At 45.7% G+C, this 230,686-nt stretch carries 223 protein-coding genes, 1 other RNA gene and 2 pseudogenes (2 of these 226 cut by a window edge); 67 read left to right on the forward strand and 159 right to left on the reverse strand.

Annotation, left to right across the window (positions count from 1 at the left end; genetic code table 11):
• Positions 1–2,226, reverse strand: partial view of a DNA internalization-related competence protein ComEC/Rec2 gene (locus AK966_RS01535; RefSeq protein ID WP_119463410.1) — the 5' portion only. Its footprint begins 33 nt before the window's first position; 2,226 of the gene's 2,259 nt are visible here — the first part of the coding sequence; its start codon is at positions 2,224–2,226; its stop codon lies beyond the left edge, outside the window.
• Between the two features lie 8 nt (positions 2,227–2,234).
• Between AK966_RS01535 and AK966_RS01540 the strand changes: the two genes are divergently transcribed.
• A complete protein-coding gene (locus AK966_RS01540) occupies positions 2,235–2,744 on the forward strand; it encodes a DUF2062 domain-containing protein (protein ID WP_099078580.1) in 510 nt (169 codons plus the stop codon).
• 189 nt (positions 2,745–2,933) lie between these two features.
• On the opposite strand, the gene lolE is transcribed toward AK966_RS01540, so the two are convergent.
• From lolE to lolC, 3 genes are read right to left on the reverse strand one after another with little or no spacing between them, the layout of a single operon-like run.
• A complete protein-coding gene (gene lolE / locus AK966_RS01545) occupies positions 2,934–4,178 on the reverse strand; it encodes a lipoprotein-releasing ABC transporter permease subunit LolE (RefSeq protein WP_099078579.1) in 1,245 nt (414 codons plus the stop codon).
• Positions 4,179–4,180: 2 nt separating this feature from the next.
• A complete protein-coding gene (gene lolD, locus AK966_RS01550; protein WP_099078578.1) occupies positions 4,181–4,888 on the reverse strand; it encodes a lipoprotein-releasing ABC transporter ATP-binding protein LolD in 708 nt (235 codons plus the stop codon).
• Positions 4,881–6,089 (reverse strand): lipoprotein-releasing ABC transporter permease subunit LolC, encoded by a 1,209-nt coding sequence (gene lolC / locus AK966_RS01555; protein WP_182852556.1) that lies wholly within the window; start codon positions 6,087–6,089, stop codon positions 4,881–4,883. The genes lolD and lolC overlap by 8 nt, the downstream gene beginning before the upstream one ends.
• A 232-nt stretch (positions 6,090–6,321) precedes the next feature.
• Between lolC and AK966_RS01560 the strand changes: the two genes are divergently transcribed.
• From AK966_RS01560 to AK966_RS01575, 4 genes are all read left to right on the forward strand, one after another.
• A complete protein-coding gene (locus AK966_RS01560; RefSeq protein ID WP_099078576.1) occupies positions 6,322–6,891 on the forward strand; it encodes a PilZ domain-containing protein in 570 nt (189 codons plus the stop codon).
• Positions 6,892–6,896: 5 nt separating this feature from the next.
• Positions 6,897–10,358 (forward strand): transcription-repair coupling factor, encoded by a 3,462-nt coding sequence (mfd, locus tag AK966_RS01565; protein WP_119463412.1) that lies wholly within the window; start codon positions 6,897–6,899, stop codon positions 10,356–10,358.
• 7 nt (positions 10,359–10,365) lie between these two features.
• Positions 10,366–11,136, forward strand: a complete 771-nt coding sequence (locus AK966_RS01570) for a peptidoglycan binding protein CsiV (protein WP_172438067.1) — start codon at positions 10,366–10,368, stop codon at positions 11,134–11,136.
• A 66-nt stretch (positions 11,137–11,202) separates the two neighbouring features.
• On the forward strand, positions 11,203–11,751 hold the full coding sequence (locus tag AK966_RS01575; RefSeq protein WP_099078573.1) for a GNAT family N-acetyltransferase: 549 nt from the start codon (positions 11,203–11,205) through the stop codon (positions 11,749–11,751).
• A 64-nt stretch (positions 11,752–11,815) separates the two neighbouring features.
• Here AK966_RS01575 and AK966_RS01580 read toward each other — a convergent pair whose 3' ends face one another.
• From AK966_RS01580 to hinT, 7 genes are all read right to left on the reverse strand, one after another.
• Complete coding sequence (locus AK966_RS01580) at positions 11,816–13,105, reverse strand: NAD(P)/FAD-dependent oxidoreductase (RefSeq protein ID WP_099078572.1); 1,290 nt, start codon at positions 13,103–13,105, stop codon at positions 11,816–11,818.
• Positions 13,106–13,625: 520 nt separating this feature from the next.
• On the reverse strand, positions 13,626–14,165 hold the full coding sequence (gene ycfP, locus AK966_RS01585; protein WP_099078571.1) for an alpha/beta hydrolase YcfP: 540 nt from the start codon (positions 14,163–14,165) through the stop codon (positions 13,626–13,628).
• 75 nt (positions 14,166–14,240) lie between these two features.
• Entirely contained in the window at positions 14,241–15,119 is an 879-nt protein-coding gene (thiK, locus tag AK966_RS01590) for a thiamine kinase (RefSeq protein ID WP_119463413.1), read from the reverse strand.
• A 34-nt stretch (positions 15,120–15,153) separates the two neighbouring features.
• The gene (gene lpoB, locus AK966_RS01595; RefSeq protein WP_099078569.1) at positions 15,154–15,744 is read right to left on the reverse strand and encodes a penicillin-binding protein activator LpoB; all 591 of its coding nucleotides are present in this window, start codon (positions 15,742–15,744) and stop codon (positions 15,154–15,156) included.
• A 43-nt stretch (positions 15,745–15,787) separates the two neighbouring features.
• The gene (locus AK966_RS01600; protein WP_119463414.1) at positions 15,788–16,180 is read right to left on the reverse strand and encodes a YcfL family protein; all 393 of its coding nucleotides are present in this window, start codon (positions 16,178–16,180) and stop codon (positions 15,788–15,790) included.
• Positions 16,180–17,574 (reverse strand): COG3014 family protein, encoded by a 1,395-nt coding sequence (locus AK966_RS01605; RefSeq protein WP_119463415.1) that lies wholly within the window; start codon positions 17,572–17,574, stop codon positions 16,180–16,182. The genes AK966_RS01600 and AK966_RS01605 overlap by 1 nt, the downstream gene beginning before the upstream one ends.
• A gap of 73 nt (positions 17,575–17,647) precedes the next feature.
• Positions 17,648–17,998 (reverse strand): purine nucleoside phosphoramidase, encoded by a 351-nt coding sequence (gene hinT / locus AK966_RS01610; protein ID WP_099078566.1) that lies wholly within the window; start codon positions 17,996–17,998, stop codon positions 17,648–17,650.
• A gap of 233 nt (positions 17,999–18,231) precedes the next feature.
• On the opposite strand from hinT, the gene AK966_RS01615 reads away from it, so the two are divergent.
• Positions 18,232–20,223 (forward strand): methyl-accepting chemotaxis protein, encoded by a 1,992-nt coding sequence (locus tag AK966_RS01615; RefSeq protein ID WP_119463416.1) that lies wholly within the window; start codon positions 18,232–18,234, stop codon positions 20,221–20,223.
• Between the two features lie 163 nt (positions 20,224–20,386).
• Complete coding sequence (locus AK966_RS01620) at positions 20,387–21,547, forward strand: DUF1887 family protein (protein ID WP_119463417.1); 1,161 nt, start codon at positions 20,387–20,389, stop codon at positions 21,545–21,547.
• 143 nt (positions 21,548–21,690) lie between these two features.
• Here the strand turns inward: AK966_RS01620 and udp are convergent, their stop codons facing one another.
• The 5 genes from udp to AK966_RS01645 all read right to left on the reverse strand — a co-directional run bounded on the left by udp (position 21,691) and on the right by AK966_RS01645 (position 29,068).
• The gene (udp, locus tag AK966_RS01625) at positions 21,691–22,449 is read right to left on the reverse strand and encodes a uridine phosphorylase (protein WP_119463418.1); all 759 of its coding nucleotides are present in this window, start codon (positions 22,447–22,449) and stop codon (positions 21,691–21,693) included.
• A 304-nt stretch (positions 22,450–22,753) separates the two neighbouring features.
• The gene (locus tag AK966_RS01630) at positions 22,754–25,063 is read right to left on the reverse strand and encodes a zinc/cadmium/mercury/lead-transporting ATPase (protein WP_119463419.1); all 2,310 of its coding nucleotides are present in this window, start codon (positions 25,061–25,063) and stop codon (positions 22,754–22,756) included.
• Positions 25,064–25,162: 99 nt separating this feature from the next.
• Positions 25,163–26,617 carry an MATE family efflux transporter gene (locus tag AK966_RS01635; protein WP_099078561.1) on the reverse strand — a complete coding sequence of 485 codons (1,455 nt, stop codon included), beginning with the start codon at positions 26,615–26,617 and terminating at the stop codon, positions 25,163–25,165.
• 65 nt (positions 26,618–26,682) lie between these two features.
• Entirely contained in the window at positions 26,683–27,102 is a 420-nt protein-coding gene (locus tag AK966_RS01640) for a CBS domain-containing protein (protein ID WP_099078560.1), read from the reverse strand.
• 346 nt (positions 27,103–27,448) lie between these two features.
• Positions 27,449–29,068, reverse strand: coding sequence for an NAD(P)/FAD-dependent oxidoreductase (locus AK966_RS01645; RefSeq protein WP_099078559.1), 1,620 nt, complete (start codon positions 29,066–29,068; stop codon positions 27,449–27,451).
• A gap of 230 nt (positions 29,069–29,298) precedes the next feature.
• On the opposite strand from AK966_RS01645, the gene fdxA reads away from it, so the two are divergent.
• Positions 29,299–29,622, forward strand: coding sequence for a ferredoxin FdxA (fdxA, locus tag AK966_RS01650; RefSeq protein ID WP_099078558.1), 324 nt, complete (start codon positions 29,299–29,301; stop codon positions 29,620–29,622).
• Positions 29,623–29,693: 71 nt separating this feature from the next.
• Here fdxA and AK966_RS01655 read toward each other — a convergent pair whose 3' ends face one another.
• From AK966_RS01655 to AK966_RS01670, 4 genes are all read right to left on the reverse strand, one after another.
• Positions 29,694–30,428: an RNA methyltransferase gene (locus tag AK966_RS01655; protein WP_099078557.1), complete on the reverse strand. Its 735-nt coding sequence runs from the start codon at positions 30,426–30,428 to the stop codon at positions 29,694–29,696.
• Between the two features lie 162 nt (positions 30,429–30,590).
• An RNA gene (gene ffs, locus AK966_RS01660) (signal recognition particle sRNA small type) lies at positions 30,591–30,687 on the reverse strand.
• Positions 30,688–30,823: 136 nt separating this feature from the next.
• Complete coding sequence (locus AK966_RS01665; protein WP_119463420.1) at positions 30,824–32,827, reverse strand: GGDEF domain-containing protein; 2,004 nt, start codon at positions 32,825–32,827, stop codon at positions 30,824–30,826.
• 171 nt (positions 32,828–32,998) lie between these two features.
• A complete protein-coding gene (locus AK966_RS01670; RefSeq protein ID WP_099078555.1) occupies positions 32,999–33,742 on the reverse strand; it encodes a hypothetical protein in 744 nt (247 codons plus the stop codon).
• A 273-nt stretch (positions 33,743–34,015) separates the two neighbouring features.
• On the opposite strand from AK966_RS01670, the gene AK966_RS01680 reads away from it, so the two are divergent.
• Positions 34,016–34,318 carry a DNA base-flipping protein gene (locus tag AK966_RS01680; protein WP_099078553.1) on the forward strand — a complete coding sequence of 101 codons (303 nt, stop codon included), beginning with the start codon at positions 34,016–34,018 and terminating at the stop codon, positions 34,316–34,318.
• Between the two features lie 30 nt (positions 34,319–34,348).
• Here AK966_RS01680 and AK966_RS01685 read toward each other — a convergent pair whose 3' ends face one another.
• Positions 34,349–34,783, reverse strand: coding sequence for a YbaY family lipoprotein (locus AK966_RS01685; protein WP_099078552.1), 435 nt, complete (start codon positions 34,781–34,783; stop codon positions 34,349–34,351).
• 168 nt (positions 34,784–34,951) lie between these two features.
• Between AK966_RS01685 and tesB the strand changes: the two genes are divergently transcribed.
• Positions 34,952–35,812: an acyl-CoA thioesterase II gene (gene tesB / locus AK966_RS01690; protein WP_099078551.1), complete on the forward strand. Its 861-nt coding sequence runs from the start codon at positions 34,952–34,954 to the stop codon at positions 35,810–35,812.
• Between the two features lie 95 nt (positions 35,813–35,907).
• Here the strand turns inward: tesB and AK966_RS01695 are convergent, their stop codons facing one another.
• On the reverse strand, positions 35,908–36,375 hold the full coding sequence (locus AK966_RS01695) for an Lrp/AsnC family transcriptional regulator (RefSeq protein ID WP_099078550.1): 468 nt from the start codon (positions 36,373–36,375) through the stop codon (positions 35,908–35,910).
• Positions 36,376–36,520: 145 nt separating this feature from the next.
• Between AK966_RS01695 and AK966_RS01700 the strand changes: the two genes are divergently transcribed.
• Positions 36,521–37,615 (forward strand): PLP-dependent cysteine synthase family protein, encoded by a 1,095-nt coding sequence (locus tag AK966_RS01700; RefSeq protein ID WP_119463421.1) that lies wholly within the window; start codon positions 36,521–36,523, stop codon positions 37,613–37,615.
• A gap of 74 nt (positions 37,616–37,689) precedes the next feature.
• Here the strand turns inward: AK966_RS01700 and AK966_RS01705 are convergent, their stop codons facing one another.
• A complete protein-coding gene (locus AK966_RS01705; RefSeq protein ID WP_099078548.1) occupies positions 37,690–38,007 on the reverse strand; it encodes a DUF1244 domain-containing protein in 318 nt (105 codons plus the stop codon).
• A gap of 116 nt (positions 38,008–38,123) precedes the next feature.
• Positions 38,124–39,815 carry a mechanosensitive ion channel domain-containing protein gene (locus AK966_RS01710; protein ID WP_119463422.1) on the reverse strand — a complete coding sequence of 564 codons (1,692 nt, stop codon included), beginning with the start codon at positions 39,813–39,815 and terminating at the stop codon, positions 38,124–38,126.
• A 363-nt stretch (positions 39,816–40,178) separates the two neighbouring features.
• Between AK966_RS01710 and AK966_RS01715 the strand changes: the two genes are divergently transcribed.
• On the forward strand, positions 40,179–40,430 hold the full coding sequence (locus tag AK966_RS01715; protein ID WP_099078546.1) for a GlsB/YeaQ/YmgE family stress response membrane protein: 252 nt from the start codon (positions 40,179–40,181) through the stop codon (positions 40,428–40,430).
• 92 nt (positions 40,431–40,522) lie between these two features.
• Here the strand turns inward: AK966_RS01715 and AK966_RS01720 are convergent, their stop codons facing one another.
• Positions 40,523–40,963, reverse strand: coding sequence for a YcgN family cysteine cluster protein (locus AK966_RS01720; protein WP_119463423.1), 441 nt, complete (start codon positions 40,961–40,963; stop codon positions 40,523–40,525).
• 176 nt (positions 40,964–41,139) lie between these two features.
• On the opposite strand from AK966_RS01720, the gene AK966_RS01725 reads away from it, so the two are divergent.
• Positions 41,140–41,388: a YkgJ family cysteine cluster protein gene (locus tag AK966_RS01725; protein WP_119463424.1), complete on the forward strand. Its 249-nt coding sequence runs from the start codon at positions 41,140–41,142 to the stop codon at positions 41,386–41,388.
• A gap of 211 nt (positions 41,389–41,599) precedes the next feature.
• Positions 41,600–42,298, forward strand: coding sequence for an aquaporin Z (aqpZ, locus tag AK966_RS01730; protein WP_099078543.1), 699 nt, complete (start codon positions 41,600–41,602; stop codon positions 42,296–42,298).
• 50 nt (positions 42,299–42,348) lie between these two features.
• On the opposite strand, the gene recR is transcribed toward aqpZ, so the two are convergent.
• From recR to AK966_RS01765, 7 genes are all read right to left on the reverse strand, one after another.
• Positions 42,349–42,948 (reverse strand): recombination mediator RecR, encoded by a 600-nt coding sequence (gene recR, locus AK966_RS01735; protein WP_099078542.1) that lies wholly within the window; start codon positions 42,946–42,948, stop codon positions 42,349–42,351.
• 30 nt (positions 42,949–42,978) lie between these two features.
• Positions 42,979–43,308, reverse strand: coding sequence for a YbaB/EbfC family nucleoid-associated protein (locus AK966_RS01740; protein ID WP_005460082.1), 330 nt, complete (start codon positions 43,306–43,308; stop codon positions 42,979–42,981).
• A gap of 82 nt (positions 43,309–43,390) precedes the next feature.
• Complete coding sequence (gene dnaX, locus AK966_RS01745; protein WP_099078541.1) at positions 43,391–45,514, reverse strand: DNA polymerase III subunit gamma/tau; 2,124 nt, start codon at positions 45,512–45,514, stop codon at positions 43,391–43,393.
• An 8-nt stretch (positions 45,515–45,522) separates the two neighbouring features.
• Positions 45,523–46,068 carry an adenine phosphoribosyltransferase gene (apt, locus tag AK966_RS01750; protein WP_099078540.1) on the reverse strand — a complete coding sequence of 182 codons (546 nt, stop codon included), beginning with the start codon at positions 46,066–46,068 and terminating at the stop codon, positions 45,523–45,525.
• A gap of 164 nt (positions 46,069–46,232) precedes the next feature.
• Positions 46,233–46,637 (reverse strand): YbaN family protein, encoded by a 405-nt coding sequence (locus AK966_RS01755; RefSeq protein WP_119463425.1) that lies wholly within the window; start codon positions 46,635–46,637, stop codon positions 46,233–46,235.
• 15 nt (positions 46,638–46,652) lie between these two features.
• A complete protein-coding gene (locus tag AK966_RS20045; protein WP_099078538.1) occupies positions 46,653–46,784 on the reverse strand; it encodes a hypothetical protein in 132 nt (43 codons plus the stop codon).
• Positions 46,785–47,002: 218 nt separating this feature from the next.
• The gene (locus AK966_RS01765; RefSeq protein ID WP_099078537.1) at positions 47,003–48,109 is read right to left on the reverse strand and encodes a response regulator; all 1,107 of its coding nucleotides are present in this window, start codon (positions 48,107–48,109) and stop codon (positions 47,003–47,005) included.
• Between the two features lie 279 nt (positions 48,110–48,388).
• Here AK966_RS01765 and AK966_RS01770 point away from each other — a divergent pair.
• Positions 48,389–48,854, forward strand: a pseudogene (locus AK966_RS01770) (LysR family transcriptional regulator).
• Between the two features lie 66 nt (positions 48,855–48,920).
• Here the strand turns inward: AK966_RS01770 and purF are convergent.
• The 10 genes from purF to fabB all read right to left on the reverse strand — a co-directional run bounded on the left by purF (position 48,921) and on the right by fabB (position 62,664).
• Positions 48,921–50,435: an amidophosphoribosyltransferase gene (gene purF, locus AK966_RS01775; protein ID WP_119463426.1), complete on the reverse strand. Its 1,515-nt coding sequence runs from the start codon at positions 50,433–50,435 to the stop codon at positions 48,921–48,923.
• Positions 50,436–50,471: 36 nt separating this feature from the next.
• Complete coding sequence (locus AK966_RS01780; RefSeq protein ID WP_099078535.1) at positions 50,472–50,963, reverse strand: CvpA family protein; 492 nt, start codon at positions 50,961–50,963, stop codon at positions 50,472–50,474.
• A 61-nt stretch (positions 50,964–51,024) separates the two neighbouring features.
• Complete coding sequence (locus AK966_RS01785) at positions 51,025–51,612, reverse strand: SPOR domain-containing protein (protein WP_099078534.1); 588 nt, start codon at positions 51,610–51,612, stop codon at positions 51,025–51,027.
• Between the two features lie 14 nt (positions 51,613–51,626).
• Positions 51,627–52,889, reverse strand: a complete 1,263-nt coding sequence (gene folC, locus AK966_RS01790; RefSeq protein WP_099078533.1) for a bifunctional tetrahydrofolate synthase/dihydrofolate synthase — start codon at positions 52,887–52,889, stop codon at positions 51,627–51,629.
• 45 nt (positions 52,890–52,934) lie between these two features.
• Positions 52,935–53,861 (reverse strand): acetyl-CoA carboxylase, carboxyltransferase subunit beta, encoded by a 927-nt coding sequence (accD, locus tag AK966_RS01795; RefSeq protein WP_099078532.1) that lies wholly within the window; start codon positions 53,859–53,861, stop codon positions 52,935–52,937.
• A gap of 194 nt (positions 53,862–54,055) precedes the next feature.
• The gene (gene truA, locus AK966_RS01805; RefSeq protein WP_099078531.1) at positions 54,056–54,850 is read right to left on the reverse strand and encodes a tRNA pseudouridine(38-40) synthase TruA; all 795 of its coding nucleotides are present in this window, start codon (positions 54,848–54,850) and stop codon (positions 54,056–54,058) included.
• A gap of 90 nt (positions 54,851–54,940) precedes the next feature.
• Positions 54,941–58,792 (reverse strand): FimV/HubP family polar landmark protein, encoded by a 3,852-nt coding sequence (locus tag AK966_RS01810; protein ID WP_119463427.1) that lies wholly within the window; start codon positions 58,790–58,792, stop codon positions 54,941–54,943.
• A 198-nt stretch (positions 58,793–58,990) separates the two neighbouring features.
• Complete coding sequence (locus AK966_RS01815; protein ID WP_099078529.1) at positions 58,991–60,004, reverse strand: aspartate-semialdehyde dehydrogenase; 1,014 nt, start codon at positions 60,002–60,004, stop codon at positions 58,991–58,993.
• The gene (locus tag AK966_RS01820; protein ID WP_099078528.1) at positions 60,001–61,134 is read right to left on the reverse strand and encodes a 4-phosphoerythronate dehydrogenase; all 1,134 of its coding nucleotides are present in this window, start codon (positions 61,132–61,134) and stop codon (positions 60,001–60,003) included. Before AK966_RS01820 ends, AK966_RS01815 begins: the two co-directional genes overlap by 4 nt.
• A gap of 318 nt (positions 61,135–61,452) precedes the next feature.
• Positions 61,453–62,664 (reverse strand): beta-ketoacyl-ACP synthase I, encoded by a 1,212-nt coding sequence (fabB, locus tag AK966_RS01830; protein ID WP_099078527.1) that lies wholly within the window; start codon positions 62,662–62,664, stop codon positions 61,453–61,455.
• Positions 62,665–62,792: 128 nt separating this feature from the next.
• Here fabB and mnmC point away from each other — a divergent pair, with 128 nt between their 5' ends.
• On the forward strand, positions 62,793–64,811 hold the full coding sequence (gene mnmC, locus AK966_RS01835; RefSeq protein WP_119463429.1) for a bifunctional tRNA (5-methylaminomethyl-2-thiouridine)(34)-methyltransferase MnmD/FAD-dependent 5-carboxymethylaminomethyl-2-thiouridine(34) oxidoreductase MnmC: 2,019 nt from the start codon (positions 62,793–62,795) through the stop codon (positions 64,809–64,811).
• 48 nt (positions 64,812–64,859) lie between these two features.
• On the opposite strand, the gene AK966_RS01840 is transcribed toward mnmC, so the two are convergent.
• From AK966_RS01840 to AK966_RS01850, 3 genes are all read right to left on the reverse strand, one after another.
• Positions 64,860–65,384 (reverse strand): NADPH-dependent FMN reductase, encoded by a 525-nt coding sequence (locus AK966_RS01840; protein ID WP_099078525.1) that lies wholly within the window; start codon positions 65,382–65,384, stop codon positions 64,860–64,862.
• Between the two features lie 155 nt (positions 65,385–65,539).
• Positions 65,540–65,803 (reverse strand): YfcL family protein, encoded by a 264-nt coding sequence (locus AK966_RS01845; protein ID WP_119463430.1) that lies wholly within the window; start codon positions 65,801–65,803, stop codon positions 65,540–65,542.
• A gap of 14 nt (positions 65,804–65,817) precedes the next feature.
• Positions 65,818–66,348 (reverse strand): elongation factor P hydroxylase, encoded by a 531-nt coding sequence (locus AK966_RS01850; protein WP_099078523.1) that lies wholly within the window; start codon positions 66,346–66,348, stop codon positions 65,818–65,820.
• 131 nt (positions 66,349–66,479) lie between these two features.
• Here AK966_RS01850 and AK966_RS01855 point away from each other — a divergent pair.
• Positions 66,480–66,805: pseudogene (locus AK966_RS01855) on the forward strand (trimeric intracellular cation channel family protein); the annotation flags it as partial.
• Between the two features lie 80 nt (positions 66,806–66,885).
• Here the strand turns inward: AK966_RS01855 and aroC are convergent.
• Both aroC and prmB read right to left on the reverse strand, forming a co-directional pair.
• Positions 66,886–67,971: a chorismate synthase gene (gene aroC, locus AK966_RS01860; protein WP_099078522.1), complete on the reverse strand. Its 1,086-nt coding sequence runs from the start codon at positions 67,969–67,971 to the stop codon at positions 66,886–66,888.
• Between the two features lie 216 nt (positions 67,972–68,187).
• On the reverse strand, positions 68,188–69,120 hold the full coding sequence (gene prmB, locus AK966_RS01865) for a 50S ribosomal protein L3 N(5)-glutamine methyltransferase (protein ID WP_099078521.1): 933 nt from the start codon (positions 69,118–69,120) through the stop codon (positions 68,188–68,190).
• Between the two features lie 61 nt (positions 69,121–69,181).
• Between prmB and smrB the strand changes: the two genes are divergently transcribed.
• Complete coding sequence (gene smrB, locus AK966_RS01870; protein WP_099078520.1) at positions 69,182–69,712, forward strand: endonuclease SmrB; 531 nt, start codon at positions 69,182–69,184, stop codon at positions 69,710–69,712.
• Between the two features lie 72 nt (positions 69,713–69,784).
• Here smrB and sixA read toward each other — a convergent pair whose 3' ends face one another.
• Positions 69,785–70,249 (reverse strand): phosphohistidine phosphatase SixA, encoded by a 465-nt coding sequence (gene sixA, locus AK966_RS01875; protein ID WP_099078519.1) that lies wholly within the window; start codon positions 70,247–70,249, stop codon positions 69,785–69,787.
• Positions 70,250–70,626: 377 nt separating this feature from the next.
• On the opposite strand from sixA, the gene AK966_RS01880 reads away from it, so the two are divergent.
• Positions 70,627–73,404, forward strand: coding sequence for an insulinase family protein (locus AK966_RS01880; protein ID WP_119463431.1), 2,778 nt, complete (start codon positions 70,627–70,629; stop codon positions 73,402–73,404).
• Positions 73,405–73,492: 88 nt separating this feature from the next.
• A complete protein-coding gene (locus AK966_RS01885; RefSeq protein ID WP_099078517.1) occupies positions 73,493–73,753 on the forward strand; it encodes a CG2 omega domain protein in 261 nt (86 codons plus the stop codon).
• A 91-nt stretch (positions 73,754–73,844) separates the two neighbouring features.
• Here the strand turns inward: AK966_RS01885 and fadJ are convergent, their stop codons facing one another.
• The gene (gene fadJ, locus AK966_RS01890; RefSeq protein WP_099078516.1) at positions 73,845–75,956 is read right to left on the reverse strand and encodes a fatty acid oxidation complex subunit alpha FadJ; all 2,112 of its coding nucleotides are present in this window, start codon (positions 75,954–75,956) and stop codon (positions 73,845–73,847) included.
• A complete protein-coding gene (gene fadI, locus AK966_RS01895; RefSeq protein ID WP_119463432.1) occupies positions 75,956–77,263 on the reverse strand; it encodes an acetyl-CoA C-acyltransferase FadI in 1,308 nt (435 codons plus the stop codon). The genes fadJ and fadI overlap by 1 nt, the downstream gene beginning before the upstream one ends.
• A 560-nt stretch (positions 77,264–77,823) precedes the next feature.
• Here fadI and AK966_RS01905 point away from each other — a divergent pair.
• From AK966_RS01905 to AK966_RS01920, 4 genes are all read left to right on the forward strand, one after another.
• Positions 77,824–78,399 (forward strand): sigma-70 family RNA polymerase sigma factor, encoded by a 576-nt coding sequence (locus AK966_RS01905; RefSeq protein WP_119463433.1) that lies wholly within the window; start codon positions 77,824–77,826, stop codon positions 78,397–78,399.
• Positions 78,392–79,123 carry a DUF3379 domain-containing protein gene (locus tag AK966_RS01910; RefSeq protein WP_099079804.1) on the forward strand — a complete coding sequence of 244 codons (732 nt, stop codon included), beginning with the start codon at positions 78,392–78,394 and terminating at the stop codon, positions 79,121–79,123. The genes AK966_RS01905 and AK966_RS01910 overlap by 8 nt, the downstream gene beginning before the upstream one ends.
• Positions 79,124–79,421: 298 nt before the next feature.
• Complete coding sequence (locus tag AK966_RS01915; RefSeq protein WP_119463434.1) at positions 79,422–80,702, forward strand: outer membrane protein transport protein; 1,281 nt, start codon at positions 79,422–79,424, stop codon at positions 80,700–80,702.
• 310 nt (positions 80,703–81,012) lie between these two features.
• A complete protein-coding gene (locus AK966_RS01920) occupies positions 81,013–82,305 on the forward strand; it encodes an outer membrane protein transport protein (RefSeq protein ID WP_119463435.1) in 1,293 nt (430 codons plus the stop codon).
• A 73-nt stretch (positions 82,306–82,378) separates the two neighbouring features.
• Here the strand turns inward: AK966_RS01920 and AK966_RS01925 are convergent, their stop codons facing one another.
• The 49 genes from AK966_RS01925 to AK966_RS02170 form a co-directional block, all read right to left on the reverse strand.
• Entirely contained in the window at positions 82,379–83,158 is a 780-nt protein-coding gene (locus AK966_RS01925; RefSeq protein ID WP_119463436.1) for a VacJ family lipoprotein, read from the reverse strand.
• Positions 83,159–83,292: 134 nt separating this feature from the next.
• A complete protein-coding gene (ccmI, locus tag AK966_RS01930) occupies positions 83,293–84,510 on the reverse strand; it encodes a c-type cytochrome biogenesis protein CcmI (RefSeq protein WP_099079800.1) in 1,218 nt (405 codons plus the stop codon).
• On the reverse strand, positions 84,510–84,995 hold the full coding sequence (locus tag AK966_RS01935; RefSeq protein WP_099079799.1) for a cytochrome c-type biogenesis protein: 486 nt from the start codon (positions 84,993–84,995) through the stop codon (positions 84,510–84,512). The genes ccmI and AK966_RS01935 overlap by 1 nt, the downstream gene beginning before the upstream one ends.
• Positions 84,992–85,546, reverse strand: a complete 555-nt coding sequence (locus tag AK966_RS01940) for a DsbE family thiol:disulfide interchange protein (RefSeq protein ID WP_099079798.1) — start codon at positions 85,544–85,546, stop codon at positions 84,992–84,994. The genes AK966_RS01935 and AK966_RS01940 overlap by 4 nt, the downstream gene beginning before the upstream one ends.
• A 1-nt stretch (position 85,547) precedes the next feature.
• A complete protein-coding gene (locus AK966_RS01945) occupies positions 85,548–87,530 on the reverse strand; it encodes a heme lyase CcmF/NrfE family subunit (protein WP_099079797.1) in 1,983 nt (660 codons plus the stop codon).
• Positions 87,527–88,012, reverse strand: coding sequence for a cytochrome c maturation protein CcmE (gene ccmE, locus AK966_RS01950; RefSeq protein ID WP_099079796.1), 486 nt, complete (start codon positions 88,010–88,012; stop codon positions 87,527–87,529). The genes AK966_RS01945 and ccmE overlap by 4 nt, the downstream gene beginning before the upstream one ends.
• Positions 88,009–88,215, reverse strand: a complete 207-nt coding sequence (gene ccmD, locus AK966_RS01955; protein WP_099079795.1) for a heme exporter protein CcmD — start codon at positions 88,213–88,215, stop codon at positions 88,009–88,011. The genes ccmE and ccmD overlap by 4 nt, the downstream gene beginning before the upstream one ends.
• Before the next feature lie 12 nt (positions 88,216–88,227).
• Positions 88,228–88,971: a heme ABC transporter permease gene (locus AK966_RS01960; RefSeq protein ID WP_099079794.1), complete on the reverse strand. Its 744-nt coding sequence runs from the start codon at positions 88,969–88,971 to the stop codon at positions 88,228–88,230.
• A 109-nt stretch (positions 88,972–89,080) separates the two neighbouring features.
• Entirely contained in the window at positions 89,081–89,749 is a 669-nt protein-coding gene (ccmB, locus tag AK966_RS01965) for a heme exporter protein CcmB (protein WP_099079793.1), read from the reverse strand.
• A 1-nt stretch (position 89,750) separates the two neighbouring features.
• Positions 89,751–90,368 carry a cytochrome c biogenesis heme-transporting ATPase CcmA gene (gene ccmA / locus AK966_RS01970; protein WP_099079792.1) on the reverse strand — a complete coding sequence of 206 codons (618 nt, stop codon included), beginning with the start codon at positions 90,366–90,368 and terminating at the stop codon, positions 89,751–89,753.
• A gap of 200 nt (positions 90,369–90,568) precedes the next feature.
• Positions 90,569–91,060, reverse strand: a complete 492-nt coding sequence (locus AK966_RS01975) for a DUF2802 domain-containing protein (protein WP_099079791.1) — start codon at positions 91,058–91,060, stop codon at positions 90,569–90,571.
• Positions 91,061–91,074: 14 nt separating this feature from the next.
• On the reverse strand, positions 91,075–91,569 hold the full coding sequence (locus AK966_RS01980) for a chemotaxis protein CheW (RefSeq protein ID WP_099079790.1): 495 nt from the start codon (positions 91,567–91,569) through the stop codon (positions 91,075–91,077).
• A 34-nt stretch (positions 91,570–91,603) separates the two neighbouring features.
• On the reverse strand, positions 91,604–92,641 hold the full coding sequence (locus tag AK966_RS01985) for a chemotaxis protein CheW (protein WP_119463437.1): 1,038 nt from the start codon (positions 92,639–92,641) through the stop codon (positions 91,604–91,606).
• Complete coding sequence (locus AK966_RS01990; RefSeq protein ID WP_099079788.1) at positions 92,634–93,410, reverse strand: ParA family protein; 777 nt, start codon at positions 93,408–93,410, stop codon at positions 92,634–92,636. Before AK966_RS01990 ends, AK966_RS01985 begins: the two co-directional genes overlap by 8 nt.
• A complete protein-coding gene (locus tag AK966_RS01995; protein WP_119463438.1) occupies positions 93,407–94,534 on the reverse strand; it encodes a chemotaxis response regulator protein-glutamate methylesterase in 1,128 nt (375 codons plus the stop codon). The genes AK966_RS01990 and AK966_RS01995 overlap by 4 nt, the downstream gene beginning before the upstream one ends.
• Positions 94,535–94,563: 29 nt before the next feature.
• Positions 94,564–96,786, reverse strand: coding sequence for a chemotaxis protein CheA (locus tag AK966_RS02000; protein WP_119463439.1), 2,223 nt, complete (start codon positions 96,784–96,786; stop codon positions 94,564–94,566).
• Positions 96,787–96,795: 9 nt separating this feature from the next.
• Positions 96,796–97,536: a protein phosphatase CheZ gene (locus tag AK966_RS02005; protein ID WP_099079785.1), complete on the reverse strand. Its 741-nt coding sequence runs from the start codon at positions 97,534–97,536 to the stop codon at positions 96,796–96,798.
• Positions 97,537–97,646: 110 nt separating this feature from the next.
• A complete protein-coding gene (cheY, locus tag AK966_RS02010; protein WP_099079784.1) occupies positions 97,647–98,015 on the reverse strand; it encodes a chemotaxis response regulator CheY in 369 nt (122 codons plus the stop codon).
• Positions 98,016–98,060: 45 nt separating this feature from the next.
• Positions 98,061–98,795, reverse strand: a complete 735-nt coding sequence (locus AK966_RS02015; protein WP_099079783.1) for an RNA polymerase sigma factor FliA — start codon at positions 98,793–98,795, stop codon at positions 98,061–98,063.
• A complete protein-coding gene (locus AK966_RS02020) occupies positions 98,788–99,675 on the reverse strand; it encodes a MinD/ParA family protein (RefSeq protein ID WP_099079782.1) in 888 nt (295 codons plus the stop codon). The genes AK966_RS02015 and AK966_RS02020 overlap by 8 nt, the downstream gene beginning before the upstream one ends.
• 14 nt (positions 99,676–99,689) lie before the next feature.
• Entirely contained in the window at positions 99,690–101,201 is a 1,512-nt protein-coding gene (gene flhF / locus AK966_RS02025) for a flagellar biosynthesis protein FlhF (RefSeq protein ID WP_119463440.1), read from the reverse strand.
• 28 nt (positions 101,202–101,229) lie between these two features.
• Positions 101,230–103,329, reverse strand: coding sequence for a flagellar biosynthesis protein FlhA (gene flhA, locus AK966_RS02030; protein ID WP_099079780.1), 2,100 nt, complete (start codon positions 103,327–103,329; stop codon positions 101,230–101,232).
• Between the two features lie 245 nt (positions 103,330–103,574).
• The gene (gene flhB, locus AK966_RS02035; protein WP_119463441.1) at positions 103,575–104,705 is read right to left on the reverse strand and encodes a flagellar biosynthesis protein FlhB; all 1,131 of its coding nucleotides are present in this window, start codon (positions 104,703–104,705) and stop codon (positions 103,575–103,577) included.
• 9 nt (positions 104,706–104,714) lie between these two features.
• Complete coding sequence (gene fliR / locus AK966_RS02040) at positions 104,715–105,497, reverse strand: flagellar biosynthetic protein FliR (RefSeq protein WP_099079778.1); 783 nt, start codon at positions 105,495–105,497, stop codon at positions 104,715–104,717.
• A gap of 8 nt (positions 105,498–105,505) precedes the next feature.
• Entirely contained in the window at positions 105,506–105,775 is a 270-nt protein-coding gene (gene fliQ / locus AK966_RS02045; protein WP_099079777.1) for a flagellar biosynthesis protein FliQ, read from the reverse strand.
• Between the two features lie 26 nt (positions 105,776–105,801).
• Positions 105,802–106,671 (reverse strand): flagellar type III secretion system pore protein FliP, encoded by an 870-nt coding sequence (gene fliP / locus AK966_RS02050; protein WP_119463442.1) that lies wholly within the window; start codon positions 106,669–106,671, stop codon positions 105,802–105,804.
• Positions 106,658–107,071: a flagellar biosynthetic protein FliO gene (gene fliO / locus AK966_RS02055; protein WP_119463443.1), complete on the reverse strand. Its 414-nt coding sequence runs from the start codon at positions 107,069–107,071 to the stop codon at positions 106,658–106,660. Before fliO ends, fliP begins: the two co-directional genes overlap by 14 nt.
• A gap of 1 nt (position 107,072) precedes the next feature.
• Positions 107,073–107,483 (reverse strand): flagellar motor switch protein FliN, encoded by a 411-nt coding sequence (gene fliN, locus AK966_RS02060; RefSeq protein ID WP_099079774.1) that lies wholly within the window; start codon positions 107,481–107,483, stop codon positions 107,073–107,075.
• Between the two features lie 89 nt (positions 107,484–107,572).
• On the reverse strand, positions 107,573–108,619 hold the full coding sequence (fliM, locus tag AK966_RS02065) for a flagellar motor switch protein FliM (RefSeq protein ID WP_099079773.1): 1,047 nt from the start codon (positions 108,617–108,619) through the stop codon (positions 107,573–107,575).
• A 7-nt stretch (positions 108,620–108,626) separates the two neighbouring features.
• Positions 108,627–109,127, reverse strand: coding sequence for a flagellar basal body-associated protein FliL (gene fliL, locus AK966_RS02070; RefSeq protein ID WP_099079772.1), 501 nt, complete (start codon positions 109,125–109,127; stop codon positions 108,627–108,629).
• A 66-nt stretch (positions 109,128–109,193) separates the two neighbouring features.
• Positions 109,194–110,906, reverse strand: a complete 1,713-nt coding sequence (locus AK966_RS02075; protein WP_119463444.1) for a flagellar hook-length control protein FliK — start codon at positions 110,904–110,906, stop codon at positions 109,194–109,196.
• 162 nt (positions 110,907–111,068) lie between these two features.
• Positions 111,069–111,512 (reverse strand): flagellar export protein FliJ, encoded by a 444-nt coding sequence (fliJ, locus tag AK966_RS02080; protein WP_099079770.1) that lies wholly within the window; start codon positions 111,510–111,512, stop codon positions 111,069–111,071.
• A 6-nt stretch (positions 111,513–111,518) separates the two neighbouring features.
• Positions 111,519–112,838, reverse strand: a complete 1,320-nt coding sequence (fliI, locus tag AK966_RS02085) for a flagellar protein export ATPase FliI (protein ID WP_099079769.1) — start codon at positions 112,836–112,838, stop codon at positions 111,519–111,521.
• Between the two features lie 3 nt (positions 112,839–112,841).
• Positions 112,842–113,642 carry a flagellar assembly protein FliH gene (gene fliH, locus AK966_RS02090; protein ID WP_119463445.1) on the reverse strand — a complete coding sequence of 267 codons (801 nt, stop codon included), beginning with the start codon at positions 113,640–113,642 and terminating at the stop codon, positions 112,842–112,844.
• Positions 113,643–113,717: 75 nt separating this feature from the next.
• On the reverse strand, positions 113,718–114,773 hold the full coding sequence (gene fliG, locus AK966_RS02095) for a flagellar motor switch protein FliG (RefSeq protein ID WP_099079767.1): 1,056 nt from the start codon (positions 114,771–114,773) through the stop codon (positions 113,718–113,720).
• Positions 114,766–116,508, reverse strand: a complete 1,743-nt coding sequence (gene fliF, locus AK966_RS02100) for a flagellar basal-body MS-ring/collar protein FliF (RefSeq protein ID WP_119463446.1) — start codon at positions 116,506–116,508, stop codon at positions 114,766–114,768. Before fliF ends, fliG begins: the two co-directional genes overlap by 8 nt.
• Before the next feature lie 14 nt (positions 116,509–116,522).
• Positions 116,523–116,834 carry a flagellar hook-basal body complex protein FliE gene (gene fliE, locus AK966_RS02105; protein WP_099079765.1) on the reverse strand — a complete coding sequence of 104 codons (312 nt, stop codon included), beginning with the start codon at positions 116,832–116,834 and terminating at the stop codon, positions 116,523–116,525.
• Between the two features lie 125 nt (positions 116,835–116,959).
• Positions 116,960–118,372, reverse strand: coding sequence for a sigma-54 dependent transcriptional regulator (locus AK966_RS02110; protein WP_119463447.1), 1,413 nt, complete (start codon positions 118,370–118,372; stop codon positions 116,960–116,962).
• On the reverse strand, positions 118,372–119,409 hold the full coding sequence (locus tag AK966_RS02115) for a PAS domain-containing sensor histidine kinase (RefSeq protein ID WP_099079763.1): 1,038 nt from the start codon (positions 119,407–119,409) through the stop codon (positions 118,372–118,374). The genes AK966_RS02110 and AK966_RS02115 overlap by 1 nt, the downstream gene beginning before the upstream one ends.
• Before the next feature lie 192 nt (positions 119,410–119,601).
• Positions 119,602–121,068, reverse strand: a complete 1,467-nt coding sequence (locus AK966_RS02120) for a sigma-54 dependent transcriptional regulator (RefSeq protein ID WP_119463448.1) — start codon at positions 121,066–121,068, stop codon at positions 119,602–119,604.
• A gap of 270 nt (positions 121,069–121,338) precedes the next feature.
• A complete protein-coding gene (gene fliS / locus AK966_RS02125) occupies positions 121,339–121,749 on the reverse strand; it encodes a flagellar export chaperone FliS (RefSeq protein WP_099079761.1) in 411 nt (136 codons plus the stop codon).
• Positions 121,750–121,761: 12 nt separating this feature from the next.
• A complete protein-coding gene (locus AK966_RS02130; protein WP_119463449.1) occupies positions 121,762–122,067 on the reverse strand; it encodes a flagellar protein FliT in 306 nt (101 codons plus the stop codon).
• Positions 122,068–122,070: 3 nt separating this feature from the next.
• Positions 122,071–124,056 (reverse strand): flagellar filament capping protein FliD, encoded by a 1,986-nt coding sequence (gene fliD / locus AK966_RS02135; RefSeq protein ID WP_119463450.1) that lies wholly within the window; start codon positions 124,054–124,056, stop codon positions 122,071–122,073.
• Between the two features lie 20 nt (positions 124,057–124,076).
• Positions 124,077–124,511 (reverse strand): flagellar protein FlaG, encoded by a 435-nt coding sequence (flaG, locus tag AK966_RS02140; RefSeq protein ID WP_099079758.1) that lies wholly within the window; start codon positions 124,509–124,511, stop codon positions 124,077–124,079.
• 81 nt (positions 124,512–124,592) lie between these two features.
• Positions 124,593–125,723: a flagellin gene (locus AK966_RS02145; RefSeq protein ID WP_119463451.1), complete on the reverse strand. Its 1,131-nt coding sequence runs from the start codon at positions 125,721–125,723 to the stop codon at positions 124,593–124,595.
• 289 nt (positions 125,724–126,012) lie between these two features.
• Complete coding sequence (locus AK966_RS02150; RefSeq protein ID WP_099079756.1) at positions 126,013–127,146, reverse strand: flagellin; 1,134 nt, start codon at positions 127,144–127,146, stop codon at positions 126,013–126,015.
• A gap of 262 nt (positions 127,147–127,408) precedes the next feature.
• Positions 127,409–128,542: a flagellin gene (locus AK966_RS02160; protein ID WP_119463452.1), complete on the reverse strand. Its 1,134-nt coding sequence runs from the start codon at positions 128,540–128,542 to the stop codon at positions 127,409–127,411.
• A 145-nt stretch (positions 128,543–128,687) separates the two neighbouring features.
• Positions 128,688–129,590 carry a Dyp-type peroxidase gene (locus AK966_RS02165; RefSeq protein ID WP_099079754.1) on the reverse strand — a complete coding sequence of 301 codons (903 nt, stop codon included), beginning with the start codon at positions 129,588–129,590 and terminating at the stop codon, positions 128,688–128,690.
• Between the two features lie 42 nt (positions 129,591–129,632).
• Complete coding sequence (locus tag AK966_RS02170; protein ID WP_099079753.1) at positions 129,633–130,118, reverse strand: DUF2919 domain-containing protein; 486 nt, start codon at positions 130,116–130,118, stop codon at positions 129,633–129,635.
• Between the two features lie 144 nt (positions 130,119–130,262).
• On the opposite strand from AK966_RS02170, the gene AK966_RS02175 reads away from it, so the two are divergent.
• Positions 130,263–130,616 carry a DUF2956 domain-containing protein gene (locus tag AK966_RS02175; RefSeq protein ID WP_099079810.1) on the forward strand — a complete coding sequence of 118 codons (354 nt, stop codon included), beginning with the start codon at positions 130,263–130,265 and terminating at the stop codon, positions 130,614–130,616.
• A 1-nt stretch (position 130,617) separates the two neighbouring features.
• Positions 130,618–130,950, forward strand: a complete 333-nt coding sequence (locus tag AK966_RS02180) for a DUF4156 domain-containing protein (RefSeq protein ID WP_099079752.1) — start codon at positions 130,618–130,620, stop codon at positions 130,948–130,950.
• A 37-nt stretch (positions 130,951–130,987) separates the two neighbouring features.
• Here the strand turns inward: AK966_RS02180 and AK966_RS02185 are convergent, their stop codons facing one another.
• Positions 130,988–131,275, reverse strand: a complete 288-nt coding sequence (locus tag AK966_RS02185; protein ID WP_005445349.1) for a helix-turn-helix domain-containing protein — start codon at positions 131,273–131,275, stop codon at positions 130,988–130,990.
• A 301-nt stretch (positions 131,276–131,576) separates the two neighbouring features.
• Here AK966_RS02185 and AK966_RS02190 point away from each other — a divergent pair, with 301 nt between their 5' ends.
• Genes AK966_RS02190 through AK966_RS02205 form a run of 4 tightly spaced genes read left to right on the forward strand, consistent with a single transcriptional unit; the run spans position 131,577 to position 134,025 of the window.
• Entirely contained in the window at positions 131,577–131,927 is a 351-nt protein-coding gene (locus AK966_RS02190) for an ArsC family reductase (RefSeq protein ID WP_099079751.1), read from the forward strand.
• Positions 131,928–131,945: 18 nt separating this feature from the next.
• Complete coding sequence (gene dapE, locus AK966_RS02195; protein ID WP_099079750.1) at positions 131,946–133,082, forward strand: succinyl-diaminopimelate desuccinylase; 1,137 nt, start codon at positions 131,946–131,948, stop codon at positions 133,080–133,082.
• A gap of 35 nt (positions 133,083–133,117) precedes the next feature.
• Positions 133,118–133,819: a M15 family metallopeptidase gene (locus AK966_RS02200; RefSeq protein WP_119463453.1), complete on the forward strand. Its 702-nt coding sequence runs from the start codon at positions 133,118–133,120 to the stop codon at positions 133,817–133,819.
• Positions 133,813–134,025, forward strand: a complete 213-nt coding sequence (locus AK966_RS02205; protein WP_099079748.1) for a DUF2897 family protein — start codon at positions 133,813–133,815, stop codon at positions 134,023–134,025. Before AK966_RS02200 ends, AK966_RS02205 begins: the two co-directional genes overlap by 7 nt.
• 149 nt (positions 134,026–134,174) lie before the next feature.
• Here AK966_RS02205 and bamC read toward each other — a convergent pair whose 3' ends face one another.
• Both bamC and dapA read right to left on the reverse strand, forming a co-directional pair.
• Complete coding sequence (gene bamC, locus AK966_RS02210; protein ID WP_099079747.1) at positions 134,175–135,197, reverse strand: outer membrane protein assembly factor BamC; 1,023 nt, start codon at positions 135,195–135,197, stop codon at positions 134,175–134,177.
• Positions 135,198–135,262: 65 nt separating this feature from the next.
• Complete coding sequence (gene dapA / locus AK966_RS02215; RefSeq protein WP_099079746.1) at positions 135,263–136,141, reverse strand: 4-hydroxy-tetrahydrodipicolinate synthase; 879 nt, start codon at positions 136,139–136,141, stop codon at positions 135,263–135,265.
• A gap of 409 nt (positions 136,142–136,550) precedes the next feature.
• Here dapA and AK966_RS02220 point away from each other — a divergent pair, with 409 nt between their 5' ends.
• Together AK966_RS02220 and bcp are read left to right on the forward strand one after the other, a co-directional pair.
• The gene (locus AK966_RS02220; protein WP_099079745.1) at positions 136,551–137,093 is read left to right on the forward strand and encodes a glycine cleavage system protein R; all 543 of its coding nucleotides are present in this window, start codon (positions 136,551–136,553) and stop codon (positions 137,091–137,093) included.
• Positions 137,094–137,108: 15 nt separating this feature from the next.
• Positions 137,109–137,579: a thioredoxin-dependent thiol peroxidase gene (gene bcp, locus AK966_RS02225; protein ID WP_119463454.1), complete on the forward strand. Its 471-nt coding sequence runs from the start codon at positions 137,109–137,111 to the stop codon at positions 137,577–137,579.
• A 69-nt stretch (positions 137,580–137,648) separates the two neighbouring features.
• Here the strand turns inward: bcp and AK966_RS02230 are convergent, their stop codons facing one another.
• Together AK966_RS02230 and AK966_RS02235 are read right to left on the reverse strand one after the other, a co-directional pair.
• Positions 137,649–138,719 (reverse strand): AI-2E family transporter, encoded by a 1,071-nt coding sequence (locus AK966_RS02230; protein WP_099079743.1) that lies wholly within the window; start codon positions 138,717–138,719, stop codon positions 137,649–137,651.
• A 1-nt stretch (position 138,720) separates the two neighbouring features.
• On the reverse strand, positions 138,721–138,957 hold the full coding sequence (locus AK966_RS02235) for a sulfurtransferase TusA family protein (protein WP_172438135.1): 237 nt from the start codon (positions 138,955–138,957) through the stop codon (positions 138,721–138,723).
• Between the two features lie 277 nt (positions 138,958–139,234).
• On the opposite strand from AK966_RS02235, the gene AK966_RS02240 reads away from it, so the two are divergent.
• From AK966_RS02240 to AK966_RS02255, 4 genes are read left to right on the forward strand one after another with little or no spacing between them, the layout of a single operon-like run.
• Complete coding sequence (locus AK966_RS02240; RefSeq protein WP_099079741.1) at positions 139,235–140,686, forward strand: M48 family metallopeptidase; 1,452 nt, start codon at positions 139,235–139,237, stop codon at positions 140,684–140,686.
• 16 nt (positions 140,687–140,702) lie between these two features.
• Positions 140,703–141,053, forward strand: a complete 351-nt coding sequence (arsC, locus tag AK966_RS02245; protein WP_099079740.1) for an arsenate reductase (glutaredoxin) — start codon at positions 140,703–140,705, stop codon at positions 141,051–141,053.
• On the forward strand, positions 141,054–141,626 hold the full coding sequence (gene wrbA, locus AK966_RS02250; RefSeq protein WP_099079739.1) for an NAD(P)H:quinone oxidoreductase: 573 nt from the start codon (positions 141,054–141,056) through the stop codon (positions 141,624–141,626).
• A gap of 20 nt (positions 141,627–141,646) precedes the next feature.
• Positions 141,647–142,087 carry a DUF2069 domain-containing protein gene (locus AK966_RS02255; RefSeq protein WP_119463455.1) on the forward strand — a complete coding sequence of 147 codons (441 nt, stop codon included), beginning with the start codon at positions 141,647–141,649 and terminating at the stop codon, positions 142,085–142,087.
• 242 nt (positions 142,088–142,329) lie between these two features.
• On the opposite strand, the gene AK966_RS02260 is transcribed toward AK966_RS02255, so the two are convergent.
• Positions 142,330–143,616 (reverse strand): DUF2066 domain-containing protein, encoded by a 1,287-nt coding sequence (locus AK966_RS02260; RefSeq protein WP_119463551.1) that lies wholly within the window; start codon positions 143,614–143,616, stop codon positions 142,330–142,332.
• A gap of 234 nt (positions 143,617–143,850) precedes the next feature.
• On the opposite strand from AK966_RS02260, the gene AK966_RS02265 reads away from it, so the two are divergent.
• Entirely contained in the window at positions 143,851–145,104 is a 1,254-nt protein-coding gene (locus AK966_RS02265) for a uracil-xanthine permease family protein (RefSeq protein WP_099079737.1), read from the forward strand.
• 184 nt (positions 145,105–145,288) lie between these two features.
• Here the strand turns inward: AK966_RS02265 and upp are convergent, their stop codons facing one another.
• Entirely contained in the window at positions 145,289–145,915 is a 627-nt protein-coding gene (upp, locus tag AK966_RS02270; RefSeq protein ID WP_005445324.1) for a uracil phosphoribosyltransferase, read from the reverse strand.
• A 178-nt stretch (positions 145,916–146,093) separates the two neighbouring features.
• Here upp and purM point away from each other — a divergent pair, with 178 nt between their 5' ends.
• Complete coding sequence (gene purM / locus AK966_RS02275) at positions 146,094–147,134, forward strand: phosphoribosylformylglycinamidine cyclo-ligase (protein ID WP_119463456.1); 1,041 nt, start codon at positions 146,094–146,096, stop codon at positions 147,132–147,134.
• Between the two features lie 142 nt (positions 147,135–147,276).
• Positions 147,277–147,918 (forward strand): phosphoribosylglycinamide formyltransferase, encoded by a 642-nt coding sequence (purN, locus tag AK966_RS02280; RefSeq protein WP_119463457.1) that lies wholly within the window; start codon positions 147,277–147,279, stop codon positions 147,916–147,918.
• Positions 147,919–148,052: 134 nt separating this feature from the next.
• Here the strand turns inward: purN and AK966_RS02285 are convergent, their stop codons facing one another.
• On the reverse strand, positions 148,053–148,898 hold the full coding sequence (locus AK966_RS02285; protein WP_119463458.1) for a class II glutamine amidotransferase: 846 nt from the start codon (positions 148,896–148,898) through the stop codon (positions 148,053–148,055).
• Positions 148,899–148,960: 62 nt separating this feature from the next.
• Positions 148,961–149,536 carry a D-sedoheptulose 7-phosphate isomerase gene (lpcA, locus tag AK966_RS02290; RefSeq protein WP_005436835.1) on the reverse strand — a complete coding sequence of 192 codons (576 nt, stop codon included), beginning with the start codon at positions 149,534–149,536 and terminating at the stop codon, positions 148,961–148,963.
• A 358-nt stretch (positions 149,537–149,894) separates the two neighbouring features.
• Between lpcA and fadE the strand changes: the two genes are divergently transcribed.
• A complete protein-coding gene (gene fadE, locus AK966_RS02295) occupies positions 149,895–152,339 on the forward strand; it encodes an acyl-CoA dehydrogenase FadE (protein WP_099079733.1) in 2,445 nt (814 codons plus the stop codon).
• Between the two features lie 106 nt (positions 152,340–152,445).
• On the opposite strand, the gene AK966_RS02300 is transcribed toward fadE, so the two are convergent.
• From AK966_RS02300 to dnaQ, 3 genes are all read right to left on the reverse strand, one after another.
• Positions 152,446–152,709 (reverse strand): DNA polymerase III subunit epsilon, encoded by a 264-nt coding sequence (locus tag AK966_RS02300; protein WP_099079732.1) that lies wholly within the window; start codon positions 152,707–152,709, stop codon positions 152,446–152,448.
• Between the two features lie 791 nt (positions 152,710–153,500).
• Positions 153,501–154,751, reverse strand: a complete 1,251-nt coding sequence (locus tag AK966_RS02305; RefSeq protein ID WP_099079731.1) for a TIGR03503 family protein — start codon at positions 154,749–154,751, stop codon at positions 153,501–153,503.
• Between the two features lie 8 nt (positions 154,752–154,759).
• Positions 154,760–155,482 (reverse strand): DNA polymerase III subunit epsilon, encoded by a 723-nt coding sequence (dnaQ, locus tag AK966_RS02310; protein WP_099079730.1) that lies wholly within the window; start codon positions 155,480–155,482, stop codon positions 154,760–154,762.
• A gap of 58 nt (positions 155,483–155,540) precedes the next feature.
• On the opposite strand from dnaQ, the gene rnhA reads away from it, so the two are divergent.
• On the forward strand, positions 155,541–156,005 hold the full coding sequence (rnhA, locus tag AK966_RS02315) for a ribonuclease HI (protein ID WP_099079729.1): 465 nt from the start codon (positions 155,541–155,543) through the stop codon (positions 156,003–156,005).
• On the opposite strand, the gene AK966_RS02320 is transcribed toward rnhA, so the two are convergent.
• Complete coding sequence (locus tag AK966_RS02320; protein WP_119463459.1) at positions 156,002–156,769, reverse strand: class I SAM-dependent methyltransferase; 768 nt, start codon at positions 156,767–156,769, stop codon at positions 156,002–156,004. The genes rnhA and AK966_RS02320 overlap by 4 nt on opposite strands.
• Positions 156,770–156,804: 35 nt before the next feature.
• On the opposite strand from AK966_RS02320, the gene gloB reads away from it, so the two are divergent.
• The 3 genes from gloB (at position 156,805) to AK966_RS02335 (ending at position 160,070) form a co-directional block, all read left to right on the forward strand.
• Positions 156,805–157,563: a hydroxyacylglutathione hydrolase gene (gloB, locus tag AK966_RS02325; protein WP_099079727.1), complete on the forward strand. Its 759-nt coding sequence runs from the start codon at positions 156,805–156,807 to the stop codon at positions 157,561–157,563.
• 237 nt (positions 157,564–157,800) lie between these two features.
• Positions 157,801–159,387: a LysM peptidoglycan-binding domain-containing protein gene (locus tag AK966_RS02330; RefSeq protein WP_119463460.1), complete on the forward strand. Its 1,587-nt coding sequence runs from the start codon at positions 157,801–157,803 to the stop codon at positions 159,385–159,387.
• Positions 159,384–160,070: a YIP1 family protein gene (locus tag AK966_RS02335; protein WP_099079725.1), complete on the forward strand. Its 687-nt coding sequence runs from the start codon at positions 159,384–159,386 to the stop codon at positions 160,068–160,070. The genes AK966_RS02330 and AK966_RS02335 overlap by 4 nt, the downstream gene beginning before the upstream one ends.
• Before the next feature lie 18 nt (positions 160,071–160,088).
• Here the strand turns inward: AK966_RS02335 and AK966_RS02340 are convergent, their stop codons facing one another.
• The 21 genes from AK966_RS02340 to rpsB form a co-directional block, all read right to left on the reverse strand.
• Positions 160,089–160,934: an endonuclease/exonuclease/phosphatase family protein gene (locus AK966_RS02340; protein WP_119463461.1), complete on the reverse strand. Its 846-nt coding sequence runs from the start codon at positions 160,932–160,934 to the stop codon at positions 160,089–160,091.
• Between the two features lie 133 nt (positions 160,935–161,067).
• On the reverse strand, positions 161,068–161,406 hold the full coding sequence (gene glnB, locus AK966_RS02345; RefSeq protein ID WP_172438132.1) for a nitrogen regulatory protein P-II: 339 nt from the start codon (positions 161,404–161,406) through the stop codon (positions 161,068–161,070).
• Between the two features lie 139 nt (positions 161,407–161,545).
• On the reverse strand, positions 161,546–161,860 hold the full coding sequence (locus AK966_RS02350; protein WP_099079722.1) for a cytochrome c: 315 nt from the start codon (positions 161,858–161,860) through the stop codon (positions 161,546–161,548).
• A 47-nt stretch (positions 161,861–161,907) separates the two neighbouring features.
• Positions 161,908–163,224 carry a tRNA lysidine(34) synthetase TilS gene (gene tilS / locus AK966_RS02355; protein ID WP_119463462.1) on the reverse strand — a complete coding sequence of 439 codons (1,317 nt, stop codon included), beginning with the start codon at positions 163,222–163,224 and terminating at the stop codon, positions 161,908–161,910.
• 76 nt (positions 163,225–163,300) lie between these two features.
• Complete coding sequence (gene accA, locus AK966_RS02360; protein WP_099079720.1) at positions 163,301–164,260, reverse strand: acetyl-CoA carboxylase carboxyl transferase subunit alpha; 960 nt, start codon at positions 164,258–164,260, stop codon at positions 163,301–163,303.
• A 46-nt stretch (positions 164,261–164,306) separates the two neighbouring features.
• Positions 164,307–167,786: a DNA polymerase III subunit alpha gene (gene dnaE, locus AK966_RS02365; RefSeq protein ID WP_099079719.1), complete on the reverse strand. Its 3,480-nt coding sequence runs from the start codon at positions 167,784–167,786 to the stop codon at positions 164,307–164,309.
• 92 nt (positions 167,787–167,878) lie between these two features.
• On the reverse strand, positions 167,879–168,517 hold the full coding sequence (gene rnhB / locus AK966_RS02370) for a ribonuclease HII (RefSeq protein WP_099079718.1): 639 nt from the start codon (positions 168,515–168,517) through the stop codon (positions 167,879–167,881).
• Between the two features lie 9 nt (positions 168,518–168,526).
• Complete coding sequence (gene lpxB, locus AK966_RS02375) at positions 168,527–169,666, reverse strand: lipid-A-disaccharide synthase (protein WP_119463463.1); 1,140 nt, start codon at positions 169,664–169,666, stop codon at positions 168,527–168,529.
• Between the two features lie 118 nt (positions 169,667–169,784).
• Positions 169,785–170,573 carry an acyl-ACP--UDP-N-acetylglucosamine O-acyltransferase gene (gene lpxA, locus AK966_RS02380; RefSeq protein ID WP_099079716.1) on the reverse strand — a complete coding sequence of 263 codons (789 nt, stop codon included), beginning with the start codon at positions 170,571–170,573 and terminating at the stop codon, positions 169,785–169,787.
• Position 170,574: 1 nt separating this feature from the next.
• Positions 170,575–171,027, reverse strand: coding sequence for a 3-hydroxyacyl-ACP dehydratase FabZ (gene fabZ, locus AK966_RS02385; protein WP_009707417.1), 453 nt, complete (start codon positions 171,025–171,027; stop codon positions 170,575–170,577).
• A gap of 173 nt (positions 171,028–171,200) precedes the next feature.
• Positions 171,201–172,232: a UDP-3-O-(3-hydroxymyristoyl)glucosamine N-acyltransferase gene (lpxD, locus tag AK966_RS02390; protein WP_119463464.1), complete on the reverse strand. Its 1,032-nt coding sequence runs from the start codon at positions 172,230–172,232 to the stop codon at positions 171,201–171,203.
• Between the two features lie 6 nt (positions 172,233–172,238).
• Positions 172,239–172,748, reverse strand: a complete 510-nt coding sequence (locus tag AK966_RS02395) for an OmpH family outer membrane protein (RefSeq protein ID WP_172438131.1) — start codon at positions 172,746–172,748, stop codon at positions 172,239–172,241.
• Positions 172,749–172,761: 13 nt separating this feature from the next.
• The gene (gene bamA, locus AK966_RS02400) at positions 172,762–175,176 is read right to left on the reverse strand and encodes an outer membrane protein assembly factor BamA (protein ID WP_099079714.1); all 2,415 of its coding nucleotides are present in this window, start codon (positions 175,174–175,176) and stop codon (positions 172,762–172,764) included.
• 43 nt (positions 175,177–175,219) lie between these two features.
• Positions 175,220–176,578: a sigma E protease regulator RseP gene (gene rseP, locus AK966_RS02405; protein WP_099079713.1), complete on the reverse strand. Its 1,359-nt coding sequence runs from the start codon at positions 176,576–176,578 to the stop codon at positions 175,220–175,222.
• Positions 176,578–177,783 carry a 1-deoxy-D-xylulose-5-phosphate reductoisomerase gene (gene ispC, locus AK966_RS02410; RefSeq protein ID WP_119463465.1) on the reverse strand — a complete coding sequence of 402 codons (1,206 nt, stop codon included), beginning with the start codon at positions 177,781–177,783 and terminating at the stop codon, positions 176,578–176,580. Before ispC ends, rseP begins: the two co-directional genes overlap by 1 nt.
• A 54-nt stretch (positions 177,784–177,837) precedes the next feature.
• Complete coding sequence (locus AK966_RS02415; RefSeq protein WP_099079711.1) at positions 177,838–178,680, reverse strand: phosphatidate cytidylyltransferase; 843 nt, start codon at positions 178,678–178,680, stop codon at positions 177,838–177,840.
• Between the two features lie 12 nt (positions 178,681–178,692).
• On the reverse strand, positions 178,693–179,448 hold the full coding sequence (locus AK966_RS02420; RefSeq protein WP_099079710.1) for an isoprenyl transferase: 756 nt from the start codon (positions 179,446–179,448) through the stop codon (positions 178,693–178,695).
• 96 nt (positions 179,449–179,544) lie between these two features.
• The gene (gene frr, locus AK966_RS02425; RefSeq protein ID WP_099079709.1) at positions 179,545–180,102 is read right to left on the reverse strand and encodes a ribosome recycling factor; all 558 of its coding nucleotides are present in this window, start codon (positions 180,100–180,102) and stop codon (positions 179,545–179,547) included.
• Between the two features lie 97 nt (positions 180,103–180,199).
• On the reverse strand, positions 180,200–180,931 hold the full coding sequence (gene pyrH / locus AK966_RS02430; RefSeq protein WP_099079708.1) for a UMP kinase: 732 nt from the start codon (positions 180,929–180,931) through the stop codon (positions 180,200–180,202).
• Between the two features lie 149 nt (positions 180,932–181,080).
• Positions 181,081–181,926: a translation elongation factor Ts gene (gene tsf / locus AK966_RS02435; protein WP_099079707.1), complete on the reverse strand. Its 846-nt coding sequence runs from the start codon at positions 181,924–181,926 to the stop codon at positions 181,081–181,083.
• A 131-nt stretch (positions 181,927–182,057) separates the two neighbouring features.
• Positions 182,058–182,786 carry a 30S ribosomal protein S2 gene (gene rpsB / locus AK966_RS02440; protein ID WP_099079706.1) on the reverse strand — a complete coding sequence of 243 codons (729 nt, stop codon included), beginning with the start codon at positions 182,784–182,786 and terminating at the stop codon, positions 182,058–182,060.
• 390 nt (positions 182,787–183,176) lie between these two features.
• Between rpsB and map the strand changes: the two genes are divergently transcribed.
• From map to AK966_RS02455, 3 genes are all read left to right on the forward strand, one after another.
• The gene (map, locus tag AK966_RS02445) at positions 183,177–184,055 is read left to right on the forward strand and encodes a type I methionyl aminopeptidase (protein WP_099079705.1); all 879 of its coding nucleotides are present in this window, start codon (positions 183,177–183,179) and stop codon (positions 184,053–184,055) included.
• Between the two features lie 100 nt (positions 184,056–184,155).
• Positions 184,156–186,780 (forward strand): bifunctional uridylyltransferase/uridylyl-removing protein GlnD, encoded by a 2,625-nt coding sequence (gene glnD / locus AK966_RS02450; RefSeq protein WP_119463466.1) that lies wholly within the window; start codon positions 184,156–184,158, stop codon positions 186,778–186,780.
• A 148-nt stretch (positions 186,781–186,928) separates the two neighbouring features.
• Positions 186,929–187,312 (forward strand): DUF3461 family protein, encoded by a 384-nt coding sequence (locus tag AK966_RS02455; protein ID WP_099079703.1) that lies wholly within the window; start codon positions 186,929–186,931, stop codon positions 187,310–187,312.
• Between the two features lie 92 nt (positions 187,313–187,404).
• Here AK966_RS02455 and truC read toward each other — a convergent pair whose 3' ends face one another.
• Both truC and AK966_RS02465 read right to left on the reverse strand, forming a co-directional pair.
• The gene (gene truC, locus AK966_RS02460) at positions 187,405–188,169 is read right to left on the reverse strand and encodes a tRNA pseudouridine(65) synthase TruC (RefSeq protein WP_119463467.1); all 765 of its coding nucleotides are present in this window, start codon (positions 188,167–188,169) and stop codon (positions 187,405–187,407) included.
• A gap of 5 nt (positions 188,170–188,174) precedes the next feature.
• Positions 188,175–188,489, reverse strand: a complete 315-nt coding sequence (locus tag AK966_RS02465) for a YqcC family protein (RefSeq protein ID WP_099079701.1) — start codon at positions 188,487–188,489, stop codon at positions 188,175–188,177.
• 76 nt (positions 188,490–188,565) lie between these two features.
• On the opposite strand from AK966_RS02465, the gene AK966_RS02470 reads away from it, so the two are divergent.
• Positions 188,566–189,603: a DUF3549 family protein gene (locus tag AK966_RS02470; RefSeq protein WP_119463468.1), complete on the forward strand. Its 1,038-nt coding sequence runs from the start codon at positions 188,566–188,568 to the stop codon at positions 189,601–189,603.
• Between the two features lie 13 nt (positions 189,604–189,616).
• Positions 189,617–189,916 (forward strand): DUF3301 domain-containing protein, encoded by a 300-nt coding sequence (locus AK966_RS02475; RefSeq protein WP_119463469.1) that lies wholly within the window; start codon positions 189,617–189,619, stop codon positions 189,914–189,916.
• On the opposite strand, the gene AK966_RS02480 is transcribed toward AK966_RS02475, so the two are convergent.
• Positions 189,876–190,361, reverse strand: coding sequence for a GNAT family N-acetyltransferase (locus AK966_RS02480; protein ID WP_182852568.1), 486 nt, complete (start codon positions 190,359–190,361; stop codon positions 189,876–189,878). The two genes, AK966_RS02475 and AK966_RS02480, sit on opposite strands and share 41 nt — an antisense overlap.
• Before the next feature lie 902 nt (positions 190,362–191,263).
• Between AK966_RS02480 and AK966_RS02495 the strand changes: the two genes are divergently transcribed.
• Together AK966_RS02495 and AK966_RS02500 are read left to right on the forward strand one after the other, a co-directional pair.
• Positions 191,264–191,557, forward strand: a complete 294-nt coding sequence (locus AK966_RS02495; protein ID WP_099079696.1) for a hypothetical protein — start codon at positions 191,264–191,266, stop codon at positions 191,555–191,557.
• On the forward strand, positions 191,554–191,997 hold the full coding sequence (locus tag AK966_RS02500; protein ID WP_099079807.1) for a YaiI/YqxD family protein: 444 nt from the start codon (positions 191,554–191,556) through the stop codon (positions 191,995–191,997). Before AK966_RS02495 ends, AK966_RS02500 begins: the two co-directional genes overlap by 4 nt.
• A gap of 65 nt (positions 191,998–192,062) precedes the next feature.
• Here the strand turns inward: AK966_RS02500 and AK966_RS02505 are convergent, their stop codons facing one another.
• Positions 192,063–193,649 (reverse strand): AbgT family transporter, encoded by a 1,587-nt coding sequence (locus AK966_RS02505; protein WP_099079695.1) that lies wholly within the window; start codon positions 193,647–193,649, stop codon positions 192,063–192,065.
• Positions 193,650–194,073: 424 nt separating this feature from the next.
• On the opposite strand from AK966_RS02505, the gene tsaA reads away from it, so the two are divergent.
• The 5 genes from tsaA to AK966_RS02530 all read left to right on the forward strand — a co-directional run bounded on the left by tsaA (position 194,074) and on the right by AK966_RS02530 (position 197,921).
• Complete coding sequence (gene tsaA, locus AK966_RS02510) at positions 194,074–194,769, forward strand: tRNA (N6-threonylcarbamoyladenosine(37)-N6)-methyltransferase TrmO (protein WP_099079694.1); 696 nt, start codon at positions 194,074–194,076, stop codon at positions 194,767–194,769.
• 111 nt (positions 194,770–194,880) lie between these two features.
• Positions 194,881–196,596, forward strand: coding sequence for a proline--tRNA ligase (locus AK966_RS02515; protein WP_119463471.1), 1,716 nt, complete (start codon positions 194,881–194,883; stop codon positions 196,594–196,596).
• Between the two features lie 145 nt (positions 196,597–196,741).
• Positions 196,742–197,410, forward strand: a complete 669-nt coding sequence (locus AK966_RS02520) for a tellurite resistance TerB family protein (RefSeq protein WP_099079692.1) — start codon at positions 196,742–196,744, stop codon at positions 197,408–197,410.
• 113 nt (positions 197,411–197,523) lie between these two features.
• A complete protein-coding gene (locus AK966_RS02525; RefSeq protein WP_099079691.1) occupies positions 197,524–197,733 on the forward strand; it encodes a YaeP family protein in 210 nt (69 codons plus the stop codon).
• Positions 197,730–197,921: a DUF4250 domain-containing protein gene (locus AK966_RS02530; RefSeq protein ID WP_099079690.1), complete on the forward strand. Its 192-nt coding sequence runs from the start codon at positions 197,730–197,732 to the stop codon at positions 197,919–197,921. Before AK966_RS02525 ends, AK966_RS02530 begins: the two co-directional genes overlap by 4 nt.
• A gap of 100 nt (positions 197,922–198,021) precedes the next feature.
• Here AK966_RS02530 and AK966_RS02535 read toward each other — a convergent pair whose 3' ends face one another.
• The 3 genes from AK966_RS02535 to AK966_RS02545 form a co-directional block, all read right to left on the reverse strand.
• Positions 198,022–199,386, reverse strand: coding sequence for a sodium-dependent transporter (locus tag AK966_RS02535; protein WP_099079689.1), 1,365 nt, complete (start codon positions 199,384–199,386; stop codon positions 198,022–198,024).
• 233 nt (positions 199,387–199,619) lie between these two features.
• Entirely contained in the window at positions 199,620–200,363 is a 744-nt protein-coding gene (locus AK966_RS02540) for a YggN family protein (RefSeq protein ID WP_099079806.1), read from the reverse strand.
• Positions 200,364–200,423: 60 nt separating this feature from the next.
• A complete protein-coding gene (locus AK966_RS02545; protein WP_172438133.1) occupies positions 200,424–200,903 on the reverse strand; it encodes a GreA/GreB family elongation factor in 480 nt (159 codons plus the stop codon).
• Between the two features lie 76 nt (positions 200,904–200,979).
• Here AK966_RS02545 and AK966_RS02550 point away from each other — a divergent pair, with 76 nt between their 5' ends.
• On the forward strand, positions 200,980–202,905 hold the full coding sequence (locus AK966_RS02550; RefSeq protein ID WP_172438130.1) for an ATP-dependent DNA helicase RecQ: 1,926 nt from the start codon (positions 200,980–200,982) through the stop codon (positions 202,903–202,905).
• Here AK966_RS02550 and dinB read toward each other — a convergent pair.
• From dinB to AK966_RS02600, 10 genes are all read right to left on the reverse strand, one after another.
• On the reverse strand, positions 202,902–203,930 hold the full coding sequence (gene dinB / locus AK966_RS02555; protein WP_259343733.1) for a DNA polymerase IV: 1,029 nt from the start codon (positions 203,928–203,930) through the stop codon (positions 202,902–202,904). The two genes, AK966_RS02550 and dinB, sit on opposite strands and share 4 nt — an antisense overlap.
• A 158-nt stretch (positions 203,931–204,088) precedes the next feature.
• Positions 204,089–204,322: a (Na+)-NQR maturation NqrM gene (gene nqrM / locus AK966_RS02560; protein ID WP_005436655.1), complete on the reverse strand. Its 234-nt coding sequence runs from the start codon at positions 204,320–204,322 to the stop codon at positions 204,089–204,091.
• A 22-nt stretch (positions 204,323–204,344) separates the two neighbouring features.
• Positions 204,345–205,349 (reverse strand): FAD:protein FMN transferase, encoded by a 1,005-nt coding sequence (locus AK966_RS02565; protein WP_099080266.1) that lies wholly within the window; start codon positions 205,347–205,349, stop codon positions 204,345–204,347.
• Between the two features lie 322 nt (positions 205,350–205,671).
• On the reverse strand, positions 205,672–206,895 hold the full coding sequence (gene nqrF / locus AK966_RS02570; RefSeq protein ID WP_099080265.1) for an NADH:ubiquinone reductase (Na(+)-transporting) subunit F: 1,224 nt from the start codon (positions 206,893–206,895) through the stop codon (positions 205,672–205,674).
• A 33-nt stretch (positions 206,896–206,928) separates the two neighbouring features.
• Positions 206,929–207,525: an NADH:ubiquinone reductase (Na(+)-transporting) subunit E gene (gene nqrE, locus AK966_RS02575; RefSeq protein WP_005427385.1), complete on the reverse strand. Its 597-nt coding sequence runs from the start codon at positions 207,523–207,525 to the stop codon at positions 206,929–206,931.
• Between the two features lie 7 nt (positions 207,526–207,532).
• The gene (locus AK966_RS02580) at positions 207,533–208,165 is read right to left on the reverse strand and encodes an NADH:ubiquinone reductase (Na(+)-transporting) subunit D (protein WP_099080264.1); all 633 of its coding nucleotides are present in this window, start codon (positions 208,163–208,165) and stop codon (positions 207,533–207,535) included.
• On the reverse strand, positions 208,165–208,938 hold the full coding sequence (locus AK966_RS02585; RefSeq protein WP_099080263.1) for a Na(+)-translocating NADH-quinone reductase subunit C: 774 nt from the start codon (positions 208,936–208,938) through the stop codon (positions 208,165–208,167). Before AK966_RS02585 ends, AK966_RS02580 begins: the two co-directional genes overlap by 1 nt.
• Positions 208,928–210,172 carry an NADH:ubiquinone reductase (Na(+)-transporting) subunit B gene (locus AK966_RS02590; protein WP_099080262.1) on the reverse strand — a complete coding sequence of 415 codons (1,245 nt, stop codon included), beginning with the start codon at positions 210,170–210,172 and terminating at the stop codon, positions 208,928–208,930. Before AK966_RS02590 ends, AK966_RS02585 begins: the two co-directional genes overlap by 11 nt.
• Before the next feature lie 5 nt (positions 210,173–210,177).
• Positions 210,178–211,518 carry a Na(+)-translocating NADH-quinone reductase subunit A gene (locus AK966_RS02595; RefSeq protein ID WP_119463473.1) on the reverse strand — a complete coding sequence of 447 codons (1,341 nt, stop codon included), beginning with the start codon at positions 211,516–211,518 and terminating at the stop codon, positions 210,178–210,180.
• 471 nt (positions 211,519–211,989) lie between these two features.
• Entirely contained in the window at positions 211,990–212,298 is a 309-nt protein-coding gene (locus AK966_RS02600; RefSeq protein ID WP_099080260.1) for a BolA/IbaG family iron-sulfur metabolism protein, read from the reverse strand.
• Between the two features lie 205 nt (positions 212,299–212,503).
• On the opposite strand from AK966_RS02600, the gene AK966_RS02605 reads away from it, so the two are divergent.
• The 4 genes from AK966_RS02605 (at position 212,504) to AK966_RS02620 (ending at position 216,235) form a co-directional block, all read left to right on the forward strand.
• Positions 212,504–213,658: a methyltransferase gene (locus tag AK966_RS02605; protein WP_119463474.1), complete on the forward strand. Its 1,155-nt coding sequence runs from the start codon at positions 212,504–212,506 to the stop codon at positions 213,656–213,658.
• Positions 213,659–213,697: 39 nt separating this feature from the next.
• The gene (locus AK966_RS02610) at positions 213,698–214,267 is read left to right on the forward strand and encodes a YajG family lipoprotein (RefSeq protein ID WP_099080258.1); all 570 of its coding nucleotides are present in this window, start codon (positions 213,698–213,700) and stop codon (positions 214,265–214,267) included.
• Positions 214,267–214,812, forward strand: coding sequence for a peptidylprolyl isomerase (locus AK966_RS02615; RefSeq protein ID WP_099080257.1), 546 nt, complete (start codon positions 214,267–214,269; stop codon positions 214,810–214,812). The genes AK966_RS02610 and AK966_RS02615 overlap by 1 nt, the downstream gene beginning before the upstream one ends.
• A gap of 70 nt (positions 214,813–214,882) precedes the next feature.
• Complete coding sequence (locus AK966_RS02620; RefSeq protein ID WP_099080256.1) at positions 214,883–216,235, forward strand: AmpG family muropeptide MFS transporter; 1,353 nt, start codon at positions 214,883–214,885, stop codon at positions 216,233–216,235.
• Positions 216,236–216,297: 62 nt separating this feature from the next.
• Here AK966_RS02620 and AK966_RS02625 read toward each other — a convergent pair whose 3' ends face one another.
• Genes AK966_RS02625 through AK966_RS02640 form a run of 4 tightly spaced genes read right to left on the reverse strand, consistent with a single transcriptional unit; the run spans position 216,298 to position 219,541 of the window.
• Positions 216,298–216,960, reverse strand: a complete 663-nt coding sequence (locus AK966_RS02625) for a ChrR family anti-sigma-E factor (protein WP_119463475.1) — start codon at positions 216,958–216,960, stop codon at positions 216,298–216,300.
• Positions 216,957–217,541: an RNA polymerase sigma factor gene (locus AK966_RS02630; protein WP_099080254.1), complete on the reverse strand. Its 585-nt coding sequence runs from the start codon at positions 217,539–217,541 to the stop codon at positions 216,957–216,959. Before AK966_RS02630 ends, AK966_RS02625 begins: the two co-directional genes overlap by 4 nt.
• 45 nt (positions 217,542–217,586) lie before the next feature.
• The gene (locus AK966_RS02635; RefSeq protein WP_099080253.1) at positions 217,587–218,948 is read right to left on the reverse strand and encodes a DUF4397 domain-containing protein; all 1,362 of its coding nucleotides are present in this window, start codon (positions 218,946–218,948) and stop codon (positions 217,587–217,589) included.
• Positions 218,945–219,541 (reverse strand): LON peptidase substrate-binding domain-containing protein, encoded by a 597-nt coding sequence (locus AK966_RS02640; RefSeq protein ID WP_099080252.1) that lies wholly within the window; start codon positions 219,539–219,541, stop codon positions 218,945–218,947. The genes AK966_RS02635 and AK966_RS02640 overlap by 4 nt, the downstream gene beginning before the upstream one ends.
• Before the next feature lie 323 nt (positions 219,542–219,864).
• Between AK966_RS02640 and AK966_RS02650 the strand changes: the two genes are divergently transcribed.
• The 4 genes from AK966_RS02650 (at position 219,865) to csdA (ending at position 223,480) form a co-directional block, all read left to right on the forward strand.
• Complete coding sequence (locus AK966_RS02650) at positions 219,865–220,674, forward strand: outer membrane protein OmpK (RefSeq protein WP_119463476.1); 810 nt, start codon at positions 219,865–219,867, stop codon at positions 220,672–220,674.
• Positions 220,675–220,782: 108 nt separating this feature from the next.
• A complete protein-coding gene (panE, locus tag AK966_RS02655; RefSeq protein ID WP_099080249.1) occupies positions 220,783–221,670 on the forward strand; it encodes a 2-dehydropantoate 2-reductase in 888 nt (295 codons plus the stop codon).
• A complete protein-coding gene (locus AK966_RS02660; RefSeq protein WP_099080248.1) occupies positions 221,670–222,269 on the forward strand; it encodes a DJ-1 family glyoxalase III in 600 nt (199 codons plus the stop codon). Before panE ends, AK966_RS02660 begins: the two co-directional genes overlap by 1 nt.
• Positions 222,269–223,480 carry a cysteine desulfurase CsdA gene (gene csdA / locus AK966_RS02665; protein ID WP_119463477.1) on the forward strand — a complete coding sequence of 404 codons (1,212 nt, stop codon included), beginning with the start codon at positions 222,269–222,271 and terminating at the stop codon, positions 223,478–223,480. The genes AK966_RS02660 and csdA overlap by 1 nt, the downstream gene beginning before the upstream one ends.
• A 370-nt stretch (positions 223,481–223,850) precedes the next feature.
• Here the strand turns inward: csdA and csdE are convergent, their stop codons facing one another.
• From csdE to AK966_RS02685, 4 genes are all read right to left on the reverse strand, one after another.
• Complete coding sequence (gene csdE / locus AK966_RS02670) at positions 223,851–224,279, reverse strand: cysteine desulfurase sulfur acceptor subunit CsdE (RefSeq protein ID WP_119463478.1); 429 nt, start codon at positions 224,277–224,279, stop codon at positions 223,851–223,853.
• Between the two features lie 21 nt (positions 224,280–224,300).
• On the reverse strand, positions 224,301–225,110 hold the full coding sequence (gene tcdA / locus AK966_RS02675) for a tRNA cyclic N6-threonylcarbamoyladenosine(37) synthase TcdA (protein ID WP_099080245.1): 810 nt from the start codon (positions 225,108–225,110) through the stop codon (positions 224,301–224,303).
• A gap of 102 nt (positions 225,111–225,212) precedes the next feature.
• Positions 225,213–226,316 carry a murein transglycosylase A gene (mltA, locus tag AK966_RS02680; RefSeq protein ID WP_099080244.1) on the reverse strand — a complete coding sequence of 368 codons (1,104 nt, stop codon included), beginning with the start codon at positions 226,314–226,316 and terminating at the stop codon, positions 225,213–225,215.
• Positions 226,317–226,684: 368 nt separating this feature from the next.
• Positions 226,685–227,131, reverse strand: coding sequence for a DUF2850 domain-containing protein (locus AK966_RS02685; protein WP_259343734.1), 447 nt, complete (start codon positions 227,129–227,131; stop codon positions 226,685–226,687).
• A gap of 167 nt (positions 227,132–227,298) precedes the next feature.
• On the opposite strand from AK966_RS02685, the gene argA reads away from it, so the two are divergent.
• Entirely contained in the window at positions 227,299–228,636 is a 1,338-nt protein-coding gene (gene argA, locus AK966_RS02690) for an amino-acid N-acetyltransferase (protein ID WP_099080243.1), read from the forward strand.
• Between the two features lie 253 nt (positions 228,637–228,889).
• The gene (locus AK966_RS02695) at positions 228,890–229,078 is read left to right on the forward strand and encodes a hypothetical protein (RefSeq protein WP_099080273.1); all 189 of its coding nucleotides are present in this window, start codon (positions 228,890–228,892) and stop codon (positions 229,076–229,078) included.
• Between the two features lie 33 nt (positions 229,079–229,111).
• Here the strand turns inward: AK966_RS02695 and recD are convergent, their stop codons facing one another.
• Positions 229,112–230,686, reverse strand: partial view of an exodeoxyribonuclease V subunit alpha gene (gene recD / locus AK966_RS02700; protein ID WP_119463479.1) — the 3' portion only. 573 nt of this gene lie beyond the right edge of the window; only the last 1,575 of its 2,148 coding nucleotides appear in the window; the start codon falls outside the window, past its right edge; its stop codon occupies positions 229,112–229,114.

Below are 230,686 nucleotides of genomic sequence, written 5' to 3' on the forward strand. Positions count from 1 at the left end.
CCAAGGCTCAAATGTATCACCACGTTTGGTTTCAAAATACCAATTGTTTTGACTAATAAACACGCTCACTTGCCCTTTATCTCCCGTATCAAGCCAATGAGCGTTGGCTTCCTGATACGCCGCTTTCACACTTTTTGCTGGCATTCCCCACTGATTGTTTTTCGCTAATGAGGCAATTGCCAATTTGGGCTTAACGGCGTTAACGAACTCAGAAGTGGATGAACTCTTACTGCCGTGATGTGGCACAAGTACGACATCACTAGCGACCAGTTCAGGCTGCCGAATTAAGATCCATTCACTAATGGCTTCTATGTCGCCCGTCAACAACAGTCGAAAGTGAGTTCGCGGATCAGTAAAACGAATAACGCATGAATGAGGGTTGTAAGCCCGCGTCACCCTTTTGGGAGGCCAAAGCACCTCAACCTTTAACCCCTGCCATTGCCAATTCTCACCAGCAACGCAAGGCTGAAAGTTAGTGTAATTCTGACTACTCAACTTATGGATCGGAGAAAACTGTGTTTCAATCACTAAGCGGCCACCAGCATGGTCTGAGTCTGCATGGCTGATGACGAAAGTATCAATCGAATCATATCCCCTTCGATGTAATATGGGCTCGATGACCTGCTCTGCAATGCTTCCTGAATGCCAAGATTTACCTGTGTCATATAGAATAACTTCGCCATCCTTTTCTATAATTACCGCTAAGCCATGGCCAACATCTAGTACGTCAATTCTCCAACGACCGTTTTCTCTTTCATCAAACACTGCCACACTCATCACGACCAAAACGACAACAAACAAAGCTTGCTTTACGAGAAAACGGTTAAACAGCACAAACAGGCATAAAGCCACCATCAACCACGTCGCCTCAGCGCTTAGAAACTGCCAACTTCCCACAGCAAACTGTATTGACCAACTCAGCGGCCAAAGCGCCCAGTCTAGTAACTGCCACAAGAAAGCAGATAAAGACTGAGACAGTAAAGAGCAGGCAAGAGCTAAAAACATTAAAGGCACGACAATAAAGCCAAACCAAGGAATAAAAATGAGGTTATAGATAATCGCTGATAGACTCGTCCCCGAAAAGAAATAACCACTAATAGGCACTATCAAAAAAGTAAGTACTAACTGAACGCTAAATAGCACTTTGAGCTTGGAAAACAAACTTCCTCTTTTCTGTTCAATCACATTGACCGCAAACAGTACCGCCACCACCGATAAATAAGACAACCAAAAGCTTATGCTGAGCGTCGCAAAAGGCTCCCAAAATAACTGTAATGCTACGGCAAGTAATAGAACTCGCCAAGGACTCCAATGCACTAAGAAAAGCTTTAACATCACGTAAACCACGCAAACAGCGGTCGCTCGAATTGTAGGCAGTGAAAAGTCAGCCAACCATGCATAACCCACCGCAACGGCCACACCAAAAAAGGCAGGCAACAAAATATGGTTAGGAAAGCCGTAACGAACGACGAAACCTAATCCCATACCTAAGCTAAACGCCATTCCGATATGCAAACCCGATATTGATACCAAGTGCAGCAGACCACTGTCGCGCAACTGACGCCAATCTTGCTCAGTAAGCTGTGAGCGTTCACTAAATGCCAAAGCCTGAATCCAGGCGAGATGTTGAAGCTGGGAAATATCATCCGTGACTGATTTGATGACATGTTGACGAAGTGAAGGTGTGGTACGGACAATCCATTTGGCTTGAGATGACACCGTTGATCTAGCAATAATGCCCTGACTCATTGCATGTTTTTCGGCATCAAATCCCGCTTCATTTCTTAACCCAAATACTGGCTTTAAGGTTGCTTGAGTCGTAAAGCGGCTGTTGACTGGGAGTGGGAAAGGGGTTATCAAACGGATTTTCGGTTTAAAAAAAGGTAACAGGCTTTGAGAGTTCACCCGACTTATCTCCGCAATTCCTTCGTATCCGTGACTTATTTGCTTAAAAGGGCTGCCAACTCGACCAATTATGGTAATATTCCCCTCTGCTTGAAACAGGGCTTGTCTTTGATACTCCATAATATTGCCATGGACAACGACAACCAAAATACCCCAAATTACGCCTATGCTAATAATGCCGCGATGTAATTTGATTATTAAGCCAGTGGCAATGATTCCCGGCAGCAACCAACGCCAATCTGGCATCGTCGGCCACCAGCTAGACGAAATTACGCTCGCTACAAATAACGCCAAGGTCCAACTTTTTTCTGAGAGAGTCATGTCGTCCTATGCCTAGAAAGCTGATAAAACGCTTCATGCCAGATCATGAACTGATCAAACGCCAAAAAGCACTAAAGGTCTTCGGCAACGTGCTGTACAACCCGAATCTATGGTGTTTAAACCGTCGCTCCGCGTCCGGTGCTTTTGCTGTTGGCCTGTTTATGGCGTTTGTACCGCTGCCGAGCCAAATGATCATGGCGGCAGGTCTTGCCATTGTGCTGGGTGTTAATTTGCCTCTTTCCGTTGCTTTGGTTTGGATCAGCAATCCAATCACTATGCCCGTGCTATTTTATTTCGCTTACAAGCTTGGGGCGCTCGTCATGCATGTGCCGCCACAACCGTTTAATTTCGAACTATCGTGGGAATTCATCATGCAGCAGATGAACACTATTGGTCCTCCATTCCTACTGGGCTGTGCAATTTGTGGGGTTACCTCTGCAATTGTCGGTTACTTTGGTATTCGAGGCCTATGGCGCTATTCCGTCGTTCGCAGTTGGCAAAAACGTAAAATAAGATAAGACGTTATAATACAAATCGCAGGTTACAGAGCTCGAAGTGAGAGACGATTAACGTCCGAAATGAAATTTGATGTCACTCGAGTATGAAATACTCTGAGCAAACTGAATAATAGAGAAAAGGACCGAATATCGGTCCTTTTTGCTTTATAACCTTTAACGGCTGTTCAAGCTTGAATGAGCCTCGCCTACTTATTTTGAACTTAGCACCGCCGCTGGATTGAGCTTAGCCGCACGAGAAGCCGGATACCACGTTGCCAACAAGCTGAGCAACATTGCAGTCATCGCCACTAGCGCGACATCAGGCCAATGCAACTGTGATGGTAAGAAGTCCACAAAGTAAATATCCCCCGACAAGAATTGATGACCAATCAAGCTTTCTATCCCTTTAATAAATGGGGTAAGGTTCAACGCAACCAAGACACCAGTAATACTGCCTACAAGACTGCCAAACACACCAGAAAACACACCTTGCCAAACAAAGATGCGCTTAATCAGGCCATCTTTCGCCCCCATCGTACGTAAAATCGCAATTTCAGCCGCACGGTCTTTTACCGCCATCATGAGGGTCGATACAATGTTGAAGCACGCAACACCTATCACCAATACCATTACCAAGTACATGATGGTGCGAACTAATTGAATATCACGATATAAGAAACCAAACTGCTGCTGCCAACTCTTTAGATACACGTATACGTCAATTAAGTTACCCACTTCTCGGACAATAGAGGGCGCATTAAGTACATCATCGGTCTTAAGTGAAATGCCCGTTACCCCATCCCCCAAACGCGCGTATTGCTGTGCATCAGCCAATGGGACCAGCGCTAATGAGTGGTCGATTTGCCCATTCAACGTTAGAAAACCCGCGACTTTAACCCGCACACGTTTTGGCGCTTGGACTTTATTGGTGCTGCCAGTCTGAGGGACCATCAAAGTGACATAGTCACCCACATCAACCTTTAGCTCATTCGCAACACCACGGCCCAAAATCACTAGCTGCTGGCCCGCATAGAAATTTTGCCATGCTTTTGGATCAATAAAATCCGACATACTTGAAACCGCTTGTTCAAAAGCAGGATCCACACCACGCACTTCAATCGCTTTTAGCTTGCTGCCCTTTTCTGCTAACCCCGTGAATCGAACGTAAGGGGCGGCGGCCACGACATGCTCATGGGTCATGGCTTGGTTCATTGTTCTAGTGTAATTGTGCAGTGGACCATTGACCCCCTCCAATTCACCATGTGGAATGACAGACAGCACTCGTGATTGCAGTTCACGCTCAAAGCCATTCATCGCTGACAAACCAATGATGATCACCGCCACACCAACGGCGATACCAATCGTTGAAGATAGAGAGATAAACGACACCATCTTGTTACGCTTTTTCGCGCGACTAAATCGACCGCCAATCATCAAGGCTAAAGATGAAAACAAAACTACCCCTCCACAGACGCAGGTTCGGTGGTAAAACGATCCACCAAAAGACCATCTTGCATATGCATTTGACGGTCCATCTTTGCTGCTAGCTCGTTGTCATGCGTGACCACGAGAAAAGCAATATTTGATTCTTGGTTTAATTCACGCATTAAGTCATAAATCGCTAGCGCAGTAGTATGATCCAAATTTCCCGTTGGCTCATCGGCTAAGACAAGATCCGGCTTATTCACCAATGCACGCGCAATGGCTACACGCTGACGCTCACCGCCAGACAGCTCCGACGGGCGATGGTCCATGCGATGTCCCAACCCCACTTTCTCTAGCAAAGCTTGGGCTGCTTCTTTCGCTTTATCGACCTTAGTACCACCAATTAGAAGCGGCATTGCCACGTTCTCAACTGCGGTAAAGTCCGCCAGCAAGTGATGAAATTGATAAACAAAGCCTAGATGCTTATTACGCACTGCCGCTTGTTTGTTCGAACTCAGTGTTGAAAGGTTCTGCCCTAAAAAGTCCACTTCGCCTTGTGTCGCATCGTCCAAAGCACCAAGAATATGAAGCAACGTACTTTTACCCGAACCTGATGAACCAACAATTGAAACCAATTCGCCTTTCTCGATATCAAAACTGACCCCTTTCAGCACTTCAGTATCTAGCGAACCCTCTCGGTAGATTTTGCGAATATCACGACATTCTAATAGCTTATTCATAGCGAAGTGCCTCAGCAGGTTTAACAGAAGATGCTCGGTAAGACGGGTAAATAGTGGCAGCTAAGCTCAGAGCAATCGCTAGCACTACCACTAATAAAATTTGGAATGAATCAATCACGATTGGCAAATGGCCACCAAAGCTAAACAAGGCAACGCCTGCCGCTTCCAGAATCGCATTTAGGTTGAGCGATAAAGCAACGCCGACAGCACCGCCAACAATCGCACCAATCACACCACTACTCGCGCCCTGTACCATGAAAATTGCCATCACTTGAGATTGTGTCATCCCTTGTGTTTTTAAAATCGCGACTTCGGATTGCTTCTCCATCACCACCATAATCAACGCAGAAATGATGTTAAACGCCGCGACACCAACAATTAGCCCCAGCATTAAGCCCATCATGTTCTTTTCCATTTTCACCGCTTGGAAAAGCTCACCGCGCTGTGCTCGCCAATCACTCCATTGCCAACCTTCCGGCATTGGTGTATCGGCAAAGTCAGTCACCATAAATGGGTCAGAGAAAAATACGCGCCAGCCGGAAACCGTATCTTGGGGAAAACGCATCAACTTAGCCGCATCGGTCATGTTAACGATCATAAGTTGGCCATCAACGTCTGAGCCTGTATTGAAAATACCAGCAACCGTGAAGTTACGTTGACTGGGGATTCGGCCGAAAGGGGTAAATTGCGTTGCGTCGGTGACCATCAATCGTACTTTATCGCCCATAGATACTTTTAGCGAGCGAGCCAAGCTATGACCTAAAAATACATTGTATTCGCCCGCTTGCAGTGAAGATAACCGACCGGCAATAAGATGATACGAAATCGGATCGCCTCGCTTTGGCTCAATGCCAATCAAATAACCCGCCGTTAGTTGCGCAGCGCTTTGTATTACCGCTTCCCCTCGGACGATAGGTTCAGGCTCAGCAATGGAGGACATTTGTTGGATAAACTCCGGTGAGGTATCAGTCAGTGGTGTTTTGCCATCCTGCTGCGAGATAACAGCATGAGGAAGCACACCTAGAATGCGATCTTTTAATTGCGCTTCGAAGCCATTCATCACCGAAAGCACCGTTACTAACGCCATCACACCAATCGTGATGCCCGCAGTCGACATATAAGAAACAAAACGGCTAAACCGATCTCCGGAGCGGCCCCGAAGATACCTTAAACCAATAAACAGTGAGATAGGATGATACATATAGGACAAATCAACCGATTGTTTAGATAGTACACTAGCGAGTATCTTACCTTACTCTATCTATGAAGATGACAAGATAATCGCTAAATTTGTCAACGACATGCAATAAGTCTGCATTTAGAACAAAAAGTTCCAGCAGAAAAACAGGTAAGCTTGATAACTTATCCTGATTAGCGATAATCAGAGCCCTATCTCTAAGTTAGCGTGCTCGTTGGCAGAAAAGGACCGATTTATGACAGAGCAAGAATACTTCACCGTACATCATAACCTGACGATCAACGTGGAAGCGTTAGGGTCTGACTTTGCTCTGCCAGATGAAAACACGTTTGTCTCAGAAATCCCTGCCCCTTTTATCGTGGCAAGCGAGTTCAGCCAATTAGATATGCTGGCAGACAAGGCGCGTCTTGAACTACAAAACAAAGAGCTAAAACACGTCATCAACCTGCTTGACACACAAAATGCTAAACTCAACCTACTGCTCAGTTTTATGCTCTCGCAGCAAGATGAGGCAATGGTGCGATTCCAAACCACTCAGTTTGGAGCGAGTCAACTGAGTTATCGATCGGATATTGAGATAGATGTAGAACAAGTCGTGCGCGTAAAACTCTTTTTAGACCATCCGGCAGCAGCCATTTACTGCTACGCTCAGGTAGTAGAGTGCGAACCTTCAGAACAAGGCTTTGTCATCACGCTTAGATACAAGTTGCTCAGAGAAACCGACCAAGATTTACTGATCAAAGCCGCGCTATACCAACAACAAAAACTACTACGTCAGCGTTCATTAGAGCGAGATAACAAATAATTACCATGACAAAAGCAACGATTCTCTCCGTCACCAATCCTTCCGAACGTGGCGACAAAAAACAGCTCGGTAATCTACCCGGAGCAGCATTGCCGATGGCGATTGCGGAGCTAGCGAAACAACATTCAAGTCACTCGCTACTTGTGGTGCCCGATCCACAAATCGCGCTAAAACTACAAGCAGAAATCGAACAATTTACTGACCAACCAGTGAGTCTCTTTCCTGATTGGGAAACACTGCCTTATGATAACTTTTCTCCACACCAGGAGATCATCTCTGACCGCATCGCCCGTCTATACCAACTGCCACATCAACGTGGCGGGGTAACGATTGTCCCTGTCAGCACCGTTTTGCAGCGTCAGTCCCCTCGAGACTTCTTGCTGAAACATACCCTAATGGTCAAAACTGGCGATCAGTTCTCACTAGACAAACTGCGTGTTCAACTGGAAAATTCTGGTTACCGTCATGTCGATCAAGTATTCGGGCCGGGTGAATATGCAAGCCGTGGGTCGATCATCGACCTATTTCCAATGGGAAGTTCAGATCCATACCGCATTGACTTTTTTGATGACGAAATCGATACCATCCGAACCTTCGATCCCGAGAATCAACGTTCCATCGAGGACATCCAGCAGATCCAACTGCTGCCTGCACATGAATTTCCGACGACCAAAATTGCGATTGAAGATTTCCGCACCCGTTGGCGTACTCAGTTTGAGGCGCGACGCGAACCAGAGTCGATTTACATGCAGGTCACCAAAGGCACTTGGCCGGCAGGCATTGAGTATTGGCAACCACTATTTTTCGATCATACCGAAACACTGTTCGACTATTTGCCACAAGATTCTCAACTGATCATTTTTGGTGATATAGAAGCGGCAGTAGACACCTTCTTAAATGATGTCGCGTATCGCTACGACCAAAAGAAAATTGATCCGTTACGCCCACTGCTTGCTCCACACGAGTTGTGGTTAAAGAAAGAAGAACTATTTAGCCACTTTAAACTGTTGCCACAAGCTCAATTAAGCCTTGATAAAGTGCCAAGCCGCGGTGGTCGCCAGAATCTTGCGGTACAATCACTTGCCGAACTTGGGGTACAGCAACAAAACAAAGAACCCCTTGCGCGTCTACGTCAATTCAGTGAACAGTTCACTGGCAAGATCGTCTTCTCGGTCGAATCAGAAGGCCGTCGCGAAGCACTCACAGAACTACTACAAGGTATTAAAGTGCGACCTGTTGTTCATGGTTCGCTATACCAAGCTCTCGACTCTAATGACCGATTCAGCCTGACGCTAGGGGCGGCGGAACACGGCTTTATTCATAATGAGCTCAATTTCGCTCTGATTTGTGAAAGTGATTTGCTTGGCGATCGCGTCATTCAGCGTCGCCGAAAAGACAAAAAAGCGGTCAACAGCGATACCGTAATCCGCCATTTGGCAGAGCTAAAGCCGGGACAACCTGTCGTTCACATCGACCATGGTATCGGCCGGTACATTGGTCTACAAACCCTTGAAGCGGGCGGCATGAAAACCGAGTACGTAACGCTGGAATATCAAAATGATGCCAAGTTATACGTACCAGTGTCATCGCTCAATCTCATCAGCCGTTACTCGGGTGGCGCAGAAGAAAGTGCACCACTGCACAAGCTTGGGGGTGAAGCCTGGGTAAAAGCGCGTCGTAAAGCGGCAGAAAAAGTGCGTGACGTTGCGGCAGAGCTGCTGGACGTTTACGCAAAACGTGAGCTTAAACCTGGCTACAAATTCCAGCTGGATCGCGGCCAGTACGCCACGTTCAAAGCAACGTTCCCGTTTGAAGAAACCGACGACCAAGCAATGGCAATCAATGCCGTACTATCCGACATGTGCCAAGCAAAAGCCATGGATCGTCTTGTTTGTGGTGACGTTGGCTTTGGTAAAACAGAAGTCGCAATGCGTGCGGCATTCGTCGCTACCGATAACAATAAACAGGTCGCGGTACTGGTACCAACCACCCTTTTGGCACAGCAGCACTTTGAAAACTTCCGTGATCGTTTTGCTAACTTGCCGATCCGGGTAGAAGTATTATCGCGCTTTAAATCAGCCAAAGAGCAAAAAGTCATTCTTCAAGATGTCGCCGATGGCAAAGTCGATATTGTTGTAGGTACACACAAGTTGCTGTCGAGTGATATAAAATTCCAAGATCTTGGTCTTCTGATTGTCGATGAAGAACACCGTTTTGGTGTACGCCAAAAAGAGAAAGTAAAAGCGATGCGTGCGGATGTCGACATCCTAACACTCACTGCAACGCCAATACCACGAACTTTAAACATGGCGATGAGTGGAATGCGTGACTTGTCGATCATTGCCACGCCTCCTGCTCGACGCCTGGCGATCAAAACGTTTGTTCGTCAACGTGAAGAGTCTGTCGTTCGTGAAGCGGTGCTGCGTGAGATCATGCGTGGCGGTCAGGTATATTTCCTACACAATCAAGTAGAGACCATTGAGAAAGCTGCTGAAGATTTGCAGAAACTCGTTCCAGAGGCTCGTGTCACTGTAGCCCATGGTCAGATGCGCGAACGAGAACTCGAACGCATCATGAACGACTTTTACCATCAAAGATTCAACTTGCTCGTGTGTACCACCATTATTGAAACGGGTATTGACGTGCCAACCGCAAACACGATTATTATGGATCGTGCTGACAACCTTGGTTTAGCGCAGCTTCATCAACTACGTGGCCGTGTAGGTCGCTCTCATCACCAAGCCTACGCATACCTACTGACACCGCATCCAAAAGCCATGACTAAGGATGCGATTAAACGCTTAGATGCCATCGCCTCACTCGAAGATCTTGGTGCAGGCTTCACACTGGCGACTCATGATTTAGAAATTCGTGGCGCGGGTGAATTATTAGGTGATGAGCAAAGTGGTCAAATTCAATCAGTTGGCTTTACACTGTATATGGAAATGCTTGAGCAAGCAGTTGAAGCATTGAAAGAAGGTAAAGAGCCATCGCTAGATGAACTGCTTCGCGAACAAACAGAAGTCGAGATACGCATTCCTGCGTTACTGCCGGACGATTACATCCCTGACGTAAACACTCGCCTGTCAATGTACAAGCGTATTGCGAGCGTAACGGACGGTGAAGGTCTTTCCGAGCTTAAAGTCGAACTGATTGATCGCTTTGGTTTATTACCTGACGCAACTAAGAACCTCCTAACAGTCTCTGAGCTGAAAATTGGAGCGGGAACGATCAAAGCTAAAAAGCTGGAAGCCCATGATAAGGGGGGATTTATTGAGTTTTACCCGGATGCTGACATTAATCCAGCGTATTTAGTTACACTGCTGCAATCACAGCCGCAAAAATTTGCAATGGAAGGTCCAACTAAGTTCAAGTTTAGCGTACCATTAACAGACCGACGAAAACGCATTCAGTTCGTACAAGACTTGCTGAATGATTTTAAACAAAATTTATTACCAACGAGCTAATAGTCGAATGAGAATACTGATCCCGTTATTGCTTCTTTGTGTCTCCATGCCATCCTGGGCGCAACGTCAATTTGATATTGAAGTGATTATTTTCAAGCGAGCAATCGACACTGAAAGCACCAGTGAGTCATGGCCAAACCAACTGCCAACCATCGAAATGAGTAATGTCGGCAGCCTCGATAATGACTCTTACCGAAGCTCAAAAGGTGTAACACTGTTGCCGCGTTCATCTTTCCAACTCAATGCTCAAGCAGCGGCGCTAAACAATCATGCCGGCTTTAAAGTACTGAAGCACGTGGCATGGCGACAAGGAGACAGCGGTAAAGCAAGCGCGCCAATTTTTCGAATCGTTGGTGGTCGCGATTTCTCAGGTTCTTACTATGCGGATGGCAGTCCAATCACTGGCGATGCTCAAACATTGATGACCGATGGCTACAGCGAAGAAGTTATCAGCGGCCCACTTTACGAGTTAGACGGTAAGATTCAAATCTATGTTCAGCACTATTTGTTTGCCGAAACCACATTGGACCTGCGTGAACCGAGTGTTCGTGAAGTCCGAGTAGAAGCACAACCCGCAGAGCAAATCTCTGACGAGTTTGGTGAAGTAGAAGGTAATGTGCAAGTCGGTAACCTAGTAGAGATATCGCCAACCGTCACACAAGAAACATTTCTTAAGAGCTACCGACTGGATCAAAAACGTCGCATGCGCAGTGGTGAAACGCATTACCTAGACAACCCACTAGTGGGGATGATCATCCAAGTTCGTCGCGTTCAATAACGACCGACATTAAAGTAAAGCGCAGCGCTTGCTGCGCTTTATTGTATCTAGGAGCAATATCCATTCATGAGTCCAGATTTCGAAATCATTACTCCTCGCTTGACCCTGCGACTTATCCCTTCAGAAGATGAGCACTCACTGCAAAGCTTATTGGCCAATTCCCCTTCCCTACATAAATGGCTAGATTGGACTGATAAACACATCACTCTAAAAGAAGCACAAGACTTTCTATTAGCCACCCGCTTGAACTGGGTTAAAACTGACGCTCTTGGGTTTGGAATCTACAATCGCGAGCACAATAATTTACTTGGAATGGCGGCGGTGAACGAGCTTTATCATACGTTCAATATGGCAAGTATTGGTTACTGGGTGGCGGATCGCTACCAACGTAATGGTTACGCTCAAGAAGCGGTCAGTGCACTGGCAGAATTCTGTTTCGACACTCTGAGTTTAACCAGAATCGAAATCGTCTGCGATCCAGATAATACTGCGAGCCAATCTTTGATCGAATCCGTTGGCGCAGTGAAAGAAACTATCGCGAGAGACCGCTTTATCTTTCATGGAAAACCGAGAGATGGTGTGGTGTATTCACTGTTACCAAGTGATTTAAAATAAAAAAGCCACCGACATACGATGGCTTATACTTGGAATCTGCATTGGCTCTAGCCGGGGTTACCTATTAGTGCAGCTTCAGATTTGGACGAAGGACACGATTGATGCGACCAACCAGCATCATCAACCCCGTCTTGATCACACCATGCAATGCCATTTGATGCATTCGGTAGAGTGAGATGTACACTACACGAGCGATACGACCTTCAACCATCATTGAGCCTTTTGTTAAATTACCCATCAGGCTACCAACCGTCGAGAAACGACTTAGAGAAACCAAAGAACCATGATCTTTGTAAACATAATCCTTCATCTCGCGTCCATTTAACTTCGCCACGATATTGCTGAACGCTTGGCTCGACATCTGGTGTGCTGCCTGGGCACGAGGCGGTACAAATGAACCATCAGGCTGAGTGCATTGCGCCAAGTCACCAATGACAAAAATATCATCGTCACGAGTCGTTTGCAGCGTACCTTTGACTACCAGTTGATTGATGCGGTTGGTCTCTAGCCCAGCGATATCTTTGATGAAATCAGGCGCTTTGATACCAGCAGCCCATACCATGATTTGTGCTGGAATTTTCTCCCCATCTTTCGTCGTCAAACCGCCCTTCTCGGCTTGCGTTACCATTGTCGCAGTACGTACGTTAACGCCAAGTTTAACCAACTCTTGATGTGCGGCAGAAGAAATACGCGGTGGAAGTGCAGGAAGAATACGCTCACCCGCTTCAACCAGACTTACATTTAACTTGCTAGAGTCTAAATCACCAAAACCGTAAGTACGCAGCTCTTTCACTGCATTGTGAAGTTCTGCTGAAAGCTCGACTCCTGTTGCACCCGCGCCCACGATAGCGATATCCACCGTGCCGTTGCCACTTTTTGCATGCAGTTTTAAGAACTCGTTGTTCATCTCACTGCGGAAACGATGCGCTTGTTCGGGGCTGTCGAGGAAAATACAGTGCTCACGAACGCCTGGTGTATTGAAGTCGTTGGATGTTGAGCCGATTGCCATTACCAAAATGTCATACTCTAGCTCGCGACTTGGCATCAAAAGTTCGCCATGGCCGTCTGTAAGTTCACTTAAAATGATCACCTTACGCTCACGGTCAATATCTTGAAGACTGCCCATCTGGAAATCGAAGTGATGGTTCTTCGCGTGAGCACGGTAACTCAATGCGTCCACACCTTCGTCCAATGAACCCGTTGCAACTTCATGCAACAACGGTTTCCACAAATGACTGGCTTTACGGTCTACTAATGTAATTTGCGCTCGGTTTTTACGACCAAGAGTGCGACCCAGTTTGGTCGCCAACTCAAGACCACCAGCACCGCCGCCTACAACGATAATGCGTGTCACAATGATTATCCTCTACAAAAAATGAATATATGGGTTCAGTCCGATGCTTGCTGACAGACATGCTGCCGCAACGCACCCAACCGATGAATTCTGTTTAGAGGCAAGTTCACTTTGGATTAACACCGATACCATCTTATATTGACTTATTCTTGTTAATTGTATGATTAGCATCGACTTGCGTGTCTGAAAAACACGACCTCAGACAACAAATAGGCAAGTTTATTACTTGCTCTCAATTTTTTTTGATATTTATCAAATTATTTTTACCATCTTCATTATATAGAGCAATCCCTTCATGGCAACAAAAAATCCTTACTCTTGATGCGGATTGACCAATTTTCGTCTACTTTGATGTAGTGTTGCCGTGCTACAAAAGCAATAAATCATAATTCAGAGTTATCATTTGCAACAAATGTAATGCGTTTGATAGGCACATACATAACTGGAGGAGAAACGCAGATACAAAAACAGCACCTCGAAAAGTGCTGTTAGAAGATTGCCGCTATGTCGCTTGAAGGCGTTATGCGTCTTTAAATGCCTTCATCGTTTGAAGGTGGTGAGAAATTTTCTTAAACTTATGTGTCTGAGTATCATCCCAAATGATCCGGTAATACGCCTCCAACTCCGCCGCTGTTTGTGAATTATCGTGGACTTCGTCCTCTTTTGACAGTATCACTAAACAACGCTCTTTGTTCTTCGTACGGAACTGCTCAACACACTTAGTTGCAATGTCTTCATATTCTTCAGGACGGTCAATGCGGCTAGCCATATTGTTCTCTGGGTGTAAATTGGGGTTAAAAATCACCTGCTTAATACCGCATAGAAACCCAACTCGTTCAGACCAATAGCCACCTAGGCCTACGCCACAAATGAGTGGATTTGGGTCATCTGACTGCTCAATCACTTTCGACACTTCTTTCAATAAGTGCTGCATGTCGTGCTTCGGGTGAAGTGTACTGTAGTTAATGAAACGAACGTCATCATCAATAAATTGCAATTGAAGCACTTTTTCGTGGTTACCTGGGCTTGTGCTATCAAAGCCGTGCAAGTAAATAATCATGTGTACCTCTCCCTGTATGCTGGCACTTAACGTTAAACTACCACTATTTCCTCATGGTTAAAGGAGAAAACGCCATCAGTTCTCAAAACAGTGATCTTCCAAACATAATAAGTCTTTAAACTCATGTGCACTGTTCAAGTATTGTTCATCATTCCACAATTTGTAGGCGAGTAAATACCATAACATTGCCATGACCATCGTTCTAGGACGCCATGCTTGAACACCTTTCAACCAAATAGAAACATTTTTTAATTGGCGAGTTTGACAATACTGTGCCACACCTTGCTCGATAGGCACCTCTGCTAATTGCAAAATAAGCGCAAGGTCAAGTCTTGGGTCGGCAAGCCCTGCGTATTCCCAATCAATGACCTTAACACCATTATCGCCTCGGACAAGGTTGTAACAACCAAGATCAAAATGACAAAGTGCCAATGGAATGGGCTCTATACTCGGCTCGGTTCGCCATTTGTGATACAGCGCTTCAAACACTGTCCCCGTATACCTCCCACAAAGCTCAAGCCAATAATGATCAACCCGAGATAGGTAAGAGAAAGGGACGAGAGGGATTGTCTGACACGGATATTGATGAATGGTCACTGCGATCGGCAGTAACTCATCCAACTCAATGCCTGGCTTAGTGATCGTCTCTCCATCAAGCCATTCAACCAACAAGCCTTGTTCATGCAAAAATGCTGGCTTAGGGCCAAGATTTAATGGTGAGATAGCATTAAGAACTTGATGTTCATTATGACGAGAAATAGCAAAGGCTTTGCACACATGACTGGTTGGCCGCCAAACATAAGCAAAACCTTGTGAGCACTCCAATCGCCAACAACGATTGGTTAACCCTCCAGTGACAATCTGTACTTTCACTGGAGGTACCGTGAAGAAGTCATCGAGCGCATTAAGGCTCGGATCCAACTGTTTCGCTTGTTGCCAAGAAAACCACGCCATCAACCACTCCTCCACGTTGCGCCATACGACCTAATTAGAGGCCAAATAAACTTTTAGACTGTTCTTTTCTAATTTCAGTTTCGTCTGCCCACTCAATTAAACCTGTTTCTAGATCCATCAAGCGCATAGTCATCTTGTAGTAAACGTCTTTATTACTACCCGCGTTTTTCACGATACTCGACAAATTACCGTAAAGCATGTACTGCGCGCCAACCATTTTACCAAACTGAATGGCCGTACTTTGATTTACGAGTTCATCATTGTTTTGAAAGTTAAGCTGCTCACGAACGGACTCGACGCGAGCCATATCAACAAAACGGAACTTACCAGAGTTAAGCATTTTGGTAGAAATCGTATCGGTAATCGATTCGGTATCAATATGCTCACTTGTCTTGTTCTTTATACGTTCAACAAAAACAATAGGACGCTGGTCACGAGTAATAGCCGCGACAGAACCTGACATCATCATGCTGTCGACCATATCTCCAGCAATTTTTTGTAGATCCGTCGAACCAAAATCGATGGTGGTGGTTTCTGTCGCCTGCGCATCGCCGTAAGAGACTTTGTTTGAACACCCTCCCAAAATTACGGCGAGACCCAAAAGAGCAATAATACTTTTTTTCATGAAAGTTCCTTAGTTGTATTTTCGCAGCATCGCCGCCGAAATTTTAATTATCTTGAGCTTCTCTGATTTGAACTCGGAATTGAGTGCCGTTTGGATTCACCGTCACCTCAGAAAGTGTCACTTGTTCATATCCACGTACGATCATCTTGCGCCAAGGGCCAGAGTTGGTGTTTACTTCCAGACCATTGTTGTCGTACCAATAGAAGCGATAAAGAATATGTTGGTCCGCTTTGTAGTTGCTACTCAACTGCACTATACCTCTTGGACGGTCATCCACATAGGTTGTGATTATGTTGTCGACCAACAAACGGCTGCCCAACACATTGTTATTAAAAAATACATTTTGTGTTTGCCCGTCGATTCGAATACCGGCCGTATTATCTGCACATCCGACTAAACCGATAATCACTGCCAAGCTAATAAACCACGCTTTCATTACAATCTCCCTAATTGCTTGTGCCACACCGTCGAATGCGTTCCCTGACGAGAAACCCAAACCAAGGTTGTTTGCTGCATTGGCACTTCAAACTGATATACCTTATCGCCAATATCTAGGCGCTGCTTTCCTGGCTTAACGACTTGAGAGGCAGTTTTTACCTGCGCAGGTAGCGTCTGCCAACTTCTCGTATCTGGCTGCTCTGTTAATGTATTCCAAACGTTAAACAACAGATTACCAACGTCATCCCCCTGTGCCGCTTCTTTCCTGATGCGATCTTTGACCCAAACGCGCATCGCTTGACGAATGACAATACTGGCTAAACGCTCTTGCAAATCGTTCTGTGCCATCGCATTAACATCCACCAGCGTATTGGCAGGCAAAGGCTTTCCGTTAAGCGTCATAGCTGTAAATGTTTGCAATCCACTTTTGGGGTAATAAGGTAACGCTAAAGAGTAAATCGCCCCATCACCGCGACTATCGTAAATCGGTAAGTCAATTCGCCATCCCTGCAATGCCTCTACCACACCTTGTTCATCAATAATGATCACTCTGCCTTGAGATTTGCTCAAAGCGGATGGTGCCCTACCATAGCGTTTTTCTAGCAAACGCAGGTCTTGTCGCATACCCAATTTCTTTGCTGCATACATCGTACTTTCAATGACCTGCTTGTTATCGGGCATAACCGCTAAAGCTCGTCGATAGTCAACATACGCACTATTCAAATCTCGTGATGCTTCGTAGAGTAAACCTGAAAGATAGAATAAGTAGCCGTTTTGTACCGCACTCAGCGTTTTGCCTGCATCCGGGTAGTTGGCAAGCACGCTCCCTAAGTCAGTCAAAACACCTTGGTTTTTAAGGTCTTTTTCTGCCTGTTTAAGTTGCTTCTCACGTGCTTTTCTCGCCTCTTCCTGAACTAGGTTGGCACGACGCACTTCGACTAAAGCCCCTTCAAGATCATTCTTCTGTAAATAATTTAGACCGAGGTATAAATGCAAAAAGCCGAGTTCATAATCGGCGGGTTGATATTCATTTAAATTGTCGTTAACGGCAAGCGAACCAATACTGGTGACCGTTTCGGTTGCTGAAATAGTGGCGCGCTCTTGTTGCTTACGCACGGCACGTTCACTGACTTCTAATGCGCTTAAGCTGGTGGGGTAATCTTGAGCAAGAAAAGAGACTCTGCCGTGCTCAAAGTTGCCAAGTATGTCGCCTCCGGCATCACTCGATTGAAGTTGCTCAGCTTTGGCATATTCGCCAGCAACGACAGCCTGATAGATTTCTTTATTTTGATCGCTGTAATGACTGAACAAGTTGCCTGCGGAAAAATTCGCGCACCCAGTAGTAAGTAGGGACCAGCTAATCAATCCAAATAGCTTCACACCATATTTCACATTTATCTCCACAAATGTGTAATCTGACCGGAATGAAAAAGTGGATGAAGAGGCTTCATCCACCTCTTAATAATTAACTTAATACCATTGGGCCTAAAGGGCGGCCGCCCAATAAATGCATATGAATATGATAAACCTCCTGCCCACCATGGGAGTTACAATTAACGATCAAGCGGTAGCCATCCTCATCAATGCCCTCTTCTTTCGCCAGTTTTCTTGCAACGGTAAACAAGCGTCCCATCATCGCTTCATCTTCTGCTTCCACATCATTTGCAGTTGGAATCAGCTTGTTAGGAATGATAAGAATATGGCTTGGCGCACGTGGGTTGATATCACGAAACGCGGTAACAAGATCGTCTTGATACAGTAATTCTGCTGGAATTTCTTTACGGATAATTTTGCTAAAGATGGTTTCTTCCGCCATGGGTACTCCATTTCATAAGGTGTGTAACTTATTTAGTATGCGTTAAGCCCAAAATGAGCTCAATAAAAAACAGTGTTCACATAACGTTATCAATATATATACTTATGGAGAAGCTTTTTTTGTCGAGTGCGTCATAAAACGTGCGCCTACAATTCCATAAAATCCAAAGACTTTTGTTACTTTTAAGAAATTTCTTATTTATTTTGCCATTTTTTGGGAGAGGACGCTCATTTATGCGAGGTTCAGTTATTAAACGGATGTATGCAGGCTTCACGCTGATCATCATCCTATTTGCTATTACGATTGCTATTATGATGGGAGGCATGAACGATATTCATGGAAAATTTGAGAATGTCTCCACATCATCCCTGCCGCTAGTCTCTTTATCTAACCAAACCAGCGTCGAGCTTCTTTCTGCCGACAAGTCATTTAAGGACTTTCTAACGACCGAAAATAAACAACGTATGGATGAAATGCGTCAGGGTTTTGTCAAATCTGAACAACAATTTAAAGCCACTCTGAGTCAACTCGAGGTTGCTAGCCAAACCTATCCTTCCCTAGCCGAACCTTTTTCTCAGCTTAAAGAACTTGAGCAAAGCTACTTTTCCGAAGCCAAGGAAGCCATGGACAACTACGAAGCGATGTTTGTTGCACAAGAAGAAGTGCAAAAGTCTTCTCGTCGCTTCCAACAACTGAACACAGAGCTTTCGGTTGGTCTGAAAGAGTTCGTGGCCGATCAATCCAGAATCTCTGTTAAAGTGATGGCAAAAAGCTATTTTATTAAGCTAAAAGATGCAGAAGTCATTACGTCAGATGCGTTAGCGAGCTCAAATCCAGAGTTTGTAACGCAAGCCGTAGCAAAAAACCGTAAGGCGGTAACTCATCTGAATTACGCATTCAACGGCTTGGTGGCTCAGTTGCCTGAACTTAAAGATGTGTTCGGTGAGACTGTCGACCAATTTACCCGTGACGTGGGTATGCGTGGTGGTGTGTTAGACCAACACAACAACTACCTATCTGCACGAGCAGCACTTTACAATAACATTGCCAACCTCGCCGCTAAAGTCGACTCTAGTATGTCAATACTGGAGCATTTTACTACTACAGCAACAGAGCAATTGAATGAATCACTCGCAGATGCAGGAAATATTTACTCACAAGGTGTGACGAAAGCCATCGTGATTGGCGTGGTGGTGGTACTGCTTGCTACCGCAATTGGTTACCATATCGCTCACAGTGTTCGAGAACCACTTACACGCATTCTAACAGTGCTCGAAAGTCTTGCTAAAGGTGACATGACACAGCGTATCGACATTCGTTACAACAACGAATTCAGCCGCGTCAGTGGTCACATCAACACGCTTGCCGACAATCTGCATAATATTCTAGTGAAGCTTAATGATGCGTCTGAGAATCTCGCCTCGACAGCCACTAGCAATGAATCAACTTCATCTCAAGCGCAGTCCAAGCTTAATGCGCAGCGAGCTCAGACAGCAAGTGTTGCTGCAGCAATGACAGAAATGTCCAACTCGGTCCAAGAAGTTGCTCAAAGTGCGCAAGGCTCATTAGAGATGGTTCAACGTGTAGAATCCGCTTCTGACCAAGGCAGAAATGTCATGAGCAGCAATATCTCTACCATTAACCAGCTTGAAGCCCGCCTGAATGAATCCGTCTCCGCCGTTTCTGAACTCCAAAAAATGAGCGGTCAAATTGGGTCAATTCTCGATGTAATCCGAAATATCGCGGAGCAAACCAACTTGCTTGCCCTCAATGCTGCGATTGAAGCCGCGCGTGCTGGAGAACAAGGACGTGGGTTTGCTGTTGTGGCAGATGAGGTTCGCGTACTTGCATCCAAGACCACCCAATCCACGACTGAGATTGAGTCGATGATTAGCAACCTACAAGCAAGGTCGTTATCTGCAAATCAAGTGATTCAGAGTTGTATGAATGACATGGAGATGTCTGTCGAGCAAGCATCAAAAGCCAATAGTTCAATGGAAGATATCCAAGCACTGATTATGGAAATCAGTCAAATGAGTACCCACATTACCCATGCGGCTGCTGAGCAAAGTGCCACATCTGCCGATATCGCTCGTAATATTGAAGATATCAATCACATCGCAGATGAAAGCTACCAAGCCATGACGAGCATCGCACAAACCAACGAGTCACTGACTCAGCTTGCACATCAACAAAATGAATTGGTCCATCAATTTAAGCTTTAGTATAACTATGGTTAATTAGGCTATTTCTGCCAACCGACTGTTGAAGGGTGACTTTTTATAGAGTCACCCTTGTTTTTTTACGGCCTTGTCTACATATGGTAATTATGGCCTGCTCATCCATTAACTTACTCTGCTGGAGCAAGCCAAATAAGAAGGAAAACCTATGGCTGTTCATGTTGGTATTATTGATCAAGATCCCGTGAGATTGATCACTCCTCTATTAGATAATCGTACTATCAGTACCCATATCGTGTTTATTGGCGACAAAAGCCAAGAAGGCGTATATCACCGACTGAGTACGGTACTAGAACAGCGAGAAATCACCTCTGAGTTTTTTGAGATTCCTTCTGTGGTCAATACCTCTCTTATTAAACAGTCCATTCAAGCACTGGCACAGGATTTACATAACCGAGGGTTAGAAGTCAAACTCAACGCAAGCTGCGGTCTGCGACATCGACTTCTTTCTGTGTACGAGGTGTTCCGTACTTACCATTGGCCAATCTTTGTTGTGGAACCAAATAGCGACAAACTTTGCTGGCTATACCCTGATGGCAAAGACGATACGCAAGTAGAAGATCACATTACCATCTCCGATTACCTGACTATTTTTGGTGCGCGTGGCGAATTCCACCACATCGACCTTCCTCCTCAGCTAGACCAAAAACTGTACGAGCTTGGGGAGCGTTGGGCATCGAACGCGTTAGAGCTTGGCCCAGGCCTTGCGACGCTGAACTATCTAGCAACCACTTGTCGCAAAGAGCAAAAGTTGGATGTTGAACTTTCTGAGAAGCAACAAGGCTACCGCGAGTTGAACATGCTGCTGACCGATTTGGTCGAAGCGCAAATAGCGACCTACGAAAACGGGGTACTCACCTTTTCTGATGAAGATGCACGCCGTTTCTCGAATGGTGAATGGTTAGAGACGCTAGTTCACAGCACGGTTAAGCAAATTCAAGACACCATGCCAACGATTCAAGACCGTTCTTTGAATGTGCAGGTTTATCGCAAACTCGGAGAAAGCGAAGTTCGTAATGAACTTGATGTTGCGACCGTCGTTAACAACAAACTGCACATCATTGAATGTAAAACCAAAGGCATGCGTGATGACGGCGATGATACGTTGTACAAGCTAGAATCACTGCGTGATCTATTAGGTGGCCTACAAGCTCGAGCAATGCTCGTGAGCTTCCGCCCGTTACGTCATAATGATATTACACGTGCAGAAGATTTGGGCTTAGCATTGATTGGCCCGGATGAACTGAAAGATCTCAAAACGCATCTGAGTGCGTGGTTCAAAGCCGCAGGCGGCTCTGACGAAATCTAACCATTTGAGTTCAAATAAAAAAGCAGCGTTCTCGCTGCTTTTTTATTGCACGTAATCAGGCAAAATAAGATTCTGCAGATAGAAAAAACCAGAGGCGAGCCTCTGGTTTTTTCCCGTTTGATTAAATGCCAATTAAGTTGTACTTAAAGCATCTTACGAGCCGCTTCTACTACAACTTTAATTGAGCGAGCTTCCGTTTCTTTCAGCGTTGAATGATCTGGAATCTCTTTTTGTGTACGGTTGATAATGACCCCCGCCACACAACCTGCTTTCAAACCTGAGCTTGCACACATAGTTAGCAACGTTGCAGACTCCATTTCGAAGTTCAAAACGCCCATGTCTTGCCACTCTTGCATAGAGCCTTGGAAGCGCTTAACCACACGACCAGAGAAAGTGTCGTAACGCTCTTGGCCTGGGTAAAAAGTATCACTTGAAGCTGTCACCCCCATATGAACGGTAGCACCAGACTCTTCAACTGCTGCTTTCATCGCTGTTGCAATTTCGAAGTCTGCTACTGCTGGGAACTCCATTGGAGCAAAATGTAGGCTCGCGCCATCTAGACGAACGGATCCGGTCGTTACAATCATATCGCCTACATTTACGTTTGGTTGAATAGCACCTGTCGTGCCAACTCGTAGGAAAGTGCGAACGCCAAGCTGCGCTAACTCTTCAACCGCGATAGAAGTCGATGGGCCACCAATACCTGTAGAACAAACCACCACAGGCTTACCATCTAACTCTGCACGGTATAGTGTGTATTCTCGTTGACTTGCTAGGAATACTGGGTTGTCCATTTGTTCTGCGATTTTTTGAACGCGTGCCGGATCACCAGGGATGATAGCAAGAGTCGCACCATTAAGATCGGCTTCAGTAACACCTAAGTGGAAGACAGCTTGAGACATAAGTCGCTCCTTTTTGGCTTATTTTGTAAACAATAAGCTCATTAATAAGTTGTTGGGTACAGAAGCACTGTAGCGAACCTTTTGTTAATGTTGAGTGATCACAGTCACAATGAAACAATGTAATAAACTTAAACTTTCAAATAAAATCGGATCAAGTCACACTTTGTGAGCGGGGACGTCATTTTGTTGCACCCAATTTGTTGCATAGAAAATGACGCCCTTTAAATTCAATCATCCAAGAGTCCAGTGTGTTTCGTAACCAATAAAAAACCAAGACAATGAGCACCTCGGGCTAATATTTAAGTTATTGAACTTGCTTAGATTTAAAGCGAAGCAGTCTTAATGCATTCAATGTAACTAGCGCAGTTGCGCCACTATCAGCCAATACCGCTACCCACAACCCTGTGATACCTAACAAACTAGTCACCAAGAACACGCCTTTCAGACCAAGCGCTAATGCGACGTTCTGATGAATGTTGTTTAAAGTAGCTCGTGAAAGTTCGATCATTACCGGAAGTTCGACCAAGCGGTTGTGGGTGAGCGCTGCGTCTGCGGTTTCTAACGCAACGTCAGTACCACCGCCCATTGCAATACCAATACTCGAGGCCTTCATCGCTGGAGCATCGTTGATACCATCACCGACCATTGCAACGGTGTGGCGACCAGAGAGCTGCTCGACATAATGGACTTTATCAGCAGGCAGCAAACTTGCTTTGTAATCCAGACCTATTTGATCCGCAATAGACTCGGCACTTCGAGGATTGTCACCCGTTAGCATGATGGAAGAGATACCCAGTTTCTTCAGCGCTGCGACGGCTTGCTCCGCATCTTCGCGTAATGTATCTTGCCAAGCAATCACACCCAACACATCATGATCATAACGTGCAATAACGACGGTTTTACCCTGTTCTTCCAGTTTGGCCACTCGCTGCTCGATCTCCTGCGATAATGGAAAATCCGCCTTTGAAGGTGAGATCACTTGCACCAGTTTGCCCCCTACCATACCGGTAACACCAGAGCCCACCTGTGCGGTTTTGTCTGTTGCTTCAGGGATAGTAATACCTTGCTCTTGCGCTTTGTTTACAAGCGCAACCGCCAATGGGTGACTAGAACCGATTTCAATTGCAGCCGTGAGACTTAATAGATGATCTTCACTCACACCCAATGCGACGACATCCGTGACTTGTGGTTTACCTTGTGTCAACGTTCCGGTTTTATCGAATGCTACCGACTCAACTCGACCAAGTAATTCGAGTGCAGCCCCGCCTTTGATCAATGCGCCACGCTTTGCGGCAGCCGCCAAACCAGAGGTGATCGCCGCTGGCGTTGAGATCACCAAAGCACATGGACATGCAATCAATAACAATGCTAATCCTCGATATACCCAGGTTTCCCATGGCTGCGCAAACAGCAAAGGAGGAGTGATGATGACGAGCAGTGATACCAGCATCATTAAAGGCGTATACCAGCGGCTAAATTTGTCTAAAAAACGTTCAAGAGGTGCTTTACGCGATTCCGCTTCTTCAATCAGATGTAAGATACGATCAATGGCATTTTCGCCGTGGCGTGAAGTGACTTGAACTTGAACCACTTTGTCAACGACCACAGCGCCAGCCATGATTTTACCGCCAGCACCATGTTCAACAGGAACCGATTCTCCGGTTAGCGCACTTTCATCAAAACTTGCAGCAAGAGTCAGCAGTAGGCCATCAGCAGGCATACGACCACCGGGGGCCACTTCAATCACGTCACCGGGTTTAAGTTGTGAGGCTGGCACTTCTTTGCGCTGTCCTCCAACCATCAGCGTGGTGTTTTCTGGCACCAGATCCATCAGAGCCTGTACACCACTTCGAGCGCGAGAGGATGCGTACGCTTCTAACTTTTCACCAATAAGGAAAAGCAATAACACCATCGCCGCTTCTGCGGTTTCACCAAGATACAGCGCACCAAGTGCAGCAACACTCATTAACGTCTCAATGGTAAACGGGGTTCCGCTACGAGCCAGTTTAACCGCCTTCAGCGCAACGGGATACAAACCAAGTAAACAGGTCAACGTAAAGATCCATGTACTTAACTGCGGTTCAAAATCTGAAATAATGCCTGCAAATGCCATTGCACCTGCTATAGAGAGAATCTGAATATTGTCTTTAATGATGCCAAACCAACCTTTATTTTCCATTTTTTGTTTAGGGGCATCAGTCGAACTCAGTGGAAAACCAGTTTGTAGGGCAGTCTGTTCTATCGCCGATGCAAGAGCATGATTGTCAAAATCAACAACCAGCTTTTCCGTAGCAAATAGTACTTTGACATGGACGACGCCTTCGACAGAAGCGACCGCTTTTTCAAGTTTTCGTGCGCACGATGGGCAGTCCATACCAGAGACTAGCCAACTATTGCGAACTGACGATTTGACGGGTTCGGCAGAGCCTTCTTCATCAGCGGGATCGGTACTGCAACTGCCGCCACCGCTGCAACAAGAATCCCCAGAGGCAGTCACGCTTGCTTGAGAAATTGTCAACGTAGGTTTTGCAGGTGAGCAGCAAGATTCAGCTGCACTAATTGGCACCGCTGTTTTGATTTTGCCTGATTGGCAACCTTGATGTTTAGTACACATAGTTCGCTTTCCTTATTAGTAATAACACTTTACCTACAGATAAGGATAAACCTTAGAGTTAGGTCTAAGGTCAAGCATCAATTACATGAATATAGCAAACTAATTATCGTTTTTTTCTTCAACCGCCGCTGCAATTTCTTCAATCAACATCGCATCATGGGAACAGAATGGAGAAGTAATTACGCAGGTCATCGCCGGATCATCTTCCACCAACTCTTCGCCAAAATTCTGCATCAAATCTTTAATGTGCTTGTTCAACACAACCAAAGCCAAAACACCGAATATAACGGTACCCACAGCTTGTCCATAAAGCACGCCAAGTGCGCCATACCACTGTGCGCCGAAGTAAACAAAAGGCAGCGTGCCAAGCGTTGCTTTCCCCAAATTCAATGCGGTTGAGTACAACGGCCGACCCAAATTGTTAAACGAGGTATTCGCCACAAATAAGGTTCCGTTGAAAACAAAACTAATCGCTACGTAAGTACAGAAAGCGGCGACGATGATCGCTGCATCACCAGTAAGGCTGAACATCGTAACAATGTAATCTTGCAACAGATAAAGCAAGAGACATACCGCCAGAGTGTACACCGTTGTGACAAACAACGAATCGGTGAGCGTTTTCTTAACCCTATCTATGCGGTCTGCACCAAAATTCTGACCAATGATGGGCCCAACGGCACCTGACAACGCAAAAATTACAGCAAAACAGACGGGGGTTAGACGACCTATCACCGCAAATCCTGCAACAAAGCCTTCACCAAATTGAGCGATGTAGGTGGTTACTATCGCGTTGCCAATCGGTGTGGCGGTGTTAGTGATAATGGCAGGGATAGCGATCGCCAAGATAGTTTTGAGGTGACTTCTAACAAAATTAAAACGAGGAAAAGCAACCAATTGATGCACTTTCACCAAAGGGTAGAAGGAAACGGCGAATACGGTAAAGCGTGCAATCACCGACGCAGCAGCAGCACCTTCGACGTTCCATTTAAAAACAAAGATAAATAACGGATCAAGAATCGCATTGATGATGCCACCCGATAACGTCGCCCACATGGATCGCTTTGCATCGCCAGCAGCACGAAGTCCCGCACCCGCAGACATACCGAGTGCGAGTATTGGTGCGCTTGGCAAAAGAATATGGAGGTAAGCTTGTGCACGCTCAGCAGTCACTCCCTTTGCACCGATAGCGGCTAATAACTCTGGAATGTGAATAAACATGCCAATGGTGATGACCACGCTGATCATAAAAGCGGTCAGCATGATACTACCGCTCATTAACCTCGCACGGTCAAGATCTCTCGCACCAATGGCTTTAGAAACGAGTGCCCCCATCGCAATAGAAGTGCCAATAGAGGCTGAGGTAGAGAAAAAAATTAACGTTCCAGCAAAACCAACCGCAGCAGCAAGTTCCACTTGTCCTAGCATACTGATGAACAGCATATCGAGTAAATCAACAACAAACAGTGCCATCAACCCCACCGAGCCTGCGCCGGACATCACCAAGATATGGCGCATGGTAGAACCTTGAACAAACTTGGCATCTTGTGTGGACATATCCTTCCTTTACGACAAAAAGACGCCGAGGCGCCTTTCTATCTTGTCTCTACATTGTTTTGCTTCTAAACGGGATGTTGGAAGCATTCATCTAGCGACTTTCCGATGGCCCTCAACACATCACGTCGAGTGATCATGCCAACAAGCTTCTCTGTATCATCCACCACTGGATACATTTTAGGTTTCCCCACCTTCATCATATCGGCCAACTCAATGATCGACATTTCTGGAGAGACGGACAACACATCTTTGTGCATGCATTCTTGAACCGTATGCGTATCCTGACAGTGGTAACTGGTTTTAATCAGTTCATCCAAAAGATCCTGCTCTGAGAGGAATCCAATGACTTTTTCATGCTCGTCGATAACAGGACCACCAAGAGTAACACTTTGCATCACCTTATTAAGCGCCGCCGTAAGCGACATACCTGCGGTGAAGGACACTGCTTGTAACGTCATGTAATCTTTTACTTTTAGTGAGTGCATTCTTAATCTCCTTATCGGCACGTTATTGCTGCCTTAAGATAAGTGTCGTCTAATTTCTTGATTTTACTAAATGGAAATTAGCAATTTTATTTATAGGCTTAGTCTATTGTTCTTTATCTGAATTGATACATAAGACGGAGCAATTAATACACCGCTGAATATTTATATAATGTAAAAGGCAAACCAAGTTAGGGGGAAATCGAAGAGTGTATAAAGCTTGAGTGCAAGTCGAGTCAGAGCTGCATCAGAATAAAAATGCGCACCATAAACAATTAGCTATGCAGAATGAAATAAAAAAGCCAGTCTCAAATTAGGCTGGCTTTAGACGTCTTAACAGGCGATTAAATTATGCGTTTTGCATCGCTTCTACGATATCACGAGCAACCGCTTCGGCCACTTTAATACCATCGATACCTGCAGATAGAATACCACCGGCGTAACCTGCACCTTCACCTGCTGGGAAGAATCCTTTTACGTTCACGCTTTGGAAATCCTTACCACGTTTGATACAAACTGGAGATGACGTACGTGTCTCCACGCCAGTTAGGAGACCATCTTCAGACGCAAATCCTTTGATCTTACGATCGAATGCTGGAATGGCTTCACGAATAGCTTCGATTGCAAACGCAGGTAGTGCTTTTGAGAGATCAGTCAACTTGATACCCGGAGTGAATGACGGTTCGACATCACCTAGTGCACTTGGATCGCGACCTTTTAGGAAATCACCGATTTTCTGTGCTGGTGCGTCGTAGTTCTCACCACCAAGTTTGTAAGCTCCTGATTCGAGTTCACGCTGAAAACGGATACCAGCTAGCGGATCACCTGGGTAATCCACTTCTGGTGAGATACCAACAACGATTGCACTGTTTGCGTTGCGCTCTGCACGTGAGTATTGGCTCATACCGTTCGTTACCACACGACCTTCTTCAGAGGTTGCCGCAACTACTGTACCACCCGGACACATACAGAAACTGTAAACCGTACGGCCGTTCTTACAATGGTGAACCAGTTTGTAGTCTGCTGCTCCAAGAATAGGGTGCCCCGCATTTTTACCAAAACGTGCTTCATCGATCATCGCTTGTTTGTGCTCGATACGAAAGCCCACCGAAAACGGTTTTGCTTCCATGTAAACACCGCGATCGTACAACATTTCAAACGTATCACGTGCACTGTGACCAACCGCTAACACAACGTGACGAGATTTAATCACCTCACCGTTTGATAATGCCACACCAGTGATTTGACCATCTTCCATATGCAGATCATCTACACGCGTACTAAAACGGATTTCACCACCTAGTTCGATGATTTTCGCACGCATCTTCTCGATCATCGTAACCAGTTTAAAGGTACCGATATGTGGCTTACTTACGTATAGGATTTCTTCTGGCGCGCCTGCTGCCACAAACTCTGTGATCACTTTACGACCGTAGAAGTTTGGATCTTTTACTTGGCTGTATAGTTTACCGTCCGAGAACGTACCAGCACCGCCTTCACCAAACTGTACGTTTGATTCAGGGTTTAGTGTGCGCTTGCGCCAGAAGCCGAACGTGTCTTTTGTACGTTCACGTACTTCTTTACCACGTTCAACAATGATTGGGTTGAAGCCCATTTGCGCGAGAACCAAACCCGCAAACAGACCACAGGGACCAAAACCAATCACCACTGGGCGCTCTGTTAGGTTCTCAGGTGCTTTCGCCACGAACTTGTATTCCATATCTGGCGTTTGACGAACGTGTGGATCTTTTTCGAACTTAGCTAACAGTGTAGATTCATCACCTTCAATGATGATGTCTAGCGTGTAAATAAGATGAATATTGGTTTTCTTACGAGCATCATAGCCGCGTCTAAAGACGTTAAAAGAGATAACTTTCTCAGCATCAATGCCAAGTTTGTTAGTAATCGCGTCGAGTAGCGCGCCTTCTTCATGATCCAGAGGAAGTTTAATTTCATTAATACGAATCATACTGATGTCTCGTTGTTGTCGGTGTCTTAGCCAACCCCCATTTCCCTCGTTAAATTTGAGGAACGTAATAGTGGTCAGCTCACAATGGCGCGCATTTTACGAGAAATTGGTTTGTCTGTCATACTAAATCCAAGTGGAGAGTCGGATTTAACATAGTGAATGTTGAATTTTGCCTTGGGATGAGTATCATCCCCATTCTTCAATTTTGACTAACTTAAGAGCGGATTATCATGGCGTTTGTCGTAACCGATAACTGTATCCAATGTAAGTACACTGACTGTGTCGCGGTATGCCCTGCAGATGCCTTCCACGAAGGTCCAAACTTTATGGTAATCAACCCGATTGAATGTATCGACTGTGGCTTATGTGTTGACGAGTGTGCAGCAGCGGCAATCTTCCAAGAAGATGAACTGCCGGACGGTCAAGAAATCTATAAAGAGCTGAACGCTGAGCTCGCAGAAATCTGGCCGGTACAAACGGAAGTGAAGCCTGCGATGGATGACGCGGAAAAGTGGAACGGTGTACCAAACAAGTTGGACATGCTAGAAAAGTAAGCGCATTAAAGCGAAAAAAGCGTAATGACCGAAATCGTTACGCTTTTTTTGTATCTGGTTCGTTAACTCAATTAGCTGTGTTGACGACGCATGTTGTCTAAAATGATACCCGTTGCCATAGCGACGTTCAGTGACTCGGCACCACCAAACGCCGGAATGGTAATTTTGTCCGTCACGTACTTAGATGCGGCTTCACGTACACCGTGAGACTCACTGCCCATCAACAAAATACCTTCTGCTGAGAATTCCGTCTTATGCACGCTGTCGCCTTCAAGGAAAGCGCCATACACTGGCAAGTTTGCGTCTTCTAAGTAGTTTGGTAAGTCCACAAGGCTCACTTGTACGCGGCCGAAACTGCCCATGGTCGCGCTGATGGTTTTCGGATTATAAGGGTCCGCACAATCTGTGCTCGCAATAATATGCTTAATGCCATACCAATCTGCTACGCGAATGATCGTACCTAAGTTGCCCGGATCAGAGACACCATCCAGTGCAATCATCAAACCTTTCGCCGGAGGTATTTTTACATTTGGAATTTCCACCACAGCGATTGCCGAATTGTTACTCACTAGTGTACTTGCTTTAGTAAGATCATCTAGCGATGCTTCGATGCAATCAAAACCATTTAGCTCTTGACGATGTTGTTCAAGAAACTCTGCCGTCGCAAAGATATGCTTTACGTTTAGTGCACTGTTTGCTAATTCCAGCACGTTTTTTTCACCTTGAACCAGAAATAAGCTGTGCGCTTTACGCTGCTTCTTTTGACCCAAAGCACGAAGCAGTTTTAGTTGGTTTTTTGAAATCATGAAATATCCCAGGAGAAAATGGTATGTACTTGAGAGCCAAATTATAGAATAAAGTAAAATGAACCAAAAGAGACGTCGAAAACGAAAAAAGCCTCGCTGTATAAGCGAGGCTTTTAAAGGTGATGCTTGCAACAATATATATTGCAGGCTTCATAAAGGGTGGGACCCCAGCCACATCCCGGCACACAAGTCACACGCTGCGGCTGCTTCCTTCCGGACCTGACCGAGTTCACGAGCTATTGTTGCGAGAGGACCAGAGCCCCATAATTCTGTTTTGAGAGCTGGTCTCAAATGATGTGAGGATTATTCAGTATCACCTCTCAGATTGCAAGAGCTAATGTGATGAATTTACTTTTTTCACACCCGTTTGAACAAAACTCGAACAATTCAAGGTGTTAAGCTTGTGCTGCTAACTCATGTGATAGTGAATAATCGCGTGATGCTTGTTTACTGAAATACATATCTTCGTCGGCTAAATGTAGCGCTTGCTCCAAACTGACAACCCGGCTGCGTTTTTCGGAGACCCCAACAGAGATAGTCACTTGGCTAAGCTCACCAAACTGTGCATATTCTAAATTAAGCAAGCTAAGCTCGTGTATAACTCTCGCCAACTGCTCCTTAGGGGGATAACCGATAAGAATAAATTCATCTCCCCCTATACGGTAAGCGCGCCCTTCCCACACTCGACGTATTTTTAACGACAACAATTTTAGAACCTCATCGCCAGCTCGGTGACCATGAGTATCGTTAATTTGCTTGAATTTGTTGATATCTAAATAAAGAATCGTTAAATCCTTTTGGACACCTTTACGATACGTCACTTGCAGCGAGCGACGGTTTCTAAGGCCTGTTAGGTTATCGGTATTAGACTGCCTATATAGGTACAATGAGACCCCCATCGCCACGATAAGCAGCAAGAAAAACAGAAATCGAGTTTGTGTTGCTAAGCGAACCTCATACTCTAACGCGGTACGCCAATCCGGTCTAAGGTCATAGGTTGCAACGATTTTTCCCAAATCCAACATCGAAATCGCCAGACTGAAAAATGGTGTAAGTAGCTCTCCACGCTCATTTTTCGCAAGACCAATTGAAAGCTGAGATTGGTAAAACTCTCCAATCGCGTTGTCTTTCTCAATGGGAATCAGCTCACTCTGGCGCAAAAAGTGATTCAACATCGCGGTATCCATGGCGATATAATCAACCTCGTGGGCAAGCAATGCCTCTACAAGGTCCTCTTGGGTTTGATAGCGTATCAGATCTTTAAGTGGTAGCCTTTGCGTCAGCATTATATCGAAGAAGTCATCTTTAACGACTCCAATACGTTCAGAAATAAGCTGTGAGACATCAGAGTAAACGTTGGTCTTATAACCAAGGCGTTTCACCATCACTGATGTTGGCCAATAGTGTGGTTGTGGGAAATGACTAAACTCACGTCGTTCTCGACTGATAATCAAAGGTGCCAATATATCAAACTCACCTTGAATGAACTGTTGATACATGGTTCCCCAGCTCTCATTCGGCTGACTAACAACCTCACAGTTCAATGCCAAAATACGACAACTTTGCAGGACCGCATCTGCCGTCAACCCCTTTACCGAACCATCATCTTGATAGATGACATAAGGAAAAAGAGACTCAAATTTAATTCGAATAGGTTGGTTTAAGTCGATTGGAAGCTGTTTTATTGACTTTCTCAGTGCTGCTTGGCGCAACTCAAATTGGTATAGGGCAATTTGTTCACGTAATAACTTTTGCACCTCTTCGCTATGAATAAAACGAGCAAATTTATCGAGTTCTTCTAGGTAGGTGCCCCTTTTGCTAACGATAGAGACAGGCTTAATCGAAATATAATCATTAAGCATTTTGGCAGCGAACCCTTCAATCAACATAGGTTTAAGTTGATTGATGGCATCAACAACGCCATCTACGCGCCCAGATCGGAGTAATTCCACCGCTTCTTCATGGCCCTGGTAGGGCACTTGTCGTAACTCTGGGTAATTTTGCTTGATCAGCTCCGCATAAATAGTGCCTTGGGGCACCCCAACGATCGCAACTTCATCTAACGTGGCATCGTGCAAAGCGTAAAGGTAAGTATATTCGATATTGGTCGGACGCGAGTAACTAAAGTGCTGTGCTCGAGCTTCGGTATAAGTAATATTGGCGGCGAAGTCACTCTCTCCGTGAGCAACAGAATCAAGAGCAGCACCGAAACTAGAATAATTAACATACTGAATCGACACATTAAACTTTGCAGCTATTGCATCAAACAGTACCCGAGTGACGACATCATCTGCTTTTGTCGCCACTTGATAATGAGAAGGATTAACGGGCTCGGATTTAAGACTCAAGCTCAATAAACAACAAGCCAAAAACAGCAACCTTTGAACAACTTTTACCATGACCAACGTTTCTAATAATTAACTATTTATCATATAGTTAGGTTTAAATTCTTATTTTTATAAACGCAAAAATTATGAAAGCAAAAACATATAACACTTTGCCAATGATTTCATAAACATATCAACAGTTTGTCGTACGGGTCACTATTTAATTAAAGCAATACCCTCGTTCTATAACTCCGTTTGCTCATCATTACTGCGTAAAATGTAGTCAGTCATCCACGCCGTACCAAGTAAACACATCCAAACAACAAAGACAGAGTTCGGCACTTCAATGTTTGGGCTCACCACCAACACCGCAAAGCCCACTGTTGGTAAAGTCCAACAAAGTAGTTTACCCCAACGCATAGAGTTTTTGATCTTAGTCAGAGCTTCCATCGAGGCCAGAATGCCCGTGATACTAAGAGCAACAAGTACTGCATAAGGTAAATCAGCAAGCCATAACGGCAATAATAACAATAGCGCCCACCAGCTGTGTTTTTCCGAAGGCTTCCAGTGCCTTGCCGACCACCACATCACGATCACGGCGAGCGTTTGTACGACAGTAAGCCATGCCGAACCGCCGAGCTTGTCAGACTGTTGTGTCACCATAATGCCAACTTGTAACGTGACAACAATCAAGCCCGCTGTAAGCAGCACGCCTAAAGAACTACGACGAGAGAACACCACCATAAGCAGAGGAAAAAGAACAAGCACACCAACGGACAACGCGATTGGCTGCATGGACAAAGTAACACCATAAACCGTCATCGCACCTAACAGAACGAGACCAGCAAGACCACCTTGCGGCAACATCCATAAGGCAGGGATCATCAAAGCAATAAAAGGAATATCGCCTTCACTTAAACTGATTGCACGAGTGCATACCACAGCAAGTAAAGTCGTAATGAGAAATTGAAGTGTCGAAAAAATCATAGCGCCTCCTAGCTTCCCCAACGGAGTTGGTTACTCAACGGCATATCAAAATGGGATAAAGGTCGTTGAGTGAATCTTGGTTCAAGCTAAGCTTGAATTCCTTGTTTGTATTTTAAACTTACTCTTTGGAATCAAGACACTGCTCAAAAAAGAGATAGCAACGGACACTAAGAAACGAAGAGCAGCAAATGATGTTAAGGAGCAAGAACGAATAGCGAAATACAAGTCTTGTATATTACCATTCCTTGGCAAACAACAGCGGACACTATAAGTATGGACCAATTTTTAATCCAAATCTTTGCTGTAATTCACCAAATTCCAAAAGGAAATGTTTCAACTTACGGTGATATAGCAAAAATGGCTGGTTATCCCGGCTATGCAAGACATGTCGGAAAAGCGCTTGGGAATTTACCTGAAGGCAGTAAACTTCCTTGGTTTCGTGTAATTAACAGTCAAGGAAAAATATCATTGAAAGGTCGAGATCTCGATAGACAGAAAGAAAAACTGGAATCAGAAGGGATTGAGGTGTCTGAAATTGGAAGAGTGTCACTGAAAAAATACAAATGGCAGCCATAAGCTGCCATTAATGAGTCTTTAATGCAAAAATTAGCGTGTACCCACCAGACGGATGTTAGCTTGATGAGTTTGCTCTGCATCCGTAATCACTGGAATGCTCGTGTCGTTAATGAAGCGAAGTTTGCCGTCTACTTCAATACGAGCACGTAGGCTGTAACGGTGATTTGGTTTGATATCATTGCTGTCATAGCTTAGTTCAAAAGCAAATGGGACTTGTTTTCCTTCTGTCTCGAACGTTTGTTTTGCAAGAACTTTTGCCGGTGCATCCGCAAGAGATACGTCTTCAAGCGCGACGGTCACCACCGCGTGTGGAGGTAATGCAATACGCTCACGGTAAGCCACTGTACCTGTAATGATCTTCATAGATGCCTCGGCTGATTCCGTTAGTGTTGTTTGAGAAGATTGGCAACCCACTAGTGCAGCACCGAATAGTAAAGAAGTAACAAGTAGTAGTGTTTTTTTCATACATGCCTCTGCGTGTGTATCAATTCGCGCTAAGTATAAAGGGAGATTATTACACTGTCTGCGTTTAATTCTGTCATTTGACAATAGTTTAACTAAGTTAGAAATTATCAAATAATTGATTTTGTTTCATAATTGAAGCAACAACAAAAATAACGGTGAGGAGACATCATGAGTAAACCACTACGAGAATTGCTTAGCCTACTGCAACTCGAAAAGCTAGAAGAAGGCTTGTTCCGCGGCCAAAGCGAGAACTTAGGTTTACCTCAGGTTTACGGCGGTCAGGTAATTGGACAAGCGCTATCAGCGGCACGTTACACCGTCGACGAGGCTCGTACCGTGCATTCATTCCACAGTTACTTCCTATATCCTGGCGATCCAGAAAAACCCATCATTTATGATGTAGAAAATCTGCGCGATGGCCGTAGTTTCAGTACACGCCGTGTTAAAGCGATTCAAAATGGTCGTCCGATCTTCTACCTCACCGCGTCTTATCATGGCGAAGCTCCTGGCTTTGATCACCAAAACACCATGCCAAATATCCCCGGACCAGAGCACTTCCCTTCAGAAACAGAACTCGCGAGCCACATTGCTGAGTTTCTACCTGAAAAATTACGAAAAACCGTCTGCGGTGAAAAGCCGATCGAAACGCGCCCTGTCAATATCATAAACCCTCTAAACCCTAAAAAAGCAGAAGCGAAGCAATATCTATGGATCCGCGCAAATGGAGAAATGCCAGAGAATCAACTTATCCATCAGTACTTATTAGGTTATGCTTCTGACTGGGGGTTCTTGGTCACGGCACTTTTCCCACACGAAGTGTCTTTAATGACGCCAAATTTACAGGTTGCGACCATCGACCATTCTATCTGGTTCCACCGCCCGTTTAAGATGGATGAATGGTTGTTGTACGCGATTGAAAGTCCAACCGCAAGCAACACTCGAGGATTAGTGCGTGGCGAGATATACAACCAACAAGGTCACCTAGTGGCAACTGCTGTTCAAGAAGGCGTCATGCGTTTTACTAAGTAACCTTAACTCAAGTCAGTGTTAATCTTTAGTTCTGTGGAACAAAAGGAGTGCTCAAACACTCCTTTTTATCATTCTAAACTGCTAATCCCTACTCGTTATATGCCACTAATCGGCAATTCCGTCTTATACTTAATCGGTTCCATTGCAAAGGTCGAGGTGACGTTCGATAATCCTTTCACGCTGTTTACTAAGCGCTTGTAAAATTCATCAAAACGCTTCATGTCTTTTACCAATACCTTCATCATATAATCGTACTCCCCAGCCATACGATAAAACTCCATCACTTCTGGAAAGTCACTCACTGTGGTCACAAAATGATGATACCAAGCTTCGGAGTGGTCGCTGGTTTTTAGTTGTACAAAAGCGATAAAAGAGAGATCAAGTTTCTCTGCGCTCAAAAGTGCCACTCGCTTTTCAATATATCCTTCATCTTCAAGCTTTTTGAGCCGCTTCCAGCATGGTGTGCTCGTCAGGCTGACTCGCTCTGCCAAGTCATTCAATGACAACGTGCCATCGCTTTGCAGTAAAGAAAGCAACTGCCTATCAATTCTATCCAAACTCATTTCTATAAAAGCCTCAATAAAGAGAAATTTTTTCTACCGATGGTGATTATACAAACAATAATAGCAAAGTTTTTCTCTTTATTAATAGGTAGATTATCCCTACAGATAAAAACAAAAACCCTACAAATTTTCGAGGAGACACGTTATGTGTACTGACCAAAACTGGATCAACAATGCCGTTCGAAAAATTGAAGCAGACTTCCAACGCTCTGCGGATACTCACCTATTCAAACTTGACCTACCCTTTCTAGATGGTATCGACATTTACTTGAAAGATGAAAGTACGCACCCAACAGGCTCACTGAAGCATCGTTTAGCTCGTTCGCTATTCCTATATGCAATATGCAACGGCTGGGTCGGTCCAGAAACGACGGTTATTGAAGCATCGTCAGGCAGTACAGCGGTCTCTGAAGCCTACTTCGCCCATCTACTAGGCTTGCCATTTATTGCTGTGATGCCAAAGACCACTGCGCGCAAGAAAATTGAACAAATCGAATTCTACGGCGGTAAAGCACATCTTGTTGACCGTTCAGACCAGATTTATGATGAATCTCGCCGTCTAGCGGAAGAACTAAACGGTCACTACATGGACCAATTTACCTATGCAGAGCGTGCAACAGACTGGCGCGGCAACAACAACATCGCCAACTCTATCTTCAGCCAAATGAAGCTAGAAGATCATCCTATCCCAAGCTGGGTAGTAATGAGTCCTGGTACTGGTGGCACATCAGCAACCATCGGACGCTTTATTCGTTACCAAAAATACGACACTAAACTATGCGTGGTTGACCCGGAGAATTCAGTATTCTTTGACTACTTCCAATCAGGCAATACGGACATCCGAGGCGAAAACGGCAGTAAGATCGAAGGCATTGGCCGACCACGCGTTGAGCCAAGCTTCATTGCTGGTGTTGTTGACGAAATGCGCAAAATCCCAGATGCAGCAAGCGTGGCAACCGCACATTGGCTATCAGGCTTAATAGGCCGAAAAGTGGGTGCATCAACCGGTACCAACCTATACGGTGTATTACAATTAGCTTGCGAGATGAAACAACGTGGTGAGAATGGTTCGATAGTGACACTACTTTGTGATTCTGGTGAACGTTATCTAGATACTTACTACAATATGGAGTGGGTAAAAGAGCACATCGGTGATATTCAACCTTACCTAGCGCAGCTTGAAATCATCCAAGCAAAAGGCTGTGTTGAGCCAGCATGTTGCGGCCCAATCACTGAGTAAGAATCATATTGCCAATAGAAAAAAAGCCCGCTGAGTCAGCGGGCTGTTTTATATCGGCTTAACGTACTCGCCAATTACTTCTTCTGGCGAGCTTCAAAAGCAGCCATCTGTTCTGGTGTCGCTTTTGGCTGGTGGTTTTGTTTCCACTCGTCGTAGGTCATCCCGTAAACACGCTCGCGAGCGTCATCGATATTGATGTCAGCACCTAACGCCTCTGCCTCTGCTTTGTACCATTTACTGAAACAGTTACGACAGAAACCCGCAAGGATCATAAGATCGATATTTTGCACATCTTTGTTTGCATCTAAATGAGCTAGAAGACGACGGAACGTCGCTGCATCTAACTTGTCTTGCTCTTCTTGGCTTAGATTTTTATATTTAAACTCGGCCACTTTACTTTCCTTTTTATTTATATTGTAAAAAACATCAACATGTTGGGTTGAGTGAGAATGAATTGGTTTCGCAGCACTACAGCGATTTGCAGAGCCTGATCACCGTCATTCTAAGTTTATGCTTCTTTTCTATTTTCCTTCACCATATGTAAGTGCACATCTTGTTGAGGAAAAGGAATCGAAATACCTTCACGATCAAAACGCAATTTCACTTCTTTGGTCACATCCCAATACACATCCCAGTAGTCATCTGTTTTTACCCATGGGCGAACAATGAAGTCGACGGAAGACGTATTCAAGGTATGCACTTTAATCATTGGCTCAGGAGTACGTAGCACTGCAGGGTGAGAGGTCACAATGTCGGCCAGTACAGATTCTGCTTTGAGTAAATCATCGGCGTAACCAATACCAAAAACCATGTCGACACGGCGAATACGCTCATGGGTAACGTTCTTTATCACATCTCCCCATATCTTGCTGTTTGGCACAATAATAATCTGGTTATCAAAGGTACGAATGGTGGTATTGACTAAACTCATGTGACTCACTTTACCGTCTACGCCCCCAGCGTACACAAAATCACCCACATCGAATGGGCGATAAATCAACAGCATCATACCTGCTGCAAAATTAGATAGAGTATCTTGCAGCGCAAAACCAATGATCACACCAGCAATACCGAAACCGGTAAGAATTGGGGCTAAATTTAAGCCAATCTGCGACAACCCGACCATGATACCGATGAGCCATACTGCTTTACCGGACATCGAAATAAAAAAGTCCTGCATTAATTGGGAAAGTTTCAGGTTCTGCGAAGCAACGGCTTTACTCACAACCTTACGCGTAAGTTTAGCTAATGAGCGAGCAATGACTAAGATCAGCGCAAAGACAAACAACTGAAAAAGATGTTGCGGTGCGTTATCTACAAACCAGTCGCCTGCAGAACTAGTCCAATGACTAAGAATCGATAACAGCACTTTTACATTGAGCAAATCATGGGTGACGCTACCCGTGACTTCAAGTACCTGGCGTTTGTATTCTGATGTTTCTAAACCGACTTTGTCTCCAATGGAAAGTAGTGAACGCAAACTGTCCGTAGCGATATCCAACCTTTGCTTAATGATCAGCTGGCTTAGTTGCAAGGTCGCTTTTTCAGATTCTGGGCTAGATGAAATTTGCGCGCCTATAAACTGTTTTTGCTGATTCAAATATTCAACCGATGCCGACAATAACCGCATTCGGTTATCCACGCTGTCTTTAAACACCGTTTCAGCACGCTCGTCTGGTACACCAAGTTGCGCAAGCCATGCTAGATTCTGCCAACGGGCATCAAAACTTACATCCAAATAATGCTGTAATTCACGATAAGTATTAATCAAAGGAAGCTTATCTTGATCTTTCGCTGTATTGATCTCTTCATTGAGCGCGTGAACTTTATCAGCCAAGTAAGCAAAAGTCCCTTTCGCGTATTTTTCTTGAGTTTTAACTAACTCAATCAATTTGTCGTTCGGGATAGACTGATTATTGATTGCACTTGCTAGACGCTTTCTGAGCTCTTCATTTTTTTGAAACAGCTGAAGTTGCAACGCATCTCGTTCATCGCCACTGGCTTGTTTTAAGCTCACTGATAAATCACGGATGTCTTGATTGATATTATCAATAGACGTTTCTGCGGCCGAAATTTCCTTCACTTCACTACTTTCTGTCGCATTAACAAGAAAGGATCCCATTAACAAGAATAACGCAGAAAGCAGAACGAATACTGCGTTTAAGCGAAAGCGCACTTCAAAAGGAAATCGAAACGTCATGTTTACCTCGCAAGAGACGATATTGGATAAGAGCGACTAAAAACTACTGTATAATACTTTGAAATCAAACACCTTAAGCTTACTACACTAAGTAAGAGGCTGGGCATAATTTAGTAAGTGCCCGACAATTTTACACCAATATTCCTGTTAGTTTTTAGTTGTGACATTTTAAGACGATTCCCATATGTAACTGATAGAAAATCATTTTTATATTCTTGCTCTCCCATGACAAATACTCGAAGTATGTTGAGCACAAATTGAAAGTGGTGGATTCATACAGTAACTCGTTTAATGCGAGTTATAAAAGATGAGCTATGATTTAAGCGTAGTAATATCGATTGAAATAACGATTAAGGAGAATTTATGGGTATTCTATCTTGGATCATTCTTGGCCTGATTGCTGGTGCTCTCGCAAAGTGGTTGATGCCTGGTAACGATGGTGGGGGTTGGATTGCCACTATGGTACTTGGTATCGCGGGGGCTTTTGTTGGCGGCTTTCTTGGCAGTTTCTTCGGATTAGGCGGTGCAGATGGTATTAATATCGGCAGCATCATTACCGCCACTGTAGGCGCTTTTGTGCTTTTGTTTGTATACCACCGTTTTATAAGAGGGTGACGCTCGACATAGCACCTTCATGGTTGCAAGAAAAATTATGCTGTTAAAATAAAAAAGCCTTGCACTCAATAGTGAAAGGCTTTTTTATTCAATTATTGTCGGTTTGGGTGATTTAAGATGTGGTCTTCCCAGTTCACCACTTCAATTTCATACACCACTTTATTTCGCACGCTTTCACCTGCAGCATGCATTGCTGATTTAGACCCCGTAATAAGCGGATGCCACTCTGGTAGTGGCTGATCCTCTGCAAGTAGACGATATGCACAGGTATGTGGTAGCCAAGTGAAATCATCGATATCTTCACGTGTCAACTTGGTGCACTCTTCACCTGAAGTAAAACGGTTCGGATAATCTTTACACGAGCACGTTTTGCTGTTCAACCAGCTACACGCCACGTTGGTGTAGTAAATTTCATCCGTATCTTCATCCATCAGCTTATGTAGACAGCATTTACCGCAACCGTCACAGAGAGATTCCCATTCCTCTTCTGTCATGTGTTCTAACGATTTGCTTTGCCAAAATGGTGTGTTCATTACGCTTACTACTTATTACGAATTGGGATAGGATGCGTTTTATACCCCTCTGGCAATAAAAGTTCAAGTTTACCGAACGAACGGTTTCTCATTTAGGCTAGTGAATTTCCATCCTCCCCTTCCAATCTGACTGAAAATGTCCATAATTGCCCCCTGATTTTTATGAGGGCGTTAAGATGGATTGTCGATTGGGTTGTGGAGCGTGCTGTATCGCACCAAGTATCTCTTCCCCTATTCCTGGCATGCCAAAGGGCAAAACAGCAGGAGAACGTTGTATTCAATTGAATGAAGATAACCTATGTAAGCTTTTTGGCAAACCTGAGCGCCCTAAAGTTTGCCATGACTTTAAGCCGTGTCCCGTCGTGTGTGGTAATACCAATCAAGACGCGATCAAAAATATTACGGAACTAGAACAACTGACTTAATCACCAACCAAGTCTCCCTAATTGAACCATCGCCTTTATGTCACGTACTTTCCTAGCGTTCATTTAATTCGATCACTGAACATTCCGTTTCAAAGTTGAGACATCTTTATCTTTAGCTGCCTGTTAGGCCAATTTTTCAGATGCCGCTCACAGTTACTGACTAGTGTCTACTATGTTCTACGAGTAATTTAAATCCGAAATAGGAAACAACATGAATAAGTATATGGCAGAGTTATTTGGCACGTTTTGGTTAGTGCTTGGTGGCTGTGGTAGTGCAGTTTTAGCCGCAGGCTACCCTGAGCTAGGCATTGGGTTTGTCGGTGTTGCACTGGCATTTGGCTTGACTGTTCTTACCATGGCGTTCGCGATTGGCCATATTTCAGGTTGCCACTTAAACCCCGCGATAACTGTCAGTTTGTGGGCGGGTGGTCGTTTTGAGACTAAAGACGTTGTGCCATACATCATTGCACAGGTAATTGGTGGTGTGATCGCTGGTGGCATACTCTATATCATCGCTACGGGCCAAGCAGGCTTTGACATTGTCAGTTCCGGCTTTGCAGCAAATGGTTATGGCGAACACTCTCCAGGTCAATACTCTCTTATGGCTGCGCTCGTCACTGAAGTTGTGATGACCATGATGTTTCTAATCGTGATCATGGGCGCAACAGACAAACGTGCCCCTCAAGGTTTTGCGCCTATCGCTATTGGCCTATGTTTGACGCTGATCCACCTAATCAGTATCCCTGTAACAAACACTTCTGTAAATCCAGCTCGCAGTACTGGTGTAGCGGTATTTTTTGGTGACTGGGCGGTATCTCAACTATGGCTATTCTGGGTCGCACCTATTGTCGGTGGTATTCTGGGCGCACTTATCTACAAAAATATTCTGGGCACTGAGTCAAACGACTGATTCGCCCTCGATTTATAAAAAAGCCGCTGAGTTCAGCGGCTTTTTATTTATTAAATCTTGTGTCGACCCAGTAACGAATGGGACAAGGTCGTTCCGTCAACAAGCTCAAGCTCACCACCCACTGGGACACCATGCGCGATTCGACTTGCATCCACTTGGTGTTCTTTACACAGTTCAGCGATGTAATGTGCTGTTGCTTCCCCTTCAACCGTTGGGTTGGTGGCAAGAATCACCTCAGAGATATCACCTCGGCGCAGACGATAGTCCAACACATCAAGACCGATATCACTTGGACCAATACCATCGAGCGGTGATAAATGCCCCATCAGTACAAAGTATCGACCCGAGTATTGGCCAGTGGCTTCTACTGCAGCGATGTCTGCCGGGCTTTCTACTACACAAAGCTGACCGTTTTCCTGGCGCTTGGGATTGGTACAAATGTGGCAAATATCTTCTTCAGTGAACGTTCGGCACTCGGTGCAATGACCGATTTCTGTCATTGACTGACTTAGCGCATCTGCGAGCTGCAGACCGCCTTTTCTATCACGCTGTAACAAATGAAAGGCCATACGCTGCGCCGACTTGGGGCCAACCCCAGGTAGACAACGTAAGGCCTCCATCAATTGCTCCAGCATATGGCTGGTACGCATTGAAAATCCGCTTAATTAAATGTCAGCAGATTAGAATGGCATTTTCATACCTGGTGGTAGTTGCATACCACCAGTTACAGAAGCCATTTTCTCTTTTTGAGTTTCTTCAACGCGGCGCGCTGCGTCGTTAAACGCGGCAGCGATCAAATCTTCTAGCATCTCTTTATCGTCTTCCATCAGACTTTCATCGATGTCAACACGACGTACACTGTGACTGCCAGTGATTGTCACTTTAACTAGACCAGCACCAGACTCGCCGGTTACTTCCATATTCGCGATTTCTTCTTGAAGCTTTTGCATGCGCTCTTGCATTTGCTGGGCTTGCTTCATTAGGTTGCCCATACCGCCTTTACCAAACATGTTTATCTCTCTGGTTTAATTAGGTGTTGCATCAGTAAATGGGGCTGTCAGTTTACGATTTCAACCCCACTGTGTTCAATTTTTAGATAGGGCGAACACTATCTCTATCAAGCTCTGCGGCAAATCGACGCTCGATGAACTGAACATACGGATCGTTTTCCAAACTGTTCAGAGCTTGCTGTAATTTTTCCTGATAGAGCCGGTCTCGCAGCTCTAGAGGAGTCTCACCACTTTCGCCAATAACGATGCTTAGATGACACTCCTCCCCCAACACAGCATTCAGCGCATTTAATAGCTCGCTTTGTGCTCTGTCAGTATTTAGATGTGCTTGACTGCCTCTTAATTGTAGCGAAACCGTTGAGCCTTCTTTGTAATAGTTCGAATTTAATGCCAATTGTTCCACCAATTTTGGCGTATTCATTAGGCTGATTAACTTCGCCCACTCATTTTTCTCTAACGATTCATCAACCAGTTTTTGCACCATCTCTGGTGTTTTTTCATGCTCAAGCGCCTGCTTAAGCTGCGTCGGTGTCAACTGCGTATTCACTTTTTTCTCAACCTGTTTGGTTGGGCGCCAGCGATACGCTTCATCTTCAACTGTAGACGATTCCGCTTGCGGTGAAGATGCGGGCGACACCTGCGCGGAATTGCCATGCAATTGCGCTAGACGGTCAATGACCGACTCTTTTTGTGCAGATGTCGCCTTAGGCTTTTTTGAGCCACCGTTATTAGAGGCTGCCTGTTGCTGACCTTGGCGCTGTGAACGTAGCTGATGACGTAAACCACCCAAGCCTGGGCGTGCAGGTGCGCTCTCCTGTGCTGGTTGAGTTGCTTTTTGCGCCTGTTGTTGTGATGCAGAAGACTCATCCATTCGTGGCGCGATATCATATTGTGGTGGTGGCATGCCATATCCACCGGTTTGATGCTCTGGCGGATATTCAGGAGCATCACCCGTATGTGCGACTGCCTGAGCTTCAGACTGCGGTGACTCTTGCGGTGCTGGTTGTACCGGAGTATTCATTGGCGCTTGCAGTGTTTCATCTACTCTCGACTGACTCACCGCTTGTACCGGAACCGCTTGAGCTTGTACCGTCGTTGTAATGACATTAGCACCGCTGCTTATTGATGGGCGAAACGCCATCATGCGCAATACTATCATTTCCATGCCCACACGGCCGTTTGGTGACAACGACAGGTCTTCACGACCTTTTAAGGCAATTTGATAGTATAACTGTACGTCTTGTGGCGTCAGCGCTTTACTCAATAAATCAATTTTCTCTGCATCAGGTTGTGCCAGATCCAACGTCGATGGCAATGCTTGATACATAGCGACACGATGTAACTGCGATGCCAATTGTTGTAACAAGCCATCCCACTCTACACCGTTTGATGCAAGTTGTTGGATTTTATCCATTGCTTGCTGGGGTTGTTTACTACTGATAGATTCCAGTAAATGAATGGCTTGGTCGGCATCAATCGTACCAAGCATATGGCTCACGATTTCAGTTTGAATAACGCCGTTTCCTAGCGCAATGGCTTGATCCGTTAAGCTCAGTGCATCTCGCATACTGCCGTCTGCAGCATGGGAAATCATACCAAGAGCCCTTGCCTCTGCTGAAACTTGCTCTTTTTCTAAAATGTGATCAAGTTGCTGATGAATGTCATCAACGCTGATTGGCTTTAGATGGAACTGCAAGCAACGTGATAAAATCGTCACTGGCAGCTTCTGAGGATCCGTTGTTGCCAATAGGAACTTCACATACTCAGGCGGCTCTTCCAACGTTTTTAGCAACGCATTGAAAGAGTGACGCGAGAGCATGTGTACCTCATCAATAAGGTACACTTTAAAGCGTCCGCGAGCAGGCTTATATTGAACGTTGTCTAATAGCTCACGAGTGTCTTCAACTTTAGTACGAGAAGCGGCGTCGATCTCCAATAAATCAACAAAGCGGCCTTCATCGATCTCACGACAAGTATCACACTGACCGCATGGGTTAGCAGTAATACCTGTTTCACAGTTCAAGCCCTTAGCAAACAGTCGGCCAATCGACGTTTTACCAACGCCTCGAGTACCACTAAACAAGTACGCATGGTGTAAGCGATTTTGCGCCAATGCGTTTTCTAAAGCAGTAAGAACATGACTCTGTCCTACCACTTGATCAAACTTATTAGGACGCCATTTTCGCGCTAAAGCTAAATAACTCATTGAATGTATCAGTGCCCTTCAAAATCGCAAATGCTGTATACGTCAAGGCCCAGTCCTTCTAGGCGCTTATCACCACCAATTTCTGGTAGATTGATAACAAATGCAGCGTGGTTCACTTCACCGCCTAGCTGACGGATAAGTTTTGTTGTCGCTTCAATCGTGCCACCTGTCGCAAGCAGATCATCGACAACCAATACTTTGTCGCCTTCTACAATTGCGTCAACATGGATTTCTAGTGTATCTACGCCATATTCCAGTTCGTAAGACTGAGCAATAGTAGGACGAGGTAGCTTACCTGGCTTACGCACTGGAACAAAACCAACACCCAACTCAAGCGCCAGCGGTGCCCCAAATAAGAATCCGCGCGCTTCCGTACCAACTACTTTGGTAAAGCCCATATCTTTGTAACGTTCTACCATTAGATGAATCGTCGCTTGGTATGCTTGTGCATCTTCAAGAAGGCTCGTTACATCGCGAAAAAGGATGCCTGGCTTAGGGTAATCTTCGATGCTTTTAATGCTAGATTTGATCAGAGAAATTGTTTCTGTAGTCATAATACCGATTTACTTAGATTGGCTCATTACCCGCCGTTCTTATCGCAATATTACGAGGGCAATAAACAATAGGCTTTCACCACTATGTGCTTATATTCACAAAGTCACAGGTGTTGAAAATACAAACGCCCACTCGAAGAGCGGGCACACTATTCCCTACAATCTTAGTGATTTTCTTCTCTGTCAGCAACCAACTCAATCACAGGGAGTCGTATAAACCAGCCTAGTAAAACGATTAGCATCACTAAAAGTACAAACTTTAGCCAAATGTAAGGCGCTACAACGATAGAAATAGCAAAACTCAACACTATAAAAATTACGCCTCGAGCTTTGACTTCTCGGGTTACGGCTCTATTTTTATCCCAGTTCGTCAATAGAGGACCGAACGTTTTGTGTTTGTGTAACCACTGATGAAATAGCGGACTGCTACGTAAGAAGCAAGCACTAGCGAGGAGCATAAAAGGCGTAGTAGGTAAAAGAGGAAGGGCAACCCCAGCAATGCCAAGCAAAACAGAGAGTCCACCAACTATATTTAAAAGATAGCGCTTAATACGAATGGTGAACTCCAATAAACAATTACTCGATCAAAAAGTAGCGTAACCGTTCATTACGCGAATCCAGGTCAGCGTTGCTGGTAGCGTTGGGATTAAAAGAACTGCAACAAAACCTAAAAAGTAAAAAATATTGTAAGGCTCTTTAACGTCGTTGTCTGCCATGATGTATCTTCTCATTAGTTATGTTTACTTCTCTCATTGCACACCGTTAAGTAAACGTTACACAAGTGAGCACTTATTGTTTCATTAGTTAAATATACCCTAATAAACCAACGTTAAACACCGACAAAGAGTAAGGTTATATGCGCAACAAAAGATGAAACCGAACGGGCTTATAGTAAAAAGCAATACAAACGTGCTGCTATTCATTCATAAGCGAATCAAACCCGTTGATTAAGTCTAGTAATATTTAAACCAAAGCTCGAAGTGCCTAGACACCCAATCGATAACTGCCCGTTACTGTCAATTGGCAAGTCACTTGTAATAAAGTTTTTCATGCAGCCATCCCCCAAGCGATTACTTGCAGCGATGTGTTGATTGGCGACCCCATCTGACCATTGGCTATCCAAGCCAGCAGGCAAAATAGATACCGTTGCAGACGCAAGATCAGCAATTCCGAATACTGCGTTAACAACCCCTGTTCCTTCAGAGCAGAGAATGCCTTTCTCAATAACCTCTGCGATATCCTTAAGGTCAGCGCTAAAGCTACTTAAGTTACGTACATAATCATCAAAAAGAGCTCGAACCAACAATGTCGTCGCAACGCCGCCATCTTCAGATGATGCTGAATCCACAAGATAGAAAGCAAACTGCCCATTTATCAACCAACGGTAGTCAAAAACGAGAGGCATAACATCCGTCGATTGCAACAACCGATATGAACACTTCCAATCTCCCTGAGATGTATCTTTTTCTGGCAACAGCGCATGGAGTAAGTTTCGTGCAGCGTTGGGGTTTTGCTGTAAGTATTCTAAATGCCAGTGTAGCTCTTGCTCTTCTGATATTTCGCCACCATCATCGACCCTAAACCATTGACTCGCAAAATCGCGCTGCTCGGAAAAGTGGCGATCACAATCTTCAAGCGTATTATCAATTGCTTGAGATAAATATCGATAATTTGCGATCGGTTTTGATAAGAAATCCTTTATTCCAAAGCGCAATGCCTTGGCAACATCGGACATTTCATCGGTAGCAGAAACGACGATCATTGGCATAGAAGGATATTCAAGACTTACTTCTTCTACAAATTCTATGCCATCTAGAACAGGCATAGACAAATCGCACAAAACAAGATCTGGCTGGCACTGTCTCAACATTTTGAGCGCTTCTAAGCCATTCCCGGCTTCTATCACCCTATAACCTTGGCAATCCAAATAGGCACTAGTGACTCCACGAAATATAGGATCATCGTCAACCAACATAATCAGTTTGTGATTAACCACTTCCTGCGCTGAGACCTTTGCCGTTTGACTGTGAGTCTTAAACATACCTTTTACCTCACAAAGCTTAGTCAAAAAACAAATTATACATTATTATCTTTATATTAAGACCGTCCAGAACACCATGCAGCAAGATATCAGGCCCTTCCACCTTAATTAAAAGGTAGCTTGTAAACCCCATTTGCACAAATATTCTATGCCAAACCGGTCTTTATTCGTTAAGGTCTGGTGTGTTCAAATTGTGCAAAATATTGACTTAACGCAAACTTTGATCTCTAAGTTATTTATACATTAACCCTAAATTGTAATGTAGCGTGCCTGGGAAGTATAAAACTAGATGATCTAAACCTGTTTCGATTGGTTGTCGAAAATGGGAGCTACACTGCAACGTCACGAAAAACCATGATTCCGGTAGCTACTATCACCTGTCGCATTCAAGCACTTGAAGATTCTGTTAACCTGAGGCTTCTAAATCGCCACGCGCGTAAACTTTCTCTTACTGAAGCAGGCGAGCGTTTTTATCATGAGTGCTCTCCTTTATTACAGCGACTCACATCAACAGCTGAAGAGATGCGCTAAATGTGGTACGCAGCTCTTGTTCGGAAGGGCTCGCATTACGCTAATGCCAGACGTGATGATCAAAGAGTTTATTGCTAGCGGTGATCTAGTACGCGTTCTGCCAGACTGGAGCGCAAACCCTCGTGACATCTACATGCTTTATAACCACAAAGATCACCTGCCAGAAAAAGTACGCCTTTTCATCGATTATGTGATTGCTTACCACATTCACTAATAGCCGCAGAAATCTGATACAAAAACCAGAGCCTAGACTCTGGTTTTTTATATTAAGAAGACAGCATTATGCGCCTTCGTTATACAACTCTAGATTTGCAATATCCTGCTGAATTTCGCGCTCGGCCTTCGCATCATCATTACGTAAACCATCTAGGAAATCCAAATACTGCTGGTCAATGTCACCCGTCACGTATTCACCGTTGAATACTGAAGTATCAAACTGGGCGATGTCTTGATTACCTAAAGCAACAGCTTCAACCAAGTCTTCCAATCGCTGATAAATCAGCGCATCAGCACCGATCTGCTGACAAATGCTGTCATTATCACGACCATGAGCAATTAACTCCGTCGCACTTGGCATATCGATACCGTAAACATTCGGGAAACGAACTTCCGGCGCAGCTGAAACCATGAACACCTTGTTTGCGCCTGAATCGCGGGCCATCTCAATGATCTGTTCAGACGTTGTGCCCCGAACGATAGAATCATCCACAAGCAGTACATTCTTGTCTTTAAACTCAGAGCGGATGGCATTCAACTTACGCCGTACCGATTTCTTACGTTGCTGCTGACCTGGCATAATAAACGTGCGACCAACGTAACGGTTTTTCACAAAGCCCTGGCGATATGGCTTATCAATCGCTTGAGCAATTTGCAGTGCAATGTCGCAGGAGGTTTCTGGTATTGGGATAACCACATCGATATCGAGATCTGCGTAATCTTCACGAATACGGTCACCTAACTTCTTGCCCATTTCTACACGGGCACTGTACACAGAAATCTTATCGATAAATGAATCTGGACGAGCAAAGTAAACGAACTCAAAAATACATGGATTAAGTTTTGGATTATCTCCGCACTGCTTAGTGAATAGCTCACCATCAAACGTTGCGTAAATCGCCTCACCCGGTGCTACATCACGTACAAAGTCAAAACCAACAGCATCAAGTGCAACAGACTCCGATGCTACCATGTATTCCATTTTCCCATTTTCTTCGCGCTTACCAAGACAAAGAGGACGAATACCATGGGGGTCACGAAATGCAATCATACCGTGGCCGATGATCATGGCTGCAACCGCGTATGCACCACGAATCGTTCGGTGTACATTCGTCACCGCTCGGAACACGTCATCTGCCGTTACATTGCCCTTCACGGTATCAATTTCGTGAGCGAGAACGTTAAGCAGCACTTCTGAGTCTGATGTGGTGTTGATATGGCGACGATCTTTTTCAAACAGCTTTTGACGAACTTCATGAGCGTTAGTCAAATTGCCGTTATGAGCGAGTGTAATACCAAAAGGAGAGTTTACATAGAAAGGCTGCGCTTCAGAGGCACTTGAACTGCCTGCGGTTGGGTAACGTACGTGACCGATTCCAACATTACCCTGCAAGCGTTGCATGTGTTTTGCTTCAAACACATCCTTCACTAAACCGTTCGCCTTGCGCAGACGAAAACGATTGCTTTCTATGGTACAAATACCAGCGGCATCTTGGCCACGATGCTGTAACACCGTTAACGCGTCATAAATAGACTGGTTTACAGGCGTTGTGCCCACGATTCCAACAATACCACACATGTCCTAATCCTCGATTTGCGACAGTAGCTGGCACTACTAGATAGTGCCAGACAAAAAACTTGATGTTGCTTGTAAGTGCTCGAAAAATGGGGCGATGATACGGCTGAACTCTGGGACCAACTGTGACTCTTTCCACCAATCCGAGCTTGGGAATGCTGTAAACGCATCCATAAAAAACAGCACCGCAGAAACAATCAATACTCCACGTAAACCACCAAACACCACACCGAGAAGTCGGTCAGTACCTGACAGTCCTGTTTTTTGTACCAGTTGGCCAATGACGTAATTCACCACCGCACCAACAACTAAAGTCGCGACAAATAGCGCCGCAATTGCGGCTCCGTTTCGAAACATTTCATCTTCAATATTGGTGAAGTACACCGCTAATTTAGTGTAATAGTTACTGGAGATAAAAAACGCTCCGAACCAAATCACCAAAGACAAAGCTTCTTTAGCAAAACCGCGAACTAAACTGATCAGAGCTGAAAATCCGATCACACCTAAAATGACAAAATCTAACCAATTCATGTTTTCTTCATCTTAAGTTGGCGCGCATTTTAACAGAAAAAATGCTGACGCAAACGTTTTCTTATGGATTTAATGGCTTAAATTTAAGCAATTGACCTTTTGAGCCTGTTATTTTTTGTAATTCCTTGACCTGTCGTTCAAGTTTACTTTTTGACACGTCAGGACCAACAATCACTCTGGTAAAGTTATTTTCTTTCTTCACATGAGCTTGATAACCTCGCTTCTGTAAATCATCGACAAGCGCGACGGCATTGTCATGATTCTTCAGTGCCATCAACTGAATGATCCAAGCCGAGTCTTGATATTGATTTTTTTCTTCAACTGGACGAACTACCACTTCAACCGACTCAGGTTGTTTTTCGACTTCTGGTTGAGGAACAACGTCAGACTCAGAAACGCTGCCTTGGGATCCCTCTGACTGACTGATTGTCGCAGTAACAGGCGATTCTGGCAGAGAGATAACATCCTCTACTGGCTCTAAAATTTCGAAGTTTTCCACATCACTATCAAGTTCAGGTTTGATAGGGATACTGGCAAATTCTTCTTTGTAGTGCAGTTTCTTACCATCTAACACGTCAGGGAGCACAATGACCCCAACCGCGACTAAAACAATGGTGCCGACTAAACGACTTTGGAATTTACTTGCCATCAAATTACCTTTGATTACCCATTATTTGATTGCCAATGTTCCAATACTTCGCCCACCGTATGGAATGATCCAACAACCAGAATCACATCATCGTCTGCGACGCTGCTTTTCGCACTCTCAAACGCGTCTACTGGGGTTTGGAACTGGGCCTGCCCCTCAGGCAAGTATTGGCACAATTCATCTGCTGTCGCCGCACGAGGCCCAGTCAACGATGCTGGATACCATTGTGTTGCAATTACCGTTAGCGCTTCAATTGTCGCTTTGATGTCTTTATCATGCAGCATTGCGATAACGACGTGGATATTCTTACCTTTGTATCGGCTTTTTACCTTCTCAACCAAATACTCTGCTGAGTGAGGGTTATGTGCCACATCAAGAACAACTTCTGGCTCTGTTTGTAGAACCTGCATGCGACCAGCAAGCCGAGCATTATTCAAGCCATTAACAATATTAATGTCAGTAATTTGCAATTCTGACGCGCCAAGCGCCATTAACGCAGTCGCAGCATTAGGGAGAGGTAAAGATGGAACAGGAAGGTCTTCAAGCGCAAAAGCACCGCTACTCCACTTCCAGCCCTTAGCTGTTAGTTGGTAGTCGAATTGAATGCCCACTTGGAAAAATTCTGCACCGATATCGTCAGCATGAGCCGCGACAGTAGCCGGTGGGGTTGGTTGGCCGCAAATAGCAGGCTTTCCGGAACGGTAAATACCTGCTTTTTCAAAGCCAATGACATTGATGTCATCACCTAACCAATCCACATGGTCAATTGCTAAACTGGTAATAACCGAGACATCGTGGTCAACCACGTTGGTTGCATCTAAACGGCCGCCAAGACCAACTTCTAACAGAACAACGTCGACTTTCTCAACTTGGAAAATACGAAGTGCGGCTAACGTGCCGAATTCGAACAAGCTTAGACTGATCTCGCCGCGCTGCTTCTCAATATAGTCAAACGCTTCACCGTGTTTTCTGTCTGATGCATCTACGCCGTTGATACGAACGCGTTCATTATAACGGATCAGGTGCGGAGAGCTGTAAACGCCCACCGAGTAGCCTGCGTCCAGTAGAATCGCTTCCATCAATGCACACGTCGAGCCTTTGCCATTGGTGCCGGCAACGGTGATCACAGTAGGAGCTGGTTTAATGAGGTTGGCTTTTTGCGCTACCGCTTGAACGCGGTCTAAGCCAAGGTCGATTGCTGATGTATGGAGTTTTGTTAAATAATCAAGCCACACCGTCAGGGAGGATGTGGCTTGAGGAATAGAGTTTTGGGTCATCTAACTTTAACCATTAATTTCTTTGGTTTTTGTGTTAGTGATACTTTACCCTTTTTCGTCCGCTTCTGGTACAGAATATGGCTCTTCATTTGGAGATTCGTTAACCGAAACCACCAAAGGAGACTTGTGGTTAGTCAGCTTAGCAATCAACCCACCCACACGTTGACGCATTTCACGGCGGTCAACAATCATATCAATTGCACCGTGTTCTAGCAGGAACTCACTACGCTGGAAACCTTCAGGGAGATCTTCACGTACGGTCTGCTCGATGACGCGACGACCAGCAAAACCAATCAGTGCTTTAGGCTCACCAATGTTAATGTCCCCTAGCATCGCCAAGCTCGCCGATACTCCGCCCATTGTTGGGTCAGTCAGCACTGAAATGAATGGCAGGCCTTTTTCAGATAGACGCTCAAGTGCGGCACTGGTTTTCGCCATTTGCATTAGAGACATCAATGCCTCTTGCATACGCGCACCGCCACTTGCAGAAAAGCAAATAAGTGCACAGTTGTTTTCAATCGCAGCGTCGACCGCTTTTACAAAGCGAGCACCTACCACAGAACCCATTGATCCCCCCATAAAGGAGAATTCAAATGCACACGCTACCAGTGGCATGCCTAGCAGTTCACCCTGCATAACCACCAAGGCGTCTTTCTCACCACTGCTCTTTTGTGCAGCAGAGATACGCTCTTTGTAACGTTTAGAATCTTTAAATTTCAGTTTGTCTTGTGGCTCTAGCTCGGTGCCAAGCTCAACACGGATGCCTTCGTCTAAGAACGATTCCAAACGACGACGCGCTCTCATGCGCATATGGTGGTTACACTTAGGACAAACTTCTAAATTACGCTCAAGCTCTGCATGGTATAGAACCTGCTCACAAGAGGTACATTTCGTCCACACACCTTCTGGGATAGAAGCTTTGCGTGAACTTACAAGGTTGCTTTTTTCTAAAATCTTTTCAAGCCAACTCATGGAAGACCTTTTCTCTCAATTCTTCCGCGTCATTGCGAAAGATATAAATTCGAAATATTACAGATGGATTAAAACATATCTTACCGCGACTGTAGATAAAAAACTGGTTGTACCTATTTTTGCTATCATTAATAACGCACAATTTTCGTGTTTATCCAGCCTAAAATACCGATTTTTTGAAACAAGTTCGCAGTTTAGTTCAAATTATCTGGCAAAAATAGCGGGCCGATCGGCACTTGTGGTAATCCAAACTCTTCAGGATAATCCACATCCACCAAATACAAGCCTTCCGCTTTCGCAGTTGCCCCGGCTAATTTGCGATCTTTTGCTTCTAACAACCACTTGATCCATTCTGGTTTTTCTTCACCACGCCCCACTTTTATCAGGCTGCCAGTGATGTTCCGCACCATGTGGTGAACAAAGGCATTCGCTTTAATGTCAATCACAACGTAATCACCATGGCGCGTCACGTTAAGGTGCATTAAGTTACGAAACGGACTGCGAGACTGGCAGTGCGTTGCACGGAATGACGTAAAGTCATTTTCTCCCAACAGGTACTGCCCCGCTTCATGCATTTTCTTTTCATCCAAATCACCGTGGTAATGACTCACACCTGAGCTCAAGATACCTGGACGCAATGCATGATTAAAGATGATATAGCGGTAACGACGCGCTGTTGCTGAGAATCGCGCATGGAAGTCATCAGAAACTTCTGCCGCCCAACGGACAGCAATATCACTAGGCATGTTTGCGTTCGCCCCCATGGTCCAAGCAACCATTTTACGGCTTACGTTGGTGTCGAAGTGAACCACCTGACCAGTACCATGCACGCCGGCATCAGTACGACCAGCGCACTGCACTTCCACAGGGTGATTCGCAACAATCGATAGTGACTTTTCTAGCTCTTCTTGGACACTTTTCACTTCTCTTTGGCGTTGCCAACCAAAGTAGTTTGTACCGTTATACTCGATACCTAATGCGATTCTCATTTTAACCTTCGAACTCTAAAATGGGGCGGGAAGTATATACTCAACGCCTTCCAGATACAAAAAGAGGCAGCGCTTGCTGCCTCTTTTTATTTATCGACCATGAATATCGTCGATAAGATGCTTGGCCTCTCGGCGAATATCGTCTTCACCGTAGACGATGGCCTCTTCCAATAACTTAACCGCGCCTTGAGGATCATTCATTTCCAAATAGATTTTTGCTAAATCAAGTTTACCTGCAGCTTCTGCATTACTATCAACGTCAACGTCGCCAATATCACCAATTACATCAGGGAATTCATTTAAGCCAACATCCAGCTTTAGTTCTTGCTCCTCAAACTCACCGCCGTCTTTATCCACTTGAGCCATTAATTCATCAATGGTCATGAATTGATGCTTCTTAGGATCAAAGTCTGCGAGGTCATCCTGCTCCGCCCAATTCTCCGGTGCGATTTCAGGTTGTGCCAATGCGGCTGCTGAGCCCCATACTTCACGCTGATCTTCTGGCACCTCTGATGTCGTAGAGGTACATTCGGTGGAAAGCTTAAAACCATTCCAATCATCACCCACGCCCAACATGGTTTCAAAGTCCATGCCTGCGCTAGCAACGGTATCGCTGTCTAAGTTGCCATCAAATACTTGTGAATCAACGTTTTCCGCAAGCAAATTTGCCATTGCGGCTTCTTCGAAGTCATTTAGCTCTGTTTCAACCTCATTCTTCTCTGATTCAAAATCAGCAACGAAAGCACCTGGTTGCGCGAATACTTCAAATAGTGCGTCATGATCGTTATCTGACTGCAATACTGGCTGATGAGCTTCTGCATTATCCGTCATTGACATTAATGCATCTTCTTCATCGAACTCAGGCAGATCCAAATCATCGAAACTCATTGCATTGTCTTCTGCCATTTCCGCAGATGAGCTTAGCTCCGCCGTTTCAGATTCTGGCAAGGTTGGTTCATCTGCCATAGATGCAAGCGCATCATCTTCGTTGAATTCTGGAAGATCGAAGTCGTCAAGGTTGAACGCTTCTTCCTCTACCGCCTCCGTTACCACCGCTTCTGGTGCAACCTTTTCTGATTCATACTGCGCAGGTTCATCCGCCATAGAAGCAAGCGCATCGTCTTCGTTGAATTCTGGAAGATCGAAGTCGTCAAAGTTGAACGCTTCTTCCTCTGCCGTCTCCGTTACCGCCGCTTCTGGTGCAACCTTTTCTGATTCAGGCAACGCAGGTTCATCCGCCATAGAAGCAAGCGCATCGTCTTCGTTGAATTCTGGTAGCTCTAGAGCATCGAAGTTGGATTCTTCATCTTCAATATCCGTCTCTGTCGAACGTGCAGCTATAGGCTCCTGTTCTAGCTTCGTTTCTGACTCAATATCATCAACTAACCAATCTTCCTCTTGCGGAATGCCAAATTCGTTCTCAACGGTATCGGGTGTTGGTGTAAATACAGGAGCTTCGTCTACTTCGCTCTCAGACTGTTGTGCTAAAGCGTTAGCATAGTTATTGAGAAGCTCTGATGCATCTTCACCTGACTCTGAATGAGTACGTTCCTCAGCCAATTCATGTTGCGTATCAAGGGCTGTTTCAGCCTCAAAAGGCACATCTTGTTCATTAGAGACTTGTGGTTCGTCATTAAGTATTGAATCTAGGTCATCAGAAGTGTCATTACCTTCAAAGGTATTAACAGGTTCCTCTCGCGCTGGCTCCAGATCGGTTTCTTGGCGCAGCGGTTCGGTTTGAAGCTCGGATTCAACTTCCCTTTCTGGCTGGTTGTCACTCAATAACGCATCAATATCGAGCCCAGATTCAAGACCAAGTACCTGTTCATCATCTAACTTTTCACTTGATTCAACGACTGACTGAGGCTGTGATTGAATGCCCTCTGTCACCTCTGGCTCTAAACGACCAAAACCGAGTGATGCTAATAAATCATCATCACTTAAGGAATCAGAATTCGTTGGCTCATCATCTTCACGAATCAAGTCATCAAATGGGTCAAGCTCTTTACTGTCTTCATCTAGCTCTTCATCCGTATTGTTATCATCAAGTAACTCATCCAGTAGATCTACGCTATCTTCGTCAAGATCTTCTATGCCGTCAAAGCCCGATAATTTTTCAAGCTCATTTAGCGGGTCAAAGTCATCTGAAGCGTCTTCATCATCAAGACCAATCAACTCATCCAGAAGCTCAGTACTATCTTCTTCGATCGACGGATCATCACTCAATCCGGCAATATTTTCTAACTCATCAAACGGGTCAAGTTCATCCGGTGTCGCTTCATCACTTTCTTTGCTTAGATCTTCGACACTATTTGTTGTTGGCTGATCGTATTGTGCCAGTAACTTGTCGATTTCATCCTCAGTGGCTTCACCGACAGAAAAGCCTAGCTCTGAAACCGCAGAGGATGACTTATCGTCTTCTACATCAAGGTTAAGATCATCACTACCAAAATCAGCAAATAAATCATCCAACAGTGCCTGATCAATGCTGTCACTTTGTAGATCTTCTGTCGGCTCATCACCCGCTAGTAAGTCTGCAAATGGGTCATTGGCACTTTCTTCATCTGAGAGATCAAAGTCTACTTGCTCATCATCCACGATCTCTAGCTCTGGAGAAGCCTCATCAAGTGCACGCTCCATCTCTTCCAGCCCAAGGGCCTTCTCTTCACCGTTTACTTTGATGCCATTGTTGGAAGAATCAAACTCATAGAAACCAACATCTAAGTCACCATCGTCACCAATGCTTGCAAATGGGTCTTCTTCGTCATCACCTTCTAGGTTGAAGTCGAGATCATCGTCATCAAGATTGCCAAAGACATCATCCTCTTCTGGCTTCTCTTCTTGATCGAATAGGTTTGCGCTCTCATCATCACCAAATAGGTCATCATCCAAGCTTAACTCTTCTTCTAACTCCTCCGCGGCCGCTAATCCAAGTGGCGCCGCTAATGGATCGATACTTTGGGGCTCCTGTGCCGCAGCCTGTTCCTCTTCCGATTTCGCACGGCGACCCAACAACGTGACCACAAGTAAAGCGATCAATGCGCCTGGAATTAGCGCAGCAAGTCCCACTAACCAGCCATTGGATAGAATCTTATCCATTGTACTTGGTTGCATGCGTTGCTGCTCATCAAGACGCTTGCGTTCTTCTGCCAGTAACTTTTCTACTTCCGTGCGGATACGCGCTTCGTCATTAAGCTCCGTTTTTAGCGTTTCTACTTCGTTTTGCACATCAGAAAGCATTAAGCGAAGACGATGATTCTTTTCTTCAAGCGACTCAAGCTCACCTTGAGAAATCTGAAGTTTATCTTTAAGCGCACTTACCTGCTTCTCACCTTCTGGAGAAGTGGTTAGGGTAGGAACCAATGGGGTTAGCTCAACCGATTTAACCGGCTTAGGTTTGGCCATTTCTGGTTTAACCGTTTCCGACGTAACTTTAGGCTTGGTGGTTTCTGCTACTGGCTTTGGCTGCTCGACGATAGATTTAGCCGGTGCAGGTTTAGGTGGTTTAGGCTGATTCGATCTCGCTTCATGGGCTTTCATAATCGCCACAGCTTGTGCTGTGGTTGCACTTTGGACTTGCTCTAATGAAGGAATACGAAGACGACTACCAGGGATCAACTCATGTATATTCTGATTGTCAAACGCTTGAGGGTTGATTCGGTAAATGGCAAGCAGCGTCTGTTGGACAGAAACATTACGAGAAGGTCGCAATTGAGAAGCAATCGACCATAGCGTTTCATTTTGACCGGTGGGGCCAAAAAAGCGCGAAGGTTGAGTATTAGCGGATAACGCTCGTTCAATCTCCCCAGCGTAACTCGGAGAGGCTTGCACTTCGCCAGAAGGACCCACAAGACGAATTCCTTCGGCTTGAACCACTGACGATGTCTGAGTCGTGCTCATCAACACAAGGGCGGCTAACAAACACTTATAATTTTGACGCATAGAAGGCTCAGTTTGGTGCTAGTAAAGATTTGAAATGGTGATCGGTTAAATATATCGGATAACACACGCAAAACTATAGCTTTAAGGGAAAAAAATGTGTGGCTCTCACCATATTCGTACTAATCTCACACTAATTTACTTCGTTCGAACAAAAAAGCCTCGCTGTGTGCGAGGCTTTGAAATCAATTGTGAGCGTAATTAGTAGTAATCGCGAATCAAAACTTCCGCGATTTGTACTGCGTTTGTCGCTGCGCCTTTACGTACGTTATCCGCAACAACCCAAAGATTTACACCGCTGTGATGGCTAATATCGTTACGAATACGGCCTACCATTACGTGGTCTTTGCCACCCGCATCACGAACTTGTGTCGGGAAGTCTTCACCGTGGAATACTTCTACACCTTCGGTTTGCTCAAGAAGGTTAATCACTTCTTGTGCATCAATCGGCGAACGAGTCTCAACGTGAACCGCTTCTGCATGGCCATAGAAGACTGGAACGCGCACACAAGTTGGGTTTACTGTGATTGATGGATCGTTAAAGATTTTTTGCGTTTCCCACACCATTTTCATTTCTTCTTTGGTGTAGCCGTTTTCCATCATCTGGTCGATTTGTGGAATACAGTTAAACGCAATCTGCTGAGAGAATTGCTTCTTATCCGCTGGGAGGCCGTTGAGTAGCTTCGCCGTTTGACCAGCTAATTCATCGATACCTGCTTTACCTGCGCCAGAGACGGATTGGTAAGTGGATACGTTGATACGTTCAATACCCACAGCATCGTGGATAGGCTTCAATGCCACCAACATTTGGATGGTGGAGCAGTTAGGGTTCGCAATGATGTTACGGTTACGGAACTCTGCAATCGCTTCTGGGTTAACTTCAGGAACAACAAGTGGGATGTCTAACTCGTAGCGGAAGTGAGAGGTGTTGTCGATCACGATAACGCCTTCGTCAGCGGCAATTGGCGCCCATTTAGCAGACAGTTCACCGCCAGCTGAGAACAGCGCGATGTGCGCTTGAGACCAATCAAACTCTTCCACGTTTTGTACGCGAATTGTTTTACCATTGAAGCGGTAAGTCTTGCCTTCGCTGCGCTCACTCGCTAGCAGGAAGATTTCGCCTACTGGGAATTTGCGCTCTTGAAGCACTTCCAAAATTGTTTCACCGACCGCACCGGTCGCACCTAAAACGGCAACATTGTATTGCTGGCTCATTGACTTACCTCAACCTGAAAACCTAGTTCTGCTAATGGAGCAAGATTGCATGTTTCGTTACCCATTAGCGTGACAGCGCTGTATTCACGGCGATCCCAGTAGTTTTTACGCATCAGATCAAAAGAACCTGGCTTACTGATTTCACGACGGAAAAGCGCGTCATCTTTACGCACATCATAGATTAACTGCGTGATGTTGTGCAGCGTTGCTTCATCCCACGCTCTGTCCAAAACCACAGTCGGAACAGGCGCGGTTGGCAGTAAATCGCTGGCATGCGCACGTAATTCGTTATTTAGAAACTCACAGTAGCTATTAAAAATCATTGTCGTACCGCGAGCCTTCCCTTCCAGACCATAGCCTGCAACGTGAGGGGTGGCGAATGCTAGCAGAGGCAGAAGCTCCATATCAACCTCTGGTTCAAACTCAAATACATCTAATGCAGCAGTGAAGCCATCATTTTTCAGCAAACGTTGCTTTAATGCTCGATTATCTACCACAGGGCCGCGTGCTGCATTTATCAAAATTTGATCCGCACGTAGACCATTCAAAACGATTTCATCAATCAAGTGGTGCGTCGGATACGGGCCATCTTTGGTGATTGGTGTGTGTAGCGTGATGATGTCTGACGTTTCAATCAGTTCTTCTAATGGGGTGAAATTGCGAGGATCCCCCTCAGCTTGCTTGAGTGGATCATTGAGGAGCACTTTAATGCCCATGCCGTTCAAACATTTCTCTAGATAACTACCGACTTGACCTGCACCAATGATACCAACGGTTTTGTCGAAAACAGAGAAACCTTGCTGCTGCGCTAGCACCATCATGACGCTGAATGCGTACTCAGCAACGCCAACTTTGTTGCAACCTGGCGCAGCGGTGAAGAAAATACCTTTTTCTTGCAATAGTGCTTGGTCGACATGATCCATACCAGCCGTCGCTGTACCCACGAACTTCAGCTTGTTTGCTTTACTGATCAGCGCCGCATTTACTTTGGTAACCGAGCGAATCATCAGTGCATCTACATCCACTAAATCATCGGCTGTCAGTGTACGACCGGGTTTTAAAATCACTTCACCGAGTTGGCTGAAAAGCTCTTCAGCGTACGGCATGTTTTCATCAACAAGAATTTTCATAGCGCTAGCGTTTAAGATCCATTTTTAAGAGTGGTATCCCCAAACGACATCAGGATTTGAGGTCACTTGAGTATAGTGATTGTGCCCTTTTCCCAAAAAATCTCAAGAAATAGCACGTTCAGCCCCAAAATTAAAAAAAAGAAAAAGCCCGGCATATCGCCGGGCAACGTTCCAGAACAAAAGGATCCTATCCCGCTCTCCTTGGGACAGAGTCTGCGTCTGTTCGACCAGATAAGCTGGTCAGGTCTGGAAACTGGTTTGTCAGGGTTTACATTACTGAGAATAAAAACCCAACCAATTCAGTTAGCTTTGGGTCGCTTACGCTTGGTACTTTTTGATTACCAATGTCGCGTTTGTACCACCAAAACCAAAGCTATTTGACATTACGGTCGTCAACTCTGCTTCGCGAGCTTCTGTTACGATGTCTAGACCTTGTGCCGCTTCATCCAAGTGAGAGATATTCACACTTGGCGCAATGAAATTGTTGTCTAGCATTAGCGTTGAGTAAATTGCTTCGTGAACACCAGCAGCACCTAGTGCGTGACCAGTCATCGCCTTTGTTGCAGAAATTGCTGGGCTGTTGTCACCAAATAGCTCTTGGATAGCACCCAGTTCTTTCACGTCACCTACCGGAGTAGAAGTGCCGTGCGTGTTGATGTAATCGATGCCATCTACGTCTTGCATTGCCATCTTCATACAACGAACTGCGCCTTCACCTGATGGTGCTACCATGTCGTAGCCATCAGACGTCGCGCCGTAACCTACAATCTCACCGTAGATTTTCGCACCACGGGCTAGAGCGTGTTCAAGCTCTTCGATAACGAGCATGCCACCACCGCCAGAGATAACAAAACCATCACGGTCAGCATCGTAAGTACGAGAAGCTTTTTCAGGCGTCTCGTTATACTTAGTTGATAGTGCGCCCATCGCATCAAACATCATGGTTTGTGACCAATCTAGCTCTTCACCACCACCAGCAAATACGATGTCTTGTTTGCCTAGTTGGATAAGCTCCATCGCATGGCCGATACAGTGTGCTGAGGTTGCACATGCTGAGCTAATGGAGTAGTTCACACCACGAATCTTAAATGGTGTTGCCAGACACGCAGAAACGGTTGAAGACATTGTACGTGGAACCATATAAGGGCCAACGCGTTTTACGCCTTTTGCACGCATCGTATCTGTTGCAACTGTTTGGTTGAATGCAGAAGCACCACCAGAACCAGCAACGATACCTGTGCGATCGTTTGATACTTGCTCTTCAGATAGACCAGCGTCTTCAATTGCCTGCTGCATTGATAGGTATGCATAAGCAGCCGCATCACCCATAAAGCGCATCTGTTTACGATCAATGTGCTCTGCTGGGTTGATTTTCAGATCACCCCAAACCTGCGAGCGCAGACCGTGTTCTTTAAACTGCTCAGACGCAGTGATGCCAGATTTACCCGCTTTAAGAGACGCTAGAACTTCTTCGACGTTGTTACCGATACTTGAAACAATACCCATACCGGTGATTACGACTCGTTTCATTATGACATTCCTATAATTCAAAAATCCGCTAGATGATAACTAAGATAGTCAACAAAAGTGGTCAGCTTTCCCATAAATTCGTACAATCACTGTATTCTAACCGCGCCAAATCACATATTTGCACCATTATGACTTCGATTAAAAACGCAGAACTTGGTTGGAACGAAGCTGGTACTCCAGTTTCTGACCAATTTGATGATGTTTATTTCTCCAACGTAAACGGTCTCGAAGAGACACGCTACGTGTTCCTCAAACAAAATCATCTACCAGAAAGATGGCAGGAATTTGACCAAAGGCGTTTTGTTATTGGTGAAACCGGATTTGGCACAGGGTTGAACTTCTTAGCCGTGTGGCAATGGTTTACTGAATTTCGTCGCGCCTATCCAGAGGCTGCACTAAAAGAGCTGCATTTTGTTAGCTTTGAGAAGTACCCACTGAGCAAAGCTGACTTAGAAAAAGCACATCAATCTTGGCCTGAATTGGCAGAATTTGCTGAGAAGCTACAACAACACTACCCAGCAGCCGTCCCTGAGTGTCACCGCATAGTTTTAGAAGGTGGCGCGATCACGCTCGACCTTTGGTTCGGTGATATTAAAGACTGCATGCCGCAAGTCCCATATAGTGAACAAGGCTTAGTGGACGCTTGGTTCTTAGACGGTTTTGCACCAAGCAAAAACCCTGAGATGTGGAACCAAAACCTGTTCAACAACATGGCAAAATTAGCGAAGCAAGACTGTAGTGTCGCTACCTTTACGGCAGCGGGTTTTGTGCGTCGTGGTTTAAACGAAGCTGGTTTTGTGATGAAAAAAGTCAAAGGTTTTGGCACTAAGCGAGAGATGATCGCAGGCTCTATGGTGCAACGCGAAGCACATTCAAACTACAAGCCTTGGTTCAACCGTACCGCTGCAACAAAGCATGATTCAATTGCCATTATTGGTGGCGGCATTGCCAGTGCTGCACTGGCTAAAACGCTCATTCGTCGCGGTATGAATGTCACGCTTTACTGTAAAGATGCTCAACCAGCAGAAGGCGCTTCGGGTAATCGTCAAGGTGCAGTGTACCCGCTACTAAATGGTCCACACACAGGCGTGTCTCGCGTGTTCGCCCCGGGCTTTTTGTTCGCGCGTCAGTTTGTCGACCAAGCAGCGCAAGACATTCAGTTTGATCACGATTGGTGTGGTGTCACTCAACTAATGTGGGATGACAAATCCGCAGACAAGTTGGAAAAGATGCTCGCTGGTCACTTCACTCCAGAGTTGATTCACAAGCTTTCAGCCGAAGAGACGGCAGAGAAAATTGGCTTACCGATCGACATGGCATCCGTTCACTACCCTCTGGGTGGTTGGCTATGCCCTGCTGAACTAACCCGAGGTTTGATTGCTCAACTAGAAAAAACAGCGCTTTTTGAAACGAAGTTCGAACACCAAGTGGAATCGCTAGAATGGGATGAAACACGCCAACTTTGGACGTTGACGGCCAACGGTCAAACCTTCGAGCACTCGACTGTTGTTGTTGCCAACGGCAGTGAATTCCAAACGCTAACCCAAACGGCTAATCTGCCATTGGGCCAAGTCAAAGGTCAAGTCAGCCATGCACCTGCAACAAAAACTCTATCTAAGCTGAAAACGATACTGTGCTACGACGGTTACATGACGCCTGTTAACCCGAATAATCAACACTTGTGCATCGGCGCAAGCTATGACCGCAGTCACCTAGATTACGAGTTTGACGAAGACGCACAAAAGGATAACGCGGAGAAATTGGTGAAGTGCCTACCGAATCAAACTTGGACGAAAGAGGTTGATACCTCAGGTAATATGTCACGCCAAGGCATTCGTTGTGTTAGCCGCGATCACCTGCCGTTTGTGGGTAATGTAGGTGACTTTGAAACCATCAAAACGCAATACGCTGATCTACAACTTCAAAAAGAAGAGGAAGTGGAAGCCATTCACCAGTTCCCTAACCTATTCTGTTTCTTAGGTTTAGGTTCTCGCGGTTTGAGCTCAGCACCATTGATGGCAGAAGTATTAGCGTCGCAAATCTGTGGCGATCCACTGCCACTGCCTGTTGATGTGCTGACTGAACTGCACCCAAGTCGAATGTGGGTAAGAAAACTGCGTAAAGGTAAGGCAATTACAGAATTGTAATCCGTCTTGCCCTCCCCCCTCTTTTCGATAGGGGGGAGGAGCCAATACTTAGCCCAATGTCGCCACCGCAGATTTCACTTGCGCGGCGATCTCTTCATTACGAAACTCACCGGTCTCTAAATCAAAATTGTCATAAAAGCTTGGTACAGAAAGAGCAGCTTTTACTTCCGCACCAAAATACGGAGCCGACCCCGTTGCTGCTGCCAAAACCGTTTGTGCGCCACTAGGGCCAGGTGAGGTTGCAAGATAAACTGCCGGTTTATTTTGGAATACGTTACGCTCGATACGAGTCGACCAATCAAACAAGTTTTTATATGCCGCTGCGTAAGAGCCGTTATGTTCCGCGAATGAAACCACAATCGCGTCAGCAGCTGCAATATCATTCAGAAACGCCTTTGCACCTTCAGCCTGACCGATTTCTTTCTCTTTATCTTCACTAAACAGCGGGACTTCGTAACTATTGAGATCCAACACTCGCACTTGTGCACCTTCGACTAAGTTTGCTGCATAGGTCGCTAGGGTTTTATTGATGGAGGTAGAGCTGGTAGAAGCACCGAAAGCGATAATTTTCATGGCTGCTGTTCCTTGTTTACATTATTATCTAATAAGAATAAACCGAAACCTGAGGTCAACAACCACAAAAATTTTAAGGAGAGGTTCGAAATTTTCGAAAGAGTTTATTCCAACTCTTTTTGTTTTAACGAGAAGCTTACTGAACGAGCCGAGGCTTAAGCTTGCACTTGAAGCTCTTGCCATAGATCGTTAACGATAATGCGATCCGCTGGCGTCAACTCTGAGCGTGCTTCTTCTAGGCTGTTTTCGATACGAGACTTAAGCTCTGTCACGTCGTTAATGCCTTCATCTTCACAAGATGCTGCCGACAGAGAAATGTGACCACGTAAATAACCACCAGCAAATAACTCATCATCCGATGCTGTCTCAATTCGAGCATCGATCAGCTCTAGTAGGTTTTCTTCAAATTCAATAATCATGGCGTTTCTCTGGGTTATTTAACAATAAAATCTGACTTTTCCAAAGGTTGGACGTCATAAAAAGCACGCATCGCATCCGATAGCATTTTTACGCGAGGAGGAAGACCCATTTCGAAGATCCCCATGACTTCGCGATGCACTTTGTGCATAAAACCAAGACGATCTGGTTCAAAATCGCCGTGTAGATTGTCACAACTGACGTTAAAAGGGAAGTCAGCACTTTTTGCTAAAATCCACTCATACGCTTGAGGGCGAATTTCCACTTTTTCGAACTCGGCTTGAACCTCTGCTGTGCGACCATCTGGCTCGTACCAATAGCCAAAATCTTCCAGCAAACGACGCTCTGGTCCTGCCACACACCAATGAGCAATCTCGTGCAGCGCAGACGCGTAAAAGCCACGAGCAAAAATAATCCGATGATGCGGATGCTCTTGGTCTGCCGGTAAGTAAATTGGCTCATCACCACCGAGCTCTAACTTGGTGTTAAATGATTCAAGAAACGTGTCGTTGAAGATGGCGATAAGGTCTTGATATTCGTGGTTCATCATCGATTCTGTACTTCAAATTGATATGCGGAGCGTATTGTCGCCGTTTTTATCTAGCGCGTAAAGCCACACAACAAGTTTGGATATTAGCTGAATTTATCTGAAAGTGACTTTTTTGTTGGATGTCCTCTATGCTGCTAAGTGTGTTGTATATCATTGGTATAACAGCTGAAGCCATGACTGGTGCATTGAGTGCCGGTTGAAGAAAAATGGATTGGTTTGGCGTGATGTTGGTAGCCAGTGCAGCGGCTATTGGCGGTGGAACCGCACGCGATATCCTACTCGGTCACTACCCACTCGGATGGGTAACTACCCCCCTGAATTCTTAGCGATTACCTGTGTCGCAGGTGTACTGACTACTGGTTTGTCAAAATGGGTGATCAAACTTAAAGGCCTGGTCATTCGTTTGGATGCGCTAGGGCTTATCGTATTTAGCATCATCGGCACCAAAGTCGCATTCGAATCTAACCGTATCAAAATTAAACAAGGCTGCTCATTAAGCAGCCTTTTGTTTGTCTATCGAGATAAGATTCAACCTTAAATCTTTGGCGTTTCCGTAGTCACGCCATAGTTTTGACCACGATGACGCAACAAATGATCCATCACGACAATCGCCAACATCGCTTCTGCGATAGGCACGGCACGAATACCCACACATGGATCGTGACGACCTTTAGTGATCAACTGAGTTGGCTCACCTTCTTTTGTAATAGTCTCACCTGGGACTGTGATACTTGAGGTTGGCTTAAGTGCAATGTTCGCGACGATGTCTTGACCAGTTGAAATGCCACCAAGAATACCGCCCGCGTGGTTGCTACCAAATCCGCCTGGAGAAAGCGTATCGCGATGCTCGCTGCCTTTTTGATTAACTACATCAAAACCGTCACCAATCTCCACTCCTTTCACTGCGTTGATGCTCATTAGCGCGTGGGCAATATCTGCATCTAAGCGGTCGAATACAGGTTCACCAAGACCTACTGGTACATTGGTTGCTACAACCTGAATTTTAGCGCCTATTGAGTCACCTTCTTTTTTCAGATCACGGATAAGTTGGTCAAACGCGTCTATTTTGTCTGCATCTGGGCAGAAGAACGCATTATTTTCAATTTCATTCCAATCCACTTTATCGATTGAAACGTCACCCATTTGTGACAAGTAAGCTCGAATTTCTACGCCAAATTCATCTTTTAGATATTTTTTCGCTATCGCACCTGCTGCCACACGCATTGCCGTTTCACGAGCAGAAGAACGGCCGCCGCCACGATAATCGCGGATACCATATTTTTGATGGTATGTGTAGTCTGCGTGTCCTGGTCGGAACTTATCTTTGATATCTGAATAATCTTTAGAACGTTGATCGGTGTTTTCGATCAACAGGCCAATTGAAGTACCTGTGGTTTTACCTTCAAATACGCCAGAAAGAATTTTTACTTCGTCCGGTTCACGACGTTGTGTGGTGTAGCGTGATGTGCCAGGGCGGCGACGATCGAGATCCGTTTGCAGATCTGCTTCCGTGATTTCTAGACCTGGAGGACATCCGTCTACGATACATCCTAGTGCGATACCGTGACTTTCCCCGAATGTCATCACTCGGAAATGTTGTCCGATGCTATTTCCTGCCATTGCTTCCTCAAATTATTGTCAGCCACGCCAACATTTCAGTTCGTCGCAGCTATCCTTTCAATTCTTCGTGAAATCATAGTGGCGTTATTACGTTTTGATGTAAAGCCCGATTTAGTGGAAAAACAACACAGCCTTAATTTTCCCGATCCGGTGCAAAGCGGATAAAAAAATGCCGAGCACAGAGCTCGGCATTTCGTATCATCATTTCACGATCAATTAATCGATGTACAGTTTAAACTCTTCTGCACACTCAACTAGTTGCTCACGCGTTAGCATGAACACGCCGTGACCGCCGTTTTCAAATTCAATCCAAGTGAATGGGATCTGTGGGTACTGTTCCATCATGTGAACCATTGAGTTACCCACTTCACAAATAAGAATACCGTTGTCTGTTAGGTAATCAGGTGCGTTGGCAAGAATGCGGCGAACCAATTTCAAACCGTCAGTACCCGCTGCTAAGCCTAGCTCAGGCTCGTGCGTGAACTCTTCCGGTAAGCTGTTCATGTCTTCTTCGTCCACATACGGTGGGTTAGACACGATCAGGTTGTATTTCTCTTTTGGTAGGTCGCGGAACAAATCAGAACGGATTGGGAACACTTGTTGCTCCATGCCGTGGTCTTGCACGTTTTGCTCAGCCACTTGCAGCGCATCAGTAGAGATATCAATCGCGTCAACTTCTGCATCAGGGAATGCGTGAGCACAAGCAATCGCGATACAACCAGAACCAGTACATAGATCCATAATGCGCGTTGGCTCTTCCACCAACCAAGGTTGGAATTCCGCTTGAATCAATTCACCGATTGGAGAACGTGGCACAAGTACACGCTCGTCAACGAAGAATTCAAGACCGCAGAACCATGCTTTGTTGGTTAGGTATGCCGTTGGTGTACGCTCGTTGATGCGTTTTACTACGCGCTCAACAATACGCAGACGCTCGCTTGTCGTAAGGCGAGAGTTCAATACATGTGGAGGCACATCAATTGGCAAGTATAATGTTGGCAGGATAAGCTGAACCGCTTCATCCCACGCATTATCAGTGCCATGACCGTAAAACAAGTTAGCGGCATTAAAGCGGCTTACCGTCCAACGAATCATATCTTGAAGGGTATGCAGTTCCGATACCGCCTCTTCTACAAAAATCTTATCCAAAATTGCCTCCGAAAAGCGCTACAATACTGCCATAAATTGTAAAAATGAAATTGTTTACCTAATGAGCAAAAAAGACACCGAACATGATGACGATTTCGCCTTGTTTAAGGATGCAGTACAGGGCGTAAAAAAGTTGCGACAGGATACCATAATCCAGCAACCAAAAAAAAATACTAAGCAAAAAGAAATCAAGCGCTCAAACCGTGAAGCGAGTGACGCTGAATTTTACTTTTCTGATGAGTTTGTTCCGCTTCTTAATGAAGAAGGTCCCACTCGTTATGCGCGCGACGATGTGTCCACTTATGAAGTGAAACGTCTTCGCCGTGGTGTATACGTCCCTGACGTCTTCTTGGACATGCATGGCATGACACAGCAAGAGGCCAAGCGTGAGCTCGGTGCGATGATCGCTTACTGCGTGAAAAACGAGATCCACTGTGCGTGTGTGCAACACGGCATCGGTAAGCACATATTAAAACAGAAAGCGCCACTTTGGTTGGCTCAACATCCAGACGTGATGGCATTCCACCAAGCACCTCTTGAGTTCGGTGGCGATGGTGCGCTACTCGTTCTTCTCTCTATTCCAGAGAAATAAACACCTTCTCTGTAAGGAAGACAAAGGCAGGATACCCCTGCCTTTTTATTTCACTTTCGTTATGCACCTAACCTATGGGGTGATATGCCATAACAATTCGCCTGAATGTGTTTGTGGATCATATTCAACACACACCAATCCAGATGTCGGAAACATCGGCGGCGACATGTCTTTCACAAACTCAGAAGTCAGATAACCAACCAAAGGTAAGTGAGACACAAACAATAGCGATTCCAACTTCTCCACTTCGATCAGTGCATTGGCGAAATCAAAGACCTGCTCAGACTGACCATAAGGCGTAATATCCTCACACGTATCAATGCTCGCTGCAGAGAAATGCGTGCTGATTTCTTGCCAAGTTTGTTGGGCTCGAATGTACGGGCTCACCAAAACTTTATCAAATTGGGCGAAACCTTGGTCTTTACAAGCTCGGGCTACGGCTTCCGACTCTGATCTGCCTCTTTGGGTCAGTTGTCTTTCGGCGTCAGAATCCGCGAAGTGTTCAGCTTCACCATGACGCAAGATAAAAATTTTCATGTTATTTCCTAGGGATAGCTATCGCTACCAAAAGGTTGACTGCTATCTTTAATAAGGATATCGGGCTAACTTTAGTCATATCAAAACAAAAACACTGATATAATTGTTGGTTCATTATATCAATTCGCTTGCTAAAGATAGCGACTTTCTTAACAATCTATTAAAAAGAATATACTCAGTTCATCACATTATACGAGGATGCCATGAACTCAGTACATTGGTTCAAATAGCTCGAACTCGATAGCATTGGCTATTGGGCTTATGCAGTATTCTAACCAAAGACAAAACGCAGCAAACAGCATTTGTCGACGCGCAAGGTTTGCGCAGCCCCATTCTAGGGCTCCCAATGACTGTCATGCGAAATCTGGAGACGCATCGTGCACTTAAGTCCAAACGATTCAAATCAATACCGCTACATTACATTAGGTAATGCACTGCGCGTGTTGCTGATTCATTCTGACACGGCTCAACAGTCAGCAGCAGCACTGGCAGTGAACGTTGGACACTTTGATGATCCTGACGATCGTCAAGGTCTCGCGCACTACTTGGAGCACATGCTTTTTTTGGGTACAGAAAAATACCCTAAAGTAGGCGAATTTCAAAGCTATATTAGTCAACATGGCGGAACGAATAACGCATGGACCGGAACCGAACACTCGTGTTTCTTCTTTGATGTGAACCCGAATGCATTCGAAACCGCACTCGACCGATTCAGTCAATTTTTTACTGCGCCATTGTTTAATGAAGAAGCACTAGATAAAGAACGTCAAGCGGTCGAATCAGAGTATAAGCTCAAACTCAATGATGATTCACGTCGTCTGTATCAAGTGAATAAAGAGATCATTAATCCCGAGCATCCTTTTTCAAAATTCTCAGTCGGTAACTTAGAAACGTTAGGCGACAGAAACGGAAAGTCGATTCGTGATGAAATCGTCCTCTTCCACCACTCCGAATACTCCGCAGATCTAATGACATTAACCTTGTTTGGTCCGCAATCGCTTGACGAGCAACAGGCATGGGTCGAAACCATGTTTGCCGATATCCCAAATCACCAACTGGTCGGCAAGTCTATTGATGTACCAATTAGCGGTGAAGACAGCACGGGTATTTTGGTTCAGGTAGAACCTATTAAAGAATTTCGCAAGTTGATACTCACCTTCCCAATGCCCGGCATGGATCAATACTACACCGTGAAACCCCTCTCCTACTTTGCCCACTTGCTGGGTTATGAAGGTGAAGGAAGCTTAATGCTGGAACTCAAAAGCCGAGGTTGGATAACCTCTCTTTCTGCAGGCGGAGGAGCAAGTGGCAGTAACTACCGAGACTTCACCGTAAGTTGCACACTGACTCCTGACGGGGTGAACCATATTGATAACATCGTTCAAGCGGTATTCCAGTACTTATCAATGATCAAACAAGATGGCATGGACGAATGGCGCTACCTTGAGAAACAAGCCGTACTAGAGTCGGCTTTCCGTTTTCAAGAGCCATCTCGTCCACTCGATCTCGTCAGCCATCTCGTCATCAACATGCAGCACTATCAGCCAGAAGATATCATCTATGGTGATTATAAAATGTCTGGCTATGATGAGCAGTTACAACTATCTCTACTACAATATCTCGTTATAGATAATGTCCGTATCACATTGATCGCAAAAGGGTTAGAGTACAACCGCACGGCCAAATGGTATTTTACCCCTTACTCTGTCACAAAATTCCGTGATGAGCAGCGTCGCTTCTACCATCAAATCGATCCAAGCTGGCAATTCGTCTTACCCGAAAAGAACCCATACATTTGTTATGAGTTGGATCCTCGCCCATTTGAAAATGGCGGATCGTTGCCAGAATTGGTTGAAGATTTAGAGGGTTTCCGACTTTGGCATCTTCAAGATGATGAGTTTCGAGTTCCCAAGGGAGTGGTCTATGTTGCGATAGATAGCTCTCATGCGGTTGCATCTCCCAAAAATATCGTCAAAACCCGTTTATGTGTGGAAATGTTCCTCGACTCTCTGGCTCAAGAAACCTATCAAGCTGAGATCGCTGGCATGGGCTACAACATGTATGCACACCAAGGCGGCGTGACACTTACGCTATCGGGCTTTAGCCAAAAACTGCCACAACTGTTAGAGATGATCCTACTCCGTTTCGCCGCACGAGATTTCAATCCGATTCGCTTCGAAACCATTAAACAACAACTATTACGTAATTGGCGAAATTCGTCTCAAGATCGTCCAATTTCACAGCTCTTCAATGCATTAACTGGTTTGCTTCAGCCAAACAATCCCCCTTATGCCACCTTGGTCGAAGCATTAGAAGAGATTGAGGTCGACGAGCTTTCAGTATTCGTTGAATCGATTCTTTCCGAATTGCACGTTGAAATGTTCGTTTACGGCGATTGGCAACGTCAACAAGCTCATGACATGGCAACCACCCTAAAAAATGCGTTACGTGTGAAGGAACAACGCTACGAAGAGGCACTTCGTCCATTGGTCATGTTGGGAGGCCGCGGTAGTTTTCAGCGTGAAGTGTACTGTAATCAGCAAGATTCAGCGGTCGTGATATACCACCAATGTACAGATACCACAGCTCGTAGTATCGCACTCTATTCTTTGGCCAACCATCTGATGTCAGCGACGTTCTTCCATGAAATTCGCACTAAGCAACAACTTGGCTATATGGTTGGAACGGGTAACATGCCACTCAATCGTCATCCGGGGATTGTGCTGTATGTGCAATCTCCGCACGCCGCGCCTGCAGAGCTTGTCACTTCAATAGATGAGTTTTTGAATGCCTTTTATATGGTGCTGTTAGAGCTTAACGAGTATCAATGGCACAGCAGTAAGCGGGGGCTATGGAATCAGATAGCAGCACCGGATACCACGTTACGTGGTCGTGCGCAGCGTCTATGGGTTGCCATAGGCAATAAAGACGCTGAGTTCAACCAGCGTGAAAAAGTGTTACAAGAATTAAAAGGCTTAACGCGAACCGACATGATTCGTTTTGTTATCAATGAGTTGAAGCCGCGCACAGCAAACCGATTAGTGATGCATTCTCAGGGCAAAGCTCATGCTGATGCGCCACATATTCATCTTGGAAAAGAAATTGGTTCCATTGAAGAGTTTCAGCTACGCCCTAAGGATTGTGGTCTCGGATAGCCCAAGTAGTGCAAAACGGTAAACATCGCAATGACGTTTATGTTGCAATTACCTTGTTCAAAAATACATACTCATACATGAGGACAATATGACAAAGCTACTATTACTTACTGCTGTTTTAATGCCACTTGCCCCAGCTTACGCAAACATCACCATCAAAGGCGATGATTTTGAATTAAGCGAAGATTGCTTGCGCCTTAATGGTGACAATGTATCGATTAAGTCAGACGACTGTTCATCAGGCAAGAATAATAAAGGCAATAAGGGTGACAAAGGCAACTCAAGCATTCATGGCGATGACAATCCAGGCAAAGGCCATGACAAAAGCAAGAAAGACAAAAAGAAATAAACGCTAGTTTGCCGAAAGGCGCATTTAAAAGAGAAAGAAAAAAGAAAGGCTTGCATCACGCAAGCCTTTTTATTAATGGTGGCAATCTTTGCTAGTAAAACGTTTTTCCTTCACCAGCGCGAGTCAGAAGACCATCACAAGGTGCGTAACGATCGCCATATTTCGCTGCAAATTCGTTCATCTTCTCAACCAGTTCCTTCAAACCAAATTGATCCATGTAACGGAATGGCCCACCCAAGAATGGAGGGAAACCAATGCCGAAGAGTGCCCCAATATCACCGTCGCGCGGCGAACGAATGATGCCTTCATCAAGACAACGTACCGCTTCATTGAGCATTGGCAATAAACAACGCAAAGCAATGTCTTTATCGCTCAGTTTCGATTCTGGGGTTAGCTTAAGTAGCTTGTAAACCGACTTATCGACTTCTTTCTTCTTATCTTTATAGGTATAAAAGCCTTTACCACTCTTACGACCTTTGCGGCCGTCGTTCAGTAATGTGTCGAATACGTCTGGACCTTTGAATCGCTCACCTAACTCATTAACCAAGATCGGCATGATCTTCGCGCCAATGTCTACGCCTACTTCATCAAGCAGCGTGATTGGACCCACAGGGAAACCGAAATTAAGCAAAGCACCGTCTAACTGCTCAATGGGTTCATTTTCCAACAGGATGTGTGCCGCTTCATTCATGTAAGGTGCAAGAATGCGGTTTACATAAAAGCCCGCTTTGTCTTTGACCACGATTGGCGTTTTTCCTTGCTTCTTAGCCAGCGCTACCACCGTTGAAATCGTTTCATCTGACGTGGTTTCATGCGGAATGACTTCCACTAAAGGCATTTTTTCAACTGGACTGAAGTAATGCAAGCCAACAATGTTTTCTGGACGCTGTGCTTTTTCTGCAATTTTATGAATTGGCAGAGACGAGGTATTGGTAGCAAAAATGGTGCTTGGTTTGGCGTTGGTTTCAATATCCGCCACCATTTTTTGCTTCAAGTCGAGATCTTCAAATACCGCCTCAATGACCACGTCAATACGGTTGTAACTCGTAAAATCGATACCGCCTGAAAGTTGCAGCATTTTCGCTTGCAGACCCGCTTTGCTTAGAATGCGGCGTTTTCGCTGCTTTTCAAACAATTTGTAGTTGTAGTTCAAAGCATTCAGTACGCCATCATTGCTAACATCTTTGATACGCACTGGCGTTTTTGCTTTTGTCACCGTGACATGGCTAATACCTGCCCCCATTAGGCCGCCACCGAGAACGCCAACTTTTTTCACCTGCGCTGGCTCGGCATCGGTGCCATTTTCTTTCTTCATCTCCGTCGTTGCGAAGAAGATCGAACGTAAGGCTTTAGACTCGGAGCTCATCACAAGCTCACCAAAACGCTTCGCTTCCAGCTCTTGACCTTGAGCAAAGTCTTTTTCTAAACCATGTTGAATGACCTCAAGGATCGCGGTCATCGCAGGGTAGTTACCACGCGTTTTTTCGTTGGCCTTCTTAGCGGCTTGTTCAAAGACAAACTTACGGCCTAATCCACTGCCAGACACCAATTTCTCTTTGATTGACTGTTTTTTATTGCCCTTAACTTTGCCTTTTTCGAGCAATTGCTTCGCTACATCAAGCAAAATCGTCTCCGGCACACATGCATCGACCACACCCAGTTTTTTCGCTTTCTTGGCACGTAGCTGTTTACCCGTAAGAATCAAATCCAGTGATGGCAACAAACCAATAAGGCGAGGAAGACGCTGAGTACCACCGGAGCCAGGCAATAAACCTAACTGAACTTCTGGCAGACCTAATTTGGTTACATTTGAATCAGTACAAACTCGATAATCACACGCCAGTGCCAGTTCCAATCCGCCACCTAAACAAGGGCCATGTATCGCAGCAACGACAGGATAAGGCAAATCAGACAGCTGTTGGAATAAGTCTTGACCTTGTTTTGCTAACGCTTCCGCTTCTCCTGCGGTGGTACATGCTTCCAGCATACGTACATCTGCACCCGCAACGAAGTTATCTGGTTTAAGAGAATGAACAATCATCCCTTTAATGCCGCTAGTATCTTTTAACTCGGCAAAGATTTCCTTCATTTCATCAGCGAAAGCGGCTTGAAGCGTATTCATTTTTTCATTTGGAACATCGATGGCTAACCAAGCAACGTTCTGCTCATCAATCTTTAGACTAAATGCTTTTTGCTCGCTCATTACTCAACCTCCAAAATCATTGCTGCGCCAAGACCACCAGCAGCACAAGCCGTATTCAATGCTAACCCACCACCGCGACGTTTCAATTCACGCAGAGTTTGAGTCATCATGCGCGCTCCTGTTGCGGCAAATGGGTGACCATACGCAATCGATCCACCAAGCACATTGAACTTATCCATATCGATTTCACCAATCGCTTTTGAACGTCCGAGGTTTTCTTGAGCAAACTTATCGGAAGCAAACATTTTTACGTTGGCCAACGCTTGAGCGGCAAATGCTTCATGCATATCAATGAGTGTGAGGTCAGAAAGTTCTAATCCCGTGTTTTCGAGCACTTTAGCGGTCGCATAAGATGGCCCCATCAGCATATCCATCTCGACCCCGATAGCAGAAAACGCATAACCTCGAATATAGCCAAGAATCTCCATACCAAGCTCTTTTGCTTTGCCTTCACGCATGAGCATCACAGCGGCACCGCCATCGGTTAGAGGCGTACTGTTTGCTGCGGTTACGCTACCATATTGGCGATCGAAAGCCGGACGCAGTTTCGCGTAACCTTCGAGAGTAGAGTCATGGCGAATATTGTTATCTTCAGAGATCCACTTTTTGTACGGTTCTGGGAAAGCGGTCATCACCTCATCTTGAATCTTGCCTTCTTTCCATGCTTGAGACGCTAATGAGTGAGAACGGTGTGCCAATGCATCTTGTTCTGCACGTGTGATGCCGTGCGATTTGGCCATTTGCTCTGCGGTTTGCCCCATCGACAAACCAGTCGAGTATTCCGCAACCGCAGGAGGAACCGGCATTAAATCTTTCAAACTCAGCGTTTTAAGAATGTTGAATTTTTGACCCAGCGTTTTGGTTTTACTTAACGCAAGTAAGTTAGCGGCAAGTTTCTTTGAGACGCCAATGGGTAGAACAGAAGAAGAGTCCGCACCACCAGCAATACCAACATCAATGCTGCCAGCCATAATGCTTTCTGCAACGTTTACCGCTGCTTGGAAACTGGTCGCGCACGCGCGGGTCACACTGTACGCATCGGTATGGACATGCATACCAGTCCCTAAAACGATTTCACGTGCAATGTTTGGTGCTTCAGGCATTTGAACCACCTGGCCAAATACAACTTGTTCAATTAGCTTTGGATCGATATCGGTTCGAGCAAGCATTTCGCTCACTACCATTTTGCCTAGATCGACCGCTGGTACCTGGCCAAAATCCGTGCTTTGACGAGCAAAAGGGGTTCGAAGCCCTGCGACAATAGCAACACGTTCACCATGGCGTGTTTTCACTTCCTGCTTGCCCATTGTTTCTCCTTAAATACAAGAGGTCTGACCTGAATCATTGTAATCAAGTTGTTAAAATTATCAAACGTACGTTTAAATAAACGTGAAGCAAGTAGTTCTATTCTTCTGCGACTTGACGTTATTTGTATATACCAACGCTCAAAGGGCGATGTGGCTTGGGCATGACCACCAACACCTCCGTATTTGAAATAGATAAGCGATGGCTAGGAGGGAGGACAATCGTGAAATTGAGGCAAAAAAAAACCACACAAAGTTGTGTGGTCGGAATATCTATAAAACAATTAACCTACGCCAATTGTAAAATTAATCAGTTTCCTGATTAGGAGAAAGTAAAGTCAGCCTTCAAAAGGAAGTGTCATCTTGCTCAACATGTTAGCCGTCAAAGACTAACGAGATGACAAGATGTACTATAGCGCCTTCGCTGTGTGAGATTTTGAAGTAGATCAATTTTATAGCGATTATGCCATTTTCAAAACTATCAAACCGTCAAGGTCAAGGGACCTAATGATAATGACAGTGTATCCATGTCACAGTCAGTGTTTTAGACCTCACAGAGCAAAATGGAGGCTCCTGTGGCACTTTTTAAAATATTCCGGAAGAAAAATTCCGACAGTCCGGTCAACTCTGATATGGACAGACAAAGAAAATACGAAGCTCTTGTTCGGGGCTATCACAGGGACTTGTACCGCTACGCTTACTGGTTGTGCAGAGATAAGGCGATTGCAGAAGATTTGGTTCAAGAAACCTGTTTGCGTGCGTGGAAGTCACTCGATAGTCTTCAAGATGAAAAGGCAGCTAAATCTTGGCTCATAACGATATTAAGACGAGAGAATGCGCGACGCTTTGAGCGCAAACAGTTTGATTTAGTGAATATCGACGACTACGGCAACGATGCCAAAGTCAGCGATGAGCCTCATCATCAGCAGGAATGGTTACAAGCTCAAATCATGAAGCTGGATGTCGAGTATCGGGAACCCCTGTTCCTTCAAGTTGTTGGTGGCTTCAGCGGCGAAGAGATCGGTGACATCCTAGAACTCAACAAGAACACGGTGATGACTCGACTGTTCCGCGCACGCAATCAACTTAAAGAGATGTTGGATTCTCAAGATACTCAAAGAGGGCAAAAAAATGGATGATTTAGAATTCCGTCGTCGTATTTTGTCGGATCCAAAACACAAAGATGAAGAGATTCTGCAAACTTTAGCTAGGAATGATGCTAACAGTAAGTTTGTTGATGACGTTTTGGATCTCGACCTAAAAATTAAACAGGCAATGAATGTCAACGTACCAGAAGATTTGGCTGACAAAATTTTGTTTAGCCAAACGTCAACCGCACTTGGTAATGAAAATGTTATAAGGCCTACCTTAGCACGCAAAGCCTTGGCATTAGCGGCCTCTGTCGCGTTTACTGCGGGCTTATTGATTGGTCAGCTCAACTGGGGCAACATCATTGCCCCCCCCGCGCAAGCAAGTTTGGCCGAGACAGCCATGAAACACGTGGCTCACGAAGAGGCATTCATACGTCACTTGAATGAAAATGTCCCGAACTCACAAATTAACGCCAAAATGTCTCCATTTGACTATCAGTTTACTGATGGGTTCCCATACCACGTCTACTACTTAAATCACTGTGGTTTTGGTGAATCCAATGCGTTACACATGGTATTCCAAGGTGCAATCGGCAAAGTCACCTTATTTGTTACTGGCATTGCTAGTGAACAGTCAACGGACTTTAATCAAGATGGTATGAGTGGCGTTGTGAAACCGGTTGGTAAAGCAAGCATGATACTCGTCGGTGAAAAGGGTGAAGACATCGAGGCTATTGCCAACCAACTTGCCCCACGGATCCAACCTATATAGTAACTTCGACGATAAAGCACCAATACCCATGCAAATGCCGCTAAATCAACAAATTTAGCGGCATTTTGATTATTAGTTACCACCTCGCTATTCACAACACAGCTCAAGCTTAGAGTTATAACTCTAAATTATGAACTTTAGGTGCAATTTCCCGACATTTAGACATCATTTCTGCAATTTTTATTCAAATTTATCCAATGGTCGGATTTGTATGGTCCACTCTTAATACTACTATCTGCGCCACTGAGCAAAAGCTCAACTTATCGTCCAAAGAGACGAAACTTATAAGGAATAAAAAATGACTCAGAATACGCGTCTGTTCAAAAAGACTCTCCTAGCAGTGACGGTTGCAATGGCATCTGGTCAAGCAATGGCAGCTGGTTTCCAGCTAAACGCACAATCAGCGACTGGTATCGGTCGTGCATTCGCAGGTGATGCGGTAATTGCAGATAACGCTTCTGTAATGGCACGTAACCCTGCAGCAATGGCGCTATTTGATAAAATGGAGCTATCTCTTGGTTTTGAAAGCATCACTTCAATGATCGAAGTGAAAGATGCAACATATCGTAATAATTTACCTATGTTAGGTGGAAAACCACCTATCGTAGCAGATGTTCCCGATACAGATGACGTAGGCGGTACTTCAATCGCACCAAACATCCACCTCATTGTTCCTGTTAATGAAAAATTTGCTTGGGGTGTGAATGCTTACTCAAACTTTGGTACTAAAACTGAATTTTCAGATGACTACATTGCATCTGAGTACGGCGGTCTAACAGATGTTAAGAGCTTCAACTTTGGCCTTGCTGGTTCATATCGTCTAAACGATCAATGGAGCTTTGGCGCAGGCTTAGATCTAATCTACGGCCAAGGTACAATGAAGCGCGGTAACCCTGGTATTTTTGGTGCTGCTCCTTACGCACTAAACGTTGACAAAGCTGATGGTTTTGCAGTTGGCTTTAACGTAGGTACAGTCTACGAATTAGATGAAAATAACCGTTTTGGTTTTGCTTACCGCTACAGTCCAGAGTTTGAAGCGAAAGACGATAAAGGCCAAAAAATCACGCTCCCATTGCCAGACATTGCAGAATTCTCTGGTTACCACAAAATTGAAGATACTAAATTTGCGGTTCACTACTCTATCCAGTACATCGGCTGGAGTGCGTTTGAGAAAATCGAATTCCGTAATTTAGACGCTTCATCTTCACCTATCGGTGGTTCTAGTGGTGCATATGATAAAGATTACCAATGGCAAGATGGCTGGCACTACGCGATCGGCGGTACTTACTACCTAAACAACGATTGGACGCTACGTACGGGTTACATGTACGACACAAGTGCACAAGATAGTTTGACTTCAATTTCTGTACCAGATTCCGATCGTCAATGGCTATCTGCAGGCTTCACCTACCATATTGATACCAAATCTAACGTTGACTTTGGCTTTACTTACCTAATGGGTGATAAAGTTGATGTAGAAGAATCAATTAAAGTAGGTAACCTCACGGCTACGTCAGTAAATGCTACAACTCAAGCTGATGCAATCCTAGTCGGCTTACAATACAGCCGCAGTTTCTAAGCGCAGCGCTGATAGATAATATTAGCACTCTCTATATAAAAGGCTGGAATTCCAGCCTTTTTTTCATATCTATCACTTTCCATTCACTCAATTTAAGCGTACAGGTGTAATCAAAAACCACCTTTATGCCTCACAACTGTTCGCTGAAATTTATTCACACGCCCTTCACTATTGGTTTTATATCTTAGTTAATTAAGTTTTTATGGTTTTATATTTCGAAAAACAACCATTTACGGAATCTCATTTTTAAAGTAAACACTCTAGGCGTAAACTTTCGGCCCACGTTATCAATAACTCAGCGAACATTACAATGAAAACCAACAAGACTCTCCTATCAACAGCAGTGGCATTCAGCCTACTTAGTACCTCTGGCATCGCCAATGCGGCGGGTTTCCAACTTGCAGAATATTCTGCTACAGGTCTAGGCCGCGCGTACGCAGGTGAAGCAGCAATGGCAGATAACGCAAGTTCACAGTGGCGCAACCCTGCAATGCTGACTTACCTAGAAGGTACACAGGTGTCTGTTGGTGCTATCTATGTAAACCCAAATATTGATGTGGATGGTCAAATGCATGTTGATGGTGGAGCTACACTACCAGCAAGCTCTCATGACTTTGCACACGATGCCATCATTCCTAACTTTTACCTTTCTCACCAATACAATGACAAGCTAGCGGTTGGTTTTGCACTTGGCACCAACTACGGCATGGAAACCGATCTAGGCAAAGATTTTGCGGCAGCAAACTTTGGTAACCAAGCGAGCGTGTTCTCGATGGAAGCAAACCTAAACGCAGCGTACAAACTGAATGAACAGCTAAGCATTGGTGGTGGTGTTCGTTACATCATGGCAGACGGCAGCTTCGGGGCAGTTATGCCACCACAAATGGGCGAGCATTTATCTGGTACCACACTTAAGTATATGGAAGGTGACGACACCGCTTGGGGTTGGCAAGTAGGCACTGCATGGCAAATCAATGACAACAACCGTATTGGTTTTGCTTACAAATCTGAAGTCGACCTTACGCTAGAAGGTTATGCTCAAGGTGTTGGATTCGGCCTAACCGGTAATACAAAAAAAGATGGCTCAATGGAGCTCGCTCTGCCTGCAACCGCAGAACTAGCAAGTTTCCACCAACTAAATGATCAACTTGCTGTTCATGCAAGCATCAACTGGACTAATTGGAGCAGTTTTAAAGAGCTTGTTGCCGACTTCCCAGGTGAAGCATCAAACCTGATCAAAGAAGAAAACTGGGATGACAACTACCGCTTTGCTGTTGGTTCAACTTACAAGCTTGACCAAAAATGGACACTGCGCTCTGGCGTTGCATACGATACTTCAGCTGTTAGCGAAGAGCACCGTACAGCAACGATTCCAGAAACCGACCGTCTATGGCTAAGTGTTGGCGCAGGCTACGAATGGTCTAAGAACCTAACTCTAGACGCTGGTTTTACATACATCTTCGCAAAAGATGCTTCAATGCATGAAGGCCGTACCCCTGGCGCTGACTTGATGACTGACCCTGCAGATTTCGGTGGTGCGTTTGAAGGTGAAGTGACGGGCAACGTGTGGCTAATCGGTGTTCAAGCGAACTACAAGTTCTAATTCGAACATTTTCAACCGATAAAAGAAAGGCTTAGCATTCGCTAAGCCTTTTTTGTTTGTCTGCGCTAATCGCTTAGAAATCTTCTTCTAGATATTCGTCCAAGTACGCTTCTTCGTCTTCGTCCACTTCATCGGTGGTAGTGATTTCCGCTTTAAAATCTTGGCGCTGCAAGTAAACATCACGGGTTAACACATATGGATCTGGCGATGCTTCAAGTTGGGCTTCTTGTGGAACGACCAAAGCGCGTTTTTCCATCCCTTCTAGTGCCCACTTACCGAGGCCAGCCCAAAAGTTAAGGTATGACAAAGGCACATACATACCATCAACGGTATCCGTCACTTCGCGCAGGGTATAAGGGCCATAGCCCGGAACCATAAAGTATGGGCCATTACCTACACCATAATGACCAACCGCGTCGCTAAATGCTTTGTTGTCGTACTTGGTGATACCGGCGGCGGTAGCAATATCGATCACCCCTAAAACACCGAAGGTAGAGTTAATCCAAAAGCGGTTAAAGTGATCCACCGCTTTGGTGCCGTTCCCCATAATCAGGTTATTGACCACGCTTGCTGGCTCGTCTAAGTTGGCCAAAAAGTTAGCGATCCCGGAACGAATAGGGACAGGAGTATAGTCTACATATGCAAGAGAAATTGGGCGAACCAAATACGGATCAAGGTATTCGTAATTGATTTCCCACATCGCGCGGTTAAAACCTTCTAACGGATCGTAAACATCAGAAGTCGTTTGATTCGTTTCATTTTCTTCAGTGACTGCGTGTTCAGGTGCCGTTGAACAACCAACCAGTCCAACTGCAAACAGCAACAAGAAGATAGATTTACCCTTGTTATACATTCTGCGTTCCATTACGACGATTAAAATAAAGGCCAGCTAATGCTGGCCTCCGTCATTCTACTCGAACATTTGTAGTCATACCACAAATCTGCCTTGATAATCACAGAGTATCATATATCAGAAGCGCTTGTGTATTATTGATACTGTTTATCAATAAGGACTTCCACTGGCTGACCAAATGTCACTACTTCACTCTCACCGTGCCAGTCTTGGTCACGTGTTGCGACGTTGCCATCAGAGTCAATACGAACACGAACGATCAACTTCTCTAGAGAAGACAGTTTTTGGCCTTCCATCATCGCATTACCGTCATCTAGAACTACCGTGCGAGGGAAAGTCCCCAGAGGGTAACGAGCAGCGGCTACTGGCATTGGAGAGCCATCAGCACGGTGGATTGAAACAATCACTACCGCATTCGGATCAAGTTGAACCTCTGGCGCAACATTAATGGTTACCGCAACGCTCTTATCTGGTGAAACGGCCTCGCCCATTTGTTTACGAGCACTTTCAATACTTCGATCAAGCATTTCATAACGGCTGTCTTCTGGACCAATCATCTGCTGCATGATGCCCCAGTATTTAATTGCTGCCGGGAAATCCTGGCGCTCAAAAGCATCAAATGCAAGCAAAGAAAACACACGTAGATCGACGTAATCTTGTTGCATCAATTTGCCGAGAAGTGAACGTGCTGTTGCTTGCTCCATATCATCCTGAGATAGCATCAATGCTTGTGCATAGCCAAGCTGAACATCTGGATTTTTCGGTTCTAACTTGTAGGACTTTTCCATTGCATCAATGGCTGTTGTCACATCACGATTTGCGAGTGCAATACGACCTAGCAATAACCACCCCGTGGAATCTTCTGGCTGGTAATGCAGGCGTGTGCGCAATGCAAGCGTGAGATCCGCCATTTCATCTTCACTAAGTGGTTCCGATGATGCAGACATCAGCTTCTTAGAGAGTTCTGGTAAGTTTGATGTCACCTCCTGCCACTGCACCACATCCTGAGATGCACCAAACTTGTAGTACAGACCATAGCTCATCACCACGGTAAGAATCACGGATGGTATCAAAACCGCCATCGGAGAAACTGTTGTCTCTTTATGCGAACTCTCACCCGGAATGTCGTCCAATAGCGATTGCTTTAGATCAGAAATAAGATCCTCTTGGCTCTCAACCAAACCTTCGTCGGTTTCTTCTTCAAGCTCTGAAAGACGGTCTTTATAAAACGCTTTGTTTAGCTCATCACGCAATACTTCATCGTTGTTGGCTTTTTGCTTGAGGATCGGGAATGCAATCAGTGCACATGCGACAAGTGTAAGAACAACGGTAGCAATCCAAAATAGAGTCATTACTTTTTATCTCCGTTATTCTCTTCTTCAAGTAGTGATTTTAGGCGTGCTTCTTTTTCTGCGTCCCATTCTTCTTCACTATCTTGTGCAGCCTGCGTTTTTGACTTTCGGCTACGCAGTACGATCAAGCCAAAGCCACCTAAAACAACCACAAATGGCCCAAGCCACAAAATGGCAGTCGCCATAGTAAACGGAGGATTGTAAGTCACAAAGTTGCCGTAGCGAGCAATCATGTAATCGACAATCTCGTCTTTAGACTTACCCTCTTTGGTCATTTCATAAACCTTATTACGTAAGTCTTGCGCGAGTTCAGCGTTAGAGTCTGAAATGGTGTTGTTCTGGCATTTAGGACAGCGCAAGGTGTGCCCAAGCTCTTTGAACTGCTGCTCTTGCTGTAGGTTGTCGAACTCATACACCTCGATCGCAGCATGAGCGGCAATCGAAAATGTCATTGCGGCGAAAGCGGCTAAGATAAACTTTTTCATTGCTTCGCCTCCTCAACTAACTTGTTGTACAGCGGCTCTAACGTATCTGCCCAGTTTCGTGGGTTCACATCACCAACGTGGCGGTAACGAATCACACCATTTGCATCAATAATAAACGTTTCTGGTGCACCGTATACGCCAAGATCTAACCCTAGCATGCCACTACCATCAAATAGACTAATGAGGTAAGGGTTGCCAAGGTCGTTCAACCAACCAATGGCTTTATTACGATCATCTTTATAGTTCATACCGATGATCTTAACGCCCTTGCCCGCCAATTCGTTCAGGTATTTGTGCTCTGCGTAACAAGTTGGGCACCACGTTGCCCAAACATTGAGTAGCAAAGGTTCACCCTTAAAAATCGACTGGTCGTATTGCTTGCCTGGTTCCGCCAAGTCCTCTAAATCAAACTTAGGTACTGGTTTACCAACCAATACAGACTCAAGCTTGGTTGGATCATCGCCACCTTGGTTACGCACCAACTGAGTGGCAAAGATACCCGCTAAAATCATGAAAGCAATCAACGGGATAAATAAGACTTTCTTATTCATATTATGCCTCCTTCTCCGCTAGCTTGGATTGCCCGTCTTTCTTCGTTGTTTTACGAAAGCGGTAACGTCTATCAGAGATCGCTAACATACCACCTAAAGACATGATCAAAGAACCAGCCCAAATCCAACGAACGAATGGTTTGTAGTAAATACGTACAGCCCAAGAACGGTTGTCATCTAAACGCTCACCCATCGCAATGTATAAGTCGCGAGTGATGCCTCGGTCGATTGCCGCTTCTGTCATCATTGACTTCGCAGTACGGTAAAAACGCTTCTCCGCATGCAGCGTATTAACATATTTACCATCGTTAGTGATTTCAAAGTCTGCGATGTAGCCGTCATAGTTCGGACCATCTTTATCACGCAAACCAGAGAAGTAAAAATCGTAACCATAAATCTTGAAGTGCTCACCAGGGGCCAAGCGAACATCACGCTCGATGCTGTAGTTTTGCACCATCGCAATACCGATAATGGTAACAGCAAGGCCAATATGGCCTAGCATCATCGCCCAGTGGCTGCGTTGTAGTTTACGTACGCCCTCAACAAAGCTATGACGGTGCGTTGCGCGTTCATATAGCTCAAAACCGTGCATCGAGATGATCCAGATTGCCATTACCCAACCAATGTAAGCCATGACTGAGAAGAAATCTGCAAACAAGTAAACACACACAGCGGCTAGGCCGAAAGACAAGATGCCAGAGATAATCATTGGCTTAACAAGCTTAGATAAATTGTCACGCTTCCAACGGATCAGTGGACCAATGCCTAGCAAGAACGAGAATGGCATCATCAGCCAAGCAAACAACATGTCAAAGAATGGCGCACCAATAGAAACCGAACCAAGGCCAATTTGCTTATGAACCAATGGCAGTAGTGTACCGACAAGCACAACCACAAGCGCAGCTATAATAATGATGTTATTTGATAGTAGTGCGTTTTCACGCGATACCAAATCAAAGTTGCCGCGAACACGGACGGCAGCGCCTTTTACAGCAAACAGTAATAGCGAACCGCCGATGACAAACACTAGAAAGCCTAGGATGAACATACCGCGGGATGGATCAGACGCAAACGCATGCACTGATACCAAAATACCAGAGCGCACCAAGAAAGTACCAAGTAGGCTCAGTGAGAATGCAGAGATCGCCAGTAGTACTGTCCACGCTTTAAACGTGCCACGTTTTTCCGTTACTGCTAGGGAGTGCATGAGTGCCGTACCCGCTAGCCAAGGCATGAATGATGCGTTTTCTACTGGATCCCAGAACCACCAACCACCCCAGCCAAGTTCGTAGTAAGCCCACCAAGAACCTAGTGCGATACCCAGTGTTAAGAATACCCATGCTGCTGTTGTCCAAGGACGAGACCAACGGGCCCAAGCCGTATCAAGACGGCCAGTCATTAGAGACGCAATCGCAAACGAGAAAGCAACCGAGAAGCCAACATAACCCATGTAGAGCATTGGTGGGTGAACGATCAAACCCGGGTCTTGCAGCAATGGGTTCAAGTCACGACCGTCTACCGGGAAGAATGGCAACGTACGTAGGAATGGGTTTGACGTCAGAATAATGAACAGTAGGAAACCCACTGAGATCATACCCATTACAGCAAGTACACGAGCAACCGATTCTTGTGGCATACCACGGCTGAAGGTTGCAACCGCCACCGTCCACGCTGCTTGAATCAGAACCCAAAGCAATAGTGAACCTTCGTGCGCGCCCCAAACCGCAGTTAAACGGTAGTACCAAGGAAGTTGGCTGTTTGAATTGCTCGCAACATATTGCAGCGTGAAGTCGTTAGTATAAAAACCCCAACACAAGATAATAAATGAGAAAAACAGCATGATGAACATCGACCATGATAACGGTCGTGCTGTATTCATCAGCATAGTGTTGTTGTTTGATGCTCCCCATAACGGCAGAATGCTTAACAGCACCGCCATCGCAAGCGATAGAATGAGAGCAAAGTGACCGATTTCAGCAATCATTGGCCGCTTCCTTGTTTCTGTTCGGTAGTATATTGCAAAGGTTCATGCGTTTTCTTCATGGCTTCCGCGATCTCTGGAGGCATGTACTCTTCGTCGTGTTTCGCAAGAACTTCGAACGCTTTTACTGTTGTTGCATTCTCTAGAATACCTTGAGCAACAATGCCCTGCCCTTCACGGAACAAGTCCGGAAGAATACCTTCGTAAACGATAGTCACTTTTGGGCCGACATCGTGCAGATCAAAACTCACTTTTAAAGACTCAGGATCACGACGAACAGACCCCTCTACAACCATACCGCCAATACGTAGACGCTGACCCACCTCTGGCTTACTGCCATCAGGCTTACCGTTAACTAGCTCTGTCGGCGTATAGAAGAGATCCATGTTTTGGTTGAGTGCATAAAGCATCAAACCAACCGTGGCACTGATACCGATAAAAATGGCTAAAATAATGCCTAGCCTCTTTTTACGTCTCGGGTTCATAAGGTGTTCTCCATATTTTTCGCCGCGTCAACGCGCGTTTGACGATCAATTTTTGCCTGTACTTCTTTCAATAACGCATCCCCTCGACGAAGACTTGAAACCAACAAAATGATCATAGATAAAAAGGTAATACCAAATGCGCTCCACACGTATGCCGCGTAGCCACCCATGGCAAATAAATCGCTTAGAGTTTCAAAATGCATAATTCAATTCCCTCACTGCGCTTTGTCAGCAGCAAGCTTGCGCACCCAAGGTCGGTGACTCTCTTTGCTGATAATTTCGTTTCTAAAACGCACCATCGTCACTGCACCGAAGAAAAACGCAAAGCCAAAAATATTCAATAGCAACGGCCAAAGCATATTTGCCGAAATAGATGGTTTTTCAAATTTTGTAATCGTTGCCCCTTGGTGAAGCGTGTTCCACCACTCCACAGAGAAGTGAATAATAGGAAGATTAACCACACCAACGATCGCCAAAATACCCGCCGCTTTTGCCGCTGTTTTTTGATCATCAAAGGCGTGGTAAAGCGCAATCACACCCAGGTATAAAAATAGAAGAATCAGTTCAGACGTTAAGCGTGCATCCCACACCCACCAAGTGCCCCACATTGGTTTTCCCCAGACTGCTCCTGTTAATAAGGCAATAAAGGTAAACACCGCCCCAATCGGCGCCATTGCCAAAGCAGCCATGTTAGAAAGCCGAACCTGCCATACTAGACCAATAAATGCAGCAATCGCCATCGACATATAAACGCCCATCGACCAAATGGCGGAAGGGACGTGAATATAAATAATTCGGAAACTGTCACCTTGTTGGTAATCCGATGGAGCAAACGCAAGCCCCCAAATCGTACCTACCGATAAGCAGACTAAGGCCAATACAGAAAACCAAGGGAGAAACTTACCACTCAGATGATAAGCTGTTTCTGGCTTGGCATAAGGATGGAGCCATTTCCACATGTTTAATTCTCGCTCTTACTTCAGGGACACTATCCAGAGGGCCGAGACCGTAGCAGTGCTTTAAAAATAATTCTTTGATCAAACGTCGAGTAGGACGCTCTTTATTGAGTTAATTAACACTAACTCTTAATGCCGCACTTATCGCAAATGGGGTTAACGTCATTGCCCCCATCAACATCGCGCCTAAAATTGCCAACTGACCGTTATACGCCATACCAAGTGCAGCGGCATCAATTGCAGATGTCGCAAAAATCAAAATTGGAATATAGAGCGGAAGAATCAGCAAACTCAAAAGTACGCCACCCTTTTGCAACCCAACGGTTAATGCCACGCCAATTGCACCAATAAAGCTAAGCGCTGGCGTACCGATAACCAGTGTCAGAACCACAGACAACCAGGTGTTAAAATCGAGAGAAAGCAAAACGGCCAACAGTGGGCTGATCAAAATCAGAGGTAACCCCGTTAACAACCAATGAGCCATCACCTTTGAAAGAACAACAAGTTGCAAAGGAATCGGCATTAGCATCATTTGCTCAAGTGCACCGTCTTGAAAATCATCACGAAATAGACGTTCCAATGATAATAACGCAGAGAGTAATGCAGCAACCCAAACAATGCCTGCAGCAATACGTGCTAACAAATTTGGCTCAGGTCCAATACTCAACGGGAACAAAGTGATTACAATAATAAAGAACCACAGTGGGTTTAAAATATCGGCCTGACGACGAAATGCGATCAATAGCTCACGACGGATAATGGTTGTCATTGAAGAGATCATCTCAATCACCCAACTTAATTTTTCTAAGTTTCGTGCTATCTGCAAACATATCTTGGTGTGTGGTTAACATCACAATGCCACCATTCTCTGTATGGCGCGCAAACAGTGACTCAAGCACTTTAATACCTTGTTTATCAATGGCTGTTAGAGGCTCATCCAAAATCCATAAAATTTGGTTACTCAACCAAAGTCTTGCTAACGCAACTCGGCGTTGCTGCCCCGCAGAAAGCTGTGCTACAGGCACATCTTCTCTGCCAGCCAGGCCCACTTGAGTCAAAGCAGCAAAGATTTCTTCATCGGAGGAACGATTATTATGAATAGACTGATAAAAACGTAGGTTCTCTAGCGCGGTGAGTTCTCTCTTCACGCCAGTTTGGTGCCCTAAAAAAAGCAAATCTTGGTGGAAAAGATCACGAGACTTCTCAATCACCTCGCCTTTCCATTTGATGATACCTTCTTCTCTGTCGCCTAACCCAGTCACAATACGCAACAATGTCGTTTTGCCAGTACCATTGCGCCCTTCTATTTGAACTAATTCACCAGGCTTAATTTCAAACTGCAGGTTTTCAAACAGGATCCTCTCATCACGGATCGCTGTTAGGTTAGAGACTTCTAACATAGAGCTTCAACTAAATTATGAATGAGTCGCTATATTACCACAGCTTAGATATGACAAAACAGGATAAGAAAGCGATGATGTATGTAAGTTCGTGAGTTTTTGTTAACTTGTAGTCACACTTTAATGAAATTAATCATATTTGGTTATAAGCTTTTATTTTAAAAATAAAAAAAGAAGCCGTAGCTTCTTTTTTTATACATTTATCGATGCCTTCCAAACGGTGGATAGCTCGGCTCATCAGAGGGTTGACTACTCAACGGTGGGATCTTCTCTTTGCCAGCCAGTTTTTTCTGCAAAGAAAGCATTAATTCCGCTTCAGCTTTTGGCAATTCACACTCTTCAATCAGCTCATTAATATCAGCACCAAGTTGAACCATTTTTGAAGCGCGACTGTACATGCGACCGTCTGTATCAGCATGTTCAAGCTCACGAACACGCTCATTTAAATGTCGAATAACATCTTCTTGCTCAGTGACTTTCTGACCTAAGCCAACAACCACCGAGCGAACTTCCAATAATTGCTTATTTAACTTTTGTCGTTCTTTTTCGGCATTTCGAGCTTGCGCACGCTGGTGATCCATTTGCTTGCTTAAGCCTGCACGTATACGTAACGGCACCAAAAGCAAAGCTAGGATAACAAAAGCCGCACCACCGACTAAGAGTGGCAAAGATAAAAAGGTTTCTTCAGCCATGATTCTTCAACCAGTTACAGGTAAGCCATCTCATCCCATTCATCATCGGAAAGTAACTTGTTCAAATCCACAAGGATAAGCAGTTTACCGTCACGGTTGCTTACGCCTTGGATGAACTTCGCACTCTCATCGGTACCAACAGACGGTGTTGTATCAATTTCAGAAGAACGTAAGTAAACCACTTCCGCCACACTGTCGACAAGAATACCGATCACTTGACGTTCAGACTCGATTACGATTATGCGAGTGTTGTCCGTTACTTCGCCTTCCATCAAGCCAAAACGAGAGCGTGTATCAATAACCGTAACAACGTTACCACGTAGGTTGATAATACCTAACACGTAATCTGGCGCGCCTGGGACTGGAGCGATTTCTGTATAGCGAAGGACTTCACGAACTTGCATCACGTTGATGCCATACGTCTCTTCTTCTAATTGGAACGTCACCCACTGAAGAACTTCGTCATTCGATGTATCTTTCTTCACTTCAACTTCAAAAGCTTGAGACATAATTAATCCTCATTAATGTCGTTCCCGACCAAATCTAATTCATTGATTTTACATCTAAACCGTCGTTTAGCATGCCTATAAGTGCTTGGACATGAATTAAAGCACACATTTTTTCTTTCACCATTCCAGCGAGCCACGGGCGTTTGGCGGCCTGTTCTCGCCAGCGGACTTTATCAGCATTGAGAGTTTCAGTGCCCATTAACTGGTTACTTGCTAGCCCCCACATGCTATCGCCAAGCATAACAACATATTGATATTTATCTTTGTATTCGTCATTGCGAAGCTTATCAGCCATCACCCACTTTGCAGTATCAACAACATCAAACTGCTGCTCGCGACTGGTTTGTAAACCTAAGTACCAAGCAGGGCGACCAATCAAGTAGTTCAGCTCTGTAATATTGTGAATACCACCCAACTCATCCAATGGAACGGCAAATGTAACGCCATTCACATCAAAGTACAGCACTTGAAAGTCAGCGCTTCGCTGCGTACTTTTCCAAGTATTGGGTAACTGTGCACCCGCTTCGGTTTCCAGTTCTGTTTCTGTCTCAGTGTGTTGTTCAATTTCCACTTCAACATCAACATTCGGTTCAACCATTTCAATTTCTGGTTGCTCCCAAACTGGCTCAGGTTGTTCAACCTCAACAGTCGGCATCGGCTCTTCGTCGATCACCCACTCTTGAATTTCTTCAACGGGTTCCAACGCTGTTTTGACTTCAACTTCTGGCACCACGACTTTTGCTTCGGTTGCAATATCAATGGTGTTTTGCTCCAGAATGTCGTCGATGTCCAACTCTGCCACCACATTGGTGGACTCAAGTTGGCTAAGCAATCGCTGAACGTCTTCCAAATTAGGCGCTTCTAACTCTGGAGAATGCATTTCGCTGTATTGATACGACTCCGGTTCTGCGTATTGCAGTTGTAATTTGGGCTCTGGCTCTGTAGACAATACTTCCTTCGCCAGCAAGTCAAACTCATCTTCTAACTCAGATGCACCAGGCTCGTCACCAAGCAACGCGCTAAAGTAATCATCAAGTGCTTGTTCACTGGAAAGTATGTCGTGACTACTCATCGAACATTAACCTCTCCAAGTAAAGCAATAACTGCTTATATGCGAATACGCCGCGGCTACCAGAAGCAAAATGCGATACTGGCAGATGCTTTAAACTTGCATCTCGGAACTTAGTATCAATCGGTACTGCTGACGTCCAAACTTGATTTGGGTAATCTTTCTTCAGCTGCATTAACGTCTGTAATGACGCCTTCGTGCGCTTATCGTACATGGTTGGCACAATGGTAACCTTGAAACCATCAGGACGCGATTTCTGCATGATAGTTAACGTACGAATCATTCGCTCTAGGCCCTTCATTGCTAAGAACTCAGTTTGTACGGGAATCAAAATTCGATCGCTCGCTGCCAGTGCATTTACCATCATCACACCTAAGATTGGTGGACAATCGATCAACACATAGTCGTAATCTTGAGCAACCGCCTGAAGGGCTCGTTTTAAGATTAACCCCATACCACTGCGGTTACCCATAACACGATCCAACGTTGCCAATGACATATGCGCAGGAATAATGTCCATCCCTTCCAACTCGGTTTGCAAGATCAACGGCTTTACCGTATCTCGCGAAAACGTCTTAAGCTGGAATAAGTCAAACAGACTTGAAGCAACGGTGTCTGAGTCATACCCAAGGTAAGTGGTCAGCGACGCATGTGGATCGGTATCGACCATCAGCACACGATGTCCCTTCTGACTTAGCAGACCCGCTAATGTCACCGTCGACGTGGTTTTACCCACCCCACCTTTTTGGTTCGCTACACTCCAAACGATCATGATGTTTCCTGCGCTAAACCGACTTCTACCAACATTCGCTCTGCGATACGGTCAAGAGGTAAATCTTCAGTAGAGATGCCCGCTTTCGCGACGGCTTGCGGCATGCCATATACGACACAACTTTCTTCGTCTTGCGCCCAAATGGTTGAGCCTGCCGTTTTCAACATGCGTGCACCTTCACGACCATCTGCACCCATGCCTGTCAGCACCATGGACAGTACTTTGTCGCCGTATACTTTCGCCGCCGAACCAAAAGTCACATCAACGCATGGTTTGTAGTTCATACGATCGCCACCATCGATAATTCGAAGGCGAGCCGCACCCGCGCGACCATCCACCATCATTTGTTTGCCGCCTGGTGCTAGGTAAGCAACGCCAGCCTGTAACACATCACCATCTTGTGCCTCTTTAACTTGAATCTTACATAGTGTATTCAAGCGACTCGCAAACGCGGCGGTAAAGGTTGCTGGCATATGTTGGATCAGCACAATGGGGTGCGGATAATTGACTGGCAGGCGGGTCAGTATCTTCTGCAGTGCAACAGGGCCACCGGTTGAAGTACCGATTACGGTTAACTGATATTTTTTGCCCGAAGCGCGGAATTTTGCTGCCAATGGACGACTTAGCGTCGATGCGGTTGGCGCTGCCATACGAGATGCCAATGGACGACTAATCGAACTGGCAGGCATCGCAGCCGGTTTTGCGATTGGGCGACGCAGAAAGGCACGCTTAGAAGCAATTTGAATCACACGCTGCTGAAGTAGCGATACCGCTTCATCACGATTACGTGCAATGTCTTCGAATTTTTTCGGTAAAAAATCCAGCGCACCAGCATCTAGTGCGTCAAGTGTGGCTTTCGCCCCATCGTGAGTCAGGGATGAAAACATCAGGATTGGCGTAGGAGACGTAGCCATGATTTCACGAACGGCAGTGATACCGTCCATGACTGGCATTTCAATATCCATCGTGATGACATCTGGCTTCAGTGATTTGGCTTTTTCTACCGCTTCTCGACCATTAACAGCAACGTCTATCACTTCTAGGCGCGATTCTGAGTTGATGATTTCACTTACGCGACGACGGAAAAAACTTGAATCATCAACGACTAGTACTTTAATCGCCATTTTATTCCTTTTATAAACTTCAGCTTCACTTAAATACGTGAAGCTGCAGCATACTGCTTAAGTAGATCTGGTACATCAAGAATCAATGCAATGTGACCATCACTCGTGATCGTCGCACCAGCCATTCCTGGCGTACCTTGCAATAAGTTGTCTAGTGGCTTGATAACCACTTCTTCTTGGCCAATTAGAGTATCAACCACAAACCCTACGCGCTGGCTGCCAATTTGAACAATCACCACGTGACCATGCCCAGTACGTTCTTGAATGCGAGGAGACTTCGGTGCTAGCCAATTCTGTAGGTAGAACAAAGGAATAGACTTATCGCGAACAATAATGGTTAATTGACCATCGACAACATTGGTACGGCTAAGATCTAAATGGAAAATTTCATTCACAGACGCTAACGGCAACGCAAACGGGTGGCCTCCAACGCCAACCATCAACGTCGGCAAGATTGCCAGTGTTAATGGTACTTTGATAGTAATCTTCGTTCCTTTGCCAAGCTCAGAGTCGATATCAATAGAGCCATTTAGGGTATTGATTGCCGTCTTAACCACATCCATGCCCACGCCACGACCGGAGATATCAGAAATTTTTTCTTTACTTGAGAAGCCTGGTGCAAAGATCAGATTAAAGCATTCTTTATCGGTAAGGCGAGCCGCTGCGTCATCGTCCATCATGCCACGTTTCACTGCGATACCACGAAGTTTATCTGGATCCATACCGCCACCATCATCGACGATAGCCAGTTCAATATGGTCACCTTCTTGAGATGCAGAAAGAATCACTTTACCAGTGCGTGATTTGCCCGCATTTACGCGGTCATCGGGCATCTCAATGCCGTGGTCAACCGAGTTACGCACCAAGTGAATCAATGGATCCGCTAATGCTTCTACTAGGTTTTTATCTAGGTCGGTCTCTTCACCGCGCATTTCCAGCACAATGTCTTTATTCAGATTACGCGCTAAGTCGCGAACCACGCGAGGGAAACGGCCAAATACTTTTTTGATTGGCTGCATGCGGGTTTTCATTACTGCGCCTTGAAGATCGGCAGTCACAACATCCAAGTTGGATACCGCTTTCGACATTTCCTCATCGTTGCTGTTCAAGCCAAGACTGAGTAGACGATTACGAACCAACACCAATTCCCCCACCATATTCATGATGGTGTCTAAGGTTGAAGTATCAACACGAACCGTGGCTTCCGTTTGCGGTTTTTTAGCCGCAGGCGCTACTGCTTTAGCTTCTTTTTTTATCGCAATCGGTTTTACTTCCGGCTTAGATTCGGGCACCACGGTGACAGGTTCAGGCTGAGGTGCTGATTTCGCTTTTGGCGTTTCAGATACAACATTTTCCGATGCAGGTTTTGTTGCAAACTCGAGCTCTTCAATTGATGGGCCTTTACCTGCACCATGCAATTCATCAAGCAGCTTTTCGAACTCTTCATCTGTCATCAGGTCACTATCACTTAAAAACGAAGATGCAGCTAGAGCAACTGGCTCTTGCGCTTTTGGCGGCTCAACTGAGACAGCGTCTGATGCAGACGGGCTCTTACCGATGCCATGCAGCTCATCTAGAAGTCTCTCGAACTCATCGTCGGTAATGTCACCACTGTCTGCCACAGGGGTATTCACTTGAAGCGGCTCTTCTGGCACATCTGGCGTTTGCGTGGATGCCCCCGGAGCCGTACCTTTACCGTGCAGCTCATCAAGCAGCCTTTCGAACTCGTCTTGAGTGATTTCATCAACAGAGCCAACACTTGCTGACGCAGAGTTTGACTGTGCGGGTACAACTGGCTGCTCGACAACAGGCTCAGGCGTTACAATAGGCGCATCAACCACTGCCGCGATTTCGTCTTCAGATTCTGGTTTGCAAAGACGGTGAAGTTCATCAAGCAATGCGGGATCTGCCGCGTCTAAAGGCTCATGATCTTGAACCGCTTGGAACTGAGTATTCACTGTATCCAACGCTTTCAACATGGTATCCATTAGACCTTGCGTGACTGAGCGTTGGCCATTTCGCAACACGTCGAACACGTTCTCTGCACCGTGACAAGTGTCCACCAGTTCAGTCAAAGACAAGAAGCCAGCACCACCTTTAACCGTGTGGAAGCCGCGGAAAATCGCGTTAAGTAAGTCCCTATCTTCTGGGTTATTTTCCAGCTCTACCAACTGCTCAGACAGCAGTTCCAGGATTTCTCCAGCCTCAATGAGAAAGTCCTGAAGAATATCTTCGTCTAAATCGTAGCTCATACGTTACCTTTAAAATCCAAGACTGGACAATAAGTCATCGACTTCGTCCTGCGATGAAACCGCATCTTCCCTTAGCTCTGGATGAAGAATAGGGCCTTCTGCTTCACTTGATGGTTTATTCTTTTTATCTGTCGGTTTTGCAAAAACTTGAGTCGGTTCTGCGGCTTTACTACCAGAAAAGACGGTCAAGATCTCAACCAGGCGATCTTCCACTTCATTGGAAAGCGTAATCACGCGACGAATGATTTGGCCAGTTAAGTCCTGGAAATCTTGTGCCATTAGAATCTCGGTCAATTGACCACGCAGCTCGGTGCTGTCACCCTCGACTTGAACTAAAAGTTCATCAATGCGGTAACAAAGCGTTTTAAATTCGCTTAATTCTATGCGGCCATGCATGAGTTCGTTCCACTGAGGGCGAACTTGTTGAAGGCACTCGTGCAGGTTATCAGCGATAGGCAAGCAGCATTCAACCGCATCCATGGTTTTGTTTGCCGCTAGTTCGGTTTTATCAATCACGTATTGCAGGCGATCCCTAGCGTCTGGGATTTCCGCTTTCGCGATTTCAGTCATGCGTTGTTCGAGATTGAACTGATTAAGTGAATCATGAAGGTCACGGGTTAATGTTCCGATTTCTTGAAGCATCGGATTTCCATCACCTTCATATATCGAGGCAACAAGCTCATTCGCTTGGTCTTGTTCCCCATTTTCTAGCATCTGAACGAGCGACTTCGCCTGCTCTAGTGAGATCATCCTGAATAGACCCTTTTACGTTTCGTTCTTTCTTATCACTTTTTAAGTGTCAAACGAGCCATCCTTTAGTATTAGGAGTAATGACTCGGTTAACAAAGAGAAAGTAAGGGTTATAAACGTTCGAAAATTTTATCTAATTTTTCTTTTAGTGTTGCTGCGGTAAATGGCTTCACGATGTAACCGTTTACACCTGCTTGAGCGGCTTCGATGATCTGTTCACGCTTTGCTTCTGCAGTGATCATAAGAACAGGAAGGTGCTTTAATTCTGCATCTGAACGGATGTGTTTAAGCAAATCAATGCCCTGCATTCCCGGCATATTCCAATCAGTCACAACAAAGTCGAAGTCACCTTTTTTCAGCATTGGTAATGCAGTTAAACCATCATCCGCTTCTTGAGTGTTATTGAAACCCAAGTCACGAAGTAGGTTTTTAACAATACGGCGCATTGTTGAGAAATCATCAACAATAAGGATCTTCATGTTTTTATTCAAAATTGCCTCCACTGAATCGTAAAATCAGTGTGTTTAGTCATTTTGTGTCCACGCACTGAGCTTGGTGCGTAAACGTTGCATAGATTGACTCAGTATTTGGCTTACGCGAGATTCGCTTACGCCCAACACATCGCCAATCTCTTTCAAGTTAAGTTCTTCGTCATAATAAAGCGAAAGAACCAAAGCTTCACGCTCTGGGAGCTGTTTTATTGATTCAACCAGTGCTTTTCGAAACGATTCATCAGCCACACCTTTGAACGGGTTGCTATCATCGGTTTCATCCGCTGGAGAAATCACATCATCAGAGACACCTAAGTCCTCAATCCCCACTAACCTTGAACAGTTTATGTCGGTAAGCGCACTATGATATTGAGTTAGTGTCATACCGAGATGCGCTGCCACTTCTGAGTCTGAAGGATCACGGTTTAGAATGCCTTCCAGTTCTGCAACCGCTTGGTTAATCTCTCGATTATTTTTATGAACAGAACGTGGTACCCAATCGCCTTTGCGAATGTCATCTAACATTGCTCCGCGAATACGGATACCAGCATAAGTTTCAAAGCTCGCACCTTTAGAACCATCATAATTCTGCTGAGCTTCGATAAGGCCGATCATTCCAGCCTGAATTAAATCTTCTACCTGAACACTCGGCGGTAAGCGGCCTAACAGGTGGTGAGCAATACGCTTAACCAACACAGAGTAGCGCTCGATGAACGCCTGCTGACTATTAAATCTGCCATGTTGGTTATAGGTTATCGCGTTATTCACCAAAAGGGTCCTCTGTGAATTCGGTACGATTTAGTAATCTTTCAACAAAAAACTCAAGGTGACCACTTGGTGTTTTAGGTATTGGCCACGTAAGAGCTTTGTTCGCCAATGAGCTGATCGCTAAAGCCGCAGGAGAGCGAGGGAATGCATCCACCACTATCTTCTGCCTTTTAACAGCCTGGCGTACTTTATCATCCAATGGAATACATGCTACGAGTTCAAGGCTAACATTCAAGAACCGCTCTGTGACTAGCGTCAACTTTGCAAACAATTCTCGACCTTCACGGTAGCTTCTGACCATATTTGCAACAACTTTGAAGCGTTGCACCTGATGTTCTTTACTCAATAGCTTAATTAAAGCGTAAGCATCGGTGATGGAAGTCGGTTCATCACAAACCACAACCACCACTTCTTGAGCTGCACGAGAAAAGCTAATGACCATGTCTGAAATACCCGCAGCGGTATCGATCAGCAGTACATCCATCTCATCTTCAAGGCTACCAAATGCGCGAATCAGTCCGGCATGTTGAGCATGTGAGAGTTCCGTCATGCTTTGTGTGCCCGACGTTGCAGGGACAATCTTTATACCATAAGGGCCTTCAACAATCGCATCTTTTAGCTCGCATTCTCCTGCTAGGACATGCCCAAGATTACGTTTTGAGCGAATTCCGAGCATAACGTCAACATTAGCCAAACCTAGGTCAGCATCAAGAACCATCACCTTCTTGCCTTGACGAGCCATACAAATCGCCAAACCCAATGTCACGTTTGATTTACCCACACCACCTTTTCCGCCGGTAACCGCGATTACTTGGGTCAATGATGGCTGCGTTAAGCGACGGAGGCCGCTTGCTTGATCGTATATCATATTCTCAGTCATAGTAGTCCGCCGCCCTAGAGTTCTTCATTGTCACTGTTCCAAAAGTGAGGTTCGTTCTCTGTCGACTTCTCTAACAGTTCATTTGCTTTCGCGATCATGTATTTTGGTTGTGCTATCACAATGTCTTCTGGCACGCGTTGACCATTGGCAATATAAGCAACTGGTATTGCATTCTGAATCACTACACTGATGAATTCACCTAAGCTCAATGACTCATCGAGCTTAGTCAAAATACAGCCCGACAATGGAATGCGTCGGAAATGGTCCAGAGTTTCTTGCAACACTCGACGTTGAGCAGTCGCGGGTAATACAAGGTAGCTATGAATCACTTCACCACTCTCTTGCATCAGGGTATCGAGTTGCTCAGAGAGTCTGACATCTCGCTGCCCCATGCCGGCTGTATCAACCAAAATTAGTCTTCTATTCCTTAGCTGATATATAACATCGGCTAACTCGTTAGAATCTTTAGCAACTCTTACAGGACATCCCATAATTCTTCCGTAAATGGAGAGCTGCTCATGTGCACCGATACGATAAGTGTCCGTTGTCACCAAAGCGACATTGTCGGCACCGTATTCCATCGCAGCACGCGCAGCAAGCTTAGCGACGGTGGTGGTTTTGCCCACTCCCGTTGGGCCGAGCAGTGCAACCACTCCGCCACGCTTAAGGATATCTTGCTTTGGAATATTGATTTGATCCGCCACGAGAGAAAGTAGAGCCTTCCACGCTCGCGCCGGTTTGGTGTCTTCTGGAATGTAACACGCCATTTGATCAGCAAGCTCAGGAGACACGCCCATTCTCTCTAGGCGTTTGATCAACATCGCTCTCAGCGGTTCACGGCGTTCGACTTCTTGCCACATCAAACCCGACACTTGATGCTCAAGAAGGCGACGAATCGAGGTCATCTCTTCACGCATGTTCTCAAGCTCACTCGCCGCCTCATCGCGATCTTCCGTAGGTCGACGACGGTCATATCGCGTTGGATCCAACTTTGGGGTTGGGCGTTCAAAACGACTGTCTTGAGCAATCAGTTTTGCCAAAGGAGAGTCTGCCTGATACGGTGCAGGCTTTTCTTGGTCATAACTTTCACGGTGCTTGTTTTGGCGTTGTAACAGCGCCGATAGCGAATCTTCGTTTTCAGCAACATGCTCGTCAGAGTCTGAGGAGCCGCTGCTATATTGCTTGAGCATGTTCGCGAAGCGTTGCGTCATCGAGCCTGATTTTTCATTGTTTGCATTTAGGCTGATTTTGTCTTCATCCAAACGACGATGTTGGAAACGGTCGGCGACGGATGAAGACATCTGGCGATGTTCACTATAACGATTCGGCTGAACGGTGGTGCGGCTTGATAGTAATGGTGCGCTTGCAGAGGGAGAAGCATTCGACTCGCCATCAATCGCGGCAACGATCTCTACTCCACCTGCCACCTTCTTGTTCGACATGATCACTGCGTCCGCGCCGAGTTCTTCTTTCACTTGAAGTAACGCGGCTCGCATGTCTTTGGCAAAAAATCGTTTTATTTTCAAACTATTAATCCATTAATAATGCACGGAGCTAATTGCCCACGGCTTGCACAATTCTGATCTGTTTTTCGTCCGGTATTTCTTGATAAGACAGTACGCGGAGGTTAGGTATTGTGTTCTTAACAAACTTCGCCAGTGTGGAACGCAATACACCAGAGGTTAGCAGAACAGCAGGTTCACCTCTCAATTCTTGTTCCTGTGTTGCTTGGCTCAGAGAGGACTGAAGTCGCTCTGCCAGTCCCGGCTCAATCCCCGCGGACTCCCCCCCTGACGCCTGCATAGTTTGATGCAATATTTGTTCCAGCTCAGGGATAAGCGTAATCACTGGCAACTCAGGCTCTATACCATTGATTTCCTGAACAATTAAGCGTTTCAAACTGATACGCGCCGCAGCGGTGAGAATGTCAGCTTCTTGACTCTTGCTTGAATATTCAGCCAACGTCTGCACGATAGTTCGAATATCGCGAATTGGGATCGCTTCGTTAAGCAAATTCTGTAGTACTTTGACGACCACACCAAGAGGCAACTGATCAGGAATGAAGCTCTCCACCAGTTTTGGCGCACTACGGCCTAACATTTCCATTAGATTTTGTACTTCTTCATGACCTAGTAATTGGGAAGCATTATTGGTCAGTAACTGGCTCAAATGAGTGGCCAATACCGTAGAAGAGTCCACGACGGTATAACCCAGTGCCTGCGCATGCTCACGCTGCTCCTCACGAATCCAAACGGCTTCGAGTCCAAACGCAGGGTCTATGGTTGGCTCACCTTCAATCATCCCGTACACCTGGCCTGGATTAATCGCAAGCTCTTGGTCTGGGCGGATTTCCGCCTCACCCACTGCCACCCCCATCAAGGTGATTCGATAACTGTTTGGTGTAAGTTCTAGGTTGTCACGAATATGAACAGCTGGGATCAGGAAACCAAAGTCTTGCGACAGTTTTTTACGCACACCTTTTACGCGCTCAAGCAATTCGCCACCTTGATCTCGATCCACCAAAGGAATCAAACGATAACCCACTTCTAGGCCGATAATATCAACCGGTTGAACATCATCCCATGAGAGTTCACGTTGAGAAATCGGCTCACTGCCATCTTCTGCCTTAGCGGGCAGTGCCGGCTCTTTTGCTCTCTGCTTCCGTTTTTTGTCTAACCAATAAGCAGCGCCACCCGCAACGGCAGCGAGCGATAAGAAAGAAAAATGTGGCATGCCCGGTACGATGCCCATTACACCAAGAATAATGGCGGTGATCATTAGCGCTTTCGGGTTGTCGAACATCTGGAAAATCAGCTGTTCACCCATGTCTTCATCAGTATTTTGGCGCGTTACCATCATTGCCGCAGCAATAGAGAGCAATAATGATGGGATTTGTGCCACCAAACCGTCACCGATGGTCAACAAGGTGTAGATTTGCATCGCTTCAGAAAAACCCAAACCATATTGAACCATACCGATAGACAAGCCACCGATGATGTTAATAAACAGGATCAAGATACCGGCGATAGCGTCACCTTTTACGAATTTGGACGCACCATCCATGGAGCCGTAAAAGTCTGCTTCTTTAGTCACTTCAAAACGACGTAAACGCGCTTGCTCTTGGTCGATCAAACCAGCGTTCAAATCCGCGTCGATCGCCATCTGCTTACCCGGTAAGGCGTCCAAGGTAAAGCGAGCACTTACCTCAGAAATACGACCCGCACCTTTGGTAACGACCATGAAGTTAATGATCATCAAGATAAGGAACACCACCAGACCGACAGCGTAGTTACCGCCAATAACGACGCTACCAAACGCTTCAATAACGTTACCCGCAGCGTTGCCCCCTTCATGACCGTGAAGTAATACCACACGTGTCGACGCCACGTTTAGCGCCAGACGCAACAATGTCGCGATCAGAAGGACAGTCGGGAAAGCCGCAAAGTCGAGCGGACGACGAGTGTAAACCGTGACCAACAACACGACCATGGCGAGTGCAATGTTGAAGGTGAAAAACAGATCGAGCAGAAATGCAGGTATAGGCAGAACCACCATCGCAAGGGTGGCCAAAACCATAACAGGCGCACCAATCGCCGGCATGGAGCGCTGAGGAATTTTTGGTAATTTATCTGCAAATGGCAGGCTTAACTTCATACTGCGGGGTGTCTCAATCGGTCAGGAAGCGTCTTTCAACATGCTGATGATCTTTCTACATGCTGGCATAAATACTACGCAACGGCTTTAGTCAAATTTAGCTATTGTTATTGATTCCTGTTGTTTAAGCAATCTGTGTACCACATTCAACGCCAAAATAATGACTAATCACTCAAATACCCCTCAACCCTATGAGCTTATACATTTTTTTTCGCTCGGAACCACTGTCATCGTCGTCGCGTTCATTAGTGACGGTGCTCAGGAGGAATGGGAAATTCATAGTCCTGGATTTTTGGTCGCTGACCACCCCGTTTACGATATTGTTTAAGCTGAAAAACAAACGCTAATACTTGCGCGACGGCGGTGAATAGCCCATCGGGAATTTGCTGTTCGAGATCTGTGGTGTAATAAAGCGCACGAGCCAATGGAGGAGCAGGGACAATCGTGATGTCATGTTCCCGTGCTACCTCTCGAATCTTCATTGCCATGTGGTCGGTCCCTTTGGCAATGACGACGGGCGCGCGATCGGTTTTCTGTTTATAGCGTAACGCCACTGAGAAGTGCTCAGGGTTGGTGACGATAACGTCGGCTTGCGGGACGTCGGCCATCATGCGACGCTGAGCGGCTTCTCTTTGCAACATACGAATACGACCTTTCACCTCCGGCTTACCTTCGGTTTCCTTGTATTCATCTTTGATCTCTTGCTTGGTCATCTTTAACTGATCAGCGTGTTGCCAGATCTGAAAGGGAATATCGATCGCGACGACAATCAATAGCGAACAGCTGATCAGCAAAATGAAGTTAAGCAGAATATCGAGGGCGTGAAAGATGTTTTGTGGGTACACATCCATACTAAGCTGAAATAAATCGGCCTGCGATGCTTGGATCAGGTAAATGGCCACGCCAGTGACCAGTGCCACTTTTAAAATTGACTTTACAAGTTCAACCCAACTCTGCATGCCTACCATACGCTTTAATCCACTGAGAGGATTCATCTTCGACAATTTAGGCATCGCCGCTTCGACTGAAAAGCTGATCCCACCTAACCCTGCCGCACCAACAATAGCAGCGACAAACAAAGTGACAAGAATTAAGAATAACGGAAATAACAAGTCAAGCAACGCGCCACCAGCAATATCGAACAGCTTATAGGTATCGAATATCTCATCCCTTTGCAGATCAAATAGACGGCTCATGATAGAGAACAACGCGCGTGCTAGTGACTCGCCAAACCACATTAACGCGACAGCCCCTACAATCAATACTGATGCGGATGCGAGCTCTTTTGAGCGAGCAACTTGCCCCTTCTCTCTTGCCTGTTGTAACCGTCTGGGTGTGGCTTCTTCGGTGCGTTCCTGACCGTCTGACTCTGCCAAACCAGCCTCCTAACAATCTAAGCGAATGAGCCGGCAAATCTGCGCCTCACCCACTGACCAAAACATTTCATAATGACTGTATAAACCAGCCAGAATGTACCAACAAAGTAATAAACCCACCATCAGAGCAAATGCAAAACCGAGCGAAAAGATGTTCAACTGAGGAGCTGCACGGGTCATGACACCAAATGACAAGTTAATGGTCAGTAGCGCAATAATACCCGACAACGACATACTCAATGCCGTTTTAAACATGATGCCTAACCACCCCGCCATTTCACGAAAATCGACCGAATTTAACGAACCAGAGCCTATTGGTAGGGTTTTAAAACTGAACACCACCAATTGCAGCATCTTAAGGTGCCCATCGGTCGCTAGGAAGAACATGGTGGCTAGGAACATAAACAACTGGCCCAGTACCGGCGTACTTTGACCATTCGCAGGATCAACCATTGACGCAAAACCGATACTTGACTGCATACCGAGGATTTGGCCTAGCAATACAAAAGTTTGGATCATGAACTGCGTCACCATTCCCATGGCAACACCAATGATAATTTGCTCGGCGATGGTCATAAAGCCACGAAACGAGAGCAATTCAATATCTTGTGGAACAGCAGGAATGGCAGGCATCACGGCAAACGTGATCGCAAGACCAAGATAGAGGCGAATTCGAGGCGAGACAAAACGCGCTCCGGTTACCGTCATCACCATCAACATCGCGGAGATGCGCGCATAAGGCCAGAAATAGTTGGCGATCCAGTCTAAGACAACCCCGGTTGGATACTCCATTATCGCCCCTAGTACAGCACTTGAGGCAGACGCTCAATCAAGCCATAGAAGTAGTCCATCATCATTTGCGTCATCATATGGCCAAACAGCATCAACGCGAGTAAGGTCACGATCAAACGCGGTAAAAAGCTCAGCGTTTGTTCATTAATAGAGGTCGCCGCTTGAAATACGGCCACAATAAGACCAATAAGCAAACTTGGGATAATAATGGCACAAACCATGATAAGCACCATCCACAGTGCCTCACGGAAAAGATCGACAAACATTTCAGGAGTCATGTCCTACCCTCTTCTCTCTGTGCCATCTAAAGGGCAAAACTGCCGGCGAGTGTCGACAATATTAGATTCCAACCATCCACTAGTACAAACAGCATGAGTTTAAATGGTAGCGATACGATCATCGGAGACAGCATCATCATACCCATTGCCATCAATACTGAAGCGACCACTAAGTCGATGATTAAAAATGGCAAAAATAGCATAAAGCCAATCTGAAACGCGGTTTTCAACTCAGAAGTAATAAAGGCCGGGATCAGCACTGCCATCGACACATCTTCTGGGTTGCTCACCTGCTCGCCCGACATATTGACAAAGGTTTCCAAATCTTTAATACGCGTTTGTTTCAGCATGAACGCTTTCATCGGCGCTTGTGCTGCATCAAAAGCCTGGCGTGCCGTCACTTGCTCATTTAAGTACGGCTGAACCGCTTGCTCATTTATCTCGTTTAGAACCGGTGACATGACGAAAAAAGTCAAGAAAAGTGCAATGCCAATGATCACCTGATTTGACGGCGTTTGCTGCAGACCCATCGCCTGACGTAAAATCGACATCACCACGACGATGCGCGTGAACGAAGTCATCAAAATCACCATCGCAGGCAAGAAACCCAGCATGGTCATTAACGCTAAGATCTGTAGCGTCACCGAATAATCTTCACTGCCATCTGGATTGGTGGTCATGGTAAAGGCTGGGATACCACTACCATTGCTGACAGACATCGAACGGCTTGCGCCTTTGTCACTCTGCATTGCCTGTACAGTCACACTATCACCTGCTGCCAAGTTTGATGGCAACGTCGGTTCTTCTGCCTGAGCAAACGAAAGAGATGACAGCAGCATGCCTACCAGCAGTATCAAGTTGGTGAAAAGCCGGCGGATCGAATTATCCTTGATCATGTTTTTTTATCAGTTGGCTAAAGTGACTGGCGAAAGCACTGCTTGCTAACGCTTCCTCTTTTAGTGGCGTTTCAAGCTTAGCTAGGGTTTGGATAGAATGACTGGTAATCCCCACCAAAAACTGCTCCTCGCCCACTTGGACAACCGCAATACGTTCTTTAGTACCCACAGGCAATTGACTGACAATACGCAAACCTTTTTGCTGTCCCATTGTCGGTACTTGCATGCGTTTAAGCAGCCAAGCCAGCAATAAGATCACACCAATCACCAGTACTAATGAGCCAAGAGTCGTCGCGAGATCTAGATTACTTGGTGCGGCCGCAAATGCATAAGGAGCACTTAGCATTAAGCTCAGTGCTCCTGTGATTTGCTTCAATCTCGGTTTAATTGAACGGCTCATATTAACGCAACTTTTTGATGCGTTCAGTTTGGCTGATCACGTCGGTTAGACGAATACCAAATTTATCGTTGACGACAACCACTTCGCCGTGCGCGATCAACGTGCCGTTAACCAATACGTCCAATGATTCACCCGCTAAACGATCTAACTCCACGACTGAACCTTGGTTCAATTGCAGTAAGTTACGAATGCTAATTTGTGAACGGCCCACTTCCATAGAGATGGTTACTGGGATATCCATAATGGTGTCGAGTTTACGACGCTCATCATCAGTGATTGGACTTGAGGTATCTTTTAACTCTTCCAGTGGCGCTGCCAATACTTCATCTACGTTAATAGAAGGCGCTGACGGGTCTTCGCCAAGAGCGGCTGCCCATTCGTCTGCAAGCTTTTGATCGTCACTTAGTTCCATTTTAATGTCCTGTGTTAAACCTATTCGCGCCGTTATAGTCCAGTTTCAAACCATTGAACCCGGAGGCGCGTAACTTCAGTAAAGTATTTTTAGTCGTCAGTATCGTCGTCGTTCTCAAGTTCAGACATGATGTCTTTATTCAAAAACGCTAAATCGGTTTTTACTACATTCGGGCGTTCGATTTCTTGAGAAATCTGTACTGCCATTTTGTCTTCAGAGCGACCCATTTTCACTCGGTATGTCGGTAAATCCTCAATGAACATGGTTGCGTGTTCAGGCATCTCAATCGGGATCACATCGCCCGGTTGCAACTCCATCAAATCACGAAGAGAGATGTTTTTCTCTAGCAAATTCACACGGAAGTTTACTGGGCAATCCATGATTTCTTCGCGCAGTGCTGAGCTCCAGCGCACATCGGTTTCCATCTTGTCCGACTGTACACCCGCATCAAGCAGTTCACGGATGGGTTCCACCATTGAGTACGGCATCACCACGTGGAAGTCGCCGCCGCCGCCATCCACTTCAATATGGAACGAACTCACAACGATCACCTCTGTCGGGCTCACGATGTTTGCCATACTTGGGTTCACTTCTGAATCTAAGTACTCGAACTCAACCCCCATTACTGGAGACCACGCTTCTTTATAATCTTCAAAAACAATCTTCAGCAGTAACTGAATAATGCGTCGTTCGGTTGGGGTAAATTCACGCCCTTCAATCTTGGCGTGGAATCGGCCATCGCCCCCAAAGAAGTTCTCTACCAGAATAAAAACCAAACGCGCTTCCATGGTGATTAACGTCGTGCCTTTAAGCGGACGGAAACGCACCATGTTCAAACTCGTTGGAACGTATAGGGTGTTTTGGTATTCACCAAATTTCATCATCTGTACGCCGTTAATCGACACTTCAGCCGTTTTGCGTAACATGTTAAACAGGCTAATACGCAAATGTCGTGCAAAACGCTCGTTAATAAGTTCGAGCGTTGGCATGCGGCCACGTACAATCCTGTCTTGAGACGAGAAATCGAAGCTGACAGCACCTTCGATGTCGTTATCTATGGAGTCGTCAATGTCATCAACATCATCAACCCCGTGTAGCAGCGCATCAATCTCGTCTTGGCTTAATAGATCGGTCACGTTATACCTATTGAATTACAAAATCTGTAAACAGCACTTTTTCAATGACTGGCTTGCCTACGGCCACGTTCAGCGCCGCTTTAATGTCGTCAGACGCACGGTCACGCAGCTCAACACGGCCAGAAGGAGAGCGTAGTTGCTCAACAGTGGCCGAGGCAAAGGTTGACAGCAATGAACTTTCGATAAGAGGAGAGTGGTAACGAGCAAGCTGCTCATTCTCACTACCACGCACCATTAGCTGTGCTTGGATTTGCACTAGTCTATCACGACGGTCACCCGTCACATTGAAAATAAAGGGCTGTGGAATATTCACATAAGCAATGGGGGCAGCTGCCGTTGCAGCTTGTGCTTGCTGGGCATATTCTCTTTGCGCTAGCTCGTCAGAACCCATGAAAAAGAATGCCGCAGCACCACCGCCAACAAGCAATACGACCACTGCGATAATGATGATCAATAGCTTACTTTTTCCTTTAGGAGCGTCGGCTCCTTGTCGCTGTTCTTCTGCCATTCCTGCCTCTTTTTCTTACTACTTAACCTAGGTTGAGGTTATTTATTATCATTTCAGGCTGCTATTCTATGCGTAGAAACTAATTCCATCACGCTTTGACGCCACATTCAAATCAAGATTCACATCACCATCAACGTTTTCATCTGACGTTTGCGAAAGCTCTCGACTTAATGCCCCCTGACCGTTCTGCTCAGACGTCGTATGTCGTTCTTGTTGCTGACCACTGCTTTGCTGCTGAACGGAAGACTCTGCTAACTGCATCCCCTGCTGAGCAAGCATTTCTCTCAGACGTGGCATGGTTTGTTCAATGATCTCGCGAGCTTGAGGGTTTGTCACCGTAAAGTGCACGTTAGCCAAATCATTATTCATGGTCATGCGGATCTGCATACGCCCAAGTTCCGGCGGATCAAGACGGATATCGAGATTTTTCAAATTCTTTGACATCATCATCTGCACTTTTTCCGCCATTTGTTCATTGGCCAACTCTTTGGTCAACTGTAATGGGAGCTGTGCTTGCTGCGCAGCATCAATGCGAGCTTGTTGAGTCGCATTCACACCTTGATGGCTCGCTGCCGCTTGAATTTGCCCAGCAAAACCATGCTGTGGCTCATTCTTATCTTGCTTATTCACAGCGGCTTTAAGTGCGCTCGCCGTTAAACCGGCATTCATCACCGTCTTGCTTAATTCAGCATTAGCCTGAGCCGTAGGATTCGTATTTGCGGTCAGTAGCGCATCCGGTGTAGATGACACCGCTACTTTATCTGAATTGAGTGGGACTTGCGCTGCCGTTGGCTTCACTTCTGAATGGTTAGCCTGCTGTGCCATCGACATTGAAACCCCTTGTCGTGCCGTGTTCACTTGAGCTGCATGCTGCTCAGACAGCGCCACTTTTCCGTCACTAGGCAAGGCAACAAGCTGTGCCAGATCTTGCTCTGGTATATCCGCGACGACCAAGCCCGATCGCAAACCATCAATCACTTCAAGCTCCTGCTGAGAAAGCGGCTGGCCTTGAGCTAATTTATTATCAATGACTTCTAGCGTATCTAAAGAGATACGTGTCACAGCGCCCGCTTCCGTCATTGCTTGGGTCTGTGCAGCTTGTGTACTTGATGAATTCCAATCAATATGGGCTGTCACGTTAGCTTTTGTTTCACTAACCCCTTCACCTAGGTCAACCGACTTGGCTGAATATGCCTCATTTTCAGAACCTGCAATACCCTGCTGAACATCTTGCGCCTTAACATCTGTCTGAACGGGCAATTCGGTGACTGGATGCTGGTTCAATGCTTGTTCTTCGTTACCAGACTGAGCGGCAGAAATGCCGTTGGCGATTGCATCAACTTGCCCAGGCAATCCTTTGCCGCCTTCTAACGAAGTGCTATTCGAATTCAATGTTTGGTTGGCCGTTTGGATTCGCCCCAATAACTGCTGACCTTCATCCATCGCGCTTTCAACCTCGTGCACCTTCACAGAGGCAATGTCGGTTTCGGTGACCGGTTTCATGCTGGTTGGTGAATTGGAAACAACCGCTTCTTCAAGTGAGTCTTCAGCCGACGTGGCCTTCACTTCCCCTTGAGTCAATAACTCATCCGTCGTGACTTTTTCTTGGCTCTCGCTTTCTAGCTCAGCAGGCTTTTCTGTTTGTTGCGAATCCGTAAACGCCCCGGCTAAAGTTTCCAAAAAACCGTTGTTTGCCGGGTTGTCTGTCGCCGCCATGGTAGCCGACTCAACTGTCGAAGCCTTATTGGTCGCTGAAATATTTGGCAAATTCACATTCATATAGAAGCTCTCGTCGTCAGCGTGTTACGTTGCACTGTCGAATTCCGCATCAGTGGCAAGATTGAGTTTATGAGGTAAAAATGCAAAAATCACGCCAATGTGAAGCGTGACTTTTCTGACGACCGCCACTAATCATGGTGTGCTCAGGCCAGAGCAATGGGATTAAAACTGGATTTTTTGGCGACTATAGAGCAGCGTCGAGAATTCATCCATCTGCTTTTGCTCTTTTTTTGCTTCGGCTTGCTGCTTCTCTTTGGCGCGCTTTTCTATCATCCATTCGTAAGACATGCGCTCTTTACGCATATTCAACCAATAGTCTTGACAGTTTTGGACTTGGTTTTTGAAATGGCTTTCGGCTTGTTTCTGCTTAGAAAGTGTTTCATCTAACTGAGTAAGAAACCGATTTAAATGACCATATTGGCTTGCCGTTAATCCCGCCATTCCTCGGTCAACCAATTGATGGCAGTAATCAAGGCGGTATTTTTCGATCTGCTCAACTTGACGGTAGTAATCCTCTAGTTCGGTTCGCGCTTTGTTAAGGGCTAATACCGCTTGGTCTTCTCGTTCTTTCGACTGCTCAAGCAGAAACTCCATGGCGTTTTCCATACGCTATTACCCACCCAAAATGCTTTTTAGCATGTTGACACACATGTCGTATGGCACCGATTCTTTCATGCGCTGTTGCAAGTAATCGTCTAACCTCGGTTTTAACGTAAATGCACTGTCGATAGCCGGATCGGTACCTGGCTTATAGGCTCCAATCGAGACCAAATCTTGGTTTTTACGACAAATCGACAATACCTGACGCACCGCTTTCGACATTAACACGTGCTCTTCTGTGGTGATTTGCGGCATAACACGACTGACCGACTTTTCAACATCAATCGCGGGGTAATGACCTGCATCAGCCATTTCACGCGACAACACGATGTGACCGTCGAGAATCGCGCGGGATGCATCCGCAATCGGGTCCTGAAGATCGTCACCCTCGGTTAGTACGGTGAAAAATGCCGTGATCGAGCCTTGCTCTGGACTGCCGTTACCCGCACGCTCCACCAGCGCTGGTAACTTAGCAAATACCGATGGCGGATAACCTTTCGTTGCAGGCGGTTCACCCACTGATAAGGCAATTTCACGTTGCGCTTGAGCAAAGCGGGTGAGTGAATCCATCAATAATAAAACATCTAAGCCTTGGTCACGGAAATACTCAGCGATGGTCAGTGCTGTCTGGCAACCTTTTAAACGCATCAAAGGGGAAGCATCTGCTGGTGCGGCGACAACAACGGAACGACGACGTCCATCTTCACCCAAAATATCTTCAATGAACTCTTTAACTTCTCGTCCACGTTCACCAATCAAGCCCACCACGACCACCTGCGCGGTAGTGCCTCGAGTCATCATGCCTAATGTGACCGATTTACCCACACCAGAGCCGGCAAAAAGGCCGATACGCTGGCCTTTACCCACCGTGAGCAAACCGTTGATCGCTTTTAACCCCACATCCAAAGGTTCAGAAATCGGTTTACGCGACAACGGATTTATCGGGTCTGCGTTAAAAGACGCGCGATGCTCAGTGTAGATGGGGCCGAGGCCATCGAGTGGATTCCCTACACCATCAATGACGCGGCCAAGCAGTTCCATCCCAACGGGCAATCCCGCTTCGCTGGTCAAAGGTGTCACTTTTGCACCTGGGAGAATGCCCGTGATCTGTTCACTCGGCATCAAGAATAGGTTATCACCGGAAAAGCCCACCACTTCCGCTTCCATATGACCGGACATAGTTTCAACTAAACACAAACTGCCAATCGGTGCGCGACAGCCCGTCGCCTCTAGCGTCAAGCCGACTACACGCACTAGCTTGCCAGACGCAACGGGACGCGTGGTTAAGCCTTCTACTTTGTAGTTTTTTAAACGGTCGGCTAAGGCTTGCATCGGTTACTCGCTCCCTTGATGGCGGTTTGCGCCACAGAAGCTGTTTAGCACGCTTTTCACGCGCTCTTCCATGCGATAGTTAATACTCGATTCACCGGCCGAAATTTGTAAATCGCCACGATTCAGTGCTGGCTCTGCAACCAATGTCCAGTTACGACAATCAAGCTCTTCTTGACCATAAGCCGAACGGATAATCGCAACATCATCTGGATTTAAATGCAGCGTAATTGGGTGGCCAGAGATTGGCAACGCTTCGACCGATTGCTTCACCGTATCGAGAATAATCTGAGGGTTGGTCTGCACTTCGACATGCACGACTTCTTTAACGAGACAGAGCACCATGTCCACCAGTTGCTTTTCTACCTGAGCATTCATCAGCTCCAAAGGTTGTGCAAACTGGTTAGCAAGATTCAAAAATGTCTCTACTTGCTGCTGGATATACTCTTGCCCCGCTGTTACTCCTTCTGCCTTACCCTGCTCTAAACCTTCAGCGTGACCGGCCTGTATGCCTTCTTCTTTGCCTTTGTCGTATCCCTGCTTGAACCCCGCTTCTTGCCCTTGATATAAGCCTTCTTGATAAGCGCCTTGCTTAATCAGTTCGATTTGCTCTTCCGTGAGTTCAAGAGGTTGTTCTTCTTCCGGTTCATCGAAATTCGGCACCCAACCAGGGTCGTAGTTAAACGCAGTTTCTTTGGCTTGTTTCGCTTTTGGCTCACCGTAATCTGGCAAACCCCAGCGTTGCGGTTCGATCATCGCATCATCTTCATCAGGACGGATAAATCCACGTTTTCTATCGCCAACCATGATTAGTCTACCGTTTGCTTGTTATAACAGAGGGAAATCAGCGCTCTTCAATACAATGAAAAGCGCTAAGGAGGATTATAAGAATTCGTCTGCGCCGCCAGACAACATGAGGTCGCCAGCGTCTGCCATACGACGAGCAATGGCTAGAATTTCTTTCTGAGCCGCTTCTACATCGGCCACACGAACTGGTGGCATCGCTTCGATATCGTCGCGCATCATCTCAGCAGCACGCTTAGACATGTTCCTCAAGACTTTCTCACGTAGTGATTCATCCGCACCTTTAAGTGCACGTTGTAGAATGTCTTGTGGCACGTCACGCAGCAACTTCTGAATACCCTGATCGTCCACTTCGATCAAGTTATCGAAGACAAACATCAAATCTTGAATTTGTGTCGCCATGTCTTCGTCTTGATCGCGGATTTGATCCATCAAGATACCTTCGACGTTGTTGTCTAGGTAATTCATAATTTCTGCTGCTGCCTTCAGGCCGCCAATCTTAGCCGCTTGAGCCCCCGCTTGACCAGCAAACTGTTTTTCCATGATTTCGTTCAGCTCTGCTAGAGCAGATGGCTGAACTTCTTCTAGGTTGGCAATACGCATCATCAAATCCAGACGCACACGCTCCGGAAACTGAGAAAGGATTTCTGCCGACTGGTCGGCCTCCAAATAGGACAAGACAATGGTCTGAATTTGCGGGTGTTCGTTAACAATGATGCTCGCCACTTGACGTGGGTCCATCCATTTTAATGAGTCTAGGCCTTTGGAACCGGTACCCAATAGAATTTGGTCAACTAAGTTATTTGCTTTGTCTTCACCTAGGGCTGCGATAAGTGTATTACGCATAAAGTCTTCGCTGCCCATACCAATGTTAGTGTATTTCTGGATGTCTTCCAAAAATGCACGATGCACCGCCGAAACTTTGTCTTGGCTAAGATCTTTCGCCTTTGCCATTGCGCTACCCACACGCTGAACCTGTTTGGGCTCTAGATGGCGTATGATACCTGCCGCATCTTGCTCATTCAGACTCAATAGCAAAATCGCCGCTTTCTCGTCTCCCGTAATGGTTGATGCATCAAAGTCTACCGGCAGACCCACGCCGTTATCATTTTGCGCTACGATATCGTTAGCCATTGTCATTCATCCAGTTTTTCACTACTTGTGCGGCAAGTTCAGGCTCATTGGCAACAAGCGCTCGCACCGCTTTCAATACATCTTCATCTTTATGAAGGTTCGGCAGATCAATGCTTGTGCCAAATTCAAACAATTCACTACTTTCAATATCACTACCAATTAAGCTGGTTTCACCATTCGCACCAATTGGCAGACCATCAGGCCCGTAGATTTCGTCTTCATCGCCACTTGCTGGGTTAAGCAGTTTTTTCAGCGCCGGACGAACCAGAACAAGAACGACGACGATGATCACCAACGCACTCGCAAACCAGCGAACCCAGTCATTGAAGTTCGGGTGCTCCCAAATTGGTGGGTCGATCATCTGCTCCATTTCAGGTTCAGCAAATTTCACACTCAATACGTTAAGCAAATCGCCACGGGTTTGATCAAAGCCAACCGCACCAATAAGCACCTGACGAATCGCATTAATTTCAGACTCTGACATTGCTGTATGCGTCACTTCCCCCGTATCAGGGTTCACTTGACGATGCTCTTTGATCGCAACAGATACGGTTTGGCGCGCCACGGTTCCCGTCTGTTTGCGTTCATGGCTAATGGTGGTATCGAGTTCAAAGTTGCGTGTGGATTCTTTACGCACCGAGCCTTGGCCCAAAACCGAGCCATCTTTCATCTGTGCCACATCTTGTGGAATCGATGCATCCGCAGGCGGTTGGTTGCTCAACGCGCCAGGGATGCCCGCAACCATATTGCCGTTGTTGTAATCTTCTAGTGCGTATTCACTTCGCGTTGCTGGTGTATTTGGATCGAAGCGCTTACGCGTTTGCTCTACCGCACTGAAATCCATCTGAATATCGACTTGCGCAGTGTAGTTACCAAAACCAAGAATAGGCAAAAGAACGGAATCAATTTTTTCACGTAGCGCCTGTTCTTGGCTGCGTTCTAGCTCTTGCTCTTTACGACGAGCGGCAGAAGCAGGATCTTGCGAACCTGAGCTAAGCAGACGGCCGTGTTGATCTGTCACGGTGATACGTGATGTCTTCATGCCCGGGACGGCACTGGCCACCATATCAACAATCGAATCCACTTCTTGTTGCTTTAGGTTTGCCCCTGTAGACAAGGTTAAGAATACCGACGCCGATGCTTCTTGGTTGTGACGTACGAAAACACTGTGTTTTGGCAAAGCCAGTAACACTCGCGCTTTCCGCACTTGTTTCATCTCTTCGATGGCCTGAGCAAGTTGTCGCTCACGACTCAGCTTAAGTCGCTCTTGCTCCAGGCGCTGCGACACGCCAAAGCCCATGTCTTGTAGCAGAATGTCATCGCCCGCTTCGGTCGCTTTATTGACGCCTGCGCGCACCATGCCAAGCTTGATCGAGTTGTATTCACTCGACTCAACTGACACATTATTACCGTCAAGCTTGTAGTTGATTTTTTGCTGATCGAGATAATCTAGCACGGGGATCAGTTCTTCGGTCTCGTATACGCCAAGAGGGCGCATTTCAGGCTCTTTAACCCAGAAGAACAACATCACGATTAATGCGACACAAATAGAGATAGACAATACGAGTACGACTTGTCGAAGTAAGTCGAGATCACCCACGGCCATATCAAATTTTGATGCACTGCGTTCTTCAAGATCTGGATTTTGGCTCTCCATATCCAGATCGGAATTCGCAATCAATGTACCGTCAGAGCCACCACCGGTGACGGTTAAATCTGTAGACTTGTCTGCCACTCTTATTACCTAAATTACACCGGCATGTTCATGAGGTCTTTGTAGGCCTCGACGAGCTTATTGCGGATTTGAACAGTGGCTTCGAAAGCAACACTAGATTTGTTACGTGCGATCATCACATCAGACAGGGAAACATCGGCATCGCCTCGGTCAAAGCGCGTTTGGAGATCGCCCGATGATTTTTGCAGTGAGTTAACGTTATTGATAGCTTTAGTTAGGAGATCACCAAAATCTTCGCCAACTTTTGCACCGGTTGCAGTAGGAGCGGTACTCGCCGCATCTACCATCATGGCGCGCATTTCTGCTTGAATACCATCAACTTTCATTATCACCTCTAAGCCAAATGTTTGACTATAAATAAAACCTAATTTTGACACAGCAATTACTGTGCCATAAGACAATAGTGTTATAGTGTACCCACACTTTTGTCTTATGGCTATGCGTGTGGCTACTACGCTGGAATATCGATACCGGCGTCACGCATTTTGGCCAGTTTATAACGCAGTGTTCGCGGACTGATCCCTAGCTTCTCCGCCATCTCTTTGCGACGGCCATTACATTCGATCAGCGTTTCAAGAATGATGGCGTACTCTTGATCACGCAGTTCACCACCAAGCCCTTCACTGCCCGCTGCAACACGGCTAACTGATGACTCCACCATTGCCACGGGTTTGACATCAGGCACCAGTGTCTCAGCATTCTGTACAACATATTGCAGGCTGTTTGCGTCTTGCCAATCTACACCTTCTAGCAAAATGTGTTCTGCATCAATGTCACCGTTTTCACTTAAAATCAATGCACGCTGAACCACGTTATCCAGTTCACGGACGTTACCCGGCCATGTGTATTGCAGCAGCTTATCTAACGCAATCGCTGAGAACTGAGGTACTGGCATTCCCATCTTGCTGCAATGACGCTCAGCGAGATGTTTGGCAAGCTGCGTGATGTCGCCTTTACGCTCACACAACGCTGGCCATGAGATTGGGAAAACATTCAGACGATAGTACAAGTCCTCTCGGAAATTACCTTGCGAGACATATTGCTTAAGATCGCGGTTACTGGTCGCTAACACGCGTACATCCAGTTTGATGCTCTTGCGACTACCAAGGCGCTCCACTTCACGTTCTTGCAATACGCGTAGAAGCTTCGCTTGTAGGCTAAGATCCATTTCACTGATTTCATCCAACAAGATCGTGCCGCCCTGAGCTTGCTCAAATTTACCCGGACACGCTTGTACCGCGCCAGTAAATGCCCCTTTTTCATAACCAAATAAGGTCGCTTCCAACATGTTGTCAGGAATCGCAGCACAGTTGATGGCAACGAACGGGCCACCTTTACGGTTAGAAGCGTTGTGGATATAACGCGACATTACCTCTTTACCCGAGCCGCTCGGTCCCAAGATCATCACGTTAGCATCAGTACGTGCGACTTTATCTGCCAGAGCAAGCAAGCGCAGGCTTTTTTCATCGGCCACGATGGCATCACCATTATCGTCACTCTTAATTGGTGCATAACGGCTTACCATGTTCAGCAACACTTCTGGTGCAAATGGTTTCGCCATGTAATCAATCGCACCTTCTTTCATGGCCGAAACCGCATCTTCGATATTGGCGTATGCCGTCATCAGCAACACGGGCAGATTTGGCCAATTCTGTTTGATATTACGTAACAGCGCTAAGCCGCCCATCCCTGCCATTTGTACATCAGAAACGACGATGTCCACCGTGTTCGACTTCAGTTTCACCAAAGCGTCTTCGGCACAATCCGCTTCTAACCACTCATACCCTGCCAGAGCCAGAGTATCCACTAGGGCTTCACGAAGACCTTCATCGTCTTCTACGATCAGCACTTTGCTTTGCGCCATTATGATTCTCCAGTATCTGCTTGCACTCGCTCTAGCGGAATGCACATGGTAAAGCAGGCTCCATCGCCCTGCTCTGAAATAAGTTCCAATCGACCGTCATGGGCACGGCAGACCATTTGGACCACAGCGAGTCCCAATCCAGTACCTTGAGAACGGGTGGTAAAAAATGGCTCCATAATTTTGGCTTGCAGTTCTTTTGGTACGCCCGGGCCGCTGTCTTGTACAGAAATACGCAACTCATCATTTACCGGACGGAAAAAGACATCAATTTGAGATTCTTTGCCAGACATCTGAATCGCGTTCATCACTAAGTTGCTCAGCGCTGAAGCAATGGCGTTGGCGTTGCCCAACAATTCAGTTTGCTCTTCTTCAACTTCTAGGCAGTAATCGATGTGGTTGTTCTTCAGCGCGGCTTCTACCATTGGCTGATATTCCGCCACAAGCTGGGCAATGTTAAATGGTTTAATGACTTTATTATCACCACCTTTGGCAAAAAGCAGCATATCATTCACCTGCTTTTCCAAATCGTGCAGTCGATCCATTAATTTGCTTTGAAATCGATCTTTTGTTGTCGGTGGAAGATTTGGCGCGCCTAAATTAGAGGCATAAAGCATTGCACTCGATAGTGGCGTTCTTACTTGGTGAGCCAATGATGCCACCATACGCCCCAATGAGGACAAACGTTGCAAGTCACTGACTCGTGCTTGCAATAGACGCGTTTCCGTTAAATCCGTGATGAGGATAAGCTGGCCCGTTGTCGACGCGGATATCGCCAAACGCACTTTGCGACCATTGCGCAGTGAAACTTCGTGGCCGTCATCCTCACGCGGATCAAAAGCCGCTTGAATAATGGTGAACCATTTCTCGTTGACCAGTGGAATCTCAAGAATTCGATGCGCTTCTGGATTCGCTTCACGCACAACACCATGCGTATCAAGCAAAATCACACCAGCAGGCATCACATCCAAGACTTGCTTGTAACGCTCTACTTGACTCTCTACTGAATCTAAATGGGATTGGTTGGTGTTATTGTCCATTAACTGCCTATCGAAATGTCGCCATTAAAAAACAAACAGCTTGGCAAGCAATTAGCGTACCAAGCTATTTTTAATATTTATCATAGAGTTAGGGTACAGACAAGAAGTTGACACTAAGAAAAGCGTCCTTTTATTGTCAGTAAAAATGACAAAGCCCGCTTAATTGGCGGGCTTGAAATAGAAATGAGAGCACTAGCGCTGCAGATTATATTTGCGCATTTTCTCAACCAACGTTGTGCGTCGCATGCCCAACATGTCAGCGGCTCTTGCTACCACACCACCTTGTGCTTCTAGCGCTTGGCTGATCATGTTCACTTCTAGATCGGCCAATAACTCTTTCAAGTTCACCCCTTCTGGCGGTAAACCTTGAGGCGCATTCACGTTGTGGTCAAGATCATTCTGATCGTCAAAACTGAAGTTTTCAGAAAAAATATCTTGGAAGACATCACGCTCTTGCTCTTCAACTGAAATAAACGGGTTACTTTCTGGTTGGAATTCCGGAATATCACTGTAACGATATTTGGTGGGCAGGTGATTCACATCTACTAAACTATTTGGGTACAAGATAACCATACGCTCAACCAGATTAGCAAGCTCGCGCACATTACCCGGCCAATGGTGTTCCATTAAAGAGTTGATTGCACGAGGTGTAAAACATATTGGTTGACCGCCTTCCGCTTCCAGACGAGTCATCAGCTCCTGGAGTAATAACGGAATGTCTTGCTTACGCTCTTTCAGCGCTGGCATCTCAATTGGAAAAACATTAAGGCGGTAGAAGAGATCTTCTCTAAATATACCGTCTTCGATCATGTTTTCTAGATTACGGTGCGTCGCGGCCACAACACGAACATTGACTTTAATCGTCGTATTACCACCAACGCGCTCAAAGCATCGCTCTTGCAGTACACGCAGCAATTTGACTTGCATAGGCATTGGCATGTCGCCAATCTCATCTAAGAAAATAGTGCCGCCTTCAGCGAGTTCAAAACGCCCTTTACGAGAAGTTAACGCCCCAGTAAAGGCCCCTTTCTCATGGCCAAACAGCTCACTTTCTAATAGCTCTGCCGGAATCGCACCACAGTTAATTGGAACAAACGGACCATTACGATACTTAGAATGGTAATGAATGTTACGTGCAACCACTTCTTTACCCGTGCCAGACTCACCTAAGATCAATACACTCGCATCAGTCCCTGACACCTGTTCAATCAAATGACGGACTTCTTGAATGCCGCGGCTTTGACCGACAAGGCTACGGAAAAGGGTATTCTTGCGCGTGCAAGCAACCCGACTCTCCCCTTTGCGGCCAAGGAAGTCCTTACAGTGACGTAATGCTTCGCTCAGTTGCGGGTAGTTAAGAGGTTGCTCTAATTCACCAACAAAGTTTGGTAAGTCATCGACGGGGAAGGAGAAAGAGTCCATGACAAGAAGTGGAATATGGTGCGCTTGTTTGAGGTAGGACATTAATGTTGTCGAAGCCCAACCAGCAGAAATATTGCTAACAATACAACCAGCCCAAACACCAGACCAATCGAGTTCGCCTAACTGCTCCGAGCTAACAGCTTCGCAACTTTCTCCAACAAATTCCAATATATTGCTTATTGCTAAACGATTCTGAACATCGTCATCAATGATAAGCAGCTTTGCCAAACCTTGCATAAGTAAGAATGATTGCCTTTGTATCAGGTACGTTGCGGCCAAACCTTGATTTGCGTAATTGATAAACAGAAAGGAGGGACTGCGCTCAATTAACGATAGATAAATAGGGAAATTAGCAACAAAAAAAAGCCATTAGGGCCATTAATGATTTCTATTTTATTTGAATAAAAAAATAAGGCAACCAAGCAATATCGAGGTGTGAGCTTGGTTGTAACTTTATTCACTACATGACTTTGCAATCCGTCAAAAACAACGCTTTATTCGAGATGGCTAAATACCCACCTCAGCGGCGGTCAAGTTGTGGTATTCCGCCGGAATTTGATCCCAAGCTGATTTAATTTCACGAATGATATCAATGACATCATCAATGGGTTGAGGGTCATTTTTATGGTTCGCCGCAGAAATCTGCGTGATCATAAACTCATAAAGTGCGTCCAAGTTAGATGCAATCTCGCCGCCATCTTGCATTGAAAGACAGCTACGAAGAGAAATAATAATATCCAAGGCTTTACCAAGGCGCTCGCCTTTTGCTGGAATGTTACCAGCCAGCATTGCCGCTTTGCCTTGAATAAGGCGTTCAATCGCACCTGCCATCAGCATTTGGATGACTTTGTGCGGAGAAGCCGCACTCAGCTGGCTGTCGACTGATACCTTTTTGTATGCTTGCAAAGAACCGCGCATAGTATTCCTCTTTTAAATAAATTTTTTGTACTGCTGAAGCGAACGTTGACCATAACGGAACTTATAAAGCTCTTTACCGACATTTGAGGTTTCCGATTGCATCTGCTCAACAATTTTTTTAGTGCGAGTCAGCAAGTCTTGCCACTCGAGTCCCTGCTTCTCTAATGGGTTGCTCTGAACCATTACTAACAGGTCTTGTAATAAGCATTCTCTGATATCGACCAAACGAAGAATTTCTTCAGCATTAAAGTCAACTTTTTCTAGCTCTTGCGTAATTAGTTGATCGATGTCAGCAATTTCTCTAAGTTCATTTTGCATCTATTAACCCAGCACGTTCATCAATGCCCCGATCTGGCCTTGCATTTTGCCAGTGGCATCTTGCATAGCGGCAAACTTAGCATGGGTGCGTTTTTCTAAACCTTCCATACGGCGATCCAATGCCGCTTGGTCATCATTCAGCCGGTAGTTCAGCTCGGTTAGGCTCTTTTCTCGAGTGCGGATACTACCGGTGATGCCCGTAATACCATGAATGGCTTCTTCCACTTGTTTTGCAAAGCCGGAATTACCACCGAAAAACTTCTCAAGCTCGTTAAAGTTGTTATTCAACTGGCGATCCAGCATGTCATAGTTGATTTCAAGCGTGCCCTGACGTGTGGTGGTGATACCAAACTCCGTCAATGACTTTAAATTTTCCGGCGCTTTATCGATCGCGGTGGAGAATACCGACTTCAACCTTGCATCAGCACTGCGGACCGTACTGTCCCCAGCCAACGGGCCTCGCTGACCCGTTGTCGGATCGACACTCGCTAAGGCTTTCGAAGTCTGATAGAAGTTGTTGTAAGCTGCAACGAAAGTTTCAATATCGCTTCGCACACTTTGGCGATCATATTCCACCCCAATTTCTGATGGCGGCTTACCAACTTCGGATTTGCCTTTCAGAGTTAAGTTCACCCCTTCAATCGCATTTTCAATCACGTTGTTGTGGCTAGAAAGCTGGGCAATACCATCTAGCATCACCAGAGAATCCTGACCTGCTTGAACTTGCGTCATGCCTGAATAAGCTTCAAATGATTTCTGTGCATGTGCAATTTTTGCTTCTGCGACATCGATTTTTTCTAAGCGTTCACGTTCTTCTGGTTTTAGCTTGGAACGATGAATCTCTTTGGCTTGTTCTTCGGTTAACTCACCGCGCTCAACCTTTTGATCCAGCTGTTGCTTTTCAGCGGCAATTTTCTGCTCGATTTCTGCTTTTTCTTGTACGAGCTGCTGTTGAGCTTCTTTCGTGGTAACGTAAGAATCGGTCAATGTACCAGATGCGGTATTGTTCCAACCTGGCACATCTGGCGCTTTAGCAATCGCCGCTTCATCCAGTTCTAACTCTGGTGGGCGATAAGAATCAAGCAATGTGCCTGATGCCGTTTCGGTCCACCCCGGGATGCTGTCTTGTGAACGCATGCTTGCGCGTTGATTGGCTTTGTCGATGGCTTCTTGCCCCGCTTTTGCCGCGGCGGCACCGGCTGCAGAGATCGGTTCATCCGTTACATCATCTTGTGCATTCTCTGCCGCTTTTTGTTCTTCAGGAGGTATAGAATTGCCGTCTGCATCGGTTGGTTGTTCTGGTTCTTTGAGAGGCCCTAACACTGCTTCTGCCGCTTCACGAGCTTCTTCAAGCGCATTCACGCGGTCTTCCAGTGTCTTGTATTCGAAACGTTTCAGAGGATTACCAACTTCGGCATCGACACTGACTTTAAGTTGGTTGTCCTTGCCTGGCAGGTTTGAAGTAAGGATCAGGCGCGGCCCTTCTACATCGTTAATTAGGGAAGCACGAACACCAGGGTTATCTTTGGCACTGTTAATTCCACGCACGACCTCGACGAGCTTATAGCTAGAGCGGACATTAACGTCGAAGGCGTCATCGCCAAGAGAAATCTGCAGCTTACCAGGTCCAAACTTTGCGTCTTCTGGCAAAACGTCAGAAGCGACTTTGTGGCTCTGTGCAAGCTGCAACACATCGATAGCATACTTACCAGCGATAGCATCAGTAGTTGCAGTGGCGGATACGATGTTGTCATTTGTAGTCTCTACCGTGCGAGCGGCGAAGGCTTTCTCCTGACGAAAATTCATCATGAGACTTTTCATCGTATCTAACGATTCTCTGAGTCTGCCATAAGCGCTGATGCTGGCGTCAATACTTGTACGCTCATTGTTAATACTTTGCTGTTTTGGTACACGCTCTGCATCCACAATTTTGCTGACCATGGAATTGATATCCATGCCACCAGACATCCCCAAAGGGCTTAAACTCATCAAATCACCTCAAAAACGACTTACACCTTTTCAACTAACAATCCGCTGTTAGCTGTGTGCTCAGCTAGACGACGCAATACCACGAGCATTTCTTCATCAGGAATTTGACGTATCACATCACCCGTTGTGGCTTCGTAAATCGTCACTACGTCTCGCCCAGATTCTTCATCCACACGAAAAGAGACTCCTTTATTCATGGAACTCACAAATTCATTCATCTGTGCGACCATTTTTTCACGTTCTTCTCTGTTCAGCTCTTGGCGACTTCCCGCCATTTCTAATGCAGCTTGAACAGAGAGATCATGTGCGGCCCTCTTCGCTTTATCCGGCGAAAGATGGCCATTCGAATTTGCTGTGCTAGGCGTGTCTATGCCATTGCCATTTTTAATTGCAACTTTTGTGCCATTCGGCGTAGCGTAAGGCTGGATGTTCGATGCATAAGAGGATATTTCCATCACAGTCTCCCTTCCACCTTATGGGCTAACGAATAGGTCTATCACTTTGGTGAATTAATCACTAAGCAGGAGTCGACCCGATTAACCCAACAAGCTTAGCGCTGCAGATGGAGACTGCTTTGCTTGAGCCAAGATTGAAGTACTTGCTTGCTGAAGAATTTGTGACTTAGTCATTGCTGTCGTTTCCTTCGCGTAATCAGTATCTTTAATACGGCTGTTAGATGCATTAACGTTCTCGTTAATGTTGTCTAAGTTACTGATTGCATGGCCAAAACGATTTTGGAACGCACCAAGAGACGCACGTTGGCTGTCTACTGATTTCAGTGCGCCATCGATGATAGCAACCGCTTCTTGGGAACCCGCTACAGTGGTAACATCGATATCTTTAACCGTAACGTCTTTTGCTTTGCCAAAACCAATTTCACCCGCTAGGTTGCCAGAGAACTCAACGTCACCCGTTACTTTTTGAGAAGCAGCAAATACTTGTAGCTTACCGTCTTCACCAACAGACGCTTTTACGTCTTCGCTTTGACCGTTGATGTAAGTCGCTAGCTGTTCGATATCATCGCCTTGCTTTGCGTTGATCGTCAGTTCTTTCTCTTCACCAAGCTTAGTGGTGTACTTCATGCTTAGTTCAGTTTTTTCACCAACTGTCCAAGACGCATCTTTACCCTCTTCTGCTGCGTAGCTCTTACCACCCATTGTAGAAGTATCAGAACGCAAGTTACCCATAGTCAGCATGACTGCTTCACCTGAGTCCGCACCGATTTGGAAAGATTGAGTACCGTAAGTACCGTTAAGAAGTTTGTTACCACCAAAAGAGGTGGTTTCAGCGATACGGTTTAATTCATCATTAAGCGCTGTGACTTCTTCTTGAATCGCTACGCGTTCTGATTTTGAGTTTGAACCGTTCGCAGATTGCAGCGATAGGTCACGCATACGTTGTAGGATGTTGGTAGACTCATTCATTGCACCTTCAGCTACTTGTGCAATAGAAATGCCGTCGTTCGCATTTTTTACCGCCATGTCTAGGCCACGGCTTTGCGCGTTCAAACGGTTAGAAATTTGTAGACCTGCAGCATCATCTTTCGCGCTATTGATTTTATAACCCGAAGACAAACGCTCCATTGATTTTTGTTGACCTTCAGCCGCTTGGTTTAGGTAACGCTGTGCGGTCATCGCAGAAACGTTAGTATTAACGTTAATCGCCATAGTTGATCTCCTTAAGGCTTTGATTGATGCACCGTCGTGTCTCTCACCTCACTTAGGTACATCTTATTTCTCTCAATCCCTTTAACGGCAATCAATCCATATCCTTTAGACAAAAAATTTATTTTTTTGTGATTATTTTCTGTCACTTACTGAAGTGTGATGCAGCTCAAACAGCCCTAGCTCACAAAAGAAATACTCACTCTGTGTTCAAGCAGAAAATACCCAGCCGAAGCTGGGTTTACTCGCTCATCTCTCACCACGAGCGAATGGGGTTCTCTTACTGGGCAAATTAGCCTAGTAGACTTAACGCTGAGTTTGGCGCTTGTTTCGCTTGCGCAAGGATAGAGCTTGACGCTTGCGATAAAATTTGTGACTTAGTCATTTGAGTCGTTTCTTTTGCGAAGTCGGTATCTTTGATACGGCTCTTCGACGCATTCACGTTCTCATTGATGTTGTCTAGGTTGTTGATTGCGTGATTGAAACGGTTTTGGAAAGCACCTAGCTCTGCACGGTGGCTGTCTACGTATTTTAGTGCCGCATCAATGATAGCCACAGATTCCTGCGCACCACCAACGGATGTTACGTCAATCGTATCTACTGTTACGTTCTTCGCTTCACCGAAGCCTAGCTCACCAGATAGGGCGCCAGAGAAAGACACTTCACCGTCAACTTTGTTGTTACCCGCAAAAAATTGCAGTTTACCGTCTTGGTCTACTGATGCTTTTACTAGGTCAGTTTGGCCGTTGATGTAGGTTGCTAGCTCTTCGATGTCATCGCCCGCTTTCGCGTTGATGTTGATTTCTTGCTCTTGACCAAAGCTGTCTTTTAGGCTGATTTTAAGGTCGTTTTTACCCTCAGCTACATTCCAGTTTTTGTCTTTACCGTTTTCTGCTTGGTAGCTCAAGCCACCCATCATTTTGTTGTCTGAACGCATGTCTTTCAGCTCAAGCATCACTGCTTCGCCGTTGTCTGCACCGATTTGGAAAGACTTAGAACCATGCGTGCCGTTTAGTAGCTTGTTGCCACCAAAAGAAGTAGTTTCAGCGATACGGTTGAGCTCGTCGTTTAGTGCCGTTACTTCTTCTTGAATCGCAACACGCTCTGCTTTTGAGTTTGAGCCGTTTGCCGATTGTAGAGAAAGATCACGCATGCGTTGCAGAATGTTGGTTGTCTCATTCATTGCACCTTCAGCCGTTTGTGCAATAGAGATGCCGTCGTTCGCGTTACGAACCGCCACATCAAGACCACGACTTTGTACATTCAAGCGGTTCGAAATTTGAAGACCCGCAGCGTCATCTTTTGCGCTGTTGATTTTTGAACCTGAAGACAAACGTTCCATTGACGTTTGTTGTGCTGAGTTTGCGCTATTTAGGTAACGCTGAGCGGTCATTGCTGATACGTTTGTGTTTACATTCACTGCCATGGTGATTTCTCCAATTGATTTTCCGATGGTGCGGTTTCCGACGTCTCGGAAAACCAAGTAGTTCTCTCAAAGTTATTTTTATTAACGGCGCAGTTCATGGTTTCTTTAGGAAAAGTTTAAGATTTTTTTGAAAATAATTTGTTTGGCAGGCAAATCGTGATGAAGCGGATAAAAAAGCAAAGAAACGTTCTTTTTTTGCTAAAGCTTCGTTTGGAATTGTCGATACAGGCTGTTTCGCGTAGAAATCACGTCACGTAATTTATTAACCCAGTAGCGTAAGTGCTAGGTTTGGCGCCTGTTTTGCTTGTGCAAGAATCGTGGTGCTGACTTGTTGCAAGATCTGCTGCTTCACCATGTGCGTGGTTTCTTTGGCGTAGTCGGTATCTTGAATGCGGCTGTTCGAGGTGGCGAGATTCTCGTGAATGTTATCCAGATTACTGATCGCATGAATAAAGCGGTTTTGATACGCACCTAACTCTGCGCGATTGGTGTCTACATACTTCATAGCCGTATCTAACACCGCAACCGCCTGTTGTGCTCCCCCTACAGAAGTAATGTCGAGACTATCGACCGCGTCGTAACTTTTTAGCTGCAAACCCAGTTCACTTGCTAAATCACCAGAAAAAGCAATTGTGCCCGACGTTTCTGCACCTGCCATAAAGAGTTGCAACTGCCCTTGTTCATTCACGGATGCTGTGACTTTATCCGTTTGACCATTAATATACGTAGCAAGCTCTTCAATATCATCGCCTGCTTTCGCATTGATTTGAATGGATTCTGTTTCACCCAAGCGGTTAGTGAATGACATGCTCAGTTCAATAGCACCGTCTTTTACCTTCCAATCAGAACTTGTACGCCCATTCGCGACGTAACTAAAGCCGCCCATCTCGATACCATCGGTACGCATCGACTTCAATTCAACCTGAACCGCCTCACCAGAAGCAGCGCCAATTTGAAACGATGATTGACCGAAACTGCCATTAAGTAGTTTGCGCCCACCAAAGGATGTCGTTTCTGCAATGCGGTTTAACTCATCGTTCAATGCGGTGACTTCTTCTTGCAGCGCAGTACGCTCCGCCTGGCTGTTTGAGCCATTGGCCGACTGAAGCGACAAATCACGCATACGTTGCATGATGTTGGTCACTTCATTCATCGCGCCTTCCGCAGTTTGCATGATGGAGATGCCATCGTTCGCATTACGCACCGCGACATCTATACCGCGCATTTGTGATTGCAAGCGGTTAGAAATTTGTAGACCCGCAGCGTCATCTTTTGCGCTGTTAATACGCCTCCCTGAAGACAAACGCTCCATGGATTGGTTCAGCATGTCCGTTGCACTGGTCAAATGACGCTGTGCGACAAGCGCTGCCACATTGGTATTAACAGTGATCGCCACGAATAATGGGTCCAAAATTAAGGCTTTGTATGTTTATCGACCACATTCAGCAAAGGTTTAGTGATTTTTTAAAAGTAAATAGAACAAAGAAAAATGGAAAACAAAAGCCCTCCGAGATGGAGGGCTTGAAAAGCGTTGAAGAGTATTACTTAACTGCCAATTCCGCTAGCATTACTTGTGAAGGAGCGAAGAAGTAAGCACCTGTTACCGCTTTAGTAAAACGAAGCAGTTGGTCAGTCTTACCATCCGTCACACCGTACATGCTTTCAAGCATCACTTTGATGTTGTGGATAGTGTTGCAGTAAGAGATGAACAGAAGACCATGTGCGCCAGTCGCGGTACCGTATGGCAAGCTGTGACGAACAATCTTAAGGCCCTTGCCTTCTTCTTTAATGTCTACACGACCAACGTGTGATGCCGCTGGTACGTCTTCTAGTTCAACAGAATCTGGTTTAGTACGACCAATCACTTTCTCTTGAGCAGAGACACTCAGACGGTTCCATGCTGGAAGATTGTGTTCAAAGCGCTGCACCATCACGTAACTACCGCCAGCGAACGCGCCATCTTTGATCAAGGCAACATCTGCACGAGCGTCGCCTTTCGGGTTTTCTGTTCCGTCGATAAAGTCTGTCATGTCACGAGCATCTAGGTAACGGTAGCCGTATGTCTCATCAACAACGGTTACGTCTTCGGCAGTATCAACTAGGAACTTACGCAGAACGTAGAAGTGCAAGTCGTGACGTGTGGAGTGACAGTGGATCAGAACATCGACGTCTGTGGCTGGTGCGATGATGTCGCCTTCTCCTAACTGACGGAAATCAATCAACTCGTCTGGCATTTGCATGTTTAGGTGCTGCCAGAAAGCCTTAGTGAATGCGATAGAAATCGTTAGATCTGCACCTGGTTGATTCGCATTGAGCTCGTTGACTAACTCAGGTAGCGCTTTTAGTTTTGCCAAAACATTTTCACGGTTTTGGTTCACCTTTAACTGAGTGTAAAGTGCAAATGGTCCTGCTTCAGGCACAATCGCCGTTTGAGCTTGTGGCATTGAGATATCCTCTTTATTGCCCCGTACGGGAAATTTTTGTTCTTAATTTTTTGATGGCTGTCCTTCATTGTGCTCAAATTGTGGCACATAGAAGCAGTCTTTCACCCATCTTCCATTTAGTAGATAGATCACAAACCAAGTTAACAAGGTAATCGTGAGCGCATTCGCCCAATTAAATACACCGTGTTCGAGGTAGACATGATACATGGTCTGAGCCAATTGAATACCGCACAAGATCAAAGTCATAGCACGACCATGTTGTGTAATTTGATTCACCCAACCTCGGTCTGGATAGCGCAAACCCATCAACCACATCAATAACAAGCTAGGAATACCCATCAATAGCCCGAGATATAACGTATTAGAGTCAGGGTAAACAATCGCTAATATTTTGCTACCACTATCTCTGCTCACTCCTGCCAAGGCAAACACCACCCAAGAGCGCGCTAGGAACATCCAACCCAGCCATAACAGAATTGGCGCTTTCAAAAATCCATGAGCATCGTATTGATCAAATGAGTAACGCACAATATTGTCTTCTTTGCTTTCGGAAAAGCGTCACTTTAACCGATCGGCTTAGAACTTCAACATTCCAATTTCGAGAACGAAAGTTCATTTCATCCTATTTGGCAGGTAAACTGACTTCAAATGACAAGTGACGTAGAAAAAGCCATGAAAAAGAGAAATACAGCAGCGCCAGCCCCTTCCCAAGAAACGCAAGCCGAAGCGATGAAAGTGGCTAAGGCGACGCAAAAGCCAGGTCAAACCAAAGAACAGACCAAACTGATCGCACAGGGTATTGAGAAGGGCATCGCACTTTACAAAAAACAACAAAAAGAACGCAATCGACAAGCCGACAGAGCAAAGAAGATGCAGCAGAAAGAGAAGCAGCGTCGACGTGAACAGGTAACAGCGCAAGAGGAAGTGGTTACCAATATGCCACAACACAAACCCTCCGTGTTACCTTGGGCTCTGTTGGTTCTGAGTTGGATTGGTTTCGCAACTTACATCTTGATAGGGAGATAATGTGTTTCGTACTGTTATGATTGGGGGTATCATTTTAACGCTTCTTGGCTGCAGCACCCCAAAAAACCAGCCTTATGAGCAAAGCCAAGACGTTGAGATTCGCATCGACAGCCAGTTTAATCCTAAACAATGCGAGTATTTAGGCGAGATCACTGGCAGTGAGGGTCATTGGTACAGCTACCTATTTTTTACCAATGACGCCATGATGCAAGGTGCGATGAACGATTTGAAAAACAATGCGGCATCCATTCAAGCCGATACTGTGTTTATGCTCTCACCGCAAGATTTTGTCACTTCATTTAGCGTGCTAGGCACCGCCTACCGCTGCCAATAAACCTATCTAAAAAGTAAAAAAGCCAGCAATTGCTGGCTTACGCACGAAATCCAAGACTGCTAGCGATATCACCTTCCCGCTCAAGAACCCATTGACTATCAAAAGGCCCCCAATCTGAAAGCTGGTAATAGCCATCATTATGACGTCGGCCATCTTGAACGAAGATAAGTTCGATGCCGATCCCCGGTAATGCCTTGAGTACATCTTGAATAGTACGACGAGGCCACCCCGTTCTTTCGATCAATTTTGGTACATTTGGTCTTTCTAGGTTTTCCACCAACAAGGCCAAATATAGCCGCCTTGCAAAAACAGGACTCAATTCCATTTAAACCTCCTAAAATTGTGCCGATTCATTATTTCCTTTTTGCTCAGGGAGATGTTGCGTTTGATCAATAACTCGACTTTTCCATCCCCTTTAAAGCCGCATTTTTATTCGACACCTTGCTTAACGACGAGGGTTTGAACAAAATCTATTCATTCTGCACTATATAAGACAGCATTATTCACCGCTTGATTTTGTCTGTTTGGTTGCTTCTTGGTAGGATGCTGCAACAGCCCAAAATCATGCAAAAGTGGCGACACATAACAGCCATCTATGTATGAAGAATTCAGAGAAAGGAAATAATATGACGATCACCATGTTCGGCATCCCAAACTGCGACACGATTAAAAAAGCCAAAAAATGGCTAGAAGCACAAGATCTAGCATTTGATTTTCACGACTACCGCAAACAAGGTGTCGATGCCGCAATGGTGACGGCGTTCTGCAACACTTTAGGTTGGGAACAAGTTCTAAACAAACGTGGCACAACTTACCGTCAACTGACTCAAGAACAAAAAAATACACTTAACCAAGAAAACGCAATTGCGCTTTTGGTAGAAAACCCAGCAATGATTAAGCGCCCTATCTTGAAAGTGGCAGACCAACTCCATATCGGTTTCAAAGCAGACCAATACGCGACCATTTTTAACTCTTAATGTAAGGAATACTCAAGGATGACAGACAGTCCAGTATTGGCACTTGCTAAAGACCTGATCAGCCGCCAGTCCGTAACGCCTGAAGATGCAGGCTGTCAGGATGTAATGATCGAACGCCTAAAAGCGCTTGGTTTTGAAATCGAGGTCATGGTATTCGAAGACACCACAAACTTCTGGGCTCGCCGTGGTACAGAAGCACCATTGTTCGCTTTCGCAGGCCACACTGACGTAGTCCCTGCGGGCAAATTAGAACAGTGGGGTACACCGCCATTCGAACCAACCATTATCGATGGTTACCTTCATGGGCGCGGCGCAGCAGACATGAAAGGCTCATTGGCTTGCATGGTTGTGGCTGTGGAACGCTTTATAACAGAAAACCCAGACCACAAGGGCTCTATCGGTTTTTTGATCACATCAGATGAAGAAGGCCCTTTCATCAACGGTACGGTTCGAGTGGTTGAAACTCTGATGGAACGTGGTGAGAACATCGACATGTGTATCGTTGGCGAACCTTCTAGTACAGAAATCGTGGGTGATGTGGTAAAAAATGGTCGCCGAGGGTCTATCACTGGCGATCTTACTGTCAATGGAACACAAGGCCACGTAGCCTACCCTCACCTAGCAAACAACCCTGTTCACCAATCTCTGATGGCAATTCATGAACTCGCGACAACAGAGTGGGATCAAGGTAATGATTACTTCCCACCAACAAGCTTCCAGATCCCGAACGTTTCGGCTGGTACGGGCGCATCTAACGTGATCCCAGGTGAGTTTAACGTTCAGTTCAACCTACGCTTTAGCACCGAACTGAACAACGAAGTGATTGTTCAACGCGTGACTGATACCTTGAACAAACATGACTTGAACTACGATCTAAAATGGACATTCAATGGCGACCCATTCCTAACCGACACTGGCGCACTACTTGATGCGGTGGTTGCCGCCGTCGATGAAGTGAACTACACCAAACCAGCACTGCTCACCACTGGCGGCACTTCGGACGGTCGTTTTATCGCGCGCATGGGCGGCCAAGTCGTTGAACTTGGTCCCGTGAATGCCACGATTCACAAAGTGAACGAGTGCGTGAGAGTTGACGATCTAGAGAAGTTGACTGACATGTATGAGAAAACGCTCAAGCACTTGCTCGCAAAGTAGCTAAGCAATGAAGTGACACAATTAACGAGAACACCATGACACCAGCGCAACTTACCGGAACAACAGATTCTCACCTTACATCCATACTGGTGGGCCAAAAGGCATTTTTGCTGCACCCAGAAGTAGTGGATGATTTGCTCAAAATGATTGAAGCTGCAACCAAAGCCGGTTTTAAGATGGAAATTGCCAGCGGCTTTCGCGACTTCAACCGTCAAAAAAGCATCTGGAACGGTAAGTTTGCTGGTGAGTTAACGATCCTAGATTCCAATTCCCAGCCTTTAAACAAGGCGGAACTCAGTGATGAAGAAAAGCTGATGGCAATTCTTCGCTGGTCTGCCCTACCCGGTGGCAGCCGACATCATTGGGGCTGTGATTTTGATGTTTATGCTCGTAACTTGTTGCCACCAAACACCACGTTACAACTGGAACCCTGGGAGTTCTTGGAAGGCCACCAGCTCACTTTTTATCAATGGTTAGCAGCAAATCTAGAGCGGTTTGGCTTCTTCTTCCCCTACCAGCAAGATTTGGGGGGCGTCGCTATTGAGCCTTGGCACATCAGCCATAAAACAGTAGCACAGCAATGCTTAACAGGTATGACGTCAGATCTACTGAAAAATCAGTTAATCCAGCAGAATCAGATCGACCCCATTGCAGGGATTGAAGTCATCATGAATAATTTGGATAAGATCATAGCTCGATTTATTCACAATATCACATCGTCGGAGGCACTATGTTAGAACTGCTTACCAACCCTTGGGTGATCATCATCGTGGTGTTGAGTGTGGTCTTTGGTAATATTGCCGCGCTGAAATACACCGCGAACATGAAGTTAGGTCAAATGGACAAAAGTCGAAAAAACGACTTAGACAAACTGAATAAGCTCGATAAAGAACGCTATGGTCACGATGACCAAACAGACGAGAAAAAGGACAAATCTCGTTAATGCCGTTGAGTAAGCCAAGTCATTCTCGCTGAACCAAGCACTTTGAGGTTACTTAGGTATAATTCCACCAAGTTGAATAATTAAAAAGGACCGGTTGGTCCCTTTTATATCAATATTTCTAGCCGTTTGTTGCTGTTAAAACGACTCGATCACTCTTCCACAACCGCTGCCAATACTGGTGTTAGTGACTTCAAGAACTCTGCCTCTACTGGCTTACCAGAAGAATCCGTAATGTTGATTGAAGTTCGGTTACCTAAATCACCAAGTAGGAAGATGTATTTACCCGGGCTTAAATCAATCGGTTTAACACCAATTTCATTCCAGAACTCATCATCTGGCGAAGCATATCGAGCCGTAACCGTACCTTGTGACTGGCTGCGCTCTTCAATATCAAAACCAAGCTTCGGCAAAATATCAGGCACACGCTGCCATAATACATTGTATTGCGCACGAGCAATAATCACTGGCAGACCGCTGCGATCTTTACCCATGGTAATTGGAATGTGCTTAACAAGTTCTTGAGCTTTACGTTGTGCCTCTTCACGAACGTGCTGATCGTAACGCGCCGTTACCAAGTTCGTCATAAACACGTTGTAACGCTCACGGTTAGTATGTGTTACTTCTTTCTCTTGGTTACCCTCACGCCAGTCAATCAAGCTGACTTTAAAACCATGGCGACCATTCGCCGCATCTGCTCGCGTGATTTCGTATCGGCTACCAATTTCCACATCTTCATCCGGAGAGTTCCACGTCACCCACCCCGTCTCAATGCGAAAATCTGTTTGGTTTTCAACCGGGATCTTATTTTCGGCAACCATATCTTGCACGGTTTGCCACACTTTATCTAACTCGTCTTTTCGCAGCAGCCAAAGTGTTACCTCACCATTATCACTGCGCTCAAGACGAGCTCCTGGGATCAACTCTAACACTTGCTGTGGAGGACGAATATCAACCGATTTACCAACACCACCCACATAATTCCCTTGAGGGATCTGATAATTTGGGTAGAACTGCGGTTGCGCATCTACTGGTACACTCCACTCATCCAAAGCTGGGGTGTTCAGATACTCGAAATCATCCTTTGCTTGACGACGTTGGTTGGCACCACCTGAGCAGGCAGTCAATACGAATACAGCTAGTGAGCTTAACACTAACTGGCTTGAAAGCTTCATTTATACTCCTAAAACACTGAGGGCTTATTACCCTCAGCATGAACTTCAATCCTAGTCACTCAATCTTAATAAATACCGGCGTCTGTTAGCGCCTGTTCCACGATCAGCTGCGCTTTTTCAGAAAGAGGGGTCAAAGGAAGGCGCAGACCACCATCTTCAATCAAACCAAGTTTTTGAGCCGCCCATTTTACAGGTATAGGGCTTGATTCTACGAATAAATTTTTGTGCAGAGTCATCAAACGTTGATTTATGATTTCTGCTTCTTCGTACTTACCTTCACTTGCCAAATGGAACATATCAGCCATATCTTTCGCTGCGATATTATTGGTCACCGAGATAACGCCATGGCCGCCAAGTTTAACAAACTCTAGGCAACTCGCATCATCGCCACTTAGTAAGATAAAATCTTCGCCACAAAGTTCACGATGAAGTGCAACTCGGCTCAAATCACCCGTTGCATCTTTAAGCGCCACAATATTATCAAGCTTTGACAAGCGTGCCACTGTCTCTGGCAACAGATCAACGGCTGTACGGCCTGGTACATTGTACAAAATGAGAGGTACATCACTCGCTTCTGCAATTGCTTTGTAGTGTTGGAACAAACCTTCTTGTGTTGGCTTGTTGTAGTAAGGCGTCACACTCAGATAACCAGCGATACCAGAATCTGCAAGTAATTTGCTAAATGTCACTGCTTCGTGGGTTGCATTTGCCCCCGTACCCGCAATCACTGGGATACGACCGCCGGTAAATTCAACGATTTTATTAACGACCTTTACATGCTCTTCAACGGTCAGGGTCGCAGACTCACCAGTCGTGCCAACTGCCACAATACCGTCTGTACCTGCTTCAATATGGTATTCAACCAGCTTTTGTAGACCTTCGAGGTCCACCTCACCATCTGGCTTAAATGGTGTAATCAGCGCTACGATACTTCCTGAAAACATGTTTATCTCCCTCATTTTACTCTTTATGCATGGTACTGTAATGCGATTGAAAAACACAAGAGCGAACGCTCGCTTACAAAGTACAAATGAATGAATAATTATCAGTTGTTAGAGGTCTAGCAACTTAATTACTCAATTTGGTTTGATTCGCAGCAACTCTGATAATCGTGCCGTCACTAGGAAAGCCACATTATCACTTTACTTCCCTAGTACAATAAGGCGCGGAATATACTCTCTCACTATCTTGTCTAAGTCAGCGTCGAGTGAATTTGTTTCCCCGCCTTACAACCAAGATACCCATTTCATCAACCGAGTATTTCCACTAGCTTAAAAAAAGAACTGACTCGATATTTCTCGACGATATCTGTGCTAACATCTGTCTATCGAAAAAAGGACAAGAAGCTGATTTATGAAGCAACATCTGGTAATTACAGCGGTTGGAACGGATCGTCCGGGCATTTGTAACCAAGTGGTTAAGCTCGTCACACAAGCTGGCTGTAATATTATCGATAGCCGTATTGCTATCTTTGGGAATGAATTTACCCTAATCATGTTACTCACTGGTAATGCAAGTAACGTCACTCGAGTCGAAACTCAATTGCCACTGCTTGGGCAAGAACATGACTTGATCACAATAATGAAGCGAACCTCTACGCACGAGTTCATCGATAATAGCTACACCATTGAAGTCTTCATTGAGTCAGAGGATCGCATGGGGTTAACCGAGAAGTTCACCCAATTTTTTGCCGATAAACAGATTGGCCTCGACTCCCTCAGCGCACAAACCATCAGTAAATCAAAAGTTCAGCTCGATGCGGATCAATTCCACATTGCGATTACTGCTTCTGTCAGCGCAGATTGCAACCTCATGCAATTACAAGAGGATTTCGATGAACTTTGCCAGTCACTCAATGTACAAGGTTCACTCAATTTCATTAAAAACACACAATAAATAAAGGAAATAATAATGAACACGCTGACAGCAGGCACGCCAGCACCAGCCTTCTCTTTGCTCGACCAAGATGGCAATACCGTATCTCTCAGTGATTTTAAAGGTAAAAAAGTCCTGTTTTACTTCTACCCGAAAGCGATGACGCCGGGCTGTACAACTCAAGCAAAAGGTCTTCGTGACGTTAAAGCAGAACTCGATGCCCACAACGTTGTGGTATTGGGCGTCAGTATCGATCCAGTAAAACGTCTTGGTAAATTCATTGAGCGTGATGAACTTAACTTCACCCTACTTTCCGACGAAGACCACACGGTAGCGGAGCAATTCGGCGTGTGGGGCGAGAAGAATTTTATGGGTAAAGTCTACGACGGCCTTCACCGCATCAGCTTCCTGATCAACGAAGAAGGTGTAATTGAGCACGTGTTCAACAAGTTCAAAACTAAAGACCATCACGACGTGGTTGTGAGCTACCTGAAAGAAAACGCGTAACCATCATCTTATACAAACATCAAAAAAGCCCAGCAATCGCTGGGCTTTTTATTGGGGCGGTTATGCAGATCACTCTTGTATCGGTTTACTCTCTTCCGAACTAGGTAGTGCATTCCATACTGCTTTCACCAACGTTGCTAGTGGGATAGCGAAAAAGACGCCCCAAAATCCCCATAACCCACCAAACACCAATACCGCAACGATAATCGCCACAGGGTGAAGGTTTACCGCTTCAGAGAACAACACCGGAACCAACACGTTACCATCTAGTGCCTGAATGATCCCGTAAGCCACCAGCAGCCAGTAGAACTGTGGTGATAGGCCCCATTGAAATAAACCCACAATCGCGACAGGTACTGTAACCGCTGCCGCACCAATGTATGGAATAAGAACAGACAAACCGACAGCAACGGCAAGCAACGCTGAATAACGCAGATCGAGCACTGCAAACGTCACGTAACTCACACCACCAACGATAAGAATCTCTAGCACCTTACCGCGAATGTAATTCGAGATTTGCTCATTCATCTCGTGCCACACTTTATTTGCTAGTTTCCGGTTTTTCGGCAGAATGCCGCTTGCCATACTGAGCATTTCTTCTTTGTCTTTGAGTAAGAAAAATACCAATAAAGGCACTAGAATTAAGTAAACCGCCAGCGTTGCCAAACTCACCAGCGATGCCAGCGAGCCTTTTACGACACTTTCACCCAAGCCTATCGCCTGGTTTTTCGCATTGGTAACGACCGTTTCTACAATCTGCAGGTTCGCCAATTCAGGGTAACGCTGTGGCAAGGTTGCGATGTATTTTTGCAACCCTGAATACATATTCGGAATATCGTTGATTAAGTTGCCCACCTGAGTCCAGATAGTTGGTACTAATCCAAACACGGCTATCAGCATCAAGCCGATGAAAATCAGAATAACGGTAATCACAGAGAAAGTACGAGGAACGCCTAAACGGAACATTTGAGCCACAGGCCATTCCAGTAAGTACGCCAGTACGATCGCAACCAATAATGGTGCAATCAAATGGCCAAAGAAGTAAATAGTGATAAAGCCGAACAGCAAGATCGCAACGAGGCTCACTGCGTGTGGGTCTGAAAAGCGTCGCTTATACCAACGACTTACCATCTCTAGCATCTTATGATGATTCCTTATTCAATACAGTCAGAGTAAAGTGTTCCAATGTAGATTGACAATCTACGATATACCCTTGAGTAGACAAATACTTCACAATGTCTCGTTTAGAGCTGCTGTCCACGACTTGAATAACAAGCTGTTGATACTGCTGAGTTTCTCCCTGAAACACATCAGCAGCGTGACGTTTAGCAAGTAACAGTGCCATTGGGCAGCGTTGCTCGCGCAAATCAAGTAACATGGATTCCATTGTATTGCTCTGCACTTATGATAGGGTGGTATTGTAACGGCTTTTTGAGTTGGTGCTAGCGTTTCTCGTACGATTTAAGTACAGAAATAACGCTTTACAGGTCATAATTCAAAACCTTCAGTATCACTATTTACGAAACCAATTCGTTTATTGTTGGTCTTATTGCTAGCATATTCATCTCATTGGGATGATCATAAAGCATGATAATGGAAGGAAGAGGCGCTCTCTTCTCCCCGTGCTTCGGTATTTTGGAGAACCTTTGCACCGTATGTTAAAACGCACTCGCTCGCTAGTTTGTATCTGCCTTGCTGCTGCACTTAGCACCCCAACAACTTATGCTAATACTCTAGAGCTTCCTGATATTGGCACGGCTGCAGGTAGCACTTTGACAATAGACCAAGAGTTGCTCTATGGCGATGCCTATATGCGTATGCTCAGAGCCAGCAGTCCTATTGTTAACGATCCAGTGATCAATGCGTATATTGATTCTCTCGGTCACCGTTTGGTCGCCAATGCGAATGACGTAAAAACGCCATTCCATTTCTTCATGATCCGTGACAGAAATATTAACGCATTTGCCTTCTTTGGTGGTTATGTTGCGCTGCACTCAGGTCTATTCCTGCATGCTCGCACTGAAAGCGAACTCGCCTCCGTGGTTGCCCACGAAATCGCACACGTGACACAGAGACACCTAGCGCGAAGCATGGAAGAACAGGCTCGCCGCTCTCCAGCAACAATGGCAGCTTTGGCAGGCGCTCTGTTACTTTCCATTGCCTCACCACAAGCAGGCATGGCCGCCATTACCGCCACCACGGCGGGCAACATGCAGAGCCAAATTAACTACACTCGTTCAAACGAAAAAGAAGCCGATCGCTTTGGTATTGCAACACTCGCAAAAGCGGGTTTTGAGGCGCAAGCCATGCCACGCTTTTTTGGACGCCTAGCCGACCAATACCGCTATGCAAGCAAACCACCACCGATGTTGCTGACGCACCCTCTGCCAGAGGACCGGATTACCGATACCCGACAGCGCGCTCAAGCTTACCCTCCGATGCGGGTCATTCCTTCGATTGATTATCACCTAACCCGAGCTCGCATTGTTGCCCGTTATGCCAACATAGATGGTCAAGCCGCTTTGGGGTGGTTTGAGCGTACCCAGAAAAAAGCCTCGTCAGAGATCATGCCATCGTTTGACTATGGACGCGCACTGGTTCATCTCGATAATAAACGTCTCGATCAAGCAGAACCCATATTGAATAAACTGCTAAAGCACGATCCCGGCAACCCGTTCTATCTTGATGCCATGAGCGACCTATACATCGAGAAGAAACAGCCACAAAAAGCGTTAGACATGCTAAATAAAGCGCTCAAGCGTAACCCGCAAAATGCGGTTCTTACCATCAACTACGCGAATGCACTCATTGAAGCCAATAAGAATGAAAAGGCTATTCGCGTTCTGCAACGTTATACCCACGATAACCCTGAAGACACTAACGGTTGGTTCTTATTATCGAAAAGTAACCAAGCGTTAGGACACAATGATGAAGAGCTAGCTGCACGTGCTGAAATTTTGGCATTGCAAGCAAACTGGAATAAAGCAATTCAATATTATAGTGAAGCAAGTAAAATTGCCGAACTGGGCAGCTTAGAACAAGCTCGATACGATGCTCGTATCGACCAACTAATGATCCAAAGAGATCGATTCATGGCATTACAATAACGAAATGGAGAAAACCATGTCAGTCGTGATTTATCACAATCCTCGTTGCTCAAAGAGCCGTCAAACCCTTGAACTACTAGAACAGAATGGTGTTACACCGGAAGTGGTTAAATACCTTGATACGCCGCTGAATGTTGAGCAACTAAAAGTACTTTACGCGCAACTCGGTTTCTCTTCAGTGCGCGATATGATGCGTACCAAAGAAGACATCTACAAAGAACTTGCACTTGGTGAAGCGTCAGTAACGGATGCGCAACTGTTCGAAGCAATGGCACAAAACCCAAAATTGTTTGAGCGTCCTGTTGTGGTGGCTAACGGCAAAGCAAAAATTGGCCGCCCACCTGAGCAAGTGTTGGATATCCTATAAATGGATTGCCAGATCCTCATTTTGTACTTTAGCCGCCACGGCTCAACAAAACAGCTGGCAAGACAGATAGCACGAGGAGTCGAATCGACTCCTCATTGCGAAGCTATTTTGCGTACCGTTGAAGAATTGTCACCTCACTCACACTCCCCTTCAGACCCAATTGTTACTCTAGACGAATTGAAAAAGTGCGACGGCCTTGCACTTGGTAGCCCAGTTTGGTTTGGCAACATGGCGGCGCCGTTAAAACATTTTTGGGATCAAACCACCCCCCTGTGGGTAAATGGTGACCTAATCGACAAACCGGCTTGTGTGTTTACCTCATCATCCTCAATGCACGGCGGCCAAGAAACAACGCAACAAAGCATGATGACCCCGCTGCTGCATCACGGCATGATGGTATTAGGCATTCCCTATTCACAGCCAGATCTGCATTCAACGCAATCCGGTGGGACACCTTATGGTGCAAGCAGCGTAGGACAAGACCCCAGCCTGACGGCAGAAGAGATTCGCCTTGCACAACAATTAGGAAAACGACTGGCGACCACAGCACAAAAGCTGACTGGCCGCCAGTAAGATCAAGGATAAGTAAATCGATGACTGACTCTATCGACCAACCACCTCTTAGTAAACAAACTCAAGCCTATCGCTACATGGCTCTAGTTAGTAACCTAGCGCTGTTAGCTTGGGTCGCCATTTGGCAACTTGCGCTCTCTCCTCATCCGCACTTAAGCAGCACAACCTTAGCCGTCGCTTGGTGTATTCCTTTATTGCTGCCTCTTCCGGGGATTTTAGCGGGTAAACCTTACACCCATGCTTGGGCAAATTTTGTATTAATGCTCTACTTCCTCCATGCATTGACCATTCTTTACGTCGATGATGGTGAGCGTTGGCTGGCCGTGGTTGAACTCGTGCTCACGTCGCTTGGCTTCGTTGGTAATATACTGTTTGCTCGTGCACGCGGAAAAGAGTTAGGTTTGAGGCTCAAACGCCTGTCTCAAGTAGAAAAAGACGAAAAGGCCAAATTTAATAAATAGTGCCAATCGTAATAAATATTGGTTCATTCTAGTTTGGTAGATGCTCGATAACGAGGCAAAATAGCAAGTCAATAGCTAGTCCTATTGCGGTCATTTTAACGACGTTAGGCGCTAAAAGCGCTGTGCTGAGTGGCTTAGATTATCCCGAGCTGAGGATATTTACTGTGATTGCTATAACCTGAGCCAAATTCCACACAAAAAAAGAGTCGCTCGCTGCGACTCTTTTTTATTCAGGGTAGACCTCAACCGAGGTTTGACACAGTATCTGTCTCAAGTGTTGGGGCAAGTTCTGACTCTGGTTCTGGTGTGACTTTAGAACGAACAAGTGCTTTCCATTGGTAAATCAGATCGTATTGTTCTGGCACTGACTCAATATTGATAGGTTGAGCAGGTACTGAAAGTTGTACGTCTTCAGCAGCCGCACCTTGTTCAACCACACTCGCTACCTTATCTGCCGACGTTTCAATTGGCAATTGTATTGGCTCCACAGACTCGACAGGAAGCTGAACAGGAACAGCCTGTTCATATAAACCACCTAACGGATCTTCAAATACCATCAGTTGCGAAATCGAAGATGCTTCTTGCTCAAACGCTTGTTGTGACGCAAGCAGATGGATCGTCAATGTCACCTCATTACCTTGTACACGTTTGATTTCTGTGCCTGCCACAGAATTTAGCTTAGTTAACGCTTTCTCTAAACCGAAAAAATCCACCGCTGAAGCAATATTAAGTACTTTCACGTCAATCGATTCTGAAGATTTGCTCGACACGACCACCGCACTCTTCTTCGCGTAGTAATCTGCGATGTCACCAACCATTGCTGCGATAGCACCGCTGCCCGACGTAGAACCGCTACGTGGAGTGGGTTGCGATTCAGACAGTTGCACTGGTGATTGATCGTAAAGTGTCCAACGAATCTTGTCCCCTTGTACTCGTACAATTAGCACGGCATCAGCAGGATAACGAACGCTCGCTTGACGGATAGGATCAATAAACCCACCCCAAATATCAGAGACATTCACCCCCGTAACGTCGTCAAAGTCACCCACTGGGATAGTAAGGGGTAAACCACGCACTTGGGCAGCATTACGTAGTGCCACAACACTCTGAGAATCAGAGTGCTCCCAAGTAATTGCACGATCGTAGCCTTGCTCTTCGACCAACCACACCAAAATGTTAGCACGGTTTGGTGACCAAAATGGCAGCTGTGCTTGGGTCAATAATGAACGGATCTGCCCGCTATTAAATAGCATTTTCAGACCGTTTTGACCGTCAACCTGACCGTAACCAAGTTGAGAAATATAGCGAGAGCTGGAACCAAGCGCCTTCTGAATGACTGGATTGCTAAGAGAAGCGTCAGTGCCTGTCGCGCGTACTATTACATCTTGCATACCTTGTTGACGAGCTAAAGACTCACCATCTTTCTGATTACTGTCTATCACGACTTCTGCGCGGTAGACATCTACCTGAGTAAGAGCGTAAGCAGGCAGGGACAACCAACCTATCAGTAAGAGAGCTAAATAGCGCATAGTTTTCATAATCCTCTAAACAAGAACCCGCATGATAAGCAACTATCAATTTCTGAGCAAGAAAAGTACGGAGTGAATTATCCGGATCCGACCAAGTTGACGCCCATTGAGGCAACAAAACATTCATCTTTCTTATCACTCCATACAAAAGTTTGATCTAGGCAATACTGCAAACGTTTGCAGAATGCTAATATTCGCCGGATTTGTCTGCGTATCTTTGAATAGGGAATTATTATGAATAATGCGTTACAAGGCGCTCAAATGCTCTTTGTCGCTTTTGGTGCTCTCGTACTAGTGCCACTTCTTACTGGCCTTGATCCAAACGTTGCTCTTTTTGGCGCTGGTGTCGGTACTCTTCTTTTCCAACTGATTACAAAACGTTCAGTTCCAATTTTTCTAGCATCTTCTTTTGCTTTTATTGCTCCAATCATGTTCGGTATCCAAACTTGGGGTATTGGTGCGACGATGGGCGGCTTAATGACTGCAGGTCTGGTTTACGTTGGCCTTGGCGCAATGATTAAAGTGCGCGGTGTAGGCTTTATTCACAAAATCCTACCACCTGTCGTTGTAGGCCCTGTGATCATGGTTATCGGCCTAGGCTTAGCGCCTACGGCAGTCAACATGGCTGTAGGTAAATCTGGTGACGGTGCGATTCAACTTGTGAATGGTGATGCTGCCATTATGATTTCAGCCATCTCACTCCTAACAACCATCACGCTGAGTGTATTTGCAAAAGGCTTCCTTAAGCTGGTTCCTATTGTGGGCGGCATCTTAGCGGGTTACGCTGTATCACTCATGTACGGCGTAGTGGATTTTACTCCTGTCGCTCAAGCTGCATGGCTAGCAATGCCTAATTTCACAGCACCAGAGTTCAACATCAACGCTATCTTGTTCATGATCCCAGTGGCTATCGCACCAGCGGTTGAGCACGTTGGCGACATGTTGGCTATCTCAAACGTAACGGGTAAAAACTACCTGAAGAAACCAGGCCTGCATCGCACAATTGCAGGTGACGGGGTTGCGACTATTGCCGCTTCTATGGTTGGTGCGCCACCAAACACAACTTACAGTGAAGTAACGGGTGCAGTAATGCTAACCAAAGCATTCAACCCTGCGATCATGACGTGGGCAGCGATCACGGCAATCGTGCTTGCTTTTGTAGGGAAGTTAGGCGCAATGCTGCAAACGATCCCTGTGCCTGTAATGGGCGGCATCATGATTCTGCTGTTCGGCTCTATTGCAACCGTGGGTCTAAACACGCTGATCAAAAACAACGTTGATCTGCACAAGTCCCGCAACCTTGTGATTGTTGCAGTGACACTTGTGTTCGGTATCGGTGGCATGGCATTTGGTATCGGTGACTTCAGCCTACAAGGCATCAGTCTATGTGGTATCGTGGCAATTATTCTTAACCTAGTATTGCCACACGACCTAGGTGAAAACCACGTGGTCGATAATGCTCAAATGGAAGAAGAGAACGCGAAGTAATTCGTCTGCGCTGTAATTATACCAATCGCAGTAAATAGCTGATCATTCTAGCTTGTTATAACACTCGATAACTCTGATTACTTACTGTGATTGGTCATAAAACGGTGCTCTCTCCATTCGAAACGAACAAATACAAAAAAGGCTTGGTGAAAACCAAGCCTTTGTTTTTTCTATTCAGTAATAATTACTTAGTACCGAAGATCTTGTCACCTGCGTCACCAAGTCCAGGAACAATGTAACCTTTGTCGTTTAGCTTCTCATCGATTGCCGCCGTGTACAGCTCAACGTCAGGGTGTGCTTTTTCTAGTGCTTCAATGCCTTCAGGAGCTGCTACAAGAACAAGTACTTTGATTGCCTGACACCCTTTCTCTTTTAGAAGATCGATAGTTGCGATCATAGAACCGCCCGTTGCAAGCATTGGATCAACAACGAGAGCAATACGCTCATCGATGTTAGAAGCAAGTTTGTTAAAGTATGGCACTGGCTCTAGCGTTTCTTCATCACGGTAGATACCTACAACACTGATACGTGCGCTTGGCATGTGCTCAAGAACGCCATCCATCATACCTAGACCTGCACGCAGGATTGGCACTACGGTTACTTTCTTGCCCTTGATTTGATCAACTTCTACAGGACCGTTCCAACCTTCAATGGTTACTTTTTCTGTTTCAAAGTCTGCTGTCGCTTCGTAAGTAAGAAGGCTACCGACTTCTGTCGCTAACTCACGAAAACGCTTCGTGCTGATGTCACCTTCTCGCATTAGACCAATTTTGTGTTTTACTAGAGGGTGTTTTACTTCAACAACTTTCATTTCCATCTCCGGCTTTTATGGCAATATTTAAATAAACCTTCAGATTATACACTATTTTTGCAGTGTTATAAGGATAGATCGCTGAAGAAAAAAACTAACGCAAACGTTTGCTATCTGTATTTAAGCACTGTTAGAATAGCGCCGTTTTCATATCCAACTTCAACCCGAGGACTTCACTGTGAGTGGTAATAACTCTTCTCTTAGCTATAAAGACGCTGGTGTAGATATTGATGCGGGCAACGCACTTGTAGATCGTATTAAGGGTGCGGTAAAACGTACTCGTCGCCCTGAAGTAATGGGTGGTATCGGCGGTTTTGGCGCATTGTGCGAATTACCAACTAAATACAAACAGCCTGTACTGGTTTCTGGTACCGACGGTGTAGGCACAAAACTTCGCCTAGCACTGGATATGAACAAGCACGACACTATCGGTATCGATCTTGTGGCTATGTGTGTCAACGACCTAATCGTGCAAGGTGCTGAGCCACTGTTCTTCCTAGATTACTACGCAACAGGCAAGCTAGACGTAGACACAGCGGCAGACGTGGTGTCTGGTATCGCTGATGGCTGTGTTCAAGCAGGGTGTGCACTTATCGGTGGTGAAACCGCTGAAATGCCGGGCATGTACGAAGGCGAAGACTACGACGTTGCTGGCTTCTGTGTTGGAGTAGTAGAAAAAGAAGACGTGATTGACGGCACGAAAGTAGCTGCTGGCGATGCTCTTATCGCCGTTGGCTCAAGCGGTCCACACTCAAACGGTTACTCTCTGATCCGTAAGATTCTAGAAGTGTCTGGCGCAGACAAGAACGAAGAGCTAGAAGGCCGTACTATTGGTGAATACTTACTAGAACCAACTAAGATTTACATCAAATCAGCACTTAAGATGATTGAGAAACACGACATCCACGCGATCTCTCACATCACTGGTGGTGGTTTCTGGGAAAACATCCCACGCGTACTGCCTGAAGGCACAAAAGCCGTGATCGACGGTAACAGCTGGGAATGGCCAATCATCTTCAAATGGCTACAAGAGAAAGGCAACGTTGAAACGCACGAAATGTACCGTACGTTCAACTGTGGTGTTGGTCTAGTCGTTGCACTACCTAAAGACCAAGCAGACGCAGCCGTTGCACTTCTAAAAGAAGAAGGCGAAAAGGCATGGGTGATTGGTGAAATCGCTCAAGCTGAAGCCAATGAAGAGCAAGTTGAAATCCAATAACTTGTGAGTTGCGCTACATAAAGATATGAATGAGGACGCCACGTCCTCATTCTGCTATCTGGAACATCGAAAACCATTCTAATAGTAGGTAATTTAGCGGATACGCGCTTCAAACCTACAATACCAAGGCAGTCTCAACATCATGAAAAACATTGTGGTCCTCATTTCGGGTAACGGCAGTAACCTTCAAGCCATCTTGGAAGCTTGCGAAGACAGTAGGCCAAATGCACAAGTCGCAGCGGTGTTCTCCAACAAAGCTGACGCTTATGGTTTGGAACGAGCGAAACAGTTTTATGTGAACGGTCACTTTATCGATCCAAAAGCATTCGACTCACGTGAAGACTTTGATGCTGAACTGATGAAGCGAATCGATGAATACCAACCGGACGTGATTGTTCTCGCAGGTTACATGCGCATTCTGAGCAGCGCGTTTGTTTCCCACTATATGGGTAAAATGATCAACATCCACCCTTCTCTTCTGCCAAAGTATCCTGGTTTACACACCCACCAGCGCGCGATTGATGCGGGTGATAAAGAGCACGGCACCAGTGTTCACTTTGTGACAGAAGAACTCGATGGCGGCCCGGTTATACTGCAAGCAAAAGTACCAGTGTTTGTAGATGATAATGCAGATGCCCTCGCTGCCCGCGTGCAAACTCAAGAGCACAACATCTACCCAATGGTCACTAAGTGGTTAGTCGATGAAAGACTATCGATGAGAGATGGCAAAGCGTACCTTGATGGCTTCGAACTCGGCACACACGGCTACGCCGCAGAAGAGTAAGCCTGAATCCCAAACGAATAAAAGGCAGTCCTCGGACTGCCTTTTATTCGTTATGCTCAACACTAGATATAACACTGATAAAATAAAGCTCGCGATTAAGTGAGCTTTATTCGGTTATTCAGTTTGAGAAGCCATTACTCCAATGGCACCGTCGGCGCTTGGTTGCCCGGCTTCGGTGCAGCAAATGGCACATCTTCTAGTGCCTTAGCATTGTTCAATACCAATTCACCAACATGGAATAAACCGTACTCACCTGGCTTCATTCGATGCCATGTCTCATTGCCAGTTAGCGGCTGAGTCGCAATCACAGAAACCACATCATTTGGCGTCGTCTCTTCTTGGAAATTGATTTCTACATCTTCATCCAACAGGGCTGCTTTACCAAATGGTGCACGACGAGTGATCCAATACAAATGGTTGGTACAGTAAGTCATCACAAACTCACCGTCGCTGAGCAGCATGTTAAACACGCCCTTCTCTTTCAGCTTATCGCAGCACTTTGCGACATAGATAAAGACCGCTTCCATATCCTGAGGTGGTTCAGGGAACTTGTCTTCCATTTGCTTTAATAGCCAGCAAAACGCCATTTCACTGTCAGTTTGCCCAACAGGACGGTGCCGGCCAGAATCTAATTCGTGGTAATCCGTAAGTTGGCCATTGTGTGCAAACGTCCAATAACGCCCCCAAAGTTCTCGAGTAAACGGATGGGTGTTTTCTAAATTTACCCCACCTCGGTTCGCTTGGCGGATGTGACTGATCACCGCACGACTTTTGATCGGGTAATTCTGCACTAATTCAGCAATTTTAGAGTCACAACTTGGGTTTGGATCTTTGAAAGTGCGAAACCCCTTTCCCTCATAGAAAGTGATCCCCCAACCATCACGATGCGGCCCTGTACGGCCACCGCGCTGCATCAATCCTGTAAAACTGAAACAAATATCGGTTGGAACATTTGCGCTCATGCCGAGCAATTCACACATGGTTAAACGAGCTCCTTACCTTAAAACACGCCAACACCGCACCTTCGACGTTAGCATCCTTTTTATTCCATCTCTTTTTCAATCAACTGAATGATGATGTGAATGATTTTGATGTGTACTTCTTGAATACGGTCTGCGTATCCAAAGTGTGGTACGCGAATTTCGATGTCTGCAAGACCAGCCATCTTACCGCCATCTTTGCCTGTTAGTGCGATGGTCTTCATGCCTTTCGCTTGTGCAGCTTCAATCGCTTTTAGGATGTTGCCTGAGTTGCCAGACGTCGATAGACCAAATAGCACATCGCCTTTGCGGCCAACCGCTTCTACGTAACGGGAGAATACGAAATCATAACCGAAGTCATTACTCACACAAGAAAGGTGGCTTGGATCTGAAATCGCGATCCCCGCGTAACCTGGGCGGTTCTCACGGTAACGACCTGTTAGCTCTTCAGCGAAGTGCATCGAGTCACAGTGTGAGCCACCGTTACCGCATGACAATACTTTACCATCTTGCTTAAATGAGTCCGCAATCATTTTCGCTGCTGCTTCGATTTGTGCGATGTTGTGATCATCACTTAAAAACTTATTCAGGACTTCAGCAGCTTCGTTTAATTCACTTCTAATCAGATCTTGGTACATAGGACGTTCTCTTTATTATTTCGGCCTCAGTGGTGAAAAGGCATTCCCACTCGGCATTTGAACTGATGCGAACCTCGCACCGAACATTTCATTAGTCAGAGTTTACCCACAAACGAGAATTAGTGTCGATAGCGAACCGGCAGATTTGGATTCATCATGGTAATAAACTTGCCAACCTGCTTACGAAATCACCATTCAAATCTCAACTTTAGAATTTTAGCTCTACCTAGATCACTTTTTACCCAATATCGTGTTTTACATTTCTTTAATATTTTGATTACACTTACAAGAACTGGTTAGACCTCTTTCCAGGATGCGGACGTACAACATTAATAAAGTCTGAAAAGGAAATAAACATATGGATATCTTGCTCTCAATCGTAGCGCTGACAATTGTGTTAGGCATTACGCTTTACCATAGAATGTCGCTCGTAAAATCCGTTAGCCTGCTTACTGCCGTCATGTTAGCGCTGACCATCGCGGGCTCTGTAGGCCTCATAGGCTGGGCAGTTTACGTGTCTGCGATTGCCGTGTTCACCGTTTCAGGCATTCGCCAATCCCTTATTAGCCGCAAAGCACTAGCACTATTTAAGAAAGTGCTGCCTGCCATGTCTCAAACCGAAAAAGAAGCATTAGATGCCGGTACGGTCTGGTGGGAAGCAGAACTGTTCAAAGGCAAACCGGATTGGCATAAACTTCACGCCATCAAGGCGCCTAAACTAAGCAAAGAAGAGCAAGCCTTCCTAGACGGTCCCGTCAACGAAGTTTGTGCCATGGTGAGTGACTTCCAAGTAACGCATGAACTGGCTGATTTGCCACCAGAAGTATGGCAATACCTGAAAGACAACAAATTCTTCGCCATGATCATCAAGAAGAAATACGGTGGCCTAGAATTCTCAGCGTATGCGCAATCTTTGGTCCTGCAAAAACTAACCGGTGTGTCTGGCGTTCTGTCATCAACGGTTGGTGTTCCCAACTCATTAGGCCCTGGTGAGCTACTGCAACACTACGGTACAGAAGAGCAAAAGAATCACTACCTACCTCGCCTCGCCGAAGGTAAAGAGATCCCATGTTTCGCCCTAACCAGCCCAGAGGCTGGCTCCGATGCGGGCGCAATTCCAGATTTCGGTGTGGTATGTAAAGGCGAATGGGAAGGCGAAGAAGTATTGGGCATGCGCCTAACTTGGAACAAGCGCTACATTACGCTTGCGCCAGTCGCAACCGTACTTGGTCTGGCGTTTAAACTGCGTGACCCAGATGGTCTATTAGGTGACCAGGAAGATCTCGGTATCACTTGTGCGCTTATCCCAACGGATCTAAAAGGCGTTGAGATAGGTAACCGTCACTTCCCGCTTAACGTGCCATTCCAAAATGGTCCAACACGCGGTAAAGACATCTTTGTACCGATGGACTTCATCATCGGTGGCGAGAAAATGGCAGGCCAAGGCTGGCGTATGCTGGTTGAGTGTCTATCAGTCGGTCGTGGTATTACGCTGCCTTCTAACTCAACTGGCGGCATCAAAACGGCAGCATTGGCAACGGGTGCTTACTCGCGTATTCGTCGTCAGTTCAAACAGCCTATCGGCCACATGGAAGGCGTTGAAGAGCCATTAGCACGTCTTGGTGGTAACGCCTACGTGATGGACGCTGCGAGTAACCTCACCGTGGCAGGTATCGACCTAGGTGAGAAACCATCGGTTATCTCGGCTATCGTGAAGTACCACTGTACACACCGTGGTCAGCAAAGCATCATCGATGCGATGGATATTGTCGGTGGTAAAGGGGTTTGCATGGGTCCTTCTAACTTCCTAGCGCGTGGCTACCAAGGTGCCCCGATTGCGGTAACGGTAGAAGGTGCTAACATCCTGACTCGTTCAATGATTATTTATGGCCAAGGTGCGATCCGTTGCCATCCTTATGTTCTAGAAGAAATGAACGCAGCGTACTCAGACGCAGGCGATGCCGTTGAGAAATTCGATAAAGCGCTAGCGGGTCACGTGAGCTTTACCATGAGTAACCTAGTACGAAGCATCTGGTTCGGCCTAAGTGACGGTCTGGGCTCTTCATCACCAACCAAGGATGCAACTAAACGTTACTACCAACAATTGAACCGCTACAGCGCCAACCTTGCCTTGCTATCCGATATCTCTATGGCTGTCCTAGGCGGTTCATTGAAGCGTAAAGAGCGTCTGTCTGCACGTCTTGGTGATATTCTTAGCCAGGTATACCTAAGCTCTGCAACGCTAAAACGCTTCGAACAAGATGGTCGTCCTGTCGAAGATTTGCCACTGGTGCATTGGGGCTTGCAAGACAGCTTGAAGCAGACAGAAGTAGCGATTGATGAGTTCCTGGCGAACTTCCCGAACAAGGTGATTGGCCGAGCACTGCGCGTGTTGATCATGCCATTTGGTCGCGTTCGTAAAGCACCAAACGATAAGCTAGACAGCAAAGTAGCACGTATTTTACAAACGCCAAGTGCAACACGTTCACGCATTGGTCGAGGTCAGTACCTAGAACCAACAGAGCACAACGCTGCGGGTAAGATTGAGCTTGCGCTATCTGTGATTCTTCAAGCTGAACCTGTGTTCGACAAGGTATGTAAAGCACAAGGCAAACGTCGTCCATTCCTACGTTTGGATATGATTGCTCAAGAAGGTCTTGACCAAAGTTTGATCACGCAAGAAGAAGCGGATCTACTGAGAGAAGCAGAGCAGCATCGCCTTGACACCATCAACGTAGACGACTTTGAGCCAGAGGTCTTGGCCGCAAAGCCGCTTTACCCACAGATGGAGCACGTCGCTTAAGTGGTTAATGGCCTAAACGATCAATAGGAACGTAAAACGGGAGCAGAGGCTCCCGTTTTGTATTGAATCTCAGCAAAACAGAGCATGGTCTTAGCTAGAGAAGCGTTTATTCTTTGTTATCTTCTTCAACAATAAACGACTGTTCAATTCTGCGCAGTTCTTCCTGCTCTTTCAGCTTAAGTTCTTCTTGAAGCGTCGCTTTACGTTCGTTCAGTACTTTCTTTTCTGACTTGCTCAAGAACTTCACCGCTTTTTTATTCGCCAATGCGTACGCGACGACATCTTCACCTTTTTCACGACGTTCACTCACGCGTTGCGAGAAACGTTCGTTGTCACGTGCTTTACGTTCAGCTGAACTTAATTTGCTCATTTTTATGCCTTTAATAATAAACAGCAGCCCAATTGCTGCCCTCAGGTAAACAAATGAGAAGTCATTCATATAGCTGATGGCGTGAGTTTAACATAGATAATGGCATGAATAGTGGAGTGATTGCTTTCGTGATTTAGAGTTTATTCTCAAGCGGCTCTATTGAATGAAGCCTCAAACATCCCAGTACGTTGATGGCAGATTCTTAGTCTCGCTGGAGCTCGCTAGAATGACGACTCACTTCCAGTTATCAAACTTCTGTACGCACAGGGGGGCTCAAAAGTATCCCCCAATTATTTATAACCATCTCACTCCAACAACAAATTCACAGAATCACTCATGTTTACACTCAGTTGCACTGTGAAATGGGAGCAATATATCTTCTATTACGCATCAATAACAATTAATCTACATTTAGAAGTTGCTGGTGACTTATCTTCTCGGTTCCCTAATAAAAGCAACTCAGTTGGCTAATTGATTGCTGTGTAACCAAAAAAACAACAGACCACTACCTGATGGTCCTGTTATTACAAATCGTAATCGTATGACAGAAGAAAACTTTAAGCTCTTACTTAAAGAGATTTCTCGGCTAAGTAAGACGCAAAAACTGGCTTTAAATGAAGAATTACAAAGAATTAACAAATCTAACAATAACATTCATCCAATATTAAACCAAGATGAAATAGAGATGTTATCTAGGGTGTTTAGTACGAAAAACACTCCCTAAGTTGATTTGGATATCAAGCAAAAAAGCGGAGCTCATCAGCTCCGCTTTTCAGTCTAAATCTTCAATATTATTTCTTCGGGACTTCCAATTGCATCTCTGGGATGGATTCACGCCTTGCTCGCAGCTTAGACCATACTACCCACAGCAATACCACCAGTATCAAAACGATGACGTTACCAACCGCAATGATGATCATGCTGCGCTTACGTTCCGCTTCGCGCTCGGCGAGGATACGTTTCTCCATCTCAATACGGTGCTGTTCTGCCAGTTCGGCTTCTTTGGCTTTACGAGCAACTTCTAGGTTAATTTCATCCACAACACTAAAACCTTGCTCCTCAATTGGGAAGACCAGTGAACGTTTGGTGGCTAAATCGGTGGCAAAGATTTCCCCTTTCCAGGCGTATTTACCTAATTCCGGGTCGTTATCCATTTTAAGCGTGGTTTTCGTGCCGTCAGCCGACACTTGACCTTGGCTGTAACTGATGAAACCATCCGGTGCTTCTTGCTCAATGTTAACGGCAATTGAGCCGGGAGTGATCATCCCCTGCTCACCGCTGACCACCAGCTGATGAGGTTGGTCTGGGTGGCGTGATTGAATAAAAGTACGTGTAACTGGCGTTGGATACACCAGAACGACTTGCTCTTGCGCTCGTAGAAATACTCCGTTGCCGGAAGTGATACGCGCGCGGTATTTGCCCGGCTCTGCATCAATGGGTAACTGAACCGTAAATACGCCATCGCCGGCTCTTTCATCCAAACCTCGGCCATCATCGGAGAACTCACCAATCACCATCGGGATTGGTCGCGCTTCCTTAATCAGTTGATCTTCGTTCTCAACAAATTTGGTAAAGGTCACACGCAGGTTAACGCGATCCAAAAAATCACGCAGTACCAGCGGCATACCATCGGAGGTTAAACGTGAGGTGAACTTCAGCGCTTCGCTTTTATAAAGACGGGTTGGGAATACATCCGTGCTGAGCTTAAGGTGTGAAATCAAGCGAATGTTATTTTTCGGGGTCACTTTGCCCACCGCTTGCCATGGACCTGGCATTGGGCTGTCTATAGAAATAATGTCTAAAGAGGACTCCTGATACCAGCGTACGTTATCGTAAGTACCCCATGCATAATACTTTTTACCATCCGGGCGTACTAATACAACTGGCTGAGAGCTTTGTTCACGATAAACCAAAAAGGTGATTTGCTCGATGCTTGGGTCAACTCGAAAGCGGTTATCTAACAAAGACATGGCGGACTCGCTCGCAGCAAACGCAAAACAACTCCAGATCGCTAAAACAGCGATCGACAAAGCCCTCAACATAGCTTCTCCTATAAGTGCCAGATACAGTTATCCACCAGCTCTAATCTTTTCTGGTGTGCATCTAGTTCATCGGCACTTGCACGCAAAACCTTTAGCCCTTTTCTTCCTTCTACGCGACGAATGCCTTCTGCTTCACCCTCTTTTTTGTTGGCATTGAATTCTAGACTCGTTTGACCACCCGTCATTAGGAGGTAAACGTCGGCTAGAATCTCCGCATCGAGCAATGCCCCGTGGAGAGTACGGTGTGAGTTATCAATGCCATAACGTTCACACAATACATCGAGGTTGTTTCGCTTGCCCGGGAAGATTTTCTTCGCCATGGCAAGGGTATCGGTCACCTTACAATAATCATCCGTTTTACCGATATTTGGATCGAGCATTTCAAACTCGTAATCCATAAAACCGGTATCGAAGGGCGCGTTGTGGGCAACCAGTTCGGCACCTTTAATGAAGTCTAAGAACTCTTGGTGAACGCTTGCATAGTCGGGCTTGTCGACCAAAAACTCGTCGGTAATACCGTGAACGCCTATTGCTTCTGGCTGAATTTCACGATCCGGCTTGAGGTAGACATGGAAGTGACGACCAGTCAGCTTACGGTTGATGATCTCCACGGCACCGATTTCAACGATGCGATGGCCCATGTAGTGTGGACCACCTTCTAAATTCATACCCGTGGTTTCGGTATCGAGAACGACAATACGATTATGTTCAGAATTGCTGCTGGTATTCATAAGGTTATGTGTGTCAGACTATGCTTTATTAAATGATTCGGCTAATAGTACCAAAAATATGACCAAACACGTTGAGATTTTCACAGACGGATCTTGTTTAGGAAATCCTGGCCCAGGTGGATACGGCATCGTTTTACGTTACAAGCAAACGGAAAAGACCCTCGCTAAAGGTTACACCCTGACCACCAATAACCGCATGGAAATGTTGGCCGCAGTGGTCGCACTCCAAACGCTTAAAGAGCCTTGCCAAGTTACATTAACCACCGATAGCCAATATGTGCGCCAAGGCATTACGCAGTGGATTCACAACTGGAAGAAACGTGGTTGGAAAACCGCAGATAAAAAACCGGTAAAGAATGCCGACTTGTGGCAAGCGCTAGACAAAGAAACCGCTCGCCATCACGTCGATTGGCGCTGGGTAAAAGGCCATGCAGGTCATCGAGAAAATGAAATCTGTGATGAACTTGCACGTACAGCCGCTGAAAATCCAACCGAAGAAGACACCGGTTATCAGCCATCTTAGACTGCTGACCTAAATTTCTCGTTAGATACTTTCCTAACCGTATTACCCTCTCGATTCATGACTCCCAATGGCGCAAGTTTTCTTTTCATACGCCAATGTGGCTTGATAGGTTGAAGAGGGTAAGTTCGCTTACGAGCAACGATGTAATACAAGCTTCCTGCTGATGAAGCCCAATCTCCCAAACTGTTTTCTAACCACGTCCATAACGTTTTATAACGCATCATTGGAAACAATGCATAGCGATCGCAATGGATCACCTGATAGTTCAGCACGCCCAACCAATCCTTAATGCGGCTAGAGGTGAACATACGACTACTCCATGGCAAGTTATTTTTACGCCAAGGTAATAAGCTCGCAACGCCCGTAAAGCTGAACGGATTGAATCCGGTAATAATAAGGTAACCGTCATCCATCATCACGCGATCCACTTCTCGCAACAGTCGGTGGGGGTCACTTGCATAGTCAAGCTGATGAGCTAGCAGGACAACATCAAAGCTTTTCTCTAAAAAGGGTAATTCGTAACCATCTGCGATGACATTATGCAACGGGTTCTGGATATCTACGTTAACTTGGTGTTGAATGTTACAATTACAACTGGTTAACTCGCAGCTCAACCCGCCCAATTTTAACATGTGGTAGCCGAACAATTTCGGGCACCATTCGTCAAGTCGGGTTTGGATTGACTCATATACCCAAGGGCCATTGTTCATGTCTGACCAAGTCGATGGGTGCTGGATAGTTTTGTTGCTGAGTGCTGGTTTCATTTACCACCTGCTAATAGGGTGACGGAGAACGAATCGTGTTACAGATCAAAAGCATACCTGCATTTAATGATAATTACATCTGGCTGATACAAAATAGCCAGAAACGTTGTGCCGTGGTCGACCCAGGCGATGCAAAACCAGTATTGGCATATCTACAGGCTAACGAGTTAACTTTAGAAGCAATCCTAATTACACACCACCACAACGATCACATCGGCGGCGTTCCAGATTTGGTTCGTGCGTTTCCTCACGTTTCGGTTGTAGGACCAAAGGCAGAGCCAATCCCAACCTTAACCAATGCGATGGAAGAAGGCGATAAGCTTGAGCTATTCGGTGAAATCTTTATGGTGCTAGGGCTGCCTGGTCACACGTTAGGTCACATTGGCTATGTGGGTGACGGTAAGCTGTTCTGTGGTGATGTGCTGTTCTCTGCAGGGTGTGGTCGTGTGTTTGAAGGAACGCACGAGCAAATGTTCGAATCCCTGAGTAAAATTGCGGCACTACCAGAAGAGACCGAAGTTTTCTGTGCACATGAATATACCGCGAGCAACGTCGCCTTTGCCCTTGCTGTAGAGCCCGACAATGACCACTTACGCCAATATCGCGATGATGTGAACCGTCTGCGCGCACAGAACATTCCAACGATTCCAACCACACTACGCAAAGAGAAATGGATTAACCCATTCCTACGTACCACTCAGCCAGAAATAGTAAAATCGGTCGCGAACCGCATCGAAAATAGCGATCCATGCTCGGTTTTTGCGGCTCTGCGTGAATGGAAGAACGAATTTTAACCATTTTTTACTTGTAACTTTATCGGACACAAGTATTATCTTCAGCTTAATTTTTTATAGAAGCGCCTCCGGCGCTTCTATTGTGTTTGGGGTAATGTAAACCTGATTGCATTATACCCAAGCGCATAATTGAGGCATTGCCCTCGTCCTTTAGTGTTAGAAGATGCCTAATATCTGACGGCTACCTCGCTTAACAATGGGTAAGTGTCGATAATAGGTCCTCAATAGGTTTAATCCATGCGTTTAAAGTACACTTTGGCGTTGACGTTACTGCTATCTGGCTGTCAATTAGCTCAACCAGATTCGACCAACTCTCCAACCCAAGAAACCAATAACCCTGAGCAAATTGTAAAACAAGACAAAGCTCAGGCTGATTCCTCTAAAAAGCAACCTGTCGCGAAGGAAACGGCAAAACCGACGCCAAAAGTGATTGCTCCTCAGGATCAAGAGGATGTATGGCAACGTATCGCTATGCAATTGGACATGGACATCCCAGACAACAAAAAAGTTGCGTATTACCGCACTTGGTATTTAAAGCACCCAAGCCACCTTCGCACTGTATCTAAACGCGCAGAGCCGTTTTTGTACATGATTACCAAACGAATCGAAGAACGTGGTCTACCCATGGAACTGGCGCTTTTACCGGTCGTAGAAAGCTCATTTGATGCCTTTGCCTACTCGCACGGTAGTGCCGCAGGCCTGTGGCAATTCGTTCCTGGTACCGGCAAAATGATGGGGCTTGAGCAAAACTATTGGTACGACGGCCGCCGTGATGTTTCCGCGTCTACTGATGCTGCTCTTAGCTACCTAGAACAGCAAAGTAAGCGTTTTGATGGCAACTGGCAGCACGCCATTGCAGCCTACAATAGTGGCGGCGGTCGTGTATCCAGTGCGATTCGTAAAAACAAGAAACTAGGTAAGCCAACCGATTTCTTCTCTTTGGATCTACCAAAAGAAACCAGTAGCTACGTACCTAAACTCCTTGCCTTAGCGGACATTGTCGCGAACCAAGAGAAATATGGTATCGATATTCCTGCGATTCCTAACAAGCCAGTGCTCACGCTTATTGATCCAAAAGAACAGCTCGATCTGGCTATTGCCGCAGATTATGCCGGTATTGGGGTTAAAGAACTGCAAAGTTACAACCCAGCTTACAACCAATGGTCTACCGCACCGGATGGTCCACACCAGCTTCTCATTCCAGTAGAGAAAAAGGATCAATTCCTTGCTCAAGTGAATAAAAATCGTGGTAAGGGTGTAAAAGTGGCGCGCTACAAAGTGAAGTCAGGTGACTCTCTGAGCATGCTAGCCAACAAATACGGTACAACAACCAAAGTGATTCGTCGTGCAAACGGCCTATCGAACAATAATATCCGCATTGGTCAGTACCTGCTGATCCCAACCTCAACCAAAGACGACTCTAAGTATGCGTTAAGTGCCGAGAATCGCTTAAACAAAACGCAATCTCAAGCTCGTGGTCAATTTAAGCTGACTCACGTTGTTCAATCTGGTGAGAGCTTGTGGTCCATTGCAAAAGAGAACAAAGTTTCTCATCAGTCTCTGGCGAAATGGAACGGCATGGGGCCAAAAGACACCTTACGCGTTGGCCAAAAAGTGGTGATCTGGAAGAACTCCGACAAAGGCGCAGTCATTCGCACTGTGTTCTACAATGTGCGTTCTGGCGACACCATCAGCGGCATTGCGAGCAAGTTTAAGGTGAAGAGCAACGACATCGTGAAATGGAATTCTCTTCAAAAGCAGCAGTACCTGAAACCAGGTCAGAAGCTTAAGTTGTATGTTGACGTAACCAAGGTAAGTGTATGAACCCATCGAGTAACCCTCTTGTAATGTTGTTGGATATTTTCCGTTCTCCAACATCTTGCTTCTTAGCGCTGTATCAGCGTGGAGGCTGGGGATGGCAACCTTTCATCGTGTTGGTGATCAGTCCATTTCTATTTTGGGGGGCCTATTTCTCGAATGTCGATTTTACTTGGTTGAGTGAGCAGCTCACCGCTCAGTTCCAACAGATCGATCCAAAGCAGATTGAGCTGTTGGAACCAAACACCTTGATGGCCACGGCGATCATTAATGATGTATTTAACCGCTTTGCGACATTGCTACTGCTGGCGCTTTGGTTCTTCTTAGCAACGAAAGCAAGTAAACAACAATACGGTTACTGGAAATGGTTTGCTGCATCGTGTGCAATTCTGTTTCCTGCCGTTTTGGGAGATATTGCAAGCTATGCGAGTCTGCTGCTTAAACACGGTCAGGTGATGACATACGCTGCCGATTTAAACAGCTTAAATGGTCTACTAAAGCTACCGCTAACCAGCGAATGGTCTCACTTTGCTAGCTCACTACCACTGCTTCTGCCTTGGTACATAGTATTGGGCTACGGTATCGTACTGACTTGGACTGAGTTCGAACGCGGACAGGCTCTTGTTATTGCTAGCCTGCCATGGATGGCGTTCTACGTGATTTGGGCATTGTACATCGTTATTGCTTAAGCGTTTGAAATACAATGACTAGTCGTTAAGCGTAAACGATACCAATAATGGGTTATGATCGGAAGCGTCGCTCTGCGGCGCTTTCGCATTTTTGAACATCAGCCCTCGATAAAAAATATGATCAAGCGGTAAGCCATTAATGAACTGGGTTCGGTTATCCGGGCTAAACTGGACTTCTTGCAAGTTAGCTTTGTGTAGGACTTTCTTCATCGCAGCAATACGCTCCCCACTCCAGCTGTTAAAGTCTCCCGCAAACAAAACCGGACCTTTGTGCTCTTTAAGCACCTTTTCAAGCGTTGTAAGTTGAGACGTGTACTCTTCTGTCCCCACCGTGAAGTTAATAGCGTGAATGTTGATCACCGCTAAGGTTTGACCATTACTCAACAGATACTTACTATACAACGCGGACTTAGGCAATCGTAGCCACGGCTCTTTTGAAGTGTAAGCGCAGGCTCGAATAGGTTCGTCCTGGGCGATAGTGATTACGCCAGCGCCATTACCTAACGCCTTAAATGCACTCACTTGATTGCTGACCCAATGCCCTTCTATCAGCCAAGTTTTAAACTCATCGGTTAAGCTGGCTTCTTGCAGTAACAATAACTGCTTATTAGCGGAGAGTGAGTTCAACACTTGTTGCCAATTCTCTTTGTTTTGCTTGTAAATATTCCACACCAGTACATTCAGTTCACCGTGCTTGTCCAACACTTGTGGCGCGTCAAACTCCATGCAGCGAATCTCTTGAATAATCTTCGTGCCTGTCTGAGTAATGATTTGTGGGTGCTCTGGCACAATGAACACCAAATGAAAAGCAGTCACAGCCGCCAAACTAAGAAAAGCGAGAGAAAGAAAAAAGCGCTTAAACATAATCCAACCTAAACAATTAATAATCTGAGCTTGGGATAACCAATGAAAAAGGAGCCATACATAGGCTCCCTTTTAGCTTAATCAAATATTCATCACATATCGTAGTGAAATCGAATATCTATCTGAATAGAGATTAGATCGCGTCTTCGTCTTCTTCACCCGTACGGATACGAACCACACGCTCAATGTCTGTTACGAAGATCTTACCATCACCGATCTTACCAGTTTGTGCCGTTTCGATGATGGTGTCTACGCACTTATCTGCTACGTCTTCAGTCACAACGATTTCTAGCTTCACTTTAGGAAGGAAATCCACCATGTATTCTGCACCGCGGTACAGCTCTGTGTGACCTTTCTGACGACCAAAGCCTTTGACTTCAGAGACAGTCATCCCTGTAATGCCTACTTCAGCCAATGCTTCTCGGACATCATCCAATTTGAATGGCTTAATAATCGCTTCAATCTTTTTCATGTTCATCCCTTAAGCTTCAATCGTTTGCGCATATTATCGGTTAGCATCTCACAACATTCAATGCCTGTCATAATTCCGAGGTAAAAATACTGAAAAAGCCAGAGCATTGCCCTGCCCTTGTCTCTATAATGTGTTGCGATTACTTAAGGCTTGAATAGTAAGCCGCTAAGTTGGCGATATCCGCGTCAGACAGTAATGATGCTTGTGCCTGCATAACTGCCGCTAAGCCACCCGTGCGTTGACCATCTTTATAAGACTTAATTGAGCTCACGATATATTGCTCATTCTGACCTTTTATATTTGGGTAACCCGGAATCACGGCAATACCGTCTGGGCCATGACAAGCGGCACATACCGCAGCTTTCGCTTGCCCAGCTGCTGCATCACCGGATGCCAATGCTTGACCACTCATCATCGTTAACGCTACCACTGCGACCATGATCACTTTCTTCATTACTTCACCTGAATTTGTTGTATTTATAGCCAGCATTGTGTCATAAGTTACAATAACTTGCGCCACACTAGCTCACAATCCTGACCGCCAAAGGCTTGATCAACGAACAAATCCGCCACAGCCACCACTTGATCTTGATACATCAAGATCGGCATTTTCCGACGAAGCCAACTTGGCACGTTGTATTCCTGAAACAGCTTTTTCAGCTTGCGACTGTGACCCCGTGTGGTTGGGTGCGCAGTGAGTCCCTCAGGATTAAAAGTCACTCTTAGACGCTCTGGATAGGGTGGTAAGGCAATATTGGCTTGATTCGATGTCGTAGTCAGCGTTAATTCTCCCAACCGCTCAGGAAGCGGTAACGCAACGTCCAATTGAAGCGAACTTTGCCACGCACTCACGTCTACCGTTTCGGTGACCCAATAAAGTCGATGTTGAAAACGTCGCACTTCACCTTGTTTCAACTTTAGCTTTGGATTCGCATCTTGCTGAGCTAACGCGACTTCATTCCAAATCAAACTCAATTGTGTCTGACTGGGCATATTGACGTTTAATTTTGCTAACCACATACGAATCAAATGCGCACGAGCAAGATCACTGTGTGAGGTTAGGCCGCCAATCCTCAAGCTAAAATCAGGGTGTAGCGTTTGTTCAAAAGTGGCGCCTAACAACTCATCAAGCAGTGCTTCTTGTTGGGCACATAAGCTAGCACTGCGTTGAACGGCTTGATGAATATTCGGCCAACGAGCAGCGAGTTCTGGAACAATACGATGGCGTAAGAAGTTTCGATCATAGCGCGTATCTTGGTTGCTCTCGTCCTCAACCCATTCAAGACCAAGGCGATGCGCGATACGTTCAATTTGCTCACGACGAACTGAAAGAATCGGACGAACTAACATGCCCCCCGAAAAAGGCATGCTTTCTGCCATTGAGGACAACCCTTTTGGGCCACTTCCACGTTTAAGAGCAAGCAGGAAAGTCTCTACTTGGTCATCCGCATGCTGACCTGTCAGGAGTAAGTCACCGTCTTGAACATGCTTGGCTAATGCGTGATAGCGCGCTTCACGAGCCAGCAGTTCAATGCTCTCACCACTATGGATGTCTAAACTGACACGCTCAATGGTGCATGATATACCGGCTTGCTTCGCCCACAAGACGCATTTCTCTGCCCAGTCATCGGCATTGGCACTCAGGCCATGATGAACATACACTGCGTGGCAAGTCACTGAGCGAGCTCGTTGATAGCGGCTGAGCAGTTCAAGTAATAAACGCGAATCCACCCCACCACTGAAGGCCAAGACGATCTTAGTTTTAGGCTGGTAATGTGCGTCTAGTACATGAGCAACATGTGGGTAAAGCGATTCCATAAGCGATCCGATAGGTACAAAAAAGGGCTGGACGTTTGCCCAACCCTTTCTATTTTATCCGTTCTCTTGCGAGATATCAGCAGTAACCGTAGTTCATTAGACGCTGATAACGACGCTCAAGTAGTGTTTCTTGATCAAGCTGCTCAAGATCTTCAAGCTGTCGAAGCAGGTTTGCTTTCATGTTAGCTGCCATTTGAACGTGGTCACGGTGCGCACCGCCTAGTGGTTCATCGATGATTTCATCAATAAGGCCCAGCTCTTTTAGACGAGGGGCAGTTAAGCCCATCGCTTCCGCTGCTTGTGGTGCTTTATCTGAATCACGCCATAGAATTGATGCACAACCTTCTGGAGAGATGACTGAGTACGTAGAGTACTGAAGCATGTTCACGTAGTCGCCGACGCCGATGGCCAATGCACCACCAGAACCACCTTCTCCCACCACGTTACAGATCACTGGCACTTTAAGACCAGACATTACTTTAAGGTTTTTTGCGATGGCTTCAGATTGGCCACGCTCTTCTGCACCAACGCCAGGGTATGCCCCCGCCGTATCGATAAAGGTGATGATTGGCATCTTGAAGCGTTCTGCCATTTCCATTAGACGTAGTGCTTTACGGTAACCTTCTGGTTTTGGCATACCGAAGTTACGTTTTACCTTCTCTTTGGTTTCACGGCCTTTCTGATGACCGATGATCATCACAGGGCGGCCTTCAAGACGAGCAATACCGCCAACAATCGCTTTATCATCAGCGAATGCGCGATCACCCGCAAGCTCGTCAAATTCTTCAAATACATGCTGAATGTAATCAAGCGTGTATGGACGTAGAGGGTGACGAGCCAGTTGAGCTGTTTCCCATGCACCTAAATTACTGAATGTTTTTTTCTTCAGTTCTAGGCTCTTTTTCTCAAGCTGTTCGATTTCTTTATCCAGGTCAATCGCAGAATCCCCACCGTGGCGGGAAACATCGCGTAGCGCTTCGATTTTTGCTTCTAGCTCTGCGATTGGCTTTTCAAATTCAAGAAAGTTTAGGCTCATCTATGAATCCTTTTGACTCAGCGTCTTACGTATCGCGCTGAATTTTTTAGTTAAATTCGAGTTCTACCTGGCCTTTACCAAGTAACTGTTGTAAATCTTCTAGTAATGTATCACTTGGCGTCACGCGCCATTCTGTGCCCAATGTTAACCGCGCTCTGGCGTCGGCACGTTGGTAGTATACATTGATAGGGACAGTTCCGGCTTTATGCGGTTCTAAAATACGACTAAATTGCTCGAAGAACTTGTCATTGATTTGGTTTGCATCAATTGATACTGACAAACCACGGGCGTATTTTTCACGTGCACTGCCGAGATCCATCACTTCACGCGCTGACATTTTAAGCCCACCGTTGAAATCATCAAAGCTGACCTGTCCCGATACGACCAAAATTTTATCTTTTTCGAGAAGTTCTGCATACCTATCAAGTGCATCTGAAAATAGCATCACCTCCATTCGACCACTTCGATCATCCAACGTCATGATACCGATGCGGGTTCCGCGCTTTGTGGTCATCACACGCGCGGCAATCACGAGACCAGCAATGGTCACCGATTGATCACGACGTGTCGGCGTTGCGTCTTTAAGTCGACAACTGGTGTATTTGTTCAGTTCCTTCAGATAGGCGTTAATTGGGTGCCCGGTCAAATATAAACCGAGCGTTTCACGCTCACCCTCTAGCCATATTTTTTCAGGCCAAGCTGGCACTTGTGTGTACTTATGCTCCACTTCTTCTGGTGCATCCGTCAGCACGCCAAACATATCGGCCTGACCAAACGCTTCGGCTTGATGGTGTTGGCTCGCCGCTTTTACGGCATCATCCAAAGAGGCCATGAGTGCGGCGCGATGAGGGCCTAATCGATCCAGTGCGCCCGCGTAAATCAATTTTTCAATCACACGCTTATTAACTTTCTTCAGATCAATACGCGCACAGAAATCGAACAGATCTTTAAAGTATCCGCCTTTTTTGCGAGCAGCTAAAATCGCATCAATCGGACCTTCACCCACCCCTTTAATCGCGCCAATACCGTAAACAATCGCGCCGTTTTCATCCACGTTAAAACGGTACAACCCTGAGTTAATATCTGGCGGTAGAACGGTGAGCTTCATTCGCAAACATTCGTCTACTAAGCCAACGACTTTTTCCGTGTTATCCATATCGGCCGTCATTACCGCCGCCATGAATTCTGCCGGATAGTGGGTCTTCAGCCAAAGCGTCTGATAAGAAACCAGTGCATAAGCGGCCGAGTGCGATTTGTTAAAGCCGTAACCCGCAAACTTTTCTACCAAGTCGAAGATTTTCATCGCCAACTCGCCGTCGACGCCATTCTTTATCGCACCGTCTTCAAAAGTCGCACGCTGCTTAGCCATCTCTTCTGGCTTTTTCTTACCCATTGCTCGGCGAAGCATATCCGCACCACCAAGGGTGTAACCGGACAGAACCTGCGCGATCTGCATAACCTGCTCTTGGTACAGAATGATGCCGTAAGTCGGATCGAGGATCTCTTTTAGTGATTCGTGTTGCCACTTTTCATCTGGGTAAGAGATCGCTTCTCGGCCATGTTTACGGTCGATAAAGTTATCTACCATGCCTGATTGCAGCGGTCCTGGACGGAACAGTGCTACCAGTGCGATGATGTCTTCGAAACAGTCAGGCTGAAGACGTTTGATCAGTTCTTTCATACCACGCGATTCCAGCTGGAATACCGCGGTGGTTTCTGAGTTCTGTAACAAACGGAAAGAGGCTGGATCCGCAAGAGGTATTGACTCGATACGAACGGGCTCTTTACCCTCTTGCTCTAGGCGCGGATTAATCAGACCAAGCGCCCAATCGATGATGGTTAGAGTTCGTAAACCCAAGAAGTCGAACTTAACCAAGCCAGCGGTTTCAACGTCATTTTTATCAAATTGAGTCACTGGGAAGTGACCTTCCGAGTCCGCATAGATCGGTGCAAAATCCGTAATGGTCGTTGGTGAAATAACCACACCACCCGCATGCTTACCGGCATTTCGGGTACAACCTTCTAGAATACGACACTTATCGATGAGCTCTTTGACTTCTTCATCCGCGTCATACAACTCAGGTAACGCCGGTTCAGCTTTGAACGCTTTCTCCAACGTCATGCCAGGATCAGGCGGGATCAACTTCGAGATGCGGTCAACGAAACCAAATGGGTGACCAAGTACACGGCCTACGTCGCGGATAACCGCTTTCGCTGCCATGGTACCAAAGGTGATGATCTGCGACACCGCGTCACGGCCATACATTTCGGCTACGTGGTCTATAACTTGATCACGTTTATCCATACAGAAATCGACGTCGAAATCGGGCATGGAGACACGCTCTGGGTTCAAAAAACGTTCGAAGAGCAGATCGTATTCCAACGGATCAAGATCGGTGATTTTCAGGGCATATGCCACTAACGAGCCCGCACCAGAACCACGCCCCGGACCTACTGGAATATCATTGTCTTTTGACCATTGAATGAACTCCATTACGATCAGGAAATAACCCGGGAAGCCCATTTGGTTGATTACGTCGAGTTCGATTTGTAAGCGCTCGTCATATTCTGGACGACGCGTTAAGCGCTCTTTCTCATCTGGGAATAGGAATTCTAAACGTTCTTCCAAACCTTCGCGTGACTTCATGACCAAAAATTCGGTCTCTTTCATCCCTTCTGTTGGGAAGGCTGGCAGGAAGTATTCACCTAAACGTACGGTGACGTTACAACGCTTGGCAATCTCAACACTGTTTTCCAATGCTTCTGGAATGTCCGCAAACAGCTCACACATTTCTTCTTCAGTGCGTAAGTACTGCTCTGGGCTGTAATTTTTTGGACGACGTGGATCTTCTAAGGTATAGCCATCATGGATCGCCACGCGAATTTCGTGCGCATCAAACAGATCTTCGCTGATGAACACCACTTCGTTGGTTGCTACCACTGGCAGGTCTTCTTGCTCTGCCAGTTCAACAGCAAAGTGCAAATAGGTCTCTTCATCTGGACGGCCAGTACGAACCAACTCCAGATAAAAGCGATCGGCGAAGTGTTGTCGATAAAACTCAACACAATCCTGGACAAGCTTGCGGTTGCCTTTAAGTAATGCTTTACCTATCTCACCGTTTTTTGCACCAGAAAGGACAATAAGCCCTTCTGATAGCTCAGCAAGCCAAGCTTTATCAATGACAGGTTGATGTTGGACATGACCACGTAAGTACGCTTTCGAGATCAGCAGCGTTAAGTGCTTATAACCCGTGTTGTCTGCTGCGAGTACGGTTAATTGTGTCAGCTCCTCACCAAATTCATCGGACTGCATTTTGAAATCTGCACCAATGATCGGCTTCACACCGCAACCGTGTGCTGTGCCGTAGTATTTCACCAAACCACATAAGTTGGTGAAATCGGTCAGTGCCATTGCTGGCATGCCGAGCTCGGCGACTTTCTTAACTAGCGGTGGAACTTTGTTGATACCATCCACCATCGAGTAATCACTATGGACACGAAGGTGAATGAACTTGGGATCTGACATTAGCAGGTACCGTGTAACTAAATCTTTTATGGAATTCTAACCTAAAGGGGACGTGGATTATAACCTCGTTATACGCCAATCCCGAATTTGGTCTACTCTTCGATGCCCAGGGCTTTCTTTACTGGCTTAAAGCTCTTGCGATGTTCGTTGATCACACCGTGCTGTTCGATGGCTTCAAAGTGCGCTTTGGTTGGGTAACCTTTGTGCTTCGCAAAGCCAAATTGCGGGTATTGTTTATCCAGCTCTTCCATTTCTTGGTCACGTACGACTTTAGCAATGATGGATGCCGCACTGATTTCTGCCACGCGTAAGTCGCCTTTCACCACTGCTTGAGCGTCCATTGGCAGCGCAGGACAGCGGTTTCCATCGATAAGCGCCAAATCTGGCTGAACTTTCAAACCGGCAATCGCACGCTGCATCGCCACCATGGTCGCTTGTAGGATGTTCAGTTCATCAATCTCTTCAGGTGAACAACGGCCAACAGACCAGGCTAATGCCTTCTCTTTGATTTCTGGAAGCAAAGCCAAGCGCTTTTTCTCACTGAGTTTTTTTGAATCGTTCAATCCTTCAATTGGATTATTCGGGTCCAAAATGACCGCAGCGGTAACCACATCACCAACCAGAGGGCCACGCCCTACTTCATCCACACCAGCGACCAATTGGTAACCTTGTGGGTATTCAAACGGTGGGAGCTCAACTTTCGCTTTTGTGGTTTTTGCCTTCACAGCCATGGTAAATCTCTATTTCTCTATCAGTGTTAATACCGCATTTGCGGCTTGTTGATCCGCATTTTTTTGGATCCAGTGGTGCATTTCGGTGAACTTATCCAACATTCTTTGGTTATCGCTCTCTAGTAAACGAGACACTTCGTTGAATAAGTTTTCTGGTGTGCAGTCTTCTTGCAAATACTCTTTTACCAGTTCGCTATCAGACAAGATGTTAGGTAACGATACGTATTTTGTTTTTAGCAGACGTTTGGCGAGGAAAGCAGTAACAGCATTCACACGGTAGCCAACCACCATCGGACGCTTCAGCAACATACATTCTAGCGCAACCGTGCCTGACGCCAACATGACGACATCAGAAGCCGTAATCACGTTACGGGCCGTATCATCCACCAGTCTGAAATCTAGCTCTGGTGCGAGAACTTTCCAGGCTTGCTCAAACTGCTCACGACGTTTTGGGTTAACAAGCGCAACCACAAACCCCAGTTCGGGAAATGTCTGATGCAGTCGTCGACAAGTTTCGATAAATGGCTCAGACAACATTTTCAGTTCACTACCACGACTGCCAGGTAACACGGCCAGCCATTTTTTATCTTGCTCTAAGCCCAATAATTCACGAGCGGGCGCTTTTTCTGACTGCAATGGAATCGCATCTGCCAACGTGTGGCCAATAAACTCACAAGGCACATTGAATTTGTCGTAAAACGCTTTTTCAAATGGTAGAAAAGCCAATACTAAGTTGGTCGCTGCTTCAATCTTAAAGATACGCTTTTGACGCCAAGCCCAAACGGAAGGGCTAACGTAATGCACGGTTTTGATACCCGCGTTCTTCAAATCTAGCTCAACACGTAAATTAAAATCCGGCGCATCAATACCAACAAAAACATCTGGCGGATTTTGAGTGAAGTACTTAACCAACTCAGCTTTAACCTTTAGCAATCTTGGCAAACGGCCTAAGACCTCAACCAACCCCATGACGGCGAGCTCTTCCATATCAAAAAGAGATTCACAGCCTTGGGCGATCATTTTCGGTCCGCCAATACCAACAAATTCCGCATTTGGGTACTGCTCTTTCACCGCTTTGATAAAACCTTCACCAAGCGTATCGCCTGATAGTTCTCCGGCAATGATGCCAATACGTAATGGTTTTTCCATGTTCATTCCGATTGTGTCCTATGCACTATGGATAAGGGAGCACCTTATCCATAAAACACAAAAAGATCGCAGCCTAATCTAGGCGCGATCTTTTATAAATAACTCATTCACTCGTCAATTAACGAATGATGCCACGTTCCGTCGCTTCCAGAATATCACTGAAACGTTTCACAGCTGGCCACTCTTGCGCCATTTCAGCCAAGATAGGTTTCACTTCTTCTAGAGTCTTACCTGAACGGTAGATTTCTTTGTACGCTTTTTGTAATGCGCGAATTTCTGGTTTTTCAAAACCATTGCGCTTTAAGCCAACCAAGTTCAAACCAAATGGTGTCGCGTGGTTACCTTGTGCAAGTACATAAGCAGGAACGTCCTGAACAACCGCAGAACAACCGCCAACATAGGCGTAAGCACCAACGGTACAGAATGGGTGAATCGCAGAAAGCGCCATCACGCCTGCATGGTCTTCGACCGTTACGTGGCCACCAAGAATCGAATTGTTGCCAATATGAGTGTGGTTTCCAACGATAACATCGTGTGCGATGTGTGCGTTTACACACAGAAGGTTGTCGTCGCCAATCACTGTGGTTGCTTTGTCTTGAACCGTCCCACGGTGAACCTGAACCGCTTCGCGAATCACGTTACGATCACCGATAACCACCGTTGTCTCTTCGCCACCATACTTTTTATCTTGGTTTTCTTCACCAATCACAGCGTGTGGAAAAATGCGGTTGTCTTTACCAATTTTGGTATGACCTTTGATCACGACATGCGACATCACTTCCGTGCCTTCACCGATCTCTACCGTTGAGGTGATATAAGTGAATGGACCAACGGTCACGTTAGCGCCAATTTTCGCGCCTTCTTCTACCACCGCCGCTGGGTGGATTTTAGCGGTTTCATGAATCATATTAAAACTCTCGACGAGCACATTTTAGCTCAGCTGAACATACTACTTCACCGTCAACTTTCGCTACACCTTTGAATGCAGCAATGCCGCGACGTTCTTTCAAAAATTCCACTTCAATAATCATTTGGTCACCTGGTACTACAGGTTTACGGAACTTAGCTCCATCAACGCTTGCGAAGTAGTACAGTTCGTTTTCTGTTGGCGCACCAAACGATTTAAAAGCAAGTAGGCCTGTAGCCTGTGCCATCGCTTCCAGGATCAAAACGCCTGGAAATACTGGCAATTGTGGAAAGTGACCTGTGAACTGAGGTTCGTTAACCGACACATTTTTGATAGCGTGAAGATACTTCTCTTCTTGGAAATCAATCACTCGGTCGATCAATAAGAATGGGTAGCGATGAGGAAGTAGCTCTTGAATTTCAGAGATGTTCATCGTTTTCTTTTCAGTAGTCAAAGTCGTATTCCTATATCAATTCTCAACAACCAAGTTGGCAAGGCAGCGGCAAAAGGCCGCATTTTAAATAATGCCCGCGAAGTGTATACCAGCTCGGTGATAAATCTACTTATAGCGCGTTATTATATAAGAAAAAGACTCGCATTTCGCGAGTCTTTGTTCAGAATATGGAACTAAGATTCTTCTTTCGGTTCCAGCCGTTTTTCAACCGCTTTCAGGCGTTTGTTCATCTCATCGATGCGATGAACTCGAGTTACGGTTTTACGCCACTCTCGATTCGTCTGCAGGGGAATTCCCGATGAATATAAACCTTTCTCTTCGATACTGCGCATGACCATGCTCATACCGGTGATAGCAACACCATCTGCGATAGTGATGTGCCCATTAAGAACCGACGCGCCGCCAATCTGGCAGTATTTACCAATTGTCGTACTGCCAGCAACAATAGTACCACCTGGCATCACCGTACCATATCCGATCTGCACGTTATGAGCGATTTGAAGCTGGTTATCAAGAATCACGTTGTCTTCGATGATGGTATCGTCTAACGCACCACGGTCGATGGTGGTACATGCACCAATCTCAACACGGTTCCCAATGCGCACGGAGCCAAGTTGAGGGATCTTAATCCACTCGCCTTTTTCATTTGCGTAGCCGAAACCGTCAGAGCCAATGACTGTACCCGATTGAATCAGACAGTCATCGCCCAGTGATACTTCATGATAGATCGTAACATTAGCCCAAAGCTTGGTGTTATTACCTAACTTTGCATTTTTACCAATAAAGCAACCTGCGCCAACGATCACGTTGTCACCAAGCTCTACACCCGTCTCAATCACTGCATTTGCACCGACTGCTACGTTTGCCCCCATCTTAACGTCAGCTGCGATAACCGCACTTGGTGCAATATTTTCAGCTGGTTTTGGGGTCGTATCTAGCGCTTGAACCACACGAGCAAACGCAACGTAAGGATCTGCCACCACGAGCGCATGACCAGTGCATTGGTCTTTATGCTCGGGCTTAACCATAACTACAGTCGCTTGACACTCAGAAAGGTGCTTTGCGTATTTTGGGTTAGACAAGAAGGTCACATCACCCTCTTGTGCTTTATCCATTGGAGCTACGCGGCTAACAACGAGTGACTCGTCACCAAATAGCTCACCCCCGGTAATTGTTGCCAACTCGGCTAATGTCAATGTCTTCATAACTTCTTATTTTAGAGCTTTAATTACGTCTTCAGAGATGTTGTACTCTGGCTTACCGTATTGAAGTGAAGAGATGTCGATAACTAGGTCGTAACCTTTTTTATCTGCCACTTTTTTCACTGCATCTTGAATCGTTTTGAATAGCTTCGCTTTTTCTTCCGCTTCGCGGCGAGCACTTGCTTTCTCTAGTGCTTGTGCTTTCACTTTGTATTCACTGTCTAGCTTGCCGATGTCAATACGTAGTTTCTCCACTTCGTCTTGACCTAGTAGCTCGCCATCACGCTGTAGCTTCTCGATTTTCGTTTTCGCTTGAGCTTGAATCGATTTCAGCTCATCTGCTTTGCTTTTGAAGTCTTTCTGCATTTTCTGTAGAACGACTTCACGCTGAGGAAGCGCTTGGAATACCTGAGCTGTGTTAACGTACGCGATTTTTTGAGCCGCTTCTGCCGCATTGGCGAACATTGAAGAACTCAGTACAACAAGGCCAATCCCAGCCGCTTTGATCATTTTATTCAAAATATTTTCCTCTTTAGAAGGTTCTACCGATAGTGAATGTGAAGAACTCTTCATCATCGCCATCAAATTTCTTAATTGGTTTCGCTAGTGAGAATACTAGTGGCCCCATTGGAGACATCCATTGCAACGCAGCACCATACGATGAACGGTAGTTCGTTGGATCTGAGTAATCGTAGTAGTACTTATCGCCATATTCAGCGCCTGAGCTACGGTAGTCAAACTCGGTATCCCAAATACTTGCCATGTCGAAGAAGATACTGGTACGAATTTGGTTACGGACTTCATCCGACGCAAATGGAGTCGGTACAATCAGCTCAAGACTTGCCAGTGCAACTGCGTTACCACCAACCGAATCATTCGTTGCGGTATCTGCACCATTGTTTGAGCCTGAGTAATCACGGTAAACCGCTTTTGGACCCACAGAGTTCGAGCCAAATCCACGTAGTGTTGTAAAACCACCCGCGTAGTAGTTTTCGTAGAATGGGAACAAGTTATCGTTACCATCCGTTTGACCGTAACCATTACCATAACCTAGGCGACCACGGAATAGGAGCGTGAATTCATGCTTCTTCGTTAGTGGAATATATTGACGAACATCGTACTGCATTTTGAAGTACTGTACGTCTGAGCCAGGTACGGTCATCTTGTAGAACGCGCGTTGGTGGTTACCTGCTGTTGGGAAGTAACCGCGGTTTAGATTATTGCGCGTCCAAGACATGTTGAAATCAAAGTCATTAGTATTCAACGCTCCGCTAGAATCAATATTGTCTGCTTGCGCTTGTAGGAACTGTTCTACCTGTAGGTAAGGTGACAAGTTACCAATTCGGTTGTGGGTAAATCCAACGCCGAACTCAAAACGGTTGAGTTCGTCGAATGGGAAGCCCCATGTCAGGCTCGCACCATAGCTTTCATTGGTATAGTCAACGATACCCGCTTCAGAGGCTTCAAACTCATCGTAAAATATTCTACCGCCTAAGCTAACACCATCAAGGTTCCAGTAAGGGTCACGGTAATCCAAACTTACGTTTTTCTGGTAGTCATTCATCATCGCGTTAATACCTACGCGATTACCACTACCTAGGAAGTTATCCTGTTGTAAACCAACTTGGAAGCTAATACCTGATTCTGTTCCGTAGCCAACACCAAAGTTAACGCTACCGGAGTTGGCCTCCTTCACAGTGTAGACAAGGTCAACTTGATCGTCACTACCAGGTACACGTACAGTTTGGACTTCAACATTCTCAAAATAGCCAAGACGGTTTAAGCGCGTTTTACCCGTTTCGATGGATTTCGAGTTCAACCAACTGCCTTCCATCTGACGCATTTCACGGCGCAAGACTTCATCTTTAGTCGAGTTGTTACCCGTAAAGCGGATATCACGGACATAGATACGGCTGCCAGGGTCTACGCTAACAACAAGAGAAACTTGTTTATTCTCGTCGTCAAACTCAGGTATGGTATTTACTTGTGGATAAGCGTAACCCGATTCACCAAGCACACGCTTGATGCCTTCTTCCATCGACGTCACGCGAGAGCCGTTATAGGTCTCATTGTCTTCAAATGGAATGAGTTTTTCGAATGTTGCTTCTTCACCAATCAAGTTACCGCGGAATTTCACATCCTTAACGGTATACACATCCCCCTCTTCCAAGCCAAGCGTAATGTATACGCCTTTTTTGTCAGGAGAAATCGCCACTTGTGTCGAATCAACGTTAAATTTAAGATAACCACGGTCAAGGTAGTAAGACTTCAGTGCTTCAATATCACCCGCAAGAACTTGCTTTTGGTATTTTTCGTCCGCTAGGAAGTTCCACCATGGAACATCGACGTTTAGGTTGAAGCGAGAAAGAAGGTCTTCGTCAGAAAAGACTTCATTACCGATAAAGTTGATCTGCTGAATCTTTGCCGATACCCCTTCGGTGAAGACAAACTTTAGATCAGAACGGTTACGAGGCAATGGAGTAACAACGGCTTTTACTGTCGCGTTGTATTTACCAACACTGTAGTAAAAATCTTCCAAGCCTTTTTCAATATTACTTAGTGTAGTGCGGTCAAGCGCTTCACCTTCGCGAACACCAGAAGCATTCAGGTTTTCTTGTAGCTGTTCATCCTTGATTGCTTTGTTACCCGAGAACGAGATGCCAGCAATAGTTGGACGTTCTTTAACTTGAACAACCAGAACACCGCCGTCACGCAGTACTTTTACGTCTTCGAAGTTACCTGATGCGTATAATGCACGAATGATCTCTGCAACATCACCTTGATCAACCGTATCACCAACGCGTACGGGCATTTTCAGCAGCGCCGCACCTAGTGCAACACGCTGCAATCCATCGATTTCAATATCTTGAACTACAAAGTTCTCTGCTCCATTTGCAGATACACTGGTCGCCAGTAAACTTGCAAATAGAATTCGCTTAATCGCCATACTTGTTCTAATTATTCCTTGCTACTGCTTTGTCTCTGAACCATCACAGACGAGTAAAATCATTAAATAGCGCTAACGCCATGAGCGAGAAGATAATCGCCCCTCCAATTCGATAGCCCATTTCCTGTACTTTTTCCGGTACTGGACGTCGGATGATCGCTTCGATTGCGAAAAACAGCAGATGCCCACCATCCAACATTGGTAAAGGAACGAGGTTAATAATACCTAGGTTAACACTAATTAACGCCAGAAAACCTAAAAAGTAGACCAGGCCGTAGTCCGCTGTCGCCCCTGCACCTTTTGCAATTGAAATTGGTCCACTCAGATTGTTTAGACCAACATCTCCGACAATCAGCTTCTTAAGCATACTGATGGTCAACCCAATTACTTGCCCCGTTTTATCAATCGCCTTGCCTACAGAATCGAATACACCAAACTGTAATTCGAAGCGATAACTTTCTGGCCATTCTGCGACTTCAGGTGCAATACCTGCAAAGCCGACCACTTGTTTGTTAGCTAGCTCACGGCTACTCGGAGTCAATGTTAATGATTGCTCATCACCTTGACGCAACACCGTCATTTCTATTGGCGTTTCTGGGTTAGAACGAATGGCTTCAACCACTTCATTCCAATTAGATATATTTTTACCGCCCATGGCGACAATTTTATCACCCGCACGTAAACCCGCTTTTTCACCAGCAGAGCCTTCACCAACTTGCGCTAACTCCGTATAAATTTCTGGAGTAAATGGCGTAAAGCCTAATGAATGCATCGCAGATTGGGTTTCTGGATCAAAATGCCAATTACGGATATCAAGCGTTTTTGTCACTTCAGAGCCGACTTCATTCGCTGAAGTAAGCGTCACTGTCATTGAATCGTCGCCAATATGAGAGATTAATCCCATGTTGACTGACTCCCAATCCGGAGTTTTGATACCTGAGATAGACTTTAGTTCCATCCCTGATTCAATTCCTGCTTGAGCAATGATTGAATTGGGCGTCACTTCACCAATTACCGGTTTGACTGCTGGTACACCAATAAGGAAAACCAGCCAGTAGGCAAAGATAGCAAATAGAAAGTTAAAGATAGGGCCAGCGGCAACAATGGAAGTGCGTTTCCATAGCGGCTTTTGATCAAATGCCACGTGCTTTTCATTTTCAGGCACCTCGTCGACTCGGCTATCCACCATCTTGACGTAGCCACCTAGAGGGATCATCGAAATGCTGTATTCGGTGCCGTCCTTACCTACCTTGCTCCAGATAGACTGACCAAAGCCGATCGAAAACTTTTCAACTTTGACGCCACAACGGCGAGCAACCCAAAAGTGGCCAAATTCGTGCACGGCCACCAAGATGCCCAATGCTACGATAAAAGAAACCAGATTCCACAAGATACCAGTCATTAGCTACGCTCGCGTAAAAATTCTAAGGCGATAGTTCGTGCTATTCTATCTAGCTCTAGCAGGCTTTCCAAGCTATTCACCGTTTCCGCGCGATGGCTTGCTGCGATTTTATTCACAACGAAGTCATTAATACGAGCAATATCAGTGAATCCTACTCGGTTATTCAAAAAGGCATCTACCGCGATTTCATTTGCAGCGTTGAGTGCTGTCGTTAAATGCTGTCCTTCATAACACGCATCAATTGCCAGCTTCAAACATGGATAGCGAGCGAAATCCGGTTGCAAAAACGTTAGCTCACCTACTTGGGTAAAGTCGAGTGGCTTAACACCAGCATCGACACGTGAAGGGTAAGACATCGTAAGAGCAATCGGTGTTGCCATGTCAGGCTCACCCATCTGTGCCAATACTGAACCATCACGGTATTGCACCATCGAATGGATAACAGATTGTGGGTGAATGATCACCTTTAGTTGCTCGCGAGCCGCATTGAATAGCCATTTAGCTTCAATGTACTCAAGGCCTTTATTCATCATGGTCGCGGAATCAACCGAAATTTTCGGCCCCATTGACCAATTTGGATGGGCGATCGCTTGTGCTGGTGTCACTGTGTCTAATTCTGCGATGTCGGTATAACGGAACGGACCGCCCGAACCAGTAAGCAGAATAGAAGAAACACCATGCTCTTCAAGGTTGCAACGACCTAAGTTGGTCTGAACTTGCTGTGGAAGACACTGGAAGATAGCGTTGTGCTCACTGTCGACAGGAAGCAATTCTGCGCCATGTTCTGCAACGGCATCGATAAACAGTTGCCCTGACATCACCAATGCTTCTTTGTTTGCTAGCAGAACTCGTTTACCTGCCTTAACTGCGGCCATGGTTGGCAACAAGCCCGCGGCCCCTACAATCGCCGCCATCACGCTGTCTACTTCTTCTAAAGAAGCAATATGGCAAAGTGCATCAACGCCACCCAACACTTCAGTGTTAGGTGAGATTGAAACTAGCTCAGATTGCACAGCTAAGGCCGCGACCTTATCTGCCATAACGGCATATTTAGGTTGCCATTTATGGCAAAGTGCGACCATCTTTTCAACGTTCGTGCTTGCCGCCAAGGCGACCACAGAAAACAGCTCAGGGTTTTGTTCAACCACTTTTAATGTGCTTGCACCAATTGAGCCTGTTGCACCAAGAATCGTTAACTTTTGCATGATGTAAGACCGTTTGAAAATCTCAGGAGCGACAACAATGGCGCTCCCGATAAATTAGAATACGTAGTAAAGAAGGGCAAATACTGGAAATGCGGCGGTAAGACTATCGATACGATCAAGAATGCCACCATGCCCTGGAATGATGTTACTGCTGTCTTTGATACCAGAGACACGCTTGAACATGCTTTCTACTAAGTCACCAAGTACAGAAATCACCACGGTAACGAGTGTGATGAGCACCATATGAATTGGGCTAGTAAACTGAATCTCAAACCAACCAGTAAACAACCAACCAACAATCAGTGCCGCGATGATGCCACCAATTAGGCCTTCTATGGTCTTATTTGGGCTAACATTCGGTGCCATTTTTCGTTTGCCCATACTTTTTCCAGCAAAGTAAGCGCCGCTATCTGCTGCCCATACTAAGAAGCACACAAAGAGCACAAGTTTTGCACCGTGATAAGGATCGACTGAAATATCCGATGCCCTAAGAATGATCACACTCCAAAGGAAAGGAATTAACGTCAGAAAACCAAACACATGACGAAGCAATTTGCTGTTTTGCCAAAATTTCGTCGTTTTAGGGTAAGTAATCGCCATTGCGCTAGCGACAATCCACCAAAGGAAACCAAGTACTAAAATGGTGTAGTGCGGAGTCGCAAGGAAGTTAAGACTGGTCGCATCTGGCGAAATAAATAGAAAGCTAAGTCCTGTAGCCATAACTGCTGGAATAAATGCAGCCATACGTGATGTGCTTTCCGTGAATTTCGTCCACTCCCAAAAACCTAACAGGGTTATCGCCGTCAATGCGAGGATAAAGCCCATCAGCGGTAATTTAAAAATACCTAAAATAACCAGGGGAGCTAAAATTAGTGCTGTTATTATTCTCTGTTTCAAACTAACTAGTCCTTATTGAGCAGCCATTAATGCCTTAATTTGCTCGCCAGTGCAGCCAAAACGGCGCTCTCGGTTAATAAACCAAGTCACGGCGTTAACCAAACTGTCTTCATCAAAATCAGGCCAGTACTCTTCAGTAAAGTACATTTCAGCATAAGCCATTTGCCACAGCATAAAGTTACTGATCCGGCATTCACCACTGGTACGAATCAAAAGATCGACCTCAGGTAAATCAGCCATGGTCAGATGCTGGGTAATTAGCTGCTCATTGATATCCTCTATACGGATCTCACCGTTACGCGCTTTCAGTGCCAACGATTTTGCCGCCTCTGTGATGTCCCATTTGCCGCCATAGTTAGCCGCAATGTTGATCACCATTCCTGTATTGTTCGCTGTTAATGTTTCTGCTTCTGCAATTTTACCTTGTAAGCGCTCACTAAAACGACTGGTATCACCAATAACACGTAGGCGTAAGTTATTTTTGTGTAGCTTTTTCACTTCGCTCGATAGAACAGAAATGAACAGCTCCATTAAAAGGCCGACTTCTTCTTCTGGACGACGCCAATTTTCGCTACTGAAAGCAAACAAAGTCACGGCTTGAATACCAAGTTTAGAAGCCGCAGCAACGGTCTTACGAACGGCATTCACACCTTTTTTATGGCCGAATACGCGAGGTTTTCCTTTGGACTTAGCCCAGCGACCATTACCGTCCATAATGATGGCGATATGTTTAGGAAGGGAGTCAGAGAAGGCTTGAGAATTTTGCATAGGGTGTTAAGTGAGTTCCATCAGTTGGATAGACTAACATAAAAAAACGCTGAGCTGTGAGCACAGCGTTTTCCAACAGTGATGTGGATGGGATAATTAAACTTCCATCAACTCTTTTTCTTTCGCAGCAAGAACGTCATCGACTTTCTTCACTGCAACGTCTGTCAGTTTTTGAATTTCTTCTTGTGCTTTACGATCTTCATCTTCAGAAATTTCTTTATCTTTGAGAAGACCTTTAAGATCACTGTTTGCGTCACGACGGATGTTACGTACCGCAACACGAGCACCTTCTGCTTCACCACGAACGATTTTAACAAGGTCTTTACGACGCTCTTCAGTTAGCGGAGGTAGTGGAACGCGGATGATCGTGCCAGCAGACATTGGGTTTAGACCAAGGTCAGACATCATGATCGCTTTTTCTACTTTTTGAGTTAACTCTTTGTCGAAAACTGTGATTGCTAGAGTACGTGCATCTTCGGCAACAACGTTTGCTACCTGGTTAAGAGGTGTTGCTGCTCCGTAGTATTCTACTGAGATACCAGACAGTAAGCTTGGGTGCGCACGACCTGTACGAACTTTAGAAAGGTTGTTTTTCAGCGCTTCTACGCTTTTATCCATGCGCTCTTGAGCGTCTTTTTTAATTTCGTTAATCACAATTTCACCTTAAAAAATGTCATCTTTCCTGAAGAAAGCTTAAAAGGATTGAGTAAAGCGAAACGCCATTCAAAAAGCATTGAATGGCGTCTTGGAATTAAGCGTTATCGCTGATTAGCGTGCCTTCCGTTTCGCCCATCACCACGCGGCGTAGTGCGCCTGGCTTGTTCATGTTAAATACGCGAATTGGCATTTTGTGGTCACGCGCCAATGTAAACGCTGCCAAATCCATCACTTTCAGCTCTTTATCCAGAACTTCTGCGTAAGTTAGCTTATCATACAGCTCTGCGTCTGGGTTTGCTACTGGGTCAGCCGTAAATACACCATCAACTTTCGTTGCTTTCAGAACTAAATCAGCTTCAATTTCGATACCGCGTAGACATGCAGCAGAATCCGTTGTAAAGAATGGGTTGCCAGTACCTGCAGAGAAGATCACCACGCGACCTTGGCGCAGTTCACGGATCGCATCTGCCCAATTATAGTCGTCACATACGCCGTTAAGAGGAATTGCAGACATTACACGTGCGTTTACGTATGCACGGTGAAGCGCGTCACGCATTGCTAGGCCATTCATTACCGTTGCAAGCATCCCCATGTGATCGCCCACTACTCGGTTCATGCCCGCTTCCGCTAGGCCAGCTCCGCGGAACAAGTTACCACCACCGATAACGACACCCACTTGAACACCCAGTTCAACCAGCTCTTTTACTTCTTGCGCCATACGTTCAAGAACAGCAGGGTCAATACCAAAACCTTCTTCGCCTTGAAGAGCTTCACCACTTAGTTTTAATAGAATACGTTGATACGCTGGTTTAGGGTTCGTAGTCATGGAGTTTACCTTCCAAAAGAGAGTTGTTGATTAACAGTCATGGATAAAGGCTTTACGTAAAACCTACATCAATCACGGCAAATCGTTCTCTGCTCATAAAAAGACCGCAGCCTAGGCCACGGTCTAATATTTACACAGTTCGCTAAGGATTAACCTTTTTGCGCTAGTGCTACTTCTTCAGCGAAGCTTAGGCCTTCTGCTTTCTCGATACCTTCACCAACTTCTAGGCGAACGAATGTTGAAACTGAAGCACCTTTTTCTTTCAGCATTTCGCCTACAGATTTCTTAGGTTCCATGATGAAAGCTTGACCAGTTAGAGAAACTTCGCCAGTGAATTTCTTCATGCGGCCTTCAACCATTTTCTCTGCGATCTCTTTTGGCTTGCCTTCGTTCATAGCGATTTCTACTTGAACTTCACGCTCTTTCGCCACTACGTCTGCAGGTACGTCTTCTGGGTTTACGTACTCAGGACGAGATGCAGCAACGTGCATTGCTACGTGCTTAAGCGTTTCAGCGTCGCCTTCACCAGCAACAACTACACCGATTTTCTCGCCGTGACGGTAAGAAGCGATAGATGCACCTTCAACGTACTGTACGCGACGGATAGTGATGTTCTCACCGATCTTAGCTACTAGAGTAACGCGAGCTTCTTCGAATTGAGCTTGTAGTTCTTCAACAGAAGCTTTAGAAGCTAGAGCTGCAGCTGCAACTTCTTCTGCGAATGCAGTGAAGTTACCGTCTTTAGCAACGAAGTCAGTTTGGCAGTTAACTTCAAGAAGAACAGCAACACCGTTTTCTTCTTTGATGATGATTGCGCCTTCAGCAGCAACGTTACCAGCTTTCTTAGCTGCTTTCGCTGCGCCTGATTTACGCATGTTTTCAATTGCTAGTTCGATGTCAGCGTTTGCTTCTACAAGCGCTTTTTTACATTCCATCATGCCAGCGCCAGTGCGCTCGCGAAGTTCTTTAACTAGAGCAGCAGTTACAGTTGCCATTCTCTATTCCTCGTTTGATTCGAAATAAGGTAAAAAACAGGGGCCTACATTATCGGCCCCTGATGCTAACTATAACTCAATCTATACGACAAAAAGGTTGTGCATAGACTAAGTGTGACACAGAGCCGTTATTATTCAGCTTCTACGAAACCGTCTTTTTCAGCAACTGCTGCAACGTCTTTGTTGCGACCTTCAGTCACTGCAGAAGCTGCAGCGTTTAGGTATAGTTGTACTGCGCGGATCGCGTCGTCGTTACCTGGGATGATGTAGTCAACGCCGTCTGGGTTAGAGTTAGTATCTACCACAGCGTATACTGGAATACCTAGGTTGTTAGCTTCTTTAATTGCAATGTGCTCGTGATCAGCGTCGATTACGAATAGAGCGTCTGGTAGGCCGCCCATATCTTTGATACCACCAAGAGATTTCTCTAGCTTCTCCATTTCACGAGTACGCATTAGAGCTTCTTTCTTAGTTAGTTTGTCGAAAGTACCGTCTTGAGACTGTGCTTCGAATTCTTTTAGACGCTTGATAGATTGACGAACTGTTTTGTAGTTCGTTAGCATGCCGCCCAACCAACGGTTGTTTACGTAGTATTGGTTGCTTGCGATAGCAGCTTCTTTAACAGCTTCAGATGCAGCACGCTTAGTACCTACGAATAGAACTTTACCTTTCTTCTCGCCAACTTTAGCTAGTTCAGCTAGAGCTTCGTTGAACATTGGTACAGTTTTTTCTAGGTTGATGATGTGAACGCGGTTACGAGCACCAAAGATGAATGGCTTCATTTTTGGGTTCCAGTAACGAGTTTGGTGACCGAAGTGAACACCAGCTTTCAGCATATCGCGCATTGATACAGTTGCCATTTTAAAATCCTCTATGGGGTTAGGCCTCCACATCCCCCATAATTCCGACCAAGCTTCTGCTCAGCACCCCGGAATACGTGACGGAATGTGTGTGATTTAAAGATATAAAGTTTTTGGAAGAAGCTTGCTTCGCCACTCGTCTTACGAAAAGTGAAGAGAACAGTCCCCGATTCCGGCGCGCTTTATACCATATTTTAGCCCATCATGGCTAGAAAAAATTGTTTCTAACCCGTGATACTTCTAATAGGCGATTTGGGAATTCGCGGAATTATTCAAGCTATTCAAGTAAGAATGACTCATATTCTTAACTGGCTTGGGTTCATAGCAAGTTGTCTGATAGAATGTGTCCATTCGCACGTTTACGTGCTTACGAATAAGTAGAGAAAACTAATGTCAATCAAGATTAAAACTGCTGAAGAAATCGAACGCATGCGCATTGCGGGCAAGCTAGCCGCAGAAGTTCTAGAAATGATCGAGCCACATATTAAGGCTGGTACTACAACGGAAGAACTAAACCAAATCTGTCACGATTACGCACTTGAAAGAGGCGCCTACTCTGCACCACTTGATTACCATGGTTTCCCTAAATCAATTTGTACGTCTATCAACCACATTGTTTGTCACGGCATCCCATCGACTGAAGACGAGAAAGGTGCAAACGGCCAAATCAAACCAGCCGTATTAAAAGATGGCGACATCATCAACGTAGATATAACCGTGATCATCCCGAACGATGAAAACGCAGACTTAAGTGTACGCCCACAGGGCTACCATGGTGATACGTCTAAGATGTTCCTCGTCGGTGACGTAACACCTGCAAACAAACGCCTATGTATGGTCGCTCAAGAAGCGCTTTACATCGGTATGCGTCAAGTTAAGCCTGGAGCAACGGTTGGTGATATCGGTACTGCTATCGAGAAATACATCAAAGACAACAATAAGAATAACCCACGCAACAAGTTCTCTATTGTTAAAGATTTCTGCGGTCATGGCATCGGTGATGAGTTCCATGAAGAACCACAAGTAGTACACTACAAGAACAAAGATCGCCGCGTGCTAAGAGAAGGCATGTGTTTCACCATTGAGCCAATGATCAATGCAGGTAAGTACGGTTGTACCGTTGACGCACAAGATGACTGGACAGTGTACACGGGTGACGGCAAAAATTCAGCGCAATGGGAACACACGATTGTCGTAACCAATGATGGCTGTGAAGTGTTAACACTTCGTAACGACGATACGATTCCTCGTCTAATGAAAAATGCGTAACACCAAATAACTTTCCATATCCCTGCTCTTGCGGGGATATTTTTTATCAGCATCAAATTTGATACATTGCTTTGATTAGATAGGTGCACGGATAGCAAATATGACCCTTCAGTCTCCTCTTACGTTTACCGACGAACAAATCAAGATCAGTGAACTAAAACAAGAACTCGAGAAGTTCAGCGCATACCAAAAACAAGAGTTTTTTAGTCACCACCCAGTGACCAATCTCGTTTTGTCACGCGCTGAATACATGGATTTATTCCTTAACCGCCTCTGGCAACACTTTGGCTTCAATGATATCCACAATATCTCTTTGATCGCCGTAGGCGGTTACGGCCGTGGTGAACTCCACCCACTTTCAGATATTGATATTCTCATTCTGTCAAACCATCGCCTACCCACCGCACTCGAAGCAAAAATCAGTGAGTTTATTACCTTACTTTGGGATTTAAAGCTCGAAGTTGGACATGCGGTACGTAGTGTCGAAGAGTGTGCGGAAATCGGCCGCAGTGATTTAACGGTCGCAACAAACCTTCAAGAAGCTCGTCTGCTATGCGGTAGTGAAAATACTTTCCAAGCGCTGAAGAAGGTGGTGCTGTCAGACTCTTTCTGGCCGAGCGAAACCTTCTACCGCGCGAAAATCCAAGAGCAGCGCGAACGCCATACCCGCTACCACGATACCACCTACAACTTAGAACCAGATATCAAATCCACGCCAGGCGGATTGCGCGATATTCATACCCTTAGCTGGGTTGCACGCCGACATTTTGGTGCAACTTCCCTACTCGAAATGAGCCGCTATGGGTTCTTAACGGATGCAGAGTACCGTGAGCTTGTCGAGTGCCAAGATTTTTTATGGCGTGTGCGTTTCGCTCTGCATATTGAACTACGCCGTTACGACAACCGACTCACCTTCGCTCATCAAGCTCAGGTTGCCGAGCACCTTGGCTATGTCGGGGAAGGTAATCGCGGCGTAGAAATGATGATGAAGGAGTTCTACCGTACCCTTCGCCGCGTCGCTGAGTTGAACAAAATGCTATTAAAATTGTTTGACCAAGCGATCATTAACGGTGGTGCATCAGAAGATGTAGAGATCATAGATGACGATTTCCAACGCCGTGGGGCATTAATTGAGGCGCGAAAACCCGCATTATTCCAAGCTCGCCCAGAAACAATCTTAGATATGTTCTTACATATTGCCAATGATTCCAGTATTGAAGGAGTCAGCCCTCCAACATTGCGCCAACTGCGTACTGCGCGTCGTCGATTGAATAAATTCCTGCATACTATTCCTCAGGCGCGAGAAAAATTCATGGCGCTGTGTCGCCACCCAAATGCACTACACAAAGCATTCAGTTTAATGCACAAACTCGGCGTGTTAGCGGCGTACCTTCCACAATGGAGTCGCATTGTTGGGCAAATGCAGTTTGACTTGTTCCATGTGTACACAGTAGATGAACACAGTATCCGCTTGCTCAAACACATCAACACGTTTAGCTACGCAGAAAACCACAGTAAGCACCCTATTTGTTGTGAAGTCTACCCTCGGATTCAAAAAAAAGAATTGCTGATCCTCGCAGCAATTTTCCATGACATCGGAAAGGGACGTGGCGGTGATCACTCCGTCATTGGAGAGGGTGAAGCCTACGACTTCTGTATCGAACACGGCTTATCCAACCCAGAGGCTAAATTAGTCAGTTGGCTGGTCAGGCATCACCTACTGATGTCCGTCACCGCCCAACGCCGTGACATCTATGATCCTGATGTTATTACCGAGTTTGCTAAGCAAGTTCGCGATGAAGAACGTCTTGAGTACTTAGTATGCCTGACCGTTGCCGATATTTGTGCAACCAATCCAGAGCTGTGGAATAGCTGGAAACGTACATTGCTTGCCGAGCTTTTCTACTCCACTCAACGAGCGCTGCGCCGTGGTTTAGAGAATCCGGTTGATGTACGTGAACGAATTCGTCATAACCAACAAATGGCGTCAGCATTGTTACGTAAAGAAGGCTTTTCGGCCCGTGAAATCGAAGTGCTGTGGCAACGCTTTAAAGCCGATTACTTCTTACGTCACACCCATAAACAAATCGCTTGGCACTGTGAAAATTTACTACGCATGGAAGACCCAACTAAGCCGTTGGTGCTTATCAGTAAAAAAGCCACCCGTGGCGGTACCGAAGTGTTCGTTTATAGCCCAGATCAACCCGCGTTATTTGCTACCGTTGTTGCGGAGCTTGACCGTCGTAACTTCAACGTACACGACGCTCAAATCATGACCAGTAAAGATGGCTTCGTGCTCGATACCTTTATGGTGCTTGACCAACATGGTAAAGCCATTGAAGAAGGTCGCCACGCAGCGGTGACCAAACACATTACTCACGTGCTCGAAGACGGCCGCCCGACGAAGATTAAAACACGTCGTACACCGAATAAGCTTCAACACTTTAACGTGAAAACCAAAGTCGATTTCTTACCAACTAAGAGCAAGAAACGCACGTTGATGGAGTTTGTCGCTTTAGATACACCAGGGCTTCTGGCTAAAGTTGGTCGAACCTTTGCTGACTTAGGCATTAACCTACACGCAGCAAAAATCACCACCATTGGTGAACGCGCGGAAGACTTGTTCATTCTCACCAGTGAAACTGGTGGCAGGCTAAGTGAAGAGCAACAAGAAGAGTTGCGCGAAAAACTCATTGAGAAGTTGTCTGACAACGCATCAAGTTAAGCAAGGCTAATAATCCATGTGGGTAAGAACGATAGCGATCTTGCCCACAAGTTGAGCAATTTACTAAATATCAACTACCTAGCTCACGTATAGGCTGCTACAGTGAGTCAAGTACACTGATATTTCATTCAATACACAGAGGTAGCCTATGTATCCACACCTCACTGGATTGGGCATTCACGACCCAAAACAGATTGAACGTTACTCCCTGCGCCAAGAAGCACACAAAGACGTCCTCAAAATCTACTTCCACAAACAGAAAGGCGAGTTCTTTGCAAAAAGCGTTAAGTTCAAGTATCCACGCCAAATAAAAAGTGTTCTGGTCGATAGCGGTAGCCACAAATACAAAGAAGTCACCGAAATCAATCGCAATCTTACGTTAGTAATCGATGAGTTAAACAAAATAACCAAGCCAGCAAAAATTGCTGATGTGGATGTAAAAGAAAAAATTCTTTCTGACCTTCGCCATCTTGAAAAAGTGGTTTCCAGCAAGATCGCCGAGATCGAAGCGGATTTAGAGAAGCTTAAGTAACCCTATGAATTGATAAGAATTTAAAAGGACTGGCGCATGCCAACCCTTTTAAATTCAGCGAGTGCTCTGGCACTCACAGAGGTCATTCTTTATTAAACGAGCGATTCATTCCACTCAAATCGAGTAAACAACTGCAGCCAAGTCTCATCGATACTTGCCTTCATCACAACATGATCGCCGGTAAACGGATGTACAAAACTCAGCTCTGATGCATGCAGTAACAAACGGTGCGAGTCAAATTCTGTGCGATACAACTTGTTATGCTTGCCGTCACCATGGGTGGTATCACCCACAATCGGATGACGCAGGTGCGCCATATGACGACGCAATTGGTGCTTACGCCCTGTCTTCGGCTTCATTTCCATCAAACAGTAACGCGTCGTAGGGAACTTACCGGTCGAGTACGGCACTTCTACTTTAGCTAAAGGCTTGTATGCGGTAACGGCCTCTTGTGCATTCTTTTCTTGAGACGCAAACTTATCAGCAATCTTATCCAGCTCGACTTTGAGTGCATAATCCAAAACACCCTCTTCTTCAATCCAGCCACGCACGATCGCATGATAGGTTTTCTCCATCTTATGCTCAGCAAACATCGGCATTACTTGTGATGCGATTTCACTCGACAAAGCAAACACTAATACGCCTGATGTCGGACGATCCAAACGGTGTAACGGGAATACATGCTGACCAATTTGGTCTCGTAGGGTTTGCATGACGAACTGAGTTTCGTGTCTATCTAACCAACTACGATGCACTAACATACCCGCAGGTTTATTCACTGCGACAAAGTATTCGTCCTGATAAACGATCTCCAGTTCCACTGGAGCAACAACTTGTGATGTTTCTTGTTCTGACATTGAGATTACTTACATAGTAGGTCGATAGTTCGGATGGTAACCAATAGCTCTGCATACTGCGGCTCATGTTTCCACGCTTCGGCAAAGTACGGCTCAATAGAAAAGCCTCTAGGCAATGGTTGGTTACTTTCCACTAAAGCGCGCATTCGAGCAATAAAAACCCACTGCAGCCATTCATGTGGATGTAGTGTATCAATCGCAAATGGTTCCACACTTTGCAAAGCTTGCGGCGATGGCATGGTTTGCTGCCACAGTTCATGCTGTTGGAGTTGCGCTTCAAGTTGGTGAAGTAAGTCGACCAATTGTGTGTTTGTTACCATTAATTCCATCTCGAACCTTGAATTAGCCAAGAATGATACCATTTCTTGTGAAAAGAACGTTAGGATGTCGTGTTTAATGGAAAATATTCAAACCCTCACTCAGCTACTTCGCAACAGCAATTGTGAATATCAAATTTTCGACCTTGGCCGTCGTATTAAAACTATCGATCCACAAATGTTTGCTGATGTAGAGAAAGGTCAATGCCCTTACCCATTTCCAATGCAGCGCAAAGCGCATTTAGCGATCGCTTACTGGAATGAACAAAAGCAACCTTGGATTTGGTTCCTTAAGTTTGAATTAGACGAAAGAGGCTTGTTAAAGCAAGCAGATATCGGCAACTTCATTAAATACGTTGTGGAAGCAATGGGCACTCGTCTAAGTGAAGAAATGTCTGAAGAGCAGCAACAAAAGCTTGCCAATAACCCATACACTTTCAAACCTGCTGAAGAGAAGATGGCCGTATTCCATAGCCAAGTGCGTGCAAACTTGGATTTACCCACCAGCCAATACTACGAACATACTCAGCACTACTTCACTGGGGGATTAGGTTGGGAAAACTGGCAAACCGTCGGCCTGCAAGGCATTACCGATATGGCAGCTCGCCTAGGTAAAGAACAAAATGCCGTGATCTTTCGTAAAGCCCTTAACCATCTCCCAAACGAACCACTCTACGCCCTACTTGGGGCACTAGAGCATGTCGATCTTCAACAACGCTTAGCCGAGCGTATCGCTGTAAAAGCGCAACAAGAGGTGGAAAGCAATGAGCCAGACCTATTCTTGCTATCAGCATTGATTCGAGCACTATCTGGTGCTCAAGCTGAAGTATCTCTACCAGTGCTACAAGCAATTTTGCAAAGTCCACGTTTGAGCCATCAAGAGATACTGATTGGTATTGCTGGACGTACTTGGCACCTATTGGCTGACGCAAATACCGCAGAACTATTTTTACTGCGCCTCGCACAAACCGGTAACCAAGCACTATTTAATCAATTGTTTGCCGATTTGGTTATGCTACCGGAGCTAAGAATGGTGCTGCTGCCCCTACTACACTCGAGCCCATCGGAAGAGCTCGCAATGGCGCTGATTAAATTACAGCAAGCTACCAAAGGATAAGAAAGGGTTAAGGATGATTGATGACCTAATCGCAATTTTGGCACTGTGCTTTTTTTGCTTTCTATTTTGGCAACAACGACGCCAATCGGAATTGGCGAAAATCGCTATTGCACGTAAATGCGAGCAACTGGACCTGCAATTAGTCAGCATCGCTTTTGGTGCCCATAAACTGAAAACGCCAGAGGGAGTCTGGCGTTGGCATACCGTGTATGAGTTTGAGTTTTCATCTCTTGGTGATGATTGCTACCAAGGACAACTGACGATGATAGGATTTAGGCCGCTGAACTTTCACCTACCGCCACATCGCTTGTAAATTCCATCTCAAAGTAAGGGCCGTATAGGTCCTTGCTTTCTCTTTTCTTTAGAAATCCAAGTTTTTCCAGTACAGCCATGGGTGCTTCATGGTGGCTATTCACACCTGCTTTTACTTTGTGCAGCCCTAGCTCACGACATGCCTTCGGCAAAAACGCCTTTAGCGCTTCTGTCGCTAACCCTTTACCCCAATAAGCTTTATCAAAGATAAACCCTAGCTCAGGTTCGTCATCAAGATGAGAAATGAACACGTGTCCCATGTAGTCACGGTTGGTACTTTCTAACACAGCCATGCTATAGACATTCTCATCATCCAGTATCTTTTCAAACAATTGCTTTGCCGAAGATACCGTATACGGCCCGTTCATTTCTGCGCGATTTTGAGCACAGCAATTCAACATCACGAACTCTAGTTGCAACGACTCATTGTAGGGTAGAAGAAGCATTCTTCTGGTTACTATGGTCACATCTATTCCTTGATTACAACAAACTTAATTTATCTACAGAAAAAACCATATAGGCTAAGAATCTGCAGTACATAACGCCTTTAATTTGAGAAGCCGAAAGTTAAACCAACTGGGTGGAAAGAATATTGATCTGGGTTGTTTTTTATTCGGTGACGCGCGGATTTTATAAATTCTGTGATGTTGACACTTTCAATTACCTAACGTTGTAAAAGTGCAAAAATAAGAAAGGCCCCGACACAAAGGTATCGGGGCCATGGTCTTACTCGCAGCAGTCCGGCTACTATTCGTGCTCCATGCATCATCCATAATAGTGGCTGATTCCGTTCGCCTAATCCTTACGTCGCCGTCCTAGCGGTGTCCTTATCATCCTGATAACTAACATTCCTCGTTAGCGCACATCACTTGTTCCTTGAGCGGTGTCCCTTGCATCGTCCTGATGCTGTCCTTACCTCAATCCTATGAGGGGTCCATTGCCTATCCTTAGTCATCAACATCCTATTGATGATTGTGTCCTTACAATGTCCTTCGCTCCATGCTTGATCACACATCCTGAATGACCAAATCGTCGTCCTGACGATAACCAAATCCCTGGTGCTTTCCTGTTCCATGTCTGCTTCCTGCTGACAAGGTTTAATTTACGCTTTTCCCGTAAAATCGCAATCCACCTAAAAAATCTTTTGCTGAAAAAAACTCGTTAATGATATGTTAACTTCTTACCATTCAAATACTTAAAATTATATCTGTCTAGTTTAATGATGACGAAATCGTTTTTTCTCACACGCCGTGTGAGAGATCTCGCACAAGGTACTACCGAAATTGCCATTCGCCAAATTCAGCAGCTCAAAGTATGATGATAAAAGTCATTTTAGTAGGGACAAAATATGTTAACTCAAGACGTCACTAAAGAGCTGGAAGCCGTGATGGACCAACTGCAACAACAAGGCAAACAACCAACTGTTGCACTAGTCAAAACTCGTATGAAAACGCCTGTACCGATGCCTGCGCTGATCGCAGCCATCAAGAGTTGGAAGAGCGCAAGTCGAATTCCTAAGGTGGAAGTAGCAGTACAAACACCGAGTGAAGACGATCGCATCACTGCCCTAGAAAATACCGTGGCGAAGTTGGTCGTGCGTATTAAAGAATTAGAAGCCAAATTATGCGAGAAAACATCATGAGACTATGGGTAGATGCGGATGCATGTCCGAAAGTGATTCGTGAAACCATCGTTCGCGCGGCAGAACGCACCGGCGTTGACTGTACATTTATCGCCAACCATATCGTGCCAGTACCAAAGCGTGCCAATATTCATTCGCTTCAAGTGCCTGCTGGATTTGATATTGCAGACAACGAAATCGTTCGACGCGTGGAGGCCAATGACTTAGTGATTACCTCTGATATCCCACTTGCAGATGAAGTGATCAGCAAAGGCGCGTTAGCACTGAGTTCTCGCGGAGAGCTCTACACCAAAGACACCATTAAAGCACGTCTCAATATCCGTGATTTTATGGATACCATGCGTTCAAGCGGCATCCAAACTGGTGGTCCGGCGGCACTGTCACAAACTGAACGTCGTGAGTTCGCTAATCACCTCGATAGAATCCTTGCAAAACGCTAAGCGAAGGCAACAAAAAAGCCTGCGACATCGCAGGCTTTGCAATAGAACGACTAAACGCGTACTCGCTAAGGCGTGTAATACGTTGCCGCTCCTGGGCCTACAGGTAGACCAAATACGAATACCCATAGGTAGAACAACACACTCCAACCCACGATGAAGCAGATCGAGTAAGGTAGCATTGTTGCGATCAGCGTACCGATGCCTAAGTTCTTCATGTAACGACTCGCTACCGCTAAAATTAACCCGAAGTAGCTCATCATTGGAGTAATGATGTTGGTGGTTGAGTCACCGATACGGTACGCCGCCTGAATCGTTTCCGGAGCGTAACCCACAAGCATTAGCATTGGTACAAAGATAGGTGCCGTTACCGCCCACTGCGCAGAAGCTGAACCAATCATTAGGTTAATGAAGCCACACATTAGGATGAATGCGAAGAACAACATTGGACCTGTTAGACCAATTTCTTGTAGGAAGCTCGCACCCGCTACTGCGAATACTTGACCGAAGTTCGTCCATTTAAAGAAAGCAACAAACTGAGCAGCAAAGAATACAAGTACAATGTACATGCCCATCGAAGACATAGACTTCGCCATTGCGTCAATCACGTCGCGGTCAGTCTTCATTGAACCTGTCACTTTACCGTAGACGAAACCCGGGATTGCGAAGAATACGAAGATAAACGCTACGATACTTTTCAGGAATGGAGAACCGGCAACGGTACCTGTTGCCGAACGCAGAACACCGTCAGCTGGCACAATCGTCCAAGCAAGGAGTGCTGATACAGCAAGAACGGCAAGACCCGCTAGCTTAAGACCTTTCTTCTCAAGATCTGTTAGCTTACCCATCGAGTCATTTGATAGGTCTTCTGACGCTTCTTCATCGTTGTATTTGCCAAGTTTTGGCTCAACGATTTTCTCAGTAACGAATGCACCGGTAATCGCAATAAAGAAGGTAGATACAAACATGAAGTACCAGTTTACTTCAGGACCAACGGTGTAAGTTGGGTCAATCATCTGCGCGGCTGTTTCTGTAATACCTGAAAGCAGTGGATCAACCGTACCGATCAGAAGGTTTGCTGAGTAGCCACCAGAGACACCAGCAAATGCCGCAGCAAGACCAGCTAATGGGTGACGACCTAAAGAGTGGAACAACATCGCTGCCAGTGGAATTAATACCACGTAGCCAAGTTCAGATGCTGTATTTGAAATGATACCAGCAAACACGACGGTAAAAGTGACCATACGCTTAGATGCACCCATCACCATGCCACGCATTGCTGCAGACAATAGACCTGAGTGTTCAGCAATCGCAACACCAAGCATTGCAACAAGCACCGTACCCAACGGCGCGAAGCCAACGAAGTTCTTCACTAAGTTAGTCACAATGAGCTGCAAGCCTTCTGCATTGAGCAAGCTTACTACGTAGATCATGCCATCAGCAGCACGGCCTTTGGCTCCTTCTGGACGGGGATCCATGACAGATACTTCGAAATATCCAGCGATGCCTGACGTCACTAAAATGGCCACACAGAAGATAGCAAAAAGCGTAATTGGGTGGGGTAAAAGGTTCCCCAAATATTCAACAGTATCGAGGAAGCGCGTAAATAACGGCTTTTTTGGCGAGTTTTGTTTAATCGAAGCAGATGAACTCATCTGTTTCCTCCTTGTAGTTATTCCTGCGCATATGTGACACAAATGTCACAAAGCTTGCGCAGGTTACTCGACACGAGAGTTAAATTAAAGTTCAATACGTTACAATTTGTAAATAAAGGCCGATATTTTAACCATAAATTACCCAGAAGGCAGTTACATCATCCACATAGATAAAATAACTCAGAACTATGCATTGGCCACAGCTATAAACGCTAAGATACTTGTGGCTATTTCTTCATCACGTGTTGAACTTATACATTCCTTTTAGCCGGAATTTCTGCTCGATGGATTACCGACTTTTATAATGCAGCAATTCGCATGAGACGCCCTCTGCAAGGTTCTTCCCTTAAGATTTAAAAACCACAACAAAAACCAACCAAATTTATGGTATTTTCGTTTCAAACCTTAATTGAAATCACTATCTATGTATTCCATTGAACCAATAGGCATTATTGAAAGCCCATATAAAGAGAAGTTTGCCGTTCCACGTCAACCTCGTTTGGTACCTGCGGCAAGGTCTCGAGTCAAACTCGTGGGGGACGCAAACAGCCCTGAAGCCGTAAGAGGTTTAGATCAGTTCTCTCATGTCTGGTTACTGTTTTTATTTGATCAAAATCTGGAAGCGGGATGGAAGCCTACGGTAAGGCCACCGCGCTTAGGTGGCAACGAGCGTATTGGTGTGTTTGCTTCACGCTCAACCTTCAGACCCAATGGTATTGGGATGTCAGCAGTTGAAGTAAAAGGCGTCACTAAGAAAGGCGACCAAAACTATTTGGAACTAGGCAGCGTAGACTTAGTCGATGGCACGCCCATTATCGATATCAAACCTTATATCCCCTACTCAGATTCCATTCCAGAAGCGGTTGGTGGGTATGCGGAAGGCGCACCAGATAAATCTTCTGTCGCCTTCTCATCCGATGCATTGGCGATGTTAGAAAAACGCAACGATACTGAATATGTGACCACTGTTATTGAACAAGTTCTCGCACAGGATCCTCGCCCGGCTTATAAGAAAAATAAACCTGACAGCAAGGAATATGCGGTAAATTTGTTCGATCTAAATGTGAAGTTTACTGTCAACGAAAACTTAATATCAGTTACTGCGATCGAAAGCTTTTGACAAAGTCATTTGGCTGATATTATAGGTGGCTAACCATTTTCCCATCATGGGGCCTTCGTACTCTAGCCCACTTTGGCGAGAGTATTTAACTTTAATAAACGGATAAATTTAATGCGTACCAGTAATTATCTTCTTTCTACTCTGAAGGAGACTCCAAACGACGCAGAAGTAGTGAGCCATCAGCTCATGCTACGTGCGGGTATGATCCGTAAGCTGGCTTCAGGTCTTTACACCTGGCTGCCTACTGGTCTACGTGTACTGCGTAAAGTCGAAAACATCGTTCGTCAAGAAATCGACAATGCAGGTGCAATCGAAACTTTGATGCCCGTTGTTCAGCCGTTTGAACTATGGGAAGAAACAGGTCGCTCTGAGAAAATGGGTCCTGAACTGCTTCGCTTTACTGACCGCCATATTCGTCCGTTTGTACTTAGCCCAACAGCAGAAGAAGTGATCACTGCATTGGTTCGTAACGAAGTCAGCTCTTACAAGCAACTTCCGATCAACCTTTACCAGATCCAAACTAAATTCCGTGATGAGCGTCGTCCACGCTTTGGCGTAATGCGCGCACGCGAATTCTGCATGATGGATGCATACAGCTTTGATATCGACAAAGCTGGTCTAGAGAAATCTTATCAAGCAATGCACGACGCTTACTGTAAAGCGTTTGACCGCATGGGCCTAGAATACCGTCCTGTACTGGCTGACTCTGGTGCTATCGGTGGTAATGGTTCTCAAGAATTCCACGTTCTAGCGGAAAGCGGCGAAGATTTGATCGCCTTCTCGACTGAATCTGATTACGCAGCAAACATCGAAAAAGCAGAAGCGGTTGCGCCTGCGATTGAACGTCCTGCGCCAACTCAGGAAATGACGCTAGTTGATACACCTAACGCGAAAACTATCACGGAATTGGTTGAGCAACACGGTCTATCAATCGAGAAAACCGTTAAAACTCTGTTCGTGAAAGCTTCAGATGAAATCGATGCACCTATCGTTGCCCTGATCATCCGTGGTGACCACGAGCTGAACGAAATCAAAGCAGAAAACCTAGCTGAAGTTGCTTCTCCTCTAGAGATGGCAACCGAAGAAGAAATGCGTGAGCTAATCGGCGCTGGCGCAGGTTCACTAGGCCCTGTTGGTCTTGAGCTACCATTTATCGTTGACCACTCAGTCGCAGTAATGAGTGACTTTGGTGCGGGCGCAAACATCGACGGCAAACACTACTTCGGTATTAACTGGGGCCGTGATGTTGAACTAGGCCAAATCGCTGATCTACGCAACGTGGTAGAAGGCGATCCAAGCCCATGTGGCCAAGGTACTATCATGCTTAAGCGTGGTATCGAAGTCGGTCACATCTTCCAACTAGGTAATGTTTACTCTGAAGCGATGAACTGTGGTGTTCTAGATTCTAACGGTAAGAACGTGATCCTAGAGATGGGTTGTTACGGTATCGGTGTATCACGTGTTGTCGCTTCTGCTATTGAACAGAACCACGACAAGTACGGCATCATCTGGCCAGACGCACTCGCGCCTTTCCAAGTTGCTATCGTACCAATGAACATGCACAAATCTGAACGCGTTCAAGAAGCAGCAGAGAAGCTATACACTGAACTGACAGCTATGGGCATCGAAGTGCTATTCGATGACCGTAAAGAACGCCCAGGTGTTATGTTCTCTGATATGGAACTGATCGGTATCCCTCACACTATCGTGATTGGTGACCGCAGCATGGACGAAGGTAACTTCGAATACAAGAACCGTCGTAGCGGTGAGAAAACAGCGGTAGCGATGGCTGATATCGTTGAGCACATTAAAGCTCAGCTACAATAATCTGTTCTGAATACATAGCGATAAAAAGGGTTGGCTTCGGTCAGCCCTTTTTATGTCTGTAGAAAGCCCCCTATTATTTGTGTTGTTAATCTTTGGTTCAGATTTATCACCTTAAACTGGATTCAATCTAGTAAGGAGGTTACTCATGGATCTAAAAAGTCTTCTTAACCAAGCACTCAAATCAGACCTACTTAAACAAGGTACCGATGCGCTCAGCAAACAAACGAGCAATATCAAATCATCATCCAGATCTAGCCAACTGAAAACACTTGGCGCAGGCGCAATTGGTGGCAGCCTCATTGGCATGCTAATGGGCTCGAAAAAAAGCAAAAAGATGGCGAAGAAAATGGGCACAGGTGCACTTAAGGTCGGCGGTGCTGCTGCACTAGGCGCACTGGCTTACAAAGTCTACAACGATTGGCAAGCCAAACAAGATGCGCAAGGCATTAATGAAACTTTCGACCCGAATGACAACAAGCACGCAAAGCTGATTCTCAAAGCCATGATTGGCGCAGCAAAAGCTGATGGCCATGTGGACAAAGAAGAGATGGTTCGTATTGAACAAGCACTAACTGAAATGGGCGCAGACGAGCAAGTAAGGCAATTAGTTCACCAAGAACTGCACAAGCCACTCGATCCTGCCGAAATCGCGCGACTTGCGACATCCCCCCAGCAAGCATCAGAAATTTATCTCGCATCACTGATTGTGGCAGATGAGCAAAACTTTATGGAAAAAGCTTACTTACAAGAGCTTGCGAAACAGCTCAACCTTTCTCCAGAGGTCACACATCAACTGGAAGTACAATTACAGTGATGAATATTTGCTCAAGTTGTCTGTGAATTTGAGCCAAAACAATTCTCTGCTTTGAGTTTCAAAACGGCTATGTGTATATTTGAGAGCAGTTATCATTTATTAAGGATTTAGCCATGCAAGTATACGGCTGTTGTGATTTGGTTCGTGAGCTTTACGCTCAAATTGGTAGTGGCGATCAAGCTTACATCCCTCAAGCGATCTCATGTGCAGTAAGAGCACTGAACGACGTTGCGGCTGACGAGTCTCTACCTAAAGACGTTCGTGAAAAAGCGGCATTTGCTGCGGCAAACCTACTGATCTCTGATTTCGAGGATAAGCAATGAACTTGGCGAACTTTGAATCGATGGATCCAATAATGCTGATGAGCATCGTCAACATGAAGCTGCGTGACGACTTCGGTGGTGATCTCGATAAACTCGTGGCTTTTTTTGAGATTGACCGTGCCGCGCTTGAAGCAAAGCTGGCGTCTGCAGGTTTTGACTTTTTGCCTGACGCCGGACAGTTCCGTTAATCGTTAATCGTTAATCACGACGGACAACGTAAACAACGAATAGATAAAAGGGCTTGATGCATTCATCAAGCCCTTTTCATTTGTGCATTGTGTCAGCTCATTAACCGAATGAAGCCCAGATAACCGTCGCCACGAGAATCGGACAAACGAACTTCACATACGCAGGCCACAACTTACCAAACCAGCCTTGTGTAAACTCAGGGCAACCTTGCTCAAGTTCTTTAATTTTCGAGTGGCGGTTCCATACCCAGCCACCGAATAGACAGAACAACAACGCTGCCATTGGTTGTAGATATTGCGTCGCAAGCGTTGCGACCATGCCGAATAAGGCACCAAAGTTAAATACGATCACCACACTAAATAGCGCTATCAAACCACCTAACACCCAACTGGTTGTGCTGCGCTTAGTATTAAAACGCTCGCCAACTAACGCAACTGGACACTCCAACATAGAAATCGATGACGTCAACGCAGCAATGGTGAGCAATAAGAAAAAAGCAATTGAGAATAACTGTCCTAACAAACCAAGGCTATCAAACATCAACGGTAGTACCGTGAATACCAAGGTGTCTGAGCTCAGTAGCGAGCCATCTTCCGCGTAGATTTGCACACCTTTTTGCATCGCAACAAACATAGCAGGCATGACAACCAAACCTGCGATAAAGGCAACGGCGGTATCGACCATGGTTACGTTCATGGCCATCTTAGGTAAATTCTCTTTCTTGCTTAAGTAAGAGCCGTAGATCAGCATCGAACAGCCACCAATGGTCAGTGAGAAGAAGCCCTGTCCCATTGCTGCAAGGATAAGCTTGCGATCCCATACTTTATCAAAGTCCGGTACTAAGTAGTGCTTCAAACCTTCCATCGCGCCATTTTGTGTCATGATGTAGATGAACAGCAAACCAAACAGAACAAACAATGCAGGCATTAGGCGTGTCGACCACTTCTCAATACCTTGTTTTACGCCACCTTGTACAATCAAAATAGTTAATACATAAAAGGTAATCGTACCGAAAAGATTGCGTTCAACGCTGAAGCCCTTCAACCATTGTGTCGCCGCTTCCATGCCCATGATGTCGCTGATTGCACCGAGCATAAAACAGATCAACCAACCGCCAACGATAGAGTAAAACGCCAGTACAGCACTTGGCACACTCAAGCCAATCCAACCAACAATGCCACCTAACTTCTTGCCGACTGGGTTGTCCGTTAATGAACGCATGCTATCTACTGGGTTAGCTTGGCCATGGCGACCAATCGCCATCTCAACCACTAGCATAGGGAAAGCGACGATAAGAATCATCACTAAGTAAACCAGCAAAAAGGCACCACCGCCATTGCTTGCCGCTTGAGTAGGAAACCCCCAAATATTACCTAGGCCCACAGCCGCCCCTGCCGCCGCTAAAATGAACCCAAGACGAGAGCTAAAATGCTCACGGGATTGAGAAGAGGTTTGTTGTGTCATACTACTCACACGAAATATCAACGAACTAGTGAGCTAGTACACTATAGCAATGTCATCTATTAAACAAGAGCAATTAGGTTAATTACTCGGCAATCAAATTCATTCGCCATCATTCAATTGGTAAATTTCCGCATACATCCCACACCGACGAGGAATGCATTCGAAAATCGATATAATAAAGGCCGCTGAGAACACTCAACGGCCTGTATCTTGGCGTAACTAAAAAAACCAATTTAGATCGTAAACACTTGGTAGTCTCTTAGTGCCGGGATCTTCTTCAATAGTTCTTGTTCTTGATCAGCCATTTCATCCAGTGACTCACACAAGCCTTCCGCTTGCTGCTCAACCTCTTTTGAATGCTCAGCTAAACGCTGTTCTACTTTCGCAGCCAATTCCGTCATGCTTTCCGACAATGCTGTTAAATTTAAACCACCCTCTTCTTTCATCTTCGCTGAGAGTGCATCAAACGCGCTCGCGATGAACTCTTTGTTAAAAATCTCCTGGGCTTTTTCAAAGTCCGCGGTCCAAGATTCACTCATAGACTCGAAGCTCTCAGCAGGTAGAATAAAATCGCCATCTTTGTAGTAACGAGCCTCAACATCCGCAAAGAACGCTTTCACGGCAACTTTCACATTATCAAATGAATCCGGCGCGTCTAAGCTCACTGCGATATCATCAATGATGTCGTTTGCTAGCGCCAGACCGTCGCTTGCCAATTGCTTTGCTTGCGGAATATACGCATTCATCTTTTCACGATAATCTTCAATCGCGGCCTTTTGATCCGCATTGAGAGTGATCAATTCGCCTTTTATGAAAAGGTTATTATCTTCATCCACCACCGCTTTTTCACCGTTGGCGTGTAAAATTTCTAAGTTCTGACCATCCATCCGAACTTCATTATTGATGTCGACACGACATTGCGCTGCATAGCCAGTTGCGCTGACCATCAGCAATGAGAGTGTGAACAGTTTTTTCATTACTTTCTCTTTTGTCATGGTGATTTCTATAAACTATAACAGTGAATGATCGGTTGGATGTCAGTAGACCGTCACAACCTCATAACACTTCGTTTTATCGTGAATTTTAACTTCTATCTCTTCGCCATCTTCTTTGCCCATTAAAGCACGACCAAGCGGAGATTTGGAAGTAAGAACAAATACTTCCTTATCTTGCCACTCCACCGTTAACCCACCTGAACATGGGCCGATGAAAAATGATCTCTCAATATCATTCTCATCCTGCAGTTCAACGTATGCACCGACAGCAATCGGAGATTCAGTAAAGTCACGAATAACCAGTGCACGATATTGACGTAGCTCCTCTTCACTCTCTTGTACTCGCATTGCCTGCCCATGAGCAAGATAAGACGCTTCTAACGCTAAGGTGTCATATTTGTGCTCGGGCACCGTCTGTTCATCGGTGGCGGCATCGATAGCTCGTTGAGTCGATGCATGGGCAATGTGAAGTTTGTCTTCCAATTGCGTAATGATAATTTGGACTAGCTCTGCTTTGTTCATACTTTTAAGGCGCGCATTGAGCACTAAGGATATGGTAATGTGCTCTAGTTTATCATCAAAGAAAGGTTTCCCCATTATGCAAAGTGGCCCACTTCAGCAAACCCTTCAATCCGTGTTTGGCTTTGATTGCTTAAGAGCCGGTCAACAACCTGTCATTGAGGCCGTAATGAATGGTTACTCTGCAGCGGCAATCTTTCCTACAGGCTCGGGAAAGTCACTCTGTTATCAGCTTCCCGCAACGCAATTACCGAATCTTACCTTGGTGATCTCTCCCTTGCTTGCACTGATGAAAGATCAGCTCACCTTTTTACAAAGCAAAGGCATTGCTGCCGCCTCGATTGATAGCAGTCAAAGCCGAGAAGACGCCCAACAAGTTATGGCTGGCGTTAAGAACGGTCAGATAAAAATATTGATGATCTCGGTAGAAAGACTAAAGAATGAACGCTTTCGTGAATTCATCCGTCAAATCCCAATCTCTTTGATGGTGGTCGATGAAGCGCACTGTATATCAGAATGGGGGCATAACTTCCGACCAGATTATCTTAAACTGCCTCAATACCAGCGTGAACTGAATATCCCCCAATCATTACTACTGACTGCGACAGCTACGCCCCCGGTTATTGAGGACATGCAGCACAAGTTTAACATCGCCAGTGAACATATTACGGTAACCGGTTTCTACCGATCTAACCTCGACATTTCAGTCATGCCATGTGAAGAACCAGACAAATTGGCTCAACTCAATGACATCATTGCGGCTTCACCAAAGCTTCCAACCATTGTCTACGTAACACAACAACAAACTGCCGTACAGGTCGCAAAGGCACTGATCCACCTTGGCGTCAATGCGCACGCTTACCATGCGGGCTTAAAAAGTGATATCCGCGAACAAATTCAACAGCAATTCATGGATAGCCAAATAGATTGTATTGTGGCAACCATTGCCTTTGGCATGGGGGTAGACAAATCTGATATCCGCCGCGTGCTTCACTTCGACTTGCCGAAATCTATCGAAAACTACGCACAGGAAATTGGGCGTGCCGGACGAGATGGTCAGCGTTCGGAGTGTATTCTACTAGGCAATACTTCTGGCTTAACTGTACTCGAGAACTTTATTTACGGTGATACACCTGAGCCAAGTTCTATCGATTATGTACTGGAACAAATCCGCGAGAACACTCCGCAATGGGAAGTGATGGCACTGCGTTTATCTCGTGACAGTAATATTCGCCAGTTACCACTCAAGACCTTGCTCGTTTATCTTGAATTAGCCAACGTGATTAAAGCTAAGTACAGTTACTTTGCTGAATATCGATTCAAGTTTTTGCAAGATAAGCAGTTTATCCTCAACCAGTTCCAAGGTGAGCGTCGTCAGTTTGTCGAGGCAATTTTCACGTGTTCAACCAAAGCCAAAATTTGGTGCCAAGTGGACTTAGAAGCACTATGGATGAACTATCAATCAGAGCGTGCTCGTGTGGTCGCGGCGCTTGACTACTTCCACCAGAACGGTTGGATTGAATTAGAGAGCAAACAGCTAACAGATGTGTATTCGGTTCTTCCTGCCACTCAAAACCAAGAGGATCTCTCTCAGCATTTGGTTGAACTGTTCCAATCCAAAGAGCGCAAGGATATTGAGCGCATCCATACGATGCTGAATCTGTTCCAATCGTCCGATTGCTTAAGCCATCAACTGGCGCATTACTTTGCAGACCATAATGCTCCAACTCAATGCGGCCACTGTTCGGTTTGCCGTGGGAAAATCGCCACTTTCTCTCGCCCGCAACATGAACAACCAGAGTTCACTCATTTATCCGCTTGGGTTGATGAATTTGTTCAACTTTCACCAACTGTCGTTAGCAATGCTGCGGTGGCACGATTCCTATGTGGGATCAGCACGCCAATCATCACTCAGCTGAAAGCAAGTAAACTAAGAGGGTATGGCGCTCTGGCGAATGTCTCTTTCGAGCAAGTGTTAAAACAAGTTGAAGCGCTGCGAGCCTAAAAGAAGCTTAATTGACGCGCTTGCTGTTCGGGCTTGAGCATCACACTCAGGCCCAGTAAACGTATTTCTCTGCCATTTTGTCGTTTAAGGATATCTCTTAGAAGCTCTTTGAAGTCTTCTAACTCAAGCTGAGGGTGGATATGCTCAATCGTCGTAAGCTGAAAATCGGCAAACTTAAGTTTGATGCCCTGCTTGATGATAGATTTATCCGGACTGGCTTTCTCCAAACGTTTCTCTAGCTCAGGGTAAAGCTTATCTTCAATCACCTTCCAGCATTCATCATAAGTTGAAATATTCTGGCTAAAGGTACGCTCGACCCCCACCGACTTACGTTCTCGCTCAACCACAACTTCTCGATCATCAATACCGTGGCTGCGTTTCCACAGCGAAGCGCCCTGGCGGCCGAACTGGCGTAACAGTTCGCGGTAGTCGCTATTCTTAATGTCTTCGCAAAGATAAAAGCCAGCCTGGTGTAATTTCTCTAAACTGACCTTACCCACTCCCGGTATCTTTTCTAAAGGTAGTTTATCCACCACCTCTTGAACCTTATCAGGTGGAATAACAAACTGGCCATTCGGCTTATTCATATCAGACGCAACTTTGGCAAGAAACTTAATCGGCGCGATACCTGCAGAGGCAGTTAGGCCAAGTTCATTGTAGATATCATTACGAATCGATTCTGCAATTAAGGTCGCAGAGCCTCGACATACCGTCGCGTTGGTCACATCCAGATACGCCTCGTCGAGAGACAATGGCTCTATGGTCTGGGTATAACGCTCGAAAATAGCACGGATTTGTTGAGAGACTTGCTTATATACATGCATCCGCCCAGGAACAACGAGCAAATTAGGACAAAGTTGGAGTGCACGCGCCGTTGGCATCGCACTTCGAATGCCAAATTTTCGCGCTTCATAATTACAGGTACTAATTACTCCACGTTGCTTTTCATGACCACCCACAGCAAGTGGCACTCCCCGGAATTTCGGGTTGTCGCGCATTTCCACTGCGGCATAAAAACAATCCATATCAACGTGAATGATTTTTCTTACTCGTTCTTGCACGCTCAATACACAAAGCACTGTTTAAAAAAACAGTATAGCGGATAGTCATGGCGCTGAGAATAGTGTTGACGACAGATAAATAAAAACCCGGCAAAAACCGGGTTTCTTTAACTTAAATCACGTTATGCGATGCGATCTTTTTCCCAAGCAGCGAGCTTTTCAGCTCGTGCCGCTTCACGAGCTTCACGCTTCTTACGTGCATCACATGGTTCGGGACAGTTACATACTTTCTCGATACCAACCGCACCAAGACCGCCACAGCTGCCTTTTACCACCTTCTTTTGGAAGATGTAACCTACCGCCATCGCTGCAATTACCGCAACAAAGACAGCAAAAGTAATTAGAAATGTACTCATAAGGACATACTCACTTCTGTTGTTATTTCTTCATGAACGGCTTGTATGCTTCCGAAGCCAGCTCTTTAAAACCATCATCCGTTTTCACAATCATGAAAACCGGAATGTTATTTTCATTCGCGATAGCCATGCCTTTATCTTCACCTAGCACCATGATGCCAGTTGCAAGACCGTCAGCCGTCATCGACGATTTATCCAATACCGTTACAGACACCACTTTATGATGGATCGGTTTGCCTGTTTGCGGGTTAATAATATGAGAGTATCGCACACCATTGCTCTCAAAGTAATTACGATAGTCACCACTTGTTGCAATTGCCATATCACCCGGCTCAATAATGTCCTGAATTGAGCGTTCATCTACGGTTGGTTTTTCGATCGCAATGCGCCATGGCACGCCTTCACGGTTAATGCCTTTCAAACGCATTTCGCCACCGATTTCCACCATGTAATTATGAATACCTTCTGACTGTAGGTAATCAGCGACCACATCTACGCCCCAGCCTTTCGCGATAGTCGATAGATCGACATATAGGTTTGGAATGTCTTTTGATATTTTATTACCTTCAACCGAAAGGTGGTGAATGCCCGTATTTGCTTTTCGAGCCGCCAACTCTTCATCCGTTGGAACCTCTTCTGGACGCGCTTCTGGGCCAAACCCCCAAAGATTCACTAGAGGGCCAACCGTCACGTCCAATGCGCCTAGAGTAAGACCGTTTAAACGAATCGCTTCTTTCACTACCGTAGCGGTTTGTGGTGAGACTTCAAATTGCTCACTGGTTTGATGTTGGTTGAAACGGCTAAGCTCTGAATCTTCACGGTAAGTCGACATTTGATCGTTTACTTCTTCAAGTAGTCGATCGATTTCTGTCTGAAGCACTTCAGGCGATGGTAGGCTACCTTGCTCGATGTATTTGATATTGTAAGTGGTACCCATTGTTGGGCCACTTAAATGGATTTGATCTGCAGGCTGCTCACAGCCCGCCAAAACCAATAGAGAAGCGAATGCAACAAGCCACTTTTTCACTTGTTTACTCCTAGTGTTGTTAATACCAATTCCCCTAATCATCTGATTGGCTGTATTGGCATAAATTGATATGGAAAATGGGTTCTTTGCAACTAAACCGATTTCCTATATCAACTGTTGAATATTGTTTTTATTTCTACAAAAAATAATGGCTGACTAAAGGTAGTCAGCCATAACATATATAATTTCAAGTGGTTGGAGTTGTAGCTAGGCGGTAAATAAACCCAAGCCTATGAGCATAGTTCAACTATGTGATTAGGACGGCCGGCGAACCGGTGGGTTTATGAAACCAACAACGCTACAGCTTCAAATACGCTGAAATTTAACCACCGAAGTCATCTAGTAGGATGTTCTCATCCTCTACACCTAGATCTTTCAGCATGCCGATAACAGCCGCGTTCATCATAGGTGGACCACACATGTAGTATTCACAGTCTTCTGGCGCTTCATGATCACGTAGGTAGTTCTCGTAAAGAACGTTGTGAATGAAGCCAGTGTAACCATCCCAGTTATCTTCTGGAAGTGGATCAGACAGTGCGCAGTGCCATACGAAGTTGTCGTTCTCAGCAGCTAGGCCGTCGAAGTCTTCTACGTAGAACATTTCACGCTTAGAACGTGCACCGTACCAGAATGACATCTTACGCTTAGAGTGCAGACGTTTTAGCTGGTCGAAGATATGAGAACGCATTGGAGCCATACCTGCGCCACCACCAACGAATACCATTTCTGCGTCAGTGTCTTTTGCGAAGAACTCACCGAATGGACCAGAGATCGTACACTTGTCGCCTTCTTTTAGAGACCAAATGAACGATGACATGATGCCAGGTGGTACGTCTGGATTGTTCGGCGGCGGAGTCGCGATACGAACGTTCAACATGATGATGCCGTGCTCTTCTGGGTAGTTCGCCATTGAGTACGCACGAATCGTCTCTTCTGTTACTTTCGACTCGTAACGGAACAGGTTGAACTTATCCCAATCTTCACGATATTCCTCAGGAATGTCGTAATCTGCGTATTTCACGTGGTGAGCTGGCGCTTCGATCTGGATGTAACCACCAGCACGGAAAGGTACTGATTCGCCATCTGGAATTTGTAGCTTAAGCTCTTTGATGAATGTTGCTTTGTTATCGTTAGAGATAACCGTACATTCCCACTTCTTAACGCCGAAGATTTCTTCAGGAAGTTCGATGTCCATGTCAGTTTTCATTGCAACCTGACACGCTAGACGCTCACCTTCACGCGCTTCACCTTTCGTAATATGGTCAAGCTCGGTCGGTAGGATGTCGCCACCACCTGATTTAACTTTTACGCGACACTGGCCACATGAGCCACCGCCACCACAAGCAGAAGATACGAATACGCCAGCACCCGCTAACGCAGTTAGTAGCTTACCACCTGGCTGTGTAACGATCGCCAACTCAGGGTTATCGTTCACAGAAATTGTAATGTCACCTGTTGGTACAAGCTTAGACTTAGCGAAAAGAATCACTAGTACTAGCGCAAGTACGATCAGAGTAAACATCACTACACCAAGAATAATGTCCATTGACTATTCCTTAATTGTTGCGGTTTACCCGACTTACAGTTGAACACCAGAGAAAGACATAAAGCCTAACGCCATCAAACCTACAGTGATGAACGTGATACCTAGACCACGTAGACCAGGAGGTACGTCTGAGTACTTCATTTTCTCACGGATACCTGCAAGAGCGACGATGGCTAGCATCCAGCCCACACCTGAACCGAAACCATAAACAATAGATTCAGCAAAGTTGTAGTCACGTTGTACCATGAAAGATACACCACCGAAGATCGCACAGTTTACAGTGATCAGCGGTAGGAAGATGCCTAGCGCGTTGTACAAAGGTGGGAAGAAACGGTCAAGAACCATCTCTAAGATCTGTACAAGTGCTGCAATTACACCGATGAAGGTGATGAAGTTTAGGAAGCTAAGGTCTACGCCCTCAACTAACGCGTTCTCTTTCAGAACTAGGTTGTATACTAGGTTGTTCACAGGAACCGCGATAGTAAGTACTACCACTACTGCAACGCCTAGGCCGAAAGAGGTCTTAACTTTCTTAGATACGGCAAGGAAAGTACACATACCTAGGAAGAAAGACAGTGCCATGTTTTCGATGAAAATCGATTTAACTAGCAGACTGATGTAATGTTCCATGACGCCCTTACTCCTTCGCTTCTACTTGTTCTGGTTTCAGAATACGGATTACCCAGATCAGGAAGCCGATTAGGAAGAATGCAGATGGTGCTAGTAGCATCAGGCCGTTTGGTTGGTACCAACCACCATTGCTCACTAGCGGAAGCACTTCCATACCGAACAGTTTACCTGAGCCAAATAGCTCACGGAAGAAACCGACAGTGATAAGAACGAAACCGTAACCAAGACCGTTACCAATACCGTCGATTAGAGATGGAATTGGCGCAGACTTCATTGCGAATGCTTCAGCACGACCCATTACGATACAGTTCGTGATGATAAGACCTACGAATACCGATAGCTGCTTAGAGATATCGTATAGGTAGGCTTTTAGCACTTGGTCTACCACGATAACTAACGATGCGATGATCGCCATCTGAACGATGATACGTACGCTGTTAGGAATGTGGTTACGGATAAGAGATACACAGAAGTTAGACAGAGCCGTTACGAAAATAACCGCTAGAGTCATAACAAACGCTGTCTCTAGTTTTGTTGTTACTGCAAGCGCAGAACATACACCAAGAACCTGAAGCGCGATTGGGTTGTTATCCAATACTGGCGCTAGGATGCTCTTTTTAACATTTTGGGTACTGGACATTAGTTTAGACCTCCGTCACGCACTTTCTCTAGGAACGGTCCAAAACCGTTGTTGCCTAGCCAAAAGTCAAACGTGTGCTGTACACCTACTGCAGTAAGCGTTGCACCTGATAGACCATCTACTGCATGCTTAGAACCTTGTGGCGCACCACCCTTCACGATCTTGATCGCTGGTTTGTGGTTTTCGTCAAACAGCTCTTTGCCTACGAATTGTGCACGCCAAGTTGGGTTCTCAACTTCACCACCCAATCCCGGAGTTTCACCTTGTTCGTAGTAAGTAATACCGTTAACGGTGTTACCATCAGTTTGTACTGCCACGAACGCATACATCATTGACCATAGACCGTTACCGTGAACCGGCAGAATCACTTGGTCAACTTTGCCATCTTGCTTAACAAGGTAAACCGTACCCACGTTTGCACGACGGATGATTTTCGCTTTGTCTTGTTCAGCGGTTAGTTTGATAGATTGTGCAGGATCTTTTGCTGCCGAGCGCTGATCATAAGCACCAGCATTGCCTTCAACAAAGTTACCTGTTTTGAAATCCACCAAACGTGGCTCAATGTACTCACCGTACAGCTCTTTCACTTGTGCTGAATTTGACGCTTCAATGCCAGCGACTTCAAGGATTTTAGTTTGCTTATCTAGCACAGCATTTTCTTGCTGTTTGCTGCGTAAACCTACTGCGGCTGTTGATACGATGATTGAACAAACGAGGCTCAACCCGACAACAACACCCAGCGTCTTTTTAATGCTGTCGTTATTACTTGCCATAGCGTGCTAGTCTCCGCTTGATGTTCTTCTCAATCACTACATGGTCGAACAGAGGTGCAAATAGGTTCGCGAATAGAATCGCCAGCATCATACCTTCTGGGTACGCTGGGTTAACTACACGGATCATCACACACATTGCACCGATAAGGATGCCGTACCACCACTTACCGCCATTGGTAAATGAAGCGGATACTGGGTCTGTTGCCATGAAGAACATACCGAACGCAAAACCACCTAGAACTAGGTGCCAGTGCCATGGCATGTTGAACATTGGGTTGGTGTCAGAACCGATCACGTTAAATAGTGTCGCTACTGCAATCATACCGATCATTACACCCGCAATGATGCGCCATGAAGCGATTCGCATGTAAACGATCATCGCTGCGCCAATCATTAGTGCTAGCGTCGATACTTCACCGATTGAGCCTGGGATGTTACCAATGAAAGCATCCATCCAAGTCACAGGAGCGCCAGTGATGTTGTTGATCAACGCGCCGCTACCGCCGTTAGCCCATTGGCTAAGCGCCGTTGCACCAGAGAAGCCGTCAGCTGCAGTCCAAACGACGTCACCCGAGATTTGAGCAGGGTAAGCGAAAAATAGGAACGCACGGCCTGCAAGTGCAGGGTTAAGGAAGTTACGACCTGTACCACCGAAAATCTCTTTAGCAACAACAACACCAAAGGTAATACCTAGTGCCGCTTGCCACAAAGGTAGCGTTGGTGGAACGATAAGTGCGAACAGAATAGAAGTAACAAAGAAACCTTCGTTAACTTCGTGCTTACGCACCATACAAAACAGCACTTCCCAGAAACCACCAACGATAAATACCGTTGCGTAGATAGGTAGGAAGTAAGTCGCACCTAGTAGCATTTTACTGCCAACCCCTGCATCAGCGCCAAGAGTGCCGCCAAGCATTTCGGTTAGCCAGTAGTGCCAGTTACCACCGATGATTGTCGCTAGTTGTTCACCAGCGTACATGTGGTTTAGAGCTGCGATAGCTTGGCCACCCGCGTTGTACATACCCCAAAACATTGCTGGGAATACCGCGAACCAAACCATGATCATGATACGTTTTAGGTCAACGCTATCACGAACGTGTGAGCTTTTTTTAGTCACTAGACCAGGCGTGTAGAAAACAGTTGCTGCAGCTTCGTACAGAGCAAACCACTTTTCGTGTTTGCCGCCCGGTTCAAAATGATGCTCGATGTCTTCAAGAAACTTTTTAAGAGCCATGAAAATTACCCTTCCTTCTCGATCGTATCTAGGCATTCACGAAGTAACAAACCGTACTCGTACTTACCAGGACATACAAAGGTACACAATGCTAGATCTTCTTCATCCAGTTCAAGCGCACCTAGTGCTTGAGCACTGTCTGTATCGCCAGCACATAGATCACGAAGTAGCAGAGTAGGCTCCATGTCTAGAGGCATTACGCGTTCGTAGTTGCCGATTGGAACCATTGAACGATCACTACCGTTAGTCGACGTCGTCATGTTGAACAACTGACCTTTAAATAAGTGACCAAGGAAGGATTTCGTTACAGAGAACTTGTTTTTACCAGGCATTGCCCAGCCAAATAGCTCTTTGTCACGGCCTTCGCGTAATACAGAAACCTGTTGATGGTAACGGCCAAGGTACGCGTGTGGACCAACAGCTTGTGTACCTGAAAGTACAGAACCAGAGATCACACGAACTTCGCCAGGCATCAATTCATTATCTGTTAAGTCATCTAGGCTAGCGCCGACTACAGTGCGAACTAGACGAGGGTTATTCACTACTGGGCCAGCTAAAGACACTACACGATCCGTGTATAGCTCACCTGTTAGGAATAACTTACCGAACGCGATAACGTCTTGGTAGTTGATGCTCCAAGCCACGTTTTGTGCATTTACTGGGTATAGGAAATGCATGTGGGTGCCAGCAAGACCTGCTGGGTGAGGGCCATCGAAGACATGTTCTTCTACGTTAGACTGAGAAGAGCGTGGCAAACTCGTGCCAGATTTACAAACGTAAACCTTGTCTTTTGTCAGAGCTGAAAGAATGTCTAGACCTGCAACGAATGCTTCTTTTTGTTCATTGATGATCAACTCAGGCTGAGCCGCAAGTGGATTAGTATCCATTGCAGTTACGAAGATAGCCTTAGTAGAAGACTCAATTGCTGGAACCTTGCTGAACGGACGAGTACGTAAAGCGGTCCAAAGGCCAGATTCAATTAGTTGAGTCTTGATCACTTCACGATCTAAACCGACTAGTTGAGCTGCTTCAAACTTGTCGAATGTCACCTGCTCTTCACCTGCCACTTCAATCACTACAGATTGAAGAACACGCTTCGCGCCACGGTTCACTTCGATCACTTTACCAGCTGCTGGAGCAGTGAACTTCACGCCAGGGTTCTTTTTGTCTTCAAAAAGAACTTGCGCTTTTTTCACTTCATCACCAACGCGGACATGCATGGTAGGACGCATGCCAACGTACTCTTCGCCAAGCAAGGCGACTTTTTTGATGGTCTTACCATCATTAATCACCTGGGATGGAGTTCCTGCGATAGGAAGATCCAAGCCCTTCTTTATTGTAATCATACGCACTTGCACTACTTTTATCGGGAAAAAGATTCTTTTGATTGCGTAACTTTTAGACACGACATCAGTGTCCGGTTCTGATGCTGTTTAAAGCACCAAAATCGCAACATCCTATTAAAAATCTCATCACTGTTTTTGGGATGGATTTATCAGGTGCAGTAGTTTAGCATTTTTTAGGAACTTGATGCCATGACCAATCACAGCAATAGTGGTTTTATTTCGTACGAAATAACGCTAAAAGGCTAAATATTAGTCATAAGTTTGAACCATCGCACAAACGCCAACTCACTTTTATTGGGTGTATTAATAATGCATTCACGCTTTGAAATAAGCATTAACTTCCATTCATTTGTTGAAATACTGTTAATACTCGTTTACTCACAGAGCGTCTATCTCCCCCTTCAAAAATGGGCAAAATATAAAAAAGATGGCCAAAGCCATCTTTTAAAAAATCAGCATGTTATGTTTAGTTTATCGACCACCACCCAAGCACATAGGGCTGTCAGGTGCACCGTCTTGCTCGAACTTCCATTCTTCTGGTGTATAAGTGTGGATGGCAAGCGCGTGAATGTGGTTATCTAACTCATCTGCAAGCACCAAATGCACTTGACGGTGACGGCCGATAAGACGCTGCCCGGCAAATGCACCACTTACCACAATCACCTTAAAATGACTCTCCGAACCAGGGGGAACATTGTGCATATAGCTTTCATTAATCACTTTTAGGTAGTCAGGTTGCAAGTTAATATGCAATTTTTTTTCTATGATTTCTTGGATCATATTCAGCCCTCATTGATGCCAACTTGACAAGTATATACTTTCGCTTCGTAAATTAAATGCTCCGCCTCGCATTCTCGGTCCCTTTTTCGCATTAGAGTTTGTAAAATGCGCGGTGAAAAACTGCAAATTTGACAGCTTTTTGTATCTTGGCCCGCCATCATTTGCGACAATAATCTCTAGTTTCCAACTTAATCTATGTTTACCTATGAAAACCGAATTGAATCTTCACGATCGAAGCCTGACGCTTCATCGTTTCCCAAAGCGATCCAATGAAACACTTCAAGCTTGGGATGCGGGTGATGAATACCTCATCAATCACGTGGAAGACCTAGCATTGCCTGACCATCAAAACATCGTTGTTATTAACGATAACTTCGGTGCATTGGCTTGCTGGTTTTCTAAGAAGCATAACGTCACGTTGATGAGTGACTCTTTTATTTCTCATAAAGGCGTTCAGCAAAACTTAGAGCAGAATCATTGTAATAAGGTCGCGTTTCTCACCACGATGGATGATATCCCTGCCAATGCCGACATGGTTTTGATCCAACTACCAAAGAGTAATCGCCACCTTATTTGGTTATTGAGCCAACTACGCAAAGCGCTACCTGCTGCTTGCCCGATTATTGCCGTCAACAAAGCAAAAGAAATCCACACGTCGACCCTCAAGCTGTTTGAGAAATACTTGGGCGAAACAAAAACATCTCTTGCTTGGAAAAAACATCGCTTAGTGTTTTCTCGCGCGAATGTAGAGCCCGCTATTGAAGTCGATCCAATGACGATTTGGGATGTGGAAGGCGAAGACATTCAACTGAAAAATTGGCCCAACGTGTATTCAGGTGAAAGCTTAGATTTGGGCGCTCGCTTTATGCTACAGCATATCCCACAAGATCCAGCCCTTAAGCATATTGTCGACCTAGGCTGCGGTAACGGTGTACTCTCCGTGAAAGCGGGTCAATTGAATCCCCAAACGCGCCTTACCTGTGTCGATGAAAGTTTTATGGCTGTCGAGTCAGCGAAACAAAATTTAATTGATAATTTAGGTGAAGGAAGAGATTACCAATGTATCGCAAATAACTGCTTGGACGGCTTTAAACCTGGTAGTAGCGACCTGATCATGTGTAATCCACCGTTTCACCAACAGCAGGCCATTACAGACCATATCGCTTGGCAAATGTTCTGTGATGCAAAACGAATCTTAAACAAAGGTGGCAAGCTGCTGGTCATCGGCAATCGCCATCTCGGTTATGACGCCAAACTAAAGCGTCTTTTTGGCGACAGTAATGTAAAATTGGTCGCCTCTAACAATAAGTTTGTCATTTTACAGGCAACAAAAGATCCTGCTAAATTAGGCGCAAACTAGGGTCTGAATTCAGAAAAAATGGTTAAAAGGAATAATATAATGAAAAAACTGGTACTCGCGGCTTCGGTTGCTTTGCTGGCCGCATGTTCAGCACCTCAACAACCACAACTTAATCTAATGCCGGAGACGACCCTAAGCACTAACCCTATCGTTCAGGGCAAAACATACAGTCTAACCAGTAAAGATCTTCGCGCTGCACAGTATGTCGCATTGGTCGATAACGGACGTTCGAACATTCTTCCTCTTCATGCCAAGCAAAGCCTGCGTATCTCACTGGAAGGGGCGCTCGAACAGCAATTATCTTCTCAGGGGTTTCACTCTGATCTAAATAGCAACAACGCGATTGAATTAGAAATACAAGAAGTATTAGTCAATGTGAAGCACTCTGTTATGGAAAACGAAATGGATGCCAAGGCAGTGCTTGAGATCACCGCTGAAACACCTCAAGGTAAGCTCGTAAAAACCTTTACAGGCACAGCGAAACGTTCTGGCACACTAAGCGCGTCTGACGCAGATATAGAACAAGCGCTTAATGATGTTATCGCACTTACCCTAAAAGAAATGGCCAATGATGCAGAGTTGCGTCAATACATGCAGGAGCGATTCTAATGTTGCGTAAAGCTATTCTTTCTCTTGCCTTGCTTAGCTGCAGTGTTTTTGCTGGTCCAAAAGTTGCGTTTGAAACAACGTTAGGTAACTTCACCGTTGAATTGAATCAAGAAAAAGCACCAATCACAGTCGCGAACTTTCTTAAATATGTGGAAGACGGCAGCTATGAAGGCACTATTTTTCATCGCGTGATCCCGGGTTTTATGGCTCAGGGGGGAGGGTTCAACCAAGACATGCAAATGGTAAAAACGTACGCGCCAATTAAAAACGAAGGAAACAACGGTTTAAACAACGACCGTGCAACCATTGCTATGGCTCGAACCAATCTTCCTGACTCTGCGACGCGCCAGTTTTTTATTAACCTAACTGATAATGACTTCTTAAACTACGGCTCTCGTCCACCAGGCTATGCGGTATTTGGAGAAGTGACCGAAGGTTTCGATGTGATTCAAAAAATGGCGAAACAGCCAACCAAATCCGTCGGTCGAATGCAAGATGTCCCTGAGACGCAAATTGTCATAACCAAGGCCACTCTCATTAAGTAGCAAGCCAATAAGCCCTTTGAATAGTCGAAGGGCTTTCTCTTTTCGTCGCTCGATATTAACGGATCCATTTATGTCTTCACTGCCTTCCATTACTTGGCTGGAAACAGTAAAAAGTTACCTCGACAAACGCCTCATGTGGGTCTTCATGCTCGGTTGTTCGAGTGGTTTCCCTTGGGTACTTATTGGTTCAAACATGTCTGGCTGGCTCAAAGACGCCGGTTTGACGCTGTCTGCTATCGGTTATTTCGGTAGTGTGTTTGCCGTATACGCAATCAACTTTATGTGGGCTCCACTGGTCGATCGCGTCAAATTACCCGTGCTACATCGATTATTGGGACAACGCCGTAGTTGGATTCTCCTTTGCCAGTCTATCATCTTAGTCGCGACGCTTTATATTGCAGAAGTAAACCCGGCAGAAAATTTGATTTTCACCTCTATGCTCGCACTCTGTATTGCAACCGCTTCTGCTACCCAAGATATTGCTATCGATGCTTTCCGTATTGATACGTTTCCCAAATCAGAATCATCCAAGTTACCACAAGCTTCGGCGATGGCGGTGATCGGCTGGTGGACAGGATACTCACTTCCGGGTTACCTCGCTTTCATCAATGCAGACAGCGTGGGCTGGAATGGCGTTTATTATGGTATGGCTATCATTGTGGTGTTATTGATGATATTCACGTTGTTAGTTGGTGAACCGCAAACTCAGCGTGAACAACTGCAACATCAAGCCGAACAACGTCATAAAGAAGTGGTTGGTTCTAAGTTGGTTGCTTGGTTTACCGTGACCGTTGTAGAACCGTTCCTTGATTTCTTTAACCGAAACGGAGTGCGTGTTGCTATTACTTTGCTGCTCTTCGTTTTCTTGTTTAAGATTGGTGAAGCGTTCTTAGGTAGAATGTCGATCGCGTTCTATAAAGATATTGGCTTTAGCAACGAGCAAATCGGTTACTACTCCAAATTAATTGGCTGGGGTGCAACCATGCTGTTTACGTTTGTTGGCAGTATGTTCAATGTGAAGTTTGGTATCGTCCGCGGCCTGATGATTGGTGGTATTGCCATGGCAGCCAGCAACCTGATGTTCGCATGGATTGCGAAAGTCGGCCCGAGTGAGCATTTGTACTTAGCGACCATCATCGTTGATAACTTTACAACCGCCTTCTCAACGGTTGCTTTCGTGTCTTTCTTAACAATATTGACAGGACAGGCATTTTCCGCGACACAATACGCTTTGCTCGCCTCTTTAGGTAATTTTGGGCGAACAACACTCGCTTCTTTTAGTGGGGAATTGGTCGACTACCTAGACAATTGGACGGCTTTCTTTATCCTTACCGCAGTCATGGTAATTCCAAGCTTAATCATGCTTTATTCGTTAAGACACTACTTTACAGATTTGCTAGAGAAAGCGAAGCAACGACACTAACCACGTGAGATTAATTAAAAAAACCACCGAAAAACGGTGGTTTTTACTTTGAATTCGTGATGTTAAGGGTACATGCCGTTACCAAATAGATTAAAGATTCGGGCGACACCTTGAGTGAAAATCATCGGTTCTGTCAGCACCGTCAAACACAAACAGTCTTCCCCGGTTTTGGTAAATGGACTGTGCTTATTCGATGCATCTCTTACCAGCAGATCGCCTTGCTCATAGTGGCCATCTTCATCACTGAATCCACCATGTAAAACTAAAGTTGACTCCAACCCCTTATGGGTATGCTGTGGAATCCTTACATCTTCACTGATGTACATCAGGTTTACTCTTGCGTCTTCCCCAAAATCGATTTGAGCACTAAAGACCTTACCGCCATAACTCTTCCAATCTCCGACTAAGTCAGTGTACCGACTCAACGTTTTTGGAAGCTGAAAAGTTTTACCCGCAACGCTTACCGAAGCGACATCTCTGATAATAATATCATCACAGGTTGGCTTTGAATTAATAATGTCACGAAACATGAGGTCAAAAGTAGGGTCATAGTCAGCCGGAATATCATTGGCGACATCACAGGCTTGGGCCGCTTCCATTTGATTGACACATGCACGGCAATAGGAACATGTTTCCAAATGGGTTGCGACCACTAAACCAGAAACCGCATCGATACTTCCTGAAGCATAGGCCTCTAACAAGTTGTTATCTGGGTGTTTGTTCATAGTTGCTCCGTATGCATCGAATGCCTTAATTTTTCTACCGCCAATCTTAAGCGCGATTTAACGGTGCCAAGAGGAATATCGAAAAGCTCCGCAACTTGTTGATGGGGCATTTCCTCTAAATACACTGCCCGCAGAACATCTCTCTGATTTTTGGGCAGTATGTCTAAAAACTTAACCACCTGCTCTTTGAGCATGTCCTGCTCCGGCGAATAATGGTCAACCAAATCAGGGGGGTAGTATTCCGATGGCCAGATGTCATCAGAATGAATATGCAGATCTTTGCCTTTCTGTTTTCTCAGTAAGTCAAAGCACTGATTTCGAATAATCGTGTAGATCCAGGTTGATAACGCGCTTTTCGACCCGTCATATAAATGGGCTTTTTGCCACACCGTCGCCATGGCCTCTTGCACCATCTCCATCGCCACTTGATCGTTACCAACATGCTTATAAGCGAACTGCTTCAGTTTCGGTGCATAGAAACGAAATACAAAGGCAAACGCGTCGGTGTCTCTCGCTTTTACCCTGTCCATGTATGCGTTCCACTCGCTTCGCCCTAGTTTCTGAGAGTTATCACTCATCATAATCAACCTTAATAGTCGGGAGGAGTCGCCTCCTCCCTCTTCATCCTAATTCGTGATGTCATTAACCAAAAGGTTAAAGCCACCATTATCGTCAATGGCAATAGCTTGATATACCATACCATTTTCTAGCGTAGGTAAAGGTGCTGGACCTATAACAGGCGTTTTGTCACCAGGTGCGGTAACCGTCACATAATAATCGCCCGCTGCTACATAAATATTTTGAACACTATCTTTATACGCAAAATTGGCTATCGCTGGATCAATGCTCGAAATATCCTGTGACTGCGTGAGGTAAACATCAACAGTTGCAGCGGCTGGGTTTGCAGCCGCATGTGTCACATTCAGGACGGCACTCGTTGCAATCGATCTTCTGTTGTCTTCAACGACTAGCGCTTCAATATCAGACACTAAGCCAATCGCATATACGCTATATGAGTTGCCTGGAGCAAAGGCTAAATCTGCGCTAATAATTGGGGTTGCTATACCTTGCGCATCAACCTGAACTTGGTAAGAGTCTGAAGCCAATGTTTGATAAGTTGAGATGGTTTTAAAGGCTACGTCTGAAAGCACTGTTGTACCATCTAGAGACACATCAACGTTCGGGGCGCCATTAACTAGGTGTCCGACCCGAACGTCTGATTCTGCGGACGGGAAATCACGCATAGAGTCATTAGACACATTTTGAACTATAGTCGAACCCTCGCCATCGAGAACAAGCAATTTTACGGGTGACTCAGATACCGAGCCGCCTTTATTTATCGCAGCGACGGTTAAATTGCTGTTTGGCGCTAGAGTCAATGGGCCTGAATCAAAGACCGGCGTGTTCGCCGCATCAGAAGAATCGGTCAAACGAATCTGGTATTCGCCATCTGGGATATTGAGAACGTTAGTAAATTGGGTATAGGCAAGGGTCGCGACAGGGTTCTCATTGGTAAGGTCTGCATCAGGAGTCGTAACAAATACATTGACTTGGGTAACACCAGTCGCGGCGTGGACAACTTGCACATCCAGACTCTGGTTATTGGCCATCGAATCTTCTGAACGTGTCACAATAAGAGGTTCTACCGACCCATCAGCCGCACTACCGACAACAAATGCGGTGTAAAGAATATCATCATCAAGGTAGAGCGGCGCGTTGATGACTTCCGCCGTTTGGCCACCAGGCAACTGAACGTCGACAGCAACATCATACGTCCCTTCTTCAAGTCGTACATAACCAGATCCAGAGCCATAATCAAGGTCTGACAACGCCTCATTGCCGTTAAGCAGAACATTGGCACGAGGCGCATCCGGGGACGCATGAACAGCCTGCAAATACGTGTAGTCTTTGCTGTCGCTGTCAGAACCACAAGCACTGATACCGAGCACAGCGACAACGGTCACTGCTAGTTTTGAAAATCCATTCATATCTTAGTCTCTTTTTTGGGAGGGGCTTCAATGGCATCATTAAGAAATTGCAGTGCAGGTAAACAATCCTCTGCTCCTACCAACTTTTCAAACAACGTACTATCGAGAGGTAACAGCTCTAACCAACGTTGAGCAACCCATGATGGATCATCATAGAAACGGTGTTGATAGAGATTTCCGAGTTGGGGAAACTGTTTATAAACATGATTCAACTGTTGACTCAAATAAACAAACGCCGGGGCGGGCTCTGGCGCTTGCCAGTTGCCCATCCACTCAACTTCCGCATGGCGAAGGCCATCTGAGTCCGCTCTAACGCGTTTAACGATGAATCGTTTCTCACCAACAACAGTAATACCAAGAAGCCCATCACTGAGTGTTTCAAAATCAACGATGGTGACCAAAGTTCCGATCGATGAAACATTCCCAACCGCCTTGGCGTCGGTTCCATTGCCCACAAGACAGACCCCAAACCCTACGTTTTGGAGGCAGCATTCTTTCACCATGCGTTTGTATCTTGGTTCAAAAATACGCAGATTCATCTTGCCTTCAGGTAATACGACGGAGGTCAGTGGGAATAACATGACTTCTTTCATTCAAGCGTCCTCTTTGATTCATAAAGTGTTACGAAGAGGACACAAATAGGATCACTAACGATTTTTGTTGGTTAATCGACTGGCTTAAAAATTCATAAAACCGCTTGCGCAAACGATCCAAATCACACAAACACTGCAAATCGATGCAACAAATAAAAAGTTCCATGGCATTGACCAATTACGTGACGATCATCACTAAAAATATTTACTTTTGCACCGTTTATCACTTTCATTTGAGATTTTTATCGCTATTATTCCCGCCAATTGGAAAGCGCAGCGAAGATTGCGTGTTCTGAATCATTACAAACATAGAGAGTCCACTTATGCGTAAATCACTTTTAGCTCTTAGCCTACTAGCAGCTACATCAGCTCCTGTTATGGCGGCAGATTACTCTGACGGCGATATCCACAAGAACGATTACAAGTGGATGCAATTCAACCTAATGGCTGCAATTGACGAAAAAGGTGCTGGTCCAGAATCTACTCATGATTACCTAGAAATGGAATTTGGCGGTCGCTCTGGCATCTTCGATCTATACGGTTACGTTGACGTATTCAACCTAACTTCAAACCCAGATAGCGACAAAGCTGGCGCGGAAAAAATCTTCATGAAGTTTGCTCCTCGTATGTCTCTAGATGCAGTAACTGGTCAAGACCTATCTTTCGGCCCAGTTCAAGAGCTTTACCTTGCGACACTAATGGAATGGGGTGGTAACTCTGCTGTTAACACTCAAAAAATCGGTCTAGGTTCTGACGTAATGGTTCCTTGGTTTGGCAAAATGGGTCTAAACCTATACGGCACATACGATTCAAACCAAAAAGACTGGAACGGTTTCCAAATCTCGACTAACTGGTTCAAGCCTTTCTACTTCTTCGAGAACGGTTCATTCATCTCTTACCAAGGTTACATCGATTACCAATTTGGTATGAAAGACGATGCACCATTCCAAAAAAGCAACGGCGGTGCAATGTTTAACGGTATTTACTGGCACTCAGATCGCTTTGCAGTGGGTTACGGCCTGAAACTATACAAAGATGTATACGGTTTCGAAGATGGCTCAGTACTACCATGGGCACCAGTTGCAGACGCTTCAGGTGTTGGTCACTACGTAGCTGTCACTTACAAGTTCTAATTGAACCAATAAGTTTTCCCCAAAAATGGCGCCTCTGGCGCCATTTTTATTTGCTTTCCTTTTCTCCCTCATTATCCTTGCAGCAAATCTTTTTAATGAGCGCGTTTGGTGAATATTCTCATCCTTGGTCCAGGAGCCGTCGGTTCACTCTGGGCGACTAAATTCAAACTTGTTGGACACCATGTTTCATTGTGGGGACGTACCTCTGAGAGCGAGTTGTCGCTTCAACTGGATGATGCTCCGCTTACCACTTATTCCAATCAAAGCATTACCTCTGTACAAGAGGCTGATTTGATTTTAATCACGGTAAAAGCTTGGCAAGTTGAATCCGCCATTGAACCTCTTCTTCCCTACATCAGCGAAGACACCATCGTGATGTTAATGCACAACGGGATGGGCACCGCGCCACTCATCGAGGCAAAGCTGGCCAATAACCCTATCGTGATTGCCACGACAACGCACGGCGCATACAAGCCAAGCAAACAGCAAGTATTGCATACTGGTCATGGATACACACAGTTAGGTGGTTTTAATGCTAAAGGCGCTCAATGTGACTTCCTTGCCGAAGTGATGAATCACGCCCTGCCTGAGGTGCACTGGAACCCTAACATCAACGGAGCCTTGTGGACCAAGCTTGCGATCAATTGCGCTATCAACCCACTGACCGCTATCCATCAATGTAAGAATGGTGAGCTTGCCGCTAATGAGTTTGCGATCGAGTTGGCTAACATCACTCATGAGTTGGTAGAAGTCATGAATAAAGAAGAGATAAAGGTGGATTTTGACGCACTTCACGCCACCATAATGCAAGTGGTTAACGCAACTGCGGCAAACTACTCTTCTATGAGGCAAGATGTTTTTCACCGACGTCGTACCGAGATAGACTTTATTACTGGTTATCTACTGCAAACCACCGAAAAGCATCAAATCAGTACGCCAGAGAACACCAAGCTCTATCAACGCATCAAACAGATTGAACAAAGCTGGACTGAATAATGAAGAAAAAGATCTTAGTACCTATCGCACCGGGCACAGAAGAAATGGAAGCGGTCACCGTCATCGATATCATGGTTCGTGCAGGTTATGAAGTGACGGTCGCAAGTGCCGACTTTGATGGTGCACTGACGATGAAAGCCTCTCGTGGCGTCACGCTGACCGCGGACTGTAAATTGGTCGATATTGCCGATGACGAGTTTGATGCGATTGTACTCTCTGGCGGTGTCGGCGGCGCGGAAACCTTCCGTGATAGTACTATCATGATTGAGATCCTGAAACAGCATATGTACGAAGGTAAACTCGTTGCTGCAATTTGTGCCGCGCCAGCGTTAGTGCTTCAACACCACAATTTGTATCCAGAAGCGCTCATGACTTGCCACCCGAGCTTTCAATCTCATATCCCAGACGACAAATGGCGAGTCAAACGCGTGACCATGGATGTGAACCACAATCTCATCACTAGCCAGGGGCCTGGTACTGCGCTGGAGTTTGCGATGGAGATTATCATCCAACTTTCAGGCAAAGAGCATGCATGGACTGTTGCAGAGCCTATGGTGACACTGCCTACCCTGCACTATCACGAGTTCGGTGATGAATAATGTTTGACGTTAATGCAGTACGTAAGCAGTTCCCAGCCCTTAATCAGACGGTAAATCAAACACCTCTGGTGTACCTAGATAGTGCAGCGACAACCCAGAAGCCGCAATGCGTCATTGACGTAATCAGCCATTATTACAGCGCACAGAACGCCAATGTACATCGTGGTAGCCACAGCTTAACGGCCAATGCCACCAGCCAATTTGAAGCGGCACGTGACACAGTGGCGGAATTCATTGGTGCAGCCAGTTCAAAAGAGATCATTTGGACACGTGGTGCAACCGAAGCGCTGAACTTGATCGCGCAAACTTATGCCCGTAGTACACTAAACGCAGGCGATGAGATATTAATCAGCGAGATGGAGCATCACGCCAATATCGTTCCATGGCAAATAGTCGCAGAGCAGACAGGAGCGAAAATCGTTAAGGTTCCGATGACCTCCGATTGTCAGTTCGATATCGATGCGTTTGAAACGCTACTGTCGGAGCGCTGTAAAATCGTCGCCTGTGCACAGATCACTAACGTGACAGGTTCTCGTCAACCTATCGAAAGAATCATCGCCATGGCGCATGCGGTAGGCGCTGTTGTCGTAGTAGATGGTGCTCAAGGTATCGTGCATGAGCAGTTGAACTTGGCAGAGTTAGATGTCGATTTTTATGTGTTCTCAGGTCACAAACTCTATGCCCCTGCAGGTATCGGTGTACTCTATGGCAAGCTAGAACTGTTAGAGGCGATGCCTCCATGGCACGGTGGCGGAAAAATGGTAGATAAGGTCTCGTTTGAGAAAACCACGTTTTCTGCGCTACCAGGCAAATTTGAAGCGGGTACACCAAACGTTGCGGGTGCCATTGCGTTGGCAAAAGCCATCGACTGGTATCAAGGTTTCGATCGGCAAGCTGTCGAGATTCATCTGCACACTCTACAAGAAAGAGCGTACCAAGCATTAAGCCAATTGGATGACATTCGCATTCTTGGCTACCAACCGAAAGCTTCTGTTCTGACTTTTGTTATGGATGGCGTTCACCACCAAGATATTGCGACGCTGCTAGACCAGCAAGGTATTGCGGTTCGTGCTGGGCATCACTGTGCTCACCCTCTGATGGATGCGCTTAACGTCAAAGGCACGGTGCGCGTTTCTTTTGGTATCTACAACACGTTAGAAGACGTTGAAAAGCTGATTGCCGCCGTCGAGAAAGCGGTTGATATGCTTTAGGAAGGTAGGCTCTAGGATAAAGAAAGGTCCTAGGATCCTAGGGCCTAACATTTTGAGTTACGGATTACGTCGTCTTTTTAGTTGGAAAAAAAACAGCGGTCATTCTGAACAGTGAGGAACGAACATGATTCAGAATCTACGGGTCGAATTTGAGGACGCAAAGGTGATGAATCGAGGCTAAATCGCGTGTGAGTAATAGATTCCTAGTCTCGCTAAGGCTCGCTGGAATGACGTTATTGCGTAAGGCAATTTTCTTATTATCGAGAAGCGAAGCGCTCCGTATTCCAGACATCTCTCAATACTCGATGAAATGCACAAAGCTAACAACGCACTTCTCTAGGAGCTCGGATCCTAGGCCCTATTTCCTTTCTTACTGAGCCGTTTCTTTGATTTTCTCAACAATCGCTTTCAAACCATTGCCGCGCGATGGGCTTAGATGGGCGATTAAGCCAAGTTGTTCAAAGTAAGCATCAATATCAAACGCTTGGATTTGCTCTGCGCTTTTACCGTCGTAAGCCGCCATCACCAAGGCAATCAGGCCGCGTACAATACGCGCGTCAGAATCGGCACAAAAATGCCAAACGCCATTTTTCTCTTTGCTTACCAACCACACTAAGCTTTCGCAGCCCGACACCGTTACTTGCTCGGATTTGAGCTCTTCAGGCATTTGAGGCAGCTTTTTCCCCCATTGAATCACCTGACGATAACGGTCTTCCCAACCTTTAAATTGCTGCATGGTGGCAGCAATGTCTTCACTGGTGATGTCGGTGCCAAATGGAGAAACAGGAAAATCAGTCATGATGCACTCTTCTTCTTTACGTTACTTCTTGTGCTTTTGAATCAGCTTTTCAACGATGCGTGAAACCGCAACAAAGCCGAACGTTGCTGTCACTACCGTTGCAGCACCAAAGCCACTGGCACAGTCCATGCGTTTTGGACCTTCTGCTGTCGATTTCACACCACATACAGAACCATCTGCTTGTGGGTACTTTAATTGCTCCGTAGAGAACACACAATCGATGCCAAACTTACGTGCAGGATTTTTCGGGAAGTTATGATGACGACGCAAGGTGTCTTTGATCTTCTTAGCCAGTGGATCTTGGATAGTCTTAGTCAGATCCGCCACCATAATTTGGGTTGGATCGGTTTGACCTCCAGCACCACCAGTGGTGATTACTTTGATCTTGTTGCTGCGGCAATAAGCCAATAGCGACGCTTTTGCTTTCACACTGTCGATCGCATCCAACACGTAATCGAAATCTTTGCTCAAATACTCATGTTGGTTATCTGGCGTAATAAAATCGTCAATCAGATTCACCTTACATTCTGGATTAATCAGTTTAACGCGTTCAGCCATCACTTCGATTTTGCTTTGGCCAACCGTGCCTGTCATCGCATGGATTTGGCGGTTAATGTTGGTCACGCACACGTCATCCATATCAATAAGCGTCAACTCACCAATACCCGTTCGTGCCAGCGCTTCTACCGCCCATGAACCTACGCCACCAATACCAATCACACACACGTGTGCAGCTCGCAGAATGTCTACTTCGCTGTTGCCGTAGAGACGACGAGTACCACCAAAACGTTGGTTGTAGCTGTCAGATGCCGGAGTATCGAGTTCACGCATATTGAAAGTCCAGATGATCGATAGAAAAACAAAGAGTGCGATTTATACGCACTCTTTGAGGAAATGTCTAGATGATGAGAGGCGATTCGTCTCGCTAGGCAGTTATTGTAACTTCTCTGGCGGTAAAGCCCAAGGTGCTTGCGTTGGTGTATTTTCCAAGCCAAGCTTCCACACACGGCCAAAGTGCTTGTAATGACCCGCCTCGGTACCCGCACGTGGGCCCATACCGTGATAAAGATCGAGGTGGTTTTGTTTCACCGCGCCGCCCGTGTCTAACACAATAAGCAGGCGAAGCTGGTGTGCACCACTCCATGTGCCATCAGCATTAAGTAACGGCACTTCTGCTAAGATTGGTGTCCCCATAGGCAAAATAGAACGATCGCCAGCGACTGACGCCATTGGTAATAGTGGGATACCTGCAGAGCCCGTTACTGGGGCGTCAGCTTGTGGTGCAAAGAAAACGTAAGATGGGTTTTGCTCTAGCAACTCACGAACCGTCGCTTCGTCATTTGCCATTACCCACTCTTTGATCGCTTTGAGTGACATCTCTTCACGTGGCACTTCACCACGCTCAATCAGAATACGGCCAATACTCACGTATGCTTTGTTGTTTTTACCCGCATAAGCAAAATATTCCAACGTGTCATCATCTTCAAAATGAACAAAGCCGCTGCCCTGCACTTCCATCATAAACGGGTCGATCATGTTTGGCGCATAGCCAAGCTCCAAGCCTTTACCCTCTAATGCACCATTGTAAATCTCAGCACGTGTCGGGCAATCTGAACTGCAGTTAGGCAGACCATACACCGGATATTTATAGGTTTCGTTCGGTTCGTGACGCAGCTCCATCACTGGTGAGAAATACCCCGTGAACAACACATTGCCCTTCTTATCACCACCGCCAAGTTGCGCCGCTTGAATGCCATATGCGCTCAAGTCGCTGGTTTCCCCACTTTGCAAAGCCCATTCACTCAATTTTTCATACAATGGCTGATACATCTTTGCCATGCGAGTTGATTTCGTTACAACTTGTTCAGCTTGTTTATTGAACTCCGTAAAGTCGCGCGGTTTATTCGATTCAACCACATCAACCTTATTCAAAATACTAGGAAATTCACCATCAAGGTATTGCTGAGCACGATCATTTTGCTGAGCACAGCCAAACAGTAGACCCAAAGAAACAATTGGAAGAAGTTTTTTTAACACGTCTTTTTTCCGTAATAGAAGATAGCGAAAGGATGACAAACAAATGTATACGACGCAATTGAAAAGCTGCGACAAAGTTTATACCCAAGTAACCTCGAGATGCTAGGTTCAGCGAGAATACTTTGACTTGTAGACGAGGCAACGATTTGAAGATCTAGTGTTTCTAAATTAAAAATCGTTAACAATGTATGCAAACCAAGGCAACTCGCCCTTAAGCAAGGATCTAGAAGTTATTCGGACATAATAGCAAAAGAACAATCAAGGTATTGTCCAGACAATGTTTGAAAACGTGCTTAGCTTTAAGGGATGGTGAGCACACGGTTTATCCTTATTGGCGCAGTAAACCGTGTCTCAATACGGTATGGTGACTAGCGGATAGTTAAGTCAGAACGACCTTCTAGATGAAATACGGGCAAATAATGTGCATTAGCATCAAGCTTCATTTCCGTATGCTGTTGATCGACAAAGTTAAACCTGCGAACGGTTGACCCCACTTTGTAACGTAGAGAATCGCCATCAAATTCAAAGCCTGTCGTCACGAAAGCGCCATTCACTGTTACACCACGTTCACTAAGGACAAACTCTTCACGCACGTATGGGGCAACCTCCTGTTCTACCCACTTTCCATATACCTTCGACTTGGCAATCGGAGGGTTGATGTAACGAATGAACAAGTCACCATACATCATAAAAGCAACTATCGTCCCCACAACGGCTATAAGCATTATCGAGCGCTCTAACCATTTGCGAGGCATCGATTTTTCAGCGTCGATTTGGGCTGAGTTTTCAACCCCCTTATTTGCGGATAACACCATAGTGCCCACGTGTCCACGTAATAATAGATAACTCATTATAATCTTTCGCCCTTCATCGGAGGAAGGGGGGGATCAAGGATGTTTGTGTTTCATTCCAAAATTACTCTTGCGAACTCATGAATAAAGAGGCAATAATAAAACATAAATAACCACAAGGACTGGCAGTCGTGAAAATTCGCAGTACCGCTCTCGTTAAAGGATTCCGCCAATCAACGCCATATGTGAACGCTCACCGAGGCAAAACCATGGTAATAATGTTAGGCGGCGAAGCCATTGCTGATAAAAACTTTGGTAACATTATTAATGATATAGCATTAATGCATAGCCTTGGAATTAAGGTTGTCGTGGTTTACGGTGCACGTCCTCAAATTAACCAGTTACTAGATAAACATACACTGACAACACCATACCACAAAAATACACGCATCACTGATGAAAGCGCACTTTCAATAGTTATGCAAGCAGCAGGGCAACTCCAACTCGCGATTACCGCTCGTCTATCCATGAGCCTCAACAACACACCAATGGCTGGCACACAACTCAACGTTGTTAGCGGCAACTTTGTGATAGCGCAACCACTTGGGGTGGATGATGGTGTCGACTACTGCCACAGCGGTCGCATTCGCCGAATCGATACCGATGCCATTCACCGTACTCTTGATCAAGGCTCGATTGTTCTTCTCGGTCCAATCGCCAGCTCTGTTACGGGAGAGTGCTTTAACCTGCTTTCTGAAGAGGTTGCCACTCAGCTTGCGATAAAACTAGGCGCTGATAAGTTGATTGGTTTCTGCTCCGAGCAAGGGGTCATTGATGATAGCGGTAATGCCATCGCAGAACTGTTCCCAATCGAAGCTGAGCATGTGATTAAACGGCTTACCGAAACCCATTCACCAGACACCGACGATAACTCCGGAACATTACGCTTTCTTAAAGGCTCTATCTCTGCTTGTCGTGCTGGTGTCCCACGCAGCCATCTTATTAGCTACAAAGTCGACGGTGCATTGATTCAGGAACTGTTTTCTTTTGACGGTATCGGCACGCAAGTGGTGATGGCCAGTGCTGAGCAAGTTCGCCAAGCAAGCATCAATGATATTGGTGGCATTCTAGATTTGATCCGCCCACTTGAAGAACAAGGCGTGTTGGTTAGACGCTCTCGCGAACAGTTAGAACAAGAGATTGGTCAATTTACCATTATTGAAAAAGATGGTTTGATCATTGGCTGTGCTGCGCTGTACCCATATGTTGAAGAGCGCAAAGCAGAAATGGCCTGTGTGGCGATTCATCCCGATTATCGTGATGGAAATCGAGGGCAAATGCTCCTTAATCACATGAAGCAGCGTACCAAGTCAGACAACATTCATCAAATCTTCGTTTTGACAACACGTAGTTTGCACTGGTTTAGAGAACAAGGCTTTTATGAGGTGAGTGTCGATTACCTACCTGGAGCGAAACAAGGACTATATAACTTTCAACGTAAGTCAAAAATCTTAGCACTGGACCTTTGACGTTATGCATAAAACCTAGCCATTTAGCTTAGAAATAATTATGCAATGCTTTACATTAAAATTGGTCGCAAACCAACCTTTTCAATATGCATGCTATTGGCTACACTTCGCGCTTCAACGGTTGACTTTTAATCAATCCAAAAATGGATCTAGGTGAATAACTCTCACCCTAAAGTGCCGAACACTGAAACTTGCTCGGCATAACACATCAAGGACAGTTGTTACTCTTACAATGAATATGATGAGCACTGTTATGAGAACTATTGTTTGCAATTCACTGCAAAGCTTCTGGGATATGGCAGATAACCACTTTCTAGAAGGGCTGCACGTTCACTGTGTATTTCCAGTCAACGATGCCATTAAAGATTTTATTCTCACTTACCAACATCAATATAAAATTCATCGCGTGTCTTTTACCAACGCGTTTACTCAGAATGATTAAAGAAAGACCGAGCATTGCGCTCGGTCTTTTTGATTAACTGGTTAAGCGTGACACTAACCCACTGGCTCGAGTGGTTTTCACTTTGATGCCACGCTTGAGTACATTCATCTCCGCATACATCGCGAGACGCTTCTTAGCACGGGTTATACCTGTGTAGATCAGCTCACGAGTAAGGATTGGACTGAAATCTGGCGGCAAAATCATTAGCGTGTATTCAAACTCACTGCCTTGTGATTTATGGATAGTCATCGCGTACGCGGTTTCATGTTCAGGGACTCGGCTCGGTAGCACAGACTTAACGCTGCCATCGGGCAACTCAAAGAACACTTTCAAGCGTGGTTCACTTTCGCTGTCATCTCGCATACAAATGCCGATATCACCGTTATACAACCCTAAGCCGTGGTCGTTACGCGTGACCATAACTGGCCTACCGTGATACCAAAGCTCATCTTGAGTTTGGATTAACTTACGTGCCGCGAGTGCTTTTTCGATGCGTTGATTTAAACCTGTCACACCGAAGTCACCTTCACGAATCGCACACAGCAATCGGCATTGATTAAAGGTATCTAGTACTGCTTTGGCTTTGTGCGTCTGGGTTTCTGGCTCACCCGTTTGCGAGTTCACCTCTTGCTGCCCGATACGCTTCAAATAACGACCGTATTCTGCAACCAAGGTTTGCAACATCTGGTTGTAGTTTTGACTACTCAGCGCGAAATGTTCGATATCAGCAAAATCGCGATTCCAAACATCATCCACTTTTGCCGCTGAGCCGGCGTTAACCGCTTTCGCTAACTGACCGATACCAGAACGGGCATCAAATCGGTAACTCTTTTGCAGCATACACAAGCTATCCGCAATCGAAGCATTGTTGTTGGTGCTGTACGCTAAGGTGTCGAACCCCGTCAGTTTGGAGACCGCTGACGCTTGTTCTTTACCAAAACCGAAAGCATGGAACGAGCAAATATCCCCCAGAACCGCGCCGGCTTCTACCGATGCCAACTGATCTTTATCACCGAGCAGAATCAAGCGAGCGTGCTTTGGCAGCGCATCGACGACTTTATACATCATCGGCAAGTCGACCATGGAGGCTTCGTCCACGACTAAAATATCGAGATGTAATGGATTTTGCTTGTTGTGACGAAACTCAACGCTGTTCGGGATTGCGCCTAACAGACGATGCAATGTACTCGACTCGGTTGGAATTTTTGCTTTGAGCTCAGTCCCAACCGGTAGTTCTTGTATCGCTTTACCGATGGATTCGGTCAAACGTGCCGCGGCTTTACCTGTCGGTGCCACCAGCTTGATGGTGAGGTTCTTCTCCTGCCCTGCTTGTTCAATCAACGCAGCAAGCAGTTTGGTTACTGTGGTAGTTTTACCCGTGCCCGGACCACCCGAGATCACCGCAAAGCGACGCGTGAGTGCCACAGCCGCAGCGACCTTCTGCCAGTTGACACAAGCCGATAATGGTACGAGCGCATCCAACACTTGCAGGTCGTGAACTTGCTTCGTTTGGCTGACCGCCGCATCAATGGCAGCCCAATCTAAACTATCCATGGTGACCACATCCAAATGGTCACACACTAACTGCTGACGTAGCACTTGGTTGCT

Origin of the sequence: Vibrio sp. PID23_8, from assembly GCF_003584965.1 — a bacterium.
In the GTDB taxonomy this organism is placed as follows: Bacteria; Pseudomonadota; Gammaproteobacteria; order Enterobacterales; family Vibrionaceae; genus Vibrio.

Coding starts and splice junctions, on each gene's coding strand:
- AK966_RS02505 (WP_099079695.1), bottom strand. CDS start 193,649: ATGAGTTCATCTGCTTCGATTAAACAAAACTCGCCAAAAAAGCCGTTA.
- AK966_RS02240 (WP_099079741.1), top strand. CDS start 139,235: ATGTTAAAACGCACTCGCTCGCTAGTTTGTATCTGCCTTGCTGCTGCA.
- accA (WP_099079720.1), bottom strand. CDS start 164,260: ATGAGCCTAAACTTTCTTGAATTTGAAAAGCCAATCGCAGAGCTAGAA.
- AK966_RS01570 (WP_172438067.1), top strand. CDS start 10,366: ATGAGAATACTGATCCCGTTATTGCTTCTTTGTGTCTCCATGCCATCC.
- AK966_RS02205 (WP_099079748.1), top strand. CDS start 133,813: ATGTTAGAACTGCTTACCAACCCTTGGGTGATCATCATCGTGGTGTTG.
- dnaE (WP_099079719.1), bottom strand. CDS start 167,786: ATGTCAGATCCCAAGTTCATTCACCTTCGTGTCCATAGTGATTACTCG.
- fadI (WP_119463432.1), bottom strand. CDS start 77,263: ATGGGCAAGCAGGAAGTGAAAACACGCCATGGTGAACGTGTTGCTATT.
- AK966_RS02605 (WP_119463474.1), top strand. CDS start 212,504: ATGAAAACCGAATTGAATCTTCACGATCGAAGCCTGACGCTTCATCGT.
- bcp (WP_119463454.1), top strand. CDS start 137,109: ATGAACACGCTGACAGCAGGCACGCCAGCACCAGCCTTCTCTTTGCTC.
- nqrF (WP_099080265.1), bottom strand. CDS start 206,895: ATGGACATTATTCTTGGTGTAGTGATGTTTACTCTGATCGTACTTGCG.
- AK966_RS01845 (WP_119463430.1), bottom strand. CDS start 65,803: ATGATTATTGAATTTGAAGAAAACCTACTAGAGCTGATCGATGCTCGA.
- glnB (WP_172438132.1), bottom strand. CDS start 161,406: ATGAAAAAGATTGAAGCGATTATTAAGCCATTCAAATTGGATGATGTC.
- AK966_RS01820 (WP_099078528.1), bottom strand. CDS start 61,134: ATGAAAATTCTTGTTGATGAAAACATGCCGTACGCTGAAGAGCTTTTC.
- AK966_RS02595 (WP_119463473.1), bottom strand. CDS start 211,518: ATGATTACAATAAAGAAGGGCTTGGATCTTCCTATCGCAGGAACTCCA.
- AK966_RS01840 (WP_099078525.1), bottom strand. CDS start 65,384: ATGAAAATTATCGCTTTCGGTGCTTCTACCAGCTCTACCTCCATCAAT.
- truA (WP_099078531.1), bottom strand. CDS start 54,850: ATGAGAATCGCATTAGGTATCGAGTATAACGGTACAAACTACTTTGGT.
- AK966_RS01740 (WP_005460082.1), bottom strand. CDS start 43,308: ATGTTTGGTAAAGGCGGTATGGGCAACCTAATGAAGCAAGCCCAGCAA.
- AK966_RS02470 (WP_119463468.1), top strand. CDS start 188,566: ATGGAAAATATTCAAACCCTCACTCAGCTACTTCGCAACAGCAATTGT.
- cheY (WP_099079784.1), bottom strand. CDS start 98,015: ATGAAGATCCTTATTGTTGATGATTTCTCAACAATGCGCCGTATTGTT.
- AK966_RS02615 (WP_099080257.1), top strand. CDS start 214,267: ATGTTGCGTAAAGCTATTCTTTCTCTTGCCTTGCTTAGCTGCAGTGTT.
- AK966_RS01630 (WP_119463419.1), bottom strand. CDS start 25,063: ATGTGTACTAAACATCAAGGTTGCCAATCAGGCAAAATCAAAACAGCG.
- AK966_RS01765 (WP_099078537.1), bottom strand. CDS start 48,109: ATGTTTAAGACTCACAGTCAAACGGCAAAGGTCTCAGCGCAGGAAGTG.
- AK966_RS02475 (WP_119463469.1), top strand. CDS start 189,617: ATGATTGATGACCTAATCGCAATTTTGGCACTGTGCTTTTTTTGCTTT.
- dinB (WP_259343733.1), bottom strand. CDS start 203,930: ATGGATTGTTTTTATGCCGCAGTGGAAATGCGCGACAACCCGAAATTC.
- AK966_RS02000 (WP_119463439.1), bottom strand. CDS start 96,786: ATGAGCTACGATTTAGACGAAGATATTCTTCAGGACTTTCTCATTGAG.
- AK966_RS01945 (WP_099079797.1), bottom strand. CDS start 87,530: ATGATTGCTGAAATCGGTCACTTTGCTCTCATTCTATCGCTTGCGATG.
- AK966_RS02625 (WP_119463475.1), bottom strand. CDS start 216,960: ATGAACAAACACCCAGATAACAACTTGTTAGAGGCCTATGCTTCAGGA.
- AK966_RS02540 (WP_099079806.1), bottom strand. CDS start 200,363: ATGAAAAAACTGTTCACACTCTCATTGCTGATGGTCAGCGCAACTGGC.
- tcdA (WP_099080245.1), bottom strand. CDS start 225,110: ATGCGTGAACTCGATACTCCGGCATCTGACAGCTACAACCAACGTTTT.
- fliE (WP_099079765.1), bottom strand. CDS start 116,834: ATGAAAGTTGATGGTATTCAAGCAGAAATGCGCGCCATGATGGTAGAT.
- AK966_RS01725 (WP_119463424.1), top strand. CDS start 41,140: ATGGATTGTCGATTGGGTTGTGGAGCGTGCTGTATCGCACCAAGTATC.
- AK966_RS02335 (WP_099079725.1), top strand. CDS start 159,384: ATGAACCCATCGAGTAACCCTCTTGTAATGTTGTTGGATATTTTCCGT.
- AK966_RS01975 (WP_099079791.1), bottom strand. CDS start 91,060: ATGGCTGAAGAAACCTTTTTATCTTTGCCACTCTTAGTCGGTGGTGCG.
- ccmE (WP_099079796.1), bottom strand. CDS start 88,012: ATGAACCCGAGACGTAAAAAGAGGCTAGGCATTATTTTAGCCATTTTT.
- fliL (WP_099079772.1), bottom strand. CDS start 109,127: ATGGCAGAAGAACAGCGACAAGGAGCCGACGCTCCTAAAGGAAAAAGT.
- AK966_RS02695 (WP_099080273.1), top strand. CDS start 228,890: ATGAGAACTATTGTTTGCAATTCACTGCAAAGCTTCTGGGATATGGCA.
- AK966_RS02190 (WP_099079751.1), top strand. CDS start 131,577: ATGACGATCACCATGTTCGGCATCCCAAACTGCGACACGATTAAAAAA.
- fliN (WP_099079774.1), bottom strand. CDS start 107,483: ATGGAACTAAGTGACGATCAAAAGCTTGCAGACGAATGGGCAGCCGCT.
- AK966_RS02660 (WP_099080248.1), top strand. CDS start 221,670: ATGAAGAAAAAGATCTTAGTACCTATCGCACCGGGCACAGAAGAAATG.
- folC (WP_099078533.1), bottom strand. CDS start 52,889: ATGACCCAAAACTCTATTCCTCAAGCCACATCCTCCCTGACGGTGTGG.
- AK966_RS02685 (WP_259343734.1), bottom strand. CDS start 227,131: ATGGTGTTATCCGCAAATAAGGGGGTTGAAAACTCAGCCCAAATCGAC.
- AK966_RS02255 (WP_119463455.1), top strand. CDS start 141,647: ATGACTGACTCTATCGACCAACCACCTCTTAGTAAACAAACTCAAGCC.
- AK966_RS02175 (WP_099079810.1), top strand. CDS start 130,263: ATGAAAAAGAGAAATACAGCAGCGCCAGCCCCTTCCCAAGAAACGCAA.
- AK966_RS02525 (WP_099079691.1), top strand. CDS start 197,524: ATGCAAGTATACGGCTGTTGTGATTTGGTTCGTGAGCTTTACGCTCAA.
- mfd (WP_119463412.1), top strand. CDS start 6,897: ATGACAAAAGCAACGATTCTCTCCGTCACCAATCCTTCCGAACGTGGC.
- AK966_RS02515 (WP_119463471.1), top strand. CDS start 194,881: ATGCGTACCAGTAATTATCTTCTTTCTACTCTGAAGGAGACTCCAAAC.
- AK966_RS01780 (WP_099078535.1), bottom strand. CDS start 50,963: ATGAATTGGTTAGATTTTGTCATTTTAGGTGTGATCGGATTTTCAGCT.
- fadE (WP_099079733.1), top strand. CDS start 149,895: ATGGATATCTTGCTCTCAATCGTAGCGCTGACAATTGTGTTAGGCATT.
- AK966_RS01910 (WP_099079804.1), top strand. CDS start 78,392: ATGGATGATTTAGAATTCCGTCGTCGTATTTTGTCGGATCCAAAACAC.
- AK966_RS01560 (WP_099078576.1), top strand. CDS start 6,322: ATGACAGAGCAAGAATACTTCACCGTACATCATAACCTGACGATCAAC.
- flaG (WP_099079758.1), bottom strand. CDS start 124,511: ATGGAAATATCCTCTTATGCATCGAACATCCAGCCTTACGCTACGCCG.
- pyrH (WP_099079708.1), bottom strand. CDS start 180,931: ATGACTACGAACCCTAAACCAGCGTATCAACGTATTCTATTAAAACTA.
- fdxA (WP_099078558.1), top strand. CDS start 29,299: ATGGCGTTTGTCGTAACCGATAACTGTATCCAATGTAAGTACACTGAC.
- AK966_RS02130 (WP_119463449.1), bottom strand. CDS start 122,067: ATGCAAAATGAACTTAGAGAAATTGCTGACATCGATCAACTAATTACG.
- lolC (WP_182852556.1), bottom strand. CDS start 6,089: ATGTATCATCCTATCTCACTGTTTATTGGTTTAAGGTATCTTCGGGGC.
- AK966_RS01785 (WP_099078534.1), bottom strand. CDS start 51,612: ATGGCAAGTAAATTCCAAAGTCGTTTAGTCGGCACCATTGTTTTAGTC.
- AK966_RS02550 (WP_172438130.1), top strand. CDS start 200,980: ATGCAAAGTGGCCCACTTCAGCAAACCCTTCAATCCGTGTTTGGCTTT.
- tilS (WP_119463462.1), bottom strand. CDS start 163,224: ATGGAATCGCTTTACCCACATGTTGCTCATGTACTAGACGCACATTAC.
- AK966_RS02350 (WP_099079722.1), bottom strand. CDS start 161,860: ATGAAGAAAGTGATCATGGTCGCAGTGGTAGCGTTAACGATGATGAGT.
- upp (WP_005445324.1), bottom strand. CDS start 145,915: ATGAAAGTTGTTGAAGTAAAACACCCTCTAGTAAAACACAAAATTGGT.
- AK966_RS02530 (WP_099079690.1), top strand. CDS start 197,730: ATGAACTTGGCGAACTTTGAATCGATGGATCCAATAATGCTGATGAGC.
- AK966_RS01925 (WP_119463436.1), bottom strand. CDS start 83,158: ATGTATAACAAGGGTAAATCTATCTTCTTGTTGCTGTTTGCAGTTGGA.
- AK966_RS01720 (WP_119463423.1), bottom strand. CDS start 40,963: ATGAACACACCATTTTGGCAAAGCAAATCGTTAGAACACATGACAGAA.
- AK966_RS02635 (WP_099080253.1), bottom strand. CDS start 218,948: ATGAATGGATTTTCAAAACTAGCAGTGACCGTTGTCGCTGTGCTCGGT.
- udp (WP_119463418.1), bottom strand. CDS start 22,449: ATGTCTCAAGCTGTCTTCCACTTAGGTGTTACTGAAGCCGATCTTAAT.
- map (WP_099079705.1), top strand. CDS start 183,177: ATGTCAATCAAGATTAAAACTGCTGAAGAAATCGAACGCATGCGCATT.
- tesB (WP_099078551.1), top strand. CDS start 34,952: ATGAGTAAACCACTACGAGAATTGCTTAGCCTACTGCAACTCGAAAAG.
- AK966_RS01810 (WP_119463427.1), bottom strand. CDS start 58,792: ATGCGTCAAAATTATAAGTGTTTGTTAGCCGCCCTTGTGTTGATGAGC.
- AK966_RS02185 (WP_005445349.1), bottom strand. CDS start 131,275: ATGGAATTGAGTCCTGTTTTTGCAAGGCGGCTATATTTGGCCTTGTTG.
- AK966_RS02110 (WP_119463447.1), bottom strand. CDS start 118,372: ATGGCGCAAAGCAAAGTGCTGATCGTAGAAGACGATGAAGGTCTTCGT.
- AK966_RS02480 (WP_182852568.1), bottom strand. CDS start 190,361: ATGCTTCTTCTACCCTACAATGAGTCGTTGCAACTAGAGTTCGTGATG.
- smrB (WP_099078520.1), top strand. CDS start 69,182: ATGAGCAAAAAAGACACCGAACATGATGACGATTTCGCCTTGTTTAAG.
- dnaQ (WP_099079730.1), bottom strand. CDS start 155,482: ATGAATACCAGCAGCAATTCTGAACATAATCGTATTGTCGTTCTCGAT.
- AK966_RS02330 (WP_119463460.1), top strand. CDS start 157,801: ATGCGTTTAAAGTACACTTTGGCGTTGACGTTACTGCTATCTGGCTGT.
- AK966_RS02495 (WP_099079696.1), top strand. CDS start 191,264: ATGTTAACTCAAGACGTCACTAAAGAGCTGGAAGCCGTGATGGACCAA.
- ispC (WP_119463465.1), bottom strand. CDS start 177,783: ATGCAAAAGTTAACGATTCTTGGTGCAACAGGCTCAATTGGTGCAAGC.
- rnhB (WP_099079718.1), bottom strand. CDS start 168,517: ATGGCTGTGAAGGCAAAAACCACAAAAGCGAAAGTTGAGCTCCCACCG.
- AK966_RS02150 (WP_099079756.1), bottom strand. CDS start 127,146: ATGGCAGTGAATGTAAACACAAACGTATCAGCAATGACCGCTCAGCGT.
- lpxD (WP_119463464.1), bottom strand. CDS start 172,232: ATGAAGACATTGACATTAGCCGAGTTGGCAACAATTACCGGGGGTGAG.
- AK966_RS01915 (WP_119463434.1), top strand. CDS start 79,422: ATGACTCAGAATACGCGTCTGTTCAAAAAGACTCTCCTAGCAGTGACG.
- tsaA (WP_099079694.1), top strand. CDS start 194,074: ATGTATTCCATTGAACCAATAGGCATTATTGAAAGCCCATATAAAGAG.
- lpxB (WP_119463463.1), bottom strand. CDS start 169,666: ATGGAAAAACCATTACGTATTGGCATCATTGCCGGAGAACTATCAGGC.
- nqrM (WP_005436655.1), bottom strand. CDS start 204,322: ATGAGTACATTTCTAATTACTTTTGCTGTCTTTGTTGCGGTAATTGCA.
- AK966_RS02305 (WP_099079731.1), bottom strand. CDS start 154,751: ATGTTGAGGGCTTTGTCGATCGCTGTTTTAGCGATCTGGAGTTGTTTT.
- AK966_RS01850 (WP_099078523.1), bottom strand. CDS start 66,348: ATGAACCACGAATATCAAGACCTTATCGCCATCTTCAACGACACGTTT.
- dapE (WP_099079750.1), top strand. CDS start 131,946: ATGACAGACAGTCCAGTATTGGCACTTGCTAAAGACCTGATCAGCCGC.
- AK966_RS02200 (WP_119463453.1), top strand. CDS start 133,118: ATGACACCAGCGCAACTTACCGGAACAACAGATTCTCACCTTACATCC.
- wrbA (WP_099079739.1), top strand. CDS start 141,054: ATGGATTGCCAGATCCTCATTTTGTACTTTAGCCGCCACGGCTCAACA.
- AK966_RS02320 (WP_119463459.1), bottom strand. CDS start 156,769: ATGAAACCAGCACTCAGCAACAAAACTATCCAGCACCCATCGACTTGG.
- AK966_RS01600 (WP_119463414.1), bottom strand. CDS start 16,180: ATGAAAGCGTGGTTTATTAGCTTGGCAGTGATTATCGGTTTAGTCGGA.
- fliJ (WP_099079770.1), bottom strand. CDS start 111,512: ATGGAAAACGCCATGGAGTTTCTGCTTGAGCAGTCGAAAGAACGAGAA.
- recR (WP_099078542.1), bottom strand. CDS start 42,948: ATGCGTACCAGCCATATGCTGGAGCAATTGATGGAGGCCTTACGTTGT.
- lpoB (WP_099078569.1), bottom strand. CDS start 15,744: ATGAAAAAAAGTATTATTGCTCTTTTGGGTCTCGCCGTAATTTTGGGA.
- ccmI (WP_099079800.1), bottom strand. CDS start 84,510: ATGACTCTATTTTGGATTGCTACCGTTGTTCTTACACTTGTCGCATGT.
- AK966_RS01995 (WP_119463438.1), bottom strand. CDS start 94,534: ATGGCGATTAAAGTACTAGTCGTTGATGATTCAAGTTTTTTCCGTCGT.
- AK966_RS02620 (WP_099080256.1), top strand. CDS start 214,883: ATGTCTTCACTGCCTTCCATTACTTGGCTGGAAACAGTAAAAAGTTAC.
- AK966_RS01815 (WP_099078529.1), bottom strand. CDS start 60,004: ATGAGCCAGCAATACAATGTTGCCGTTTTAGGTGCGACCGGTGCGGTC.
- AK966_RS01885 (WP_099078517.1), top strand. CDS start 73,493: ATGACAAAGCTACTATTACTTACTGCTGTTTTAATGCCACTTGCCCCA.
- AK966_RS01985 (WP_119463437.1), bottom strand. CDS start 92,641: ATGAGTAGTCACGACATACTTTCCAGTGAACAAGCACTTGATGATTAC.
- AK966_RS01665 (WP_119463420.1), bottom strand. CDS start 32,827: ATGGTAAAAGTTGTTCAAAGGTTGCTGTTTTTGGCTTGTTGTTTATTG.
- AK966_RS02075 (WP_119463444.1), bottom strand. CDS start 110,906: ATGAATGTGAATTTGCCAAATATTTCAGCGACCAATAAGGCTTCGACA.
- AK966_RS01670 (WP_099078555.1), bottom strand. CDS start 33,742: ATGATTTTTTCGACACTTCAATTTCTCATTACGACTTTACTTGCTGTG.
- AK966_RS01655 (WP_099078557.1), bottom strand. CDS start 30,428: ATGATTTCAAAAAACCAACTAAAACTGCTTCGTGCTTTGGGTCAAAAG.
- apt (WP_099078540.1), bottom strand. CDS start 46,068: ATGACTACAGAAACAATTTCTCTGATCAAATCTAGCATTAAAAGCATC.
- lolD (WP_099078578.1), bottom strand. CDS start 4,888: ATGAATAAGCTATTAGAATGTCGTGATATTCGCAAAATCTACCGAGAG.
- AK966_RS02165 (WP_099079754.1), bottom strand. CDS start 129,590: ATGCCACAAGCTCAAACGGCGATTGTGCCTGAAGCAGGACCATTTGCA.
- AK966_RS02500 (WP_099079807.1), top strand. CDS start 191,554: ATGAGACTATGGGTAGATGCGGATGCATGTCCGAAAGTGATTCGTGAA.
- fadJ (WP_099078516.1), bottom strand. CDS start 75,956: ATGAGCGAGCAAAAAGCATTTAGTCTAAAGATTGATGAGCAGAACGTT.
- ccmA (WP_099079792.1), bottom strand. CDS start 90,368: ATGTTAGAAGTCTCTAACCTAACAGCGATCCGTGATGAGAGGATCCTG.
- ccmB (WP_099079793.1), bottom strand. CDS start 89,749: ATGATCTCTTCAATGACAACCATTATCCGTCGTGAGCTATTGATCGCA.
- csdE (WP_119463478.1), bottom strand. CDS start 224,279: ATGACTGATTTTCCTGTTTCTCCATTTGGCACCGACATCACCAGTGAA.
- AK966_RS01935 (WP_099079799.1), bottom strand. CDS start 84,995: ATGAAAAAGTTTATCTTAGCCGCTTTCGCCGCAATGACATTTTCGATT.
- rnhA (WP_099079729.1), top strand. CDS start 155,541: ATGACCAAACACGTTGAGATTTTCACAGACGGATCTTGTTTAGGAAAT.
- purN (WP_119463457.1), top strand. CDS start 147,277: ATGAAAAACATTGTGGTCCTCATTTCGGGTAACGGCAGTAACCTTCAA.
- AK966_RS02580 (WP_099080264.1), bottom strand. CDS start 208,165: ATGTCCAGTACCCAAAATGTTAAAAAGAGCATCCTAGCGCCAGTATTG.
- AK966_RS02285 (WP_119463458.1), bottom strand. CDS start 148,898: ATGTGTGAATTGCTCGGCATGAGCGCAAATGTTCCAACCGATATTTGT.
- fabB (WP_099078527.1), bottom strand. CDS start 62,664: ATGAAACGAGTCGTAATCACCGGTATGGGTATTGTTTCAAGTATCGGT.
- truC (WP_119463467.1), bottom strand. CDS start 188,169: ATGTCAGAACAAGAAACATCACAAGTTGTTGCTCCAGTGGAACTGGAG.
- AK966_RS01635 (WP_099078561.1), bottom strand. CDS start 26,617: ATGTCCACACAAGATGCCAAGTTTGTTCAAGGTTCTACCATGCGCCAT.
- bamA (WP_099079714.1), bottom strand. CDS start 175,176: ATGGCGATTAAGCGAATTCTATTTGCAAGTTTACTGGCGACCAGTGTA.
- ccmD (WP_099079795.1), bottom strand. CDS start 88,215: ATGCATTTTGAAACTCTAAGCGATTTATTTGCCATGGGTGGCTACGCG.
- AK966_RS02650 (WP_119463476.1), top strand. CDS start 219,865: ATGCGTAAATCACTTTTAGCTCTTAGCCTACTAGCAGCTACATCAGCT.
- AK966_RS01940 (WP_099079798.1), bottom strand. CDS start 85,546: ATGAATAAGAAAGTCTTATTTATCCCGTTGATTGCTTTCATGATTTTA.
- fliR (WP_099079778.1), bottom strand. CDS start 105,497: ATGGAGTATCCAACCGGGGTTGTCTTAGACTGGATCGCCAACTATTTC.
- purF (WP_119463426.1), bottom strand. CDS start 50,435: ATGTGTGGTATTGTTGGAATCGTGGGCACAACGCCTGTAAACCAGTCT.
- glnD (WP_119463466.1), top strand. CDS start 184,156: ATGACCCTTCAGTCTCCTCTTACGTTTACCGACGAACAAATCAAGATC.
- fliO (WP_119463443.1), bottom strand. CDS start 107,071: ATGAGCCGTTCAATTAAACCGAGATTGAAGCAAATCACAGGAGCACTG.
- AK966_RS02005 (WP_099079785.1), bottom strand. CDS start 97,536: ATGATCTCACTAGAGCAGGCGAAGTCGCTCGTTCAGATGCTAGAAAAT.
- flhA (WP_099079780.1), bottom strand. CDS start 103,329: ATGAAGTTAAGCCTGCCATTTGCAGATAAATTACCAAAAATTCCTCAG.
- bamC (WP_099079747.1), bottom strand. CDS start 135,197: ATGAAGCTTTCAAGCCAGTTAGTGTTAAGCTCACTAGCTGTATTCGTA.
- ycfP (WP_099078571.1), bottom strand. CDS start 14,165: ATGATTATTTACTTGCACGGCTTTGATAGCACAAGCCCAGGTAACCAC.
- AK966_RS02590 (WP_099080262.1), bottom strand. CDS start 210,172: ATGGCTCTTAAAAAGTTTCTTGAAGACATCGAGCATCATTTTGAACCG.
- AK966_RS02535 (WP_099079689.1), bottom strand. CDS start 199,386: ATGACACAACAAACCTCTTCTCAATCCCGTGAGCATTTTAGCTCTCGT.
- AK966_RS02145 (WP_119463451.1), bottom strand. CDS start 125,723: ATGGCGATTAACGTTAATACTAACGTTTCTGCGATGACCGCACAGCGT.
- AK966_RS01920 (WP_119463435.1), top strand. CDS start 81,013: ATGAAAACCAACAAGACTCTCCTATCAACAGCAGTGGCATTCAGCCTA.
- AK966_RS02230 (WP_099079743.1), bottom strand. CDS start 138,719: ATGCTAGAGATGGTAAGTCGTTGGTATAAGCGACGCTTTTCAGACCCA.
- AK966_RS01700 (WP_119463421.1), top strand. CDS start 36,521: ATGTGTACTGACCAAAACTGGATCAACAATGCCGTTCGAAAAATTGAA.
- AK966_RS01680 (WP_099078553.1), top strand. CDS start 34,016: ATGGACCAATTTTTAATCCAAATCTTTGCTGTAATTCACCAAATTCCA.
- csdA (WP_119463477.1), top strand. CDS start 222,269: ATGTTTGACGTTAATGCAGTACGTAAGCAGTTCCCAGCCCTTAATCAG.
- hinT (WP_099078566.1), bottom strand. CDS start 17,998: ATGGCGGAAGAAACCATCTTTAGCAAAATTATCCGTAAAGAAATTCCA.
- rpsB (WP_099079706.1), bottom strand. CDS start 182,786: ATGGCAACTGTATCAATGCGCGATATGCTGAAAGCTGGTGTTCACTTC.
- accD (WP_099078532.1), bottom strand. CDS start 53,861: ATGAGTTGGCTTGAAAAGATTTTAGAAAAAAGCAACCTTGTAAGTTCA.
- fliH (WP_119463445.1), bottom strand. CDS start 113,642: ATGGTTGGCGATAGAAAACGTGGATTTATCCGTCCTGATGAAGATGAT.
- dapA (WP_099079746.1), bottom strand. CDS start 136,141: ATGTTTTCAGGAAGTATCGTAGCGCTGATTACACCATTTAAGCCAGAT.
- AK966_RS02420 (WP_099079710.1), bottom strand. CDS start 179,448: ATGCAAAATTCTCAAGCCTTCTCTGACTCCCTTCCTAAACATATCGCC.
- AK966_RS02235 (WP_172438135.1), bottom strand. CDS start 138,957: ATGTTACTTGATTTGCGCGAGCAACGCTGCCCAATGGCACTGTTACTT.
- fliS (WP_099079761.1), bottom strand. CDS start 121,749: ATGCGCGGTTCTTTGCAAGCATACAAAAAGGTATCAGTCGACAGCCAG.
- mnmC (WP_119463429.1), top strand. CDS start 62,793: ATGACTTCGATTAAAAACGCAGAACTTGGTTGGAACGAAGCTGGTACT.
- fliG (WP_099079767.1), bottom strand. CDS start 114,773: ATGGCTAACGATATCGTAGCGCAAAATGATAACGGCGTGGGTCTGCCG.
- AK966_RS01615 (WP_119463416.1), top strand. CDS start 18,232: ATGCGAGGTTCAGTTATTAAACGGATGTATGCAGGCTTCACGCTGATC.
- AK966_RS01990 (WP_099079788.1), bottom strand. CDS start 93,410: ATGATCGTTTGGAGTGTAGCGAACCAAAAAGGTGGGGTGGGTAAAACC.
- AK966_RS02585 (WP_099080263.1), bottom strand. CDS start 208,938: ATGGCAAGTAATAACGACAGCATTAAAAAGACGCTGGGTGTTGTTGTC.
- AK966_RS02020 (WP_099079782.1), bottom strand. CDS start 99,675: ATGACTGAGAATATGATATACGATCAAGCAAGCGGCCTCCGTCGCTTA.
- AK966_RS20045 (WP_099078538.1), bottom strand. CDS start 46,784: ATGGCAGACAACGACGTTAAAGAGCCTTACAATATTTTTTACTTTTTA.
- AK966_RS02300 (WP_099079732.1), bottom strand. CDS start 152,709: ATGAGCAAATTAAGTTCAGCTGAACGTAAAGCACGTGACAACGAACGT.
- AK966_RS02520 (WP_099079692.1), top strand. CDS start 196,742: ATGGATCTAAAAAGTCTTCTTAACCAAGCACTCAAATCAGACCTACTT.
- lpxA (WP_099079716.1), bottom strand. CDS start 170,573: ATGATTCATGAAACCGCTAAAATCCACCCAGCGGCGGTGGTAGAAGAA.
- AK966_RS01980 (WP_099079790.1), bottom strand. CDS start 91,569: ATGTCTCAAGCTTTTGAAGTTGAAGTGAAGAAAGATACATCGAATGAC.
- AK966_RS02220 (WP_099079745.1), top strand. CDS start 136,551: ATGAAGCAACATCTGGTAATTACAGCGGTTGGAACGGATCGTCCGGGC.
- AK966_RS02115 (WP_099079763.1), bottom strand. CDS start 119,409: ATGGACAATAACACCAACCAATCCCATTTAGATTCAGTAGAGAGTCAA.
- AK966_RS02340 (WP_119463461.1), bottom strand. CDS start 160,934: ATGTTTAAGCGCTTTTTTCTTTCTCTCGCTTTTCTTAGTTTGGCGGCT.
- AK966_RS02260 (WP_119463551.1), bottom strand. CDS start 143,616: ATGCGCTATTTAGCTCTCTTACTGATAGGTTGGTTGTCCCTGCCTGCT.
- AK966_RS01960 (WP_099079794.1), bottom strand. CDS start 88,971: ATGTGGAAATGGCTCCATCCTTATGCCAAGCCAGAAACAGCTTATCAT.
- thiK (WP_119463413.1), bottom strand. CDS start 15,119: ATGGCGTGGTTTTCTTGGCAACAAGCGAAACAGTTGGATCCGAGCCTT.
- AK966_RS02640 (WP_099080252.1), bottom strand. CDS start 219,541: ATGAAAGAAGTCATGTTATTCCCACTGACCTCCGTCGTATTACCTGAA.
- AK966_RS02610 (WP_099080258.1), top strand. CDS start 213,698: ATGAAAAAACTGGTACTCGCGGCTTCGGTTGCTTTGCTGGCCGCATGT.
- fliQ (WP_099079777.1), bottom strand. CDS start 105,775: ATGACTCCTGAAATGTTTGTCGATCTTTTCCGTGAGGCACTGTGGATG.
- AK966_RS02465 (WP_099079701.1), bottom strand. CDS start 188,489: ATGGTAACAAACACACAATTGGTCGACTTACTTCACCAACTTGAAGCG.
- AK966_RS01620 (WP_119463417.1), top strand. CDS start 20,387: ATGGCTGTTCATGTTGGTATTATTGATCAAGATCCCGTGAGATTGATC.
- dnaX (WP_099078541.1), bottom strand. CDS start 45,514: ATGAGTTATTTAGCTTTAGCGCGAAAATGGCGTCCTAATAAGTTTGAT.
- AK966_RS01905 (WP_119463433.1), top strand. CDS start 77,824: ATGGAGGCTCCTGTGGCACTTTTTAAAATATTCCGGAAGAAAAATTCC.
- AK966_RS01645 (WP_099078559.1), bottom strand. CDS start 29,068: ATGATTCGTATTAATGAAATTAAACTTCCTCTGGATCATGAAGAAGGC.
- fliD (WP_119463450.1), bottom strand. CDS start 124,056: ATGAGTTTAAGCCCTTTGGGGATGTCTGGTGGCATGGATATCAATTCC.
- AK966_RS01715 (WP_099078546.1), top strand. CDS start 40,179: ATGGGTATTCTATCTTGGATCATTCTTGGCCTGATTGCTGGTGCTCTC.
- arsC (WP_099079740.1), top strand. CDS start 140,703: ATGTCAGTCGTGATTTATCACAATCCTCGTTGCTCAAAGAGCCGTCAA.
- AK966_RS01540 (WP_099078580.1), top strand. CDS start 2,235: ATGCCTAGAAAGCTGATAAAACGCTTCATGCCAGATCATGAACTGATC.
- fliI (WP_099079769.1), bottom strand. CDS start 112,838: ATGCAAGCCTTAGCCGACCGTTTAAAAAACTACAAAGTAGAAGGCTTA.
- nqrE (WP_005427385.1), bottom strand. CDS start 207,525: ATGGAACATTACATCAGTCTGCTAGTTAAATCGATTTTCATCGAAAAC.
- AK966_RS02265 (WP_099079737.1), top strand. CDS start 143,851: ATGAATAATGCGTTACAAGGCGCTCAAATGCTCTTTGTCGCTTTTGGT.
- AK966_RS01685 (WP_099078552.1), bottom strand. CDS start 34,783: ATGAAAAAAACACTACTACTTGTTACTTCTTTACTATTCGGTGCTGCA.
- tsf (WP_099079707.1), bottom strand. CDS start 181,926: ATGGCAACTGTAACTGCTGCTCTAGTTAAAGAACTTCGCGAGCGCACT.
- AK966_RS01575 (WP_099078573.1), top strand. CDS start 11,203: ATGAGTCCAGATTTCGAAATCATTACTCCTCGCTTGACCCTGCGACTT.
- fliP (WP_119463442.1), bottom strand. CDS start 106,671: ATGATCAAGGATAATTCGATCCGCCGGCTTTTCACCAACTTGATACTG.
- AK966_RS02545 (WP_172438133.1), bottom strand. CDS start 200,903: ATGAACAAAGCAGAGCTAGTCCAAATTATCATTACGCAATTGGAAGAC.
- AK966_RS02455 (WP_099079703.1), top strand. CDS start 186,929: ATGTATCCACACCTCACTGGATTGGGCATTCACGACCCAAAACAGATT.
- AK966_RS01695 (WP_099078550.1), bottom strand. CDS start 36,375: ATGAGTTTGGATAGAATTGATAGGCAGTTGCTTTCTTTACTGCAAAGC.
- AK966_RS01710 (WP_119463422.1), bottom strand. CDS start 39,815: ATGACGTTTCGATTTCCTTTTGAAGTGCGCTTTCGCTTAAACGCAGTA.
- rseP (WP_099079713.1), bottom strand. CDS start 176,578: ATGACTGGTATCTTGTGGAATCTGGTTTCTTTTATCGTAGCATTGGGC.
- aroC (WP_099078522.1), bottom strand. CDS start 67,971: ATGGCAGGAAATAGCATCGGACAACATTTCCGAGTGATGACATTCGGG.
- AK966_RS02120 (WP_119463448.1), bottom strand. CDS start 121,068: ATGCAAGGTTTGGCAAAGCTGCTTATCATTGATGACGATGTTCAGAAT.
- aqpZ (WP_099078543.1), top strand. CDS start 41,600: ATGAATAAGTATATGGCAGAGTTATTTGGCACGTTTTGGTTAGTGCTT.
- lpcA (WP_005436835.1), bottom strand. CDS start 149,536: ATGTACCAAGATCTGATTAGAAGTGAATTAAACGAAGCTGCTGAAGTC.
- AK966_RS02630 (WP_099080254.1), bottom strand. CDS start 217,541: ATGATGAGTGATAACTCTCAGAAACTAGGGCGAAGCGAGTGGAACGCA.
- AK966_RS01640 (WP_099078560.1), bottom strand. CDS start 27,102: ATGCACTCACTAAAAGTAAAAGATTACATGACGTTACAAGCAGTGTCC.
- AK966_RS02600 (WP_099080260.1), bottom strand. CDS start 212,298: ATGATCCAAGAAATCATAGAAAAAAAATTGCATATTAACTTGCAACCT.
- sixA (WP_099078519.1), bottom strand. CDS start 70,249: ATGAAAATTTTTATCTTGCGTCATGGTGAAGCTGAACACTTCGCGGAT.